The 230,686-nt window shown below is 72.2% G+C and carries 114 protein-coding genes and 5 pseudogenes (2 of these 119 cut by a window edge); 50 read left to right on the forward strand and 69 right to left on the reverse strand.

Annotated elements, in window-relative coordinates; genetic code table 11:
* The 7 genes and pseudogenes from B7R87_RS00490 to B7R87_RS00535 all read right to left on the reverse strand — a co-directional run.
* Positions 1-3,052: the start of a type I polyketide synthase gene (locus tag B7R87_RS00490; protein ID WP_233168727.1), read on the reverse strand. It extends 19,910 nt beyond the left edge of the window; the window shows 3,052 of its 22,962 coding nt (coding positions 1-3,052); it begins with the start codon at positions 3,050-3,052; the stop codon falls past the left edge of the window.
* A 45-nt stretch (positions 3,053-3,097) separates the two neighbouring features.
* On the reverse strand, positions 3,098-16,894 hold the full coding sequence (locus B7R87_RS34475) for a type I polyketide synthase (RefSeq protein WP_456300567.1): 13,797 nt from the start codon (positions 16,892-16,894) through the stop codon (positions 3,098-3,100).
* A gap of 156 nt (positions 16,895-17,050) precedes the next feature.
* A pseudogene (locus B7R87_RS34480) lies at positions 17,051-20,308 on the reverse strand (acyltransferase domain-containing protein); the annotation flags it as partial.
* 12 nt (positions 20,309-20,320) lie between these two features.
* Positions 20,321-21,373 (reverse strand): annotated as a pseudogene (locus tag B7R87_RS34485) (beta-ketoacyl synthase N-terminal-like domain-containing protein); the annotation flags it as partial.
* A gap of 132 nt (positions 21,374-21,505) precedes the next feature.
* Positions 21,506-25,989 (reverse strand): annotated as a pseudogene (locus B7R87_RS34490) (type I polyketide synthase); the annotation flags it as partial.
* A 39-nt stretch (positions 25,990-26,028) separates the two neighbouring features.
* A pseudogene (locus B7R87_RS33340) lies at positions 26,029-36,135 on the reverse strand (SDR family NAD(P)-dependent oxidoreductase); the annotation flags it as partial.
* 123 nt (positions 36,136-36,258) lie between these two features.
* A pseudogene (locus B7R87_RS00535) lies at positions 36,259-37,103 on the reverse strand (proline iminopeptidase-family hydrolase); the annotation flags it as partial.
* A 585-nt stretch (positions 37,104-37,688) separates the two neighbouring features.
* Between B7R87_RS00535 and B7R87_RS00540 the strand changes: the two are divergent.
* Both B7R87_RS00540 and B7R87_RS00545 read left to right on the forward strand, forming a co-directional pair.
* Positions 37,689-38,369, forward strand: coding sequence for a HEAT repeat domain-containing protein (locus tag B7R87_RS00540; RefSeq protein ID WP_040917201.1), 681 nt, complete (start codon positions 37,689-37,691; stop codon positions 38,367-38,369).
* The gene (locus tag B7R87_RS00545; RefSeq protein WP_006351092.1) at positions 38,363-39,361 is read left to right on the forward strand and encodes a MerR family transcriptional regulator; all 999 of its coding nucleotides are present in this window, start codon (positions 38,363-38,365) and stop codon (positions 39,359-39,361) included. Before B7R87_RS00540 ends, B7R87_RS00545 begins: the two co-directional genes overlap by 7 nt.
* A 79-nt stretch (positions 39,362-39,440) precedes the next feature.
* Here the strand turns inward: B7R87_RS00545 and B7R87_RS00550 are convergent, their stop codons facing one another.
* The gene (locus B7R87_RS00550; protein ID WP_006351091.1) at positions 39,441-40,124 is read right to left on the reverse strand and encodes a hypothetical protein; all 684 of its coding nucleotides are present in this window, start codon (positions 40,122-40,124) and stop codon (positions 39,441-39,443) included.
* Between the two features lie 63 nt (positions 40,125-40,187).
* Here B7R87_RS00550 and B7R87_RS00555 point away from each other — a divergent pair, with 63 nt between their 5' ends.
* Positions 40,188-40,931, forward strand: coding sequence for a YqjF family protein (locus B7R87_RS00555; RefSeq protein ID WP_040917208.1), 744 nt, complete (start codon positions 40,188-40,190; stop codon positions 40,929-40,931).
* On the opposite strand, the gene B7R87_RS00560 is transcribed toward B7R87_RS00555, so the two are convergent.
* Entirely contained in the window at positions 40,864-41,823 is a 960-nt protein-coding gene (locus B7R87_RS00560; protein ID WP_006351089.1) for a class I SAM-dependent methyltransferase, read from the reverse strand. The genes B7R87_RS00555 and B7R87_RS00560 overlap by 68 nt on opposite strands.
* Positions 41,820-42,866, reverse strand: coding sequence for a saccharopine dehydrogenase family protein (locus tag B7R87_RS00565; protein WP_045853214.1), 1,047 nt, complete (start codon positions 42,864-42,866; stop codon positions 41,820-41,822). The genes B7R87_RS00560 and B7R87_RS00565 overlap by 4 nt, the downstream gene beginning before the upstream one ends.
* 101 nt (positions 42,867-42,967) lie before the next feature.
* Here B7R87_RS00565 and B7R87_RS00570 point away from each other — a divergent pair, with 101 nt between their 5' ends.
* The 3 genes from B7R87_RS00570 to B7R87_RS00580 all read left to right on the forward strand — a co-directional run bounded on the left by B7R87_RS00570 (position 42,968) and on the right by B7R87_RS00580 (position 44,733).
* A complete protein-coding gene (locus B7R87_RS00570) occupies positions 42,968-43,543 on the forward strand; it encodes a TetR/AcrR family transcriptional regulator (protein ID WP_006351087.1) in 576 nt (191 codons plus the stop codon).
* A 128-nt stretch (positions 43,544-43,671) separates the two neighbouring features.
* Entirely contained in the window at positions 43,672-44,043 is a 372-nt protein-coding gene (locus B7R87_RS00575; RefSeq protein WP_006351086.1) for a hypothetical protein, read from the forward strand.
* A gap of 114 nt (positions 44,044-44,157) precedes the next feature.
* Positions 44,158-44,733, forward strand: coding sequence for an AMIN-like domain-containing (lipo)protein (locus B7R87_RS00580; RefSeq protein WP_040917198.1), 576 nt, complete (start codon positions 44,158-44,160; stop codon positions 44,731-44,733).
* Positions 44,734-44,791: 58 nt separating this feature from the next.
* Here the strand turns inward: B7R87_RS00580 and B7R87_RS00585 are convergent, their stop codons facing one another.
* Entirely contained in the window at positions 44,792-45,376 is a 585-nt protein-coding gene (locus B7R87_RS00585) for a tellurite resistance TerB family protein (protein WP_040917195.1), read from the reverse strand.
* 227 nt (positions 45,377-45,603) lie between these two features.
* Here B7R87_RS00585 and B7R87_RS00590 point away from each other — a divergent pair, with 227 nt between their 5' ends.
* A complete protein-coding gene (locus B7R87_RS00590) occupies positions 45,604-46,632 on the forward strand; it encodes a nuclear transport factor 2 family protein (RefSeq protein WP_006351083.1) in 1,029 nt (342 codons plus the stop codon).
* A 156-nt stretch (positions 46,633-46,788) separates the two neighbouring features.
* Positions 46,789-47,346, forward strand: a complete 558-nt coding sequence (locus tag B7R87_RS00595; protein ID WP_006351082.1) for a hypothetical protein — start codon at positions 46,789-46,791, stop codon at positions 47,344-47,346.
* Between the two features lie 86 nt (positions 47,347-47,432).
* On the opposite strand, the gene B7R87_RS00600 is transcribed toward B7R87_RS00595, so the two are convergent.
* The 4 genes from B7R87_RS00600 to B7R87_RS00615 all read right to left on the reverse strand — a co-directional run bounded on the left by B7R87_RS00600 (position 47,433) and on the right by B7R87_RS00615 (position 52,050).
* Complete coding sequence (locus tag B7R87_RS00600; protein ID WP_006351081.1) at positions 47,433-48,764, reverse strand: MFS transporter; 1,332 nt, start codon at positions 48,762-48,764, stop codon at positions 47,433-47,435.
* Between the two features lie 239 nt (positions 48,765-49,003).
* The gene (locus tag B7R87_RS00605; RefSeq protein ID WP_040917193.1) at positions 49,004-50,464 is read right to left on the reverse strand and encodes a SulP family inorganic anion transporter; all 1,461 of its coding nucleotides are present in this window, start codon (positions 50,462-50,464) and stop codon (positions 49,004-49,006) included.
* 223 nt (positions 50,465-50,687) lie between these two features.
* Positions 50,688-51,062: a hypothetical protein gene (locus tag B7R87_RS00610; RefSeq protein WP_153227296.1), complete on the reverse strand. Its 375-nt coding sequence runs from the start codon at positions 51,060-51,062 to the stop codon at positions 50,688-50,690.
* Positions 51,063-51,612: 550 nt separating this feature from the next.
* Entirely contained in the window at positions 51,613-52,050 is a 438-nt protein-coding gene (locus tag B7R87_RS00615) for a VOC family protein (protein WP_006351078.1), read from the reverse strand.
* Between the two features lie 123 nt (positions 52,051-52,173).
* Between B7R87_RS00615 and B7R87_RS00620 the strand changes: the two genes are divergently transcribed.
* The 5 genes from B7R87_RS00620 (at position 52,174) to B7R87_RS00640 (ending at position 57,902) form a co-directional block, all read left to right on the forward strand.
* Positions 52,174-52,755, forward strand: coding sequence for a TetR/AcrR family transcriptional regulator (locus B7R87_RS00620; RefSeq protein WP_006351077.1), 582 nt, complete (start codon positions 52,174-52,176; stop codon positions 52,753-52,755).
* Between the two features lie 202 nt (positions 52,756-52,957).
* A complete protein-coding gene (locus B7R87_RS00625; protein WP_006351076.1) occupies positions 52,958-53,662 on the forward strand; it encodes a nitroreductase family protein in 705 nt (234 codons plus the stop codon).
* Positions 53,663-53,770: 108 nt separating this feature from the next.
* Entirely contained in the window at positions 53,771-54,943 is a 1,173-nt protein-coding gene (locus B7R87_RS00630) for an isoaspartyl peptidase/L-asparaginase family protein (RefSeq protein ID WP_006351075.1), read from the forward strand.
* Positions 54,944-55,353: 410 nt separating this feature from the next.
* Complete coding sequence (locus B7R87_RS00635) at positions 55,354-56,235, forward strand: universal stress protein (protein WP_006351074.1); 882 nt, start codon at positions 55,354-55,356, stop codon at positions 56,233-56,235.
* A 236-nt stretch (positions 56,236-56,471) separates the two neighbouring features.
* Positions 56,472-57,902 carry a M6 family metalloprotease domain-containing protein gene (locus B7R87_RS00640; RefSeq protein WP_078902491.1) on the forward strand — a complete coding sequence of 477 codons (1,431 nt, stop codon included), beginning with the start codon at positions 56,472-56,474 and terminating at the stop codon, positions 57,900-57,902.
* A gap of 37 nt (positions 57,903-57,939) precedes the next feature.
* Here B7R87_RS00640 and B7R87_RS00645 read toward each other — a convergent pair whose 3' ends face one another.
* Together B7R87_RS00645 and B7R87_RS00650 are read right to left on the reverse strand one after the other, a co-directional pair.
* Positions 57,940-58,326: a BlaI/MecI/CopY family transcriptional regulator gene (locus tag B7R87_RS00645; protein WP_100249308.1), complete on the reverse strand. Its 387-nt coding sequence runs from the start codon at positions 58,324-58,326 to the stop codon at positions 57,940-57,942.
* A gap of 76 nt (positions 58,327-58,402) precedes the next feature.
* Complete coding sequence (locus tag B7R87_RS00650) at positions 58,403-59,833, reverse strand: cytochrome P450 (RefSeq protein ID WP_045853212.1); 1,431 nt, start codon at positions 59,831-59,833, stop codon at positions 58,403-58,405.
* A 431-nt stretch (positions 59,834-60,264) separates the two neighbouring features.
* Here B7R87_RS00650 and B7R87_RS00655 point away from each other — a divergent pair, with 431 nt between their 5' ends.
* Positions 60,265-61,626, forward strand: a complete 1,362-nt coding sequence (locus B7R87_RS00655) for a cytochrome P450 (RefSeq protein WP_100249307.1) — start codon at positions 60,265-60,267, stop codon at positions 61,624-61,626.
* 96 nt (positions 61,627-61,722) lie between these two features.
* Here the strand turns inward: B7R87_RS00655 and B7R87_RS00660 are convergent, their stop codons facing one another.
* Genes B7R87_RS00660 through B7R87_RS00670 form a run of 3 tightly spaced genes read right to left on the reverse strand, consistent with a single transcriptional unit; the run spans position 61,723 to position 64,099 of the window.
* On the reverse strand, positions 61,723-62,028 hold the full coding sequence (locus tag B7R87_RS00660; protein WP_130585446.1) for a hypothetical protein: 306 nt from the start codon (positions 62,026-62,028) through the stop codon (positions 61,723-61,725).
* On the reverse strand, positions 62,025-62,597 hold the full coding sequence (locus tag B7R87_RS00665) for an RNA polymerase sigma factor (protein WP_006351069.1): 573 nt from the start codon (positions 62,595-62,597) through the stop codon (positions 62,025-62,027). The genes B7R87_RS00660 and B7R87_RS00665 overlap by 4 nt, the downstream gene beginning before the upstream one ends.
* On the reverse strand, positions 62,594-64,099 hold the full coding sequence (locus B7R87_RS00670) for a sodium:solute symporter family protein (RefSeq protein WP_006351068.1): 1,506 nt from the start codon (positions 64,097-64,099) through the stop codon (positions 62,594-62,596). Before B7R87_RS00670 ends, B7R87_RS00665 begins: the two co-directional genes overlap by 4 nt.
* Positions 64,100-64,314: 215 nt before the next feature.
* Here B7R87_RS00670 and B7R87_RS00675 point away from each other — a divergent pair, with 215 nt between their 5' ends.
* The 3 genes from B7R87_RS00675 (at position 64,315) to B7R87_RS00685 (ending at position 67,023) form a co-directional block, all read left to right on the forward strand.
* Positions 64,315-64,566, forward strand: coding sequence for a DUF3311 domain-containing protein (locus tag B7R87_RS00675; protein WP_006351067.1), 252 nt, complete (start codon positions 64,315-64,317; stop codon positions 64,564-64,566).
* A gap of 187 nt (positions 64,567-64,753) precedes the next feature.
* Positions 64,754-66,829 carry a carbon starvation CstA family protein gene (locus B7R87_RS00680; RefSeq protein WP_078902489.1) on the forward strand — a complete coding sequence of 692 codons (2,076 nt, stop codon included), beginning with the start codon at positions 64,754-64,756 and terminating at the stop codon, positions 66,827-66,829.
* Entirely contained in the window at positions 66,826-67,023 is a 198-nt protein-coding gene (locus tag B7R87_RS00685; protein ID WP_006351065.1) for a YbdD/YjiX family protein, read from the forward strand. Before B7R87_RS00680 ends, B7R87_RS00685 begins: the two co-directional genes overlap by 4 nt.
* Before the next feature lie 71 nt (positions 67,024-67,094).
* On the opposite strand, the gene tgmB is transcribed toward B7R87_RS00685, so the two are convergent.
* The 8 genes from tgmB to B7R87_RS00725 form a co-directional block, all read right to left on the reverse strand.
* Positions 67,095-68,024: an ATP-grasp ribosomal peptide maturase gene (tgmB, locus tag B7R87_RS00690; protein ID WP_006351064.1), complete on the reverse strand. Its 930-nt coding sequence runs from the start codon at positions 68,022-68,024 to the stop codon at positions 67,095-67,097.
* A 12-nt stretch (positions 68,025-68,036) separates the two neighbouring features.
* Entirely contained in the window at positions 68,037-68,228 is a 192-nt protein-coding gene (gene tgmA / locus B7R87_RS00695; protein WP_006351063.1) for a putative ATP-grasp-modified RiPP, read from the reverse strand.
* Between the two features lie 791 nt (positions 68,229-69,019).
* Positions 69,020-70,030, reverse strand: a complete 1,011-nt coding sequence (locus B7R87_RS00700) for a phosphotransferase family protein (RefSeq protein ID WP_130585445.1) — start codon at positions 70,028-70,030, stop codon at positions 69,020-69,022.
* Positions 70,031-70,069: 39 nt separating this feature from the next.
* Entirely contained in the window at positions 70,070-70,756 is a 687-nt protein-coding gene (locus B7R87_RS00705; RefSeq protein WP_006351060.1) for a YoaK family protein, read from the reverse strand.
* A 108-nt stretch (positions 70,757-70,864) separates the two neighbouring features.
* The gene (locus B7R87_RS00710; protein ID WP_006351059.1) at positions 70,865-72,184 is read right to left on the reverse strand and encodes a type III PLP-dependent enzyme; all 1,320 of its coding nucleotides are present in this window, start codon (positions 72,182-72,184) and stop codon (positions 70,865-70,867) included.
* Positions 72,181-73,947, reverse strand: a complete 1,767-nt coding sequence (locus tag B7R87_RS00715) for an IucA/IucC family protein (protein ID WP_006351058.1) — start codon at positions 73,945-73,947, stop codon at positions 72,181-72,183. Before B7R87_RS00715 ends, B7R87_RS00710 begins: the two co-directional genes overlap by 4 nt.
* On the reverse strand, positions 73,944-75,725 hold the full coding sequence (locus B7R87_RS00720) for an IucA/IucC family protein (RefSeq protein WP_006351057.1): 1,782 nt from the start codon (positions 75,723-75,725) through the stop codon (positions 73,944-73,946). Before B7R87_RS00720 ends, B7R87_RS00715 begins: the two co-directional genes overlap by 4 nt.
* Complete coding sequence (locus tag B7R87_RS00725; RefSeq protein WP_006351056.1) at positions 75,722-77,086, reverse strand: ATP-grasp domain-containing protein; 1,365 nt, start codon at positions 77,084-77,086, stop codon at positions 75,722-75,724. The genes B7R87_RS00720 and B7R87_RS00725 overlap by 4 nt, the downstream gene beginning before the upstream one ends.
* 477 nt (positions 77,087-77,563) lie before the next feature.
* Between B7R87_RS00725 and B7R87_RS00730 the strand changes: the two genes are divergently transcribed.
* The 5 genes from B7R87_RS00730 (at position 77,564) to B7R87_RS00750 (ending at position 82,250) form a co-directional block, all read left to right on the forward strand.
* Positions 77,564-78,424: a (2Fe-2S)-binding protein gene (locus B7R87_RS00730; protein WP_006351055.1), complete on the forward strand. Its 861-nt coding sequence runs from the start codon at positions 77,564-77,566 to the stop codon at positions 78,422-78,424.
* 76 nt (positions 78,425-78,500) lie between these two features.
* The gene (locus B7R87_RS00735; RefSeq protein WP_006351054.1) at positions 78,501-79,712 is read left to right on the forward strand and encodes a cation:proton antiporter; all 1,212 of its coding nucleotides are present in this window, start codon (positions 78,501-78,503) and stop codon (positions 79,710-79,712) included.
* Between the two features lie 152 nt (positions 79,713-79,864).
* Positions 79,865-80,980, forward strand: coding sequence for an EstA family serine hydrolase (locus B7R87_RS00740; RefSeq protein WP_006351053.1), 1,116 nt, complete (start codon positions 79,865-79,867; stop codon positions 80,978-80,980).
* Positions 80,981-81,142: 162 nt separating this feature from the next.
* Positions 81,143-81,373, forward strand: coding sequence for a DUF6296 family protein (locus B7R87_RS00745; protein ID WP_040917173.1), 231 nt, complete (start codon positions 81,143-81,145; stop codon positions 81,371-81,373).
* A gap of 157 nt (positions 81,374-81,530) precedes the next feature.
* Complete coding sequence (locus B7R87_RS00750) at positions 81,531-82,250, forward strand: DUF2470 domain-containing protein (protein WP_006351051.1); 720 nt, start codon at positions 81,531-81,533, stop codon at positions 82,248-82,250.
* Positions 82,251-82,376: 126 nt separating this feature from the next.
* Here B7R87_RS00750 and B7R87_RS00755 read toward each other — a convergent pair whose 3' ends face one another.
* The gene (locus tag B7R87_RS00755; RefSeq protein WP_006351050.1) at positions 82,377-82,832 is read right to left on the reverse strand and encodes an SPW repeat protein; all 456 of its coding nucleotides are present in this window, start codon (positions 82,830-82,832) and stop codon (positions 82,377-82,379) included.
* A gap of 334 nt (positions 82,833-83,166) precedes the next feature.
* Between B7R87_RS00755 and B7R87_RS00760 the strand changes: the two genes are divergently transcribed.
* Both B7R87_RS00760 and B7R87_RS00765 read left to right on the forward strand, forming a co-directional pair.
* Positions 83,167-83,886, forward strand: a complete 720-nt coding sequence (locus tag B7R87_RS00760) for a hypothetical protein (RefSeq protein ID WP_157997754.1) — start codon at positions 83,167-83,169, stop codon at positions 83,884-83,886.
* A 290-nt stretch (positions 83,887-84,176) separates the two neighbouring features.
* Entirely contained in the window at positions 84,177-86,306 is a 2,130-nt protein-coding gene (locus B7R87_RS00765) for an ATP-binding protein (protein WP_130585444.1), read from the forward strand.
* 65 nt (positions 86,307-86,371) lie between these two features.
* Here B7R87_RS00765 and B7R87_RS00770 read toward each other — a convergent pair whose 3' ends face one another.
* From B7R87_RS00770 to tdh, 3 genes are all read right to left on the reverse strand, one after another.
* Complete coding sequence (locus B7R87_RS00770) at positions 86,372-87,286, reverse strand: LysR family transcriptional regulator (protein ID WP_130585443.1); 915 nt, start codon at positions 87,284-87,286, stop codon at positions 86,372-86,374.
* Between the two features lie 19 nt (positions 87,287-87,305).
* Positions 87,306-88,502, reverse strand: coding sequence for a glycine C-acetyltransferase (locus B7R87_RS00775; RefSeq protein WP_006351046.1), 1,197 nt, complete (start codon positions 88,500-88,502; stop codon positions 87,306-87,308).
* 90 nt (positions 88,503-88,592) lie between these two features.
* Entirely contained in the window at positions 88,593-89,621 is a 1,029-nt protein-coding gene (gene tdh / locus B7R87_RS00780) for an L-threonine 3-dehydrogenase (protein WP_006351045.1), read from the reverse strand.
* A gap of 304 nt (positions 89,622-89,925) precedes the next feature.
* Here tdh and B7R87_RS00785 point away from each other — a divergent pair, with 304 nt between their 5' ends.
* The gene (locus B7R87_RS00785; RefSeq protein ID WP_040917169.1) at positions 89,926-90,231 is read left to right on the forward strand and encodes a hypothetical protein; all 306 of its coding nucleotides are present in this window, start codon (positions 89,926-89,928) and stop codon (positions 90,229-90,231) included.
* Between the two features lie 34 nt (positions 90,232-90,265).
* On the opposite strand, the gene B7R87_RS00790 is transcribed toward B7R87_RS00785, so the two are convergent.
* The 4 genes from B7R87_RS00790 to B7R87_RS00805 form a co-directional block, all read right to left on the reverse strand.
* Entirely contained in the window at positions 90,266-91,423 is a 1,158-nt protein-coding gene (locus tag B7R87_RS00790) for a DUF6397 family protein (protein WP_233168728.1), read from the reverse strand.
* Positions 91,424-91,565: 142 nt separating this feature from the next.
* On the reverse strand, positions 91,566-91,970 hold the full coding sequence (locus tag B7R87_RS00795) for a roadblock/LC7 domain-containing protein (RefSeq protein WP_006351043.1): 405 nt from the start codon (positions 91,968-91,970) through the stop codon (positions 91,566-91,568).
* A gap of 771 nt (positions 91,971-92,741) precedes the next feature.
* On the reverse strand, positions 92,742-92,924 hold the full coding sequence (locus tag B7R87_RS00800) for a hypothetical protein (protein ID WP_006351042.1): 183 nt from the start codon (positions 92,922-92,924) through the stop codon (positions 92,742-92,744).
* A gap of 91 nt (positions 92,925-93,015) precedes the next feature.
* Entirely contained in the window at positions 93,016-94,212 is a 1,197-nt protein-coding gene (locus tag B7R87_RS00805) for an acyl-CoA desaturase (RefSeq protein WP_078902485.1), read from the reverse strand.
* 512 nt (positions 94,213-94,724) lie between these two features.
* Between B7R87_RS00805 and B7R87_RS00810 the strand changes: the two genes are divergently transcribed.
* From B7R87_RS00810 to B7R87_RS00825, 4 genes are all read left to right on the forward strand, one after another.
* Complete coding sequence (locus tag B7R87_RS00810) at positions 94,725-97,622, forward strand: DEAD/DEAH box helicase (RefSeq protein ID WP_045853210.1); 2,898 nt, start codon at positions 94,725-94,727, stop codon at positions 97,620-97,622.
* Complete coding sequence (locus tag B7R87_RS00815; RefSeq protein ID WP_006351039.1) at positions 97,619-99,055, forward strand: SWIM zinc finger family protein; 1,437 nt, start codon at positions 97,619-97,621, stop codon at positions 99,053-99,055. The genes B7R87_RS00810 and B7R87_RS00815 overlap by 4 nt, the downstream gene beginning before the upstream one ends.
* A 580-nt stretch (positions 99,056-99,635) precedes the next feature.
* Entirely contained in the window at positions 99,636-100,232 is a 597-nt protein-coding gene (locus B7R87_RS00820) for an N-acetylmuramoyl-L-alanine amidase (protein ID WP_130585442.1), read from the forward strand.
* Positions 100,233-100,341: 109 nt separating this feature from the next.
* Entirely contained in the window at positions 100,342-101,595 is a 1,254-nt protein-coding gene (locus tag B7R87_RS00825) for a GAF domain-containing protein (RefSeq protein ID WP_202488492.1), read from the forward strand.
* Between the two features lie 396 nt (positions 101,596-101,991).
* On the opposite strand, the gene B7R87_RS00830 is transcribed toward B7R87_RS00825, so the two are convergent.
* The 3 genes from B7R87_RS00830 to B7R87_RS00840 form a co-directional block, all read right to left on the reverse strand.
* Entirely contained in the window at positions 101,992-102,645 is a 654-nt protein-coding gene (locus B7R87_RS00830) for a 4'-phosphopantetheinyl transferase family protein (protein ID WP_006351036.1), read from the reverse strand.
* Between the two features lie 10 nt (positions 102,646-102,655).
* Complete coding sequence (locus B7R87_RS00835; RefSeq protein WP_006351035.1) at positions 102,656-102,913, reverse strand: hypothetical protein; 258 nt, start codon at positions 102,911-102,913, stop codon at positions 102,656-102,658.
* 138 nt (positions 102,914-103,051) lie between these two features.
* Positions 103,052-103,909, reverse strand: coding sequence for a class-II aminoacyl-tRNA synthetase family protein (locus tag B7R87_RS00840; protein ID WP_006351034.1), 858 nt, complete (start codon positions 103,907-103,909; stop codon positions 103,052-103,054).
* Between the two features lie 549 nt (positions 103,910-104,458).
* Between B7R87_RS00840 and B7R87_RS00845 the strand changes: the two genes are divergently transcribed.
* From B7R87_RS00845 to B7R87_RS00860, 4 genes are all read left to right on the forward strand, one after another.
* Positions 104,459-105,556 (forward strand): phytanoyl-CoA dioxygenase family protein, encoded by a 1,098-nt coding sequence (locus B7R87_RS00845; protein ID WP_006351033.1) that lies wholly within the window; start codon positions 104,459-104,461, stop codon positions 105,554-105,556.
* A complete protein-coding gene (locus tag B7R87_RS00850; RefSeq protein ID WP_006351032.1) occupies positions 105,538-106,866 on the forward strand; it encodes a DUF6271 family protein in 1,329 nt (442 codons plus the stop codon). Before B7R87_RS00845 ends, B7R87_RS00850 begins: the two co-directional genes overlap by 19 nt.
* Before the next feature lie 107 nt (positions 106,867-106,973).
* Complete coding sequence (locus B7R87_RS00855) at positions 106,974-108,785, forward strand: condensation domain-containing protein (protein WP_040917164.1); 1,812 nt, start codon at positions 106,974-106,976, stop codon at positions 108,783-108,785.
* Positions 108,775-110,049, forward strand: coding sequence for an MFS transporter (locus B7R87_RS00860; RefSeq protein WP_006351030.1), 1,275 nt, complete (start codon positions 108,775-108,777; stop codon positions 110,047-110,049). Before B7R87_RS00855 ends, B7R87_RS00860 begins: the two co-directional genes overlap by 11 nt.
* A gap of 63 nt (positions 110,050-110,112) precedes the next feature.
* Here B7R87_RS00860 and dpgC read toward each other — a convergent pair whose 3' ends face one another.
* The 6 genes from dpgC to B7R87_RS00890 form a co-directional block, all read right to left on the reverse strand.
* Complete coding sequence (dpgC, locus tag B7R87_RS00865) at positions 110,113-111,411, reverse strand: (3,5-dihydroxyphenyl)acetyl-CoA 1,2-dioxygenase DpgC (protein ID WP_078902482.1); 1,299 nt, start codon at positions 111,409-111,411, stop codon at positions 110,113-110,115.
* A complete protein-coding gene (gene dpgB, locus B7R87_RS00870) occupies positions 111,408-112,079 on the reverse strand; it encodes an enoyl-CoA-hydratase DpgB (RefSeq protein ID WP_006351028.1) in 672 nt (223 codons plus the stop codon). Before dpgB ends, dpgC begins: the two co-directional genes overlap by 4 nt.
* Positions 112,073-113,239, reverse strand: coding sequence for a 3,5-dihydroxyphenylacetyl-CoA synthase DpgA (gene dpgA / locus B7R87_RS00875; RefSeq protein ID WP_006351027.1), 1,167 nt, complete (start codon positions 113,237-113,239; stop codon positions 112,073-112,075). The genes dpgB and dpgA overlap by 7 nt, the downstream gene beginning before the upstream one ends.
* A gap of 72 nt (positions 113,240-113,311) precedes the next feature.
* Positions 113,312-114,682, reverse strand: coding sequence for an aminotransferase-like domain-containing protein (locus tag B7R87_RS00880; protein WP_006351026.1), 1,371 nt, complete (start codon positions 114,680-114,682; stop codon positions 113,312-113,314).
* Positions 114,679-115,701 (reverse strand): 4-hydroxyphenylpyruvate dioxygenase family protein, encoded by a 1,023-nt coding sequence (locus tag B7R87_RS00885; RefSeq protein WP_006351025.1) that lies wholly within the window; start codon positions 115,699-115,701, stop codon positions 114,679-114,681. The genes B7R87_RS00880 and B7R87_RS00885 overlap by 4 nt, the downstream gene beginning before the upstream one ends.
* A 42-nt stretch (positions 115,702-115,743) precedes the next feature.
* Complete coding sequence (locus B7R87_RS00890) at positions 115,744-116,796, reverse strand: MBL fold metallo-hydrolase (protein ID WP_052704667.1); 1,053 nt, start codon at positions 116,794-116,796, stop codon at positions 115,744-115,746.
* Positions 116,797-118,094: 1,298 nt separating this feature from the next.
* Between B7R87_RS00890 and B7R87_RS00895 the strand changes: the two genes are divergently transcribed.
* From B7R87_RS00895 to B7R87_RS00915, 5 genes are all read left to right on the forward strand, one after another.
* On the forward strand, positions 118,095-119,171 hold the full coding sequence (locus B7R87_RS00895; RefSeq protein WP_006351023.1) for a ParB/RepB/Spo0J family partition protein: 1,077 nt from the start codon (positions 118,095-118,097) through the stop codon (positions 119,169-119,171).
* A gap of 616 nt (positions 119,172-119,787) precedes the next feature.
* Complete coding sequence (locus B7R87_RS00900) at positions 119,788-120,651, forward strand: transcriptional regulator (protein ID WP_233168729.1); 864 nt, start codon at positions 119,788-119,790, stop codon at positions 120,649-120,651.
* A 160-nt stretch (positions 120,652-120,811) separates the two neighbouring features.
* Positions 120,812-122,701, forward strand: coding sequence for a molecular chaperone HtpG (gene htpG / locus B7R87_RS00905; RefSeq protein WP_040917153.1), 1,890 nt, complete (start codon positions 120,812-120,814; stop codon positions 122,699-122,701).
* Between the two features lie 161 nt (positions 122,702-122,862).
* Positions 122,863-123,516, forward strand: a complete 654-nt coding sequence (locus B7R87_RS00910) for a response regulator transcription factor (protein ID WP_006351019.1) — start codon at positions 122,863-122,865, stop codon at positions 123,514-123,516.
* Complete coding sequence (locus B7R87_RS00915; RefSeq protein ID WP_006351018.1) at positions 123,513-124,784, forward strand: sensor histidine kinase; 1,272 nt, start codon at positions 123,513-123,515, stop codon at positions 124,782-124,784. The genes B7R87_RS00910 and B7R87_RS00915 overlap by 4 nt, the downstream gene beginning before the upstream one ends.
* 28 nt (positions 124,785-124,812) lie before the next feature.
* Here B7R87_RS00915 and B7R87_RS00920 read toward each other — a convergent pair whose 3' ends face one another.
* From B7R87_RS00920 to B7R87_RS00945, 6 genes are all read right to left on the reverse strand, one after another.
* Complete coding sequence (locus tag B7R87_RS00920) at positions 124,813-151,326, reverse strand: non-ribosomal peptide synthetase (protein ID WP_006351017.1); 26,514 nt, start codon at positions 151,324-151,326, stop codon at positions 124,813-124,815.
* A complete protein-coding gene (locus B7R87_RS00925; RefSeq protein WP_157997755.1) occupies positions 151,326-186,614 on the reverse strand; it encodes a non-ribosomal peptide synthase/polyketide synthase in 35,289 nt (11,762 codons plus the stop codon). Before B7R87_RS00925 ends, B7R87_RS00920 begins: the two co-directional genes overlap by 1 nt.
* Positions 186,615-187,010: 396 nt before the next feature.
* Positions 187,011-187,481, reverse strand: coding sequence for a hypothetical protein (locus tag B7R87_RS00930; protein WP_006351011.1), 471 nt, complete (start codon positions 187,479-187,481; stop codon positions 187,011-187,013).
* A gap of 153 nt (positions 187,482-187,634) precedes the next feature.
* Entirely contained in the window at positions 187,635-188,828 is a 1,194-nt protein-coding gene (locus tag B7R87_RS00935) for an ABC transporter permease (RefSeq protein ID WP_006351010.1), read from the reverse strand.
* Positions 188,825-189,562, reverse strand: coding sequence for an ABC transporter ATP-binding protein (locus B7R87_RS00940; protein WP_006351009.1), 738 nt, complete (start codon positions 189,560-189,562; stop codon positions 188,825-188,827). The genes B7R87_RS00935 and B7R87_RS00940 overlap by 4 nt, the downstream gene beginning before the upstream one ends.
* A complete protein-coding gene (locus B7R87_RS00945) occupies positions 189,559-190,710 on the reverse strand; it encodes an efflux RND transporter periplasmic adaptor subunit (protein ID WP_006351008.1) in 1,152 nt (383 codons plus the stop codon). The genes B7R87_RS00940 and B7R87_RS00945 overlap by 4 nt, the downstream gene beginning before the upstream one ends.
* Before the next feature lie 421 nt (positions 190,711-191,131).
* On the opposite strand from B7R87_RS00945, the gene B7R87_RS00950 reads away from it, so the two are divergent.
* The gene (locus B7R87_RS00950; RefSeq protein ID WP_040917146.1) at positions 191,132-193,063 is read left to right on the forward strand and encodes an ABC transporter ATP-binding protein; all 1,932 of its coding nucleotides are present in this window, start codon (positions 191,132-191,134) and stop codon (positions 193,061-193,063) included.
* Positions 193,064-193,175: 112 nt separating this feature from the next.
* Here B7R87_RS00950 and B7R87_RS00955 read toward each other — a convergent pair whose 3' ends face one another.
* On the reverse strand, positions 193,176-193,979 hold the full coding sequence (locus B7R87_RS00955; RefSeq protein ID WP_006351006.1) for an alpha/beta fold hydrolase: 804 nt from the start codon (positions 193,977-193,979) through the stop codon (positions 193,176-193,178).
* Positions 193,980-193,992: 13 nt separating this feature from the next.
* Entirely contained in the window at positions 193,993-195,585 is a 1,593-nt protein-coding gene (locus B7R87_RS00960; protein WP_006351005.1) for an MBL fold metallo-hydrolase, read from the reverse strand.
* Positions 195,586-195,926: 341 nt separating this feature from the next.
* Between B7R87_RS00960 and B7R87_RS00965 the strand changes: the two genes are divergently transcribed.
* A complete protein-coding gene (locus tag B7R87_RS00965; protein ID WP_040917144.1) occupies positions 195,927-196,142 on the forward strand; it encodes an MbtH family protein in 216 nt (71 codons plus the stop codon).
* Between the two features lie 72 nt (positions 196,143-196,214).
* Positions 196,215-197,159, forward strand: coding sequence for a TauD/TfdA family dioxygenase (locus tag B7R87_RS00970; RefSeq protein ID WP_006351003.1), 945 nt, complete (start codon positions 196,215-196,217; stop codon positions 197,157-197,159).
* A 170-nt stretch (positions 197,160-197,329) separates the two neighbouring features.
* On the opposite strand, the gene B7R87_RS00975 is transcribed toward B7R87_RS00970, so the two are convergent.
* Entirely contained in the window at positions 197,330-207,013 is a 9,684-nt protein-coding gene (locus B7R87_RS00975; RefSeq protein ID WP_130585398.1) for a non-ribosomal peptide synthetase, read from the reverse strand.
* Between the two features lie 609 nt (positions 207,014-207,622).
* Between B7R87_RS00975 and B7R87_RS00980 the strand changes: the two genes are divergently transcribed.
* The 6 genes from B7R87_RS00980 to B7R87_RS01005 all read left to right on the forward strand — a co-directional run bounded on the left by B7R87_RS00980 (position 207,623) and on the right by B7R87_RS01005 (position 213,745).
* The gene (locus tag B7R87_RS00980) at positions 207,623-208,885 is read left to right on the forward strand and encodes a cytochrome P450 (protein ID WP_006350998.1); all 1,263 of its coding nucleotides are present in this window, start codon (positions 207,623-207,625) and stop codon (positions 208,883-208,885) included.
* Positions 208,878-210,620 (forward strand): fatty acyl-AMP ligase, encoded by a 1,743-nt coding sequence (locus B7R87_RS00985; RefSeq protein WP_006350997.1) that lies wholly within the window; start codon positions 208,878-208,880, stop codon positions 210,618-210,620. The genes B7R87_RS00980 and B7R87_RS00985 overlap by 8 nt, the downstream gene beginning before the upstream one ends.
* Positions 210,621-210,737: 117 nt before the next feature.
* Complete coding sequence (locus B7R87_RS00990; RefSeq protein ID WP_006350996.1) at positions 210,738-211,022, forward strand: acyl carrier protein; 285 nt, start codon at positions 210,738-210,740, stop codon at positions 211,020-211,022.
* A gap of 185 nt (positions 211,023-211,207) precedes the next feature.
* On the forward strand, positions 211,208-212,104 hold the full coding sequence (locus B7R87_RS00995; protein ID WP_130585399.1) for an RNA polymerase sigma-70 factor: 897 nt from the start codon (positions 211,208-211,210) through the stop codon (positions 212,102-212,104).
* 72 nt (positions 212,105-212,176) lie between these two features.
* Positions 212,177-212,515, forward strand: coding sequence for a PadR family transcriptional regulator (locus B7R87_RS01000; RefSeq protein WP_006350993.1), 339 nt, complete (start codon positions 212,177-212,179; stop codon positions 212,513-212,515).
* Between the two features lie 231 nt (positions 212,516-212,746).
* Positions 212,747-213,745: a DUF4184 family protein gene (locus B7R87_RS01005; RefSeq protein ID WP_006350992.1), complete on the forward strand. Its 999-nt coding sequence runs from the start codon at positions 212,747-212,749 to the stop codon at positions 213,743-213,745.
* On the opposite strand, the gene B7R87_RS01010 is transcribed toward B7R87_RS01005, so the two are convergent.
* Both B7R87_RS01010 and B7R87_RS01015 read right to left on the reverse strand, forming a co-directional pair.
* Positions 213,730-214,401 carry a polysaccharide deacetylase family protein gene (locus tag B7R87_RS01010; protein WP_006350991.1) on the reverse strand — a complete coding sequence of 224 codons (672 nt, stop codon included), beginning with the start codon at positions 214,399-214,401 and terminating at the stop codon, positions 213,730-213,732. The genes B7R87_RS01005 and B7R87_RS01010 overlap by 16 nt on opposite strands.
* Positions 214,402-214,495: 94 nt before the next feature.
* Positions 214,496-215,317 carry a LysR family substrate-binding domain-containing protein gene (locus B7R87_RS01015; RefSeq protein ID WP_130585400.1) on the reverse strand — a complete coding sequence of 274 codons (822 nt, stop codon included), beginning with the start codon at positions 215,315-215,317 and terminating at the stop codon, positions 214,496-214,498.
* A 58-nt stretch (positions 215,318-215,375) separates the two neighbouring features.
* Here B7R87_RS01015 and B7R87_RS01020 point away from each other — a divergent pair, with 58 nt between their 5' ends.
* Together B7R87_RS01020 and B7R87_RS01025 are read left to right on the forward strand one after the other, a co-directional pair.
* Positions 215,376-215,780, forward strand: coding sequence for a DUF5997 family protein (locus tag B7R87_RS01020; protein WP_006350989.1), 405 nt, complete (start codon positions 215,376-215,378; stop codon positions 215,778-215,780).
* 221 nt (positions 215,781-216,001) lie between these two features.
* Positions 216,002-216,670 carry a response regulator gene (locus B7R87_RS01025; RefSeq protein WP_006350988.1) on the forward strand — a complete coding sequence of 223 codons (669 nt, stop codon included), beginning with the start codon at positions 216,002-216,004 and terminating at the stop codon, positions 216,668-216,670.
* A gap of 31 nt (positions 216,671-216,701) precedes the next feature.
* Here the strand turns inward: B7R87_RS01025 and B7R87_RS01030 are convergent, their stop codons facing one another.
* The 4 genes from B7R87_RS01030 to B7R87_RS01045 all read right to left on the reverse strand — a co-directional run bounded on the left by B7R87_RS01030 (position 216,702) and on the right by B7R87_RS01045 (position 220,987).
* Positions 216,702-217,925, reverse strand: coding sequence for a helix-turn-helix transcriptional regulator (locus tag B7R87_RS01030; protein WP_130585401.1), 1,224 nt, complete (start codon positions 217,923-217,925; stop codon positions 216,702-216,704).
* Between the two features lie 151 nt (positions 217,926-218,076).
* Positions 218,077-218,754 carry a lysophospholipid acyltransferase family protein gene (locus B7R87_RS01035; protein WP_130585402.1) on the reverse strand — a complete coding sequence of 226 codons (678 nt, stop codon included), beginning with the start codon at positions 218,752-218,754 and terminating at the stop codon, positions 218,077-218,079.
* Between the two features lie 184 nt (positions 218,755-218,938).
* Entirely contained in the window at positions 218,939-220,153 is a 1,215-nt protein-coding gene (locus B7R87_RS01040; RefSeq protein ID WP_130585403.1) for an MFS transporter, read from the reverse strand.
* Between the two features lie 84 nt (positions 220,154-220,237).
* Complete coding sequence (locus B7R87_RS01045; protein WP_006350984.1) at positions 220,238-220,987, reverse strand: SMI1/KNR4 family protein; 750 nt, start codon at positions 220,985-220,987, stop codon at positions 220,238-220,240.
* 232 nt (positions 220,988-221,219) lie between these two features.
* Here B7R87_RS01045 and B7R87_RS01050 point away from each other — a divergent pair, with 232 nt between their 5' ends.
* Positions 221,220-221,735, forward strand: coding sequence for a GNAT family N-acetyltransferase (locus B7R87_RS01050; RefSeq protein WP_006350983.1), 516 nt, complete (start codon positions 221,220-221,222; stop codon positions 221,733-221,735).
* A 56-nt stretch (positions 221,736-221,791) separates the two neighbouring features.
* On the opposite strand, the gene B7R87_RS01055 is transcribed toward B7R87_RS01050, so the two are convergent.
* The 9 genes from B7R87_RS01055 to B7R87_RS01095 all read right to left on the reverse strand — a co-directional run.
* A complete protein-coding gene (locus B7R87_RS01055; protein WP_006350982.1) occupies positions 221,792-223,075 on the reverse strand; it encodes an MFS transporter in 1,284 nt (427 codons plus the stop codon).
* Positions 223,072-224,196, reverse strand: coding sequence for a PLP-dependent cysteine synthase family protein (locus B7R87_RS01060; protein WP_006350981.1), 1,125 nt, complete (start codon positions 224,194-224,196; stop codon positions 223,072-223,074). Before B7R87_RS01060 ends, B7R87_RS01055 begins: the two co-directional genes overlap by 4 nt.
* Before the next feature lie 451 nt (positions 224,197-224,647).
* Positions 224,648-225,127, reverse strand: coding sequence for a hypothetical protein (locus B7R87_RS01065; protein ID WP_130585404.1), 480 nt, complete (start codon positions 225,125-225,127; stop codon positions 224,648-224,650).
* A 415-nt stretch (positions 225,128-225,542) separates the two neighbouring features.
* Complete coding sequence (locus tag B7R87_RS01070; protein WP_006350979.1) at positions 225,543-225,737, reverse strand: hypothetical protein; 195 nt, start codon at positions 225,735-225,737, stop codon at positions 225,543-225,545.
* Positions 225,738-225,869: 132 nt separating this feature from the next.
* The gene (locus B7R87_RS01075) at positions 225,870-226,565 is read right to left on the reverse strand and encodes an ABC transporter ATP-binding protein (protein WP_006350978.1); all 696 of its coding nucleotides are present in this window, start codon (positions 226,563-226,565) and stop codon (positions 225,870-225,872) included.
* Positions 226,558-227,490, reverse strand: coding sequence for an ABC transporter ATP-binding protein (locus B7R87_RS01080; RefSeq protein WP_045853204.1), 933 nt, complete (start codon positions 227,488-227,490; stop codon positions 226,558-226,560). The genes B7R87_RS01075 and B7R87_RS01080 overlap by 8 nt, the downstream gene beginning before the upstream one ends.
* A gap of 320 nt (positions 227,491-227,810) precedes the next feature.
* Positions 227,811-228,677 carry an ABC transporter permease gene (locus B7R87_RS01085; RefSeq protein WP_006350976.1) on the reverse strand — a complete coding sequence of 289 codons (867 nt, stop codon included), beginning with the start codon at positions 228,675-228,677 and terminating at the stop codon, positions 227,811-227,813.
* Positions 228,670-229,635, reverse strand: a complete 966-nt coding sequence (locus B7R87_RS01090; RefSeq protein ID WP_040917127.1) for an ABC transporter permease — start codon at positions 229,633-229,635, stop codon at positions 228,670-228,672. The genes B7R87_RS01085 and B7R87_RS01090 overlap by 8 nt, the downstream gene beginning before the upstream one ends.
* A gap of 71 nt (positions 229,636-229,706) precedes the next feature.
* Positions 229,707-230,686, reverse strand: partial view of an ABC transporter substrate-binding protein gene (locus tag B7R87_RS01095; protein ID WP_006350974.1) — the 3' portion only. Its footprint extends 619 nt past the window's final position; only the last 980 of its 1,599 coding nucleotides appear in the window; the start codon falls outside the window, past its right edge; the stop codon is at positions 229,707-229,709.

Consider the following 230,686-nt stretch of genomic DNA (forward strand, 5'->3'; position numbering starts at 1 on the left):
GCACCCAGGGGAACTCCGCATCCGGGGTCTCGTCGAGGGCAAGCAGTGACACGATGCCGGTCGCTTCCGCGAGCGCGGCAGGGTCGAGGTCCCCCACACCCGGAACCCTGACGATCTCGGCGCCGTGGCGGGCCAGCGCCTCGGCCACCGCAGGCGCATCCCGGTCGTCCCCGACCAGCAGCCAGGTCCCGGACAGCACGGGCCCGGTGGTGCCGGGGTGGGTGTCGGAGAGCTGCCAGGTGATGCGGTAACGCCAGTCGTCCACCGACCAGGCGGACCGTTTGAAGGCGGGTGCCTCGGGCCAGAACCGGCGCCGCTGGAAGGCGTACGTCGGCAGGTCAACGGTGGTGCCGCTGCCGAGGATGGTGGTCCAGTCGACGGGGACGCCGCGGACATGGGCTTCGGCCAGGGAGGTCAGCAGCCGCTCGGGGCCGCCGTCCTCCCGGCGCAGCGTGCCCACGGTGACCGGGTCGCGGTCCTCCAGGGTGTCGGCAATGGCCTGGATGACGACGGGGTGGGGGGAGGCTTCGACGAACACGCCGTGACCCGCGTCGCCCAGGACGCGGATGGCGCGGTCGAACTCGACCGGCTCGCGGAGGGACGCGTACCAGTAGGCGGCATCCATTTCGGGGCCGGTGAGCCACTGCCCGCTCATCGCGGACACCATCGGGATCCGGGCCTCGCCCGGGGTGATGCCGGTGAGGGCGGTGAGGATGTCTTCGCGCAGGGCATCGACCTGCGGACCGTGCGAGGCATAGTCCACCGGGATCATCCGGGTCCGCACCGCTTCACCGCAGGCGTCCTGCAGTTCCCGCAGGGCATCGGGTTCGCCGGAGACGACCGTTGCGGAGGGGCCGTTGACCGCGGCGACCGACAGCCGGTCACCGAAGGAAGCGATCCGTTCCCGGACGGTGTCGGCCGGTTCGGCAAGGGAGAGCATGCCGCCACGCCCGGCGAGGGCAGCGAGGGTACGGCTCCGCAGCGCCACCACCTTCGCCGCATCCTCCAGGGACAGGATCCCGGCCACGGCCGCGGCAGCGATCTCACCCTGGGAATGACCCACGACCGCGTCCGGCTGGACACCGGCGGCCTGCCACACGGCGGCCAGGGAGACCATGACGGCCCACAGCGCGGGCTGCACCACACCGGCGGCCTCGAAACCGTGATGTCCGGCGAGGACGTCGTCCAGCTCCCACTCCACATACGGCGCGAGAGCCGCCGCGCACTCGGCCAGCCTGGCGGCGAACACCGGTGACTGGGAGGCGAGTTCGCGGCCCATACCGACCCACTGACTGCCCTGACCGGGGAACACGAACACCGTCCGCCCGATACCGCCGGGAGCGACCTCACCGGTCACCACACCAGGCGCTGCCTGACCCGTAGCGGCCGACACCAGGCCCGCGAGCAGCTCCTCACGTCCCGTACCCAGGACCACGGCGCGGTGCTCGAACACCGACCGGCCCGTGGCCAGCGACCACGCCACATCACCCACCGCCAGCCCGGGCCGGGCCACCAGATGATCACGCAGACGACCCGCCTGACCGGCCAGCGCGGCCGGGCTGTGGCCGGAGACCAGCCACGCCGGGAGACCGGACGCCGGTGCCAGGACCGGCAGCGCCGGGGATCCGTCGGTCTCGGGCGCGGACTCCGGTCCCTCAGCGGGCGCCGGGGTCTCCTCCACGATCACGTGCACGTTCGTGCCGCTCACACCGAACGCGGACACACCTGCCCGCCGCGGCCGGTCCCCCGCGGGCCAGTCGCGGGCCTCCTGCAGCAGGCGTACGTTGCCTGCCGTCCAGTCGATGTGGGTGGAGGGGGTCTCGGCGTGGAGGGTGCGGGGCAGGACGCCGTGCTGGAGCGCCATCACCATCTTGATGACACCGGCCACACCGGCAGCGCACTGGAGATGCCCGATGTTGGACTTCACCGACCCGAGCCACAGCGGCCGGTCCCCGGGCCGTTCCCGGCCGTAGGTGGCGAGCAGGGCTCCGGCTTCGATGGGGTCGCCCAGGGACGTACCCGTGCCGTGGGCCTCGACGGCGTCCACGTCGTCGGCGGACAGCTGGGCGTTGGCCAGCGCGGCGCGGATGACGCGGCGCTGGGAGGGGCCGTTGGGGGCGGACAGGCCGTTGGAGGCGCCGTCCTGGTTGACCGCGGTTCCCCGGATGACGGCGAGGACCTGGTGTCCGTTGCGGCGGGCGTCGGAGAGGCGTTCGAGGAGCAGGACGCCTGCGCCTTCGCCCCAGCCGATGCCGTCGGCGTCGTCGGCGAAGGCCTTGGAGCGGCCGCTGGAGGCCATGCCGCCCTGCTCGGAGAACTCCATGAAGGCGCCCGGTGAGATCATCACCGCCACACCGCCGGCCAGGGCCATGGTGCACTCGCCGCCGCGCAGCGCGGTCACCGCCTGGTGGAGGGCGACCAGCGAGGAGGAGCAGGCGGTATCGACGGTGACGGCGGGCCCGGTCAGACCCATCACGTACGAGATCCGGCCGGAGATCACCGAGGAGACCGTACCGGTGAGCCGGTAGCCGTCCAGGCTGTGATCGTCTGGGGGCAGGGTGTTCTCGTAGCCGGAGCCGCTGGCGCCGATGAACACGCCGGTGGCCGAGCCGTGGAGCGATGACGGGGCGATACCGGCGCGTTCGACGGCCTCCCAGGCAGTTTCCAGCAGCAGCCGCTGCTGCGGGTCCATGGCGAGGGCTTCACGCGGGTTGATGCCGAAAAAACCTGCGTCGAAGTCCGTGGCGTCGTAGACGAAGCCGCCTTCGCGCACATAGGAACGGCCGGACCTGGCCGCCTCTCCGCCGAATTCCTCTTCGAATTCCTCCCAGCCGCGGTCGGTCGGGAACCCGGAAATCGCGTCCGTGCCTTCGGTGAGCAGATTCCAGAACTGCTCGGGCCCTCGGATATCACCCGGATAGCGGCAGCCCATACCCACGATCGCGATCGGCTCGCGAGCACCGGATTCGAGTTGCCTGACCCGTTCACGGGCCTCGTAATGATCGGCCGCCAGCTTCTTCAGAGTTTCGAGCAACTTCTTGCTGTCAGCCACGAAAACTCCTCCTTGACGGTGCGCCTGCCTGACCACGAGTGATCATCACGCGCCTCCGAGTTCCTTGTTGATAAAGTCGAGCACCTCATCGGCGGAGGCGTCGTCAAGATGCCCGGCGACGATTTCTCGTCCGGTACTGCCGGGGGCAGCGGGCTCGTTGGATCCGCCGCTGCGCAGCCAGCGGGACAGCATGGTCTGCATCCGCTCGGTAATGTCCTGGCGCGTTTCGGCGCCCTCTTCTATTGACTCCAGCTCGGTGGCCAGCCGGTCCAGGACCTCCAGTACGGAGTCGCCCTGTCCGGCCCCGTCCGCTCCCCCGCCGGTTGTTCCCAGGAGTTCGCCGCGGATGAAGTCCGCGAGGGCGGCGGCGTTGGGGTAGTCGAAGACCAGGGTCGAGGGCAGGCGGACCCCGGCGGCGGTAGAGAGGCGGTTGCGCAGTTCGACCGCGCCGACCGAGTCGAAGCCCAGGTCCTTGAACGCCCGCTGCGGCAGGACCGCTTGTCCCGACTCGTGTCCCAGGACCGCTGCCGCATGGCCCTGCACCAGCTCGATGAGCTGCTGGCGCTGATCGCCGGGCGACATGCCCTGCAGGCGGATCGCCAGTTCCGATGCGCTGGGACCGGCTTCGGTGCCGCTGCCCGCTCCGGCTTCGGCGGCGAGGACGGCGCGGACTTCGGGCAGGGCGGACAGGAAGGGGCTGGGGCGGCGGAGGGTGTAGGTGGGAACGAACTGGGGCCAGTCGAATCCGGCGACGGCGAGTACGCCCTCGTCGGCGTCGAGGACCTGACCCAGGGCACGCATGCCCCGCTCCGGGTCGATGCCCTCCATACCGAAGTCCAGCAGCCGGTCGCCGCCACTGCCCGCAGCCATGCCGACCCCGGCCCACAGACCCCAGGCAATCGAGCTCGCCGGGAGACCGCGGGAGCGCCGGTGGTCGCACAGGGCGTCCAGGTAGGCGTTGGCCGCCCCGTAGGCGCTGAGCCCGCCGCTGCCCCACGTCCCCGCGCCGGAGGAGAAGAGCACAAAGGCGTCGAGTGGGCGGTCTGTGGTCAGTTCGTCCAGGAGCATCGCGCCGCCGGCCTTCGCGGACAGGACGTACGACAGATCCTCCGCGCCGACTTCCTCGACCGGGATCTGCGCACCGACACCGGCCGCGTGCATCACCGACGACAGCACCGGTCCGCTGGTGTCGATCCAGTCCAGGAGGGTGCTTGTTGCGGTGCGGGCGGCGATGTCGGCGGCGATGACGTCGACAGCTGTTCCGGCGGTGGCGATCGACGCCGCCAGCTCGGCCACCCCGGAGGCGCGGGGGCCCGAACGGCTCGTCAGCACCACTCGCCCGGCGTCGCGTTCGGCCACCCAGCGGGCGGTGATCGCACCGACCCCGCTGGTGCCACCCGTGACGAGCACCGCGCCGGAGGGGCTCCAGTCCCGGCCCGTAGTCGGGCGGGGGGCATGCTCCAGACGGCGGCCGAGGATGCCACGGGCGCGCAGGGCGACCTGGTCCTCAGCACCATCGGCCAGAACCGACACCAGGCGCGCGGCGGTACGTGCGTCCCAGACGGCGGGGAGGTCGATCAGACCACCCCAGCGCCCGGCGAGTTCAAGTCCGGCGACGACACCCAGGCCCCAGACCTGCGCCTGCACCGCACTGACCACCGGCTCGGCCGTACTGGTACCCACGGCGCCCCGGGTGACGACCCACAGCGGAGCCGTCACCCCGGCATCGCCCAGAGCCCGTACCAGCTCCACCGTCGCCACCAGACCCGCAGAAACAGCCCCGTCACCGGGCAGGCCGTCGTTCAGCGCCAGCACCGACACCACACCGGCCGCCTCGGCAACAGCGGCCGAAGCAAGCTCGTCCGGACCGGCAACGGCCATCACCTCGGCGCCGCGCTCGGCCAGCACTCCGGCGACGGTCTCGGCGTCCGTACCGTCACCGACGACCAGCCACGTCCCCGACAGGACAGCATCGAAGTCGGGCACCGCAGCCCAGCGGATGCGGTAGCGCCAGTCGGCTACTGTCGCGTCGGCGCGTTCCCGCAGGCGCCAGTCGGTCAGCGCACCGAGCGTGCTCTCGGCGGCGTCGACACCCAGAAGCTGGGCCAGGGTATCCGCGTCACCCTGCTCGACGGCCGCCCAGAAACCGGCCTCCGCAGGCGAACTCCCTGTCTGCGGGAGGGCCGACGGTGCTGCCGGCCGCGGCCAGTAGTGCCGGTGCTGGAAGGCGTAGGTCGGCAGGTCGACGGTGTTCCCGCCGGACAGGACCGTGGTCCAGTCGACGGTCACACCGCGGACGTACGCTTCGGCGAGGGAGGTCAGCAGCCTTTCGGCGCCACCGTCGTCGCGCCGCAACGTACCGACCGCAATCGGGTCGCGGTCTTCGAGGGTGTCGGCAATGGCCTGGATGACGACGGGGTGGGGGGACGCTTCGACGAACACGCCGTGACCCGCCTCGCCCAGGACGCGGATGGCACGGTCGAACTCGACCGGCTCACGCAGAGACGCGTACCAGTAGGCGGCATCCATCTCCGGGCCGGTGAGCCACTGCCCGCTCATCGCGGACACCATCGGAATCCGGGCCTCGCCCGGGACGATGCCGGTGAGGGCGGTCAGGATGTCCTCGCGCAGGGCATCGACCTGCGGACCGTGAGAGGCGTAATCCACCGGGATCATCCGGGTCCGCACCGCTTCACCACAGGCGTCCTGCAGCTCCCGCAGGGCATCCGGCTCACCGGAGACCACGGTCGCGGAGGGCCCGTTGACCGCGGCAACCGACAGCCGGTCACCGAAGCCCGCGATCCTGCGCCGGACCGCATCGGCGGGCTCGGCTATGGAGAGCATGCCGCCGCGGCCTGCGAGGGCAGCGAGGGTACGGCTCCGCAAGGCGACGACCTTCGCCGCATCCTCCAGCGACAGGATCCCCGCCACCGCAGCCGCAGCGATCTCACCCTGGGAATGGCCGACCACGGCATCCGGCTGGACACCGGCGGCCTGCCAGACCGCGGCCAGCGACACCATCACCGCCCACAGGGCGGGCTGCACCACACCAGCAGCCTCGAAGCCGTGGTGTCCGGCGAGGACGTCGTCCAGCTCCCACTCCACATACGGGGCGAGGGCGGCCGCACACTCGGCCAGCCTGGCAGCAAACACCGGCGACTGGGAGGCGAGTTCGCGGCCCATGCCGACCCACTGACTGCCCTGGCCCGGGAAGACGAACACGGTCCGGCCGATACCGCCGGGAGCGACCTCACCGGTCACCACACCAGGCGCTGCCTGACCCGTAGCGACCGATACCAGGCCGGTGAGGAGTTCGTCGCGGCCGGTGCCGAGGACGACGGCGCGGTGCTCGAACACCGACCGGCCGGTCGCCAGCGACCACGCCACATCACCCACCGGCAGGCCGGGCCGGGCCACCATGTGCTCGCGCAGACGGCCCGCCTGCCCGGCCAGCGCGGCCGCGGTCCGGCCGGACACCAGCCACGCGGGGAGACCGGCCGAGAGCACGGGAGCGGGGGTCTTCTCCGGCCCCTGCTCCGCGGCCGCCGGAGCGTCCTGGCCCGGCGCCTCCTCCAGGATGACGTGCGCGTTGGTGCCGCTGATCCCGAACGCGGACACACCCGCCCGGCGGGGCTGGTCGCCCGCAGGCCATGCACGGGCCTCGTCCAGCAGGCGTACGTTCCCCGTCGACCAGTCCACATGTGACGACGGCGTCTGCGCATACAGGGTCTGGGGCATCCGGCTGTGCTGCAGGGCCATCACCATCTTGATGACACCCGCCACACCCGCGGCCTGCTGCGCGTGCCCGATGTTGGACTTCACCGACCCGAGCCACAGCGGCCGGTCCCCCGCCGGACGCTCCTGACCGTAGGTGGCCAGCAGGGCCTGCGCTTCGATCGGGTCACCCAGGGTGGTGCCCGTGCCATGGGCCTCCACGACGTCGACATCGGCCGCGGAGAGCTGGGCGTTGGCCAGGGCGGCGCGGATGACGCGCTGCTGGGAGGGTCCGTTGGGGGCGGACAGGCCGTTGGAGGCACCGTCCTGGTTCACCGCGCTGCCCCGGATGACGCCCAGGACGCGGTGGCCGTTGCGGCGGGCGTCGGAGAGACGCTCCAGCATCAGCATGCCGGCGCCCTCGGCGATGCCCATACCGTCGGCACCATCACCGAAGGCCTTGCAGCGGCCGTCCGAAGACAGGGCCCGCATCCGGGAGAAGCCGACGAACTCCATGGGGTCGGCCATCACCATCACACCGCCGGCCAGCGCCATCGTGCACTCACCACCGCGCAGCGCGGTGACCGCCTGATGCAGTGCCACCAGCGACGACGAACAGGCCGTGTCGACGGAGACCGCGGGGCCGACCAGGCCGAGGGTGTAGGAGATGCGGCCCGACAGGACGCTCAGGGCGTTGCCCGTGATCAGATGCGCCTGGGCGTCCGCGTCGTTGCTGGCCGCATCGAGGTAGCCGGAGGTGGCGGCACCGACGAAGACCCCTATTCCGGAGCCCTTCAGCGAGGCCGGGTCGATACCGGCGCGTTCGATGGCCTCCCAGGAGGTCTCCAGCAGCAGCCGCTGCTGCGGGTCCATGGCGAGGGCCTCACGCGGGCTGATCCCGAAGAAACCGGCGTCGAACTCGGCCGCCCCGGTGACGAACCCGCCCTCGGTCACATAGGTGGAACCCTCGGCGTCCGGGTCCGGGTCGAAGAGGGCTTCGGCGTCCCAGCCGCGATCGGCCGGGAACCCGGAAACCGCGTCACCACCGGAAGCCAGCAGCTCCCAGAACTCCTCCGGACTGCGGACCCCGCCGGGGTAGCGGCAGCCCATGCCGACGATCGCGATCGGCTCGGACGGAGCCTGGACGACGACGGAGGTGACCTGCTGGGACGCGGCCCCCAGAAGCCGGGTCAGGATTTCCTCGGCCAGAGCGGTGGGGTCGGGGTGGTCGAAGACGACCGTGGACGGCAGCCGTACCCCGGCGGCGGCGTTGAGCCGGTTGCGGAGTTCGACCGCGGTCAGCGAGTCGTACCCGACCTCACGGAACGCCCGCCCGGCCGGTACTTCCGCTACCGACTCGTGTCCGAGCACCGCCGCTGCCTGCGAACGGACCAGGTCGATGACGGTACGGCGCCGCTCGCTCTCCGACATGGCGGCGAGCAGGGTCGCATATGCGCCGCGGTCAGCCGCCGTCTCCGCCGGGCGGGTGGGTTCGGTGTCTTCCCGGGCTTCGGGAATGGTGTCCAGCAGGGGGCGGGGGCGGGCAACCCGGAAGACGGGTGCGAACCGGTCCCACTCCACGTCCGCGACGGCGACGAACGTCTCGTCCTCGGTGAGGATCTCCCCCAGCGCGGTCAGGGCCCGGTCGGTGTCAAGGAAATTCATGCCCTGACGGCGCAGACGACTGGGCGTAACCGCACCCGCGCCCTGCTCCATCGCGGCGTCGACCGCATCCCAGTCCCGGGTGTCCCACACACCCCAGGCAATCGAAGTGGCGGGCAGGCCGCGGGCGCGGCGGGCCTCGGCGAATCCGTCGAGGAAGGAGTTCCCGGCGGCGTAGGCGCCGTGGTCGTTGCTGCCCCAGGTCGCGGAGATCGACGAGAAGAGAACGAACTCGTCGATGTCGAGACCGGTGGTGGCTTCGTCGAGGTGCACGGCACCGGCCGCCTTCGCGCCCAGCGCGGCCGCCAGGCCTTCACGTTCGGTGTCCTCGACCCGGGCCAGGTAGGGCAGGTTCGCGGAGTGCAGCACCGTCGACAGACCCGGCCCGGACCCCTCGATCCAGCCGACCATGCCGTTGACCTGCTCCGGCACACCCAGATCACAGCTCACGACCTCAACAGCCGTACCGCCCCCGGCCACCGACGCAGCCAGGCCCGCCACACCCGGCGCAGACGGGCCCGAACGCGACGTCAGCACCACACGCCGTGTCCCGCGCTCAGCCAGCCAGTCACCGATGCACACACCGATCGAACCGGTACCACCCGTCAGCAGGACCGTCCCGCGCGGAGTCCACTTCTTCACCTCGGCGCGGCGTGCCTCCGCGCGCACCAGGCGGCGCAGGAGGATGCCGTCAGGCCGCAGAGCGACCTGGTCCTCACTGCTCTGGGTGAGGACGGTAGCGAGGTGGGTGCCGGCTTCGGCGGTGAACTCGGCCGGGAGGTCGACCAGTCCGCCCCACAGTTCGGGGCGTTCCAGGCCGACGGCGCGCCCGAGGCCCCAGACGGCGGTCTGGGCCGGGCTGGTGGTGACCTCACCCGGACCGGTCTGCACCGCACCACGGGTCAGGACCCATACGGGGACGGCGGCTCCGGCGCGGTGGACGGCCTGCACCAGCTCGACCGTCGCGGCCGTGCCGGACGGCACCCAGGGGAACTCCGCATCCGGGGTCTCGTCGAGGGCAAGCAGTGACACGATGCCGGTCGCTTCCGCGAGCGCGGCAGGGTCGAGGTCCCCCACACCCGGAACCCTGACGATCTCGGCGCCGTGGCGGGCCAGCGCCTCGGCCACCGCGGGCGCATCCCGGTCGTCCCCGACCAGCAGCCAGGTCCCGGAGAGAGCAGCAATGCTGCGGTTGGTGTCGGGCAGCTGCCAGGTGATGCGGTAACGCCAGTCGTCGACCGAACGGCCGGAGTGCTTGGCCTCGGGGGTCTCGGGCCAGAACCGGCGCCGCTGGAAGGCGTACGTCGGCAGGTCCACGGTGTTCCCGCCGGACAGGACGGTCGTCCAGTCGACAGCTACACCGCCGGTGTGTGCCTCGGCGAGGGAGGCCAGCAGCCGCTCGGCACCGCCGTCCTCGCGGCGCAGGGTGCCCACCGCGACCGGGTCGCGGTCCTCCAGAGTGTCGGCAATCGCCTGGATCAGGACCGGGTGCGGGGAGGCTTCCACGAAGACGCCGTGTCCGTTGGCGGCAAGCGCTCGCACTGCGCGGTCGAACTCGACCGGCTCGCGCAGGGATGCGTACCAGTAGGAGGGGTCCATTTCGGGGCCGGTGAGCCACTGCCCGCTCATCGCGGACACCATCGGGACGGTCGCCTCGTGCGGAGTGATGCCGGTGAGGGCGGTGAGGATGTCCTCGCGCAGGGCATCGACCTGCGGACCGTGCGAGGCGTAATCCACCGGGATCATCCGGGTCCGCACCGCTTCACCACAGGCGTCCTGCAGCTCCCGCAGGGCATCCGGTTCGCCGGAGACCACCGTCGCGGAGGGGCCGTTGACCGCAGCAACCGACAGCCGGTCACCGAAGCCCGCAATCCTGCGCCGTACCGCATCGGCAGGCTCGGCTATCGAGAGCATCCCGCCGCGCCCGGCGAGGGCAGCGAGGGTACGGCTCCGCAAGGCGACGACCTTCGCCGCATCCTCCAGGGACAGGATCCCGGCCACGGCCGCGGCGGCGATCTCACCCTGGGAATGGCCGACCACGGCATCCGGTTCGACACCGGCGGCCTGCCACACGGCAGCCAGGGACACCATCACGGCCCACAGGGCGGGCTGCACCACACCGGCGGCCTCGAAACCGTGATGTCCGGCGAGGACGTCGTCCAGCTCCCACTCCACATACGGAGCGAGAGCGGCTGCGCACTCGGCCAGCCTGGCAGCGAACACCGGGGATGCCTCGGCCAGTTCGCGGCCCATGCCGACCCACTGACTGCCCTGGCCCGGGAACACGAACACCGTCCGGCCGATACCGCCGGGAGCGACCTCACCGGTCACCACACCAGGCGCTGCCTGACCCGTAGCGGCCGACACCAGGCCCGCAAGCAGCTCCTCGCGTCCCGCGCCCAGGACCACGGCGCGGTGCTCGAACACCGACCGGCCCGTGGCCAGCGACCACGCCACATCACCCACCGCCAGCCCGGGACGGGCCACCAGATGATCACGCAGACGGCCCGCCTGACCGGCCAGCGCGGCCGGGCTGTGGCCGGAGACCAGCCACGCCGGGAGACCGGACGCCGGTGCCAGGACCGGCAGCGCCGGGGATCCGCCGGTCCCGGGAGCAGAGGCCGGTACGTCAGCGGGTGCCGGGGTCTCTTCGAGAATGACGTGCACGTTCGTGCCGCTCACACCGAACGCGGACACACCCGCCCGCCGCGGCCGGTCACCGGCAGGCCAGTCGCGGGCCTCCTGCAGCAGGCGTACGTTGCCTGCCGACCAGTCCACGTGCGACGACGGTGTCTGCGCATACAGGGTCTGCGGCATCCGGCCGTGCTGCAGGGACAGGACCATCTTGATGACACCGGCGACACCGGCCGCGGTCTGGAGGTGACCGATGTTCGACTTCACCGACCCGAGCCACAGCGGCCGGTCCCCGGCGGGACGCTCCTGGCCGTAGGTGGCCAGCAGCGCCTGGGCCTCGATCGGGTCGCCCAGCGAGGTGCCGGTGCCGTGGGCTTCGACGACGTCGACATCGGCCGCGGTGACCTGGGCGTTGGCCAGCGCGGCGCGGATGACGCGGCGCTGGGACGGGCCGTGGGGCGCCGACAGGCCGTTGGAGGCGCCGTCCTGGTTGACCGCGCTGCCGCGGATGACGGCGAGGACCTGGTGGCCGTTGCGGCGGGCGTCGGAGAGACGTTCCAGGAGCAGGACGCCTGCGCCCTCGCCCCATCCCATGCCGTCGGCGTCGTCCGAGAAGGCCTTGGAGCGGCCGCTGGATGCCATGCCGCCCTGCTCGGAGAACTCCATGAAGGCGCCCGGCGATGTCATCACCGCCACACCGCCGGCCAGGGCCATGGTGCACTCGCCGCCGCGCAGCGCGGTCACCGCCTGGTGGAGGGCGACCAGGGAGGAGGAGCAGGCGGTGTCGACGGTGACGGCGGGGCCGGTGAGGCCGAGGACGTAGGAGATACGGCCGGAGGCGACGGAGGAGACGGAACCGGTGAGGCGGTAGCCGTCCAGGCTCTGGTCATGGGCCGGGAGGCTGCTTTCGTAGCCGGAGCCGCTGGCGCCGATGAACACGCCGGTGGCCGAGCCGTGCAGTGACGAGGGGGCGAGGCCGGCGCGTTCGATGGCCTCCCAGGAGGTTTCCAGCAGCAGGCGCTGCTGGGGGTCCATGGCGAGGGCTTCACGGGGGTTGATGCCGAAGAAGCCGGGGTCGAAGTCGGCCACGTCGTAGACGAAGCCGCCCTCCCGGACGTAGGCGTTCCCCGAACGGACCGCTTCGCTGCCGAACTCTGCTTCGAAGGCTTCCCAGCCGCGGTCGGTGGGGAAGCCGGAGATGGCGTCCGTGCCGTTGGTCAGCAGCTCCCAGAACTGCTCGGGCCCGCGGACGTCACCGGGGAAGCGGCAGCCCATGCCGACGATGGCGATGGGCTCGCCGCCGGCGGCGGCCACCACCCGTACCGTGCTGTCGGCTTCGGCGGAGCCGAGGAGTTCGCCGCGGATGAAGTCCGCGAGGGCGGCGGCGTTGGGGTAGTCGAAGACGAGGGTCGAGGGCAGGCGGACCCCGGCGGCGGTAGAGAGGCGGTTGCGCAGTTCGACCGCGCCGACCGAGTCGAAGCCCAGATCCTTGAACGCCCGCTGCGGCAGGACCGCTTGTCCCGACTCGTGCCCCAGGACCGCTGCCGCATGGCCCTGCACCAGCTCGATGAGCTGCTGGCGCTGATCGCCGGGCGACATGCTCCGCAGGCGGCCGGCCAGCTCGGACCCGCCGGTTCCTGAACCGGCCGCGGGCTCGTTCTCCGCCGCCAGGATCTCCCGGACCTCGGGCAGGGCGGACAGGAAGGGGCTGGGGCGGCGGAGGGTGTAGGTGGGAACGAACTGGGGCCAGTCGAATCCGGCGACGGCGAGTACGCCCTCGTCGGCGTCGAGGACCTGGCCCAGGGCACGCATGCCCCGCTCCGGGTCGATGCCCTCCATACCGAAGTCCAGCAGCCGGTCGCCGCCACTGCCCGCAGCCATCCCGACCCCGGCCCACAGACCCCAGGCAATCGAGGTGGCGGCAAGGCCGCGGGAGCGGCGCTGGTCGCACAGGGCGTCCAGGTAGGCGTTGGCCGCCCCGTAGGCGCTCAGCCGGCCACTCCCCCACGTCCCCGCGCCGGAAGAGAAGAGAACGAAGGCGTCGAGTGGGCGGGCTGCGGTCAGCTCGTCCAGGAGCATCGCGCCGCCGGCCTTCGCCGACAGGATGTACGACAGATCCTCCGCGCCGATCTCCTCGACCGGGATCTGCGCACCGACACCGGCCGCGTGCATCACCGACGACAGCACCGGCCCACTGGCATCAATCCAGTCCAGCAGCGCGCTCGTCGCCGTGCGGGCGGCGATATCAGCGGCAATGACGTCGACAGCTGTTCCGGCCGTGGCGATCGACGCCGCCAGCCCGGCCACCCCGGAGGCGCGGGGGCCCGAACGGCTCGTCAGCACCACTCGCCCGGCGTCGCGTTCGGCCACCCAGCGGGCGGTGATCGCACCGACCCCGCTGGTACCGCCGGTCACCAGAACGGTGCCGTGCGGAGTCCAGCTCTGACGGACCTGGGGCCTGCCCGCGTGTTCGAGGCGGCGGCCCAGGATGCCGCGGGCGCGCAGGGCGACCTGGTCCTCCACGCCATCGGCCAGAACCGACACCAGGCGGGCGCCAGTCCGTGCGTCCCAGACGGCGGGGAGGTCGATCAGACCACCCCAGCGCCCGGCGAGTTCGAGACCGGCGACGACGCCCAGGCCCCAGACCTGCGCCTGCACCGCACTCACCACCGGCTCACTGGTGCCGGTGGCCACCGCGCCCCGGGTGACGACCCACAGCGGAGCCGTCACCCCGGCATCGCCCAGAGCCCGTACCAGCTCCACCGTCGCCACCAGACCCGCAGAAACAGCCCCGTCACCGGGCAGGCCGTCGTTCAGCGCCAGCACCGACACCACACCGGCGACACCCGCAAGGGTGGAGGCGTCGGCCTCGCCGGGGCCGGCAACTCTCACGATCTCGGTGCCGCGTCCGGCCAGTGCTCCCGCGACGGCGTCGGCGTCCGTACCGCCACCGACGACCAGCCACGTCCCCGACAGGGAGGTGTCGGAATCGGGAATGGCCGTCCATGCGATGCGGTAGCGCCAGTCGGTGAGTGTCGCGTCGGCCTGGGTGCGCCGCCGGTAGTCGGCCAACGCGGGCAGCATCTCCCCCAGCGCACCGCCGTCGACCTTCAGCGCAGCGGCGAGCTCGTCCAGATCACCACCCTCAACAGCGGCCCAGAACTCTGCATCGCTCTCGGTGACGTCCCGCGCCTCGGAAGGCTGCGCATCGGGCCAGTAGTGCCGGTGCTGGAACGCGTACGTCGGCAGGCCGACGGTGTTCCCGCTGCCCAGGACGGTGGTCCAGTCGACAGCCACACCCCGCACGTGGGCTTCGGCAAGGGAGGTCAGCAGCCTTTCGGCACCGCCGTCCTCCCGGCGCAGGGTGCCGACCGTGACCGGGTCGCTCTCGTCAAGGGTGTCGGCAATCGCGTGGATGACGACCGGGTGCGGGGAGGCTTCGACGAACACACCATGACCCGCCTCGCCCAGGACGCGTATCGCGCGGTCGAACTCCACCGGCTCACGCAGCGATGCGTACCAGTAGGAGGCATCCATCTCCGGGCCGGTGAGCCACTGCCCGCTCATGGCCGACACCATCGGAACGGCCGCGGGCTGGGGGGTGATGCCGGTGAGGGCGGTGAGGATGTCCTCGCGCAGGGCATCGACCTGCGGACCGTGCGAGGCATAGTCCACCGGGATCATCCGGGTCCGCACCGCTTCACCACAGGCGTCCTGCAGCTCCCGCAGGGCATCCGGCTCACCGGAAACCACCGTCGCGGAGGGGCCGTTGACCGCGGCAACCGACAACCGGTCACCGAAGCCCGCAATCCTGCGCCGTACCGCATCGGCAGGCTCGGCTATCGACAGCATCCCGCCACGCCCGGCGAGGGCGGACAGAGTACGGCTCCGCAAAGCGACAACCTTCGCCGCATCCTCCAGCGACAGGATCCCGGCCACGGCCGCGGCAGCGATCTCACCCTGGGAATGGCCGACCACGGCATCCGGTTCGACACCGGCCGCCTGCCACACCGCGGCCAGGGACACCATCACCGCCCACAGGGCGGGCTGCACCACACCAGCAGCCTCGAAACCGTGGCGTCCCGCGAGGACATCGTCCAGCTCCCACTCCACATACGGAGCGAGGGCGGCCGCACACTCCGCCAGCCTGGCGGCAAACACCGGCGACTGGGAGGCGAGTTCGCGGCCCATGCCGACCCACTGACTGCCCTGACCGGGGAACACGAACACCGTCCGCCCGGTGCCGCCGGGAGCGACCTCACCGGTCACCACACCAGGCGCTGCCTGGCCTGTGGCGGCCGACACCAGTCCGGTGAGGAGTTCGTCGCGGCCGGTGCCGAGAATGACGGCGCGGTGCTCGAACACCGACCGGCCGGTCGCCAGCGACCACGCCACATCCTCCACCGGCGACTCGGGCCGGGCTACGAGGTGCTCGCGCAGACGTCCCGCCTGGCCTGCCAGCGCGGCCGCGGTCCGGCCCGACACCAGCCACGCCGGGAGACCGGCCGAGAGCACGGGAGCGGGAGTCTCCTCCGGCCCCTGCTCCCGGATGGCCGGGGCGTCCTGGCCCGGTGCCTCTTCCAGGATGACGTGCGCGTTGGTGCCGCTGATCCCGAACGCGGACACACCCGCCCGGCGCAGCCGCTCGCCCGCAGGCCACTCGCGCGCTTCGTCCAGCAGGCGTACGTTCCCCGCCGACCAGTCCACATGTGACGACGGCGTCTGCGCGTACAAGGTCTGGGGCATCCGGCTGTGCTGCAGGGCCATCACCATCTTGATGACACCCGCCACACCCGCGGCCTGCTGGGCGTGCCCGATGTTCGACTTGACGGAGCCGATCCACAGGGGGTGGTCCTGGGCGGGGCGTTCCTTTCCGTAGGTGGCGAGCAGGGCGCCGGCTTCGATGGGGTCGCCGAGTTCGGTGCCGGTGCCGTGGGCTTCGACGACGTCGACGTCGGCCGCGGAGAGCTGGGCGTTGGCGAGGGCGGCGCGGATGACGCGGCGCTGGGAGGGTCCGTTGGGGGCGGACAGGCCGTTGGAGGCACCGTCCTGGTTGACGGCGCTGCCGCGGATGACGGCGAGGACCTGGTGTCCGTTGCGGCGGGCGTCGGAGAGGCGTTCCAGCAGGATCATGCCGGCGCCTTCGGCCAGGCCCATACCGTCGGCGCCGTCTCCGAAGGCCTTGCAGCGGCCGTCCGAAGACAGGGCCCTCATCCGGGAGAAGCTCACGAACTCGCTGGGGTCGACGATGACCATGACGCCGCCGGCCAGGGCCATGGTGCATTCGCCGGAGCGCAGGGCCTGGGCTGCCTGGTGGAGGGCGACCAGGGAGGAGGAGCAGGCGGTGTCGACGGAGACCGCGGGGCCGACCAGGCCGAGGGTGTAGGAGATGCGGCCCGACAGGACGCTCAGGGCGTTGCCGGTGATCAGGTGTGCCTGGGCGTCCGATTCGCCGCCGACGGCGGTGATGTAGTCGGAGGTGGTGCCGCCGATGAAGACGCCGGTGCCCGAGCCGTGGAGGGAGGCCGGGGAGATTCCGGCGCGTTCGATGGCTTCCCAGGCGGTTTCCAGGAGGAGGCGCTGCTGGGGGTCCATGGCGAGGGCTTCGCGGGGGCTGATGCCGAAGAAGTCGGCGTCGAAGTCGGCCGCGCCGGTGAGGAAGCCGCCTTCGGTGACGTAGGTGGAGCCTTCGGCGTCGGGGTCGGGGTCGAAGAGGGCTTCGGCGTCCCAGCCGCGGTCGGCGGGGAATCCGGAGACTGCGTCGCCGCCGGTGGCCAGGAGGTCCCAGAGTTCCTCGGGGCTGCGGACGCCGCCGGGGTAGCGGCAGCCCATGCCGACGATCGCGATCGGCTCGGACGGTGCTGCGGCGGCCACCGTGGCCACCGGGGGTGTGCCTGCGGTGTCGGTACCGAAGAGTTCGGTCAGGATCTCCTCGGCCAGGGCGGTGGGGTTGGGGTGGTCGAAGACGACGGTGGACGGCAGCCGTATCCCGGTGACGGTGTTGAGGCGGTTGCGCAGCTCGACCGCGGTCAGGGAGTCGTACCCGACGTCGCGGAAGGCGCGGGTCGCGTTGATCTCGTCCGTCGATTCATGGCCGAGTACGGCGGTGGCGTGGGAGCGGACCAGGTCGATGACGGTACGGCGTCGTTCGCCCAGGGTCATCGGGGCGAGTTGGGTGGCGTATTCGCCGCGTTCGGTGGTGGCGGTCTGTGCCGGGCGGGCGGGTTCGGTGTCTTCCCGGGCTTCGGGGATGGTGTCGAGGAGGGGGCGCGGGCGGGCCGCGCAGAACACCGGGGCGAACTTTTCCCATTCCACGTCGGCTACGGCGATGAACGTCTCGTCCTCGGTGAGGATCTCCCCCAGCGCGGTGAGTGCGCGTTGGGTTTCGAGGAAGTTCATGCCCTGGCGGCGCAGGCGGCTGGGGGTGACGGCTCCGGCGCCCTGTTCCATCTCCGCGTCGAGGGCGTCCCAGTCGCGGGAGTCCCACACCCCCCAGGCAATGGAGGTGGCCGGGAGGCCGCGGGAGCGGCGGGTCTCAGCGAATCCGTCGAGGAAGGAGTTCCCGGCGGCGTAGGCGCCGTGGTCGTTGCTGCCCCAGGTCGCGGAGATCGACGAGAAGAGGACGAACTCGTCGATGTCGAGACCGGTGGTGGCCTGGTCGAGGTGGACGGCGCCGGCCGCCTTCGCACCCAGCGCGGCCGCCAGGCCTTCACGTTCGGTGTCCTCGACCCACGCGAGGTAGGGCAGGTTGGCGGTGTGCAGGACGGTGGAGAGGCCGGGGCCGGTCTCCTGGATCCAGCCGACCATGCCGTTGACCTGCTCCGGTGTACCCAGGTCGCAGCCGAGTACGTCGACATCGGCGCCGCCGTTGGCGACGGATGCGGCCAGCGCGGGCAGGCCGGGAGCCAGGGGGCCGGAGCGGGAAGTCAGCACCACGCGCTGGGCGTTCTGCTCCGCGAGCCAGACACCCACGGTGACGCCGATCGAACCGGTGCCACCGGTCAGCAGCACCGTCCCGCGCGGAGTCCACTTCCCCGTCTCGGCGCGGCGCGGCTCTGCATGGACGAGGCGGCGCAGGAACACGCCGTCGGGCCGCAGGGCGACCTGGTCCTCACTGGTCTGGCCCAGGATTGACGCCAGACCGGTACCGGCTTCGGCGGTGAAGTCGGCCGGGAGGTCGACGAGTCCGCCCCACAGTTCGGGGCGTTCCAGGCCGACGGCTCGGCACAGGCCCCAGACCGCGGTCTGGGCCGGGCTGGTGGTGGCCTCGCCCGCACCGGTCTGGACGGCACCGCGGGTCAGCACCCACACCGGGACGGCGGCTCCGGCGCGGTGGACGGCCTGGATCAGTTCGACCGTCGCGGCCGTACCGGACGGCACCCAGGGAAACTCCGCATCCGGGGTCTCGTCGAGGGCGAGGAGCGACACGATGCCGGTGACTTCCGCGACCGTGCCCGGGTCGAGGTCCCCGACGTCTGTGGCGGTGAGGACGTCGGCACCGTGGCGGGTCAGCGCTTCAGCCATCGCGGGCGCGTCCGGGTCGTCCCCGACGAGCAGCCAGATGCCGGAGAGCGCAGGCCCGGTGGTGCCGGGGTGGGTGTCGGAGAGCTGCCAGGTGATGCGGTAGCGCCAGTCGTCGGCCGGCCGGCCGGAGCGCTTGACCTCGGGGGTCTCGGGCCAGAACCGGCGCCGCTGGAACGCATAGGTCGGCAGGTCGACGGTGGTGCCGCTGCCGAGGATGGTGGTCCAGTCGACGGGGACGCCGCGGACATATGCCTCGGCAAGGGAGGTCAGCAGCCGCTCGGGGCCGCCGTCCTCCCGGCGCAGCGTGCCCACCGCGACCGGGTCGCGGTCCTCCAGGGTGTCGGCAATGGCCTGGATGACGACGGGGTGGGGGGACGCTTCGACGAACACCCCGTGACCCGCCTCGCCCAGGACGCGGATGGCGCGGTCGAACTCGACCGGCTCCCGCAGAGACGCGTACCAGTAGGCAGGGTCCATTTCGGGGCCGGTGAGCCACTGCCCGCTCATCGCGGACACCATCGGGATGGCCGCCTCGTGCGGAGTGATGCCGGTGAGAGTGGTGAGGATGTCGGTCCGCAGGGCATCGACCTGCGGACCGTGCGAGGCGTAGTCGACCGGGATCATCCGGGTCCGTACCGCTTCACCACAGGCGTCCTGCAGCTCTTGCAGGGCGTCGGGTTCGCCGGAGACGACGGTCGCGGAGGGGCCGTTGACCGCAGCGACCGACAGCCGGTCGCGGAAGGGGGCGATCCTGCGCCGTACCGCATCGGCGGGCTCGGCTATCGACAGCATGCCACCGCGGCCTGCGAGGGCAGCGAGGGTACGGCTCCGCAGCGCCACCACCTTCGCCGCATCGTCCAGGGACAGGATCCCGGCGACGGCTGCGGCGGCGATCTCACCCTGGGAATGGCCGACCACGGCATCCGGTTCGACACCGGCGGCCTGCCAGACCGCGGCCAGGGACACCATCACCGCCCACAGGGCGGGCTGGACGATCCCGGCGGCCTCGAAGCCGTGGTGTCCGGCGAGGACGTCGTCCAGCTCCCAGTCGACATACGGGGCGAGGGCGGCCGCGCACTCGGCCAGCCGTGCCGCGAATACGGGAGAGGTGGCGGCGAGTTCGCGGCCCATGCCGATCCACTGGCTGCCCTGGCCGGGGAAGACGAACACGGTGCGGCCTGCGCCGGCCGGGGCGACTTCGCCGGTCAGCACACCGGCGGAGGCCTGTCCGGTGGCGGCCGATGCCAGGCCGGTGAGGAGTTCGCCGCGGCCGGCGCCCAGGACGACGGCGCGGTGTTCGAACGCGGAGCGGCCGGTGGCCAGCGACCACGCCACATCACCGGCCGGCAGTGAGGGGCGGGCCAGCAGATGGTCACGCAGGAGGCCGGCCTGGCCGGCGAGGGCGGCCGGGCTGTGGCCGGAGACCAGCCATGCGGGGAGGCCGGACGCCGGTGCCAGGACCGCCGGCGCCGGGGATCCGCCGGTCCCGGGAGAGGGCTGCGGTGTTTCGGGGGCAGCCGGGGTTTCTTCCAGGATGACGTGCACGTTGGTGCCGCTGACGCCGAACGCGGACACACCCGCCCGCCGCGGCCGGTCACCGGCGGGCCAGTCACGGGCCTCGTCCAGCAGCCGTACGTTGCCTGCCGACCAGTCCACATGGGTGGAGGGGGTCTCGGCGTGCAGGGTGCGGGGCATCCGGCCGTGCTGGAGCGACAGGACCATCTTGATGATCCCGGCGACACCGGCGGCGCACTGCAGGTGGCCGATGTTCGACTTCACCGAGCCCAGCCACAGCGGCCGGTCCCCCGCCGGACGCTCCTGGCCGTAGGTGGCCAGCAGCGCCTGGGCTTCGATCGGGTCGCCCAGCGAGGTGCCGGTGCCGTGGGCTTCGACGATATCGACGTCGGCGGCCGACACCTGGGCGTTGGCGAGCGCGGCGCGGATGACGCGCTGCTGGGAGGGTCCGTTGGGGGCGGACAGGCCGTTGGAGGCGCCGTCCTGGTTGACCGCGCTGCCGCGGATCACAGCCAGGACCTGGTGGCCGTTGCGGCGGGCGTCGGACAGGCGCTCCAGCAGGACCACACCGGCCCCTTCACCCCAGACGATGCCGTCGGCGTCGTCGGAGAACGCCTTGCAGCGGCCGTTGGAGGCCATGCCGCCCTGCTCGGAGAACTCCATGAACGCGCCGGGTGAGGTCATCACCGTGGCACCGCCGGCGAGGGCCATGGTGCATTCGCCGGAGCGCAGGGCCTGGGCTGCCTGGTGGAGGGCGACCAGGGAGGAGGAGCAGGCGGTGTCGACGGTGACCGCGGGGCCGGTGAGGCCGAGGACGTAGGAGATGCGTCCGGAGGCGACGGAGGAGACGGAGCCGGTCAGGCGGTAGCCGTCCAGGCTCTGGTCGTCGACGGGGAGGCTGCTTTCGTAGCCGGAGTGGCTGACGCCGATGAACACGCCGGTGGCCGAGCCGTGGAGCGAGGACGGGGCGAGGCCGGCGCGTTCGATGGCCTCCCAGGAGGTTTCCAGCAGGAGGCGCTGCTGCGGGTCCATGGCGAGGGCTTCGCGGGGGTTGATGCCGAAGAAGCCGGGGTCGAAGTCGGCCACGTCGTAGACGAAGCCGCCTTCGCGGACGTAGGCGTTGCCGGCCCGGACCGCTTCGCTGCCGAACTCTGCTTCGAAGGCTTCCCAGCCGCGGTCGGTGGGGAAGCCGGAGATGGCGTCCGTGCCTTCGGTGAGCAGTTTCCAGAACTGTTCGGGTCCGCGGACGTCGCCGGGGTAGCGGCAGCCCATGCCGACGATGGCGATGGGCTCGCCGCCGGCGGCGGCCACCACCCGTACCGTGCTGTCGGCCTGGGCGGAGCCGAGGAGTTCGCCGTGGATGAAGTCCGCGAGGGCGGCGGAGTTGGGGTAGTCGAAGACGAGGGTCGAGGGCAGGCGGACCCCGGCGGCGGTAGAGAGGCGGTTACGGAGCTCGACCGCGCCGACGGAGTCGAAGCCCAGGTCCTTGAACGCCCGCTGCGGCAGGACGGCTTCGGCCGACTCGTGTCCGAGTACGGCGGCCGCGTGGCCCCGGACCAGCTCTGCGAGGAGCTGGCGCTGCTCGCCGGCGGGCATGGTGTGCAGCCGGGCGGCGAGTTCCGAGCCGCCGCCCCGGGTGCCCGGCTCCCCACTCCCGCTCCCGCTCCCGGTGCCGGTGCCGGTGGTGTCGGTGGTGAGGACGGCGCGGACTTCGGGCAGGGCGGACAGGAAGGGGCTGGGGCGGCGGAGGGTGTAGGTGGGTACGAACCGGGGCCAGTCGAATCCGGCGATCGTCAGGGCGCCTTCACCGGCGTCGAGGACCTGGCCCAGGGCGCGTGTGCCGCGTTCGGTGTCGATGCCTGCCATGCCGAAGTCCAGCAGCCGGTCGCCGTCGTTTCCGGCGGCCATCCCGACGCCGGCCCACAGGCCCCAGGCAATCGAGGTGGCGGCAAGGCCGCGGGAGCGGCGCTGGTCGCACAGGGCGTCCAGGTAGGCGTTGGCCGCCCCGTAGGCGCTCAGTCCGCCGCTGCCCCAGGTGCCGGAGCCGGAGGAGTAGAGGACGAAGGCGTCGAGTGGGCGGTCTGCGGTCAGTTCGTCCAGGAGCGTCGCGCCGCCGGCTTTCGCCGCCAGGACGTACGAGAGGTCTTCTGCGCCGACTTCTTCGACGGGCATGCGGGTGCCGACGCCGGCGGCGTGGAACACCGACGACAGCGCCGGTCCGCTGGTGTCGATCCAGTCCAGGAGGGTGCTTGTTGCGGTGCGGGCGGCGATGTCGGCGGCGATGACGTCGACGGCTGTTCCGGCGGTGGCGATCGACGCCGCGAGAGCCGCGGCGTTCTCGGCGTGGGGGCCCGAGCGGCTGGTGAGGACCATGCGTGCGGTGGTGCGTTCGGTGAGCCAGTGGGCGGTGATCGCGCCGACGCCGCTGGTGCCGCCGGTCACCAGGACGGTGCCGGACGGGTTCCAGGCCTGGCCTGCGGCGGGGCGGGGGGCATGCTCCAGGCGGCGGCCGAGGATGCCGCGGGCGCGCAGGGCGACCTGGTCCTCCACGCCGTCGGCGAGAACGGACACCAGGCGGGCGGCGGTACGGGGGTCCCAGTCGGCGGGGAGGTCGATCAGACCGCCCCAGCGTCCGGCGAGTTCGAGTCCGGCGACGACTCCCAGGCCCCAGACCTGCGCCTGCACCGCACTGGTAACCGGCTCGGCCGTACTGGTGCCCACGGCGCCCCGGGTGACGACCCACAGCGGAGCCGTCACCCCGGCATCGCCCAGAGCCCGTACCAGGTCGACCGTGGCCATCAGGCCGGCGGGGACGACGGGGTGCTCGGGGTGGGTTCCCCCGGACAGGGCCAGGGTCGACACCACGCCCGCTGCGCCGGTGACCGTGGACGGGTTAAGGAGGTCCGGGGTGGTGACGGTGACGGTGCGGGCGCCGCGTGCGGCGAGCGCTGCGGTGACGGTGTCCGTGTCGGGTCCGTCGCCGACGATCAGCCACGTGCCGGACAGGGAGGTGCCGGAGTCGGGAAGGGGTGTCCAGCCGATGCGGTAGCGCCAGTCGGCGACCGTTGCGTCGGCGCGTTCCCGCAGGCGCCAGTCGGTCAGCGCACCGAGGGTGGACTCGGCGGCGTCGACGCCCAGGAGATGGGCCAGGGTGTCCGCGTCGCCCTGCTCGACGGCCGCCCAGAACCCGGCCTCCGCCGGTGTGCCCGCGGTCTGCGGAAGGGCCGGCGGTACTGCCGGCCGCGGCCAGTAGTGCCGGTGCTGGAAGGCGTAGGTCGGCAGGCCGACGGTCGTGCCGGTGTCCAGGACGGTGGTCCAGTCGACGGCCACACCCCGCACGTGGGCTTCGGCGAGGGACGTCAGCAGCCTTTCGGAGCCGCCGTCCTCCCGGCGCAGGGTGCCTACGGTGACCGGGTCGCTCTCGTCGAGGGTGTCGGTGATCGCGTGGATGACGACGGGGTGGGGGGAGGCTTCGACGAACACACCGTGGCCCGCCTCACCGAGGACGCGGATCGCGCGGTCGAACTCCACCGGCTCGCGCAGGGATGCGTACCAGTAGGAGGGGTCCATTTCGGGGCCGGTGAGCCACTGCCCGCTCATCGCGGACACCATCGGAATCCGGGCCTCGCCCGGGGTGATGCCGGTGAGGGCGGTGAGGATGTCTTCGCGCAGGGCGTCGACCTGCGGACCGTGCGAGGCATAGTCCACCGGGATCATCCGGGTCCGCACCACTTCACCACAGGACTCGGCAAGTTCGCGCAGGGCATCCGGTTCGCCGGAGACGACCGTTGCGGAGGGGCCGTTGACCGCAGCGACCGACAACCGGTCACCGAAGGAAGCGATCCGGGCCCGGACGGTGTCGGCGGGTTCGGCTATGGAGAGCATGCCGCCGCGGCCTGCGAGGGCGGACAGGGTACGGCTCCGCAGCGCGACGACCTTCGCCGCATCGTCCAGGGACAGGATCCCGGCGACGGCTGCGGCGGCGATCTCACCCTGGGAATGGCCGACCACGGCGTCGGGGGTGACTCCGGCGGCCTGCCAGACGGCGGCCAGGGAGACCATGACGGCCCACAGGGCGGGCTGGACCACACCGGCGGCTTCGAAGCCGTGGTGTCCGGCGAGGACGTCGTCCAGCTCCCAGTCGACATACGGGGCGAGGGCGGCCGCGCACTCGGCCAGCCGTGCCGCGAATACGGGTGAGCTGGCGGCGAGTTCGCGGCCCATGCCGATCCACTGGCTGCCCTGGCCGGGGAAGACGAACACCGTGCGGCCGGTGCCGCCGGGGGCGACCTCACCGGTCACCACACCGGGCGCTGCCTGACCGGTGGCGGCCGATGCCAGTCCGGTGAGGAGTTCGTCGCGGCCGGTGCCGAGGACGACGGCGCGGTGCTCGAACACCGACCGGCTGGTCGCCAGCGACCACGCCACATCCTCCGCCGGAAGCGAGGGGCGGGCTACGAGGTGCTCGCGCAGACGGCCCGCCTGGCCGGCGAGGGCGGCCGCGGTCCGGCCGGAGACCAGCCAGGCCGGGAGGCCGGGTGCCGGGGCGAGGACCGCCGGCGCCGGGGTGGCGCCCGCCCCGGAGGCAGGGGCGGCGGGGTCGGGTTCGGGGGCGGGTTCGGGGGCGGGGGCTTCTTCGAGGATGACGTGGGCGTTGGTGCCGCTGATCCCGAACGCGGACACTCCTGCCCGGCGGGGCTGGTCACCGGCGGGCCAGTCGCGGGCCTCCTGGAGCAGGCGTACGTTGCCGGCCGTCCAGTCCACATGGGTGGAGGGGGTGTCGGCGTGCAGGGTGCGGGGCAGGACGCCGTGCTGCAGGGCCATCACCATCTTGATGACACCGGCGACACCGGCGGCCTGCTGGGCGTGCCCGATGTTGGACTTGACGGAGCCGATCCACAGGGGCCGGTCCTGGGCGGGGCGCTGGCGGCCGTAGGTGGCGAGGAGGGCCTGGGCTTCGATGGGGTCGCCGAGGGTGGTGCCGGTGCCGTGGGCTTCGACGGCGTCGACGTCGGCCGCGGAGAGCCGGGCGTTGGCGAGGGCGGCGTGGATGACGCGCTGCTGGGAGGGGCCGTTGGGGGCGGACAGGCCGTTGGAGGCGCCGTCCTGGTTGACGGCGCTGCCGCGGATGACGGCGAGGACGGGGTGTCCGTTGCGGCGGGCGTCGGAGAGTCGTTCCAGCATGAGCATGCCGGCGCCTTCGGCCATGCCCATGCCGTCGGCGCCGTCGCCGAAGGCTTTGCAGCGGCCGTCCGGGGACAGGGCGCGCAGTCGGGAGAAGCCGGTGAATTCGCTGGGGTCGGCCATGACCATGACGCCGCCGGCGAGGGCGAGGGTGCATTCGCCGGAGCGCAGGGCCTGGGCTGCCTGGTGGAGGGCGACCAGGGAGGAGGAGCAGGCGGTGTCGACGGAGACGGCGGGGCCGGTGAGGCCGAGGGTGTAGGAGAGGCGTCCGGACAGGACGCTGAGGGCGTTGCCGGTGATGAGGTGTGCCTGGGCGTCGGGTTCGTTGCCGACGGCGGTGAGGTAGTCGGAGGTGGTGCCGCCGATGAAGACGCCGGTGCCGGTGTTTTTGAGGGTGGTGGGGGCGATGTTGGCGCGTTCGATGGCTTCCCAGGTGGTTTCGAGGAGGAGGCGTTGCTGGGGGTCCATGGCGAGGGCTTCGCGGGGGCTGATGTTGAAGAAGGCGGCGTCGAAGTTCCCGGCGGCGGTGACGAAGCCGCCTTGGGTGACGTAGGTGGTGCCGTCGGCGTCGGGGTCGGGGTTGTAGAGGGCTTCGGTGTCCCAGCCGCGGTCGGGGGGAAGGGGGTGATGGCGTCGGTGCCGGTGGTGATGAGTTCCCAGAGGTCTTCGGGGGCGGTGATGTTGCCGGGGTAGCGGCAGGCCATGGAGACGATGGCGATGGGTTCGGTGGGGGCTTGGGTGATGAGGGTGGTGGTGGGCTGGTGGGGGGTGGTTCCCAGGAGGCGGGTGAGGATTTCGCGGGCGAGGGTGGTGGGGTCGGGGTGGTCGAAGACGGCGGTGGCGGGCAGTCGTGTGCCGGTGGTGGTGTTGAGGCGGTTGCGGAGTTCGACGGCGGTCAGGGAGTCGAAGCCGATGTCGCGGAAGGGGCGTTCGGCGGGTACGTCGGTGACCGAGGGGTGGCCGAGGACGGCTGCGGCGTGGGAGCGGACGAGTTCGGTGAGGGTGCGGTGGCGTTCGGTGTGGGGCATGCGGGCCAGGAGGGTGGCGTACTGGCCGTGTTCGGCCCCTCCCTGGCCTCCCTGGCCGGCCGGGCCGGTGGGGGTGGGGGGTTCTTCCCGGGCTTCGGGGATGGTGTCGAGGAGGGGGCGGGGGCGGGCGGCGCGGAAGACGGGGGCGAAGGTGTCCCAGGTGATGTCGGCGACGGCGATGAACGTTTCGTCGTGGGTGAGGATGTGGCCCAGGGCGGTCAGGGCGCGGTCGGTGTCCATGAAGTTCATGCCCTGGCGGCGCAGGCGGCCGGGGGTGATCCGGCCGGGGGCCTGGTCCATGGCGGCGTCGACGGCGTCCCAGTCCTGTGTGTTCCATACGCCCCAGGCGATGGAGGTCGCCGGGAGGCCGCGGGAGCGGCGGGCTTCGGCGAATCCGTCGAGGAAGGAGTTTCCTGCGGCGTAGGCGCCGTGGTCGTTGCTGCCCCAGGTGGCGGAGATCGACGAGAAGAGGACGAACTCGTCGAGGTCGAGGCCGGTGGTGGCCTGGTCGAGGTGGACGGCGCCGGCGGCTTTGGCGCCCAGGGCCTGCGCGAGGTTGTCGTGGTCGGTGTCTTCGACGCGGGCCAGGGTTGCCACGGTCGCGGAGTGGAACACGGTCGACAGGGCGGGTCCGGATGCCTGGGTCCATGCGACGAGACGGCTGACCTGGTCGGGGGTGTTCAGGTCGCAGCTGATGATGTCGGTGTCGGTGCCGCTGGTGGCGGCGGCTGCGGCCAGGGCGGCTGCCCCGGGGGCCGAGGGGCCGGAGCGGGAGGTCAGGACCAGGCGGCGGGTTCCCTGCCGGGCGAGCCAGGTGGCGATGTGGGTGCCGACGGATCCGGTGCCGCCGGTCAGCAGCACCGTGCCCCGGGGCGACCAGGGGCGGCGGGGGGCGGGGGCGGGCAGGGCCCGGGACAGGCGCCGCACGAGGACGGCGTTGCCGCGCAGGGCGATCTGGTCCTCGTGGCCGGGGTCCGCGAGGACCGCGGCCAGCCGGGTGCCGGTTTCGGCGGTGAACTCGGCCGGGAGGTCGGCCAGTCCGCCCCACAGTCCGGGGTGTTCCAGGCCGACGGCGCGCCCGAGGCCCCACACCGCGCTCTGGGCCGGGCTGGTGGTGGCGTCGGCTGTACCGGTCCGGACGGCGCCGCGGGTCAGCAGCCATACGGGGGTGGTGGAGGCGGCCCGGTGCAGTGCGTGGACGAGGTCCAGGGTGGCTGCGGTACCGGACGCCACCCAGGGGTGGCGGGTGTCGGGGGTTTCGTCGAGGGCGAGGAGCGACACGACGCCGGCGGCGTTCGCCAGCACGGCGGGGTCGAGGTCCCCGGGGCCTGCAACCGTGAGGACGTCGGCGCCGTGGCGGGTCAGGGCGCCGGCGATCGCCGGGGCCTGCGGGTCGTGCCCGACGAGCAGCCACGTCCCGGACAGCACGGGCACCGTGCTGTCGGGGTGGAGGCCGGACGGCTGCCAGGTGATGCGGTAGCGCCAGTCGTCGACCGACCAGGCAGACCGCCCGCCTTCGAGACCTCGGGGAGTTTCGGGGGTTTCGGGCCAGAACCGGCGCCGCTGGAACGCATACGTCGGCAGACCGACCGCCGTCCCGCTGCCGAGAATGGTGGTCCAGTCGACGGGGACGCCCCGGACATGGGCTTCGGCGAGGGAGGTCAGCAGCCTTTCGGGGCCGCCGTCGTCGCGCCGCAGGGTGCCGACGGTGACCGGGTCGCTCTCGTCGAGGGTGTCGGCAATCGCGTGGATGACGACGGGGTGCGGGGAGGCTTCGACGAACACACCGTGACCCGCCTCACCGAGGACGCGGATCGCGCGGTCGAACTCGACCGGCTCACGCAGGGACGCGTACCAGTAGGCAGGGTCCATTTCGGGGCCGGTGAGCCACTGCCCGCTCATCGCGGACACCATCGGGATGGCCGCGGGCTGGGGGGTGATGCCGGTGAGGGCGGTGAGGATGTCCTCGCGCAGGGCATCGACCTGCGGACCGTGCGAGGCATAGTCGACCGGGATCATCCGGGTCCGTACCGCTTCACCACAGGCGTCCTGCAACTCCTGCAGGGCATCGGTTTCGCCGGAGACGACCGTCGCGGAGGGGCCGTTGACCGCAGCAACCGACAACCGGTCACCGAAGCCCGCAATCCGTTCCCGGACGGTGTCGGCCGGTTCGGCTATCGACAGCATCCCGCCGCGGCCTGCGAGGGCGGCCAGGGTACGGCTCCGCAAGGCGACGACCTTCGCCGCATCGTCCAGGGACAGGATCCCGGCGACGGCTGCGGCGGCGATCTCGCCCTGGGAATGGCCGACGACCGCGTCCGGCTGCACACCGGCCGCCTGCCAGACCGCGGCCAGGGAGACCATGACAGCCCACAGGGCGGGCTGCACCACACCGGCGGCTTCGAAGCCGTGGTGTCCGGCGAGGACGTCGTCCAGCTCCCACTCCACGTACGGGGCGAGGGCGGCCGCACACTCCGCCAGCCGTGCCGCGAATACGGGTGAGCTGGAGGCGAGTTCGCGGCCCATGCCGACCCACTGACTGCCCTGGCCCGGGAAGACGAACACGGTCCGGCCGGTGCCGCCGGGAGCGACCTCACCGGTCACCACACCAGGCGCTGCCTGACCCGTAGCGGCCGATGCCAATCCGGTGAAGAGTTCCTCCCGGCCCGCGCCGAGGACGACGGCGCGGTGCTCGAACACCGACCGGCCGGTCACCAGCGACCACGCCACATCACCCACCGGCAACTCGGGCCGGGCCACGAGGTGCTCGCGCAGACGGCCCGCCTGCCCGGCCAGCGCCGCCGCACTGCGGCCCGACACCAGCCAGACCGGAAGACCGGACACCGGCGCCAGAACCGCCCCCGCCGGGATGACACCGTCCCCGGAAGAACCCAGCAGCCCCCCGGCCGCCACAAGAGCCCCAGGCGCCACGAGGGCCCCGGCCCCTGCAGGAGCCCCCGCAGGGGCGGTGAACTCGCCCGGTGCGGGAGCCCCCGCAGGTGCGGGAGCCCCGGCAGGGGCGGGGAGCCCGGCAGGGGCGGGGGTCTCCTCCAGGATCACGTGCACATTCGTGCCGCTGACACCGAACGCGGACACACCCGCCCGGCGCGGCCGGTCCCCCGCAGGCCACTCACGGGCCTCCTGCAGCAGGCGCACGTTCCCCGCCGACCAGTCGATACGGGTGGAAGGAGCCTGGGCGTGCAGCGTCCGGGGCAACTGCCCGTGCTGCAGCGCCAGCACCATCTTGATCACACCCGCCACACCCGCCGCGGTCTGCAGATGCCCGATGTTCGACTTCACCGACCCCAGCCACAACGGCCGGTCCCCCGCCGGACGCTCCCGGCCGTACGTCGCCAGCAGCGCCTGCGCCTCGATCGGGTCACCCAGCGACGTCCCCGTACCGTGGGCCTCCACCGCATCGACATCGGCCGCCGACAGCCGGGCATTGGCCAGCGCGGCACGGATCACCCGCCGCTGCGACGGCCCGTTCGGAGCGGCCAGGCCGTTCGAGGCACCGTCCTGGTTCACCGCACTGCCCCGGATCACCGCCAGCACCTGATGCCCGTTACGCCGGGCATCGGACAGACGCTCCAGCAGCATCATGCCCGCGCCCTCGCCCCACACAATGCCGTCGGCACCGTCGGAAAACGCCTTGCAGCGCGCATCGGGAGCCATCCCGCCCTGCTCCGCGAACTCCGTGAACGCACCCGGCGACGTCATCACCGCCACCCCGCCGGCCAGCGCCATCGTGCACTCACCCCCGCGCAGCGCGGTCACCGCCTGATGCAGCGCCACCAGCGACGACGAACAGGCGGTATCCACCGTCACCGCCGGCCCGGTCAGACCCAGGACATAGGAGATCCGGCCCGAGGCCACCGCCGGGATACTGCCGGTGAGCCGGTAGCCGTCCAGACTCCGGTCACCGGCCGGGAGACTGTTCTCGTAGCCGGAACCACTGGTCCCGATGAACACCCCGGTCGCCGAGCCGTGCAGCGCGGACGGGGCCAGACCGGCCCGCTCGACCGCTTCCCACGACGTTTCCAGCAGCAGCCGCTGCTGCGGATCCATCGCCAGAGCCTCACGCGGGTTGATATTGAAGAAACCCGCATCGAAATCGGTGGCATCGTAGACGAAACCACCCTGCCGGACATACGAACCACCCGCCCCGGCCGCCTGGTGTCCGGGGGACTCCCAGCCGCGGTCCGCCGGGAACCCCGCGATCGCGTCCCTGCCCTCGGCCAGCAGCTCCCAGAACTCCTCCGGCCCGCGGACCTCCCCGGGGAACCGGCAGCCCATCCCCACAATCGCGATCGGCTCACCACCGGCCGCGGCCACCACCCGCACCCCGCCATCCACCCCCGGGGGCGGGGTGATCAGCTCACCCAGGATGAACCCCGCCAGCGCCACCGCGTTCGGATGATCGAACACCGCAGTCGACGGCAGCCGCACCCCCACCGCAGCCGACAGCCGGTTCTGCAGCTCAACAGCAGCAACCGAATCAAAACCCAGCTCACGAAACGCCCGCTGCGCCACCACGTCCCGGCCGGCCCCATAGCCCAGCACCGCCGCCGCATGACCCCGCACCAGATCGGTCAGGAAAGACCCCCGGTCCGCTTCCGGCATACCCAGAAGCCGGGCAGCCAGCCCCGACCCACCCACCACGGCCCCGGACCCGGACCCGGACCCGTCACCGGACCCCGCCGCGGCCGCGGCCGTGATCCGCTGCACCGCGGGCAGAGCGGACAACAGCGCACTCGGACGGCGCACCGTGAACGCCGGGACGAACCGGTCCCAGTCGAACCCGGCCACCACCAGACCACTCTCACCGGCATCCAGAATCCGGCCCAGAGCACGCATACCCCGCTCCGGGTCAATACCCTCCAGACCAGAACCACCCCACACCCCACCAACACCAACACCAACACCGGCACCGGCAGCCGTGGCAGCGGCACCAACACCGGTACCGGCAGCCGTGGCAGCGGCAGTCACGGTCGGGCCGGCCGCGGCGACGGCAACGCCGGCCGCGCCGTCGGCATCGGCATCGGCATCGGCATCGGCATCGGCAGTGACCGCGGCCGTGGCTCCGGCGACGGTGACGCCGTCCGCGGCACCGCCGGAGGCAGTGGCCGTGGCGCCGATACCGGTGACGCCGTCCGCGGCGACGGCGGAGGCCGTGGCGACGGGGGTGGTGGCGGTGGCGCCGGGGGTGGTGTCGGGGGTGGTGGCCCACTTGCCCCACACGACCGACGTGGCGGGCAGACCCCGCGAACGGCGCTCCTCGCACAACGCGTCCGCATAAGCGTCGGCCGCCGCGCAGGCACCCAGCCCGCCGGCGCCCCAGACTCCCGCACCGGAAGAGAACACCACGAAAGCATCCAGATCCCGGCCCGCCGTCAGCTCGTCCAGGAACATCGCACCCCCGGCCTTCACCGACAGCACCCGGGCCAGAACCTCCCCGTCGGTCTCCCCCACCGGCACCCGGGCAGCACACCCGGCCGCGTGCACCACCGACGACAGACCCACACCACCGGCATCAATCCAGTCCAGGAGCGCACCCGTCGCCTCACGCACCGCAGCATCCGCAGCAATCACATCAACCGCCGCCCCGGCCCCGGCAATCGACGCCGCCAGAACCGCAACACCCCCCGCACCGGGCCCCGAACGGCTCGTCAGCACCACCCGCCCGGCACCACGCCCCGCCACCCAGCGGGCCGTAACCGCACCCACCCCACGCGTACCACCCGTGATCAGAACCGCACCACCAGGAACCCACGCCCCACCGGCAACCCCACCCGACTCCAGGCCGGACCCCACGCCAGAGGCCGGGCCCGACTCCAGGCCAGAAGCCGGGCCGGAGGCCGGGCGGGGAGCCGGCTCAAGACGGCGCCCCAGAATCCCGCGGGAACGCAAGGCGACCTGATCCTCACCACCACCGGCAAGAACCGACACCAGCCGGCCCGCGGTCCGCGCATCCCACACCGCAGGCAGATCGACCAGACCACCCCACACCCCGGGAAACTCCAGACCGGCCACCACACCCAGACCCCACACCTGCGCCTGCACCGCACTGACCACCGGCTCACCGGCACCCGTGGCCACCGCGCCCCGGGTCAGCACCCACAACGGAGCCGACACCCCGGCACCGTCCAAAACCCGCACCAGCTCCACCGTCGCCACCAGACCCGCAGAAACAACCCCCCGCCCCGGCAACGGCACCATGCCGCCACCCTCACCGGCGGAGGGGACACCACCCGACAGCGGTGCTGTGCCGGTGCCCTGCCCGGCGGAGGGAGCAGGGTCCGGCACCAGGGCTGTGCCGGTGCCCTGCCCGGTGCACAGGTGATCGTTCAGGGCCAGGGCCGAGACGACACCGGCCACCTCCGAGACATCGGTGAAGGCGAGCCGGTCCGGGCCGGTGACGGTCACCGTCCGCGCGCCGCGTGCGGCCAGCGCTCCCGCGACGGCATCCGTGTCGGGGCCCTCGCCGACGACCAGCCACGTCCCCGACAAAGACATGCCGGAATCGGGAAGCGGTGCCCAGCCGATGCGGTAGCGCCAGTCCGCGACCGTCGCATCAGCGCGTTCCCGCAGGCGCCAGTCGGTCAGCGCACCGAGCGTGGACTCGGCCGCATCAACACCCAGAAGCCGGGCCAGGGTATCCGCGTCGCCCTGCTCCACCGCCGCCCAGAAACCGGCCTCCGCAGGAGTGCCCCCCGCCTGCGGAAGAGCCGGCGGCGAAGCCTGCTCGCGCCAGAACCAGCGCCGCTGGAAGGCGTACGTCGGCAGATCGACCGTGTCCCCGCCGCCCAGAACCGCCGCCCAGTCGACGGCCACACCACGGACATACGCCTCGGCGAGGGACGTCAGCAGCCGCTCGGGGCCGCCGTCGTCGCGCCGCAGGGTGCCCACCGCAACCGGGTCGCGGTCTTCGAGGGTGTCGGCAATCGCGTGGACGACGACCGGGTGCGGGGAGGCTTCGACGAACACACCGTGACCCGCCTCGCCCAGGACGCGGATCGCGCGGTCGAACTCCACCGGCTCGCGCAGGGATGCGTACCAGTAGGCAGGGTCCATTTCGGGGCCGGTGAGCCACTGCCCGCTCATCGCGGACACCATCGGAACGGCCGCGGGCTGGGGGGTGATGCCGGTGAGGGCGGTGAGGATGTCTTCGCGCAGGGCGTCGACCTGCGGACCGTGCGAGGCATAGTCCACCGGGATCATCCGGGTGCGCACCGCTTCACCACAGGCGTCCTGCAGTTCACGCAGGGCATCCGGTTCGCCGGAGACCACCGTTGCGGAGGGGCCGTTGACCGCAGCAACCGACAACCGGTCACCGAAGCCCGCGATCCGTTCCCGGACCGCATCGGCAGGCTCGGCTATCGACAGCATGCCGCCACGCCCGGCGAGGGCGGACAGGGTACGGCTCCGCAAAGCAACGACCTTCGCCGCATCGTCCAGGGACAGGATCCCGGCGACGGCTGCGGCGGCGATCTCGCCCTGGGAATGGCCGACGACCGCGTCGGGGGTGACTCCGGCGGCCTGCCAGACGGCGGCCAGGGAGACCATGACGGCCCACAGAGCGGGCTGCACCACTTCGGCGGCTTCGAAACCGTGGTGTCCGGCGAGGACATCGTCCAGCTCCCACTCCACATACGGAGCCAGGGCTGCCGCACACTCCGCCAGCCTGGCAGCGAACACCGGTGACTGGGAGGCGAGTTCGCGGCCCATACCGACCCACTGACTGCCCTGGCCCGGGAACACGAACACCGTCCCCGTCGTCGCACCCGGAACGACCTCACCCGCCACCACACCGGACGCGGCCTGCCCCGCAGCCACCGACCCCAGCCCCGCAAGCAACTCGCCCCGCCCACCACCCACCACCACGGCACGATGCTCGAACGCAGACCGGCTCGTCACCAGCGACCACGCCACATCCTCCACCGGAAGCGAGGGCCGGGCCACCACATGCTCACCCAGACGACCCGCCTGACCTGCCAACGCAGCCGCACTACGACCCGACACCAACCACACCGACACCCCGGCCGACAACACCACACCCCGCCCACCAACCACCGGAACACCAACACCCGACCCACCAACACCTGACCCACCAGCGACAGACCGCTCACCAGCAGCCCGGACAACGCCACCCGACACACCGCCGGCCGACCCAACAGCGGCAGAAGCAGCAGTAGCCCGCTCCGCAGAAGCAGAAGCAGAAGCAGAAGCAGAAGCAGAAGCACCCAACACACCGACACCCGACACACCGGCGCCAGGAGTACCGGCAGCCGGGACACTTCCACCCGGCTCACCGACAGCCGACCCAGCGGCGGCAGAAGCAGCAGTGGCCGGCTCCGCAGGGGCAGAAGCAGCACCACCCGACACACCGGCAACCGACACACCGGCGCCCGGCTCACCAGCGGCAGGGGCGGTGGCAGGGGCGGTGGTGGTGGTCTTGCCGGTGGCGGGGGCGGTGCCGCCGCCTTCACCGGACGGCTTCGCGGCACCGCTGCCGGGGACAGCACCACCCGGGCCCGCAGGGGCGGCAGGGGCGGCGGGGGCGGCGGGGGCGGCTTCCTCGATGATCACGTGCGCGTTGGTACCGCTGACACCGAACGACGACACCGCCGCACGCCGCGGGCGGCCCGCCCGCTCCGGCCACGCCACGGGCTCGGTCAGCAGCCGCACGTTCCCCGCCGACCAGTCCACCTGCGGTGACGGGGCATCGACATGAAGCGTCCGGGGCAGGACACCGTGCCGCATCGCCCCGACCATCTTGATGATGCCCGCCACCCCGGCCGCGGCCTGGCAGTGCCCGATGTTCGACTTCACCGAACCGAGCCACAGCGGACGGTCACCTGCCTCCCGCTCCTGGCCGTAGGTCGCCAGCAGCGCCTGCGCCTCGATCGGGTCACCCAGCACGGTCCCCGTGCCGTGCGCCTCGACCACATCGACATCGGCCGCCGACAGCCCGGCGTTCGCCAGCGCATCCCGGATCACCCGCCGCTGAGCCGGCCCGTTCGGAGCGGTCAGCCCGTTCGACGCACCGTCCTGGTTCACCGCACTGCCCCGGATCACCGCCACAACCCGGTGCCCGTTGCGCCGCGCGTCCGACAACCGCTCCAGCAGCAGCACACCCGCACCCTCGGCCCAGCCCGTGCCGTCGGCCCCGGCCGCGAACGAACGGCACCGCCCGTCCGGCGACAGACCCCGCTGCTCGGAGAACTCCACAAACGTCTCCGGCGTCGCCATCAGACTGATCCCGCCGGCCAGAGCCAGAGAACACTCCCCCGTCCGCAGAGCATGCGCCGCCCACTGCAGAGCAACCAGCGACGACGAACACGCCGTATCGACCGTGACCGCGGGACCCTCCAGCCCCAGGGTGTAAGCGACCCGCCCGGACACCAGACTCCCGTCACTGCTGGTGACCCCGTAATCGTGATACATCGCCCCCGCGAACACACCCGTACGGCTCCCCCGCAACGCGAGGGGATCCACACCCGCCCGCTCCACCGCCTCCCACACAATCTCCAGCAACAGCCGCTGCTGCGGGTCCATCGCCAGAGCCTCACGCGGACTGATCCGGAAAAACTCCGGATCGAACCGCCCCGCGTCATAGAGGAAACCCCCCTCACGGACATAACTCTTCCCCGCAGTCCCCGGCACCGGGTCGTACAGCCCCTCCACATCCCAGCCCCGGTCACCGGGAAACGGACCGACCGCGTCCCCGCCCCGGTCCACCAGCTCCCACAACTCCTCCGGAGACGTCACACCCCCCGGGAAACGACACCCCATCCCGATAATCGCAACGGGCTCCGCAGCAACCTCGGCAACGGCACGCAGGCCCTCGATGTCACGGCGCAGCCGCTCGTTCTCGATCAGCGAGCCCCGCAGCGCGTTAATGATCTCTTCGGCCCTGGCATCCATCGCCGGTTCAGCCTCCACTCACCGTGAGAAGTCGCGCGCGGTCGCGCCGACCGAGTCCAGAAAACCGCCCAACACCCTCACGAACCGATCCGGTTCCTCAAGATGCGGGACATGGCTGGAATCCTCGAAAACCGTCCAGCCCGAACACGGGATCAACTCCCGAAACGGCCGCACCGCAGCCGGAGTAGCCTCGTCATAACGACCCGAAATCACCAGAGTCGGCACCTCGATATCCGGCAGGACATCCCGCACCGACCAATCACGCAAACTCCCCGTGACCGTAAACTCATTCGGGCCGTTCATCGCATGATAAACAACCGGATTACTATGCATCTCCAAAAACGTGGCCATCAACGGCCCCGGATAAGGATCCAGCCGGCAGAAATGACGGCCATAAAACACGCCCATCGCCGCCTGATACTCCTCACCATCCGTCGTCCCCGCCGCCTCATGCCGGCGTAAAACCTCATCCACACCCGGCGGAAGCTCCGCCCGCAACACCTCCATCTCCGCCCGCCACAACGGATACGACACCGGAGCATTCGCAATCACCAAACCCCGCAAACCCGCCGGCCGCCGGGCGGCATGCACCGCCGCGAGCATCCCGCCCCACGACTGCCCGAACAACACATAATCCGAATCAACACCCAACCCCGCCAACAAATTATCCAACTCCTCCAAAAACAACTCAGGACTCCAAAACCCCGCACCCACACCCGGAACACGCGACGACCCACCACCCCCAACTGGTCGTAATGCACCACCCGCACACCCCACGACGCAAACACCGACAACGGCAACAAATAATCATGCGTCGCCCCCGGACCCCCATGCACCACCACCAACACCGACCCACCACCACCAAAACCCAACCCACCAACACCCAACCCAGAACCACCAACAGAACCAACACCAGAACCCGAACCCGAACCCGACCCAACAGAACCAGAACCCGAACCAACAGAACCCGACCCAACAGAACCAGAACCCAACCCCACACCCGTCACCCGAAACCACGTCGACCAACCCCCAAACCCCACCACCCCCCGCACCACACCCACCCCACCCTCACCCCCCAACACCCCACACCACCCCCCAACCCACACCCACACCCACACCCACACCGGCGCCAGCGCCGGCACTACCCCTTGCACCGAAGCCAGTACCGGCACACACCCAACCCAACCCACAACACGAAAACACAAACACCCCCAAAAAAGACGACACAAACGACATGACGAACAAACCACACCCCCAAACCCTAAACACCACCCCAACACCCCCCAACCCCCAACACCCCCTAACCCCCACACCCCAACCCCCCAAGCCCCCAAGCCCCCAAGCCCCCAAGCCCCCAAGCCCGACACCAGCAAACCGCTCTCGGAAATTCCTTGACCTTGACACCGTGGCAAACGCTTCCCTGGCAGTGAGAGAGGGAGACGACCGCAATGCCGATACCGGAAAACGAAACAAACACCACAAGACAGCTCCAACAACTGGAAAACGACAACTCGTCCGTGCGGCTCCGGGCCGTGATGGCCGTCGGCGCGGCGGCCGACGAGCTGTTCGTCACCACCCTGGTCCAGCGGTGTGCGGTGGAGCCCGACTTCTCCGTCCGTGAGGCACTGACGTGGGCGTTGACCCGCTATCCCGCGGGAGTGACGGTCCCCCTGCTGGTCGGCGAACTCCGCTCGGAGGGCCCGCAGGCACGGAGCCAGGCCCTGCATACGCTCTCCAAGATCGGGGACCGGCGGGCGTGGCCGGCGATCACCCGGAGGCTGCTGACCGACGCCGACCAGGAGGTGGCGCGGAGCGCCTGGCGGGCGGCCGTCGTGCTCGTTCCCGAAGGCGAGGAGGCCGAGCTGGCCGGAGTGCTGGTGTCGCAGCTCGGGCGTGGCGGGCGCGAGATGCAGCTGAGCCTCAGCCGGGCGCTCATCGCGCTCGGTGAGGTGGCTGTCCCCCTGTTGCGAGGCGCCGCGGTGGATTCCGTACCGCGGGTGCGTCGGCATGCGATCGCCACGGAACACTTGTTGCGCGACCCGGATGCCGGGTTCGCGTACGCGGTCGAGGAGGCAAAGCGTGTGGTGGCACTCGGTTCCGTCGCACCGAAGGGTGACGGCTCGTGCTGATCGGTGAGGTGGCCCGGCGGGCCGGGGTGAGCGCCCGGATGCTTCGGCATTACGAGTCCCTCGGCCTGGTGCGGCCGTCGGCCCGGACGGAGGGGGGTTATCGGCAGTACTCGGAGGAGGACATCCGACGGATCTTCCATATCGAGAGCCTGCGGTTGCTGGGACTGTCGCTGCACGAAGTGGGGCGGGCTCTGGACGATCCCGGCTTCGAGCCGTCCGTACTGGTCGAAGAGCTGACACGGCAGACCCAGGAGCGCATCGCACAGGAGACCGAGCTGCTCACGAGGCTGCGGCGGATCGGTGCGGCGGAGCCCTCCGGCTGGGAGGACGTCCTTCAGGTCGTGGCGCTACTCCGCGCTCTCGGCTCGAAGAGTGCCGGGAAGCGTCAGCGGGCGGCCCTTTCCGCGGTCGACGAGGTTCCGGTGGAGGTCCTGGTCGAGGCGGCGCTGGGCGAGGCGGACCCGCATGTGGCCGGGGCGTTGCGGTGGGCTCTGGCACATGCCGGGGACGACGGGGCAGCGCTGCTGGGAGCGGGGCTCGGTTCGGCGGAGGCCGCGGTGCGGGAACGTGCCGTGCGTGCGCTGGCCGAGATCCCGGGTGAGGTGGCGACCGCGTTGCTCCGGGGCGCGCTCACCCATGACGACGTCGCGGTACGCAGGTGTGCGGCGCCGGCGCTCGCGGAACGGGGAGTCGACGACGGGGTTCCGGTGCTCATCGGCATGGTCGTCGAAGGCGTGAACGACACCGATGCGGCCGACGCCCTCGGTGCGCTGGCGAGTGATCCCGGATCGGCGGAGCGGATCGCCACCGGGCTCACCGACTGCCTTGCCGACGGCGGGGCGGAACCGTCCGTGCGCCGCCGGCTGGCACAGGCGCTCGCGGATGTGCCGGGGCCCGTGGCGTCCCGTGCCCTGGCCGATCTGTCGTACGACGAGGACCGTGCCGTTGCGCTGACGGCGGGGTACGTTCTCCGGCTGCGCAACGGGCGGTAGGCCACGGGCCGGTTCGGGTCCGACCCCGATTCACAGGTCAGCTCGGCGTCTCGGCGTCTCGGCGTCTCGGCGTCTCGGGTCAGTGCTGCCCGGGGATGAGTTCGACGCGCAGGGCGATCACGTCGTAGTGGGAGTAGGAGTTGATGTCGTCGGTGAGCTCTAGGACGACGCGGCCCGCCTTCCGGTTCCACTTCTCCCAGCGTTCGTCCAGGTCTCCGGATCCGGATTCGTCCGGTGCGCCCAGTTCGGTACGGATCAGCCGGCCCAGGCGGTCGTACTCGGCGTGGAGGTCGGCGCGGGTCGCGTCGGGCTGACGTATCCACGCCGGTCCGTAGTCGTCGTCGAGGTCGTCCTCTTCACCATCTACCTCCTCGTCACCATCTACCTCCTCTTCACCGTCGGCCTCGTCGGGTCCGTCGGCCTCATCTGGTTCATCGGCCTCGTCGCCGAACGCCGGCCAGTAGAGGGCACACGGCAGGCGGACGAACGTCTCCCCGCTCCCCTCCCCCGGCGGGTCCCCGAGCTCCAGACGCCACCCGATCCCGCCGCCTTCGTCCGCGGCGGGGCCGTCGACGTGATGGGGGCCGCCCGCGCCGCCGCCCCACTCGACGGCCGGACGGCCGTCCGGTCCGGGGCGGGCCCAGCCGTACCGCACCATGGTTTCTTCGAGTCCGGGCCGGTCCCAGGAGTGTTCCGTGAGGGCGGCGATGCGGCGTACCCAGACGGCGTCCACCTGCAAGGTCTTGAAGGTTCTCAAGGTCATCCGCTCATGCTAGGTGTCGCGGGAGGCTTCTTCGGCGGGGACGGTGTCTGCCATCCTGACGCGGTGTACGAACCTGCGCCCGTGACTCCCGATGCCCCGCACGCGATAGCCGCGCCGCTGCTGACGCAGCACTGGCTGGACCTGTGCTTCGTCCACTGGGCGGTACCGCCCGATGCGGTGGCTCCGCTGCTGCCGCGCGGTACTTCTCCGGATGTGTTCGACGGGGTCACCTATGTGGGGCTGGTGGCCTTCCGGATGCATCGGGTGGGCTGGCTGCGGCTGCCCGGGCTGCCGTATCTCGGGTCGTTCCCGGAGACCAACGTCCGGCTGTACTCGGTCGACGGGCACGGCCGGCGAGGTGTGGTCTTCCGCTCCATGGATGCCTCCCGGCTGCTCCCGGTTCTGATCGGGAGGGCCGGTTTCCGGCTGCCCTATCTCTGGTCCCGGATGCGGGTACGGGCCTCGGGCGACACCTTCGCGTACTCCAGTTCCCGGCGCTGGCCGGGGCCGCGGGGCGCGGACAGCCGGATCGTCGTGCGCCGGGGCGAGCCGGTGGCGGAGCCCACGGAACTGGAGCATTTCCTGACGGCGCGGTGGGGCATGCACAACACGTTCTTCCGGGCGGCGTCGTATCTGCCCAATGACCATCCCCGCTGGCCGTTGTTCCGTGCCGAGCTGGTCGACTGCGAGGAGAACCTGGTGGCGGCGGCGGGTCTGCCGGCCCCGCGGGAGGCTCCGGTCAGTGTGCTCTACTCCCCCGGGGTGCCCGTACGGCTGGGAGGTCCGCTGCGTCCGGCAGGCCGGTGAGCGGGGCGGTCGGGGTCCGTGAAGGCGTGCCGACGCGGGCCAGGAGCAGGAGGTAGGGGGCGTCGAAGGCGAGGGCGTCGTCGTCGGCCCGGTTGTGGAGGGCGAACAGGGCGGCGAGGTCGGCGCGGGCGTGCTGCCAGCGCCGTGCGGCTTCCAGGGCGGCGCGGTGCCGGCGCAGGGGGCCGGGTTTGTTCTCGAACGCGGCGACGGCGTGGGAGAGGGAGGGGTACCGTACGCGGACCCGTTCCACCCGGGTTTCGAAGGTGACCGGGAGTCCGGCGAACCAGGAGCTGATACGGGCGGGGTCGCCCCAGTCGGTGGGTGAGGGGGTTCCGTCCGGTTCGGGGCCGAGGTGGCGGCGGACGGTCGGGGCGATGCGGCCCATGATGCCGGAGGGGGTCCAGGAGGCGACCGCGATCAGTCCTCCCGGGCGGGTGACGCGGACCAGTTCGGCGCAGACCTTGGCCGGTTCGGGTGCGAACATGACGCCGAAGGTGGACAGGGCCAGGTCGAAGGTGTCCGCGGCGAAGGGGAGTGCCAGGGCGTCTCCGGCGACAAAGCGGACGGTGCCGTCGGTGGGGGCGAGTCCGCGGGCCCGCGATCTGGCGGTACGCAGCAGGCCGGGTTCCAGGTCGACGCCGACGACTCGGGCTCCGGCGCGGGCGGCCGCGAGGGCGGCGGGGCCGGAGCCGGTGCCCACGTCGAGTACCCGGGTGGTGCGCCGTGCGGTGGCGGTGTCCCGGGTGGCGTCCGCCGTGGTCTCCCTGCCCGGTGCGGGTAAAGCGGGCGGGGTGAGTGCGGCCAGTGCCGTGGCGGTGACGTCGTCGGCGGCATGGGCCCAGGCGTCGCCCGCGGCCGTGTAGTCGCCGCCGTGCCAATCGTTGTTCCTCATCGAGTGGTTCCTCCCGTGTGGTGGAGCAGTCTGATTCCGTGTTCGGTGAGGCCCTCCGGCAGCCGGGCCAGTGCGGGTACCTCTTCGATGTGGTGGACGCCGGGGGTGACGGCGCCGGTGAGTACTGCGCGGGCGGCGTGGGCGGCGACGAGTCCGGTGATGCGGCTCTGCCGGTTTCCGGTGAGGGCGTACGCGGCATGCCGGTCGTGGCGGTGGGCGTCGGCGCGGACGGCGAATCCTTCGCCGCCGAGGTGGACCCGGTTCAGGAGACCGGTCAGCAGCCGCCGTACGGCGGGGCGTTCCGCGAGCCGGCCCGGGCCGTCGCGCAGGGCGAACAGGCCTGCGGTCAGGGCTCGGGAGTCCAGGCAGAGGCGGGTGGTGACGCGGGGGACGCCGAGGGTGCGGGGCAGGGTGTACTGGTCGGAGAAGGGGAAGGGGTGGGCGGTCCTGGTGCCGTAGCCGGGCAGCCCGATCCGCAGGGGTGCGGCGGGGGCGGGGGTGGTGAGGGAGGTGAGGGTCCAGCGGACCGCGTCGGCGCCGTGGTGGTCGCCGGTGCCGAGGAGCAGGGTGAGGTCGATGCGTTCGGCGCCGCCGACGGCTTCATGGGCGCGGCGGGCCAGGAGGTTGGTGAGGCCGGGTGCGACGCCGGTGCTGAGGACGGCCGCGGCACCGGTTCGCCGTGCGAGGGGGCCGAGTCCGGTGAGGGCGTCGAGGAGGTGTGCGGTGGCGCCGACGTCGACGATGTGGATGCCGCGCTCCAGGCAGAGTTCCGCGGCGGTGATGTCGGGTGGTTCGGCGCAGAGGACGACGAGGGTCACGTCGGGCAGCCGGTCGAGGGTCCGGGCGAAGGCGTCGGGGTCGGCGATGTCAGTCCGGACTCCGTCGAGCCGGTGGGCTTGCGCAGGGTTACGGCCCGCGGGGATCGCCCGGCCCGGGAACCAGGCGTCCAGCGCCGCCGTCACGGCGCTCCCGACGGCGCCGTAGCCGCCGATGACCAGAGCACGTCCGATCGGGTTCCCTCCCCGCGATTTCGCTGTAGTCATACTCCAGTGAAATACACTGTAGTGTCACTACAGTCAATCTTGGGGAGGTCGGGACCGTGCCCGTCAGCCGTGCTGAGAAGGCCCTCCGAACACGGCGGCGCATGCTGGAAGCCGCCCTCCGCCTCTTCTCCGAGCGCGGCTGGTCCCGTACGACGGTCGAGGACATCGCGCGGGCCGCGGAAGTCGGTGTGCAGACGGTGTACTTCACCTTCGGCACCAAGCGGGCTCTGCTGAAGGAAGTCCTGGACATCGCGATCGCCGGGGACGCGGATCCGGTGGCCACGCTCGACCGGTCCTGGGCGAACGAGGTCCTCGGCGAGCCGGATCCCGCGGCCCAGCTCGCCCTTCAGGCAGCGGGTGCGCGGCGCATACTGGAGCGGGCGGCTCCGGTGCTTGAGGTCGTTCGCGCGGTGGCCGCCTGCGATCCGGAGCTGGCCGGGCTGTGGCGTACCAATGCGGAGCAACGGCACACGGTCCAGCTGCGGTTCGCCGAGGCGTTGACGGTCAAGACGGGCGGGGCGCTGCGGGACGGGCACGATGCCGGTTCGGCCGCGGATGTCGCGATGACCGTCCTGGGACCGGAGACCTACGAGCTGCTCGTCGGCCGGCGCGGCTGGAGTCCGGACCGCTGGGAGCGGTGGGCCGCGGACGCCCTCGTACGGCAACTGCTCCCCTGAGAGGCCGTCTTCCGTCGCCGCCGGGCCGCATGAGGCCTGTGTGACCGTTCCGGAGACCGTTTGCGGCGGTCCAGAACCGGGCGGGCCTCTGCCGTCGTCCCTGCGGGAAACGGGATGGAGCTGCAGAAATGCGGGAGGGGCGCATGGTGCCGGTGGACCGGGAGGGAAGTGCGGTGGCGCCGCGCGCGGCGGCATCGGCGGACCGTGCCCGTCCGGTGGCACGCACCGCGGTGGGGGGACTGCTCGCCGCGGGAAATCTGCTGACCGGGTGGCTGCTGGTGACGTCCTTTCTGGTACGTCCGCCGGGCGGGGCCTGGGATCGGGCGAGCATCACCGCGGCCGGGGTGCCGGCGATGTCCGCGCATATCGGGTCGTGGCTCACCGAGTGGGCCACCTTCCATCTTGTGCGGTGGCGTCTGGTGCCGCCGTGGTGGTACGCCGTCCCGATCGCCGTCGGCACCGTGTCACTGGTGTGGCTGTTCGTCCTGACGGAGAAGTGACATGGGCCGTCCACCGGTTCCGTACCGCACCGTCCCGCTTCCGCGGTCCGTCCGGACCGTGTGTCCGCCGATGGGTCCGTCGACCGTCGGCAACACCTCGCTGGAGGGCATGTCATGAGAACTGTGGGAAAGGCCGCCACCGCCCTGGCGCTGGCCGGGGTCGTCCTCGTGGGCTCGGCCGGGGCCGCTTGGGCCTCGTGCGGCCAGGTGGACCACCCCGTCGCAACGGCCGTCTGCGCCACTCCGTGGGGCAGCGGCACCGAGGCATCGGCTGAATCCGTCACCGAACCGCTGAAGAACATCCGCACCGGCCGGCACGACTGCTACGACCGCATCGTCTTCGACATCACGGGCGCCACCACGGAGACCGGCTACCGGGTCGGCTATGTGAGCGCCTTCTACCAGGACGGCACCGGGCGGCGGATTCCCGTCACCGGCGGTGCCGTCCTGCAGATCCACGTCAACGCTCCCAGCTACAACCCCTCCACCGGCACGGTGGTCTATCCGGGCCGCCCGGGGCAGCCGCTGCCGGGAGTGGACATCGCCGGATACAGCACCTTCAAGGACACCAAGTACGGTTCGAGTTACGAAGGGCGGACCCAGGTGGCGGTGGGCGTGCGCGCGGAGCTGCCGTTCCGGGTGCTCCAGTACGGTGACCGGGTCGTCGTGGACGTCGCCCACACCTGGTGATGCGGGCACCCCGCCGACGCCGCGGCCGGACCGCGGACCGCGGCGCCCCGGCGGGGTGTCAGATGCCGAACTCCGCGGAGGAGAGACCGAGGGTGGTGCAGGCCTCCCGCAGGATCTGCTCCTCGGCGGGCGAGATGTAGCCGTCGGCGCCCGCCACGACGATGCCGGTCTGAATGACGGCCCTGGCCTCGGCCGGCTTCTTCGCCGCCTTGGCAACTTCCTGGAAGGCCTCGGCACGGCCCCGGATCGGGTTGGAGATCAGCTGGTCGACGTGCTTGTTGAACCGGGTGCGGAGCTGGTCGGCCGGGAAGTTCTGCAGGACGTCGTTGGAGAGGATCAGCGATTCGACGTGCTGCCGCTCGGCGTGGTCGACATGGCCGTCGGCGGCAGCGACCAGGGCACATACGGCCATGCTGGCATCGCGGTAGGCGCCGCTCTTCAGCTCGGTCTTGAGGGAGGTGAGCTGGGTCTTCAGCAGACCCACCAGCTGAGCCTTGGAGCCGCCCGCGCCGCCCTGGCCGCTCGCGCCGCTTCCGGTTCCACCGGCCGGGCCGTGGTGACTCCGGGCCCCGGAGCCGCCCGATCCCTGGTTCTGCTGCTGGAGGGCCTTGGCCTGGTCCTTGATCCGGTCCCACATCGCCACTGAATGCCACCTCGGTCTTGACTGTCGTACATCTGTCGGTGACGCGTCAGGAACGCGTCACCCGGGAAACGTACGCGGCCGCCGCTGAGTTCCACCCGGCCGGGATTGCTTACCCGGGAGGTAATCGCGCGGCCGGAACGGCGTGGACAGACTGTGATCACCGCCGGGACGACACCTACCGGCGACCGTCGCATCGCCCGTACACCCTCGACAGACCGGGAGCACCCATGTCACGCCTTCTCTGCCGCATCCGTTCCACCGCCGTCCTGGCCGCCGCGGCGGCCCTCCTCCCCCTCGGCTCGGGTACGGCCGCGGCCGGCACGGCCCCGGCGCCCGTGTCCTCCGACTACTGCAAGACCGTGGTCGCCGGGCAGTCCTCGCTGCCCGCCGACGCGGCCGCGTTCATGAAGGCCTACTGCGAGTGGGGCGCGGACCCCGACGTCCCCCGGTACATGAACCTCTTCACCGACACCGGCACGCTGATGGACTCGGGGCTGCCCGCCCCGATCGGCCGGTTGGCCATCGAGGCCCAGATGGGAAGCCTTCTCGGCGCGGTGGACTACCACTTCCAGCCGGTCTCCGCGGTGTCGTCGGCCGACGGGCGGGTCGTCTTCGTGAAAGCGCGGAACTTCGGGACCGTGGGGCCCGAGTCGGGGCCGCCCGGTCCGGCGTTCGACTACATCACCACGCACCGGCTGGTGCTGGACGGGACGAAGGTGGAGCAGGGGCGCCGGTTCTGGGACCAGACCGAACTGTTCCGGTCGCTCAACCCCGCCCTGCCGAACCTGTTCGCCTCGCTTCCGGCGGTCCGTCCGGCCGAACCGCGCACCCGGGACCGGCTCACCGCCTGGAACACGCGTGACTCCGCCGCGCTGGTGGAAGGGGTGGACGACGCCGTCAGGCTGACCGGGCCCGGGCTCGGCCCGCAGGGGCTGACGGGGAAGCGGCAGATGCGGGCGTATCTGGAGCGGTTCTTCACCCGGGTGCACGAGCTGCGGCTGGAGCCGGGGAAGACCGTGCGCCGGGGCCCGGTGACCTACCGGGAGTGGGTGGGCCACGCCGAACTGTCGAAGGAGGGCGGCGTCAAGCGGACGATCACGTACGGAATCACCGAGCGGTTCACCCGTGATGCCCGCGGCGACGTCGCCTGGGACCTCGCGTTCGAGACGCTGGACCTGGTGGCCGACGAGTGCGAGATCGGCAATCTGCGGCGGCTGCTCTTCCCCCAGCTTCCGGAGTGCCCCTCAGGCGCCTGACGGCCGAGGGGACCACAGCCCGGGGTACTCAGGCGCGGCTGAGTAGAGGTACCCAAGCGGCCGCGGGGGCCCGTCTTCTACGCTGCGCCGCATGAACGAGATGCGACGGTGGTACGGGCCCGCGGTGCCGGGTGCCCTGTCCGGCGGGGGCGGCGGATGCTGACCCGGGCCCGGATCGTGTGGGCGGTGGTCGCCCTGGTGGTCGTCGGCGCGGGCTTCCTGGGCGTGCGGCTGTGGAACGGGGAACCGTACCCCTCCTCGGATCCGGACCTGGTCGCGGCCGAGCTGGAGGATCGGGCCCGCATGTTGTACGCGGACGCGGGGCTCTCCGGGCAACCGCGGGCGGACCGGGTACAGAAGGACGAATGCTCCTACCGGGGACTGCGCGGTATCGCCCATCTCGACGACAGCGGCCGGCCGGACGTCTGGCAACTCCGGCTGGAATGGTCCGTGCCCGGACTCGACACCGGCGCCGCCCGCGCGGCGCAGGACCGGATCCGGGAGCGGCTGGAGCGGCAGAGCTGGACGGCCAAGGGCGGGATCTTCGGCGATATGGGGTTCCGCCTCCGGGATCCCGCATCGGACCAGCAGGTGGACGTCATGTGGTACCGGTCGACGGGGAACATGCTGGTACGAGTCTCCGCACCGTGCGGGAAGGTGCCCCGGCACTACGTGGACGCCGACTGGAAGCGCTCCGGGTGGAACCCGGTCTGAGGACACCCGCCCCGGGCAACGGGGAGCCGTGCTCCGGCCGGGGCCGGGCTCCCGACCGGGTCGGCTCCCCGTGCCGTTGAGCCGGATCAAGCCGGGGTGCGCCGGTCTCCCGGGCGGTCCCCGGCACCCGGCTGGCCGGGTACGGCGGGCACGGTACCGGCCGCGGGGAGTGCGGCCGGGCGCGTTTCGGGAAGGGCCGCGAAACAGCAGAGGCTGAGCAGCGCGATCCCGGTGAGCCAGGCGGCGACGCCCCACGGCGGGCCCCCGTCCTCGGTGAGTGCCGTCGTCACGAGCGGAGTGAGGGCCCCGCCGAGCACCCCGGCCAGGTTGTAGCCGACGGCTGCGCCCGTGCAGCGCACCCGTGGTTCGTACAGCTCGGGCAGGTAGGCGGCCGTGACGGCGAACACCGAGACGAAGGCCAGCAGGGCGACGACGAAGGCGAGGAAGACCAGGGCGGTTTCGCCGGTGCCCACCAGGGCCGCGAACGGGAACATCCAGAGCACGGAGAGGACGCTGCCCAGCAGGCACATGGGGCGGCGGCCGACCCGGTCGGCGAGGACGGCGACGAAGGGCGTCACCGTGCCCATGACGGCGACGGCCCCCATGACCAGCGCCAGCATCACCGTACGGCTGATGCCCGCCTCCTCCGTTCCGTAGGCGAGACCCCAGGTGGTGACGGTGTAGAAGACGGCGTAGCCGCAGGACAGGGCGCCGGCGGTCAGCAGCAGGGTGCGCCAGTGGCGGCGTACGACCTCCACCGCCGGGGCGTCCGCCTGTCCCCCGGTGCGGCTGAGTTCGTGGAAGTCGGGGGTTTCGGCGAGGGAGGCGCGGAGCAGGAGTCCGCCCGCGGCGAGGATTCCGGCCGCCCAGAAGGGCACCCGCCAGCCCCAGGCGAGGAACTGGGCGTCGGTGAGGGTCGTGGAGAGCGTCAGGGTCAGACCGTTGGCGAGCAGGAAGCCGAGCGGGGGCCCCATCTGGGGAAAGGCGCCCCACAGGGCGCGCCGGTCGGCGGGGGCGTGTTCGGCGGTCAGCAGGACGGCGCCGCCCCATTCGCCGCCGAGTCCGATGCCTTGGACGAAGCGGAGGGCGACCAGGAGCACGGGGGCGGTGGCGCCGATGGAGTCGTACGTGGGCAGGCAGCCGACGAGGACGGTGGCGACCCCGGTGGTGAGGAGGGAGATGAAGAGGACGGGGCGGCGTCCGATGCGGTCGCCGATATGGCCGAAGAGCAGGGAGCCGAGGGGCCGGGCGATGAATCCGGCGCCGAAGGTGGCAAAGGCGGCGAGGCTCCCGGCGAGCGGGGAGAAGGAGGGGAAGAAGAGCGGGCCGAGAACGAGCGCGGCGGCTGTTCCGTAGACGAAGAAGTCGTAGAACTCGATGGCGGTGCCGGCGAGGGTCGCGAAGGCGAGCCGCAGCATGGAGGGGGCTCCGTCGCGGGCGGTCCCGGCTGACGGAGGACGACGGGTGCGCATGCCGGGCCAACGCCGGGCGGCGGGTGCCGGTTACGCGGTGCGCTGGAGTGGCGGGGGTACGGCGCGGGGCGTGCCGTACCGCGCGGGGAGCGGGTGGCGCGCGGGAGTGCGCGGGGCAGCGCCGCGCGGGCATCGGGGGCCGGGTCCCGGTACGGCGCGACGGGCGCGCGCCGTACCGGTGGTGGTCAGGTCGAGAGGGCCTTCGTATGGCCGGTGACGGTGCCGCGGTGCCGCTCGGACCAGGTGTCGAGGGCGGTGCGGCAGGCGTGGTCGAGGTGGTGGACCTCGGTGAGGTCCAAGGCGACGGGACGGTCGGGCGGCAGCGCTTCGAGGCTGTCGAGGAGGTTCGGCAGACGCAGGAAGGTGGCGTTGCCGATGAGGCGGACCCGGATCGGTCCTGTGCCGTGGTCGACGACGTCGAGCCGCAGGTGGGAGGCCTCCCACGCCGTCTTGGCCACGGCCAGGGCGAGTCCCGCGACGACGCCCTCGAACATGCCGATGGTGACGATCGCGAGGGCGGTGACGCCGAGGACGAACGCCTCGCCGCGCTGGCGGCGCCAGAGGCGGGCGAGTTCCGCGGCGGGCACGAGCTTGAATCCGGCGTGGACCAGGACGGCGGCCAGGGCGGGGACGGGGATATAGGCGAGAGCGGAGGGGAAAAGGGCGGCGAAGAGGAGCAGCCAGATGCCGTGCAGCACCCGGGATGCCTTGGTCCGGGCTCCGGCCTGGACATTGGCGGCGCTGCGCACGATGACGGCCGTCATGGGGAGGGCGCCGAGCGCGCCGCAGACTGCGTTGCCGGTGCCCTGGGCGACGAGTTCCTTGTCGTAGTCGGTGCGCGGTCCGTCGTGGAGCCGGTCGACGGCCGCCGCGCCGAAGAGGGATTCGGCGGAGGCGATCAGGGTGAAGGCGAGGACGGTGCCGATGGCGGCGAGGGAGGCGAGTTCGCCGAAGGCCTCGGCGGACGGGGGCCGGACGGAGTCCAGGAGTCCGCGGACCTCGACGGTGGCGACGGGCAGATTCGTGAGCAGGACGGTGAGGGTCGCCAGACCGACGGCGGCGAGGGGGGCGGGAACGGCCCGGACCCGGCCGGGCAGCCTGCGCCAGAGGACGAGGACGGCGACGGTCCCGGCGCCGAGGGCGAGCGACAGCAGTGCTTCGGTGTTTCCGGCGGCGCGCAGCAGGGCCCCCGGCAGTCCGGCGATCTTGTCGAGGCCGGCGGCGGGTGCGTCGAGGCCCGCCATGGCGTAGAGCTGTCCGGCGATGAGGACGAGTCCGATGCCGGCGAGCATGCCTTCGACGACGGAGACCGACACGGCGCGGAAGCAGCGGCCGAGGCGCAGCAGGCCGAGGAGGATCTGGAGGGCTCCGGCGGTGAGGACGATCGCGCCGAGGACGGAGAGTCCGAAGGTGGTGACGGCTTCGAGGACGAGGACGGTCAGTCCGGCGGCCGGTCCGGAGACCTGGAGGCTGCTGCCGCGCATCATGCCGGTGACGAGTCCGCCGACGATGCCGGTGACCAGGCCGAGTTCGGCGGGGACGCCGGATGCGACGGCCACGCCCACGCACAGGGGCAGGGCGACGAGGAAGACGACGAGGGAGGCGGCGAAGTCCCGCCGCAGGTCGGGGAAGGACGTCCTGGCCATGGTGGCGTTCACCGGACCGTGCGGGCACGGGGGCCCGTGTGGTGCGCCCGGACGGTGCGGGTGTGCACCTCGGGGGGCGTGGGGTGGGGGGCGGGGCGCCCGGGAGTGCGTCCGGGGGCGCGGGGGGTGGCGATGAGGGTGGGCATGTGCGGTGAATCCTCCTGGCGCGCTGTGGGGGGCGCGTCGGGCTGACGAAACAGAGCGTGGGGGCGGAACTCTGCTCTCAGCAGCGGAAGACCTGGAGTGCGGCCGGGGTTCTCGGCTGCTGCCCTGGGGGTCCGGCCGGCCGGTCCGAAGGCGGTGGGACTCCGGTCGCCCGGGCGGCGGGGGCGCGGACCGGTCGGGGCTCGGTCTCGCCGGGGCGGTACCGGTCCCGGGTGTCCCGGGGGCCGCCCGGGTCGGGGGTGGGTTCACCGGTCCGGCCGCGGGGTTCCGGGCCGGGCTCCGTGGCGGAGGTGGTGGTTCCGGAGCTGAGCGTGTGCGGGGTCGCAGAGGCCGCCGGGAAGCCGAGGGCAGGCAGGGCGAGCAGTACGGCCGCGAGCAGCGGTATCAGGGTCCGTGGTGTTCCGTGCGGCACGGCGGCGTCTCCCTCCGGCACTCGTTGGGGTTTCCCTACGCACACGTCAAAGGTTGACCAACTAGGTCAACGAAAGGTCAAGGAACACGTTAACGCCTGCTGATCATTCATGGGACGCGCAACGGCTCCGGTCGGGGCACCGCCCGCCGCACGGCACCCCTCCGGACCGGGGGCCGGCCGGAGCGCGGCGGCGCGCGGAGGGGCGCGGGGCTCCCCCGGAAGGGTCTGCCGGGTCCCGGTGCGTACGCTCGTCCGGGTACGTCCGGACGGGTCGGCGGCTTGTGTGCGCGGGCCCGCCGGCCTCCACGGCGGGCGGGCCCGCGGCGGACGGCGGTGGTCCGTCCGGCGGCGGTGGCCGGAACGGCCGAGGCAGCGGCCCGCGGGGCTGCCAGGCCGGTACGCAGGGGTTCCCGAGGCGCCCCGCCGTCCGGCGGGCGAGGGGGCGGCGGTGGGAGACGGCCGCCGTCCGCGCCGCACCGCGGCAACCGCGCGGCTGCCCGTACGGCTGGAAGGGTGACGGCGCGGCCGGGGTGCGGCGCCCTGGCCTTCGGCGTGCGGCGCGCTCGTTGTGCTATTGGGGTACGTGCCCCTCCGCGTACTGCTCCGCATAGGCGCCCGTCGGGGGAACGACCGTGATGATGTCGATGAGCACCCCGTCGGGGCCCTCGACGATGAAGTGGCGCTGTCCGAACTCCTCGGTGCGCAGGGTGAGCAGTTCGGTCAGTCCGGCCTCGTCGACGAGCCGCCGGTGTTCGGCGTCGACGTCCTCGACCTCGAAGTTCAGCAGCAGACCGCCGGTGAGCGGAGTGCGGTGGCCTTCGGGGACGGTGGGGTGCGCCGGGTCGAGCAGGGCGAGTTCGTAGTGGGGCGCGTCGGGGCGGCGGAGGCTGACGTACCAGTCGGCTTCGAAGGTGACCTCGAATCCGAGCCGGGCGGTGTAGAAGTCGCGGGCCGCGGCGATGTCGCGGGTGCCGATCACCGGGTAGAAGCCGCTGAGCTTGCCGGTCATGACGGTGGGCCTTTCGACGGAGGGTCCTGTGGAGCGGAACCGGGTTTCACATACCCCGGGTATGCGAATCGAACGTTAACATACCCTGGGTATGCGAAATGGGAAGGGCGGTCGGAGAGAGCGATGACGAGCCGGGCGGAACAGCGGGCGGCGACCCGGCGGGCACTGCTCGCCGAAGGGCGGCGGCGGTTCGCCGCCGACGGGTACCACGACGTGGTGCTCGCGGAGGTGGCCGAGGCGGTGGGCGTGACCAAGGGGGCCGCGTACCACCACTTCGCCAGCAAGGCAGGGCTGTTCCGGGCCGTGGTGGCCGAGGTGCAGCAGGAGCTGGGCGAGAGGGTGGCGGCGGCGGCCGATGCGCACACCGGCCCCTGGGAGCAACTGCGCGCGGGCTGCCGCGCCTTCCTCGCGGCCGGTACGGACCCCGCGGTGCGCCGGATCGTGCTGCTGGACGCTCCGACCGTGCTCGGCTGGGACGAATGGCGGGACATGGACGACGATTCGTCGGCCCGGCATCTCGCCGAGGCCCTGGAGTCCGTGGTCGCGGCGGGGATCGTGGCGGAGCAGCCCGTGGAACCGCTGGCCCGGCTGCTGTCGGGCGCGATGAACGAGGCGGCGGTCTGGCTGGCGCGCTCGGACGACCCCGGCACGCTCGCCGCGACCGAGGCGGCACTGGACCGGCTGCTGGCCGGACTTCGCCTCTGACCCCCGGCCGCAGGTGCGTCCATCGGATGCCCGCCCGGCGTCCGCTGAGCGGTTATCCGTGTCCGCCCTCTCCCCGGGAGCGCGGAGAGCGGGCAGACTCGGCGCCATGTCTGCGTCTGCCGCGCCCTCCGCGCCCTCAGCCTCCCCCGAGCCGTCCGAGCCGTCCGAGCCGTCCGAGCCGTCGGCGCCGTCGGCTCCGCCGGTGTCCGGTGAACCCGCCCGGCGCTGGATACCCACCCACGGCGACCCCTACCGGCCGGCCCCCTACCGGCCCGAGCGGATCCCGGCCGCCGAGTCCCTGGCGCGGGCGGCGCAGTTGCAGGCCCGGATGGAGGAGCGGCGGACGGTACGGCAGTTCGCCCCCGATCCCGTACCACTGGACGCCGTCCGGTCCGCCGTCGCCTGCGCCGCGACCGCGCCGTCCGGTGCCCATCAGCAGCCGTGGACCTTCGTCCTGGTGCAGGATCCGGAGATCCGGCGGCGGATCCGGGAGGCGGCCGAGGAGGAGGAACGGGTCTCCTACGACGGCCGGCTCGGCGAGGAGTGGCTGGCCGCACTGCGCCCCCTGGGTACGGACGAGGTCAAGACCCATCTCACCGACGCGCCCGCCCTGATCGTCGTCTTCCAGCAGCGCTACTGGCTGGGCGATGACGGCACCAAGCGCAAGCACTACTACGTCGACGAGTCCGTCGGGATCGCGGTCGGCATGCTGCTGACCGCCCTTCACCTCTCCGGTCTGGCCGCGCTGGTGCACACGCCGAGCCCGATGCGCTTCCTCTCCGAGGTACTGGACCGGCCCGCCAACGAGAAGGCCTTCGCGGTGGTGCCCGTGGGCTATCCGGCTCCGGACTGCGAGGTCCCCGATCTGGTCCGCAAGACGCTGGACCAGGTGATGGTCGAGATCTGACGGCCTTCTGGCATTGGGCATGGACACGTCAGTAGAGTCCCGGCGAGTCCACTGAGCCGGTGCGCACACCGGAGAAGCGGGATGCGCACCCCGTGCCTAGGAGCGCCCATGTCCCGCAGAGCCCCCCTCGCCTGGCTGCCGCCCGCGCTGCTCACCGTCGCGACGATCCTCGTGATCGCCGCCGTACCGCAGTCGCGGCCGGTGGACGATCCGGACGGTACTGACCCTTCCGTCCGGGCGGTACGGGCCGAACAGGCCCGGCCCGACACCGGTCCGCCCGCGGCCCTGCCGGGCGGGAGGGCCCGGCCCGACGCCCGCGACGTGGTGCTCGCCGTGCACGGCGGGGCGGGTGCCGCGCTGAACCGGGAGACCACGTCACCGCAGCGGGAGAAGGCGTACCGCGACGGGCTCGCGACCGCCCTGCGGGCCGGACAGCGGGTGCTGGACCGGGGCGGGTCGAGCGTGGACGCCGTGGAGGCGGCGGTGAAGCGACTGGAGGACGATCCGCTGTTCAACGCGGGCAAGGGGGCGGTGTTCAACGCGGACGCCGAGCACGAGCTGGACGCCTCCGTCATGCGCGGCTCCGACCTCGCGGCGGGTGCCGTGGCGGGAGTGCGCAGCCTGCGCAATCCCGTGGAGGGGGCGCGGCTGGTGATGGAGAAGTCGAAGCACGTGCTCATCGCGGGCGAAGGAGCGGACGACTTCGGGGCGCGCGGCGGACTGGCCACGGTCACCCAGGACTACTACTGGACCCAGGCCCGGTGGGACGCGCTGATGCGGGCGAAGGAGGCCGAGCGCGGTTCGAAGTCGGCGGCCCGTTCCCCCGAGGCGCTCGCCGATCTGCAGTCGCAGGGCACCGTCGGCGCGGTCGCCGTCGACGGCCGGGGCGATGTCGCCGCCGCGACGTCGACGGGCGGAATGACCAATAAACTGCCGGGCCGGATCGGGGACTCGCCGCTGATCGGAGCGGGCACGTACGCGAAGAACTCCACGCTCGCCGTGAGCGCCACCGGGGCGGGCGAGTTCTTCATCCGTGGCGCGGCGAGCTCGACGATCTCCGATCTGATGGAGTTCAAGGGGCTGGGGGTGGCTCCGGCCGCGTACGACGTGGTCGTCGAACGCCTGCCCCGGCTCGGCGGTCAGGGCGGGGTGATCGCGCTGACCCGGGAGGGGGTGTTCGACGCGCCCCACAGCAGCCCGGGGATGCTCCACGGCTATCTCACCGAGGACGGTGACGTGGTGACGAAGATGTTCCCGGACGAGTCGCCCGCGAACACCTGAGCCGGTGAGGGTACGGGGCGGGACAGCGGTCCGGCCGGCCCGGCTGCGGGCCGGCGGGCTCCCCCCGGTCGCCGCCGTCGCCTTCGGCATCGCCGCCGCGATCCGGCGCCGGATACTCCTGCTCTTCCTGCTCGTCCTCGTGTGCGCCGGCCGGCCCCCGGGCTTCGGCCTGATACCGGGTGGTTTCCCATCCGGAAACACCGGGCCGGACCCGTCCGGTTTCCTAGCCCAGAGCCGGGAAAGTCCCTCGCCGTCCGGAAAATCCCGCTCACCCTCCGCCATCAGGGCTGTTCGTCCCGCCGGTCATGGACGTTCGGCCCGTGCGGGGTGCGGCTCGCGGGTCGAGACTGGAGACGGCGGTTCGGGCAGATCCGCCGGTTCTGCGCACACGGAAGAACGGAAGTGCTGTGATGAACGGTCCGGTCGTGGTCGGGGTGGACGGCTCGACGTCGGCGCTCGCCGCCGTGGAGATCGCGGCCCGGGAGGCAAGGCTGCGCGGGGTGGGACTCCAGGTCGTGCACGCCTTCATCTGGCCTTCCCTGCACGTCTCCCTCGGCCCCTCCCCCGTCGGCCCGGCCGACGGCGGACTGCGCAACGCCGCCGACAAACTGCTCTCCGAGGCCGTCGCACGGGCCCGCGAGACCGAGCCCGGTGTCGAGGTCACGGAGCATCTGGTGACCGGTGAACCGCTGACGGTGCTGGAGGCCCGGTCCCGCGAGGCGTCGCTGGTGGTCGTCGGCAGCCGGGGCATGGGCGGGTTCATCGGACTGCTGGTCGGGTCGACCGCGGTCCATCTGGCCGCGCACGGCCGGTGCCCGGTGCTGGTGGTCCGCGGGGACGCCGGGGCGACCGGGTCCGTCGTGGTCGCCGTCGACGGTTCGCCGCAGGGTGACGCGGCGGTCGGGTTCGCGTTCGCCGAGGCATCGGCACGCGGAGTGGACCTGGTGGCCGTGCACGCGTGGAACACCTGGACCGAGCGCGGCGACGACGACCCGGGCCACCCGCAGAACCTGGTCGACGGCATCGACCGGATGCGGTCGGCGGAGGAGCGGCTGCTGGCAGAGGCGCTCTCGGGCTGGCAGGACCGCTATCCCGATGTGACCGTGCACCGCCGGCTGGTGGAGAACCGGATCCGGCAGGCGCTGATCGAAGCGACCGAGCAGGCCCAGTTGATCGTCGTGGGGGCGCGCGGCCGCGGCGGCTTCACCGGGCTGCTGCTGGGGTCGGTCAGCCAGGCGCTGCTGCACCACGGGCACTGCCCGGTGGCGGTGGTCCGCGGCGACGTTTCCTGAAGCGACGCCGGTACGGCCTCCGGGACCCGTCGGTTCCTGAGGCCGTACCGGCACGTCCGGGCACCGGTGCCGGACACTCCGGCCGAACGCATCGACTCGCACGCGCCACGGTCTCTACGATGCATTTCGGTCGGGTCGTCGCGTTCGCGCCGCTCCCACGCCGTTCCGCTCCTTCTCGTTCGCCGTCACACCACCGGCCGGCCCGGTTCGCCGCCCGGTGTCTCCCGGGGGTTCGCATGTCCCAGCACATCCGTCCGTACGACCAGCAGCATCCGCACGGAGACCGTCCGCACGACCACCCGCCCGCCCGCGGGGGTTACGCCGCCTGGTCAGAATTCTGCGCCGTACCGCCGAGCCCGCAGGTGCGGGAGCGGCTCGCCGCCGACGGTACGGGCGGGCTTCTGCCGCGCACGGCGGCGGGAGCCCGGGCCGGGTTCGACGACGGGACGATCATGCCGCCGGAGGCCTATCCGCCGGGCACCCCCGCCGTCACGGTGATGTCCGCGGCGGCCGAACGCCCCCCGCTGCGGGGCGCGGTGCGGGTCGCGGTCGCCCTCGCCGACTTCACCGACCGCCCGATGACCGCGGGCAAACAGCACTTCGAGGACCTGTTCTTCTCACTGGGGAAACTGCCGCACGGCAGTGTCCGCGAGTACTTCCGTGAGGTCACGGGCGGTCTCGTCGATATCGTCGGTGAGGTCGTCGGACCGCTGCGGCTGCCGCAGACGATGGCCTGGTACGCGGGTGGCAACTCGGGCGTCGGCAATCCGGAAGGGGAGCCCCGGGCACGGGTGATGGCCGAGGACACGGCCCGCGCCGCCGACCCGCTGATGGACTTCGGCCCGTACGACAACGACGGCAACGGCTTCGTGGACGCGTTCATCGTGGTGCATGCGGGTACCGGGGGCGAGACCAGTGGCAGCACCGGTGACCTCTGGTCCCACAAGTGGCTGCTCCCGTCCGCGTACGACGCCGACGGTACGAAGATCTACGCCTATCTGACGATCCCCGAGGATGCCCGGATCGGGGTCGCGGCACACGAGATCGGACATCTCGTCTTCGGATTCCCCGATCTCTACGACATCGACGGATCGTCGGAGGGAGTCGGTGACTGGTGTCTGATGGCCGGGGGCGCCTGGGGCGGCGGCGGTGACGTCCCGGTCCATCCGTCGGCCTGGTGCAAGCTGCGGCAGGGCTGGGCCGAGGCGGCGCTGGTCGACTCCGACGGGCCCGTCGCCTTCGAGGACGTGAAGTCCGCCCGTACGGTGCACCGGCTCTGGACCGGCGGGGCGGTCGGGGACGAGTACTTCCTGGTGGAGAACCGGCAACCCAGCGGCTACGACGCCTCGTTGCCCGCGGGCGGACTGCTGGTGTGGCATATCGACGAGAGCCGCAAGGACAACGCCGACGACGGCCGGTACCGGGTCGCGCTGGTCCAGGCCGACGCGCTGGGCGATCTGGAGGGCGCACGGAACCGCGGCGACGCCGGTGACCCCTTCCCCGGCAGTTCGGGCAATACGGCGCTCACCGCGGAAAGCAAGCCGGGATCGCTGACGAACGCGGGCGGCGACAGCGGGGTCGCCCTGACCGGGATCTCGGCGCCGGGGCCGGTGATGACGGCGACGGTGACCGTGACGGCCCCGGTGCCGGCACCCGCCGCCGGCTGACGGATACGGGTCTCTCGCGGGGCAGCCCCGGGCCGGTTCAGGTGGGCGCCTGGGGCGGTCCGCCCCGGGCGTCCAGGATGCGTAACGCCTCGTCGAGCGCGGCACGTTGCTCCGTTGACATCGTGCCGACGAACGCCACCAGGGCGCGGGTCGGGCAGTCGCCGTGCGACCAGGCCTCGTTCATCAGGGCCGCGGCGTACTCGGCCCGGGTGGCGACCGCGGTGTAGCGGTAGGCCCGGCCGTCGAGTTCACGGCGGAGCAGTCCCTTGCGGTGCACCTTGTCCATGACGGTCATCACGGTCGTGTAGGCGATGGTCCGTTCCCGCCGCAGTTCGAGCAGCACCTCGCGGACCGTGACCGGCCGGTCCAGCCGCCACACCCGGGTCATCACCGCGTCTTCCAGCTCTCCCAGTTGTCCCTTCACGGAAACCACACTAGGGAGCGGGGGGACGGTGCCCAACCGGTTCGCGGGTATCGCCCTGGCCGTCGACCGGGAACGGTCACCTCCCGAGCAGCCTCCGCCACCACGGCCTCCGGGGCGCGGGGGCCGGGTGCGGTGTCGGGTCGGTGTCGGGCGCGGCGGCGGCGGGGAGGGGCTGGGCGGCGGGCGGGGTCGAGATGTCGAGCGGAGGCAGCACCGGCGCCTCGTCCTTCGGCCGGTCCTTCGGGAAGGTCACCGGCAGGGCGTCCAGCCGGGACGACATCCAGGTGGTGGTCGTGGTCAGTTCCGCGTCGGAGACGGCGAGGGTGACCTCCGGCAGCCTGGCCAGCAGGGCGTCGATACCGGTGTCGGCGATCGCCCGGCCGATGTCGATACCGGGGCACTCGTGCGGCCCGCTGCCGAAGGAGAGGTGCGAGCGGTTCCCGTACATCGACGTCTTGAGGTCGGGGCGGATCTCCGGGTCCACGTTGCCCGCGGCGATGCCGAGCATCACCATGTCGCCGGCCCTGATCTCCTGGCCGCCGAGGACGGTGTCACCGAGGGCCCAGCGGGTGGGGACGACGGCGAGCGGCGGCTGGTCCCACAGCACTTGGTCCAGGGCGTCGGGGAGGGTCATCTGGCCGCCGGAGAGGTTGCCCCGGAAGCGGGGGGCCGTGAGCACCATCCGCAGGGTGTTCGCGACCAGGTTGGAGGTGGTCACATGGCTGACGGTCAGCGCGTGCCGCAGGTGTTCTGCGACCTCGTCGTCGCTCAGCTCCGCCTCGTGGGCGAGCAGCCAGCCGATGAGGTCCTGATCGGGGCTGCTGCGGCGGTTCGCGACGGTCTCCCGCATCACCGACATCACGTACTCGTTGCTCTGCAGCGCCGTCGCACTGCCGGAGACCATGTCGCGTACGGCATCACCGAGCGGAATGCCGTGTTCCTCGGGGATTCCGCAGAGCCGGGCCATCACCAGGATGGGCAGCCGGTCCGCGAACTCGGTGACCAGATCCGCCTCTCCACGGGCGACGAAGGAGTCGATGAGCTGGTTGGTGTAGCGGACGACGTGGCGGCGGATGCCGTGCCGGTTGAACCGGCCCAGGGCATCGGTGATGGCGCCCCGGAGCCGGGCGTGTTCCTCGCCGTCGACGAAGACCAGCAGCGGCTGCCAGGCGGTGACGGGCAGCAGCGGGGAGTCCGCGGCGATCCGTCCGTCCCGGAAGGCGTTCCAGTTCCGGGAGTCGGCGGTGAACAGCGAAGGGGTGCGCATCACTTCGAGGTTCTCCCGGTGGCCGAGGACCAGCCAGGCGGGTACGTCGCCCGGCAGCAGCACCCGGGCGACCGGCCCGTTCTCCCGGCGCAGCCGCTCGTACAGCTCGTACGGGGAGCCCTCGGCCTCCCGGCCGTACACCCGCCTGACTCCGGCCTGCCCGAGGTCGTGCGCGGGGCACCCCTGGGGCGGTACGGCCGCGGGCCGGGTGCCGAGGGATTCAGAGTGCGGGGTGGTCACGGTGCCTCCGGGGTACGCGGGGGTACGGAAAGGGCACGGCAGGCCGGTGCCGTGGCGGGAAGGGAGCGTGGCGCGGACGGCGATCACCCCGTCCCCGGGGGATCGTGCGCAGCCCGCAGCATAGCCGCCACTCCGCGTGGTGAAGGGGTGAATCCGCAGGAACGTCCATTCATCCGCACGGGAGACGGACCTCCCGTGCCGGTGGTCCGGAACAGAGGGACCGGAAGGCGTACAACGGCTCGAAGGAAGCGGCACACGGCACCACCCCTCGAACGCACGTACAAACGCGGCAAAATCCTGGCCATGGTTGCCCGCAGGCCCCCTCGCGCCGCCGCCTTTCCGGTGGTGTCATCTCCACGGCACCGCGAGCGGGCCCGGACAGCCGGGCCCGGGTGGCGCGGTGCATGCCGTCGATCTCTGGGGGATGCGCCATGGCCGTGACATCAGCGAGGGCCGGTACGGAGTCGGTGCCCCGGGCGCCCGGGGCGCTGCCGCTGGTGGGGCACGCTTTCAGGCTCTGGCGGGACCCGCTCGGGTTCCTGGGCTCGCTGTACCGGTACGGGGACCTCGTCCGGCTGGACCTGGGAACGCTGCCGGTGTACGCCGTCACCTCGTCCGAACTGGTCCACCAGGTCCTGACGGTGAAGGGGAGGAGCTTCGAGAAGGGCCGGTTCTACGAGCGGCTGCGGCCACTGGCCGGCAACGGGCTGGCGACCGCCGACGGGGAGTACCACCGCAGGCACCGCAGGCTGATGCAGCCGATGTTCTCCCGGCAGCGCATCGCGGGCTACTCGGAGGTCATGAGCAGCAAGGCGCTGGAGCTGGCCGGGCAGTGGCGCCCCGGGATGCGGGTGGACGTCGAGCGGGCGATGAGCACCTATGCGGTGGAGACGCTCGCGGCGACGATGTTCTCCACCGACTTCGGACGGCCCGCGGTCGCCGCGGTCCGCGACAACCTTCCGGTGCTGCTCAACCATCTGCTGGTGAGGGCGGCTTCGCCGCGGCTGCTGGACCGGCTGCCGATCCGCGCCAACCGGGATTTCGACGCGGCCGCCGCCCGGCTCCGCGCGGTCATCGACGAGACGATCCTCGCCGCCCGCGCGGGGGCGCCTACGGACCGGGACGATCTCCTGACGCTGCTGCTGACCGCGCAGGAGGCGGAGAGCGGCGAGCGCCTCGACGATACGGAGGTCAGGGACGAGCTGAGCACGATCCTCTTCGCCGGGGTGGAGACGACCACAGCGGCGCTGACATGGACCCTGACGGAGCTGGCACGGCATCCGGAGGCCGAGGCGGCGGTGGCGGCCGAGGTCCGGGCCGTGGTCGGTGGCCGGCCGGTGACCGTGGAGGACGTGCCCAAGCTGCCCGCGCTGCGGCGGGCCCTGGACGAGGCGATGCGGCTGCACGGCGTCACCCTGCTGATGCGCCGGGCCGTCGAGCCGGTGGAACTGGCGGGCCGGCTGCTGCCGCCGGGGACGGAGCTGGCGTTCAGTCTGTACGCGATCCACCGGGACGGCCGGGTGTACGAGAACCCCGATGCCTACGACCCGGACCGCTGGCTGCCGGAGCGTCAGGAGGCGTCCGGGACGGGACGCACGGCGTACCTGCCCTTCGGCGCGGGTGCCCGTAAGTGCATCGGGGACCAGTTCACCTATACCGAGGCGACGATCGCCCTGGCGACGATCCTCGACCGGTGGAAGCTGGAACCTGCTCCGGGGGCCGAGCCCCGGCAGTTGCCCTCCACGATTCCGCGAGCGCAGGGCTCCGTGCTGGTCGTCCGCCCGCGGGAGTGACCGCGCTCCGCCCAGGACGGCCGGTGGGTCGGGTCCCGTCCGGCGGTTGCCTTGGGGCAAGGGCTCGCGGGCTCCGCCGCCGGGTGCCCGGGCCGGTCAGCCTCCCGGGGAGCCGGCGGGTGCGGTCGGGGCCGGCGGGCCGTGGTGGAAGCCGGTGCCGGAGGGGGCCGAGTTGAGGACCCTGACTCCGGCGAGGACGGCAAGGGCGAAGACCACGGCCGTCAGCAGGGCGAGCGCCAGGCGTCGGCGGCGCTCGCGGCGCCGCCAGCCGGCGCTGGCGGCGCGGTAGGCACCGGGGGCCGGCCGGACCTGGTCGGCCACGGCGGCCAGGGCCTCCTGCAGCCGGGTCTCGGTTTCGGGGACGCCAGGTCCGTTCGGGGAGCCGGTGGGGCGAGCGTTCATCGGCGGTTCTCCATGACCTGGGTCAGTGCGGCGATACCGCGCGCGGTGTGGGTCTTCACCGAACCGGCCGAGATCCCCATGGCCTCGGCTATCTCGGCCTCCTTCAGCCCCAGCCAGTGCCGGAGGACGAGGGCCTCCCGCTGGCGGGGCGGCAGTTGCCGCAGCGCACCGATCAGTGCCTGCTGGTCGTCGCGGAGGAGGGCCGTGTGTTCGGCGGAGGCGACGGATTCGGGGATCCGGTCCGCGCCGGGGGCCTGGACATGGCGGCGGACGACCTGGAGATGACGTATCCGCATCCTGGTCAGATTGCAGACCACGGACCGCAGATACGCCTCCGCGCTCTCCGTCCGCCGCAGTTTTCGCCATTTGCGGTACAGCTCGTAGTACGCCTCGGCGACGATGTTCTCCGGGTCGTCGGCGCCCAGGAGCGTGGCGAGGCGGAGCATGGACGTGTAGTGCGCCTCGAAGAGCCGGGCGAGGGCGGTCTCGCGTTCGGTGTCCGCGCCGCCGCCTCCGGGCGGCGGGGGCGGCGCGGTCAGGGTGCGCGGGGGGCGTGGGGCGCGTCTCATGGTGTGCCCCTTCCGGCGGTACGGGCCGCAGCCGGGTCCCCGGGGTCCCGGCGCCGTCCGGAGAGCGCGGTGCCCGCCCCGGCGACGGCGAGATTGAGCAGGAGCGCCGCCAGTCCCGCGTACACCGGGAGGGACGAACCGCCGGGGCCGAGGGGGACCACGGAGGAGAAGCCCTCCCGGACGACCGCGGCGGTGCCGAAGACCATCCCGGCGGCCCAGCCCGCCAGCAGCGCGCCCGGGCGGAGCCCGCGGACGTAGAGGCCGAGGGCGACGGCGGGGAGTATCTGGAGGATCCACACGCCCCCGAGCAGCTGGAGCTGGACGGCGGCCTGGTCCCGCAGCCCGAACACGAAGGCGACGGCTCCGGCCTTGGCCGTGAGGGAGACCGCCCGGGCGATGCGCACCTGGCGTTTGGGGGTGGCCGTGGGCTGGAGCAGGGGGACGTACACATTGCGGACGAACAGCGTGGCGGCGGCGACGGACATCACGGCCGCGGGCACCAGGGCGCCGACGGTGATCGCGCCGAGGACGAGTCCGGCGAGCGGGGCCGGCATCAGCTCGGTGACGAGCAGCGGGACCGCGGACTCCGCGCCGCCGGGCGGGGTGCGCACTCCGGCGGCGACGGCCGCGATGCCCAGCAGGCCGAAGAGGGCGAGGACGGCGGTCCAGACGGGCAGGGCGACCGTGGCCTTGCGCAGGGCGCGGGGGCCGGAGGCGGCGAAGCCGACGGTGAGGACGTGCGGGTACATCAGCAGGGCGAGCGCCGAACCGAGCGCGAGGGTCGCGAACGCCGGCTGCTGACCGTCCGTCAGCAGCAGGGAGGGTCCGCCGTCGCGGGCGGCCGCGCCGAACACCCCGCCCGGTCCGCCGAAGCGGTCCAGGACAAGCCAGACCAGGGCGGCGACGGAACCGAGGACGGCGACGCCCTTGAAGCCGGAGATGACGGCCGGGGCGCGCAGCCCGTGCCGGTAGGTGGCGACGGCGAGTCCGGCGAAGAGGGCGACCATCATCAGATCGGCCGTGGCCGGGGCGGGCCCGGCGGCGTCGAGCACGGCGCGGATCCCGAGCAGCTGGAGCGCCAGATAGGGCATGGTGGCGAGGATGCCGGTGAGGGCGACGGCCAGTTCGAGCCGCGGGGAACCGTATCGGGCACGGACGAGGTCCGCGACGGTGACACAGCCGTGTTGCCGGGCCGCCGACCAGAGTCTGGGCAGCAGGACGAAGGCCAGAGGGCAGACGATGACCGTGTAGGGGACGGCGAAGAAGGCCAGGGCGCCGTTGCCGTAGGCCAGTCCGGGGACCGCGGTGAAGGTGTAGGCGGTGAAGACCGTGCCGCCGAGCAGCAGCCAGGTCCAGCCGGGGCCGAGCCGCCGGTCGGCGAGGGCCCAGCCGTCGAGGGACGGCAGGGTGTCGGTGGTACGGAACCGGCGGGCCGCGGCAGCCAGCAGGGACGCGGCGCCGATGACGGCGAGGAACGCCGTGGTGACGACGGATCCGCTCACCGGTCACCCCCATTGCTGTCTGCCCGGACCTGTCGGGGCCTCGGCTCGCTGCCCCGTCCCGCAGCCGGTCCGATCCGGCGGCCGTCCCCTGTCAACCAAACCGCGGTGACCGGCAACTCTTGCACAGTCCGGCCGGAACACCGAGCGGACCTGTGGACAACTGGCGCCGGAGCCCCGGCGGAAAACCGCAGAAACTACAGAAAGCTGAGGTCCGAGTGGTGGTAAGCGAGCAGCGGGCGGAGCGGGACGAGGGCCGTCCGGTGTCCCGGCTCCGGCGGGCTTCGGCCGCCGTCGCTCTGCTGGCCCCCGTCGTGGCACTGCTCTGGGTGCCCTCGTACGCGACGGGCGGACCCCACCTCGCGGGCATCCCGTTCTTCTACTGGTACCAGCTGGCCTGGGTGCCCGGCTGCTGCCTCGGGCTGCTGGCCGCGTATCTGCTCACCCGTCCGCGGCGGCCGGAGACCTGAGCGGACCGGCCGGGGGCGCCTGTCCCCGCGTCACCGCTCCCCCGCTACCCGTTCCTTCGCGCCGCAGTCCCCCTGTTTTCCTGCCGTCCCCATTTCCCCATTTCCCCATTCCCCGTCCCCGTCCTGTCGAGGAGCCCCTGTGTTGCCGTCTCCCTCGCCCCTGTCCCGGGCGAATCCCGTGAAGATCATGATCTGGGCGGCGGTCGCCGTCGTCGGCGCGATCTGCTGGGGCGTGCTGGCGCTCTCGCGCGGTGAGGAGATCTCCGCCGTCTGGCTGGTGGCCGCCGCGCTCGGTTCGTACGCCATCGCCTACCGCTTCTATTCGCGCTTCGTCGTCACCCGGGTGCTGAAGCCGGACGACACCCGCGCCACTCCCGCCGAGCGGCTGGAGGACGGGGTCGACTACCAGCCCACCGACAAACGGGTGCTGCTCGGCCATCACTTCGCCGCCATCGCCGGTGCGGGCCCGCTCGTGGGTCCCGTGCTGGCCGTGCAGATGGGATATCTGCCGGGCACCATCTGGATCGTGTTCGGTGTGATCTTCGCCGGGGCGGTGCAGGACATGGTGGTGCTGTTCCTGTCGATGCGGCGGGACGGCAAGAGCCTCGGGCAGATGGCCCGTGAGGAGATCGGGCGGGTCGGCGGTACCGCGGCGCTGATCGCCGTCTTCGCCATCATGATCATCCTGCTGGCCGTGCTGGCGCTGGTCGTGGTCAATGCGCTGGCGCATTCGCCCTGGGGCACCTTCTCGGTGGCGATGACCATCCCCATCGCGCTGTTCATGGGCTTCTATCTGCACATCATGCGGCCCGGCCGGGTGCTGGAGACCAGTCTGATCGGTGTGGCGCTGCTCCTGCTGGCGATCGTGGGAGGCGGCTGGATCCAGGAGTCGTCGCTCGCCGACACCTTCACCCTCAGCCCGACGACGCTGGTGTTCTGTCTGGTCGGGTACGGGTTCGTGGCCTCGGTGCTGCCGGTGTGGATGCTGCTGGCGCCCCGGGACTACCTCTCCACCTTTATGAAGATCGGTACGATCGCGCTGCTCGCGCTCGGGGTGGTGTTCGCGGCGCCGAAGCTCCAGGCCGACGCCGTCACTGACTTCGCGTCCTCGGGGGACGGTCCGGTCTTCGCGGGTTCGCTCTTCCCGTTCCTGTTCATCACGATCGCCTGCGGTGCGCTGTCCGGCTTCCACTCCCTGGTCTCCTCCGGCACCACGCCGAAACTGATCGCCAAGGAGTCCCAGGTCCGGATGATCGGCTACGGGGCGATGCTGATGGAGTCGTTCGTCGCCGTGATGGCGCTGATCGCCGCCGCGGTGCTCGACCCGGGCCTCTACTACGCCATGAACGCCCCGGCCGGACTGCTGGGCAACACCGTCGAATCGGCTTCCACGGCGGTGGCGAATCTGGGCTTCACCATCACACCCGACGAACTGGCCGCGGCGGCGAAAGCGGTGGAGGAGTCCACCCTGGTCGCCCGGACCGGTGGCGCGCCGACCCTGGCCGTCGGGATGGCGCAGATCTTCTCCGATGTCATCGGCGGCGAGGGCATGAAGGCGTTCTGGTACCACTTCGCCATCATGTTCGAGGCGCTGTTCATTCTGACGACCGTCGACGCGGGGACCCGGGTGGGCCGTTTCATGCTCCAGGACATGCTGGGCAATGTGTGGAAGCCGATGGGCCGGGTCAACTGGAAGCCCGGGATCTGGTTGGCGAGTGCGCTGGTCGTCGGCGGCTGGGGGTACTTCCTGTACGCGGGTGCCACCGATCCGCTCGGCGGGATCAACCAGCTCTTCCCGCTCTTCGGCATCGCCAACCAGCTGCTGGCGGCCGTGGCGCTGACCGTGGCGACGACACTGCTGGTGAAGTCGGGGCGGTTCCGCTGGGCGTGGGTGACCGGTGTGCCGCTCGCGTTCACCGTGGCGGTGACGTTCACCGCGAGCTGGCAGAAGGTGTTCTCGCCCGACCCCCGGGTCGGCTTCTTCGCCCAGCGGGACCGGTTCGCCGACGCCGCCGACGCGGGGAAGGTGCTGGCGCCCGCCAAGAACGCCGACGATATGGACACCATCGTGCTGAACTCCACCGTGGACGGGGTGCTGATCATCCTCTTCGTGCTGCTGGTGACGGTGGTCGTCGTCAATGCGGCCGTGGTGTGCGTCCGCGCCCTGCGCTCCCCCACCCTGCCGCCGACGACCGAGACCCCGTATGTGGCGTCGGCTCTGGAGGTCCCGGCGCCGGAGGCGAAGGCCGGGGTGCGCGAATGACCGCCGGTGCGGTGGGGAGCGGGCTGCGTGCCGTGTACCGGTATCTGCGCGAGGTGAGCGGGGACACGGCGTACGACCGCTACTGCGAGCACCGGCGCCGGGCCCGGCCCGGCGAGCCGGTGCCGACCCGGCGGGAGTTCCAGCGGCAGCGGGCCCGGAGGCTGGAGGAGTCGCCGCAGTCACGCTGCTGCTGACGGGACGGGACGGCGGGCCGGGGGATCTCCCGGGCCCGCCGCCTCCGGCAGTACCGGCGGAGGCCGTGGTGTCAGTCCGCCGGGGCGCTCAGCCACTGGGCCACGGCATCGGCCACCGGCTGTTCCGTCTCCAGTTCGATGAAGCCGAACTGGCCGCCCTGGTTGCACTCCAGGAACCACCACGTCCCCTCGGTGTCCTCGGCGAAGTCGAAGGCACCGTAGGCCAGGCCGGCCAGTTCCGTGTAGCGGGTGACCGCGCGCCGGACCCGGTCGGGTACCGGGACCGGCTCCCAGGTGTGCCCTGTCTCCCCGTAGCGGCCGTCCACCTGGCCCGGGGCGGCCGTCTTACGGGCGGCGAAGAGTTCCTCGCCGACACAGGTCAGCCGGACGTCGGCTTCCTTCGCGATATAGCGCTGGAGCAGGGTGGGTCCCGCCGCCACATCGGAGAAGTCGGCGTCCGGCGGTACGAGCGTGGTGGGCAGCGCCATCGGGGGGTCGTGCGGCGGCTTGCCCGACACGGCCTTGACCACGACGTGCCGGTACTGGTCCGCGAACTGCCGGGCCACCTGCGGATAGGTGGTGACGACCGTCGCGGGTACCGGAAAGCCGCTGCGGTGGGCGACGCGCAGCTGCCATGGCTTGAGCCGTGCCCTGGCGGCCGCGCCCGGCTCGTTCATCCAGCGCGCGGTGGTGCTGTGAAGCATGCCGTAGAGAGCCTGTCCGCTTTCGGCGGTCAGCCAGGCGGAGGGCTCGGGGGCACGGGCGGCGGGCTCACCGGGCCTGCGCACCCAGATGGAGCGCAGGCCGTCCATGCTGACGACCCGCCCTCCGGTGGACAGATAACCGCGGAATTCGCCCCGTACGTACTCGGCGGAGAGCGTGCCGTCCCCCGGGAGGTCGGCGGGGTCGAACCGGACGAGGGGGACACCGCGCTTGTGGAGCTGTGCCACCACCATGTCCGCGGTCACGTCCTCCTCGCTGGTAAGGATCAGTACCGTCATTTCAGGGAAGCGTCAGTCGTCGAAGTGGGTGGCGGAGCCCGCCGTCGAAGTGGTGGTGCCGACCGCCGCCAGCAAAGCCCGGTCCAGGATGGCGGGACGACCGTCCGGCAGGACGTTCATCTGAAGGGTGGCGTCGTACGAGTACTGATCGACGACGGGCGACAGCTCGGCCGGACGTGCGTAGTTCCACGCGAACGGTTTCATGCTTTTCTCCCTGCCCCGCTCGGGACTGTTCTCGGGCCACCGCGTGGCCGCGTAAGGAGCAATACGGGGCCGTGATGTAGCCAGTTCATCACGGTCCGTCATATTGCGGATAAAGCTCGCCAGTCGACACCCGTCCGGCCCCGCGATCGCATATGCCACGGCGAACATGACCGCACAGACGGGCCGTTGAGGTTTTCCTGACATCCAAGGAGACGCTTGAACCGGCAATTTCGTGCACTGGAAAGCGGAGTGACGTCCGTCACCATCCGACCCACCAGCAACACCTGTCACGATCACTCCGCAATTCACACACGCACCTCCGTCGTTATGAAACAGAGCGTGATGGCGCGTTTCTCTTCCGTGAGTTCTGCCCGTACCTGATGCGTTGGCCACGAAAAGGGTGGAGCGCGGATCCGTCGCCCGGCAGACGGCGCGGGTCGTCCGCGAATGGACCGCGCCCCCTCGTACCAGCGACGGTCCCGCGGCTGCGAGCTACGGTGTGCCGGTACCAGGCTCGCACACGCATAGGCATTTTTCGCGGGTGCGCACCACCGTTCGCGCAGGGATCGTCACTCTCGCGTCACACAGGGACGGCAAACAGCGCATTTCAGATACGTTCCCCGGGGCGGTGGAGAGCGCTGCCGGACAACGGGTGATGTCGGCCCCGATATCGGGGAACTTCCGGTGGGCACCGAGCGTTCCCGGCCATTTGGCGGAGTCCGGGGAAGTGCGAATGCGTACGGCGCGGGCGAAACGGGCCAACGGACGGCGCAGGAGGCGTCGTTCCGCTCTCAGGGCCCCTGTGTTCCCAGGTCTTTCACGGTGTCCGTGAATCCCTGCCACGCCTCTTCCGTGTCGGGTTCGGCGGTATGCGGGGAACGGAACCGGACGAGGAAGTCGTCGAGGTCCTCCAGGCTCCAGCGCAGCCGGTAGAGGGCAAGGGCGGCGGGGTCCGGCCGTCGGCCGGCCAGTTCCTCGTACAGCCCGAGATCGGTGTCGTCCCGGGCGACCAGCCACAGATCGCGTTCGGGTACGGCGAGGCCCGCGGTGTCCCAGTCGAGCAGCAGCCTGCGGTCCCCCTGGCGCAGGAGGTTCCCGGGGTGCGGTTCGCCGTGGGTGAGTACCGGTGTCGCGGCACGGTCGCGGACTTCCGCGGCGAGCCGGTCGAAGTCGTCGAGACTCCGCCGTACCGCGGGGGCGTACTCCGCGAGCAGTGCGCGGGCGGGTTCGGAACGGGGACCGCCGTGCCACGGCTCCCCGGTGGCCCGCAGGGTCCGTTCCAGTCGGTCGCGGGCCGACAGCCCGGGCGGCAGCGTTCGCGCGGCGGCGGGCGGCGCGGACCGGTGCAGGGCGGCCAGGAGTCCCAGGGTCGCGGCCCGTTCGGCCGGGTCGGGCTCGTCGCCGAAGTCCCCGGCGGTGCCCTCCAGCCAGGGGAAGACGGCGACGGCGTGCCGGTCGCCGAGATCGCCGAGATCGCCGAGGGTCTCCCCGCGGGCGGTGCGCAGGGGGGCCACGACGAAGCCGCCGTCGGCGTGACCGAGTCCGGCGTCGGCCAGCGCGGCCGCGGTGTCCATGGCACGGCGCAGACCGTCCCGGGCTGCGGCCACCCCTATTCCGCAGTGATACTTCGCCGCGAGGTCCGAGACGGTGACGAACCACCGCTCTCCCCCGGCGCCCTCGGCGGTCCAGTGGTGGTCCCCGAAGCCGAGGGGGACATGGCTGAGGGCGGTGGCCTCGATGTTCCAGGCCGACAGGGCCCGGCAGAGGCCGGATTCGTCGATTTCGTCGGGCCGGTGCCGCATGGGGAACGGTAACCCGGGAGCGGCCTCCGGGGCATGGGGTTATCCGGTGCTCCGGCGCCGGGCGGCCTCGTGGACGGCGGCGCCCACGGCGACCGACCCGGCGACCACGAGCAGGAGGACGGCCGGGGAGACTCCGGCGCGCAGCAGGAGGGCGCCGATCAGCCCGCCGGTGAACATGGCGCCGACGGTGGCCAGACGACGGGCCTGGCGCCCGGCACCGGAGTCGATGCGGGTGTCGGCCCCGAGGGGGGCGAGGAGGGCGGTCAGCGAGCGGGTGGCGACCGTGGTGGTGAAGTCGGGCACCCGGGCGCGGAGCGTGGTGATGTTCCGTATCCCCATCGCGACCGCGACCAGCGCGGTGAGCCCGGGTTCCGGCCCTGCCGGATGTGCGCCGGTGCGCCAGGCGACGGCTCCGGCGGCAGCCAGCAGGGCCGCTTCGGTGAGCAGGGCGGGACCGAACCAGTGGCGGCCGCGCCGGCCGAGACCGGACTCGAAGCGGGCCCCGAGCACGGCACCCGCGACGAAGCCGCCGAGGGAGGCGGCGGAGGCCGCCGGGGAGAGTCCGCCCTCCCCGGCCACCGCGAACCCGAGAAGGAGGAGATTGCCGGTCTGGACGGCCGTGAACACGGGGCCGAGCACCAGGAAGCTCACGGCCTCGATGATCCCGGTGGTGAGGGTGAGGACGACCATGGTGGTGGTGAGGGCGGACCCGGCCGGTGGTTTCACGGTTCACTGCACCTCCGGGCTCCGCGCTCACCGTGCGCTGTGGTCCTGTCCGGGCGGTCTCCGGCCCGGCAAGAGCGCCCGGACCGGGCCGTCGCGGCGGGTCCGACCTTACGGGCGCCCGGGGACGGCGCCCGGAGACGCGCCGAGGAAGTGGAACCCGGGCCGTGGGTGCATCAGGAAGTCGTGGTGCGAGATGTTCCAGGCGTACGCGCCCGCCAGGGCGAACGCCACCCGGTCGCCGGGCCGCAGCCCCGGGGCCGGGACGCCGCGCGCGAGGACGTCCTTGGGGGTGCAGAGCTGGCCGGTGAGGGTGACCGTGCCGCCGGACTCCGCAGCTGAGGCCGGGCGGCCGGGCGGCTCGTTGTCCGGGCGGCCGGACGCCGGGCCCTCGTGGGGATCCCCGTCCTCGGGCCGTTCGCGCAGGGGCAGGACGGCACACGGCTGGTCGTGGCCCTTGGTGACCGGTGTGCGCAGATGGTGGGTGCCGCCGCGGAGCACGGCGAAGTGCTCGCCGTGGCTCCGCTTCACGTCGAGTACTTCGGTGGCGTACCAGCCGCAGTAGGCGGTCAGGGCCCGGCCGGGTTCGATCCGGAGCACGGTCCCCGGGTGTTCCCCGGCGAGCCGGTCGAGTCCGGCGCCGAGGGCAGTCCAGTCGAAGCGGTCCGCGGGCCGGGTGTAGTCGACGGTCATCCCGCCGCCGACGTTGACTTCGGGCAGCGGCAGGCCGTGGCGGGCGGCGAGCGCCGCGGACCAGGTGACGACGGAGCGGGCGAGCGCCAGATGCTGCGGGGCGGTGAGCCCGCTGGCGAGATGGGCGTGGACGCCCTGCCACCGCAGGGCCGGGCCGCATGCTCCGGTGAGTTCCCGCAGCAGGTCCTCCGCCTCGGCCGGGTCGATGCCGAAGGGGGACGGGCTGCCGCCCATGGTCAGGGCGCTGTCGGCGGGCAGTCCGCCGGGTACCGGGAGGTTGACCCTGAGGAGCACACCGGCGGGGGGCCTGCCGCCGCTTCCGGCCCCGGCCTCCCGGGCGAGACGGGCGAGCTGCCTCAGGTCGCGGGCGCTCTCGACGTGGAAGCGGGCGACTCCGGCCCGCAGGGCGGCCGAGGTCTCCTCGGGTGTTTTTCCGGGCCCGCCGAACGCGAGGGGGCGGCCGGGTACCGCGTCGGCCACATGGGCCAGCTCGCCGCCGGAGGAGACCTCGTAGCCGTCGACGTACGGGGACAGGGCGCGCAGGACGTCGGCTTCCGGGTTGGCCTTGGCCGCGTAGTACAGCTCGGTGCGGGGGCCGAGGGCGGCGCGGATGCCGGCCGCGTGGTCGCGCAGGGCGGCGAGGTCGTAGACGTACGCGGGAAGCTCGCCCGGGTTCAGGGAGCGGATGAGCCGTTCGACGGGTTCGGGGACCGTGACCGGGGTGGGTCCGGGGGTCATGAGGGGCTCCGTTCGGCGTCGTTGCGGGTCGCCTGGCGCAGGACGTCCTCGGCGAGCGGGGAGGGCAGCCGGACGTATCCGGCGTGCCGATCGGCGGACCTCTCCCAGCGGGTGAGGAGGTTGGCCTTCGCGGGCAGGGGCACGCCCGCGAGCAGGGCGCTCAGCTGCGGCGGGCAGCCGTGTTCGTCGGCGTACCGGCGGACGGTGCGGCGGACCTCGGACCAGAGCGCGGCCTCGGTCTGCGGATGGAGGTCCGCGAGGGCGGCGAGGAGTTCCGCGACATGGTTGACGAACAGGCAGTACACGACACGGTCCCAGCCGCGCCGGGCGTCGTAGGTCATGGGCGCGGCGACCGCGGGGGGCAGGGCGGCGAGGGCCGCGGCGTGGTGTTCCGGCAGCAGTTTGGTGCCCTCCAGGTCGCGGAAGAGGATCTGGACCGGGCGGCCGTCGTCGCCGACGCCGACGACGACGTTCTGGAGGTGGGGTTCGAGTACCAGTCCGTGGTCGAAGTAGGCGGCCAGGACGGGCGGGACGAGGAGGGCGAGGTAAGCGCGCCACCAGGCGAGGGCGGTGGCCGGGTTCCCGGCGGGCCCGAGGGCGGAGACGTGTCCGGGGCCGGTGGGGTACTCGTCGGCGACGGAGGCGGCCAGCAGCGGGGTGACGCCGGGCCTCAGCCGTTCCCTCAGTCCCTCGCGGACGATGACGCCGAAGCCTTCGAGCAGGGTGGTGTCGGGCCGTCCGCCGGGGCCGGGGACGGCAAGGCTGCGGTAGGCGGGTTCCCGCAGGACGCCGCTGCCGGGGAAGCGGGCCGCGAGGTCGTCGAGGGCGGGGCCGAGCAGCCTGGTCAGGGCGACGGCGCCGGAGAGTTCGTACGCGGAGTTCTTGCGCAGGCAGTTGGTGATGCGCACGTTCAGGCTGAACTTGAGGAACGTCTCGCCGTCGTAGAGGGTGCGGACGGACGCCGTGGGGGTGAAGGTCCGCCGTCCGGTGCCGAGGTCGAGGACGTCTCCGGTGGCGAGCAGCGGGCGCAGCGCGGGGCCGAGTTCGGCGTACTGCCAGGGGTGTGCGGGCAGCAGCCGGTATCCGGGCGGTACGGGGGCGAGCCGGTCGAGCGGTCCGGTGCCGTGCGGGGGTTCCGGGTCGGCGTGCTCCTCGGCGACGAGGTGGTCGCGGACGGCGAGCATGCGCAGGGGGAAGGAGACTCCGGCGTCGGGGGCGTAGCTGGACCAGGCGGCGGGGTCGCCGCCATGGGCCTTGGGGGTGGGGTGGAAGCGGTGGCCGAGGACGAGGGACTGTTCGGAGGCGAGGTAGTCGTCGAGTCTGCGGTCGTGGCCCGCGGTGGCGCGGCGGCGGTGCGGGAGGGCGCTCAGGGCGGCGGAGACGCCTCGGTGGCTGGCGCTGATCTGGGCGAGGAACTCGTCGTTGGGCACTCCGGTGCGCAGGGACAGTTCGGCGTGGGTGTGTTCGGCGAGGCGCCGCCAGCCCACGGCGGTCCAGTTGCCGTCGCGCTCTTCGCTGACCGGTCCGGAGAAGCGGTGTGCGCCGAGGAGGGATGTACGGCGCAGGGCGACGCGGAGCAGTACTCCGGCGCGGGGCAGGCGCAGCAGCAGTCGTCCGCCGCTGACTGCGGTCTGCCGTTCGGGTTCTGAGACCTCGCGCAGGAGGCAGTTGAGGAGCGTGTGGGACACGGCGTCCCCGGGGGTGGGCAGTCCGGCCGGTGGGCCGGCGAAGGGGGTGGGGCGGTCGGATGTGGTGCTGGTCATCGAGGGTCACTCCCCCGCAGCAGGTAGTTGGGTCCGGTGGTGTAGTGCTTGTTGATGTCCAATGCGCCTGATCTCTCCTTGGCCAGCAGGGTGCCCGCCGTGACCATGGCCTTGACGGGCAGTCGGGCCGCGTCCAGTACCTGGGCGCGCAGCAGCGCGCCCATGTCTCCGGGTCCGGTGCCGAGGCGTTGTGCGCCTTCGGCTATCCGGTCGCGTATCAGCCCGAGCAGGAGGTGGAGGGGGGCGTGGCCGTGGCGGGCGAGGCCGAAGGCGTAGGCGCCCGCGCAGAGGTGGACGGTGATGGTGGTGAACAGGTCGAGCAGGGCGCGGTCGTCGTGGGTGACGATGCGGGGGTCGCTGAAGTCGAGTGCGGGTGTTTCGCCGAGGGCTGCGCGCAGCCGGGCGGGGTGGATACGGGGGCCGTCGTTGTCTTTGAGGAGGAGGCGGGGTCCCGGGGTGCCGTCGCCGGTGCCGTGGTCGGTGCCGGTGCCGGTGCCGGTGCCGGCGTCGTAGAGAAGGGTGATGTTCTGCTGGTGGGATTCGAGGGCGATGCCGTAGCCCAGCAGGGTGGTCGCCCAGTCGATGAGGCGGGTGAGGACGGCGTCGACGAGGGCGACGGTGTCGCCGCCGTGGAAGCGGTCCGCGAGCCGGTCGGCGACGAGGCCGCCGCCGGGGGCGGGGGCGAGCAGGGCGGCCAGCGGAACGGCGGTGGTGGTGTCGAGTCCGGGGGGCTGGCGGCGGACGAGGACGGCGAGGAGTTCGTGGCCGGCCTGGGCCCAGACGGTTTCGTCGGCGTGCAGGACGGTGGAGCGGAAGCGGGGTTCGCGGGCGGCCACGGCGGTCAGGATGTGCTGGACGGCGGCGCCGTCCGCGAGGGTGCCCGGTTTGATGGTGCGCCGGTTGAGGCGGCCGAGAGTGGCGGTGGCCAGGGGGATTTTGAGGTGGACGGCGGGGTCGCCGGTGAGGGCGACGGTCCGCATGGACAGGGTGGGGACGACCTCGTGGCGGGGTTCGGGGGCGAGATGGGCGCGGCCGGTGAGTCCGGCGGCGGCCAGAGCGTCGCGCAGGGGGGTGCCCGCGGTGAGGGGGTGGACGGGGAGGGTGCGGTGGCTGCCGTCGAGCCGGGCGGGGAGGCCCACTGCGGACGGCGCGGGGCAGAGTCCGTCGAGGTCAAGGGGGCCGGTCGCGGTGAGGGCTTCGGCGGGTACGGCAACCCAGCGCAGGGGGAATGCGGGGTGGAATTCGGGTGCGTAGGCCCGGAGATCGGCGGCCGTGAGGCCGCGCCGTCCCCGTCCGGTGGGGTGGACGGGGTGGTCGAGCCTGGCGGCAAGGGTGTCGAAGGCCAGCGCGGCGGCCGGTCCCGTCCAGTGGGCGGGGTCGGTGCCGTAACGCTCGCTGAGGCGGCCGCGTACGGCGGTGTCGGTGGCGCGGTGGAGCCGTACGGTGGTCTCCGCCTGCCGGCATTCGTCCTCGAAGTCGGCGTAGCCGGGCCGGTCGCGGGGGTCGGCGAGGGCGCCGAGGGCGCGCAGTACGGCTTCGGTGGTGGTCAGTTCGGTGCCGTCGGACTCGCGGCGCAGCAGCGGGAGCCGGGCCTCGGTGCCGTACTGGAACGCGGGGGCCGCGGTGCGTACGGGCAGCAGCAGGGCGTCGTCGTGTGCGGGGAGCCGTAGCCAGGCGCCGTCGGGCAGGTCGACGCGGGTGGTGCGGCTCCGCAGTCCGACGGCGTCCTCGCGCAGGAGGGTGCTGAGGACGTCGAGGAGTACGGGGGCGTCCGTCACGGGGTGATCTCCCAGCTCTGCCGGGCGAGGAAGCCGGTCACGGCCCGGTCCACGGCGGACTGGTCGGGTCCGGTGGCGCGGACGGTGCCCAGATAGTCGCGGTTGGTGCGGTACAGCGGATGCCGTTCTCCGACGGCGCGGGCCGGACGGTAGGTCAGGGTGACGTCGCCGAGGGTCAGATCGGCCGGTCCGGGGGCGGCGGTGAGGGTGCCCGCGCGGTCGGCGACGGGGTAGTCCAGCCGGGCGGCACCGCCGGTGCGGGCGCCGAGGTCGGCGGGGAGGCGCCGGCCGAGGTGGACCAGGAGGACATGGGCGAAGAGCGGGATGCCGAGGAGGCGCTGGAGGATCAGATCGCCCTGGTCCCCGATGGAGCGGTAGTTGACCTCGATGATCCGGGCGCGGCCGTGGTGGACCACGAATTCGGTGTGGCAGACGCCGAAGCCGACGCCGAGGGTGTCGAGGGCGGCCAGGACCTGGGCGACGACGGGGGCGGGGTGGGCGGGGACGTAGGTCAGCCGTTCTTCGATGAAGTAGGGCAGTGGTGACAGGTCGGTGCGGAAGCCGCCGATGACATGGAGGCGGTGTCCGTCGCCGAGGGTCTCCAGGGTGCCGAGTTCGCCGGGGAGGTACTCCTCGGCGACGAGGGCGGCGCCGGGGCGCCGGGCCCTGATCTCGGCGCAGCGGCGGAGGAACGCGGCTTCGTCGTCGATATGGACGACGTCCTCGCTGGCGACGCCTTCGCGGGGTTTGAGTACGCAGGGGTAGGGGACGCCGGTGAGGGCGGCCGGGTCCTGGTCCGCCGCCAGTTCCACGCTGTGGACGCGGTGGTCGCCGGTGGCCGCGAGGGCACGGCGCATCTGGGCCTTGTCCTTGGCGCGGAGGGTGGCGCGCCAGTCCTTGGCGGGCAGGCCGAAGTAGTCGGCGGCGAGAGCGGTCACGGTCTGGAGGTGATCGCTGTTGCTGAAGACCGCGTCGGGGGCGCGGTGCGCGGAGATGGTGCTGATGACCGCGTGGTGGTCGCGGACGTCGCAGTGCAGGACGGTGAGGCCGGGGTGGCGGGCGCGGTGGGCTTCGGGCTGGTCGGTGAGGAGGGTGATGTCGAGCCCGAGCTGTGCGGCGGCGGGCAGATAGCCCTCGGACACCGCGTCGGTGGGGTTGAGGGCGAGGAGGTAGAGGTGGAGCCCTGAAACGGGGCCGGAGTCCGGGCCGGGCTCCGGGCCGGAGTCGGGTCCTGGCAGGGGGGCCGGGGCGTCGGACGGGGGCCGCGGTGACGGGGTGGTCCGGGTGGTGGTGCCGGTGGGCCGTGGGGGCTCCACGGATTCCGTGCGGTCGGTGGACGGTGTGGTCTGCATGGTCTGCATGGGTGAAATACTTCCGCGCGCCCGGTCGGTGGGCAGGGGACGGGGGACAGCCGTGAGGGGATGCCGGCCGGTGGCGGCGCGGGTGCCGCGGCCCGTGGCGGGCAGGGTGGCGGCCCGCTCGGCGGCGGGTGCGGCGGTCCCGGTGACGGGCAGGGGGGCGACCGGAGGCCCGTCCCGTGGTTCGTTCCGACAGGAGGCGGTCCGGTCGCTCTGGATCATGCGCCGGAGCTTAGGTTAGGCATCCCTAAACATGCCAATTGGGCGGGCCGGAGGCTCAGTTCGCACACGGTAGGACGATGTGGTTAAGGTGAGCCTTACCTTTTCGCTATTCCCGGGCACGGCCCTCTGCGCCTGCCTTTCGCTGCTTCTTCCGCCTTGCCCTGTGTCGTTCCGCGTTCCGCTGTTCCGCGTCCGCCGGTACCTCCGCGGGGTCCGGACCGTCCGCCGCGAACGAATCCCGTCCCAAGAGGAGTACCCGTGCCTCTGGCCCCGGCGCCCGCACCTGCCGGAGCTGCCCTCCGCCGCTCCAACCCGCTGAACGCCACCTTCCGCAGGCTCGCCTCGGTCTGTGCGACCCCCCGGATCGACGTGGTGCCGCCGCGCTCGCCCGCCGGCCGGGGCTGGACCTGCGGCGCCGAGCTGGCCCGGGAGCCCGCCCTGCTGGAGGCCTTCCTGGCGGCGGAGTCCGAACGGATCGAAGAGCTGCACGGGCGGACCGCGCGCCCCGATGTGGTGGCGTCCCGGGCGCTGCACTCCTGTCTGTGGGCCGTCTGTCTGCTGATCGCCGGGCCCTGGTACCTGGAGCGCCGGGTGCCCCTGCTGCGGCCCGAGGACGTACGGTTCGGCCGGACGCCGGGCACCCTGGCGGTCGTTCCCGGCCGTTTCGTCGCGCTGCCCGGTGATCCGGCGGCCGGCCGGCCCGGGGTGGAGACGGCCGCGGACGAGGAGGCCCTCCGCCACCGGCTGCGGGAGTCGGTGGCCGACCATGTCCGGCCGCTCCTCGCCGCGATGGGACCGGGGCTGCGGCGCGGCCCGCGGGCGCTGTGGGGCATGGTCGGCGACGATCTGGTGTCCGCCGTCTGGTACGCGGGCCGGATGCTGGGCGAGGAGGAGCGCGCCGTGTACGAGGCCGGGGAACTGCTTCCCGGACCCGTCGGCCCCTTCCTCGGCGGCGCGGACTTCCGGCGGCTGACGGGCCGTGACGGGCGGACGTACCCCACCCGGACCCGGATGGGCTGCTGCCTCTACTACGCGATCCGGCCCGACGAGGCGTGCGGAACGTGCCCGCGGACGGGTGACGCGGAGCGGTTGCGGCGGCTGGAGGGCACCGCCTCCTGATCCCGGGCGGCCCGGAGTGTGCGACGCGCGCTCCGGAAGCCCCTCCGCCGACCGGCAGTTTTGGTACATACGGCTCATGCATCCGGAAACGCTCATTCTGATCATGGCCGCCGCCGTGCTCGCGCCCTTGCTGGCCCATGCCGCGGGACGGTGGATCCGGGTCCCCCTGGTCGTCTTCGAGATCGTGCTGGGCATCCTCATCGGGCCGGACGTCCTCGGCTGGGCACGACCGGACGCCGTGGTGGACACCCTCTCGCACCTCGGCCTGGCGATGCTGATCTTCCTGGCCGGGTACGAGATCGACTGGGGGGCCGTCCGCGGTGACACGCTCAGCCGCGCGCTGTGGGCCTGGCTGGTCGCGCTGGCGCTCGGCCTGGGTGTCGCCCTTGCGCTGACGGGCGGTGAGACGGCGACCGCCGTGGTCATCGGTACCGCGCTCACCAGTACGGCGCTGGGGACGGTCCTTCCGGTACTGCGGGACTCCGGCGATCTCAAGGGCCGGTTCGGAACCGTGATGCTGGCGTTCGGTGCGGTGGGCGAGTTCGGGCCGATCATCGCGATGGCGCTGCTGTTGAGCGGCCGCAGACCCGCCGAGTCCGTCGCCCTGCTCGCGGGGTTCGCCGTGGTGACGGCGGTGGCGGTGCTGTGGGCACTGCGCCCTCGCCCGCCCTGGTTCTCGCGGGTGGTGCGGGAGACGTTGCACAGCAGCGGCCAGTTCGCCGTCCGGTTCGTGATGCTGCTGCTGGTGTCGATGCTGGCGCTGTCGGCGGTGTTCGGTCTGGACACGCTGCTCGGGGCGTTCGCGGCGGGCGTGCTGACCCGGATCGTCCTCGACCGCGCGGCGCCCGAGAGTTCCGGGGAGGTGGTCGGCCGGATCGAGGCGATCGGCTTCGGGTTCCTGGTGCCGTTGTTCTTCGTGGTCACGGGGATCGAGTTCGACCTGGCGTCGCTGCTGTCCGGCGGGCGCGCACTGGCGCTGCTGCCGCTGTTCCTCGTGCTGTTCCTGCTGGTACGGGGGGTGCCGGCGGCGTTGCTGGCACCGCGGGACCTCGGGCGCGGCGACCGCCGGGCGCTGGGCCTGTTCTGTGCCACCTGTCTGCCGCTGGTGGTGGCCATCACCACCATCGGGCTCGACCGGGGAACCGTCACACCGGGTGAGTCCGCGGCGCTCGTCGGGGCGGCCATGGTCTCGGTCCTGCTCTTTCCGCAGTCGGCGCTGCGGCTGCGGGCCGGGCGCGGCAAGGCTCCCCGGGCCGCGCTGCGGGGCGAGGGCTCCGAGGCCTGGTGAACCGGCCGGCCGGGCCCCGCCGTGCGAATCCGGCCGTGTGAGCCATCTCATGACGCCGTCCCGTCCCGGACCGGATCCTTTCCGGTGGCTGGGGAGTCGATACGTTCGGCCCTCCCCCGTACCGGGGACCCGACCGAACCGGAAGGCACACCATGAGCGATATCCAGCAGCAGATTCAGCAGGCCGCCGACCATCTGGTGGATTCGGGGGCCGAACGCGGCCTCCAGATCGCCGTCTACCACCGGGGCGTTCAGGTCGTGGAGGTGGCCGCAGGTACCGCCGACCCAGCCACGGGACGCCCGGTCACGCCGGGGACGGTCTTCTACAACTACTCCATCGGCAAGGCCGCCACGGCGACCGTGGTCCATGTGCTCGCCGGGCGCGGACTGTTCGGGTACGACACTCCGGTGGCCGAGCTGTGGCCCGCCTTCGCCGCCCACGGCAAGGAGGAGGTGACGGTCCGGCAGGTACTGGACCACACGGCGGGCGTACCCGGGCTCCCGCTCGACACCACGGTCGAGGACATCTGCGACTGGGAGCGGATCACCGCCCGGGTCGCCGACGAGCAGCTCTGGTGGCAGCCGGGCGAGGCGATGGGGTACCACGCCTACACCTTCGGCTACATCCTCGGGGAAGTGGTGCGCCGGGTCACCGGGAAGCCGGTCTCCCAGGTGCTGGCCGAAGACGTCGCGGGGCCGCTGGGCTTTGCCGACGAGCTGTACTTCGGCATGCCGGTGGCGGAGCACGGCCGGCTCGCGGTGCTGGAGGACCGGCCCGGAGCCGCGGAGATGCTCGCCGGGCTGCCCGAGGACCTGCCCATGTTCAAGGCGGGCCCGGTGTCACTGATGCCGACCGCCGCGCTCGGCAACCGCACCGACGTCCTGGCCGCCGATATCCCGGCGGGCGCCAAGACCTCGGCCCGCGCCGTCGCGACGATGTACGCGGCACTGCTGGGCTCCCTGCCCGGGCACACCCTGATCTCACCGCAGCGGCTGCACGAGGCCACCTCGGTGTCGTCGAGCGGACCCGACCGGGTGTTCGGCCCCGACAGCACCTGGGGTCTCGGGTACGCCCTCGGACTCCCCGGCCGCGAGAACACGACGGGCAGCGTCTTCGGCATGGCGGGCGCGGGCGGCAGTTACGCCTTCGGGGACACGGAGCACGGCATCGCCTTCGCCCTGACGAAGAACAGGCTGGACATGGACTTCGACACCCTCGAAGGGATCGTGCCGCTCGTCTACCGGGCACTGGCGGACCAGCCGGGCTGAGCGCGCCCCCGCGGCTCCCGCGGGGGCGGGCCCGGCCACGGCGTACGACTGCGGGAACACCCCTCTTCGCGCGGGCGCACGCCCCACCCGGACGGACGGTGTCGGCTGCGCGGTGTGCGCCGCCGCGCGACCATGGAGGAGAGGCGCCACCGGGAGGCCCCCATGGAGTACGCAGAGGTATACGAACTCGTCTTCCGCGCGTCCACCGCCGAGGACGATGTCGTCGTGGTGCACCGTACCGACCGCGCGGGAGCGGGCGGCCATCCGGTGTACGAGGACGACACGGGCATCGTCCGGGCGGAGATCACCCCGGGCGGCGAGGTCCGGATGCTGGCCAGCGGCGGGCACCAGGCCCCGGGACTGCCGGTGACCGTACGGCCGCTCACCGCCTGAATCCGTTACGCCCCCGCCGCGTTCACTCCCCCGGGTGAGCGTCGCGGCCGCCTCGTACCGCCCCCGGTCGATGGTCATCGGGAGGCGGGGTTGGCTCCACACCCCATTCGGGCTTAGGTTAGGCAAACCTAAGTTTCCGATGGTGTGGAGATTCCGCATGCGCTGGTTCAACGCCCCCCTCGCCCAGCCCACGAGCGCGGAGCGGATCAGGACGATCCTGACGGCGGCCGACTCGATGACGGTGGTGACGGACGAGGGGCGTGCGGAGGTGTCCCGGCTCGGCGGCGGGGGCGTGGCGGAGCACATCCATCTGCACCCCGTCGACCACGGTGCCGAGGGGCGGGGTCCGGCCGGCCCCGGGATCGCCCGGGCCGTACTGGAGTTCACCGATATCGCCCCCACTCCGGTACGGGACCGGGTCCGGGCCCGGGTCCTGCTCACGGGGTGGCTGCTGCCGGAAGGGGAGCACCGGGGCTCGGACGGCAGCCGCTGCATGGAGTTCGAACATGCGGTACTCGAACGGGCGGGCGAGCGGACGAGTGTCGGGCTGCGGGAGCTGATGGAGGCGGAGACCGATCCGCTGTCCACGTGCGAGGCGGGCATGCTCACGCATATGACCGACGACCACGGCGACTTGGTGGACGTCCTGCTGAGGCTGGCGGAGCCGCGGCGGGCCGACGCGGTCCGGCGGGCGCTGCCGCTGGCGATCGACCGCTACGGCATCACGCTCCGCCTGGAGTACGCCGATGCCCACGAGGACGTCCGGCTCGGATTCGCCTCGCCGGTCCGGGACCCCGATCAGGCCGGTGAGCGGATCCGCGCTCTGGTGGACAGCGCACACGGCCGGTTCCGTGGACGGCTGCTGCGGGACTCCTGAGACCTGGGCCCGCATGGCGCCGCACGGACCCGGGCCGGGCCTCCGTCACCGGAGGAGGCCCGGCCCGCTCCGTCCGGCCGTGCGCCCACGGGTGTCCCGCGCAGGCGTACGGAGACGGACGCAGCGTCAGGTGTGCCGTGTCCGGCCGCTGCGCATCGCCGCCGCCGTACACGCCAGTCCGAGCAGGAAGGTCAGACCGCCGAGAACGGCGTTGGTCCAGATGACCCCCTTGTCGGGGTTGGTGCCCACGACCCACGGCGCGATGATCATCCAGGCGCCCATGACGCACATGGCCCAGCTCAGGCCGTACATCCGCTGGGGCATGACCGTGAATCCGAGCGCGAGCACCACGATCGCGACGCCCATGATGAGGTTGTGCGTCGCAAGAGCGGGCTGACTGGCCGAGAAGTGGACGATCCACGGCGAGATCGCGCAGGCCAGGCCGACCAGGAACAGCGGTCCGTCGACGAGCGCAACGTCCCGCCCGCCGAGCACGCGGGCATAGCGGTCCCGCATTTCCGTGATGTCGGGATGATCCGCCAGATCTTCCCTGTGTGCTCCCCTGTGTGAGACGTCGGCCATACGACTCGCCTCCTTCGACGGTGCGTCTGTGCGTCGACCGAACTGTGCGGCTCCTTCGCCACACACCTCCATTTTGCCCTTATATGTTCCTTATGCACAGCGAAAGGGGTAAGAACTTCCGCACGGAGTCCCACCGCGCCCCGGTCGGTTCACCGAGCGGATTCACCCGGACGCCCTACCGGAGTGGCATCCCTGGCCGGAGAAGAGTGCGCAGGTCACCAGGTACGCACCGGGAAGGCTTCGCCCGTTCGGCGGAGCCCGTACCAATTGCGGTGCGTAAACCGGATTCACACGGTGAGTGCGAGAGACCGTCCCATCTCCGGAAGGAACCCCTATGCGTCTCGCATCGGTGACGCGCGCACTCGTCCCCCCGGCACTGTGCGCCGCCTTCGTCCTCACGGCGGCAGGCCCCGCGGCCGCCTCCCCCTCGGGGTCCGCGCCGCCCGCGGCCGCGAGTCCGGCGGAGCCCGGCGCGCCGGACCCGGCCGGGGCGGCACCGGCCACGGTGACCGCGCTGCTGGAAGACGCCCTCGGCGCGCGGGGCGGACAGTTGTCGCCGTCGGCGGCGGCAGAGCACCGGGATCGGGTCGATACGGCGCTCTCGCAGGTGAAGCAGGTAAAGCAGGTGAAGGAGGAGGCCGGAAGCGAGGCGGACGGGGGTTCCGCGGTGCGCGCGGGGGCCGTGGACGATCTGGTGACCGCGCTGCAGAAGGCCGTCGACGATCTGGTGGCGGCGGCGACGGCGGGCGTGTCGACCACGGTCACCGCCGTGGGGCAGTCGGTGACCGCACTGGTGAACGCGCTTACCGCCGCCCTGTCCGGGGTCACCGTCCCGACCGTTCCGCCGGTGACGGTGCCTCCGGTGACCGTTCCGCCCGTAACGGTTCCGGCCGTTCCGCCGGTCACGATTCCGCCGGTGACGATCCCGGCCCTACCCGCAGTCCCCTCAGTCCCCGCCGTACCGTCCGTACCGGTGGTGACGGTACCGCCGGTCACCGTGCCCCCGGTGACCGTGCCCGTCGTCACGGTCCCGCCGCTGCCGGTACTGCCCTGACCGCTGCCCCGCCCCGCCGCACGGCGGGGCGGTCCGGTGGCATGCGGCGCCGCCCGGCAGCGCTGTGAGTGCCCGGCCGGCGAACGGGTCGCCCACCCTCCGGAGTAGTCGCAGACGCGCTCTACCGGTCAGCGCGCCCAGCCGGTGTTCGCTCGCTACCGCGGGTGAGGCCGGAATCCCGCCGCGGCCCGGCCGTCCGGCGGCGATTTCCCGCCGCATTCGGCCTTCCTCGCCGATTCACCGATTCCGTGGCTGGGCCAAGGGGGTCGAAGGTGCGCAACAATGGGCCCGTGTTGGGCAACCTTCCCGAGGAATCGACCAGTTTCGTCGGACGGAACTGGGAACTGTTCCGGCTGGACCGGGCATTGAGGAAGCACCGCATCGTCACCCTCGTCGGCCCCGGCGGAGTCGGCAAGACACGGCTGGCGCTGCGCGCCGCCCATCAGGTCGCCGAAGGCTTCTCCGACGGTGTGGCCTGGGTCGAGCTGTCCCCGCTGTACGGGGACCGGCTGCTGCTGGCCAGCGTCTCCGACGCCTGCGATCTGGCGGACCACACCCCCCGGATGCCGGTCGACGCGCTCTGCGAATGGCTCGCCAGGAAGCGGCTGCTGCTGGTGCTGGACTCCTGTGAGCATCTGGTCGACCCGGTCCGGGTCCTGATCGGGGATCTGCTGACCGCGGTCCCGGGGCTGACCGTACTGGCCACCAGCCGTCAGCCGCTCGGGCTGGAGGACGAGCGGCTGCTCGACCTCGAACCGCTGCCGGTCGACGGGCCGGACGCGCTGGAACTCTTCACCCAGCGGGTCCTGGCCGCGGGCGGCTTCGTGCCTCCCGAGACCGAGCCGGCGGCACCGCGGCCGGCGGCCGACGGCACCGGCCCGGACAGCGGGGCGGACGAGGTTCCCGTCCCCTGGTCGGGTGACGGAGCCCAGGCCGCGCGGTGGATCTGCCGACGGCTCGACGGCATTCCGCTCGCCCTGGAACTGGCCGCTGCGCACGCCGGGCGGACCAGCGTGGCGGAGGTGGCCGAGCGGCTGACGTCCCGCTTCGACGTGCTGGAGGCGGAGGAGGGGCTCGCGGTCCGGCCGGAACGGCACCGGACGCTGCGTACCACGATCGGGTGGAGTCATGAACTGTGCGCTCCGGTCGAACGGCTGCTGTGGGCCCGGCTCACGGTCTTCCGGGGCGATTTCGACGAAGCGTCCGCACTCGCCGTGTGCGCGGGCGGCCCTCTGGACTCGACGACGATGGGCCCGCTGCTGGAGCGGCTGGTCAGCATGTCCGTGCTGCGGGTCGTCAAGGCACCGGACGGCGACGGCATCCGCTACCGGATGCTGGACACCATCCGGGAGTACGGGAAGCTGTGGCTGAGCGCGCTGGAGGAGGACACGGTCCTGGCGCAGCGGCACGCCGAGTACTTCTTACGGTTCGCCCTGCGCGCCGACCGCGAGTGGCTGGGGCCGGAGCAGGCCCGCTGGTACCGGCGGATCAGCGCGGCGTACAACGAGCTGTGCGCGGCCCTGGAGCACTTCCTGAACCACTCCCCCGAGCGGGCGCTGCGGCTGGCCGGGCTCGTCGGCTTCTTCTGGAGCTGCTGCGGCCACCTCCACGAGGCCCGCGAGTACCTCCAGCAGACCTTGGACGCCCATCCGCGCCCCGGGCCGGACCGGACGCGGGGGCTCTGGGCCCTCGGTGTCACAACCACCCTTCAGGGGGACTACGAGACGGCCCGGCGGGTGAGCAACGAGTGCACCGCGTCGGCAGCGGCCGATCAGGAGACCGAGGGGATTCTGGCGGCCGCCTATCTCTCCGGGCTGATCGACCTGCTGACGGGGAGTCCGCTGGACGCGGAGGCCACCTCGGTCCAGACCCTGCATGCGGCGGGTGGACAGCCCTTCGACTCGGCCGCCCGGCTCCGCTGCTCCCTGGTGAAGGTCTTCGCGCTGACCGGTCTCGAACGGCTCGACGAGGCCAGGGAGCTGGCGCTGAGCCTGCGGGCGGGGTGCGTGGAGCGGGGCGAGTCGTGGACCCGTGCCTATCTGGACTACCAGCTCAGTCTGATCGCGCTCTTCCGGGGCGACGCTCCGGACGCGGCGACGCATGCCCGCGCCATGCTGGAGGGGAAGCACGGCATAGGGGACAACTTCGGTATCGCCCTGGGCCTGGACGCGCTGGCTGCGGCGATCGCCGCGGCGGGCGACGGGGAGCGGGTGGGCCAGGTGTACGGCACCGGGCAGGCGTTCTGGAGTACGGTCGGCCATCCCCAGCGGGGTACACCGGAGCTTCGGGCCGTCCGGGAGGCGTGCGAGCGGGTCGCGCGGGAGGGCGTCGGTGACGACGTCTACGAGCGGGCCTATCAGGAAGGTGCTTCCTACGGTCTGGACGCGGGGCTGAAGGCAGCGCTGGGACCGCCGCGCTGAGAGTCCGCGCCCTGCCCCGGCCGGGCCGTGCCTCGTCGCCGCCGGGCCCGGCCGGGGCAGGGGCGTCAGATCCGGTCGAGTCCGGCCGCGGCGGCGGACAGCGCGTCGAGCACCGGCCGGAGCAGGGGGTGCGCCTCCGCTCCCCGGCGGACCGCCGCGAACACGCGGCGGGTGGCCGCGGGGCCGGAGACGGGGCGGACGGCCGTGCCCTTGAGATCCGTGCCGCGCAGGGCCGAGCGGGGGACGAGGGCGACGCCCGCGCCCGCGGCGGCCAGGGCGACATTGGCGCGGAAGTCGTCGGACGAGTGGACCAGCCGGGGGGTGAATCCGGCCCGCTCGCAGGCGCGTATCACCATGTCGTGGCAGGGATTGCCCGGGTAGGGGCCGATCCAGTCGCTGTCGGCGAGCGCGGCCAGTTCGATGGTGTCCCGGGCGCCCAAGGGGTGGTCGTCGGGCAGCACGGCGTCGAAGGGTTCGGCGTGCAGGGGGACCCGGGAGAGCCGGGGGTCGTCGGCGCCGGGCGCACCCCGGTATTCGACGGCGACCGCGATATCGGCCTCCCCGTCCAGGACCAGCGGCAGGCTCTGGTCGCCCTCGGCGTCCCGGACCCGGACCGCGACGGCGGGGTGGTGCACGGCGAGAGCGCGCAGCGCGGGCGCGACGATCTCGGCGATACCGGTGGCGAAGGCCGCGACCGTGACGGCGCCGGCGGCGCCGTCCGCGTAGGCCGCCAGCTCCGACTCCGCGCGCTCCAGCTGGGCCAGGACCGCATGGGTGTGGGTGAGCAGGATCTCGCCCGCCGGTGTCAGCCGGACGCCTTTGCCTCCGCGGATCAGCAGGGCGTGCCCTGTCTCCTGCTCCAGGGCACTGAGCTGCTGGGATACGGCGGACGGGGTGAGATAGAGCGCGGCGGCCGCGGCGGTCACCGTACGGTGGTCCGCCACGGCCCGCAGGATGCGCAGCCGTCGGGGGTCGATCACCCCGCCATCCTGCCAGCCCTCAGTTCGTGCCCAGCGCCTCCCTGGCGGTGGTGAAGGCGGCCACGGCGCGCCGTACGTCGTCCGGGGAGTGGGCGGCGGACAGCTGGACCCGGATCCGGGCCTGCCCGAGGGGGACGACCGGGTAGGAGAAGCCGATGACGTAGATCCCCTGTTCGAGGAGGAGTTCGGCCGTCCGGGCCGCCTCGGCGGCATCACCGATCATGACCGGGACGATGGGGTGGTCGCCGGGGAGGATGGTGAAGCCGGCCTCGGTCATGCCGCGGCGGAAGAGCCGTGTGTTCTCCGCGAGGCGCTGCCGCAGTTCCCCGGCGTTCTCCAGCAGGTCGAGAACGGTGAGGGAGGCGGCGGCGATCACGGGGGCGAGGGAGTTCGAGAAGAGGTAGGGGCGGGAGCGCTGGCGGAGCAGGGCGACGATTTCGGCCCGGGCGGCCACATAGCCGCCGGATGCTCCGCCGAGGGCCTTGCCGAGGGTGCCGGTGATGATGTCGACCCGGTCCATGACACCGGCGAGTTCCGGTGTGCCGCGGCCGCCGGGGCCGATGAAGCCGACTGCGTGGGAGTCGTCCACCATCACCATGGCGTCGTAGCGGTCGGCGAGGTCGCAGATCCCGGCCAGGGGGGCGATATGGCCGTCCATGGAGAAGACGCCGTCGGTGACGATCAGCCTGCGGCGGGAGTCCTGGGTCTCCTTGAGCCGCTGCTCCAGTTCGTCCAGATCGCGGTTGGCGTAGCGGTGGCGGGAGGCCTTGGAGAGCCGGATGCCGTCGATGATGGAGGCGTGGTTGAGGGCGTCGGAGATCACGGCGTCCTCGGGCCCGAGGAGGGTCTCGAAGACTCCGCCGTTGGCGTCGAAGCACGAGGAGTAGAGGATCGTGTCCTCCTGCCCGAGGAAGGCGGAGAGCCGTGCCTCCAGTTCCTTGTGGACGTCCTGGGTGCCGCAGATGAAGCGTACGGACGCCATTCCGTAGCCCCAGCGCTCCAGGGCGTCCTTGGCGGCGGCCACGACGTCGGGGTGGTCGGCGAGGCCGAGGTAGTTGTTGGCGCAGAAGTTGAGGACCTCCAGCGGTTCGCCGCCGGAGGCGACGGAGACGCTGGCGCCCTGCGGGGTGCCGATGACCCGCTCGGGCTTGTGCAGCCCGGCGTCGCGGATCTCGTCGAGGGTGGCACGGAGTTCGTCGCGCACGGACGCGTACATGGAGGCTGCTCCCTGGGAGTCGCTGGGTGGGATGCCCGGGCGGGGCATCGTCGGGACGGGCGGGTGGACGGGGCGTCGTCGGGGCGGGGCTCAGCCCGTCCAGTCGAGGATGATCTTTCCGCTGCGGGCGGTGGCGGCCTCGTCGAAGGCGGCCCCGTGGTCGCGGTAGCCGTAGGTTCCGGTGATGACGGGGGTGAGGTCCAGTCCGGCCTCCAGCAGGACGGTCATCGCGTACCAGGTCTCGAACATCTCGCGGCCGTAGATCCCCTTGATGGTGATCATCGAGGTGACGATGCGGGACCAGTCGACGGCGAACTCCTCGGCGGGCAGGCCGAGCAGCGCGATGCGGCCGCCGTGGGTCATGTTGTCGATCATCTCCCGCAGGGCCTCGGGGCGGCCGGACATCTCCAGGCCGATATCGAAGCCCTCCTTGAGCCCGAGGCGCTGCTGGGCCTCGGCGACGGGGTGCTCGGAGACATTGAGGGTGAGGTCCGCTCCGGCCTTGCGGGCGATCTCCAGCCGGGCGTCGCTCACATCGGTGACGGCAACATGGCGGGCGCCCGCGTGGCGGGCGACGGCCGCGGCCATGATGCCGATCGGCCCGGCTCCGGTGATCAGCACGTCCTCACCGACCAGGGGGAAGGAGAGCGCGGTGTGCACGGCGTTGCCGAAGGGGTCGAAGATGGCCGCGATGTCGAGGTCGACGGGGGTCCGGTGGACCCAGACGTTGCCGGCGGGCAGCACGACGTACTCGGCGAAGGCTCCGTCCCGGCCGACGCCGAGTCCGACGGTGCTCCGGCAGAGGTGGCGCCGGCCGGCCAGGCAGTTGCGGCAGCGGCCGCAGACGAGATGGCCCTCACCGCTCACGAGATCGCCGACGGCAATGTCCTCGACGCCGCCGCCGAGGGCCGCGACTTCGCCGACGAACTCGTGGCCGAGGATCCGCGGGGTGCTGACGGCGCCCCGCGCCCAGCTGTCCCAGGAGCGGATGTGCAGATCGGTACCGCAGATGCCGGTGCGGAGCACCCTGATGAGCACGTCCCCGGGGCCGGGCTCGGGCTCGGGCACGTCGACCAGCCAGAGTCCGGGCTCGGCGTGCTGTTTGACGAGGGCCTTCATCGGGCGGCTCCAGGCTGGGGACGGAGGGCGGGCACGGCACGGGTCAGTGACAGGCTGCGACAGCCGGGGCAGAGGCCGCAAACGGTGACAGAGCCGGTCAGAGGGCCGGGAGGCCGGGACCAATCTGCCCAGCAGGGGCCCCGGGCGTCCATCGAGGATTTCTTAAGCGGTCCCTCAGTTGCGCTACACGGAGGGTGTCCGGCCGGAAGCGCCGCGCGGCGGGGAGGGCGCGGGAGCACCGGGATCCGGCCGCGGAGCCGTCACGCCGGTCGCGTATCCGGCCCGGCGGTGCGAGCCTGGGAGGATGAGCTGGGCATCGTGGACGACCACCGGGGTTTACTCCGGGCGTGGAGGTGTGCTCACCGACGAAGTCGGCGTTCTGACCGGGGATCTCACTGTGCACACCACCTGGGCCGGTGGTGAGGCGCGCGTCGCAGTGCAGTACAGCGGCGCGTCCGACTGGTTCACCCTGTCGGGCAGCCCTACGCCCTGTCTTTCCGAGGACGACAGCCGTGCGCTGCACCAGGCGGTGGTCCAGGCCGTGCAGGAGGGTGGTGGGGCCACCGTGGCGTCGGCTGTGAGCGGCTCCCGCGGCACTCCCGCACCCTGATCCGCGCCTTTCCCCCGGCCGGGGCTCCACGGGGTCACGCCGGGGACTTCCGGCTGCCCCGGCGCAGTCGCTCCAGCAGCCGCAGGCCCCTGGAGCGGGGAGCACGGGGCGGGCGCTCGGGGCCGCCCGGTCGACCGGGCGGCCCGGAAGCGGCTGCACCGGTTCCCACGGCGGCGGGGGCTGCGACGGCGGTTTCTGCGACGAGGGGTCGTGGCGCGACCGGGGGTCGGGCTGCGGGGACCCGGCCGGCCGGTGATCCGAGCGGCGGGCAGTGGCTCGGACCGCGGGAGCTCGGGCCGTCGGCCGGGCGCTCCGCGCGGGCTTCGTCGAGTTGCTGTGCCAACAGCGTCCCGTACCACGCGGTCTCGTCGGGGTCGGTGGTCCGCGCAAGCCGTTGGACCAGCTCCCGGGCCGGGGCCGAGACCGGGCGGGGGCATCCGGTGCGGGGGCGCAGCCCGTGCAGCCGGGAGCGTTCGAAGGGGTCGGGGACCAGCTCGGCAAGGGCCGAGGGGGCGAGGAAGGCGGCGACGGCCGCGGCCCGCTCCCAGGGGTCCGAGGTGAACCGCAGTGCCAGGCCGAGTCGTTTGCCGCGCCAGTTCCGCGGGCGCCGGTCCGCTCCGGCGTCGAGCAGGGCGCGCAGCTCCGGATCCGTACGGCCGGTGAGCAGTTCCGGGTGGGCGCGGGCGAACTCCTCGACGTCGTCCGCGAGATAGCGCCAGACCACCGCCCGGTAGCGGTTCAGATGGAAGCGGACCGGAACGAGATGGCCGGTCCGGGCCAGGCGGGTGAACCGCTGGGGGCTGACGGAGATCAGCTCGGCGCCCGTCCTGGTACCGACCGTGTGCACCCGGCGCCGCAGGGCCTCGGACCGGTCGTCCGTGCTCCGCAGCCGTGCGATCTCGTCCCGGGCGATCCTGGGCGGTTCTCCGGCGGGGCCGGGCAGGGTGCGGACGCATCCGAGCTGAACGGCGAGGTCGAACTCTCCGGGCCGCAGTCCGAGGGCACGGGCCGCGGCGCCCGGCGGCAGACCGCGCTCGGCGGAACCGGACCCGGGTCGGTCCCGGCCGTCCGCCCGCGGTCCGGCGCCGCCCGCCGCGGTCGGCGGCCTGTCCTGCCGGTCCGCCGTGTCCCGTCCGGATCGGGGCGGCGTGCGCTCTTCTGCCGTCATGGCGATCAACTCCCCCATGCGCATGCGATTACGGTGAGTCATCACCGTAGCCAGCTGTCGCGCAGCTCGCGGGGGCCTGTGGAAAACCTGGCGAACCCTCGCCACCGCGATCCGGTGGCCGTGCTGTCGCCCCGGTTCAGGAGCGGTCAGGACCGGTCAGGACCAGTCAGGACCGCTGTCCACCGGGCTGTCGGGCCGCCACGCTCAGATGCTCGCCGACCCTGTTGACCATCAGGGTCATCTCGTAGGCGACCTGGCCGATATCGGCGTCGGCATCGCTGAACACGCACAGGCAACTGCCGTCGCCCGCCGCGGTCACGAACAGCAGTGCCTCGTCGAACTCGACCATCGTCTGGCGGGCGCGTCCCGCCCGGAAGTGGCGGCCGGATCCCCGGGCCAGCGAGTGCAGACCGGAGGAGACCGCCGCGAGGTGTTCCGCGTCCTCGCGGGCGAGCCCGGTGCTCGCTCCGGTCACCAGGCCGTCATTGGACAGCACCAGAGCGTGTCTGATGTGCCCCACCCGCTGGGTCAAATCGTCGAGCAGCCAGTCAAGTCCCTTGTCCAGCGGCATGGATGTTCCCCTCCCGTGCACGCGTTCCCCGTGTCGGGCGCCAGCCTTTCGCACACCGGAGCACAGGGCAAGGTGTTGCCGAAGGGTCGAATCGGAGTGTCGCCCCCCGTGTATCCATGCGGCATATTCCGCACGGTGGAAGCGCGCCGGTTTTACCGGCTTCCCGGCGTGGCCCTGCGGTGTCCACCGCTCGTTCCGGGGCCCGAACCGGAAGCCGTGGAATGCGTGTTGGCGGGAAATTGTCCACGCTCCGGCAGAAATCCGTCCGGGTGGTGAAAAGGGGGCCGGGGGCTCGGTCCTCGTAGGTCCGGACCGCGATCGTCTGCCCCGGCACGGGGCGATCGCCGCCCGTGCGGTCGGTCCTGTTCAGCGGTGCCGCGGGGGCGCCGTTCGTGCGCTGCCGACGGGATCCCCCGCCGGGGCGCCCCGGCGTCCGACCCGGCGGGCCCGGGGACGGCGTGGCCGTTCTCCGCCGGGGCGGGGTGCGCCTCCGGTATCACCGCCGGAATTTTCCGCCCGCGCCGGGCGGAAGGCTCCGGCCGGGATTACCGGTTCCCCGGCGGGTCTCCGCCGGGCGGCATCACGTGAATTCCCTGCCGTCTTCCCGGGCCGATCCTTGCCACCGGGGCCGTGATGGGATTGCACTTTCCGCTCCGCGCCGCTCCCCCGCCGCCTTTTCCAAGATCATGAACTATTCCACGGAGCGCGGACGGGTGGCTGCAAAGGGCCGTGAGGACGGGCGGGCGGAGGGGTCCGCGGCCGCGGCGGGCGTCAGCGGCCGATCTCCTTGCGGGAGACCCGGCGGAGCCGACGGCGCTGACCGGGGTCGAGCGCCAGATAGGCGGCCGCAGGCACGCCGAGTACGACGAGCAGGGCCCACCAGAACCCGATGAAGGGAATCAGCAGCAGGCCCACGGCCACACCGCCAACGATGATCTTGGTACGTGTCGACATCTCTCTCGGTGCCTCCTCGCGCGGCGTCGGCCGCTCCTGTCCGGGACAACGCTCGAAACCGCGGCACAGTTCCCCCGCCGCTCACCCTGCGCTACTTCTCTTCGCCGACCTGCAGGTCACCGGCCCGCAGGTCACCGGCATACACATCAGCGGAGCGCACGTCACCGTCGCGCAGGGGTACGCCGACATCGTGCAGATGGGCGAGCGCCTGCCGGTACGAGTCGACGGCGCCGGTCTCGGCGTACGGCAGCCTCAGCTTCCGGCAGTGCGCCCTGACCAGCGGCTGCGCCAGCCTCAGATGCGGCCGCGGCATGCTCGGGAAGAGATGGTGTTCGATCTGGTAGTTCAATCCGCCCAGCAGCCAGTCCGTGAGACGTCCCCCGCGGACGTTGCGTGAGGTCAGGACCTGCCGGCGCAGATGACCCCAGCCCTTGCCGGTCTCGTCGTCCACCATCGTCATCCCCTTGTGATTGGGGGCGAAGGCCAGGCCGAGGTGGAGGCCGAGAACCATCTGGTGGACCAGGGCGAAGAGCAGCGCGCGGCCGAGGGGCATCGTCGTGAGCAGCAGCGTCGCATAGAGGACCAGGTGCGTCAGGAGCAGGGCGCCTTCCGTCCGCCGCGCCCGGGCCGTCCTGAACGGTCCGGCCTTCCCGAGGACGCCCCTGATTCCGTAGACCTTGAGGGCGATCCCCTCCAGAGTGGTCAGAGGGAAGAACAGCCACGCCTGATGGCGGGTGAGGAGACCGCGGAATCCGCTGCGGCCCACGGCCTGCCGCCGGGTGAAGACCAGGATGTCGGCGACGACGTCCGGGTCCTTGTCGATGTGATTGGGGTTGGCGTGGTGCCGGTTGTGCTTGTCGTTCCACCACTCCTGGCTCATGCCGAGCAGCACATTGGCGTGCAGCAACTGGATGATCCGGCTCGCCCGGCGGCTGCCGGTGATCTGGGAGTGCCCGGCGTCGTGGGCGACGAAGGCGGCGCGGGCGGAGAACAGCGACAGCAACGGGGCCAGCAGGAGCACCCACCACGAGCCTCCCGCCAGCGCCATGCCGGTGACCACGGCGGCGGTGCCGAGCAGATGGGACGCGATGCACCGTACGTACCAGCCCGTGCGGTACTCCAGGAGTCCCTGCTCCCGTACGGTCCGCAGCAGCGGGGCGAACTCGCTGCCCGCCGGGCGGCCCGGTCTGCGGCCCCCGGACTCCCTGTCCGTTCCGGCCGCCACCAGCACCGGAACAGGTGGTTCCGACGGTGGTTGCGGAACGGGGACTGCGGTGGCCTGGCCCATGTGGATCTCCGGGTCTGTGAGGTGCGAGGTGCCCAAGAGGGCGGGAAACGGCGGCGCGCGCGGCCCGGCGGCCTCCGGGCGACAGGGCTCGCGGACGGCCACCGGGCCGGGCCCGGAAGCAGATGGAGGAGGCGAAGCAGGTGAAGAAGGCGGAGAAAGCGAAGGAGGCGACGCCGGTGAGGGAGCCTCGGAACCGCACCGCGCCGACACCGGCAAACCTAGGTTCGAGGGCCGTCCCGGGACCATGGCGCCATCCCCCGGAACGGGCCGGGGGGCCACCCCCCGCGGCGGGTGGTGCTGATGACACCCCACCGAGGACCCCGCCACCGCGACCACCGCCACCGCCACCGCCACCGCCATCGTGATCAGCATCACCTCGGCGGAGCTTCCCCTTCGCGCGATCCCCAGTACAATCAACGACTCCATCCCCCGGGTAGTCAAATTTGAGGAATTCGGTCATCACTGTGCACAGACCCTCCGCGGCACCACCCTCACCGGCCGACGGATCCCGCCTGACGCCTTCCCTCGCCGCCTCCTCTCCTTCTGCTCAGTCCCTCGCCCCCCTGGCCCTCTGCCATGTCGCGTTCCTGCCCGCCGATCCCGCCCGGACCGGCCGGTTCGCGTTCTGGTACCCGGACGGCGAGACCCCGCCCTCCCATCCCTCGGGCTCCGTCGAGTCCCTGACGGTCGTCGGCGACGACGTCCGCACCCGTACGGTCACAGCGTCGACGCTGTCGGTACGGGACGCCCTCCCCGTGCTCACCCGGGCCCGGACCGTCCCGGAGGCCTCCGCCTCCGCCGCCTTCTGGGGCAGCGCCGCCGTACTCGCCCTCCAACTGGTCGCCCGGGGGCTGCTGCTGCCGGGGCTGAGCCCCGAGGACCACGACGCCTGGCGGGTCGGCCCGCTCGCCCCGGCCGATACGGAGGCCGTACGGACCCTTGCCGCGTCGATGCCCCCGGCCGCGCACGCGGTCCCGCTGCCCCCGGCGCCGGAGGACGGCGGCATCCTGTTGCTGCCCGAACCGGAGCGGCTGGTGCGGTCGTTCGCGGACGCGGTCGCGGACACCCTCCCCCGTACCCCGGCCGCCGCTGCAGCCATCGGTACCCCCGCCTTCGCCGCCGACGCACCCCGCCGGCTGCCGGGCGCCCGCGCCTGGGCCGCCGATATTGCCGCCGGACACGACGCCGGAGTACGGCTCTCACTCCGCATCGAGCTGACCTCCCCGGAGCCGACCGCGGGCGGTGAGCCCGAGCCGGGGTTCCGGGCGGTGCTCCAGATGCACAGCGTCAGCGATCCGGCGGTGGTGCTCGATGCGGCGGACGTCTGGGCGGGCGGCGCGGCCAGGGACGCGGCAGCCGCCTTCGGCCCGCGCGCCCGGATGGACGCGCTGCTCGCGCTCCGCAGGGCGGCCCGTTCCTGGGCACCGCTCACCCCACTGCTGCACGCGGCCGTCCCGGACGCCATCGAACTCGCCGACGAGGAGATCGCCGAGCTGCTCGGCGACGCCGCCCGGGCGCTGTCCGCCAGCGGGGTCGGAGTCCACTGGCCCCGCGAGATGGCGTACCGCCTCACCGCGCGCGCCGTGGTCGGCCCCCCGGACGACGGCGGGGAGGGTTCCGGGCGCCGCCGGGACGAGGAGTCGGGTCTGCCGTCGTTCCTGTCCGCCGATGCGCTGCTCGCCTTCAACTGGCGGTTCAGCCTCGGCGGTCATGCCCTCACCCGGGAGGAGCTGGACCGGCTGGCCGAGGCCAACCGGCCGCTCGTGCGCCTGCGGGACCAGTGGGTCCTCGTCGACCCCGAGGAGCTGCGGCGGGCCCGGCTCGGGCAGGACCGCAAGGTGACGCCCGTCGACGCCCTCGCCGCGGTCCTCACCGGCTCGGCGGAGGTCGACGGCCGCCGGGTCGACGTGGACGCGTCCGGCTGGGTGGCCCGGCTGCGCGACCGGCTCGCCGATCCGGAGGGCGGCGAGCAGGAGATCGGACCGCCCGAAGCGCTGGCCGCGACGCTCCGCGACTACCAGCTCCGCGGGCTGAACTGGCTGAACCGGATGGTGTCGCTGGGCCTCGGCGGCTGTCTCGCCGACGATATGGGCCTCGGCAAGACCATCACCCTGATTGCGCTGCATCTGCACCGGCAGACCGACCCGTCGGCCGCCGGTCCGACCCTGGTCGTCTGCCCCACGTCGCTGATGGGCAACTGGCAGCGCGAGATCGGGAAGTTCGCGCCCGGGACCCCGGTGCGCCGTTTCCACGGCTCCCGGCGGGACCTCGACGCCCTCGGTGCCGGGGAGTTCGTCCTGACGACGTACGGCACGATGCGTCTGGACGCCGAGCGGCTGGCCGAAGTCCCCTGGGGCATGGTCGTGGCCGACGAGGCGCAGCACGTCAAGAACCCCTACTCGGCGACCGCGCGGAGTCTGCGGACGATCGGCGCCCGGGCGAGGGTCGCCCTCACCGGCACCCCCGTGGAGAACAACCTCTCCGAGCTGTGGGCCGTCCTCGACTGGACGACGCCCGGACTCCTCGGCCGACTCGGCACCTTCCGCGCCCGCTATGCGCGGGCGGTCGAGGGCGGCGATCCGCTGGCCGCACAGCGGCTGGCGGCCCTCGTCGGGCCGTTTCTGCTGCGTCGCCGCAAGTCGGATCCGGGAATCGCGCCGGAGCTGCCGCCGAAGACCGAGACGGACCGCGCGGTGCCGCTCACCCCGGAACAGGCGGGCCTGTACGAGGCGGTGGTGCGCGAGACGCTCGCCGCGATCGCGGACGCGGACGGTATGGAACGGCGCGGTCTGGTGGTGAAGCTGCTCACCGGGCTCAAGCAGATCTGCAACCATCCGGCGCAGTATCTGAAGGAGGAGCGGCCCGTGGTCCCGGGCCGGTCCGGAAAGCTGGAGCTGCTGGACGAGCTGCTGGACACGATTCTGTCCGAGGGCGCGAGCGTGCTGGTGTTCACGCAGTACGTGCAGATGGCGCGGCTGCTGGAGCGGCATCTGGCGGCCCGGGGCGTCCGGACGCAACTGCTGCACGGCGGTACGCCGGTGGCGGAGCGGGAGGCCATGGTGGTCCGCTTCCAGGACGGTGAAGTGCCGGTGTTCCTGCTGTCGCTGAAGGCCGCCGGGACGGGGCTGAACCTGACCCGGGCCGAGCATGTCGTGCACTACGACCGCTGGTGGAATCCGGCGGTCGAGGCCCAGGCCACGGACCGGGCGTACCGGATCGGCCAGACCCAGCCGGTCCAGGTCCACCGGCTGATCGCGGAGGGCACGGTGGAGGACCGGATCGCCGACATGCTGCTGCGCAAGCGGGAGCTGGCGGACGCGGTCCTGGGCTCCGGCGAGGCCGCACTGACGGAACTGACCGACACCGAACTGGCGAACCTGGTGGAGCTGCGAGGAGGGGCGGACCGTTGACGAGAAACGGCGGGCACAACGACGAGGACGGGTTCGACCCGTACTACACAGGCCACACAGACCGCACTGGCCACACCGACGACTCAGACGACGCTGATGACGCTGATGACACGGACGACGGGTACGGCCGGGAAGGCTCCGCGAGCGCCGGCGCGGGTGCCGAGCGGACGTTCGCGGCTCTGCCGCCGGTGACCGGCCGGGGGTTCGCCCAGAGCTGGTGGGGGCGCTCCTGGATCAAGGCGCTGGAGGACACGGCGCTCGACTCCCAGCAGCTGAAGAAGGGCCGACGGCACGCCAGGGAGGGTGCCGTGGGTGCGGTGTCGGTGCGTCCCGGCCGGATCACCGCGGTGGTACGGGATCGGGACGGCACCCGGCACCGGGTCGATGTGCTGATCCCCGAACTGGACGACGGCGACTGGAACCGCTTCCTGGACATGGCCGTCGACCGGGCGGGGCATATCGCGGCCCTGCTCGACCGGGAGATGCCGCCGCATCTCGTCGAGGACGCGGCGACGGCGGGGGTCGACCTGCTGCCGGGCATGGGCGATCTGGAGCCGGAGTGCGGATGCGAGTCCTGGGATCTGTGCCCGCATGCCGCGGCCCTGTGTTACACGGTGGCCCGGCTGCTGGACCAGGACCCGTTCGTGCTGCTGCTGATGCGCGGCCGGGGTGAGCGGCGGCTGCTGGACGAGCTCCAGGAGCGCAGCGTGGCGCGGGCCGCCGGCTCCGTACCCGACCCGGATGGTCCGACGGCGCCCGGGGGTACGGTGGCGGGGGTGCCGGCGGCGGAGGCCTTCGCCGCCCGTGACATCCTGCCGCCGCTGCCCGCACCGCCCGCGGTGCCCGACGAGCCCGGTCCGCCGCCGTGTCTGGACGCCGAGACGGATCCGGTGCCCGGTATCGGGCCTGACGCCCTGGAGTTCCTTGCCGCGGATGCGGCCGCACGGGCGCACCAGCTGCTGGTCGAGGCGCTGGCACCGGGGCATGCGAACCGGCCGGCCGAGCCGGAACCGGCGTTCGACGAGGATGCGGTACGGCTGGCGGCCGCCGTACCGGGTCCGGTGATCTCCGGGCGGCTCGCCGCCGTCACCGGCCGGTCCCGGGCCGGGCTCGACCTGGCCGTACGGGCGTGGCGGACGGGTGGTCCGGTGGCGCTGCGGGTCCTCGACGACGCCTGGTCCCCGGATACGGAAGAGCTGGCCCGGGCCGCCGCGGCACTGGAGGGCGCCTGGGAGGCGGCGTCCCTGCGGCCGAAGCTGCGTTCCGCGGCACCCGGCCGCTGGACGGTCGTGGGCGCCGACGTCCAGTTGCGGTACGGCCCGGACGGGCGCTGGTGGCCGTACCGCAAGGAGCGTTCGCAGTGGGTTCCGGCGGGTCCGGCGGACTCGGATCCGGAGGCCGCGCTGGCGGCCGCGGGTGGTGAGGCGGGCTGACGCACGGCGCATGAGCGGCGCGACGGCCCGCCCGGGGTCGTGTCGGGTCGCGGCCGGGCGCTCCCGTGAAGGTGTGCGCCCCCTGCGGTTCCGGTTGCGGCCGTGACGCCGAAGGCCGTCACGGCGGCAGATCGGCAGTCGGCGGGGCGCAGTTCGGCTTCGTCGGCGGCCGAACAGCGTTAACCGGCCGGAGAGTTCGCGGCCCCTCGGCGACGACGGAGCTGTCTCTCGTACGGCGGGGCCCGGGGCCCCGGAGGCCCCGGGCGGCGCTCCCGTACCGCGCCGTACCGAAGTCTCCGGACAAGGCCTGTCGCCCGTCTTCCGCCGTCGCCCGGCCGGACGTACCGTGGATCCGCTCGGGCCGGACCGGCCGGGACCGGCTCGTGCCTCCCGCCGGACCGGCCCGGGACCAGTCCGCTCATCGGCCCGTCGGGTGCCGGGGCCGTTCCGCCGAGTTCGTGACGGATGGCACCCGAAGGCGGCGACATCCGCACGGAACGGCCCACGGCACGAGATCCTCATGACGGCCCCCGCTTGCGCGCCGTCCGGAGGCCATCCGCTTCCGCCCCCAGGAGAGACCATGGACCGTCGTGAACTGCTCCGGTCGGCCGCCGTGCTGTCCGCCGCCGGGATCCTGCTGCCGGCCGGCACCGCCCGGGCGTTCCCCGCGGCCGCCGCGCCGGTGCCGGTGGTGGACGAGCCCGGCGCGGTCTGGCGGCCCGCCGCGACCGCCAACTACACCGCGTCGAGCCGCCCCTCGGCCTATCGGATCGACCGGGTCGTGATCCACGTCGCGCAGGAGACCTTCGACGACACCGTCCGGATCTTCCAGGACCCGGCGCGGCGTGTATCGGCGCACTACGTCGTCGGTTCGTCCGACGGCAGGCTCGCCCAGTGCCTCCGGGAGCGGGACATCGGCTGGCACGCGGGGAACTGGTCGTACAACACCCGCAGCATCGGCATCGAACACGAGGGCTGGGTGGACCGGCCCGAGTACTTCACCCATGCGCTGTACGAGAGGTCGGCCGCGCTGACCGCGGCGATCTGCGACCGGTACGGCATCCCGAAGGACCGGGCGCACATCATCGGTCACCACGAGGTCCCGGGTGCCGACCATACCGACCCGGGGGCGTTCTGGGACTGGGTGCGCTACCTCCGTCTCGTCAACCTCGTCTGAAACCCGGCTCCACCCGGTCGCTCCCGTCCCGTGCCGCAAATTCGGTCGGCCTTTCGGCTCCTTGTCGCGCCCCGCCGCCTCGGCCACGATGGTCCCCTGGGAGGCCGAGTTGAGCGATGTATGGGTGGCCCTGCAACCGGGCGCCGATCCTGTGGCACGGATCGCCGAACTGCGCCGCGCGCACGACGCGTACCTGACGGCGGGCCGGGTCGAGCGGAGGGTCCGGCCGGTGGTCGCCGACTCGTGGCGGCGCTCCGCCCGGGCCCGGGTCAGTCCGGAATCCACGGTGGGGGTGGAGCTGGCCGACGACGACCTCGTGGCCTACCGCGAAAGCCATCCGCTGGCCCGGGTGATGCCGCTGGTACGGGAACTGACCGGGGCGTACGCCTGGGACGGGGACCATCTGGTGGCCGTGTGCGACGCGTCGGGGAAGCTGCTGTGGGTGGAGGGGCCGCCGGCCACCCGCCGCCGGGCGCGGGCGATGAACTTCGTGCCCGGCGCCCGCTGGGCGGAGTCCGTTGCCGGGACGAACGCGCCGGGCACGGCGCTCAAGGTCGGGCGTCCGGTGCAGGTCTTCGCGGCCGAACACTACTGCCGGCCCGTGCATCCGTGGACCTGTGCCGCCGCGCCGGTCCACGATCCGGCCACCGGGCGGGTGCTGGGGGCGATCGACATCACGGGCGGCGACCGGCTCGCGCATCCGCACAGTCTGGCGTTCGTCTCGGCGGTGGCCCGGGCAGCCGAGACCCAGCTCGCCCTGCTGGCCCCGCCGCCGCCCGCGGACAGCGTCCGGCTGTCGGCGCTGGGGCAGGACGAGGCCCGGCTGGTGGTGGCCGGGCGCACGCTGCGGCTGACCCGGCGGCACAGCGAGATCGCCGTACTGCTGGCCTGCCGCCCCGATGGAATCGGCGGGGAGGAGCTGCTGACGGAGCTGTACGAGGACGAGTCGGTGACGCCCGTGACGCTGCGGGCCGAACTCTCCAGGCTCCGCGGGCTGCTCGGCGGCGACCTGCTGCGCTCGCGCCCGTACCGTTTCGCGGCCCGGGTCGACGCCGATTTCACCGCGGTGGCCCGTCGGCTGGCTTCGGGCTCGCTGACCGGCGCGGTCGGCGCGTACACCGGTCCACTGCTGCCCGGTTCGCAGGCGCCAGCGGTGGTACGGCTGCGGCGGCGGCTCGGGGACCAGGTCCGGGCGGCGCTGATCGCCCGGGCCGACCCGGGGCTGCTCGGCGACTGGGCCTACAGCCCCTGGGGCGAGGACGATCTGCCGGTCTGGCAGACGCTGGCCTCGGTCCTCGACGGTTCCCGGCGTGCGGCGGCGCTCGCCCGGGTGCGGGAGATCGACCGGTGGCAGCGGTCGTGATCCCGCACGGGTCGGCGGCGGTGGTCCCCCGGTGCCCGGCCCGGACCGGGGCGGCGGCCTGGTAGCCCTGGCGCGCAGGGCCACCGCACGACAGGCCGTCGGCGGGCAGCGCACCGGGCGGGGAGTCCGGGCGCGCGGGCGGACCGGCGGTCGCTGTCCGCGGTGTTGTACGTCCCCGGGCCGTACCGCAGGCGCCGCGCCGCCCCGGACCGCCGGTCACGGCTCCCGGACCGGCACCGCCGCTCCGACCGCGCCGCCCCGGCCGCCACCCTCACCGGCCGCACCCTCACCGGAGTCGTCCACACCGCGGGTTCACCACGGCGCCGGGTGCCGTTCCGGTGTCCGGTGTCTGGTGTCTGGTGTCTGGTGTCTGGTGTCCACTGTCCGGGCCGTGGCTCAGCGGCCCGAGACCGCCGGGGCCCGGCGGGACGCGGAGAAGGTCATCGCCGGGGTACTGCTGGCGACGCTCACCACGGCACCGCGTTCCCGATCCGTCCACTCCAGCAGCCGCAGCCCTTCCCGACCGGCTTTCAACAGGGCTTCCCTGCGCACCCACAGCCTCAGCAGCGCCGGGCCGGGGTCCGGCTCGGCCGTGGCCGCGTGCAGTTCGGCCGCGGGGAGCAGCTGTCTCAGCATCGCCACGGGCCCGGGACGGCGCGCCGCGGGCTCCACGTCGATGCCGACGGCACCGGGCCCGGCGGCCGCGGCCACGAGTCCGTCGGTATGGCTGAGGCTCACCCCGATCCCGGGGTGTCCGGGCAGATACGGACGGCCGTGCCCGGAGCGGCCGCATTCGGCGCAGTACTGCGCGGGTGCCGCATCGCGCGGGGGCCATCCGGTGAACCGCGCCACGCACAGCCGGAGCAGCAGCCGGGCGGCCACGACGTCGTCGCGGCGGCCCGGCAGTCTGATCGGCGCCAGCCGGCGCAGCTCCCAGGGTTCGAGGAGGCCCTCGTGCAGCTCGGGATGGGCGAGGACCTCCGCGGTGGTGGCCACCGCGGCCACGGCGGGCCGGGCCTCGTCGAGGGCCGGAGCCCCAACGCCGGTCACGGGCGGGCTCTCATCCGGCCGCGGTCGCGGCGGCGGCGGTTCCCGACGGGGTCAGGAAGCGCTGTTCCACCCGGCCGAGGGTACGGAAGTCGTCGATGGTGACTTCCTGGAGGTCGATGCTGCTGCCGGAGATCTCCTCCAGCAGCTCGACGAACTCCACGAAGTCCATGGAGTCGATGAGCCGGGCCTCGATGAGGTCCTCGTCCTTGTCGACGGGGCCGTCGAGGCCGGGGTTCTTCTCGTGGAGCCAGGCGGCGATGCGTTCCATGGGGTGGTTCCGCTCCTTGGGTGTTCCGGAACGGTCGGGACCGGTTCCGGAGTCGACGGGAAGACGCGGTTGCGGACAGCGGGAGGCGGCCGTGAGGCGGACGGCCGCGGGGCGCCGGGTTCCGGCGGGACCGTGCGGTCAGGTCCGGGCGGCGCGCAGTCGGTCCAGGGCCCGCTCGGCGGTGCCGTGGGCGAGGATCATCGCGTGGACCCAGCGTTCGACACCGAAGGCCACACAGGCGCTGTAGGCGGGTCCGTGGGACCCCGCGCGGATGTCGAGGCGCTCGCCGAAGAAGTTGCGGTGCCGGTTGACGGAGGCGATGGCCGTGCCGTCGGGTGCGCTGAACTCGTGCTTGACGGGGTCGAGCGCCATCAGCTTGGCGCGGGAGCCGCCCCGGTCGTAGAACGGGTCGTCGGCCGTGGCCCGGGTGAGGTCGAGGCCGAGCCGGCCCGCGGTCTCCAGGACGAACGCGGAGCCGCGGTCGAGGTGGTCGACCGCGCCGTCCTTGGTGCCGAGGTAGAGGACCTCGCGCATATGGAAGCCCCAGAGGCGGCGCAGACCGTCGTAGTGGGTCTCGTTGCGGAAGCAGCGGCCGGTCGCGGAGAGCCGCAGACCTTCGTCGCCGACGTCCGTTCCCTCCAGCGAGAGCAGCAGTCCGTAGCAGGTGGCGGACGGCAGCAGATGGCCGGTCGGCCGGAGCGGGAGTTCACCCGGTGACTCCCCGGCCGCCAGGCCGTCGAGGGCGTCCGGGGCGAAACGCCCGGCGGAGACGCCGAGATGGGGGAAGTTGCGGAAGAAGTCGAGGCGGGCGAGGCCCGCGACCGACAGCAGCGGCGGTCCCACCACTTCGGGGGCGGCGAGCCGGTCCGCGAGGCCCGTGAGCAGATCGTCCAGGCCGTGCAGCAGGGCGGTGTGGACGGGGTCGAGCGTGAGCAGACCCGCGCCGGGGTTCTTCAGTCGGCCGTCGGGTAACGCGGTGACACTGGCTGTACTCATGGAAAAACCGTTCCCTCTCGCATGGGCGAACCGTTCGGGACCGTGAGCCGGGGGGTTCCGGCCGGAGACGCAGCGGCAGGACCTCGTCGGCGCGGACGTCCCACGAGCGTGGTCGCCGTTGACCGCGGCGCAGCGGAGAAGCCTGACCGGGCCCTCGTCGGAACGGGCCGGAGCTGCGGCGCTGGGACGGGACCCTAGGGCAACCATTCGCTAGTTGTCTAGACCAAAGCGACCGAACCAACGAACGCGACCAGTTGGAGATTTCGGGCGGTGCGCGCACCGGTCCAAATTCGGCCCGGCCCTTGACAAGGGTAGTGGTCTGGACCAATTCTGCTGGGCAGCGCGGCACCGGATACGCCGCCGCGAAGGCGCCGTCCCACCCCGGTCGCCGGGGTGCGACCCCTGCCGAGGGCCGACTCCCGCTGCCCTCCGACGTCCGCCGGGCCGCCCCGACCGGTTCACCGGGCATCCGGCCCGCCCCGTCCCGGCGCCGCGGTCCACGCCCGACCGCCGAACCGTTTCCCCTGATCGCCGACTTGGAGAAACCGCATGATGGCATCGACCGCACCCGGCCGCACCCGGCGCCCCCGACTCCACCGGGCGGCCTCCGGCCGCCCGTACTTCAGCGCGGACGGCGAGTCGTATCTGGCCCAGACCGCGTTACGGGAGCTCAAAAAGGACCACCCGCTCCGCGTACTGTCCGAGGAGGACTTCGCCCACTGGCAGACGTACGGCTACGTCATTGTCCGGGAGGCGATCCCGGCCGGGTCGGCCCGGCGGCTGCTGGACTTCACCTGGGACTTCCAGGGTCTGGACCCGGACCGGCCGGAGAGCTGGTACGAGGACCGGCCGTTCCGCTCCGAGCTGGACCAGCAGCTCCACGTCTACGGGTTCGTGGAGGCCTACCACCACCAGTTGCTCTGGGACAGCCGCCAGTCCCAACGGGTGTACGACGCCTTCGCCGACGTCTGGGACTGCGAGGAGCTGTGGGTCACCCTGGACCGGCTCAATCTCAACCCCCCGAACGTCGGAAACCGTGACCGGGCCCTGATCGAACCGACGGACCGCGGCTTCGACATCGAACTCCACTGGGACATCGACACCACGCTCGGCGTCCCGCCGCAACGGGTCCAGGGCATCATCGCGCTCAACGACACCCGGCCCGAGACGGGCGGCTTCCAGTGCTGCCCCGAGCTGTTCCGGCAGTTCGACGAGTGGAAGGTCCGCCAGCCAGCGGACCGGGACCCGCTGCGCCCCGCGATCGACCGTGCCGAACTCCCGGTCGTCCGGCCCGAACTGCACCCCGGCGATCTGCTGATCTGGAACGGCCTCCTCGCCCACGGCGTGGCCCGCAACGCCTCCGAGAACGGGGTGCGGGCCGTGCAGTACCTGTCGATGATGCCCGCGCTCGAAGAGCACACCAGGCTGCGGCAGTCCCGGGTCGACTCCTGGCGGCATCTGCGCACCCCGCGCTGGAACCGCACCCTGGTCGGCGATCCCGTGCTCCACGAGTCCAAGCGCTATCCCACCGCGTCCCTCACCGAACTGGGCAGCAAACTGCTCGGACTCGGCTCCTGGCACGACACGGACGAGTCCGTTCCGGCCGGCGGGCAGAGCGGGGAGCCGTCGTGCGCCGCGTCTGTCTGACCCTTCCCACCAACCGGGCCTGTGCCACGACCATCGCGGCCGTCGCCGGGGAGGCCGCCGACGGCGCCCGCCGGTTCGGCGTCGAGGTGCAGCTGCTGGTCCTGGACTCGTCCGGCGCCCCGGAGCGGGCCGGGCACCGGGCGGCGATCGCCGCCCTGCCCGAAGCCCCCGGGGTGGTCATCCACCATCTCGACGAGGAACAACAGCGGTCCTTTCTCCGGAAGGTGATCCTCCGGTCCGGTGCGGCGGCCCCGGACCGGATCCTCCGGCTGATGCTGCCGTCCGGAGTCTCCTACGGCGCCTGCACCAACCGCGCCTTCCTGTTCGCCGAGGCCCTGGGCTGCGCCTCGGTGCACCGCCGGGACTCCGACAGCGGCTACCAGACCTTCGGCGGGGAGCCCGTTCACCCCCTCGTCCACGAGCTGACGGCCCTCGGGCGTCCCGCGGCCGAGGCGGCGGAGCTGGTGACCCGGAGCAGGCTCGACCCCGCCCTCCGGGAGCGGACGGTCGCGCTGGTCGGCGGCTCCTTCGTGGGTGAGATGTCGGTGGACGTCGCGGAGATCCGCCGGCTCGACCCCGCCGTCTACCGCGATGTGGTCGGGCTGTCCGTACCGGCGGGCTATCCGGAGATCTGGCGCGCGAACCTCGTCGACGAGGCGTTCCGCGGTGCCGGGACCGAGCCGTTCACCGGCGATCTCACCACTCTCACCCGTGTCGCCCCGGCCCGGGTGGACATGTGCAACATCGGCCTGGACCGGGAGGTCTACGGACGGGTGCCGCTGCCGCCCGCGACCGACACCATCGGCAGCGACTACTTCCTCGTCCACCTCGTTCACGACGCCCGGCTCCCCGGGGTGCTGCACAACCGCCATATCGTCAACTACCACACCGACGAGCGCCGTACCGGCGCCGGCTTCCTCGCCTACCAGACGCGTTTCGCGAAGTTCCTGCTCGCGGCCCGGTACTTCGACGACGTGTACGCGCGGCTGCAGGCGGCGGACGGGGGGCTGCTCGACGACGGGGGCCGGATCCGCGCCTCCACCGTCGCCGCCTGCGTCAGGGACAGCAGGGGCGCGGACCGGGACGCCGACGCGGAACGGCTCGGCCTCACGGAGGTCCTCGACGTGCTCGACCGCTCGTACCGGAAACTGGGCGGCCGCTACGCCGCGGTGGCAGACGGCCTCGCGGCCCGCCGCGGCGGACTGCTGGACGAGGCCCGCGCGGACACCGCGGACTTCGCCCTCCTCATCGACGCCTGGGAGCCCCTGGTCCGCGCCTGCCGGAACGAAGGATTCCGCGCAGATGGTTGACCGCCCCTGCCCCTCGGCCGCCCGTAGCAGCTCACCGAAACCCTCGAAAGGCACCACATGAACGCATTACCCGGAACCTCACCCGAGTGCGGGCCGGTACCGGCCTCATGACGGTGAGCCGACAGGCAGTGAGCGAAGAGCGGTCGGTCCGGCCGACTGTCGAACGGACCGTCACCGTCCGCTACTCGGGCGGACTGCAGCGCCACGGCCCCGTCACCATGGGGCAGGCCAATATGATCCGCTGCATCCTGCGGGACGACCCGACGCACATCAACATCCACGCCGTCTGGCCGGTGCCCCCGGAAACCGGGCCCGAACCGGTGATCGACGCACTGCGTGCCCTGGTGGTACGTCACGAAGGGCTGCGTACCACCTTCCCCGGGGCCCCGGACGGGCCGCCCCGCGAGCAGCGGGTCTCGGCCTCGGGAGCGTTCACGGTCACCGTCCTCGACCTCGATCACGACCACGACGACGCGCGGCTGCCCGGGGACACCGCGGCGTACGCCGAATCGGTGGCGCGCGACGCCCGCGCCGGCCGGTTCCGGCTCGACCGGGACTTCCCGCTGCGGATCACACTGATCGCCCGGCGCGGGGAGCCCCTCTTCGTGGCGCTGGCGGCCAGTCACGCCGTCACCGACGGCAGCGCACTCGCCGTTCTGCGGGAGGAGTGGCTCGCGCTGCTGGCCGGGGAGTCGCTTCCGCCCCCGGCCGTGCTCACCCCGCTCGACCTCGCCGAAGAGGAGGCGACCGAGGCCGGGCTGCGCAGGTCGGAGGCGTCCCTGCGGTACTGGGAGCAGATCATCCGCACCGCTCCGCAGGCGATGTTCGCCGAGCCGGGCGCCGTGGGGACCGAGGTCCGGACGCCGCAGCTCACCCTCCGCTCGCGGCGCGGGGCCGGGGCGCTGGCCCGGGTGGCGCAGCGTACCGGCGCGGTTCCGTCCACCGTACTGCTGACCGCCTGGTGCACCCTGATCGCCCATCGCACCGGTCAGGACGCCTGTGTGGTCGCCGTTCCGACGGCCAACCGGTTCCGGCCGCTGCTGGCCCGCTCGGTGAACACGCTGTCGCAGGACTCGCTGCTCTGTCTCGACGTCCGGCAGCCGTCCTTCGACACACTGCTGCGCCGGGCGTGGGGCGCCGCGCTCAACGCCTACCGGCACAGCAGGTTCGATTCGCTCGCCCTGTGGGAGATGATCGGGCGGGTCACGTTCGAACGCGGCAGCAACTTCGCGCGGGACGTCGTCTTCAACGACGTCTCCACGCTCCCCGCGGCACCGTCCGCACCGGCCCTCTCCGCCGGGTCCCCCGGCCCCGAGCTGGAACTGACCCGGGGTCCGGACCAGCTGCTGCCGACCCGGGCCCTGACCTTCGTGTACGAGACGGACCCCCTGCTCCGTCTGGCGATGTGGGCCGACCCCGCGCTGTTCCCCGGTGACGAGGCGGAGCTCTTCCTCACCGGTCTCGTGCGCCTCCTGGAGGCGGCCGCGGTGGACGACGTACAGCTCACCGCCCTCACCGAAATCACGGGCGTCCGGCCGGTGGAGCGGGACGGCCGGTGGCGGCGGGTGGACAACTGCTGGGTCTCGCCGCCCGCCGTGGCCGCATCCCTGAGCCGGGTCCTCGGCGGCGTACCCGTGCAGGTCACCGTGGAGGATCCGGTTCCGGACACCCCGCCCGGCCCCGGCGCCGGGGAGGTCCTGACGGCCTGGATCACCGCGGGCGCCGTCCTGCCGACACCGGAACAGGCCCATGCGGCGCTGATGGAGACCCTTCCCGGGCGCCCCGGGCTGCTGGCTCCCCACCGCTATGTGATCGTCGACGACCCGCCGCCGCGGGCCGGGGACGGCGGTGCACGGCTCGGACGGCGGATTCTCTCGGAAGGGGACGGCCGGAACCGGCCGATATCGCATGACCATTGACGACGTACCTCTCCAGGAGAAGCGGCAGCCGCTGCCCAGTCCGTGGAGATCGGTGAACTTCCGGCTCTTCTTCACCGCCCGCAGCGCCTCACTGCTGGCCGACGGCATGCTCATGGTCTCGCTGACCACCGCCGTCCTCGGGGCGGGATACGGGGCGGGCGGGGTGGGCTACGCGCTGGCCGCGTGGATGGCGCCGATCGCGCTGCTGGTGCTGTTCGGCGGAGTGCTCGCCGACCGGTTCACGCCACAGGTGATGATGATCGGCGCCGATGTGGTGCGGATGCTGGCCATGCTCGTGCTAGCGGGGCTGCTGGTCGCGGGTGATGTACGGCTCTGGCAGATCATGGCGCTGATGGCTGTCAGCGGTGCCGCGACCGCCATGTTCCAGCCCGGTCTGGCGAGCATGGTGCCGCAGGTCGCCGAGGACATCCAGCGCGGCAACGCGCTGCTGCGGATCTCGGAGGCGATGAGCGCGCTGATCGGCCCGGGGCTCGCCGGTCTGGTGGTGGCCTACTGGGACGTGGCGGGCTCGTATCTGGTGATTGCGGCGGCCTATGCGCTGAGCGCGGTCGGGCTGGCGCCGCTGCGCAGGCTGAGGACCGTACGGGACGAGGGCGACGACCCGCTGCTGCAGCGGCTGCGCACCGGATGGCACGAGTTCAGCTCCCGCCCCTGGCTGTGGGGCGTGATCGCGATCTGGGCGGTCTACGGTCTGTTCGTGTTCGGCCCGGCCATTCCGCTGGGGGCGGCGCTGATCACCGAGCAGCACGGGTCCGCGGGCTACGGCTGGATCGCCTCGGCCGACGGTGCCGGCACGATCGTCGGCGGGCTGCTGGGAATGCGGGTACGGCCCCGCCGGCCGCTGGTCGCGGGGGCCTGTGCGATGTTCTGTTTCGCCCTCAATCCGCTGGCGCCCGCGCTCGGCTGGAACTTCACGGCCACCGCGCTCACCGGGGTGCTGGCCGGCTGCGGTTTCGCCTTCTGGGGTGTGATGTGGGCGACGAGTGTGCAGTCCCATGTTCCGCTGGCGGTGCTGAGCCGGGTCTACGCCTATGACGTCGCCGGGTCGATCATGGTGATTCCGCTGGGCCGGGCGCTGTCCGGTCCGGCGGCCGACGGCTTCGGTGCCGATCGGGTGCTGCTCTTCTCCTCCGTGATGGGTGTGGTGTGCATCGTGGCCATGCTCTGTGTGCCCGCCATCCGCGGGCTGGTCCGGGAGCCGGCGGCCGCGACGGCGGTGGAAGGGGGCGGTTCCGGCCGCTGACGGCGGTGTCCGGGCGGGCGGCGGTTCGCGGACCGGCCGCCCGCCCGTCCCCCGGGACCCGGGCTATCCCGGCGGGACCGGTGGTGCCGTACCGCCGCCGGAGAACCGGCCGACTTTTTCGATCACGTCCGGGCTGTGCAGCCGCAGGGCCTGTTCGAGCGCGAACTCCGCCATGTACGTCCGGAAGGCTTCGGGGTCCTCCTCGGTGATGTTCAGCATCCGCCGGTTGGCGGCGACCGCGGGGCCGCGGAGCCGGTCGAGGCTCTGTTCGACGGCCCGGTCCAGCCGGTCCGGGGGGTGGACCTCGTCGACGAGGAGCCGGGCCTCCGGGTCGGTGGCGTGGATCCGGTGGCCTTCCAGCACGATCCGGCGGGCCAGTCGCGGCCCGGTGTAGCGGGGCAGCCGGAAGTTGGCCGCTCCGGGGACGATGCCCTCCTGGGCGGCGGGCAGGCTGAGATAGGCGTCCGATGCGGCCAGAACGTGGTCGACGACGAGCAGGATCTGCATCCCGCCGCCGATGGCGAAGGTGTCGACGGCCGCCACCCAGGGTTTCGCGGTACCGGGCCGGTGCCGGTGCGTTCCGTCGTCGAGGTTGAGGCCCCGCAGGATCTTGTGGAGATAGCCGAGTTCGCGGCGGAGCAGGAAGCCCGCGAGGGAGATGTCTCCGGCGTGCAGGCTCTTGAGGTTGATCCCGGCGCTGAACACCCGTTTGCCGCGGTAGCGCGGGTGGGTCATCTCGCCGCCGCGGAGCAGGCAGAGTTCGGCCCCGGGGTCGAGGAGGGCGAGGTCGACCGCGGTCTCCATATCGTCGACCTGGCGTTCGTCCTCGGCGTTGAGGCAGTCGTCACGGCACATGGTGAGCCGGGCGACGCCGTCCCGGCGTTCCAGGCGTACGGAGCCGAGGTCGGCCGTCCCGGTCGCGGTGAAGGCGGGCAGCAGGTCGAGGGCCCGCGCGGTGGGGCGCAGGAGCGCTCCCATGAGATGGCGGCCGGAGACGGGCGAGTGCAGGATCCGGGCGAAGAGGACGCCCAGGTCGATCTCGTGTCCGGCCTTGCGGGCCTGGGGCAGCGCACGGTCGGCCGCCAGTTGCGCCGTGGTGGGGACGAGCCCGGGGAAGGCGTCCCCGGCGGCGGCGGCGAGTTCGGCCAGCCTCGGGGCCCGGTCGCGGCCCGTGGTGAGTTCGGTGTAGACGGCGTCGGTGTGGGTGTCGAGGAAGGCGGCGCGCAGTGCCCTGAGCCGGCCGGACGGCGGGTCGGGGTCCTGTCGCGCGGCCCGGGCGAGTGCCGTCCGGGCGCGGGGCAGGGCGGCCCGCATCTCCGCCGGTTCCACCGCTCGTACGGGGACGGTCGTACCACCGGTCATGTCGCCGCCTCGCCGGTGGAGCGGCGCAGGACGCGGTCGCAGGCGGCCAGATGGGCTCCCAGCGCCTCTTCGAAGGGGACGGTACGGGCGTCGAGCAGCAGTTGGCGGCGGATGGCCAGTTCGGGTCCGGCGAAGGGCGCGGTCCGCTCGGCCGCCTTCGCGACCGCTGCCGCCGGATCGTCCGTGACTTCGTCGAGGAGGTGCAGGGCACGGGCCCGGGCGGCGTCCAGCGGGGTGCCGTAGAGCGCGGCCCGGCGGACGGCGGCGGTGCCGGACGTCTGCTGGGCGAGCCGGTGCAGGGCCATTCCCGGCCAGGTCGCCCCGTCGACCACGGGCGGCAGCAGGCGTACCGACGGTGCGGCGATGCGGATGTCGGCGGTGAGGAGGACGTCGAGGGCGGGTCCTCCGCAGTCGCCGTCGGCGACGGCGATCGTCGTCACGGGGAGTCGCTCCAGCCGGCGCAGGGCGCGTTCCCATTTGTTGACGAGGCCCACGGTCAGCCGGCCGGTCCAGCCGGATTCCGGGGTTCCGGAGACCTCGATGACGACGGGGCCCGGTCCGCCGGAGTCCTCGGCGCCGTCGCAGAGGGTGCCGATGGCGGCGACGGTGTCCGCCGTGGGCGGCCGGCGGCCGTCGATCCGCAGTCTCTTCTCCGCCGCCCTCACCATCGGACCAGCGCCGTTTCGATGGTGGAGCCCGGCCCCATGGTCATCAGCACTCCGAGGTCTCCCGCTCTGACGCAGTCCTCCCCGAGCAGTCGCTCGTAGGAGAACAGGAACGATCCGCTGGACAGGTTTCCGTAGTCCCGCAGGACTCCGGTGGTGTGGCGCAGGTCGTGGCGGGTGAGGCCGAGGTTGACCCGGACGGCGTCGATGACCTTCTTTCCGCCGGAGTGGACCAGCCAGTGGGCGATGTCGCCGCGGCGGAGTCCGGCGCCGCCGAGCAGCCGGTCGATCACCCGCTCGGCGTGCGCGCCGACGACGTACGGGATCTCCGGGTCCAGATAGAAGCTGAACTTGTGCTGGTCGTCGTCCCAGTCGTAGCGCATGGCGTCGACGGCGTCGGTGATGAGGTGGCTGGCGAAGCCCAGCACCCGGGGTCCGGCCGAGGAGGCACCGGGCTCCGGCAGTTCGCGCGGGGCGGGTCCGGCGGCGTCGGGCGGGTCGGCCAGGACCGCGACGGCCGCGGCTCCGTCGCCGAAGAGGCTGTTGACGACCGCGGTGCGCAGGGTCGAGTCCATGACGTAGGCGGCGGAGCAGGCTTCGGCGCAGAGCATGACGGCGACTTGTCCTGGGTGGGCCGTGGCCCATGCCGTCGTGGCGTTCAGCGCGTTGAGGCCCGCGTTGCAGCCCATGCCGACGACGTCGACCCGGCTGCAGTGGGCACCGATGCCCATGTCCTTGATGAGCAGGGCGCTGAGGCCGGGGGTGAGGAATCCGGTGGTGGTGACGCAGCACAGGTAGTCGATGTCGGCGAGGTCGAGTCCGGCGTCGGCCAGGCAGGCGCGGACGGCGCGGGCGCCCATGTCGAGGGCGAGGCGCCGGTGTTTGGCGAGCAGTTCGCCCTGGGGTTCCTGACGGAACGTGCCGTCGGTGTCGCGGGCGGGGAGGGTGAGGTGGCGGCGTTCGATGGCGCTGTTCAGGAAGACGGAGCGGACCCGGGGGTCGGTGATCCGGAAGAGGTCGAGCAGGGTGCGCTGGTCGTACGAGGTCGCGGTGGTGGCGGTGCCGACGCCGATGATGCGGCTGGGGCGGGCGGGGTGCTTGGATTCGGGCTCGGGGGCCGTGGAGGTGAGGCCGGGGCCGACGGGCGCGATGGTCGTGGTCATCGGTAGGTCCACCCCCACATCCGGGGTCTGCTGCGCGGACGGCGTACTACGGAGCACATGCGGTGCGTCCTTTCAGTGCCGGGCCGCCATCCGGATGAACCGCGCCAGCCGGGCGGTTCCCTCGTGGATGTCGGCATGGGTCAGATAGCTGACGGACAGTCGCAGGACGTGCTCGCCGCCGCCCTGCGGATAGAAGTAGGACATGGGCGTCCAGAGGACGCCGAACTCCTCGGCGGAGCGGGCGAGTGCGGTGTTGTCCGCCGCGAAGGGCACTCGGACGGCCAGGAAGAAGCCTCCGCCGGGGCGGTTCCAGCCGACTCCCAGCGCGCGGCGTTCGGCTGCGGGGAAGCAGCGTTCCAGTGCCCGGAGCGTGGTCCTCATGGCATCGCCGTAGTGGCGTGCGGTGCGGGTGTTGTGTTCGGCGGCGCCGCCGCCGCCCGCGAGGAGCATCCCGCCGACGACGGCCTGGCTGAGGGAGGAGGTGTTGACCGTCACCATGCTCTTGATGCGGACGAGTTCGTCGGCGAGCAGGCCGGTGCGGCCGTCGACGTCGGTGACCACCTGGTCCGCGACCGCGTAGCCGACCCGGGCGCCGGGGAAGAGTGATTTGGCGAAGGAGCCCAGCTGGACGACGCGCCGCTCGCCGTCGAGTGACTTCAGGGTCGGCAGTTGCCGTCCGGGGCTCACCAGCCGGTAGGGGCTGTCCTCCAGGATCAGGAAGTCCTCGCGGGCGGCGAGTTTCAGCAGCTCCTGCCGCTCGTGGAGGGGCATCGTGGCGCCGGAGGGGTTCGAGTGGTCCGGGATGACGTAGAAGGCGCGGGGGCGGCGGCCGCGGGCGCGTTCGGCCCGGATCGCGGTCTCCAGGTCGGCGCAGCGGAGTCCGGCCGGGCCCTCGCGGACGGCGGTCGGTTCGATGTCGAGCAGGCGGGCGGCTCCGGTGACTCCGACGTAGCAGGGGCTGGAGACCAGGAGCGCGTCGCGGGGGCCGGCGATCAGGGCCCGCAGGGTCAGGAGCATCGCCTCCTGGCAGCCGACGGTGACGACCACGGATTCGGCCGGTACGTGGGTGTTCTCGTCCACGCGCAGGGAGTCGGCGACGAGTTCACGGATCTGGCCGCCGGTCGGCCCGTACTGGAAGAGCGCGTCCCGGATGCGGTCCGGCGAGTGGCCGGACGCGGCGAGGTGGTCCATGTAGCGGCGGATGTGGGTGAAGATCTGTTCGGGGTCGAAGAATCCGTCGTAGGGGCGGCCGGGGGCGAAGGAGATCGCGTCGGGGTAGCGGTGGGTGATCTCGTTGAGGAAGTTCATCGTGTCCAGCACCGGGTCGGTGAGGCTGCCGTGCAGCTCTTCCCTGGCCAGTGCGGGGAGCACCACGGGGGGCCGGTCCGGGGGGCCGGGGAGGACGTGGGCGCCGCCGTCGCCGTCGTGGTGGTGGTGGTTCATTCGGCGGCCTGCCTGTCGCGCTCGACCGCTTCGTACAGGGCCCGGTGGTGCGCGGGGCCGAGTCCGCGGGAGCCGCGGCGTTCGATCAGGCCGTGGAAGAGGGGGCTGCGCCCGTACGGGGACCGGCTCAGCGCCTGGAGCAGGGTGCCGGGTTCGTCGCGGTCGGCCAGGATCCGGGCGGCCCGGAGCCCGTCGAGGCCGGTCCGGACGGCCGGGACGCGTTCGGGCAGGGAGTCGTAGTAGTCGTCGGGTACGGGCAGGAAGACGACTCCCCGGTCCCGGGCCTCGTGGACCGCGGGGACGATGGAGTCGACGAGGAAGGAGAGGTAGCGGGCGCCGGGTCCGCCGTTGCGTTCCAGGAAGGCGTCGAGCTGCCCCGGCTGTTTGCGCGGGTCGGGGGCGGCGAGGGCGAGGGTGACCCGTCCGGAGGGGCTGCGCAGGACGACGGAGTCCATGCCGTGTTCTCCGGCGTCCACGTATCCGGCGGAGTGGCGGACGAGTCCGAGTGCTTCGCGGTACAGGTCGGTGTACTGGCCGAGCGTGGCGGCTTCCAGGCAGAGGGCGATGTGGTCGGTGTGCCGGATCCGGCCGGTGGGCGTGGCGCCCGGTGCGCCGGGTACGGGGACCCAGTTGCGTCCCGGCGGTGGGGTGCCGGGGCCGTCGCGGCGGGACAGCAGGGTATGGGTGAGGCTGCCGCAGCCGAGGATCGCGGGGCGGCCCTGGGCGGAGCCGGTGACCGTGGCTCCAACGGCCCGTGCCGACCGCAGGGTGTGGGTGACGTCGTCGCAGGTGAAGGCGATGTCGGCGATGCCGTCGCCGTGCGCGCCGAGGAATTTCCAGGTCGCCGGGCCGGTGGTGACGATCAGTCGGGCGGTGCCCTGGCGGAGCAGTGCGCTGCTGCGGTCCACGCCCACGGCCTCGGCTTCCCGGGTGAAGCCCAGGGCGGAGACGAAGTAGTCGACGACGGACTTCTTGTTGCTGGTGTACAGCTCGGTGTAGGCGACGTCGTACACGGCCATGCGGAGCCTCCCGGGCAGGCGTATGACGAGGGGCGGGGTGCGTTACCAGCGCCATTCGTGCTGGTGGAAGAGGTGTCCTGCGGTGATTCCGCGGTCTGCGCACCACCTCGTGAAGCTTTGGATCCCGGGGGCCCGGTACGGGTCCGCGTGGGAGGGTGCGGCCGTGGTGTGCCCCGGCCAGGGTTCGTCGCCGGTGGCGTAGACGTATGTCTCGGCGGCGCCCAGTTCCGCGGTGACGGCGGCGGCCTGTTCGGCGCTCGGGCCCGGTGGTGTCCGTGGGGTGTCCGGCCGGGTCAGGCCCAGTTTGGCCATCAGTGCCTCGTAGTGCCGGGCGGGTGGGGTGCCACCGGGGTCCATGGCGAGGAAGGCGTAGTCGGCCGCGCCCAGGCGGTGGCGGATGCGCCGGCAGGGTTCGGGGTCGTCGCCGTAGGCGTCGGTGCCGATGAACGCCGATCGGCCGGCCAGTTCGACCCAGTACGCGGACCGGCCGCCGGTCCCGGGAAAGGGGGTGGCCACCACCCTGCCGCCGGGGAAGCCGAATTCGTCGTACTCGCCGGCTTCCACCACGGGAAAGCCGAGCCGGCTCAGGAACAGCCCGGTGGAGGGTTCACCGGGTTCGCTGCGGGCGGAGCGGGGGGCCACGACGGCCCCGATGCGTCCGCGCAGCTGGAGCAGGGTCTCCAGCACGATGCGGCCGTGGTGGCCGTGGGTGACCAGCACCAGGTCGATGAAGTCCGGCAGGTCGTCGAGGGTGTAGCGGCCCCTGCCGTTGCCGTCGGTGCTGAGGAACGGGTCGGTCACCACCGCGCCTTCGGGGGTCTGGAGCGCGAGACAGGCGTTGCCGAAGTAGCGGATGCGTCCGCCGGCTTCGGGGCGGCGGTGCGGGGCGGGGCTCGCGTGTGCGCGCAGCAGCAGGGCCAGCTGCTCGGCCTGTGCGTCGTCGAGTTCGAGGGCGGTGCGCAGGCTGTCGAGTGCCGACGGCACCTGGGACCGGCGGAGTTCTTCGAGTACGGCGGGTTCGGGGGAGATCTGCGGTTCGGCGGGTTCGGGCGAGACCTGTGGTTCGGCGGCATCCGGCGCGGTCTCCCGCGGCAAGGCGGGCTCCTCGGCGTGACCGTCCTCCGGCTCCGAATTCCGGTTGGTCGCTGCGCGCGGTGCGGCGAGTCGGCCGTACGGCGTGATGGCAGGCGCCGTCGTAAATCCCGGATTCATTGCACCCGCTTCCGTTTCCGGGTTATGGGGTTGGGCGGAGAGCCAATCCGGGAGGGGTACGAGTGCCGCTTTCGGCGGGAGGGCCCTCGGCCCGTCCGCCCTATGCGCCCCCGACTCCCGGAAAGCAACCGGGCCCGGAGATCGAGGATCCTCCGGCGTCCGGACCGGGTCCGCCGGGACTCGGCCTCCTCACTATGGCGCGCGGCGGCTCGGGAGAACAAGCCGCACCAGGGGTGTTCAACTGCCGCGCCACGCACTTGAACGATCACAGGTATTCCTTTCCGGCATTCGCTGCGGAGCATTTCCTGCTGCGATCCCGGAGAACGGCCGGATATCCGCGGGCAACTCCGCCCGGCCGCCCGCGCCCCGGGAGGCCCGGGTCCGGCAGCCGATCCGCCGATGCGTGGCCCGCCCCTCCGGGGCACGGCCGCGGGAGCCGTACACCCGGCGCTCCGCACCGGGTCCGGTCCGGTCGGCCGCAGACCGCCCCCGTGACCACGCGCGTCCAATTGGTCGCTATTGGCCGAATGTTTCGAACATACACAGGAGTACTCAATATCCCGGGGCGATCGACCGGGCGACACAAAGGATGTACCGGCGTAGCGCTTTTTCCGTACCCTCCATCACCCCCGCGCAGTACGGGGAAACCGCGCCGAAACACCCGAAGCCGTAGACTTTCGAAGCCGTCGCAACTGCAAGCCTCAGGCAACTTCAGGGGGCGATCACGCGGTCATGGGTGTGGATCACAACCGCCCGCACCGGCGAAACACGCCCGATGTCCCGGTGATCGCCCGGAACCACCTCGGGAAAAGCGGCCCACCGCCCTGACCGTTGGCGACGGGTGTCAACGCGCCACACCAAGAGGGAGGAAAGAACCGGGAAATCAACAACTACCCGGTTGACATCACAACAAGCCCGACTAGCATCGAACACCGGAAGCGTCGACGCAAACCGGTCATACGCTTCCGGGAAGTCCGAGCACCCGAAGAACCGATGATCCGTCAGATTCACTGCACCGTTCATCCCGTCTCCGCCGGTAGATCAAATATTCTGCTGCGCTCTCTCCGTATTCCCTCACCCGAAGCGTTCGACTGCCCATACGCCCTGTCGCGGTGGGTTATTTTTTGTGCTGAATATCGAATTACTGAACTTCCGCGCCCGCTACACCAAAGGGGGATGGTGTGATCACGAGAGATTCCGAATCCGATAGAGCACCCGCCGGCCCGGCAACCGGACCGGGAGACACGGTCGGCGGGACGACGGACCCGTCCGGGGAGTCCGTCGAACTGCCACTGTCCTTACTCCAATTCGGCGATTCGCCCCGGCTCACCGGACAGGACACCAAGTACACCGAGCAGCTTGCGGAGAGCGACGCGCCGCTGCCGCCGATCGTGGTGAACCGGCGGAGTATGCAGGTCGTCGACGGTGTGCACCGTGTCCTGGCCGCGATACTCCGCGGCCGGAAGACGATCGGTGCCGTGCTCGTCGACGTATCGCGGGAGGACGCGTTCCTGCTCGCCGTCCGGTCGAACACCCGGCACGGGCTGCCGCTGTCCCAGGCCGACCGGCGGGCGGCGGCGGCCCGGCTGATCTCCTCGCATCCGCAGATGTCCGACCGGATGATCGCGCGGGTGTCCGGTCTCGGGGCGAAGAGCGTTGCGGGGATCCGCCGTTCAACCGCTGCCGCGACACAGTTGAACGCCCGCGTCGGCAAGGACGGCAAGATCCGGCCGGTGGACCGGGCGGCGGGCCGGCGGCGGGCGGCGGAGGTGATCGCCCGGAACCCCGAGGCGTCCCTCCGGGAGGTGGCGCGGCTGGCGGGGATCTCCCCGGCCACCGCCGGCGATGTCCGCAAGCGGCTGCTGGTGGGCGACAGCGTCGTCGGGGAACCGCCCCGCGCGGCGGTGACCGCCCCTGAACCGGTGGAGCGTCCCCTGCCCGAACCCCGGCAGGGCGCCGCACGGGAACCCCGTGAGCGGCCGACCTCCCTGCTGGAGCCGCTGCTGCACGATCCCGCGGTACGCGGCGCCGAACGCGGACGGAGACTGCTGCGCCTTCTCCAGCTCAACGTCATGGGTGTACACAAGTGGTTCGAGCTCGCCGATGCCGTACCGCCGCACTGTGACGCCTTGGTCATCGCCCTGGCCCGGCAGAACGCCGACACCTGGCGCGAGATCGCGCGGACCCTGGACGAGCAGGTGCTCCCGGCGGCCCGGCTGGGGCCGGGTCATGGAAACCGGGCGGCTCCGGCGAGCTGATCCCTGCCACGACACAGCCGCTGCGGTGCCGGAATCCCCGGGGACACCGGAACGTATCCCGGGCAGCCGCCACCTCCGGCCGCCGGAGCACCCGATTCGGCCGCCCCTGTCCGGGCGGGGCTGCCTGGCGTATCGGTGGTCCCGCCCGGAGACGGACGTACCGCCGTGCCCCGTACCGAATTTCTCACCGACACCCAGTTCAATGCCCTTGACAGATCCCCGAACCGGGACCCTTTGCCCCTCTTTGCCGGACCACTGCCGTGCCGCCGATGCGAACATCATCCGGCGGCGTTCCCGGACACCGGACGGCGTTCTCCCTGCACAGGAAATCAGGGCAAGCTCCCGCGAAATAGCCGAGCCCGCACGCGAGGTGATCACTTTGCCGTTGCCCGATGCCGCCACGACGTCCGCCCCTGCCGTGCGACAGGCAAACATCAGTACAACGGAATGGGGGAAGTTACATCATGTCAAACCCGAGCAGGATATTGTCGCCGTCGCTATCTCGGCACTGACCCTCGGTGAATCTCCGCGAGTCGAAGGTCAGGACCAAGAACATATCATTCGACTGGCGGAGGCGGAAAGCCCGCTGCCTCCCATTGTCGTCAACAGACGCACCATGCAGGTAATTGACGGGGTGCATCGCGTCTTCGCCACGATCCTGCGCGGCGAGGACCGTATCAATGCCGTCTTCTTCGACGGAAGCGCCGAGGATGCCTTTCTCTGCGCCGTTCAGACCAATATGGCCCATGGTCTTCCGCTGTCGCTGGCGGACCGGCGGGCCGCGGCCGAGCGGATCGTCGCCTCCCACACCCATATCTCGGACCGTGCGATCGCCCGGGTCACCGGTCTGGGGGCCAAGACGGTCGCCGCGCTCCGGCGCCGGCCGGTCCTGACCGCACCGCAGGTGTCCACGCGCGTCGGCATCGACGGCAGGACCCGTCCGCTGAACAGCACGGCGGGACGGATACGGGCCGCCCAGGTGCTCGCCGCCCGTCCGGAGGCCTCGCTGCGCGAGGTGGCCAGGCTCGCGGGCATCTCGCCCGCGACGGTGAGCGACGTCAAGCGGCGGCTGGCGGTGGGCGAACCACCGGCCGGGAACCCGCCCGCGGTATCCGGGACGAAGGCCCCCGCCGGGCCGGATCCCGGGGCTGGGGTACCGTCGCATCCCGTACGGCAGGAGCGTTCCCCCGCCCCCCAGACCCCCGCGGAGAAGGCGTCCCGGACCGGACGGCGGACGGTCGCCGTCGCTCTCGACCCCGGCCATGCCCTGGAGAAACTCCTCCGCGACCCGTCCCTGCGCCAGAAGCAGACCGGCCGGGAGTTGTTGCGGCTGCTGCACCACAACGCCATCGTGATGAAGGAGTGGCCGGAACTCATGGCAGCGGTTCCGGAACACTGCATCAGAACGACGGCCGATCTGGCGCGCCAGTACGCCGAGAGCTGGATGCAGTTCGAGGAGCAGGTGCGCACCACGGAGTGAGCGGCGGCGCCGGGCGGCGGCACCGTCAACCCCCCGCGGGGACTCCTCGACGGCTGCCGTCCCCTGCGCCCGACCGGCCGGAGGCGGCCGGTTGACCTGCGGCGCGACGCTTCCTATCGTTGATCGAACTCTTCAATGGTCGACGATTAGGGGGAAAGCGATGACATTACAGTCGGATACGGAAACGCGTAGTTTTCAGGCCGAGGCGGCCCAGATTCTGGACCTCATGGCCCATTCGCTCTACAGCAACAAGGAGATTTTCCTCCGTGAGCTGATCTCGAATGCCTCCGACGCGATCGACCGGCTCCGTTTCGAGCGGTACGCCGACCCCGGACCGGCCGACGGCGAATCGGACGATGCGCCGCGGATCCGTATCTCGTTCGACAAGGACGCGGGTACGGTCACGATCGCCGACAACGGCATCGGGATGAGCCGGCAGGAGGTGATCGACAACATCGGCACCATCGCCCGCTCGGGCACCGCCGATTTCCTCCGTTCGCTCACCGGGGACCAGCGCCGTGACGCCGAGCTGATCGGCCAGTTCGGTGTCGGCTTCTACTCGGCCTTCGTCGTCGCCGACCGGGTGGTGCTGACCACGCGCCGGGCGGGGCTGCCCGCGTCCGAGGGGGTGCGCTGGTCGTCGGACGGCAAGGGGGAGTACGCGCTGGAGGCGGTGGAGCGCGCCGAGCACGGCACCACGATCGTCCTGGAGCTGCGGGAGAGCGAGGACGAGCTGCTGAGCGAGTACCGGCTGCGGTCGATCGTCCAGCGGTACTCGGACCACATCACGCAGCCGATCGTGCTGTCGGACGACGACACCGCCGTCAATCAGGCTTCGGCGCTGTGGACACGTCCCAGGAGTGAACTCAGCGAGCAGGACTACCACTCGTACTACCGGAATCTCACGCACGACTACTCCGATCCGCTCGCCCATGTGCATACGAAGGTGGAGGGGCGCTACGAGTACACGCTCCTGCTGTACATCCCGTCCCGGGCCCCGCACGATCTGTGGCTGCCACAGACCCGCGGCGGTCTCCGGCTGCATGTGCGGCGGGTCTTCATCCTGGAGGACACCGGCCAACTCCTGCCGGACTACCTGCGGTTCGTGCGCGGGGTCGTCGACTCCGCCGATCTGCCGCTGAACGTCTCCCGGGAGATCCTCCAGAGCAGTCATGCCGTCGATCACATCAGGTCCAGCGCGGTCAAGCGGGTGCTGAAGCTCCTCGGCGGGCTGGCGGCCGACGAGCCCGGGAAGTACGCGGACTTCTGGAAGGAGTTCGGCGGTGTCCTGAAGCAGGGCGTGGCCGACGACCCCGCCCACCGTGAGGACCTCGTCGAGCTGCTGCGCTTCACCTCCACGCGGTCGGGCACCCAGGACGCCGACGTGTCCCTCGCCGACTACGTCGACCGGATGAAGGACGGCCAGGACAAGATCTACTACCTGCTGGCGCCGGGGCAGTCCTCGGCCGCGGCGAGCCCGCATCTGGAGGCGTACCGGGCCAAGGACATCGAGGTGCTGCTGCTGAGCGAGGCCGTGGACGGTTTCGTCGTCTCCGGCCCGCTCCAGGAGTACCGGGGCAAGCGGCTCCGGTCCGTGACGCAGGGCCCGCCCGACTTCGGCACCCTGGAGGACGAGGCCGAGAAGGAGGCCGCCGACCGGGCGGACTCCGACTACGCGGCGCTGCTCGGCCTGCTCAAGGCGCATCTGGCGGGCAAGGCGTACGACGTACGCGTCACCAGCCGGCTGACCACCTCCCCTGCCTGCATCGTGGCCGACGGGGTGGAGACCGATTTCACCACCGCGCAGCGGCTTCGCGGTTCGGGGCTGCCGAACCAGCCGATTCTGGAGATCAACCCCGGGCATCCGCTGGTGCGGCGGCTCAACGAGGACCGGGACGATCCCCGTCTGGCCGAGTGGGCCCATGTCCTGTTCGACCAGTCCGTGCTGACCGCCGGTGCCCGGATCGAGGAGCCGACCGCGTTCGTCACCCGGCTCAACGAGCTGCTGCTCTCCCTCACCGGGGACGGTTCGCCGGACGCCTCGGACTGACCGCGGCCCCCGCTGCCCCGCGCGGACGCCGGCCGGTCGTCCGGCCGGCGTCCGGCGCCCGGAGTGACTTCCTCGGGTCCGATCCTGTCCGGCAGCGGGTTTCGCCGAGGTGACCGCAAGCGTTAACCGCCGTCCTACCGCAGATCTGGGGCAATGTCGGCATGCGAATTCTGGTGGCCGAGGACGAACGCTTCCTGGCGGATCTGGTGGCGGAGGGGCTCCGCAAGGAGGCGATGGCGGTCGACGTCGCCTATGACGGGGCCGCCGCGCTGGAACGGCTCGGCGTCAACGACTACGACGTTCTGGTCCTCGACCGCGATCTGCCCCGGGTGCACGGTGACGACATCTGCCGTGAGCTGGCACAGCAGGGGGGACGGGTCCGCATTCTGATGCTGACCGCGTCCGGCACGGTGCACGACCGGGTCTCCGGGCTGAATCTGGGCGCGGACGACTATCTGGCCAAGCCGTTCGCCTTCAGCGAGCTGGTGGCGCGGATCAACGCGCTGGGCCGCCGGGCCGGGCCGCCGCTGCCTCCCGTGCTGGAGCGCGGGGACATCACCCTGGACACGGGCCGGAGGCAGGCGTTCCGCGACGGTCACTATCTGCCGCTGTCCCGTAAGGAGTACGCGGTACTGGAGGTGCTGATGAGGGCCCGGGGCACGGTCGTGAGCACCGAGGAGCTGCTGGAGCGGGCCTGGGACGAGCACACCGATCCGTTCACCACCGTCGTGAAGGTGACGATGAGCAAACTCCGGTCCAAGCTGGGCGACCCTCCCGTCATCGTCACCGTCCCCGGAAGCGGGTACCGGCTGTGAAGCGGGTACGGCCCGGGGCGCGTTCCGGCCGGCCGGTTCGGTTCGGACGGCGCGCCCTGGCTCCGCTGCGCGGCTCGGTCCGGGCCCGGATGACGCTGCTGTACGGCGGTGTGTTCACGGTCATCACGCTGGCGGTACTGATCACGGCGCTCCGTCTGCAGAAGGGAATCGTCGACGGCAAGGTCGACCGGTTCGTGAAGCCCGGTTCGGTGGCCGGGATCCCGTGCGAGATGCGGCCGCCGGAGTCGCCGTGTTCGGCCGTGCCGTACCGGCCTTCCGCGGACACCGCTCCGGCCGCGTCCCCGCCGGGGCCGCACACGGTCCTCGACCGGGAGGGGAAGGCGCAGCTCCAGCACGATCTCGCGAGTACGCAGCTGGTCGTCAGTCTGATCGCCATCGGGGTGATCATGGTGCTGGCCTTCGTGGTGTGCTGGTGGCTCACCGGCCGGCTGCTGCGGCCTCTGCAGCGGGTCACCACGACCGCGCGCCGGCTGTCGTTGTCGACGCTGCACGAACGGATCGCGCTGACGGGGCCTCGGGACGAGCTGAAGGATCTGGCCGACACTTTCGATGCCATGCTGGACCGGCTGGAGCATGCGGTGGCGAGTCAACGGCGTTTCGTGGCCAATGCCTCCCATGAGCTGCGGACGCCGCTCGCCATCCAGCGGACCGCGATGGAGGTCGGTCTGGCGGATCCGTCGCCGGAGCGGGTGGCCCGGATCCGGGAGGAGCTGCTGCGGGCGACCGAGCGGTCGGAGCGGTTGATCGAAGGGCTGCTGGTGCTCGCGCAGGGTGAGCAGGAGTTGACCGTGCGGGCTCCGGTGGATCTGGCGACGGTGGTCGACCAGGTCATCGGGGAACATCTGCCGTTCGCCGAGCGCCGCGGTATCGCCGTCGGCGCCACCACCCGGCCGGTCACGGTCGCGGGCGACGAGGTGCTGATCACCCGTCTGGTCGCCAATCTGGTGCAGAACGCGATCCGGCACAACGACGAGGGCGGGCGGCTGCTGGTCGACCTCTCCCCCGCCGGTGGCCTGGTGGTGAGCAATACGGGCCCGGAGGTGCCGCCGGAGCAGGTCGGCGAGTTGTTCGAACCGTTCCGGCGGTTGCACGCGGACCGTACGGGATCGTCGGAAGGCGCGGGTCTCGGGCTGTCCATCGTGGCGGCGATCGCGCAGGCCCACGGCGGTACGGTGCGGGCCGCGGCCAATCCCGGGGGCGGGCTGGCGGTCACCGTGGCCCTGCCGGTGCTCGTGCCCTCGGGGTGACCCGGGTCGTCTCTTCCTTCCCGGGTGTTCATGCGTTCCGCTCGTCCATCCATGCGGCGATCGCCTCCCAGGACCGGCCGAGCATCTCGGGGAGCATGAGGTCGGTGTGGCGGCACGGGAGGCCGACCCGGGTGATCTCCCCGCGGACGTAGGGCTCCCAGAGCCGGCTGTCGGGCGGGTTGTCGGTGTCGCGGTGCTCGGCGGCGAGGAGGAGCATGTCCCCGTCGAACACCTGGGGCCGGTGGGTCTTCTTGAGGGCGGTGTTGTTGCGGAAGATCTCCGCCATCAGGAGGAGTTCCTCGTCGGAGATTCCGTCGATGACCTCGCCCACTTCTTCCCGGAACCGTGCGGCGGTCTGCCGGAGGGCGTCGGCCGGTGCGGGGCCGTCGGCGTCCGGGGGGCGTACTCCGCCGGGTGCCCGGGCCCCTGCGGGCCCGTCGAGCGTCCTTTCCGCGGCGGGTTCGCCGGGTTCGCGGGGCCGTACGGGTGTGTCGTCGGTGTCGGGGGTCGGGTAGGCGTCCATGACGACGAGCGCGGCAACGGTCTGTCCGGCGGCCCGGAGCTGGACGGCGATCTCGTGGACGGGGATTCCGCCGAAGGAGAAGCCCAGCAGATGGTAGGGCCCGGTGGGCTGGAGGGCGCGGATCTGTTCGACGTACTCGGCCGCGAGGTCCTCCATCGTGCGTGCGGGGGTGCCGCTGCCGTCGATGCCTGCGGCCTGGAGGCCGTAGAGCGGGATGCCGTCGGGTACGTACCGGGCGAGGGGCCGGTAGCACCAGCTCAGTCCGGAGGCCGGGTGGATGAGGAAGAACGGCGGCCGGTCGCCTTCGGTGCGGATCGGCAGGACCCTGCCGAGGGAGTCGCTGAGCGCGGCCAGGCTGAGGCTGCTGACGATGCCTTGGACGGTGGGGGCGGCGAACACGTTCCGGACGGAGGTGTCGACGCCTTTCTCCTGGAGCCTGGTGACGAGGGTGACCGCCAGCAGGGAGTGGCCGCCGAGTTCGAAGAAGTCGTCGTCGACGCCGACTTCGGGGACTCCGAGGACTTCGGCGAACACTTCGCCGACGAGTGTCTCCAGGCTGGTGGCGAGGTTCCGGCGGCCGGCCGGACGCATGGTGCCGGCTTTCGCGGTGTAGTCGGGGGCGGGCAGGGCCCTGCGGTCGAGTTTGCCGTTGCCGGTGAGCGGGAGGGAGGTGAGGGTGACCACGGCTGAGGGGACGAGCGGGGCGGGGAGCCGGTCGGCAAGATGGTCCCGCAGGCCCTCGACCTCGTCCGTATCGGCTTCGGCGGGGACGACGTAGGCGACGAGGCGGCGGTCGCCGGGGGTGTCCTCCCGGGCGATCACCGCGGCCCGGGCCACTGCCGGATGCGTCAGCAGTACGGCTTCGACCTCGCCCGGTTCGATGCGGAAGCCGCGCACCTTGACCTGGTCGTCGGCGCGTCCGGCGAAGACGACCTGTCCGTCGGCCGTCCAGCGCGCCAGGTCCCCGGTGCGGTACATACGCTCTCCCGCGGGCCCGTACGGGCAGGCAACGAACCGCTCACCCGTCAGCCCGGGACGGTTCATGTAACCGCGGGCCAGCGGCGTTCCGGCGACGTAGAGCTCCCCGGTCACGCCGACCGGGACCGGCTGGAGGCCACCGTCCAGGACATAGAAGCGGGTGTTCGCGATCGGCCGCCCGACCGGGATCACACCGTCCGCGACCGCGCCCGCATCGAGTTCCGCCGTGGCGACGCCGATGGTCGTTTCGGTGGGGCCGTAGTGGTTGAACACCTGCCGCTCACCGGCTGCCGACACCAGCTCCCCCACCAGTGCCTTCGGGGCGGCCTCACCGCCCAGGACGAGGGATCCGGCCGGGAAGACTGCGTCGGTGCCCGCTCCGGCGGTGAGTGCCGCGAGATGGGAGGGCACCACCTTGAGGGCGTCGATCCGCTGGTCTGCGACAAAGGCCGCGACCGCGGCCGGGTCGGTGACCGCTTCCGCGTCCAGGACGTGGAGTCGGCCCCCGGTGGCGAGGCTGATGAACACCACCGTGTTCCCCAGGTCCGTCACCTGCGCCTGCAGCAACCCGTACCGCGCACCTGCGGCCGTCCAGCCCAGCCGTACCGACACGGATTCCACGTAGTTCGCGAGCGCCCCATGGGTCACTCCGACGCCCTTCGGCACCCCCGAAGAACCCGATGTGTACATCACGTACGCCAGCCCTGACCGGTTCGTTCCGGCTCCGGGTGGCGTCGCCGGATATCCGTTCAGCAGGGCGACCGTCGTAGGGTCGTCGACGGCGATCATCCGTACCCGGCCGACCGGAAGGTCGTCCAGGGCCTCCTGGGTGCCGAGTACCACGCGGACCCCGCTGTCGGCGAGCATGAACGCGATCCGCTCCGCGGGCAGCTCCGCGTCGACCGGAAGATAGGCGGCTCCCGCCTTCCACACGGCGAGTATCGCGGTGACCGTTTCCGGGCCCCGCGGCAGGCACAACCCCACCACGGACTCGGGGCCCACTCCCAGCTCCCCCAGACAGCGGGCCAGCCGGTTCGCCGCCGCGTCCAGTTCGGCGTAGGACAGCTCGGTGTCTTCCGCGACCAGGGCCACCGCGGCCGGATCGGCCGCCACCCGGCCTTCGAACAGCTCTGTCACCGACGGCGCCGCCGTCTCTCCCGATGTGTCGTTCCACTGGTGGAGCAGCCGGTCGCGCTCCCCGGCGTCCAGCAGGTCGATCGTGTGCAGGGCGGTTCCGGGAGCGGCCGTCACCACGTCGAGTACGCGGAGGAACCAGTCGGCCATCCGGCCCGCCATGGGCGCGTCGTACAGGTCCGCCGCGACCGTCACGGTTCCGCGCAGGCCCGCCGGACGACCGTCGGCGTCGAACATTTCGGCGATTCCGAGGTAGAGGTCGTACTTGGCGGGTGCGGGGACCGGTTCCGTGGACGAGCCGGGGCCTCCGCCGCCGCGGGCGCCGGGCAGTTCCAGCGTGGCGTCGGCGGTGTTCTGGAGGGTGAGAACGGTCTGCGCCAGGGGGTGCCGGGCCATCGAACGGGACGGGGCCAGCTCCTCCACCAGCTTCTCGAAGGGTACGTCCTGGTGGGCGAAGGCTCGGAGGCTCGTTTCCCGCACCCGCGCCAGCACCTCCCGGAACTCGGGGTCCCCGGAGAGGTCCGTCCGGATCACCAGCGTGTTCAGGAAGATCCCGACCAGATCGTCCAGGGCCTCGTCGCCGCGGCCCGCGATGGGCGAGCCGATGGGGATGTCCGTCCCGGCACCGAGCCGCGACAGCGTCACGGCGAGCGCGGCCTGGAGCACCATGAAGGCGGTCACGCCCTCGGCGCGGGCCAACTGTGCGAGGCGGCCGTGCACATCGGCGGGCACCCGCAGGGGTACCCGGTGTCCGCGGTGGCTCGCCACCGCGGGACGCGGGCGGTCCGTCGGCAGTGTCAGCTCCTCCGGGACTCCGGCCAGCGCCTGCCGCCAGTACTCCGTCTGCGTCGACAGCAGACTGTCCGGGTCGGATTCGTCGCCGAGGAGGTCGCGCTGCCAGAGGGTGTAGTCGGCGTACTGGACGGGCAGCGGCTCCCACTCCGGGGCCCGCCCGGCGAGGCGTGCCTCGTAGGCCAGGGAGAGATCCCGGCTCAGCGGTGCCAGCGACCAGCCGTCACCGGCGATGTGGTGGATGACGACGACGAGCAGCTGCTCGTCCGGCCCGTCCTCGAACAGCCATGCCCGGACGGGCACTTCCGACGACAGGTCGAAGGTGGAGCGCGCGGCCTGCGCCACGGCTTCCGCCCGTTCTTCGTGCGGCACCTGACTGATCCGAAGCTCCCAGTCCAGATCCTCGGGGTCGAGGAGCTGCTGGTACGGCTCGCCGTCCGCGGCCGGGAACACGGTCCGCAGCGATTCGTGGCGGACGATCACATCGCGCAGTGCCGCCCCGAGCGCGGCGCCCTCCACTCCGCTGAGCCGGATCGGCATCGGGATGTTGTGCGTGGCGCTGGGGCCTTCGAGCTGGGCCAGGAACCAGAGGCGGCGCTGGGCGAAGGACAGCGGTACCCGCTCGGGCCGGACCGCCGCGGTCAGGGGGATCCGGGTCGGGCCCTCCGTGAGGCGTGCCGCCAGTCCGGCGACGGTCGGGGTCTCGAACAGGGTCCGTACCTCGACTTCCGCACCGAGGGCTACCCGGATGCGTGAGGCGAGCCGTACCGCCAGCAGGGAGTGCCCGCCGAGCTGGAAGAAACTGTCGTCGACACCGACGGAGTCCAGGCCCAGGACGTCGGCGAAGGCCGCGCAGAGCAGCTCCTCCTGGACGGTGGCCGGGGCCCGGCCCTCGCCCGTCGCGTACTCGGGGGCCGGAAGCGCGCGCCGGTCGAGCTTTCCGTTGACGGTCATCGGCAGCGACGGGAGCGGAACCAGTGCGCTCGGGACCATGTACTCGGGCAGTCGGGCCGCGAGGTATTCGCGGAGTGCCCCGGCGTCCGTGCCGTCGTCGGCAGGTACGGCGTAGGCGACGAGCCGTGGGTCGCCGGGGATGTCCTCCCGGACGACGACGGCGGCCCGGCGGACGTCGGGATGGGTCAGGAGTACGGCTTCGACCTCACCGGGCTCGATACGGAACCCGCGGATCTTCACCTGGTCGTCCGCGCGGCCGACGAATATCAACCGCCCGTCCGCGGTCCACTTCACCAGATCCCCGGTCCGGTACATCCGCTCACCGGCCGATCCGTACGGACAGGCGACGAACCGCTCCCCGGTGAGGGCAGGACGACCCACATAGCCCCGTGCCACCCCCGCACCCGCCACATACAACTCCCCCACCACACCCACCGGCACCGGACCGAGAGAACCGTCCAGGACGTAGAGGCGAGTGTTGGCCATCGGTGTGCCGATGACCGGCCGGTCTCCGGCGGACAGCGGGGCCGATATCGAGGCGCACACGGTGATCTCGGTCGGGCCGTAGGCGTTGATCAGACGACGCCCCGGAGCCCACCGGTCGATCAGAGCGGTGTCCAGTGCCTCACCTGCCGATACCAGCGTGCCTACGGAGGCGAGATCACCCGGCTCCAACGCGCCCAACACGGCGGGTGGCAGCGTCGCATGCGTCACCCCGTGGCGCTCGACGAGCCCGACCAGACCTTCGCCCGCATCCAGCCCCTGCCCCGGCGCCATCACCAGCACCCCACCCGAGCAGAGCGTCACCAACACCTCCGACACCGCCGCATCGAACCCCACCGACGCAAACTGCAACACCCGCGCACCCGCACCCACCCCGAACCGCTCCCCCTGAGCAGCCACCAGATTCACCACACCCCCATGCCCCACAGCCACCCCCTTCGGCACCCCCGACGACCCCGACGTATAGATCACATACGCCAACCCCAACCCGCCGACCACCACATCCGGCAAGCCCTCCGGCTCCGCAGCAACCAGCGCCGACGTCACCGCATCGTCCAACGCCACCAACGGCACCCGCCCCACAGGCACATCACCAAGAGACTCCTGAACACCCAGAACCAGCCGCGCCCCACTGTCCGCCAGCATGAACGCCAGCCGGTCCACCGGCAGCCGCCCGTCCAGCGGCAGATAAGCCGCCCCCGCCTTCAACACACCAAGAATCGCCGTCACCAGATCGACACCCCGCGGCAGACACAACCCCACCACCGACTCCGCACCCACACCCCGACCCACCAAATACCGCGCCAGCCGACTCGACGCCGCATCCAACTCCCCATACGACACCTCAACACCCCCGGCAACCACCGCCACCGCATCCCCAGCCTCAACCACCCGCCCCGCAAACAACTCCACCACCGACGAACCCACCACACCCCGACCCGTCGCATTCCATGCGGTGATGAGACGGTCGCGTTCATCGGCGGGGAGGAGGTCGACCGCGCCGAGCCGTAGGCCGGGCGTGGTGGTGACCGTGTCCAGCACTCGCGCAAACCAGCCCGCGAACCGCGCGGCCGCAGGCTCGTCGAACAGATCCGCCGCCACCGTCACCACTCCGCGCAGCCCCGCGGGCCGACCCTCGCCGTCGAACTGTTCGACGACCACCAGGTCGAGGTCGAATTTGGCGGGCATGTCGACCGGTCCCTCCAGGGGCGGGCCGTCACCACCGCCGGGCAGCCCGGGCAGGGCCCGCTGGGTGTTCTGGACGGTCAGCGTCGTCTGGAAGAGGGGGTGGCGGGACATCGACCGTTCGGGCGCCAGCTCTTCGACGAGCTTCTCGAAGGGCACGTCCTGGTGGGCGAAGGCCCCCAGGCTCGCTTCCCGCACCCGCCCCAGCACCTGCCGGAAGTCCGGATCACCCGCCAGATCCGTCCGGATCACCAACGTGTTCAGGAAGAACCCGACCAGATCGTCCAGGGCCTCGTCGCCGCGGCCCGCGATGGGCGAGCCGATGGGGATGTCCGTACCGGCGCCGAGCCGCGACAGCGTCACGGCCAGGGCGGCCTGGAGCACCATGAACGCGGTCACGCCCTCGGTGCGCGCCAGGGTTGCCAGCCGCTGATGGACGTCGGCCGGGATGCGGAGGGCCGCGGCGTGTCCGCGGTGTCCGGCGGCTGCGGGGCGCGGCCGGTCGGTGGGGAGGGCCAGTTCTTCCGGTGCGCCGGCGAGGGTCCGCCGCCAGTACTCGACCTGGGCCGACAGCAGACTGTCCGGATCCGTTTCGTCGCCGAGGAGGTCGCGCTGCCAGAGCGTGTAGTCGGCGTACTGGACCGGCAGCGGCTCCCAGGCCGGAGCCTCACCACGGAGGCGGGCCTCGTAGGCGAGGGTGAGATCCCTGCTGAGGGGGCCGCGCGACCAGCCGTCGGACGCGATGTGGTGCATCAGCACGAGCAGCGTCTGCTCGTCGGTACCGGTGTCGAACAGCCAGGCCCGGACGGGGATCTCGGTTGCCAGGTCGAAGGCGTACCGTGAGGCCTGTCGTATCGCTTCGGGCAGGCCGGAGGTCTCCACCCGGGTGATCTCCAGGGCCCGGTCGACTTCGCCGGGGTCGAGGACGTGCTGGTACGGCTCGCCGTTCAGGGCCGGGAAGACCGTGCGCAGCGACTCGTGACGCCCGATGACATCCCGTAGTGCCGCGTCCAGCGCGGAGGGGTCCGCGCCGCTCAGGCGGATGGGTACGGGGATGTTGTACGTGGAGCCGGGGCCTTCCAACTGTGCCAGGAACCAGAGCCGCCGCTGGGAGAACGAGAGCGGTACGCGGTCGGGGCGTGACGCTGCCCGCAGCGGTGTGCGGGCCTGCCTGGCGCCTTCGTCGAGCCGTGCGGCCAGCTCTGCCGGTGTCGGGGCTTCGAACAGGGTCCGTACCTCGACTTCCGCACCGAGGGCTACCCGGATGCGTGAGGCGAGCCGTACCGCCAGCAGGGAGTGCCCGCCCAGCTGGAAGAAGCTGTCGTCGACGCCGACCGAGTCCAGGCCGAGCACCTCCGCGAAGGCCGCGCAGAGCAGCTCCTCCTGGACGGTGGCCGGGGCCCGGCCCGCGCCCGATACGTACTCGGGGGCCGGGAGCGCCCGCCGGTCGAGCTTTCCGTTCGACGTCAGCGGCAGTTCCGGGAGGGGCACCACGGCGGCGGGAACCATGTACTCCGGCAGGCGGCGGGCCACGAAGTCGCGGAGCGGGCCGGGGTCGAGGGCGATATCGGCGTCACTGCCGACGGGGACGACGTAGGCGATGAGGCGGCGGTCGCCGGGCGTGTCCTCCCGGGCGATCACTGCGGCCCGGGCCACTGCCGGATGCGTCAGCAGTACGGTTTCGACCTCGCCCGGTTCGATGCGGAAGCCCCGCACCTTGACCTGGTCGTCCGCCCGCCCCGCGAACACCACCTGCCCGTCGTCCGTCCACCGCACCAGGTCCCCGGTCCGGTACATCCGCTCACCGGCCGCCCCGAACGGGCAGGCGACGAAACGCTCACCCGTCAGAGCAGGACGGTTCATATACCCGCGGGCCAGCGGAGCCCCTGCGACGTAGAGCTCCCCGGTCACACCGACCGGGACCGGCCGAAGGCCACCATCCAGGACATAGAAGCGGGTGTTCGCAATCGGCCGCCCGACCGGGATCACACCGCTGGCGAGGGTGTCGGTGTCCAGCCGGGCCGTGGCAACACCGATGGTCGTCTCCGTCGGACCGTAGTGGTTGAACACCTGCCGCTCACCGGCTGCCGACACCAGCTCCTCCACCAGTGCCTTCGGGGCGGCCTCACCGCCCAGCACGAGGGATCCGGCCGGGAACACCGCGTCTGTGCCCGCTCCGGCGGCGAGCGCCGCGAGATGAGAGGGCACCACCTTCAGAGCGTCGATCCGCTGGTCCGCGACAAAGGACGCGACCGCGGCCGGGTCGGTCACCGCTTCCGCGTCCAGCACATGCAGCCGGCCGCCGGTCGCCAGGCTGATGAACACCACCGTGTTCCCCAGGTCCGTCACCTGCGCCTGCAGCAGCCCGTACCGCGCCCCGGCCGCCGTCCAGCCCAGCCGTGCCGAAACCGACTCCACATAGTTCACCAGCGCCCCATGAGTCACGCCGACGCCCTTCGGCATCCCCGACGAACCCGATGTGTACATCACATACGCCAGCCCCGACGGAGCCACCGCGGCAGGCGCCGGGGGCGTTCCCTCCGGGAGGTCTTCGATCCGTACGACGCTCACGTCGGGCAGTTCGGCGGCCGTCGCAGTGTCCGTCAGGACGATGCGGGCCCCGCTGTCGGTGAGCATGAAGGCGATCCGCTCGCCCGGAAGCTCCGTGTCCAGGGGCAGATATGCCGCTCCCGCCCGCCAGACACCCAGGACGGCCAGGATCATCTGCGCACCGCGGGGCAGGCACAGCCCGACCACCGACTCCGGTCCCACCCCATGGGCCCGCAGCCCGCGGGCGATACGGTCCGTCTCCTCGGCGATGCGGGCATAGGTCAGCTCGGCCCCGCCGGCGACCAGGGCCACCGCGTCCGGGGATTCGGCCGCCCGGCGCAGGAACAGCTCATGGACACCCGAACCCGTCACGGCCGCCGCGGTGTCATTCCACCGGTGGAGCAGCGCTTCGCGCTCTTCAGGGCCGATGAGTTCCACATCCGCCGGCCGGGTTCCGGGGGCCGCGGTCAGCATGTCCACCACCCGTACGAACCACTCCGCGATCCGGTCCCCCGCCGACGCGTCGAACAGATCGGCGGCGACGGTCAGCGACCCCTGGCAACCGGCGGGTCGCCCGTCCTCGTCGAACCTCTCCGCCATCGACACGTTGAGGTCGAACCGGGCCGACACCATCGGCGCGGCATCTGTGACGCCCGCACCGCCACGGGTACGGACCTCGGACAGCTCCAGCGCGCCCCGGTCGGTGTTCTGCAGTGTCAGCATCACCTGGAACAGCGGATGCCGCGAGAGCGACCGCTCCGGAGCCAACACCTCCACCAGGCGCTCGAACGGTACGTCCTGGTGGGCCAGGGCGCCCAGGCTCGCGTCCCGTACCCGGCCCAGCACCTGCCGGAAGTCCGGATCACCTGTCAGGTCCGTTCGGATCACCAGCGTGTTGAGGAAGAAGCCGACCAGGTCGTCCAGCGCTTCGTCCGTACGGCCCGCGACCGGCGTTCCGATGGGGATGTCCGTCCCGGCGCCGAGCCGGGACAGGGTCACCGCCAGCGCGGCCTGGAGCACGATGAACGCGGTGACGCCCTCCGCGCGCGCCAGTTCGGTGAGCTGCCGGTGCACCTCGGCGGAGATCCGGAACGATGTGGCGTGTCCGCGGTGGCTCGCCACTGCGGGGCGCGGCCGAACCGTCGGCAGTGCCAGTTCCTCCGGTGCTCCGGCGAGCGCCTGCCGCCAGTACTCGACCTGCGCCGACAGCAGACTGTCCGGATCCGTCTCGTCGCCGAGGAGGTCGCGCTGCCAGAGCGCGTAGTCGGCGTACTGGACGGGCAACGGCTCCCACTCCGGGGCCCGTCCGGCGAGGCGTGCCTCGTAGGCCCGGGAGATGTCCCGGCTCAGCGGCGCCATCGACCAGCCGTCGGACGCGATGTGGTGCATGACGACCACGAGTACGTGTTCGTCCCGGCCCGCTTCGAACAGCCAGGCCCGGAACGGAAGCTCCGTGGACAGGTCGAACGCGTACCGGGAGGCGGCAGCGATGGCTGCGGGCAGGGCTCCGGGCTCCACCCGGGTGGTCCGGAGCTGCCATTCCAGGTCCGCGGGGTCGACGACCTGCTGGTAGGGCTCGCCGTCGACGGCCGGGAACACGGTGCGCAGCGATTCGTGGCGGACGATCACATCGCGCAGTGCGGCGTCGAGTGCGGACACGTCGACACCGCCGAGACGGATCGGCACGGGAATGTTGTAGGTGGGGCTGGGGCCTTCGAGCTGGGCGAGGAACCAGAGGCGGCGCTGGGCGAACGACAGGGGTACCCGCTCGGGCCGGACCGCCGCGGTCAGGAGGGTACGGGTCTCCTCCGCTTCCGTGCCGGTCAGACGGGCCGCCAGTCCTGCCGGGGTCGGGGCTTCGAACACGGCCTGGACTTCGACTTCGACGCCGAGGGCCGCCCGGATGCGGGAGGCGAGCCGTACGGCGAGGAGGGAGTGTCCTCCCAGGTCGAAGAAGCTGTCGTCGACGCCGACCGAGTCCACTCCGAGGACCTCGGCGAAGGCTGCGCAGAGCAGCGCTTCCCGCTCGGTGGCCGGGGCGCGGCCCGGCTCCTTGGTGTATGCGGGGGCGGGCAGTGCGGACCGGTCCAGCTTCCCGTTCACCGTCATCGGCAGAACGGGGAGCTCCACGACAGCGGCCGGGACCATGTAGTCCGGCAGGCGTCCGGCCGCGAACTCCCGCAGGCCGTCTCCGTCGAGACCGTGGTCACCGGGTACGGCGTAGGCGACGAGCCGTGGGTCGCCGGGGGTGTCCTCCCGGACGACGACGGCGGCCTGGCGGACGTCGGGATGGGTCAGGAGTACGGCTTCGACCTCACCGGGCTCGATGCGGAACCCTCGGATCTTCACCTGGTCGTCCGCACGGCCGACGAACATCAGCCGCCCGTCCGCCGTCCAGCGGGCCAGATCCCCGGTCCGGTACATCCGCTCACCCGCAGGACCGTACGGACAGGCGACGAACCGCTCCCCGGTGAGGGCAGGACGGTTCACATAACCGCGCGCCACACCGGCACCGGCCGCATACAGCTCCCCCACCACACCCGTCGGCACCGGACCGAGAAAACCGTCCAGAACGTAGAGGCGGGTGTTGGCCACCGGGGTGCCGATGACCGGCCGGTCTCCGACGGACAGCGGGGCCGACATCGACGCACACACCGTGATCTCCGTCGGACCGTACGCGTTGATCAGACGACGCCCCGGAGCCCACCGGTCGATCAGCACCGAGTCCAGCGCCTCACCCGCCGACACCAGTGTCTTCACCGACGCCAGGTCCGCTACGGCCAGGGAGCCGAGGGCGACGGGCGGCAGCGTCGCATGGGTCACCCCGTGACGCGCCACGACCTCTTCGAGTCCGCTGCCGGGCACCAGTTGACCGGCCGGGGCCATGACCAGGGCCGCCCCGGCGCCGAGGGCCATGAGGATTTCCCAGGTGGCCGCGTCGAAGCCGATGGACGCGAACTGGAGCACGCGGGCTCCGGGCTCCGGTGCGAGCCGTTGAAGCTGCGCGGTGGCCAGGTTGACCGTTCCGGCGTGGGTGAGGGCGACGCCCTTCGGCGTGCCGGTCGAGCCCGATGTGTAGATCACGTACGCCAGCCCCGACGGGTCGGGTGCGGTGTCGGGTGCGGTGTCCGGGTGGGCCGCGATCCGTTCCCGTACCGTCCGGTCGTCGAGGGGGAGGGTATCGACGCCCCTCAGCACGTCGGTGAGGGCCGCAGCTTCGTCCCCGGAGGTGAGGACGGTGGTGGCGCCGCTGTCGGTGAGCATGAACGCGATGCGCTCGGCGGGGTGCCGGGCGTCCAGCGGCAGATAGGCCGCCCCCGCCTTCAGTACGGCCAGCATCGCCGTCACCAGCCCGGCGCCCCGCGGCAGGCAGAGCCCCACCAGTGACTCCGCACCCACACCTCGGCCCACCAGCTCGTGCGCCAACCGGTTCGCAGCCGCGTCCAGCTCACCGTAGGTCAGTTCCCTGTTCTCGGTGACGACCGCCACCGCGTCCGCAGCGGCCGCCATCCGCCGGGCGAACAGCTCCAGGACGTTCGGTGCCACGGCTTCGGCCTCGGAGTCGTTCCAGGTGTGGAGCAGCCGGTCACGCTCGTCGGTGTGCAGGACGTCCACGGCGGCGAGCCGGGTCCCGGGTGCCGCCGTGACCAGGTCGAGCACCCGGACGAGGCGTTCGGTGACCGCTTCGACCGTTGCGGCGTCGAACAGGTCGACCGAGCCGGTCAGCGAGCCGCGGAGGCCCGCCGGGCGCCCGTTCTCGTCATGGGCCTCGCCGACCATCACGTCGATATCGCATTTGACGGAGGCCGCCAGGGTGGTCTCGACACCGGCGACGGCCGCCGTCTCCACGCCGGGCAGGCGCAGTGCGGTCCGTTCGGTGTTCTGGAGTGTGAGGACGACTTGGAACAGCGGATGGCGGGACATCGACCGCTCGGGGGCGAGTACCTCCACGAGCCGTTCGAAGGGGACGTCCTGGTGGGCGAAGGCCCCGAGGCTCACTTCCCGCACCCGCCCCAGCACCTGCCGGAACTCGGGGTCGCCGGAGAGGTCCGTCCGGATCACCAGCGTGTTGAGGAAGAAGCCGACCAGATCGTCCAGGGCCTCGTCGCCGCGGGCGGCGACGCCCGAGCCGATGGGGATGTCCGTACCTCCGCCGAGCCTGGACAGGGTGACCGCCAGCGCCGCCTGGAGGATCATGAACACGGTGACGCCCTCGGTCCTGGCCAGGTCCACGATCCGCCGGTGCACCTCCGCGGGGACCCGCAGGGGGGCGCGGTGCCCGGTATGACCCGCCGCGGCCGGCCGGGGCCGGTCCGCGGGCAGCGTCAGCTCTTCCGGCACTCCGGCGAGCGCCTGCCGCCAGTACTCGACCTGTGCGGCCAGGGCGCTCTCCGGGTCCGACTCGTCGCCGAGCGCCTCGCGCTGCCAGAGGGTGTAGTCGGCGTACTGGACGGGCAGCGGCTCCCACGCCGGGGCCTCGCCCTGCAGCCGGGCCTCGTAAGCGGCCGACAGATCGCGGCCCAGCGGGCCCATCGACCAGCCGTCGGAGGCGATGTGGTGCATCACGACCACCAGCACCTGCTCGCCGGGGCCCGCGACGAACAGGGAGGCCCGGAAGGGCAGTTCGGCGGCGAGGTCGAAGGCGTGACGCGACGCCCGCCCTGCGGCCGCCGCCAGGTCTCCGGACGCGACCTCGGTGACGTCCAGCTCCCAGTCGAGCTCTGCCGGGTCGAGGATCCGCTGGTACGGCTCGCCGTCGACGGCGGGAAACACGGTGCGCAGCGACTCGTGGCGGCCGATCACATCCCGCAGCGCGGCTTCCAGCGCGGAGGGGTCGACACCGCTCAGACGGATCGGGATCGTGATGTTGTACGTCGCGCCGGGGCCTTCGAGCTGGGCGAGGAACCAGAGACGGCGTTGCGCGAAGGACAGCGGGACCCGCTCGGGCCGGACCGTTGCCGTCAGCGGGGTCCGGGTCCGTCCCGGGACCTGGTTCAGACGGGCGGCGAGGCCCGCTGCGGTCGGTGCGGCGAAGAGGGTACGGAGTTCGACCTCGGCGTCGAGTACGGCGCGGATGCGTGAGACGAGGCGTACGGCGAGGAGGGAGTGGCCGCCGAGCCGGAAGAAGTCGTCGTCGACCCCGACGGAGTCGATGCCGAGGACATCGGCGAAGACGGCGCAGAGCAGCTCCTCCTGGACAGTGGCCGGGGCCCGGCCCTCACCCGATACGTACTCGGGGGCCGGGAGCGCCCGGCGGTCCAGCTTTCCGTGCGCAGTGAGCGGAAGGCCGTCCAAGGCGACGAAGGCGGCCGGAACCATGTAGTCCGGCAGCCGGGCCGCAAGGTATTCCCGGAGTGCCCCGGCTTCCGTGCCAGCGCCGGCAGGTACGGCGTAGGCGACGAGCCGTGGGGCGCCGGGGGGGTCCTCGCGGACGACGACGGCGGCCCGGCGGACGTCGGGATGGGTCAGGAGTACGGCTTCGACCTCACCGGGCTCGATACGGAACCCGCGGATCTTCACCTGGTCGTCCGCACGGCCAACGAACATCAACCGCCCGTCCGCCGTCCAGCGGGCCAGATCCCCGGTCCGGTACATCCGCTCACCCGCAGGACCGTACGGACAGGCGACGAACCGCTCCCCGGTGAGGCCAGGACGACCCACATAGCCCCGTGCCACACCCGCACCCGCCACATACAACTCCCCCACCACACCCACCGGCACCGGACCCAGAGAACCGTCCAGGACGTAGAGGCGAGTGTTGGCCATCGGCGTACCGATCGTCGGCTCATCACCCACCGACAACACACCCGACATCGACGCACACACCGTGATCTCCGTCGGACCGTACGCGTTGATCAGACGACGCCCCGGAGCCCACCGGTCGATCAGAACCGAGTCCAGCGCCTCACCCGCCGAAACCAGTGTCTTCACCGACGCCAGATCACCGGTGTCCAGGACGGCGAGCACGGCAGGGGGCAGGGTCACATGGGTCACCGTGTGCCGGGCCAGCACATCGGCCAGTCCGCCGCCGGGGCTCAGCTCTTCCGCCGGAGCCACGACCAGCGCCGCGCCGGAGCAGAGCGCCATCAGGATCTCGGAGGTCGCCGCGTCGAAGCCGATGGAAGCGAACTGGAGAACGCGCGCATCACTGTCGACGGCGAACCGGTCGATCTGGGCCGCTGCCAGGTTGACCGCGCCGCGGTGGGCGACCGCCACGCCTTTCGGAGTGCCCGTCGAGCCGGAGGTATAGATCACATAGGCGGTCGCCGCGGGATCCGTCACCACGTCCGGAGCGGTCGCGGGGCAGCCGGCCAGCTGCGCCGAAACGGCCGGGTCGTCCAGGTCCACCAGCAGTGCACCGGAGACGGCACGGTCGCCCGGGGTGTCCGCGGTGCCCAGCACGAGCCGTGCCCCGCTGTCCGCCAGCACAAAGCCGATCCGCTCGGCCGGATACTCCGGGTCGACGGGCAGATAGGCCGCTCCGGCCTTCAGGACCCCCAGCACGGCTGTGATCAGCCGTCGGCCGCGCGGCAGGCAGAGCCCCACGACCGTGTCCGGGCCCACCCCCCGGCCGCGCAGGAGGTGCGCCGTACGGTTGGCTTCCGCGTCCAGTTCGCGGTACGTCAGCACCGTGTCGTCCGCGACGAGGGCGGCAGCGTCGGGGGTCGCCGCCAGTCGGCGGGCGAACATTTCGGTGATCGTGGTCTCCGGGGCACCGTTGGCGGTGTCGTTCCACCCGACGACGAGGCGTCGCAGCTCCTCCGGGTCGAGGACGTCGACGGCGCGCAGCGCGGTGTCGTCGCCGCCTCGCAGGGTTGCGTCGAGTGCGCGCAGCGCGCTCTCGGTGGCGGTGCACATGAGCCGGCCCACAGCACTCGGGTCGAGTACGTCGACGGCCTGGATGCTGAGGCTGAGGCCGTTCTGCCCGAGATCGTTGACCGAGATCGCCAGCGGATAGTTCGTGCGCTCCCGGGCGTAGACGGCGCGGACGCCCGTGACGGACCGCGCTTCCTCCTGCTCTTCGGGTCCGGACGTCACATCGTCGGGGGTGGTGATGAAGCGGTAGTTGAAGAGTGAGGTGAAGAGCGGGGTGTTCTCGGGGACTCCGCTGCTCCGCTGAGCCAGCGCGAGGGGTGCGTGTTCGTGTTCGAGCAGTGCGGCGAGCTGGGTGCGCATCCGGTCGACGGCTTCACGGATCCCCAGGGTGTCCGTCCGTACCCGTACGGGGAGGGTGTTGATGAACGGCCCGAGGATCCGGTCCGCGCCCGCCCCGGCGTTCATCCGGCCGAAGAGGACGGTGCCGAACACCACGTCGTCCCGGCCCGACAGCGATGCCAGCACGCGGGCCCACACCACGTGGAGTACGGTCGCGGGGCTGACGCCCAGCCGGCGGGCGACGTCCCGCAGCTCTGCGGCGACGGCGTCGTCGACGGGCACGGTCTCCGAGACCACGTCGCTGCCGTCACCGCGGACGTCGAGCAGTCCGTAGGGCGCGGTCGGCTCGGTCACATCGCCCAGCAGGGCGGCGAAGAACTGCTCGTGGTCGGCGCGGGGGACCGCTCTGGTCCGGGCGACGAAGTTCCTGAAAGGCAGGGCGGGCGCCAGTCGGTCGACTCTCCCTGCGAGTACGGCGCGCAGCTCGTCCAGCAGGACGTCCATGCCGAGGTGGTCCTGGACCATGTGGTGCATGCGGACGAGGCCGAGGTGGCGGCCGTCCGGCAGCGCGGTGGTGTGGAGGTCCATCAGCGGGGCCCGTCCGAGGTCCAGCACCGTTCCGACGGCAGCCACGAACGCGTCGACCGCGACCGCCGGATCGACGGTTTCGCCGGTTTCGCCGGTTTCGCCGGGGGTGATGTCGAGGACGGCGTCGAGGGTGTGCTCGACGACCGGGAGTACGGCGTGCCTCCGGACCACCTGGACCGGTTCGCGCAGGCCGTCCCAGACGATGCCGGTGCGGTAGATGTCGTGCCGGTCGACGACCTGCTGAAGAGCCGCGGTGAAGGAGCGCAACCGGTCCGTGGTGTCGAACTCGACGACGCGCACGGTCACATAGGCGTCGGCGCTGCCGCGTGCCATGAGGTGGTGGAAGAGCATGCCTTCCTGGAGGGGGGCGAGGGGGTAGATGTCCGCGATGTTCGCGGCCCCGCCCTCGACCGTGGCGACCACGCGGTCGATCTCGACCTGGTCCAGCTCGACCAGCGGCAGCATCCCCGGGGTGATCCGGTCGGTGCCGGACGGGATCAGGTTCTCCGGCACCGGAACCGACACGGCACCCGCAGAACCCGCCAGACCCGCAGGAGTCGGCGTCTCGAACAGCGCCCGCACGGAGACCGACACACCCCGCACCCGCAACCGCTCCACCAGCGTCACGGCGAGAAGGGAGTGGCCGCCGAGCCGGAAGAAGTCGTCGTCCACCCCGACGGAGTCCAAACCGAGGACATCGGCGAAGGCAGCGCAGAGAATCTCCTCCTGGACCGTGCTCGGAGCACGGCCCTCACCCGCAGCGAAAGCGGGCACGGGGAGGGCGGTGCGGTCGAGTTTTCCGTTCACGGTCAGGGGAAGTTCGGGCAGGGTGACGAATGCGGCGGGGATCATGTAGTCCGGCAGGCGGCCTGACACCCATGCCCGCAGATCGTCGGTGTCGGATGCGGCTACGACGTAGGCCACCAGAGCGTCATCGCGGACGATCACCGCGGCCTGACGAACGTCGGCGTGGGTCAGGAGTACGGCTTCGACCTCGCCCGGCTCGATACGGAAGCCCCGGATCTTCACCTGATCATCCGCGCGACCCGCGAAGACGAGCTGACCGTCCGCCGTCCAGCGGGCCAGATCCCCCGTCCGGTACATCCGCTCACCACCAGGCCCGTACGGGCAGGCGACGAACCGCTCACCGGTGAGGGCGGGGCGGTTCACATAGCCCCGGGCCAACCCAGCACCCGCCACATACAGCTCCCCCGCCACCCCAACCGGGACCGGCTGCAGCCGGGCATCCAACACGTACAGGCGGGTGTTCGCGATCGGGCGGCCGAACGGCACCGCACCAGGGCGGTCCGGATCCACCTCCGCCGCAGCGACCATCACCGTCGCCTCGGTCGGACCATACGTGTTCACCAGCCGACGACCCTCCGCCCACACCTGCGCGGCCGGTTCACCGATCGCCTCTGCACCCACCAGCAGGGTGTCCACCCGCCCCAGCACCCCCGGGTCGATCACACCCAACAGCGACGGCACCACACTCGCCGCCGTCACCCCCTCCAGCTCACGCAACCGCTCCGGCTCCCGGCGCTGCTCCTCCGTCGCGATCCACAACGACGCACCCGACGACAATGCCACCCCCACATCCAGCACCGAGGCGTCGAAACCGAAGGACGCGAACTGCAACACCCCGGAACCCGGACCCGCACCCATCACCGAACCGAACACCGACACCAGATTCACCAAAGAACCATGCGAAACCCCAACCCCCTTCGGCACACCCGACGAACCCGACGTATAAATCACATACGCCAGCCCGGACGCATGCCCGGCACTCCCCACGACCGGTTCACACGCAGCCGACTCAGCAAGCTCCCCCGGCCCCACCACAAGCGCCACGCCCGCATCCTCCAGCATGAACTCCACCCGCTCACCCGGCAGCGAACCCTCCACCGGCACATACGCAGCACCCACCTTCCACACACCCAAAATCCCCACCACCATCTCCACACCACGCCCCAACCGAAGCCCCACCACCGACTCCCCACCCACACCACGCCCCCGCAACCAACCCGCCAACCGACCCGCCGCCACATCCAACTCCCCATACGACACCTCAACCCCATCAACCACCACCGCCACCCCACCAGGCGCCTCAGCCACCCACCCCTCGAACAACCCCAACACCGACCCCGGCGCCACAACCACCCCCGTGTCATTCCACTCACCCAACACCCGACCCCGCTCACCCCCATCCAGCACATCCACCGCATGCACCCGCACCTCAGGCGACGCCGTCACCGTCTCCAGCACCCGGGCCCATCGGCGTACCAGCAGTTCAACCGAGTGGACGTCGAACAGGTCCGCCGATGCGATCAGTGATCCGCGCAGTCCCGCCGGGTTGCCGTCCTCGTCGAAGGTCTCGGTCACGATCATGTCGAGATCGAACTTCGCGGCTTCCGTGACCGTCGGTCCTTCGTCCTCAACGGGCGCAGCCCGTCCCGTCCGCTCGACGTTCTGGACGGTGAGCATGGTCTGGAACAGGGGGTGGCGGGCCAGTGAGCGTGTCGGGGCCAGCTCCTCCACGAGCTTCTCGAACGGCACGTCCTGATGCGCCAGTGCACCCAGACTCGCCTCCCGCACCCGGCCCAGCACCTCACGGAACTCCGGGTCACCCGACAGATCCGTCCGGACCACCAACGTGTTCACAAAGAACCCCACCAAACCGTCCAACGCCTCATCCAGACGCCCCGCCACCGCCGAACCCACCGGAACGTCATCCCCTGCACCCAACCGCGACAACAACACCGCCAACACCCCCTGCAACACCATGAACGGCGTCACACCCTCCACCCGACCCAACTCGATGAGCCGGCTGTGGACCTCGGCGGATATCCGGAGGGGAACCCGGTGTCCGCGGTGGCCCGCCACTGCCGGACGCGCCCGGTCGGTCGGCAGGGCCAGCTCCTCCGGCACCCCGGCAAGCGCCCGCCGCCAGTACTCCACCTGAACCGACAGCAGACTCTCCGGATCCGACTCCTCCCCCAGCAGCTCCCGCTGCCACAGCGCATAGTCCGCATACTGCACCGGCAACGGCTCCCACACCGGAGCAGCACCACCAGACCGCGCCGCGTAGGCGGTGGAGATGTCGCGCCTCAGGGCGCCCATGGACCAGCCGTCGCCCGCGATGTGGTGCACCACCAGCACCAGAAGCCGCTCCTCCCCCGCACCCTCGCCATCGCCCTCGCCCTCGCCCTCGCCCTCGCCCTCGAACAGCCAGGCCCGAACCGGAACCTCCACCGACAGATCGAACGCATACCCCACCGCACCCCGCACCGCATCCACCGCACCACCACCCACACCCACCACCGACAACCCCCACTCCAACTCCTCCACACCCACCACCCGCTGATACGGCTCCCCCTCCACCACCGGAAACACCGTCCGCAACGACTCATGCCGACCCAGCACATCCCGCAACGCAACACCCAACGCCGTGCTGTCGACGTCGCCGCTCAGCCTGATCGTCGTCGACAGGTTGTAGAGGGCGTTCGGTCCCTCCAACCGGTTCAGGAACCAGAGCCTGCGCTGAGCGAACGACAGCGGTGTCCGGTCGGGACGGGCCGCGGGCCGCAGCGGCGGCCGGGACCGCCCGGTCGCACCCGTTCCTGCCCCCGAGGAGAGGACGGCTGCCAGTGCTGCCACGGTCGGAGCCTCGAAGAGGGTGCGCAGCGGCATTTCGACTCCCAGGACCGCGCGGATCCGGGAGACGAGCCGTACCGCCAGCAGGGAGTGCCCGCCGAGGTCGAAGAAGCTGTCGTCCACGCCGACCGGGGACAGGCCGAGGATCTGCTCGAACGCACCGCGCAGCAGCTCTTCCCGGACCGTGGCCGGGGCGCGGCCCGGCTCCTTGGTGTACGCGGGGGCGGGCAGGGCCCGGCGGTCCAGTTTGCCGTTGACCAGCAGGGGGAGGTCGGGCAGCGCCACGATCGCCGCGGGCACCATGTATGCGGGCAGCCGACGGCCGACGAATCCCCGCAGAGCGGCCGTGTCGAGGGCGTCACGGGGGTCATGCGTGCCGTGGGTGTCGTGGGCGGCAGCGGACGGGACGACGTAGGCGACCAGTCGGCGGTCCCCGGGGTGGTCCTCCCGGACGACGACCGCGGCCCGGGCGATACCGGGGTGAGCGGCGAGGACCCTTTCGATTTCACCCGGTTCGATCCGGAAGCCCCGGATCTTGACCTGGTCGTCCGCCCGCCCGGCGAACACGAGCTGCCCGTCGTGTGTCCACTTCGCCAGGTCGCCGGTGCGGTACATCCGCTCACCGGCCCGACCGTACGGGCAGGCGACAAAGCGTTCGCCGGTCAGCCCGGGACGCCCGATGTAGCCGCGGGCCACTCCGGTGCCCGCGATGTACAGCTCGCCCACGACACCGACCGGTACGGCGTCGAGCCGGTCGTCGAGGACGTACAGACGGGTGTTGGCGATGGGTCGGCCGAAGGGTACCGGGCCGGGCCGGGCGGGATCGACCTCTGCGGCGGCGACCAGGACGGTGGCCTCGGTGGGGCCGTAGAGGTTCAGCATCCGGCGTCCGGGCGCCCAGGCGCGGGCCGTGGTCTCGTCGACGGCTTCGGCGCCGACGAGCAGGGTCCCGATGCCCGTGAAGTGCTTCGGCTCCAGCAGTCCGAGCAGGGACGGCAGCATGAAGGCGATGTCGAGTCCGGGGAGTTCGGCAAGAGTTCCCGGCTGTTCCCGCTGGTCGGCGGAGGCCATCACCAGGGTGGCTCCGGCGGCGAGCGCGGTGGCGGTCTCCAGTACCGAGGCATCGAAGCTGAAGGACGAGAACTGGAGCATGCCCTTTCCGGGGGCCGCTCCGGTGAGGGGGCCGAACTTCGAGGCCAGGTTCGCCAGGGAGCCGTGGGTGACGGCGACCCCCTTCGGGGTGCCGGTGGAGCCCGAGGTGTAGATGACGTACGCCAGGGCGGCCGGGTCGACGGTCGCCGCCGGCGCGATGGCCGTACGGTCCGCCGGGTCGAGCGGGGCGTCCAGCCAGACCACCGGGATCCCGTCGAGGGCGTCGTCAAGGTCCGTGGTCTCGTCGCGGACGGCGAGCAACAGGTGTGCCCCGCTGTCGGCGAGCATGAAGGAGACCCGGTCGGCGGGCAGCCGGGAGTCGATCGGCAGATAGGCGGCCCCGGCCTGCCAGACGGCCGTCATCGCGGTGATCATCCGGTCGTCGCGGGGCAGGCAGAGGGCGACGACCGATTCGGTGCCAACGCCCAGTCCGCGGAGGTGTGCGGCGAGCTGTCCGGCCGCCTCGTCGAGTTCGCGGTAGGTCGTGCGGATGCCGTCGGCCACGACCGCGTCGCGGTCCGGTTCGGCTTCCGCGTGCCGCCGGAACAGATCGACGATCGTGGCGGCATCGGCCGTTTCCGCAGTGTCGTTCCACCGGTGGAGGATCCGGTCCCGTTCGGTGTCGTCGAGGACGTCGATACCGGTGAGGGGGGCGTCGGGAGCGGTCGTGAGTGCGGTGACGGCGTGTTCGGTCGCGGTGCGGAGCAGTTGTCCGACGTGGTCGGGGTCGATGGGGGCGACGGCCTGGACGGTCACGCTCATTCCGGCGTTGCCGAGGTCGTTCACCGAGACGGCCAGGGGGTAGTTGGTGCGCTCCCTGGAGTAGACGCTGCGGATGCCGTCGACGGTCTGCCGCTCCGCCGTCGCGGGTGCTGACGCCGCTTCGGTCTGCGGGCCGATGTAGCGGTAGTTGAAGAGTGAGGTGAAGAGGGGTACGTCGCCGGGGAGTCCGCTGGAGCGCTGGGCCACCGCGAGCGGGGCGTGCTCGTGTTCCAGGAGCTCCGCGAGCTGGGTCCGCATCCGGGCGACGGCGTCCCGCAGTCCGTCGCGGTCCGTCCGTACCCGTACGGGGAGGGTGTTGATGAACGGGCCGAGGACCCGGTCCGAGCCCTGTCCGGCGTTCATCCGGCCGAAGAGGACGGTCCCGAAGACCACGTCGTCCCGGCCGGACAGGGCGGCCAGGACCCGGGCCCACACCACGTGCAGCACGGTGGCCGGGCTGACTCCGAGGTCCCGTGCTGCCCGCCGCAGATGGGTGACCACGTCGTCGGGTATCGGCGTGACGCCGGTCGCGGTGTCCGTGCCGTCTCCGCGGACGTCCGTGACACCGAGCGGTGCGGTCGTGTCGGTCACATCGCCGAGGAGGGCGGAGAAGAACCTTTCGTGTTCGGCTCGGGGGACCCTACGGGTCTGGGCGACGAAGTCGCGGAACGGCAGTGCCGGGCCGAGCCGTGATGCTTCGCCGGAGAGTACGGCGCGCAGCTCCCGGAGGAGGACGTCCATGCCCATGTGGTCCTGGACCATGTGGTGCATCCGGACCACGCCGAGGATGCGGTCCGGGGCCGGCTGGGCCGTGTGGAGGTCCATCAGGGGTGCGCGGCGCAGGTCCATGGCGGTTCCGGCGGCTGCGACGAGGGCGTCGACCGCGGCGGCGGGGTCGTCGGTATCGGTATCGGTGTGGGTGTCGAGGGTGTGCTCGACGACGGGCAGTTCGGCGTGCCGCCACACCACCTGGGCGGGTTCGTCGAGTCCTTCCCAGACGATGGCGGTGCGGTAGATGTCGTGCCGGGCGACGACCTGCCGGAGGGCGTCGGCGAAGGCGTCCAGCCGGGCCCGTGAGGAGAACTCGACCACGCGCAGGGTGACGTAGGCGTCGGCGGAGCTGTCCGCGAGCAGGTGGTGGAAGAGCATGCCTTCCTGGAGGGGCGCCAGCGGGTACACGTCCGCCACATTGGCCGCTCCGCCGTCGACTCCGGCGACGACGTGGTCGATCTCGGTCCGGTCCAGGTCGATGAGCGTCAGCATGTCGGGGGTGAGGTGGCGGGCGTCGGCGGGGATCGCGTTCTCCGGTACGTCCGCGGGTGCGGCCGCGGCGGCCCGGGCCAGACCGGCGGGGGTGGGTGCTTCGAAGAGGGTGCGTATCGAGACCTGCACTCCGCGGGCGCGGAGGCGTTCGACCACGGACACCACCAGCAGGGAGTGTCCGCCGAGGCGGAAGAAGTTGTCGTCGGCGCCGACCGTCTCCAGGCCGAGGACGTCGGCGAACACGGCGCACAGGATCTCCTCCTGCACGGTTTCCGGTCCGCGCCCGGTGGCCGTGCCGGTGGTGTAGTCGGGGGCGGGCAGGGCCTTCCGGTCGAGTTTGCCGTTGACGGTCAGGGGCAGTTCGGGGAGGGTGACGACGGCCGCGGGCACCATGTAGTCGGGCAGGTGCCGGGCCACGTACTCCGGCAGCAGGCCGGACAGAGCCTCGGGCGCGCCGCCGGAAGCGGCTCCGCCGCCGTTCGTATCCGGCATGTCCGGCGCGGCGGGGGTGGCGGGGGTGGGGACGACGTAGGCCACGAGGCGGCGGTCGCCCTGCGTGTCCTCGCGGACGATCACCGCGGTCTGGCGGACGGCCGGGTGGGTGAGCAGGACGGCCTCGACCTCGCCCGGTTCGATGCGGAAGCCCCGTACCTTCACCTGGTCGTCGGCGCGGCCCAGGAACAGCAGTCGCCCGTCGGGGGTCCACTTCACCAGGTCCCCGGTGCGGTACATCCGCTCACCGGCCGGACCGTACGGGCACGCGACGAAGCGCTCACCGGTCAGCCCGGGACGCCCGACGTAGCCGCGGGCGACGCCGGCGCCCGCGACGTACAGCTCGCCGGGGACCCCGGCGGGGAGCGGGTTGAGAGCCGGGTCGAGTACGTAGAGACGGGTGTTGGCGACGGGGGTGCCGATGGACGGGACGTCGGCGGCGGCGAGGGGTGCCGATATCGACGCGCAAACCGTGATCTCCGTCGGCCCGTAGGCGTTGACCAGGTTCCGGTCCGGTGCCCACCGGCCGACGAGTGCGGTGTCCATGGCCTCACCGGCCGATACGAGCGTGGTCACGGAGTCCAGGTCTCCGGCGTCCAGCGCCCCCAGGACCACGGGGGGCAGGGTGGCGTGGGTGACCGCGTGGCGGGCGATGAGGCCGACGAGGTCGTCGCCGGGGACCAGTTCGTCGGCCGGGGCGACCACCAGCGCGGCGCCCGAACCGAGCGCCATCAGCACTTCCCAGGTCGCCGCGTCGAATCCGGTGGAGGCGAACTGGAGCACGCGGGCCCCCGGGCCGGTGGCGAAGCGTTCGCGCTGCGCGGCGGCCAGGTTCACGACGCCGCCGTGGGTCAGGGCGACGCCCTTGGGGGTGCCGGTGGAGCCGGAGGTGTAGATGACGTAGGCGAGTCCCGCCTGGGCCGTGACCGTGTCGGGCGGGGTGCCCGGAAGGGCCGCGATGTCGTCCCGGGTCCGCGGGTCGTCGAGGTGGATCACCGGTACGCCCGTGAACGCCTCCGCCCGGGGCCCGGTCTGCGAGGTGTCCGTCAGAACCAGGCGGGCGCCGCTGTCGGAGATCATGAAGGCGATGCGTTCGGCGGGGTGCCGGGCGTCCAGCGGCAGATAGGCGGCGCCCGCCTTCCAGACCGCGAGGAGGGCGGCGATCAGGTCGGCGCCGCGGGGCAGGCAGAGTCCGACCACGTTTTCAGTGTTTTCGGTGTTTTTGATGTTTTCGGTGTCCGCTCCGGCGCGGCGCAGCAGGTGGGCGATGCGGTTGGCCCGGGTGTCCAGCTCCTGGTAGGTGAGTTCGACGCCGTCGCCGAGGATCGCGACGGCGTCCGGGTCGGCCGCGGCACGGCGGGCGAAGAGTTCCACGGCGGAGGCGTCGGGGACATCGGTGGCCGAGGGGTTCCAGGCTTCGAGGAGGAGGGTGCGTTCGCCGGGGCCGAGGAGTTCGACGGCGTTCAGCCGGCGGTCCGGGTCCGCGGTGACCTCGTCGAGTATCCGCAGCCACCGTTCGGCGACGGCTTCGACCGTACCGCGGTCGAAGAGGTCGTCGGATCCGGTCAGCGAGCCGCGCAGGCCCGCGGGTCCGCCTTCGGCGTCGAAGAGTTCGCCCAGGACGATGTCGAGGTCGAATTTGACGGGGACCGTGGTCGGTTCGGCCGCGGCGCGGGCGCCTCCGGCGGCACGGACGTCGGCAAGGTCCAGGGCGGAGCGCCGGGTGGTCCGGGCGGTGAGGGAGACCTGGAAGAGGGGGTTGCGGCTGAGGGAGCGTGCGGGGGCGAGTTCCTCGACGAGCCTCTCGAACGGGACGTCCTGGTGTTCCAGCGCACCGAGGCCGGTTTCGCGCACCCGCCGGAGTATCTGCCGGAACCCGGGGTTACCGGAGAGGTCGGCGCGGATCACGAGGGTGTTGACGAAGAAGCCGACGAGGTCGTTCATGGCTTCGTCGGTACGGCCCGCGACGACCGTGCCGATCGGGATGTCGGTGCCCGCGCCGAGCCGGGACAGGGTGACCGCGAGCGCGGCCTGGAGGACCATGAACGGGGTGGCGCCCTCGGCCCGTGCGAGCCGGGCGATCCTGCGGTGGACGTCGGCCGTGATGCGCAGGGGGACCCGGTGGCCGCGGTGGCCGGCGACCGGGGGGCGGGGCCGGTCGGTCGGCAGCGTGAGTTCCTCGGGGGCCCCGGCGAGGGTGCGGCGCCAGTAGTCGACCTGTGTCGACAGCACACTCTCCGGGTCGGAGGCCTCGCCGAGCATCTCCCGCTGCCAGAGGGTGTAGTCGGCGTACTGGACGGGCAGCGGCTCCCAGTCCGGGGCCTCGCCGCGGCGCCGTGCTTCGTACGCCGTCGACACATCGCGGGCGAGCGGGCCCATGGACCAGCCGTCGCCCGCGATGTGGTGGACGAGGAGGACCAGCAGGTTCTCTTCCGTCCCGGCATCCGCCTCCCGCGGCTGCGGTTCCCCGCCGGGTCCCCGGCCCGCTTCCCGTAACGGCTGGTCGGTCAGGAACAGCCAGGCGCGGATCGGTACCCCGGCCGCCAGGTCGAAGGTGGACCCGGCTGCTTCCTCGGCCGCCGCGGCCAGTTCGTCAGGGGCGACCCGGCGCACGGTGAGCGCCCAGTCAAGCTCTCCGGGCGGGAGGATGTGCTGGTACGGCTCGCCGTCCGCGAGCCGGAAGAGGGTGCGCAGCGACTCGTGGCGGCCGATCACGTCCCGGAGCGCCGCGTTCAGCGCCGGGACGTCCAGGTTTCCGGTGAGCGTGACCACCAGCGGAAGGTTGTAGGTGGGGCTCGGGCCCTCCAACTGGCCCAGGAACCACAGCCGCCGCTGCGCGAACGACAACGGAATCATCACTGATTCTCCTTACGCATCGGACGAAGGGCCGGTCGGGACGTTTTCCGGTGGCCGAGCCGGGCGGCGAGGGCCGCGGGGGTCGCCGCCTCGAAGAGAGTGCGGATCTTCACTTCCACTCCGAGGCGGGCCCGGATGCGGGAGAGGAGTCTGATCGCGAGCAGGGAGTGCCCGCCGAGGTCGAAGAAGTTGTCGTCCACCCGGACCGAGGGCAGTTCGAGGGTCTCGGCGAAGATCTCGCAGAGGGTCGCTTCCCGTTCGTCGGCGGGTTCGCGTCGCCGGTCCGCCGCGGCCGCTGCCGGGCCGGGGGCGGGGAGGGCGTTGCGGTCGAGCTTTCCGCTTGCGGTGAGCGGTAGTTCGGGGAGGGTGACGACGGCCGCGGGCACCATGTGGTCGGGCAGGAGGTCCGCGAGGTACCTGCGGAGCGCGCCGTCCTCGGGCCCGGCGCCGTCGGGACCACTGTCGGGGCCGCCGTCGGGGTTGTCGTCGGTGGCGGTCTCCGGGTGACGGGTTTCCGTGGGAACGGCGTAGGCGACCAGCCGGAGGGATCCGGGCGTGTCCTCGCGGGCGATCACCGCGGCCCTGGCGACGCCGGGATGGGTGAGCAGCGCGGCCTCGACCTCGCCCGGTTCGATGCGGAACCCGCGTACCTTCACCTGGTCGTCGGCGCGGCCCAGGAACACCAGCTGTCCGTCGGGCGTCCACTTCACCAGGTCCCCGGTGCGGTACATCCGCTCACCGGCCGGACCGTACGGGCAGGCGACGAAGCGCTCGCCGGTCAGGCCGGGGCGCCCGATGTAGCCGCGGGCGATCTGGGCACCTGCCGCGTACAGTTCGCCGACGGCGCCGACCGGCACGGCGTCGAGCCGGTCGTCGAGCACGTACACGCGTGTTCCGTCGAGTGGTGTACCGATCGGGACCTGGCCCGCGGCGACCGTGCGGGCGGCCGGTGCGGCGGTCAGTTCGGCGGTGGTGATGCCGATCGTGGTCTCCGTGGGTCCGTAGTGGTTGTGGATCCGCCGGTCTCCGGCGGCCGCGGTGAGGTGTCCCACCCATGCGGCCGGTGCGGCTTCTCCGCCGAGCACCAGCGACCGGGCCGGGAGGACCGGGGCCGTACCGGGTCCGGAGGCGAGGGCGGCCAGATGGGAGGGGACGGCCTTCAAGGAGTCGATGCGGTGTTCGCGGAGATAGCCGGTGACCGCTTCGAGGTCCGTCACCGCCGTCTCGTCGAGTATGTGCAGTTCGCCGCCGGTGGCCAGGCTGACGAAGACGACCGTGTTGCCGAGGTCGGTGACCTGGGGCTGCAGCAGCACGTACCGGAGCCCAGGGCGGGCCCAGTCGAGCCGGGCGGCGACGGATTCCACATAGCGGGCGAGGCCTCCGTGGGTGACGGCGACACCCTTCGGGGTGCCCGTCGAGCCGGACGTGTAGATCACGTACGCGAGTGCGGCGGGATGCGTCAGCGGTGGTGCGGTGGCCGGGTATCCGGCCGTCCGGCGGTCGTCGTCCAGGGACTCGACGGTTGCTCCGGCGAGGGCCGCGGCCCGGGTCGCGGCTTCGGCTCCGGTTCCGGCGGTCAGCACGAGTCGCGTGCCGCTGTCGGCGAGCATGAAGGCGATGCGGTCGGCCGGGAGGCGGGTGTCGATCGGCAGATACGCCGCTCCGGCCTTCCAGACCGCGAGAATCGCGGCGATCGTCCGCAAGCCGCGGGGCAGACCGAGACCGACGACGGATCCGGGTCCGGCCCCGAGGGTCAGCAGATGCCGGGCGAGCCGGTTGGTCTCGGCTTCGAGCTGCGCGAACGTGGTTGCGGTGCCGCCGGCGACGACCGCGACGGTGTCGGGGGCTTCAGCCGCCCGCCGGCGGATCGTCTCCACGACCGTACGGGCCGGGGCCGGTGTCGTGGTGCCGCTCCAGTGGTGCAGCACCGCCTCCCGCTCGTCGTCACCGAGGACGTCCACGGCGTGCAGCCGTATGCCGGGCCGTGCGGTGACCGTGTCCAGGACGCGGAGGAAGCGTCCGGCCATCCGGCCCGCGGCGGGCTCGTCGAAGAGGTCGGCCGTGACGGTCACGGTGCCGCGCAGTCCGGCGGGGGCGCCGTGGGCGTCGAACACCTCGCCTACGGATACGAAGAAGTCGTACCGGCCGGGGGCCGCGGCGGTCCCGTCGGAGGCGAGCCCGCCACCGCCGCCGGTCCGCAGGCCGGGCAGGTCGAGCGCTGTCCGCTCCGTGTTCTGAAGGGTGAGCATGGTCTGGAACAGCGGGTGCCGTCCCAGGGTCCGGGAGGGCGCCAGCTCCTCCACCAGCTTCTCGAACGGCACGTCCTGATGGGCCAGGGCGCCCAGGCCGGTGTCCCTGACCCGGCCGAGGACCTGCCGGAAGTCGGGGTCCCCGGAGAGATCGGTCCTGATGACGAGGGTGTTCAGAAAGAAGCCGACGAGATCGTCGAGAGCGTCGTCGGTACGGCCCGCGATCGGGGAGCCGATGGGGATGTCCGTACCGGCGCCGAGCCGGGACAGCGTCACCGCCAGCGCGGCCTGGAGCACCATGAACGCCGTCACGCCCTCGGCGCGGGCCAGCTCCACCAGCCGGTGGTGGACCTCGGCCGGTATCTCCAGGGGCACGCGGTGGGCGCGGCGTGAGGCGACCGCGGGGCGCGGCCGGTCGGTCGGCAGGGCCAGCTCTTCCGGTGCCCCGGCGAGCGTCTGCCGCCAGTACTCCACCTGCGCCGACAGCAGACTCTCCGGGTCCGTTTCGTCACCGAGGAGATCGCGCTGCCACAGGGTGTAGTCGGCGTACTGGACCGGCAGCGGCTCCCATTCCGGGGCCCGCCCGGCGAGGCGCGCCTCGTACGCTGTCGACACATCGCGGGCGAGGGGGCCCATGGACCAGCCGTCGGCCGCGATGTGATGGAGCAGGACGACGAGGACGCGTTCGTCGGCACCGGCGTCGAACAGCCAGGCGCGGAAGGGGATCTCGGCTGCCAGGTCGAAGGCGTGGGCCGACACTGCGCCGACGGCTTCAGCCAGTTCCTCCGGTGCGATCCGGATGGTGTCGAGTCCCCAGTCGAGTTCGTCGGGGTCGAGTACGTGCTGGTACGGCTCGCCGTCCACGGCCGGGAACACCGTACGCAGCGACTCGTGCCGTCCGATCACATCCCGCAGCGCAGCGTCCAGCGCCACCACATCGACATCGGCATCCCCGCGCAGCCGTACCGGCACCGGCAGGTTGTACGTCGCACTAGGACCCTCCAACTGGTCCAGGAACCACAACCGCCGCTGCGCGAACGACAACGGCACCCGCTCCGGCCGGACCCCCACAGCCAGCGCCGCACGAACCCCACCCGAACCCGACCCGGCAATCCACCCCGCCAGCCCCGCCACCGACGGAACCTCGAACAACACCCGCAACGGAACCTCAGCACCCAGAACCGTACGGATCCGCGACACCAAACGCACCGCCAGCAGCGAATGACCACCGAGCTGGAAGAAACTGTCGTCGACCCCGACCACCGGCAGGTCGAGAACCTGCGCGAACGCCGCGCACAGCAGCTCCTCCTGCGGGGTCGCGGGCGCCCGGCCCGGCCCGGCCGTGTAGTCGGGGGCCGGCAACGCCCCGCGGTCCAACTTGCCGTTGGCCGTCAGCGGGAGTTCCGCGAGGACGACCACCGCGGACGGCACCATGGAGGCGGGCAGCCAGCGCGCCGCGTACTCGCGTACCCCGGTCGTCCCCTCACCGTTCTCCAGGGGTACGACGTACGCCACGAGGCGCCGGTCGCCGGGGGTGTCCTCCCGGACGATCACGGCGGCCCGGGCCACCCCGGGGTGCCTGAGCAGTGCGGCTTCGACCTCACCGGTTTCGATCCGGTGGCCGCGGATCTTCACCTGGTCGTCGGCGCGGCCGAGGAACAGCAGGTCACCGTCCGAGGTCCACTTCACCCGGTCCCCGGTGCGGTACATCCGCTCCCCGGCGGGTCCGAACGGGCAGGCGACGAAGCGCTCACCGGTCAGCTCCGGCCGGTGGAGATAGCCGCGGGCCAGACCCCGGCCGGTGATGTACAGCTCCCCGGCCACGCCCACCGGCACGGGGGCGAGCGCCTCGTCGAGGACGAAGACCGCGGTGTTCGCGATCGGCCGCCCGATCGGCGGGGCACCGGCGTTCCCGGTGTCGACGGGGGCTGCCGTGGACCAGATGGTGGTCTCCGTCGGCCCGTACACATTGAGGACCTGTCCCGCGGACCGTACGAGTCCGGCCGCCAGCTCGGCGGGCAGCGCCTCGCCTCCGACCAGGGCACGGACCCCGGTCAGATCGACCTCGCCCGCCGCCAGAACGGACTGCCACAGGCTCGGCGTGGCCTGGACGACGCTCACTCCGGCGGTGCGCACCAGCTCGACCAGGGCGGCCGGGTCGTGGACGAGGTCCTTGCCCGCCAGCACCACCGTGGCTCCGTGCACGAGCGGCAGGAACAGCTCCAGACCGGCGATGTCGAAGCCGACCGTGGTCACGGCCAGCAGCCGGTCGCCGGGGCGGACACCGATCCGGTCGGCCATTCCGGCCAGCAGGTTGACCAGCGCGGCGCGCGGGACGACGACGCCCTTGGGACGCCCGGTGGAACCGGACGTGAAGATCACGTACATGGGGTGGGCGCCCGCGGGGCCCTGCGCGTCGTATCCGGACGAGAGGCCGCCGGTCGTCTGCTCCGCGATGGCCGCGGCGGTTTCGGGATCGTCCAGCACCACCCGTACCCCGGCGGACGGGACCAGGTCCGAGAGGGCCGTCGAGGTCACCACGGCGACGGGGTCGGTTTCGGTGAGCATGTACGCGAGCCGCTCGGCCGGGTAGTCCACGTCGACGGGCAGATACGCGGCCCCGGATTTGGCCACGGCCAGCAGGGCCACCAGCAGCTCGGGCGAGCGCGGCAGTGCCACGGCGACGAACCGTTCCGGCCCGGCTCCGCGCGTCTTCAGCCACCGGGCCAGCCGGTCGGCCCGGTCGTTCAGTTCCCCGTAGGACAGCTCCGTGCCGTCCGCGAGGACCGCGACCGTGCCGGGTGCCGTCGCCGCCCGGTGTTCGAAGCAGGCCACGACATCGCGGGCGGGCAGGGCGACCGCTGTGTCGTTCCAGCGGTCGAGGAGGAGAGCGCGTTCCCCGGCGGCCAGCAGGTCGATTTCGCGCAGTGGGACGTCGGGGCCGGCGAGCAGGCCGTCCAGGGCGCGGCTGAACCATGAGGTGAACCTGACGACCGTCTCCGGCTCGAACAGGTCCGCCGAGCCGTTCACCGATCCCCGGAGCCCGGCCGGGCGGCCCCGGTCGTCGAAGTTCTCCGCCAGCGTGATGTCGAGGTCGAACCTGGCCGCCGACTCCGCGGGGGCTCCGGTCGGGTCGGTGTCCGGAGTGGTGTCAGGGTCCGGAGTGGCGTCGGCGTTCGGAGTGGCATCGGGATCCGGGCCGGAGTCGGCGGAGGCGGAGGCGGAGGGGAGCCGGAACGCCGTCCGCTCCGTGTTCTGGAGCGTCAGCATCGTCTGGAACAGGGGATGCCGTGACAGCGACCGCTCGGGCGCCAACTCCTCCACCAGCTTCTCGAACGGCACGTCCTGATGCGCGAAGGCGTCCAGCCCGGTCCGCCGGACCCGGCCCAGCACCTCCCGGAATCCGGGGTTCCCGGAGAGGTCGGTCCTGATGACGAGCGTATTGACGAAGAACCCGACCAGCGCTTCCAGGGCGTCGTCGGTACGGCCCGCGACCGCCGTGCCGATGGGGATGTCCGTACCGGCACCGAGCCGGGAGAGGGTCACCGCCAGCGCGGCCTGGAGCACCATGAACGCCGTCACGCCTTCGGCGCGGGCCAGCTCCACCACACGCCGGTGCGTCTCGGCCGGCAGGTCGACCGGCACCCGGTGCCCTCGGTTGCCGGACACCGCGGGGCGCGGCCGGTCGGTCGGCAGGGCCAGCTCTTCCGGTGCCCCGGCGAGCGTCTGCCGCCAGTACTCCACCTGCGCCGACAGCAGACTCTCCGGGTCCGTTTCCTCACCGAGGAGGTCCCGCTGCCAGAGCGTGTAGTCCGCGTACTGGACCGGCAGCGGCTCCCACGCCGGGGCCCGCCCGGCGAGGCGCGCCTCGTACGCGAAGGAGAGATCCCGGCCCAGAGGGCCGCGCGACCAGCCGTCCGTGGCGATGTGATGGAGCAGGACGACGAGGACGCGTTCGTCGGCACCGGCGTCGAACAGCCAGGCGCGGAAGGGGATCTCGGCTGCCAGGTCGAAGGCGTACCGTGAGGCGTCCCTGATCGCGTCCTGCAGCTCGTCGGGGTTGATACGGGTGGTGTCGAGTCCCCAGTCGAGTTCGTCGGGGTCGAGTACGTGCTGGTACGGCTCGCCGTCCACGGCCGGGAACACCGTACGCAGCGACTCGTGCCGTCCGATCACATCCCGCAGCGCAGCGTCCAGCGCCACCACATCGACATCGGCATCCCCGCGCAGCCGTACCGGCACCGGCAGGTTGTACGTCGCACTAGGACCCTCCAACTGGTCCAGGAACCACAACCGCCGCTGCGCGAACGACAACGGCACCCGCTCCGGCCGAACCCCCACAGCCAGCGCCGCACGAACCCCACCCGAACCCGACCCGGCAATCCACCCCGCCAGCCCCGCCACCGACGGAACCTCGAACAACACCCGCAACGGAACTTCAATGCCCAGAACCGTACGGATCCGCGACACCAGACGCACCGCCAGCAGCGAATGACCACCAAGCTGGAAGAAACTGTCGTCGACCCCGACCGCAGGCAGGTCGAGAACCTGCGCGAAGGCAGCGGCCAGGAGTTCTTCCTGCACCGTCGCGGGCGCCCGGCCCGGCCCGGCCGTGTAGTCGGGGGCGGGCAACGCCCCGCGGTCCAGCTTGCCGTTGCCGGTGAGGGGGAGGGCGGTGAGGCTCACGACGGCGGAGGGGACGAGCGGGGTGGGGAGCCGCCGGGCGAGGTAGTCCCGTACACCCTCTGTCTCGTCCGTGCCCTCGCTGTCCGACGGGACGACGTAGGCGACGAGGCGGCGGTCGCCGGGGGTGTCCTCCCGGGCGATCACCGCGGCCTGTGCCACTGCCGGATGCGTCAGCAGTACGGTTTCGACCTCGCCGGGCTCGATGCGGAAGCCGCGCACCTTGACCTGGTCGTCGGCGCGTCCGGCGAAGACGACCTGTCCGTCGGCCGTCCAGCGGGCCAGGTCCCCGGTGCGGTACATGCGCTCTCCCGCGGGCCCGTACGGGCAGGCGACGAAACGCTCACCGGTCAGTGCCGGACGGTTCGTGTACCCGCGGGCCAGCGGCGTTCCGGCGACGTAGAGTTCCCCGGTCACACCAACCGGGACCGGCTGGAGGCGGTCGTCGAGGACGTACAGGCGAGTGTTGGCGATGGGCCGCCCGACGGGGATCACACCGTTGGCGAGGGTGTCGGTGTCCAGCCGGGCCGTGGCGACACCGATGGTCGTTTCGGTGGGGCCGTAGTGGTTGAAGACCCGCCGCTCACCGGCTGCCGACACCAGCTCCTCCACCAGTGCCTTCGGGGCGGCCTCACCGCCCAGGACGAGGGATCCGGCCGGGAACACGGCGCCTGTGCCCGCTCCGGCGGTGAGTGCCGCGAGATGGGAAGGCACCACCTTGAGAGCGTCGATCCGCTGGTCCGCGACAAAGGACGCGACCGCGACCGGGTCGGTGACCGCTTCCGCGTCCAGCACATGCAGCCGGCCGCCGGTCGCCAGGCTGATGAACACCACCGTGTTCCCCAGGTCCGTCACCTGCGCCTGCAGCAGCCCATACCGCGCGCCGACGGCCGTCCAGCCCAGCCGTACCGACACGGATTCCACGTAGTTCGCGAGCGCCCCATGGGTCACACCGACGCCCTTCGGCATCCCCGAAGAACCCGATGTGTACATCACGTACGCCAGGGCGGACGGAACCGTCGCCTGCGGTTCCAGAGGTACGCCGTCCGGCAGTTCTTCCAGCTGTACGACAGTGGGTCCCGTACTTGCGCCGGGCAGTTCCGCATCCGTCGCCCCGTCCGCGAGCACGATCCGGGCTCCGCTGTCGGTGAGCATGAAGGCGATCCGCTCGGCCGGCAGCTCGGTGTCCACGGGCAGATACGCGGCACCCGCACGCCACACGCCCAGCACCGCCGTGATCGTTTGTACGCCCGGGGCCAGGCACAGTCCGACGACCGAGTCCGGCACCACTCCGTGGGCGCGCAGGCCGCGGGCGATACGGTCCGCTTCGCCGGCGAGCCGGGCATAGGTCAGCTCGACTCCGTCGGTGACCAGGGCAACGGCGTCCGGGGACTCCTCCACCCGGCGCCGGAACAGTTCGTGGACTCCGGAGCCCGTGACGGTCGTCGCCGTGTCGTTCCACTGGTGGAGCAGCACATCGCGCTCGTCGGGCCCCAGTAGTTCCACGCTGCCGAGCCGGGTGGCGGGGCTGCCGGTCAGCGTGTCCACCACCCGTACGAACCAGCCCGCGATCCTGTCCGCCGTCGGGGCGTCGAACAGGTCGGCCGCGACGGTCATCGACCCCTGGCATCCGGCGGGACGTCCGTCCGAGTCGAACGTCTCCGCCAACGAGACGTTGAGGTCGAACCGCGCGGATGCCGTCGAGGGACCCGACGGAGCCGACGGGCCGGCCGTGGCGGAGTCCGTCGAGGGAGTTGACGGGCCGGCCGTGGCCGGTGCCGCCGCACCACGGGCACCGGACTCCGGGAGCTCCAGCGCGACGCGGTCGGTGTTCTGGAGCGTCAGCATCGTCTGGAACAGGGGATGCCGTGACAGCGACCGCTCGCGCGCCAGCTCCTCCACCAGTTTCTCGAACGGCACGTCCTGGTGGGCGAAGGCCTCCAGACTGCTCCGCCGGACCCGGCCCAGCACCTCCCGGAACTCCGGATCGCCGGAGAGCTCGGTCCGGATCACGAGGCTGTTGACAAAGAACCCGACAAGGTCGTCGAGAGCCTCGTCGGTGCGGCCCGCGACCGCCGAGCCGATGGGGATGTCGGTCCCGGCACCCAGCCGGGAGAGGGTCACCGCCAAGGCGGCCTGGAGCACCATGAACGGGGTGGCGCCCTCCGCCCGGGCCAGCCTCACCAGGCGCCGGTGTGCGTCGGCCCCGAGCCTCAGCGGCACGACGTGGCCGCGGTGGCTCGCCACGGCGGGACGCGGCCGGTCGGTGGGCAGGGCCAGCTCCTCGGGTGCTCCGGCGAGCGCCTGCCGCCAGTACTCCACCTGCGCCGACAGCAGACTGTCCGGGTCCGTTTCGTCACCGAGGAGGTCCCGCTGCCAGAGGGTGTAGTCCGCGTACTGGACCGGCAGCGGCTCCCAGGCCGGGGCTTCGCCGCGGAGGCGGGCAGCGTAGGCGGTGGAGATGTCCCGGCTCAGCGGTGCCATCGACCAGCCGTCCGTGGCGATGTGATGGAGCAGGACCACGAGTACGTGCTCGTCCGGACCGACCCTGAACAGCGAAAACCGGACCGGGGGCTCGGCCGCGAGGTCGAAGGCGTATCGGGAAGCCCGGTCGACTGCCGCAGCCAGTTCCTCGGGCTCGATGTCGACGGCCTCAAGTTCCCGGTCGAGGTCGTCGGAGCCGAGGATGTGCTGATACGGCTCGCCGTCGACGGCGGGGAACACGGTGCGCAGCGACTCGTGGCGCGTGACGACATCGTGGAGTGCCGCCGCGAGAGCTGTGGTGTCGACGGCGGTGAGCCGTACGACGACGGGGATGTTGTAGGTGGGGCTGGGGCCTTCGAGGCGGCTCAGGAACCAGAGCCGTTGCTGGGCGAAGGAGAGTGGTACGCGTTGGGGTCGGTTTTCTGCTGCGGTGAGGGGTGTGCGGGCGGGCCCGGTGGCCGTGGTGGTCAGGCGGGCTGCGAGGGAGGCGGGGGTGGGGGCTTCAAAGAGGGAACGGACCTGGAGTTCGAGGCGGAGGGTCACGCGGATCCGGGAGACGAGGCGTACGGCGAGGAGGGAGTGGCCGCCGAGCCGGAAGAAGTCGTCGTCGACGCTGACGGAGTCCAGTCCGAGGACATCGGCGAAGAGGGCGCAGAGGATCTCTTCGTGGACGGTGGCCGGGGCCCGGCCGGTGTTGGTGGCGATGGCGGGCGCGGGGAGGGCGGTGCGGTCGAGTTTTCCGTTCACGGTCAGGGGGAGTTCGGGCAGGGTGACGAATGCGGCGGGGATCATGTAGTCGGGCAGGCGGCCTGCCACCCATGCCCGCAGATCGTCGGTGTCGGATGCGGCTACGACGTAGGCCACCAGGGCGCCGTCACGGGCGACGACCGCGGACTGGGTGACCTGGGGGTGGGCCAGGAGTACGGCATCGACCTCACCCGGCTCGATACGGAAGCCCCGGATCTTCACCTGATCGTCGGCGCGTCCGGCGAAGACGAGCTGCCCGTCGTGCGTCCAGCGGGCCAGATCCCCCGTCCGGTACATCCGCTCACCACCAGGACCATACGGGCAAGCCACAAACCGCTCCCCCGTCAGGCCAGGGCGGTTCACATAGCCCCGAGCCAGCCCCGCACCCGCCACATACAACTCTCCCGCGACGCCGACGGGGACCGGCTGGAGCCGGGCATCCAGGACATAGAGGCGGGTGTTGGCGATCGGGCGGCCGAACGGCACCGCACCAGGGCGGTCCGGATCCACCTCCGCCGCAGCGACCATCACCGTCGCCTCGGTCGGACCATACGTGTTCACCAGCCGACGACCCTGCGACCACACCTGCGCGGCCGGTTCACCGATCGCCTCCGCACCCACCAGCAGGGTGTCCACCCGCTCCAGCACCCCGGGGTCGATCACACCCAACAGGGACGGAACGACACTGGCAGTGGTCACCCCTTCCAGCTCACGCAGCCGCTCCGGCTCCCGGCGCTGCTCCTCGGTCGCGATCCACAACGACGCACCCGACGACAACGCCACCGCCACATCCAGCACCGACGCGTCAAAACCGAAGGACGCAAACTGCAACACACCAGCACCCGGACCCGCACCCATCACCGGACCGAACACCGACACCAGATTCACCAAAGAGCCGTGCGAAACCCCAACACCCTTCGGCACACCCGACGAACCCGACGTATAGATCACATACGCCAGCCCGGACGCGTGCCCGGCACTCTCCACGACCGGTTCACACGCAGCCGACTCCGCAAGCTCCCCCGGCCCCACCACCAACGCCGCACCCGCATCCGCCAGCATGAACTCCACCCGCTCATCCGGCAGCGCCCCCTCCACCGGCAGATACGCAGCACCCGCCTTCCACACACCCAGAATCCCGACCACCATCTCCACACCACGCCCCAGCCGGAGTCCGACCACCGACTCCCGACCCACACCACGGGCCCGCAACCAACCCGCCAACCGACCCGCCGCCACATCCAACTCGCCGTACGAGACCTGGGCCCCGTCAGCCACCACCGCCACCGCACCAGGCGTCGAAGCCGCCCACCCCTCGAACAACCCCAACACCGACCCGGGCGCCACAACCACCCCGGTGTTGTTCCACTCACCCAACACCTGAGCCCGCTGACCCGAATGGAGAACCTCCACCTGCCGCAGCGGCAGATCCTCGGCACCGTCACATGTCCCCGCCAGGACATCCAGTACGTGCTGGGTCGCCGTGCGCAGCATGTGTCCGACCGTGGCCGCGTCGATCGGTGCGACGGCTTCCACGGTGAAGCCGATGTCGTCGGGTCCCAGGTCGTTCACCGCAACAGTCAGCGGATAGTTGGTCCGCTCACGGACCAGAAGGCTGCGCATGCCCTCGAAGGTGCGTCCGTCGTCGCCGCTGGTGGTGCTCTGGTCCGCGTGCCTGTAGTTCAAGAGTGACGTGAAGAGCGGGGTACTGCCCTCGATGCCACTGGCACGCTGGGCCACCGCCAGCGGGGCGTGCTCGTGCTCCAGCAGCGCCGCCAACTGGGTCCGCATCGCCTCGACCGCACCCCGAACACCGAGCAGCTCGGTCCGGACCCGTACCGGCAGAGTGTTGATGAACGGGCCCAGGACCCGGTCTGCTGCCTCGCCCGCGTTCATCCGGCCGAAGAGAACGGTGCCGAACACCACGTCGTCCCGGCCCGCCAACACCGCCAGCACCCGGGCCCACACCACATGCAGAACAGTCGCGGGGCTCACTCCCAGCGCACGCGCCACTTCCCTCAGCCGCAAGGCGGTCGCTTCCGGCAGCCGGACCAGTTCGGTTGCCACGTCACCGCCGCCACGCACATCCAGAACCCCGAGGGGCGCGGTCGGTTCGCCCACATCGCCCAGCAGTCCGGCGAAGAACTCTTCGTGTTCCGAGCGGGCGACGCCACGAGTCCGGGCCACGAAGTTGCGGAAGGGCATGGCCTCGGCGAGCTGCTCGGTCCGGCCGCTGAGCACGTCCCACAGCTCGCGGAGCAGAACATCCATGCCCAGGTGGTCCTGGAGCATGTGGTGCATGCGCAGCGCAGCCAGCCAATGCCCCTCTGTCGTCTCCGCTGTGTGCAGGTCCATCAACGGGGCCCGCTCAAGGTCCATGACCGCGCCGGCGAGGGCGACGAGGGCATCCGCGTGCTCAGTGCTGATCTCGTACTCGACGACCGGGAGTACGGCGTGCCGCCGGACCACCTGGACCGGTTCGCGCAGACCGTCCCAGACGATGCCGGTGCGGTAGATGTCGTGCCGGTCGATCACCTGCTGGAGAGCCCGGGTGAACGTCTCCAACCGGCCCCGGGAGTCGAACTCCAACAACCTCAGGGTGAGATAGACATCGTCCTCGTCCTCAGCCATGAGGTGGTGGAAGAGCATGCCTTCCTGGAGGGGTGCGAGGGGGTAGATGTCCGCGATGTTCGCGGCCCCGCCCTCGACCGTGGCAACCACGCGGTCGATCTCGACCTGGTCCAGCTCGACCAGCGGCAGCATCCCCGGGGTGATCCGGTCCGTACCGTGCGGGATCAGGTTCTCCGGCACCGGAACCGACACCGCACCCGCAGCATCCGCCAGACCAGCAGGAGTCGGCGTCTCGAACAACGCCCGCACGGAGACCGACACACCCCGCACCCGCAACCGCTCCACCAGCGTCACGGCGAGAAGGGAGTGGCCGCCGAGCCGGAAGAAGTCGTCATCCACCCCGACGGAGTCCAAACCGAGGACATCGGCGAAGGCAGCGCAGAGAATCTCCTCCTGGACCGTGGCCGGAGCACGGCCCTCACCCGCAACGACAGCGGGCGCGGGCAGAGCAGTGCGGTCGAGCTTCCCGTTCACCGTCAACGGGAGCTCGGGCAGGGTGACGAATGAGGCGGGGATCATGTAGTCCGGCAGGCGTCCCCACACCCATGCCCGCAGGTCATCCATGTCGGATGCGGCTACGACGTAGGCCACCAGGGCGCCGTCGCGGACGATGACCGCTGACTGGGTGACCTGCGGATGAGTCAGGAGTATGGCTTCGACCTCGCCGGGCTCGATACGGAAGCCCCGGATCTTCACCTGGTCGTCGGCGCGTCCGGCGAAGACGAGCTGACCGTCGTGCGTCCAGCGGGCCAGATCCCCCGTCCGGTACATCCGCTCACCACCAGGACCGTACGGGCAGGCGACGAACCGCTCACCGGTGAGGCCAGGACGGTTCACATAGCCCCGCGCCAGACCCGCACCCGCCACGTACAGCTCCCCCGCGACGCCCACCGGGACCGGCTGCAGCCGGGCATCCAACACGTACAGGCGGGTGTTGGCGATCGGGCGGCCGAACGGCACCGGACCAGGGCGGTCCGGATCCACCTCAGCTGCCGCGACCATCACCGTCGCCTCGGTCGGACCGTACGTGTTCACCAGCCGACGACCCTGCGACCAGAGACGAGCAGCCGGCTCACCGATGGCTTCTGCACCCACCAGCAGGGTGTCCACCCGCTCCAGCACCCCCGGGTCGATCACACCCAACAGGGACGGAACGACACTGGCAGTGGTCACCCCTTCCAGCTCACGCAACCGCTCCGGCTCCCGGCGCTGCTCCCCGGTCGCAATCCACAACGACGCACCCGACGACAACGCCACCCCCACATCCAGCACCGAGGCGTCGAAACCGAAGGACGCAAACTGCAACACCCCGGAACCCGGACCCGCACCCATCACCGGACCGAACACCGACACCAGATTCACCAAAGAACCATGCGAAACCCCAACACCCTTCGGCACACCCGACGAACCCGACGTATAGATCACATACGCCAAACCCGCCGGATCCACCCCGGGAAGAGAAGCAACAGGCTCACAACCAGCCGACTCAGCCAACTCCTCCATCCCCACCACCAACGCCGCACCGGCATCAGCCAGCATGAACTCCACCCGCTCATCCGGGAACGAACCCTCCACCGGCAGATACGCAGCACCCGCCTTCCACACACCCAGAATCCCCACCACCATCTCCACACCACGCCCCAGCCGGAGTCCGACCACCGACTCCCCACCCACACCACGCCCCCGCAACCAACCCGCCAACCGGCTTGCCGCCTCATCCAACTCCCCGTACGAGACCTGGGCCCCGTCAACCACCACCGCCACCCCACCCGGCGCCTCAGCCACCCACCCCTCGAACAACCCCAACACCGACCCGGGCGCCACAACCACCCCCGTGTCATTCCACTCGGCCAACACCCGAGTCCGCTCACCCCCATCCAGCACATCCACCGCATGCACCCGCACCTCAGGTGACACAGTCACGACTTCCAGCACCCGGGAGAACCAAGAGGCGAGCCGTTCGACGGTCGCCGTATCGAACAGGTCCGCGGATGCGACCAGCGCCCCGCGCAGTCCCGCCGGGCGGCCGTCCTCGTCGAATTTCTCCGACAGCGAGAAGTCGAGATCGAAGCGGGCCGACAGCAGCGAGTTGTCGAGCGGAGGGCTGCCCGCGCCGACCTCGGGAAGGTCCAGCACGGCGCGTTCGGTGTTCTGGAGGGTCAGCATGGTCTGGAACAGGGGGTGGCGGGCCAGTGAGCGTGTCGGGGCCAGCTCCTCCACGAGCTTCTCGAACGGCACGTCCTGATGCGCCAGCGCACCCAGACTCGCCTCCCGCACCCGGCCCAGCACCTCACGGAACTCCGGATCACCCGACAGATCCGTCCGGACCACCAACGTGTTCACAAAGAACCCCACCAAACCGTCCAACGCCTCATCCAGACGCCCCGCCACCGCCGAACCCACCGGAACGTCATCACCCGCACCCAACCGCGACAACAACACCGCCAACACCCCCTGCAACACCATGAACGGCGTCACACCCTCCACCCGGGCCAGGTCGGTCAAGCGCTGATGGACCTCAGCGGGCACCACCAACGGCACCGCATGTCCGCGATGACTCGCCGCCGGGGGGCGGGCCCGGTCGGTCGGCAGGGCCAGCTCCTCCGGCACCCCGGCAAGCGCCTGCCGCCAGTACTCCACCTGAACCGACAGCAGACTCTCCGGGTCCGACTCCTCCCCCAGCAGCTCCCGCTGCCACAGCGCATAGTCCGCGTACTGCACCGGCAACGGCTCCCACACCGGAGCAGCACCACACGACCGCGCCGCATACGCCACCGACAGATCGCGTCCGAGCGGTCCCATGGACCAGCCGTCGCTCGCGATGTGGTGCACCACCAGCACCAGAAGCCGCTCCTCCCCGGCACCCGCCCCCTCGCCCTCGCCCTCGAACAGCCACGCCCGAACCGGAACCTCCACCGACAGATCGAACGCATACCCCACCGCACCCCGCACCGCATCCACCGCACCACCACCCACACCCACCACCGACAACCCCCACTCCAACTCCTCCACACCCACCACCCGCTGATACGGCTCCCCCTCCACCACCGGAAACACCGTCCGCAACGACTCATGCCGACCCAGCACATCCCGCAACGCAACACCCAACGCGGGAACGTCCAGGTCTCCGGACAGCCGGATGATCACGGGCATGTTGTAGGTCGGGCTGGGGCCTTCGACCTGGGCCAGGAGCCATAGTCTCCGCTGCGCGTACGACAGCGGGATCCGTTCCGGACGCGGCCCTGCCAGCAAGGGCGTACGGGTTCGGCTCGCCGTGCCGGCCAGGTGGGCCGCCAGTCCGGCGACGGTCGGGGTCTCGAAGAGGGTCCGTACCTCCACCTCGGCGCCGAGCGTCGCTCGGATCCGGGAGACGAGCCGTACCGCCAGGAGGGAGTGCCCGCCGAGCTGGAAGAAGCTGTCGTCCACGCCGACCGAATCCAGGCCGAGCACCTCCGCGAAGGCCGCGCAGAGCAGCTCCTCCTGCTCGGTGGCCGGGGCGCGGCCCGCGCCCGTCGCGTACTCGGGGGCCGGAAGCGCGCGCCGGTCGAGCTTGCCGTTCACGGTCATCGGCAGGGCGGCCAGCGCCATGACGGCCGCCGGAACCATGTAGTCGGGCAGGCGTCCGGCCACGAACTCCCGCAGCCCGGCGAGATCGCTGTCGTCGTCGCCGTCCTCGCCCGCCGGGACGACGTAGGCGACGAGTCGCCGGTCTCCCGGCGTGTCCTCGCGGACGACGACGGCGGCCTGGCGGACGTCGGGGTGGGTCACGAGTACGGTTTCGACCTCACCGGGCTCGATGCGGAACCCGCGGATCTTCACCTGGTCGTCCGCACGGCCGACGAACATCAGCCGCCCGTCCGCGGTCCACTTCACCAGATCCCCGGTCCGGTACATCCGCTCACCACCGGACCCGAACGGACAGGCGACGAACCGCTCACCCGTCAGACCCGGACGACCCACATACCCCCGCGCCACACCCGCACCCGCCACATACAACTCCCCCACCACACCCACCGGCACCGGACCCAACCCCGCATCCAGCACAAACACCCGCGCATTCACAATCGGCGTACCAATCGTCGGCTCATCACCCACCGACAACCCACCCGACATCGACGCACACACCGTGATCTCCGTCGGACCGTACGCGTTGATCAGACGACGCCCCGGAGCCCACCGGTCGATCAGCACCGAGTCCAGCGCCTCACCCGCCGACACCAGCGTGCGGATCGAAGCCAGGTCACCCGGCTCCAACGCCCCCAACACGGCGGGTGGCAGCGTCGCATGCGTCACCCCGTGGCGCTCCACCAGCCCGACGAGCCCGTCGCCCGCATCCAGCCCCTGCCCCGGCGCCATCACCAGCACCCCACCCGAGCAGAGCGTCACCAACACCTCCGACACCGCCGCATCGAACCCCACCGACGCAAACTGCAACACCCGCGCACCCGCACCCACCCCGAACCGCTCCCCCTGAGCAGCCACCAGATTCACCACACCCCCATGCCCCACAGCCACCCCCTTCGGCACCCCCGAAGACCCCGACGTATACATCACATACGCCAACCCCAACCCGCCGACCACCACATCCGGCAAGCCCTCCGGCTCCGCAGCAACCAGCGCCGACGTCACCGCATCGTCCAACGCCACCAACGACACCCGCCCCACAGGCACATCACCGAGAGACTCCTGAACACCCAGAACGAGCCGCGCCCCACTGTCCGCCAGCATGAACGCCAGCCGGTCCACCGGCAGCCGCCCGTCCAGCGGCAGATAAGCCGCACCCGCCTTCAACACACCAAGAATCGCCGTCACCAGATCAACACCCCGCGGCAGACACAACCCCACCACCGACTCCGCACCCACACCCCGACCCACCAAATACCGCGCCAACCGACTCGACGCCGCATCCAACTCCCCATACGACACCTCAACACCCCCGGCAACCACCGCCACCGCATCCCCAGCCTCAACCACCCGCCCCGCAAACAACTCCACCACCGACGAACCCACCACACCCCGACCCGTCGCATTCCATGTGGAGATCACCTGCTCGTGTTCCCGCCCGTCGAGGAGTCCGACGGCGGACAGGCGACTACCGGGGGCCGCGGTGAGGCTGGCCAGTACTCGTGCGAACCAGTCAGCGAACCGCGCGGCCGCGGGCTCGTCGAACAGATCCGCCGCCACGGTGACCACCCCGCGCAGCCCCGCCGGCCGGCCCTCGCCGTCGAACTGTTCCATGATCATCACGTCGACGTCGCACTTCACCGATGAGGTGACGGCACTCTCTGCGGCCGACGCCGCACCGGTCACCACACCGGGGAGTTCGAGCCCGGCACGCTCGACGTTCTGCAAGGTCAGCACGGTCTGGAACAGCGGGTGGCGGGACATCAGCCGCTCGGGCGCCAGCTCTTCGACAAGCTTTTCGAAGGGGACGTCCTGGTGGGCAAAGGCCCCCAGGCTCGCTTCCCGCACCCGCCCCAGCACCTGCCGGAAGTCCGGATCACCCGCCAGATCCGTCCGGACCACCAGCGTGTTCAGGAAGAACCCGACCAGGTCCTCCAAGGCCTCGTCACCGCGTGCCGCCACGCCCGAGCCGATCGGGATGTCGATCCCGGCACCGAGCCGCGACAGCGTCACCGCGAGGGCTCCCTGCAGCACCATGAACGGCGTCGCGCCTTCAGTACGCGCCAGATCGGCCATGCGCCGGTGTACCTCGGCCGGGATGCGGAGAGACGCAGCATGACCGCGGTGGCTCGCCACGGCGGGACGCGGCCGGTCGGCGGGCAGGGCCAGCTCCTCGGGCGCACCTGCGAGCGTCTGTCGCCAGTACTCGACCTGGGCCGACAGCAGACTCTCCGGATCGGATTGGTCTCCGAGGAGGTCGCGCTGCCAGAGCGTGTAATCGGCGTACTGGACCGGCAGCGGCTCCCACGCCGGGGACTGCCCGCCGAGGCGCGCCGTGTAGGCGGCAGAGATGTCCCGGCCCAGCGGCCCCATGGACCAGCCGTCACCGGCGATGTGGTGCATCACGGCCACGAGCACCTGCTCGTCGTGGCCGGCCTCGAACAGCCACGCGCGCAGCGGCAGCTCCGCCGAAAGGTCGAACGCGTACCGCGCGGCCCGTCCCACGGACTCCGCAAGGGCCTCGGTGGTCACCCTGCTGTGCTGAAGCTGCCAATCGAGATCCCGCAGCTCCAGGATGTGCTGGTACGGCTCGCCGTCGACAGCCGGGAAGACCGTACGCAGCGACTCGTGACGCCCGATCACATCCCGCAACGCCGCACCCAGCGCGGAGGCGTCCACGCCGGAGAGCCGTACGACGACGGGGATGTTGTAGGTGGGGCTGGGGCCTTCCAACTGCGCGAGGAACCAGAGCCGGCGCTGGGCGAAGGAGAGTGGTACGCGGTCGGGCCGGCTTCCTGCTGCGCTGAGGGGTGTGCGGGCGGGCCCGGCGGCCGTGGCAGTCAGACGGCCTGCGAGAGAAGCGGCGGTGGGGGCTTCGAAGAGGGACCGGACCTGGAGTTCGAGGCGGAGGGTCGCGCGGATCCGGGAGACGAGGCGTACGGCGAGGAGGGAGTGGCCGCCGAGCCGGAAGAAGTCGTCGTCGACGCCGACGGAGTCCAGTCCGAGGACATCGGCGAAGAGGGCACACAGGATCTCTTCGTGGACGGTGGCCGGGGCCCGGCCGGTGTTGGTGTCCATGGCGGGCACGGGGAGGGCGGTGCGGTCGAGTTTTCCGTTCACGGTCAGGGGGAGTTCGGGCAGGGTGACGAAGGCGGTGGGGATCATGTAGTCGGGCAGACGGCTCGACACCCATGCACGAAGATCGTCGGAGCCCGATACGACGTAGGCCACCAGGGCGTCGTCGCGGACGATCACCGCGGCCTGACGAACGTCGGGGTGGGTGAGGAGTACGGCTTCGACCTCGCCGGGCTCGATACGGAAGCCCCGGATCTTCACCTGGTCGTCGGCGCGTCCGGCGAAGACGAGCTGACCGTCCGCCGTCCAGCGGGCCAGATCCCCCGTCCGGTACATCCGCTCACCCGCAGGACCGTACGGGCAGGCCACAAACCGCTCACCGGTCAGGGCGGGGCGGTTCACATAGCCCCGCGCCAGACCCGCACCCGCCACATACAACTCCCCCGCCACCCCAACCGGGACCGGCTGAAGGCGGGCATCCAGAACATAGAGGCGGGTGTTCGCGATCGGGCGTCCGAACGGCACCGGACCTTCCCTGCCGGGATCCACGTCCGCCGCAGCGACCATCACCGTCGCCTCGGTCGGACCATACGTGTTCACCAGCCGACGACCCTGCGACCAGAGACGAGCAGCCGGCTCACCAATCGCCTCCGCACCCACCAGCAGGGTGTCCACCCGCCCCAGCACCCCCGGGTCGATCACACCCAACAGCGACGGAACGACACTGGCAGTGGTCACCCCTTCCAGCTCACGCAACCGCTCCGGCTCCCGGCGCTGCTCCTCGGTCGCGATCCACAACGACGCACCCGACGACAACGCCACCGCCACATCCAGCACCGACGCGTCGAAACCGAAGGACGCAAACTGCAGCACACCGGAACCCGGCCCCGCACCCATCACCGGACCGAACACCGACACCAGATTCACCAGAGAGCCGTGCGAAACCCCAACACCCTTCGGCACACCCGACGAACCCGACGTATAGATCACATACGCCAGCCCCGCCGGATCCACCCCAGGACGAGAAACAACAGGCTCACAACCAGCCGACTCCGCAATCTCCCCCGGCCCCACCACCAACGCCGCACCCACATCCGCCAACATGAACTCCACCCGCTCATCCGGCAGCGAACCCTCCACCGGCAGATACGCAGCCCCCGCCTTCCACACACCCAGAATCCCGACCACCATCTCCACACCACGCCCCAGCCGGAGTCCGACCACCGACTCCCCACCCACACCACGCCCCCGCAACCAACCCGCCAACCGACCCGCCGCCACATCCAACTCCCCGTACGAAACCTGGGCCCCGTCAACCACCACCGCCACCCCACCAGGCGCCTCAGCCACCCACCCCTCAAACAACCCCAACACCGACCCCGGCGCCACAACCACCCCCGTGTCATTCCACTCGGCCAACACCCGACCCCGCTCGACCGAATCGAGGATGCTCAGCGAGTCCAGTGCCGCTTCGGGGGCTCCGTCCCAGATGGCGTCCAGGGCCTCGACGACGCGTTCCAGAGCCGTAGCGAAGAGCCGGGTGACAGCTCCCGTGTCGATCGGTGCCACGGCTTCCACGCTGACGCTGAGCCGGTCCGGACCGAGGTCGTTGACCGCCACGGTCAGCGGGTAGTTGGTGCGGTCACGTGACGAGACCGCGCGGATGCCGTCCATCGACTGCGGCGGGGTACGCCCCTCCTCGTCGCGGTCTCCCCCGTGCCAGTAGTTGAAGAGGGAGGTGAACAGCGGGGCATTGCCGTCGACCCCACTCGCCTGCTGGGCCACCGCCAGCGGGGCGTGCTCGTGCTCCAACAGTGCGGCCAGCTGGGCTCGCATCTGCTCGACAGCGGTGCGGACCCCGGTTCGCCCGGTCGGAAGGCGTACGGGAAGCGTGTTGATGAACGGGCCCGGTATCCGGTCGGCTGCCTCGCCCGCGTTCATCCGGCCGAACAGCACCGTGCCGAACACCACGTCGTCCCGGCCCGACAGCACGCCCAACACCCGGGCCCACACAACGTGGAGGACCGTCGCTGTGCTCACGCCCAGTCGTCGGGCTGTCCGATGGAGACGTCCGGTAACGTCGTCCGCGACCGTGAAGGTCTCCGTTTCGGCATCGCTGCCGTCACCGCGGACGTCGAGGACGCCGTAGGGCGCGGTCGGCTCGTTCACATCGCCCAGAAGCTCCGCGAAGTACCGTTCGTGCTCGGAGCGCGGCACACGACGGGTCTGGGCCACGAAGTTCCGGAACGGGACTGCCGGTGCCAGTCGGTCGGTCTCTCCGTCGAGCACGGCTTGCAGTTCCCGCAGCAGTACGTCCTTCCCGAGGTGGTCCTGAAGGATGTGGTGCATCCGCACCAGAGCGACCCAGCGGCCATCCCGTACCTCTGCGATATGCAGGTCCATCAGCGGGGCCGAGTCCAGTTCCATGGCCAGACCGACGGCGGCAAGGAAGGCTCCCGCCGTGTCGACCTCGTGCCCACTGGCGCGTTCCAGGGTGTGCTCGACGACCGGCAGTACGACGTGCCGCCAGACGACCTGGACCGGCTCACGCAGGCCGTCCCAGACCACCGAAGTCCGGTAGATGTCGTGCCGGTCGATCACCTGCTGCAGAGCCCGGGCGAACTCGTCGAGCCGTGCCCGCGAGTCGAACTCCAGCGCCCGGACCGTGACATAGACGTCCGCACCGCCTGCACCCGCCATGAGGTGGTGGAAGAGCATGCCTTCCTGGAGGGGGGCGAGGGGGTAGATGTCCGCGACGTTCACGGCCCCGCCCTCGACCGTGGCAACCACGCGGTCGATCTCCGCCTGGTCCAGCTCCACCAGCGGCAGCATCCCCGGGGTGATCCGGTCCGTACCGTGCGGGATCAGGTTCTCCGGCACCGGAACCGACACCGCACCCGCAGCACCCGCCAGACCAGCAGGAGTCGGCGTCTCGAACAACGCCCGCACGGAGACCGACACACCCCGCACCCGCAACCGCTCCACCAGCGTCACGGCGAGAAGGGAATGCCCACCGAGTCGGAAGAAGTCGTCGTCCACCCCGACGGAGTCCAAACCGAGGACATCGGCAAAGACGGCGCACAGGATCTCCTCCTGGACCGTGACCGGGGCCCGACCCGTGCCGATGCCGAACTCCGGCGCAGGCAGAGCTGTGCGGTCGAGCTTCCCGTTCGCCGTCAAGGGCAGTTCCGGCAGGGACACGAATGCGGCGGGGATCATGTAGTCCGGCAGGCGGCCTGACACCCATGCCCGCAGATCGTCGGTGTCGGATGCGGCCACGACGTAGGCCACCAGAGCGTCATCGCGGACGATCACCGCGGCCTGACGAACGTCGGCGTGGGTGAGGAGTACGGCTTCGACCTCGCCCGGCTCGATACGGAACCCGCGGATCTTCACCTGATCATCCGCGCGACCCGCGAAGACGAGCTGACCGTCCGCCGTCCAGCGGGCCAGATCCCCCGTCCGGTACATCCGCTCACCACCAGGACCATACGGGCAGGCGACGAACCGCTCCCCGGTGAGGGCGGGGCGGTTTACATAGCCCCGGGCCAACCCAGCACCTGCCACATACAGCTCCCCCGCGACGCCGACGGGGACCGGCTGCAGCCGGGCATCCAACACGTACAGGCGGGTGTTCGCGATCGGGCGTCCGAACGGCACCGGACCTTCCCTGCCGGAATCCACGTCCGCCGCAGCGACCATCACCGTCGCCTCGGTCGGACCGTACGTGTTGACCAGCCGACGACCCTCCGCCCACAGACGGGCCGCCGGCTCACCGATGGCTTCTGCACCCACCAGCAGGGTGTCCGCCCGCTCCAGCACCCCCGGGTCGATCACACCCAACAGCGACGGAACCACACTCGCCGCCGTCACCCCTTCCAGCTCACGCAACCGCTCCGGCTCCCGGCGCTGCTCCTCCGTCGCAATCCACAACGACGCACCCGACGACAACGCCACCGCCACATCCAGCACCGACGCGTCGAAACCGAAGGACGCGAACTGCAACACCCCGGCACCCGGACCCGCACCCATCACCGGACCGAACACCGACACCAGATTCACCAGAGACCCATGCGAAACCCCAACACCCTTCGGCACACCCGACGAACCCGACGTATAGATCACATACGCCAGCCCCGCCGGATCCACCCCAGGACGAGAAACAACAGGCTCACAACCAGCCGACTCCACAAGCTCCCCCGGCCCCACCACCAACGCCGCACCCGCATCCGCCAACATGAACTCCACCCGCTCATCCGGCAGCGAACCCTCCACCGGCAGATACGCAGCACCCGCCTTCCACACACCCAGAATCCCCACCACCATCTCCACACCACGCCCCAGCCGAAGCCCCACCACCGACTCCCCACCCACACCACGCCCCCGCAACCAACCCGCCAACCGACCCGCCGCCACATCCAACTCCCCGTACAACACCTCAACCCCATCAACCACCACCGCCACCCCACCAGGCGCCTCAGCCACCCACCCCTCGAACAACCCCAACACCGACCCGGACCCCGACCCCACAACCACCCCGGTGCTGTTCCACTCGGCCAACACCCGACCCCGCTCGACCGAATCGAGGACCTCCACCTCCCGCAGCGGAACGTCCCGGCCGCCCTCCAGCGTGCCGGTCAACGCCCCCAGCACGTTCTCCACCGCCGTGCGCATCAGCCGGCCCACGGCGCCCGGGTCGATGGAGCCGACGGACTGGACATTGACGACCAGCTCGTCCCGGGCCAGGTCGTCGACGGCCACGCTCAGCGGGTAGTTGGTCCGTTCCCGGACCAGGAGGCTGCGCATGCCCTCGAAGGAGCCGCGCCCGGTGCCGCCGGTTCCGCGCCAGACGTGGCGGTAGTTGAAGAGGGAGGTGAACAGCGGTGCGTTGCCGGGGATTCCGGCGGCGCGCTGGGCGAGTGCCAAGGGGGCGTGCTCGTGCTCCAGCAGCGCCGCCAACTGGGTACGCATCGCCTCGACCGCGGCCCGAACACCGAGCAGCTCGGTCCGGACCCGTACCGGCAGGGTGTTGATGAACGGGCCCAGGACCCGCTCCGTTCCCTCACCGGCGTTCATCCGGCCGAGGAGCACGGTTCCGAAGACGGTGTCGTCGCGGCCGGACAGTACGGCGAGGACGCGCGCCCAGGCGATGTGCAGCACGGTGGCCGGGCTCACGCCGAGGCGTTGTGCCACGTCACGGAGGAGGAGTACGGATTCGGGCTCCAAGGGGACCAGCGCGGAGACCGCGTCGTGGCCGCCGCTCAGTACGTCGAGCCGGCCGTAGGGCGCGGTGGGTTCGGTGACGTCACCGAGGAGCTCCGTGAAGAAGCGTTCGTGTTCGGCCCGCGGGATGCTCCGGGTTCTGGCGACGATGGTGCGGAAGGGGGCGGGCGGGGCGAGCCGGTCGGCGATTCCGGAGAGGATCGTGCGGAGTTCCTGGAGGAGTACGTCCAGGCTGAGGCGGTCCTGGACCATATGGTGCATACGGATGAGGCCCAGACACCGTCCGTCGGGCAGGGCGGCTGTATGCAGGTCCATCAGCGGGGCGCGGTCCAGGCGCATGCTCGGTCCGGCGGCTGCCAGGAGTGCCGCTGCCGCGCCGTCGTCCGCAGGCTCAAAGGATTCGTCGAGGGATGCGTCGAGGGTTTCGTCGAGAGTGTGGTCGACGACCGGGAGGACGGCGTGGCGTGCCACCACCTGGACGGGTTCGCTGAGGCCTTCGCGGATGATCGCGGTGCGGTAGATGTCGTGGCGGTCGACGATCTGCTGGAGGGCGCGCGCCACCGTGTCGAGCCGGTCGGCGCTGTCGAACTCGACGACCTGGGCGGTGACGTAGACGTCGGCGCCGTCGTCGGCGAGCAGATGGTGGAAGAGCATGCCCTCCTGAAGGGGGGTGAGCGGGTAGACATCCGCGACGTTGGCGGCGCCGCCTTCCACCGCTTCGGCCACGCGGTCGGCCTCGGCCGGGGTGAGGTCGACGAGGGGCAGCATGTCGGGGGTGATCCGGTCGGTGCCGGGCGGGATGAGGTTCTCCGGGACCGGGGTCGTTTCGGCGTCGGCCGCGCGGGCGAGTCCGGCCGGGGTGGGGGTGTCGAAGAGGGCGCGTACGGGGACGGGGACCCCTCGGGTGCGGAGCCGTTCCGCGAGAGTGACGGCCAGCAGGGAGTGGCCGCCGAGCCGGAAGAAGTCGTCGTCCATGCCGACCCGGTCCAGCCCGAGTACCTGGGCGAAGACCTCGCAGAGGATCTCTTCGCGGACGGTGACGGGGCCGCGGCCCTCGCCCGTGGTGTAGTCGGGGGCGGGCAGGGCCCTGTGGTCGAGCTTGCCGTTGACCGTGAGCGGTAGTTCCGCCAGGGCGACGAAGGCTGCGGGAACCATGTGCTCGGGCAGGCGGGCGGCGGCGTGGGCCCGCAGTGCGTCGAGGTCGATCCCGGGGCCCGGGTCGGCCTGGTCCGGGTGGCCGGGGTTGCCGCCGGCCGGGACGACGTACGCCACGAGCCTCGGGTCGCCGGGCGTGTCCTCACGGGCCACGACCGCGGCATGGGCGACGTCCGGGTGGGTGAGCAGCGCGGCGCGGATCTCGCCGGGTTCGATGCGGAAGCCGCGGATCTTGACCTGGTCGTCCACCCGGCCCGCGAAGACGAGCTGTCCGTCCGGGGTCCAGCGGGCCAGGTCGCCGGTGCGGTACATCCGCTCACCGGCAGGACCGTACGGGCAGGCCACGAACCGTTCGGCGGTGAGGCCCGCCCGGCCCGCGTAACCGCGGGCGAGCTGCACTCCGGCCAGATAGAGCTCTCCCGTGACACCGGGGGCGACGGGGGACAGACGGCCGTCGAGGACATAGACGCGGGTGTTGGCGACGGGGGCGCCGATGGGGACCGTACCGTCGGTGACGGCCGGGTCGCAGTGCCAGGCGGTGACGTCGACGGCGGCTTCCGTGGGGCCGTACAGATTGTGCAGTTCGACCTGGCCGTACGTCCGGAGGAAGCGTGTCCGGGTCTCGGGCGGGAGGGCTTCGCCGCTGCACATCACGGCGCGCAGGCCGGGGAGTTCGCCCGCGCCGGAGTGTTCCAGGAAGGCGTCCAGCATGGACGGGACGAAGTGCAGGACGGTGATCCGCCGAGTGCGGATGAGGTCGGCGACGTACCGGGGTTCGCGGTGGCCGCCGGGGCGGGCGAGGACGAGGGTGGCGCCCGCGACGAGGGGGCAGAACAGCTCCCAGACGGATACGTCGAAGACGACGGCGGTCTTCTGCATCACCCGGTCGCCGGGTCCGATGCGGTAGTGGTCGCGCATCCAGACGAGCCGGTTGACGATGGCGCGGTGTGTGATCAGGACGCCCTTGGGCCGGCCGGTGGAGCCCGAGGTGTAGATGAGGTAGGCGGGGTGCTGTTCGCCGGGGGCGGTGCGCGCCGAAGAGACGGCGGTGCGCGCCGGAAGGGCGGCGGTGTCCGGGGTGTGGTCGGGGGCCGAGATGCGGGCTATGGCGGCGGGGTCGTCGAGGACGGCCACGGGTGCCGCGTCCGCCAGGAGGAGGGCGATGCGGTCGGCGGGGTATCCGGGATCGACGGGAAGGTAGGCGGCGCCTGCTTTGAGGATGCCGAGGAGTGCCGTCACCAGTTCGGGGCCGCGGTCGAGGACGACGGCGACGACGGTTTCGGGGCCCGCTCCGAGGCCGGTCAGATGGTGGGCGAGGCGTTCGGCACGGGCGTCGAGTTCCGCGTACGTCAGTTCGGTCGTCGGATCGGTCGTCGGGTCGGTGGTCGGGTCGGTGGTCGGGTCGTGGTCGTCGAAGACGACGGCGGGTGCGCCGGGGGTGCGGCGGACCTGGGCTTCGAAGAGTTCGTGGAGGGTCGCCGGGGGGACGGGGACGGTGGTGTCGTTCCACTCCGTGAGGACCTGGTGGCGTTCCCGGGGGTCGAGGACGTCGACGGCGTGCAGCGGAACGTCGGGGCTGGTGGTGAGGGCGGTGAGGAAGCGGGTGTAGCGCTCGGCGATTCCGGTGACGGTCGGGGCGTCGAAGAGGTCGGCGGATCCGTTGACGGTGCCGTGGAGTCCCGCCGGGCGGCCGTCGTCGTCGAAGGTTTCGCGGAGGTGGACTTCGAGGTCGAAGCGGGCCGCGGTGCCGGCTCCTTCGAGGGGTTCGGCGTGGGCGCCGGGGAGTTCGAGGAGCGGGCGCTCGGTGTTCCGGACGGTGAGCATCGTCTGGAAGAGGGGGTGGCGGGCGAGGGACCGGGCCGGGGCGAGTTCCTCCACGAGCCGTTCGAAGGGAATGTCCTGGTGGGCGAGGGCGCCGAGGCTCGTTTCGCGGACGCGGGCCAGCAGCTGCCGGAAGGCGGGTTCGCCGGTGAGGTCGGTGCGGATGACGAGGGTGTTGACGAAGAAGCCGACGAGTTCGTCGAGGGCTTCTTCGGTACGGCCCGCGACCGAGGTGCCGATGGGGATGTCCGTCCCTGCGCCGAGGCGTGACAGGAGTGCCGCGAGGGCGGCCTGGGCGACCATGAAGGTGGTGGCGCTCTCGGTGCGGGCGAGGTCGGTGAGGCGCCGGTGGGTGTCGGCGGGGATCCGCAGGGGTGCGCGGTGTCCGAGGTGTCCTGCGGCGGGCGGGCGGGGCCGGTCGGCGGGGAGGGCGAGTTCCTCGGGTGCGCCGTCGAGGGTGCGCCGCCAGTAGTCGGTCTGGGTGGCGAGCAGGCTCGCCGGGTCGTCCGGGCGGCCCAGCAGCTCGCGCTGCCAGAGGGCGTAGTCGGCGTACTGGACGGGCAGTGGGGTGAAGTCGGGGGTTTCGCCGCGCAGCCGGGCCGTGTAGGCGGCGGTGAGGTCGCGGCCGAGGGGGGCGTGGGACCAGCCGTCGGTGGCGATGTGGTGGAGGACGATGACGAGGGCCCGGTCGTCGGGGCCCAGGGTGAAGAGCCGGGCCCTGATGGGTGTCTCCCGGGCGAGGTCGAAGGTGTGGCGGGCGGCTTCGGCGACGGCGTCGGGGAGGTCGCCGGGGTCCAGGGGGGTGACCGTCAGCGGCGGGGCGATGTCGGCGGGGTCGATGATGTGCTGGTGGGGCTCGCCGTCGGCGGTCGGATAGACGGTGCGCAGCGGTTCGTGGCGGGCGATGACGTCGTGGAGGGCCGCGGTGAGGGCCGGGATGTCGAGGGGGCCGGTGAGCCGTACGGCGAGGGGGATGTTGTAGGTGGGGGCGGGTCCTTCCATCCGGTCGAGGAACCAGAGGCGTTGCTGGGCGAAGGACAGTGGGGTGTGGTCGGGGCGGGTGCGGGTGTGCAGCGGGGGGCGGGGGTGGTGGGGGGCGGGTGCGGGATCGGTGAGGCGTGCTGCGAGGGCGGCGACGGTGGGGGCTTCGAACAGGGTGCGGATTCTGATCTCGGCGCCGAGTGCGGTCCGGATGCGGGAGAGGAGGCGGATGGCGAGGAGGGAGTGTCCGCCGAGGTCGAAGAAGCTGTCGTGGACGCCGACGGTGTCGGTGCCGAGGACCTGGGCGAAGATCGCGCAGAGGGTGGTTTCGGTGGGGTTCGCGGGTGCCCGGTCGGTGGTGCCGGTTGTGGGGTCGTGGGGGTCGGGGAGGGCGTGGCGGTCCAGTTTGCCCGCGGCGGTGAGCGGGAGGGCGGGGAGGACGACTGAGGCGGCGGGGAGCATGTGGTCGGGCAGGCGGCGGACGAGGAAGGTGCGGAGGTCGCCGTGGGGGGTGCCGTCCGCTGTGGTGTCCTGGGTGCCGTCCGCTGTATTGCCGGGAGTGCTGTCCGCTGTGGTGTCGAGGGTGCTGTCCGGGGTGAGGACGAGATAGGCGATCAGCTGGTGGTCGCCGCGGGAGTCGGGGCGGGTGACGACTGCGGCGCGGTCGACGGCGGGGTGTTCGAGGAGGGCGGCCTCGACCTCGCCGGGTTCGACGCGGTAGCCGCGGATCTTGACCTGGGTGTCGGAGCGGCCGGTGTAGACGAGTCGGCCGCCGGTGGTCCATTTCGCAAGGTCGCCGGTGCGGTACATGCGTTCGCCGGTGCCGAAGGGGCAGGCGACGAAGCGTTCTCCGGTCTGGGCACGCCGTCCCGCGTAGCCGCGGGCGAGTCCGGCGCCCGCGACGTACAGTTCGCCGACGACGCCGGTGGGTACGGCGGAGAGGGCGTCGTCGAGGACGAAGAGGCGGGTGTTGGCGATGGGGGTGCCGATGGGGGCGGGGCCGTCGGCGACGAGGGCGGGTGTCAGTTCGGTGGTGGCGACGCCGATGGTGGTTTCGGTGGGGCCGTAGTGGTTGAAGACCCGGCGGTCTCCGGTGGCGTTCAGCAGTTCGCGGAGCCAGGCGGCGGGGGCGGTTTCGCCGCCGAGGACGAGGGAGCGGGCGGGGAGTAAGGCGTCGGGGCCGGTTCCGGCGGTGAGGGCCGCCAGGTGGGAGGGGACGGCTTTGACGCAGTCGATGCGCCGGTCGCGGAGGTAGGCGGTGACGGCAGCCGGGTCGGTGACCGCTTCGCGGTCCAGGACGTGCAACTCCCCGCCGGTGGCGAGGCTGATGAAGACGACGGTGTTGCCGAGGTCGGTGACCTGGGGCTGGAGGAGTGCGTAGCGGGTTCCGGGCCCGGTCCAGCCGAGGCGTTCGGAGGCGGACGCGACGTAGTTGGCGAGTGATCCGTGGGTGACCTGGACGCCCTTCGGGATGCCGGTGGAGCCCGAGGTGTAGATGACGTAAGCAAGCCCGGCGGGATCGGCGGGGGCCGGGGCGGCGGGTTCGGTGTCGTCCTGCGCCGGGTGGGCTTCGTCGATGGGGACGACGGGCACGCCCGCGGTACGGGCCGTGATGCCGTCGTCGGGCGTGCCGTCGGAGCGGGGGTCGGTGAGGAGGAGGCGCGCCCCGCTGTCGGCGAGCATGAAGGCGACCCGTTCGGCGGGCAGTTCTCCGTCGACGGGGAGATAGGCGGCTCCGGCACGCCAGACGCCGAGGACGGCGCTGATCATCCGGGTGCCGCGGGGCAGACGGAGACCGACGACGGATTCGGGGCCGACGCCCTGGTCCCGGAGGAAGCGGGCGAGCCGGTCGGCGGTGGCGTCGAGTTCGCGGTAGGTGGTTTCGATGCCGTCTGCGACCAGGGCGGTGGCGTCCGGGGTTGCGGCTGCCCGCTCCCGGAAGAGGCGGGTGACGGCGGGCGGGGTGCCGGGGACGGCGGTGTCGTTCCAGCGGTGGAGGAGGCGGTCGCGTTCCCGGGGGTCGACGATGTCGACGGAGTGCAGCCTGACGTCGGGGTTGCCGGTGACGGTTTCGAGTACCCGGGTGAACCAGGCGGCCGCGCGGGCTGCGGTTCCGGCGTGGAAGAGGTCTTCGGCGAGGGTGACCTGGGCGCGCAGGCCCGCGGGGCGGCCTTCGTCGTCGAAGGTTTCGCCCACGGTGAAGTGGAGGTCGTAGCGGGCTGCTGCGGCGGCGGTCCCGGCCGGGCTCTCGTCGGTGCGGACGCCGGGGAGTTCGAGTGCGGCGCGGTCGGTGTTCTGGACGGTGAGCATGGTCTGGAAGAGGGGGTGGCGGCCGAGGGACCGGGTGGTGACGAGTTCTTCGACGAGCCGTTCGAAGGGGACGTCCTGGTGGGCGAGGGCGCCGAGGGTCGCGGTGCGGACCTGGGCCAGCACGGTGCGGAAGTCCGGGTCCCGTGAGAGGTCGGTGCGGATGACGAGGGTGTTGACGAAGGACCCCACGAGGTCTTCCAGGTTCTCGTCGGAGCGGCCGGCGACGGGGATGCCGACGGGGATGTCCGTTCCGGCGCCGAGCCGGCTCAGCAGGACCGCGAGGGCAGCCTGGAGCGTCATGAAGAGGGTGGCGCCCTCGGCGCGGGCGAGTGCGGCGAGCCGGGCGTGGACGGGGGCGGGGATCAGGAACGGCAGCCGGTGTCCGCGGCGGCTCGGTTCGGCGGGGCGGGGCAGGTCGGTCGGCAGGGCCAGTTCCTCCGGTGCCCCGGAGAGGGTGTTCCGCCAGTAGGCGATCTGGGTCGACAGCAGGCTGTCCGGGTCGTTCCCGTCGCCCAGCAGCTGCCGCTGCCAGAGCGCGTAGTCGGCGTACTGGACGGGCAGCGGCGTCCAGGCCGGGGCTTCGCCGCGCAGTCGTGCCGTGTACGCCGCCGACAGGTCGCGTCCGAGGGGGGCCATGGACCAGCCGTCACTGGCGATGTGGTGCATGACGAGGACCAGCACATGACTGGCCTGGTCGGCATGACTGGCATCGTCGGCATGACTGGCATGGCCGGCACGGTCCCCGTCGCCGGTGCGGAGGAGTGTTGCCCGGAAAGGAGGTTCGCCCGTCAGGTCGAAGGCGTGCCCGGTCGCCTCGGTTACGGTCCGCTCCGGGTCCGGTCCGGCGGGGCGGACCGTGAGGTCCCCGTCGTACGAGCCGGGGGCGAGGATCCGCTGGTAGGGCTCGCCGTCGGCGGTCGGATAGACGGTACGCAGCGGTTCGTGGCGGGCGACGACGTCGCGCAGGGCCGCGGTGAGGGCCGGGACGTCGAGGGGGCCGGTGAGACGGATCGCGGCGGTGGTGTTGTAGGCGGGGCCTGCGCCTTCGAGCCGGGCGACGAACCACAGGCGGCGCTGGGCGAAGGAGAGCGGGGGCCGTTCGGGGCGGGGGCCCGCGGTGAGGGCGGGCCGGGACCGGCCGGTGCCCGTGGCGGTCAGCCAGGCGGCGAGCCCGGCCGCGGTGGGCCGTTCGAAGAGGACGGACAGGGGCAGTTCGGTGCCCAGGACGGTGCGGATCCGGGACAGCAGCCGGACGCCGAGGAGGGAGTGCCCGCCGAGGTCGAAGAAGCTGTCGTCGACGCCGACCGCCGTGAGGCCCAGGACTTCGGCGAACGCCCCGCAGAGGAGTTCCTCCTCCGGAGTGGCGGGCGGGCGTCCGTCGCCGGTGCCGGTCGCGTAGTCGGGGGCGGGGAGGGCGTTGCGGTCGAGTTTGCCGTTGGCGGTGAGCGGCAGGCCGGCCAGGGGCACCACGGCGGCGGGCACCAGATAGTCCGGGAGGCTGCGGGCGATCAGGTCCCGCAGGGCCGTGGTGTCGAGGTCGGCGGGGTCGGTGCCGTCGGCGGGGACGGCGTACGCCACCAGCCGGGTGTCACCGGGGGTGTCCTCGCGGGCCACGACGGCGGCCCGGCCGACCGTGGGGTGGGTGCGCAGGACCGCCTCCACCTCGCCGGGTTCGATGCGGAAGCCCCGTACCTTCACCTGGTCGTCGGTGCGGCCGAGGAAGACCAGTTCCCCGTCGGGGGTCCACTTCGCGAGGTCGCCGGTGCGGTACATGCGCTCGCCGCGGGCGAAGGGGCAGGCCACGAACCGTTCGCCGGTGAGGGCGGCCCGGCCTGCGTAGCCACGGGCCAGGCCGGCGCCCGCGACGTACAGCTCTCCGGGCACGCCGGGCGGTACGGGGGCGAGCCGCCGGTCGAGGACATACAGCCGGGTGTTGTCGATCGGTCGGCCGATCGGGACCGCGGGCCCCGTCGGCTGCCCGGCCCTGACCTCGTACACGGCGCAGCCGACGACGGTTTCGGTGGGGCCGTACTCGTTGACGATCACCGTGTCGGGTGCGAGGTCCAGCCAGGCGGAGGCGGTGGGGCCGGTGAGGGCTTCGCCGCCGACGATCCACCGGCGGGCCGCGCCGCAGATCCGGTCGGCGGGCAGCAGCTCCGCCAGCATCGGGAGGTGCGCGGGAACAACCTTGACCAGGTCGAAGCCTGCGCCGGTACGGAGGACATCGGCCAGGTCCTCGACACCGCCGTCCTCGCCGACGGTGATCGGTGCTCCGGTCACCAGTGGTACGAGGAGGCTGGTGACCGTCAGGTCGAAGGCGAGGGAGGAGTACAGGACGGCGCCGCCGGGGCCCGACTCGTAGGCTCCGGCGGCCCAGTGCACATAGTTGGCGAGGCCGCCGTGGGTGACGGCGACGCCCTTCGGAGTGCCGGTCGAGCCGGAGGTGTACATCACGTACGCCACCTCGTCGGGGTGGGGTACGGCGGCCGGGGCCCGGGCGGGGAGGGCCGTGGTGTCGAGGTCGGCGGGGTCGTCGACGGCGATCACAGGGATACGGGACACGGGGAGGGCGTCGAGGAGCGTCCCGGTGGAGACGAGGGCCACCGCCCGGCTGTCGCGGAGCACGTATCCGAGGCGTTCGGCGGGATGGGCGGGGTCGATCGGGAGGTAGGCGGCGCCGGTGCGCCAGACGGCGAGGACCGCGGCGACGGCGTCGGCGCCCCGCGGCAGGCAGAGTCCGACGACGGATCCGGTTCCGACACCGAGTCCGGTGAGGGCGCCCGCGAGCCGGCGGGCGCGTTCGTCGAGTTCGGCGTAGGCGGTCGTCCGGTCTCCGTGGCGGACGGCGACGGCTTCGGGGGTTTCTGCGGCCTGCCGGGCGAAGGCGACGGGGACGGGGACGGCCGGGGACCGGGTGGCGGTGGCGGTGGCGGTGGCGTTCCAGTCGACGAGGATGCGGTCGCGTTCCGCGGGGTCGAGCAGGTCGACCGTGTGCACGGGAATGTCGGGGTCGGCGGCCACGGCCGTGAGGACCCGGACGAGGCGGTCCGCGATCCCGGTCACCCCGGCCGGGTCGAACAGGGCGTCGGCGCCGACGACATCGCCGGTCAGCCCGGCGGGCCGGCCCTGCGCGTCGAAGGTCTCCTCCAGCATGACGTCGAGGTCGAAGCGGGCCACGGGCAGGTTCGACGGCAGCGGTTCGACGGTGACCCCGGGCAGGTCCAGGGCCGCGGCGCCGGTGTTCCGTACGGTCAGCATGGTCTGGAACAGCGGATGCCGGGTCAGGGACCGTCCGGGCGCCAGCTCCTCCACCAGTTTCTCGAACGGCACGTCCTGGTGGGCGAAGGCTTCCAGACTGCTCCGCCGGACCCGGCCCAGCACCTCACGGAACGCCGGATCGCCGGACAGGTCCGTACGCATCACGAGGCTGTTGACGAAGAACCCGATGAGGTCGTCCATCGCCTCGTCGGTACGGCCCGCGACGGCCGCGCCGATCGGAATGTCGTCACCGGCGCCGAGCCGGGACAGGGTCACCGCGAGCGCGGCCTGCACCAGCATGAAGGCGGTGACGCCCTCCGCCCTGGCCAGGGCGGTGAGCCGGGCGTGCGTTTCGGCCGGGACCCGCAGCGGTGCGCGGTGTCCGCCGTGGCCGGGCACCGCGGGGCGCGGGCGGTCGGCGGGCAGCGCCAGTTCCTCCGGCGCTCCGGCGAGGGCCCGCCGCCAGTACTCCGTCTGGACGCTGATCCTGCTGGCCGGGTCGGACTCGTCCCCGAGCAGCTCGCGCTGCCACAGGGCGTAGTCGGCGTACTGCACCGGCAGCGGCGCCCGGTCCGGGGCGTCGCCGCCCAGGCGTGCGGTGTAGGCGGCCGACAGGTCGCGGGCCAGCGGGGCGTGGGACGAGGCGTCGGTGGCGATGTGGTGGATGACCAGGATCAGCACATGCTCGTCGGGTGCGGTGGTGAGCAGCGTGGCCCGGATCGGGACCTCGGTGGAGAGGTCGATGGCGGTCCGGGCGGCCGCCGACCGGACCTCGGGTATCTCGCCGGGTGCGGCGGTGCGCAGCTCCAGTTCCCAGTCGAGTTCGCCGGGTTCGAGAATGCGCTGGTAAGGCTCGCCGTCCACGGCGGGAAATACGGTGCGCAGTGATTCATGGCGCTCCAGCAGATCCCGTAATGCCGCTGCCATGGCTTCGGTGTCCACCGGGCCGTGCAGGGACAGGGTGATGACGTTGTTGTAGAGGAGGCCGGAATTCCCCAACTGGGTCAGGAACCAGAGCCGGCGCTGGGCGAACGACAACGGGATCATCAATGCGTCTCCTTTGTGCATCGAACGCCACGCCGAAGTTCCGTGGGAGCGCCGTGTTGTTCTTTTCCGAGTGCGGGCCCCGTCGGCCCGGACATTCCAACGCACCGCCGGACGGTGAACAAGGCTGAACAGATGGTCGCCGGGGAGGTCGGGAGAGGGGGCCGTTCAACCGGGTGGATGCCGCGGTTGAACACGGCGAATGGGGTGGTGCGGAGAACGGGGGTGGTGCGGAGAACGGGGGTGGTGCGGGAACGGGGGTGGTGCTGAAAAGGGGGCGGCCGCCGCTCCGTTCCGGCGGGGCCGGGCGGGGCGGCGGCCGGGGCCGTCGCTTCGAGGGGTTGCGGGTGCCGAGGTGACGAATTCCGGGTTCCGGAGCCGCGGCCGGGGCGGCCCCGGTCAGTCCTTCTTCCCGGACACCTTCTCGTTGCAGGTGGTGTAGGCGGCGACGAGTTTCTCCCGGGTGGTGCCGGGCCCCTCCTCGACGGCGATCATCGTGGTGCCCGACTTGGGGTCCTTGGCCTTGATGCCCTGCTCGCGCAGGCACTCCGCCTTGCGGACCGCACGGTCGTAGTCGGCTTCGGTGACGTCCTCGCCGGAGTCCGGCGGTGCGAACTTGGCGCAGGCGGACTGGGCCGCTTCGATCTGGGCGGACGATCCGCTGGCGGGGACGACTTCCTTCCCGCGGTCGCCCTTCTCGGGCACGTCCATTCCGTACTTGCGCAGGCAGTCGGCGAACTGCTGCATCCGGTCCGCGTCGGCGCCCGTGCTGCTGGAGCCCTTGTCGGAGCCACCGTCGTCACCGCACGCGGTCAGCCCGAACATGGCGGCGGCGGTCAGGGCCACCGCGGCGAGAGTCTGCTTCTTCATGCTTCTCAGCGTGGCTCCGGGGAGGTTTCGCTCGGGTGACCGTCGCCGCCTGGCAGTCGGCCGGGGAGCGGGCAAAGGAAAACCGGGGTGTCTGCGTGACCGCACGGGCGGACACGCAGACACCCCGGGGCGACCGGTCCCGGGGGTGACCGGTCAGGTGGTGGCCAGCGCCTCGGTGGGAGTGAGGCGGGCGGCGCGGCGGGCCGGGTAGAGGCCCGCCAGGGCGCCGATGGCGATCGCGGCGGCCACGCCCGCGGCGATGGCCTGTCCGGGCAGGGCCAGCGGCCAGCCGCGGTAGGCGGCGTAGGAGAAGCAGATACCGAGGCCGAAGACGACTCCGGAGGCTCCGCCGAGGGCGGAGAGGGTCACCGATTCGGTGAGGAACTGGAGCCGGATCTGTCCCCGGGTGGCCCCCAGTGAGCGCCGCAGTCCGATCTCCTGGCGTCGTTCCAGTACCGAGATGACCATGACGTTGGCGATGCCGACGCCGCCGGCCAGCAGGGCCACCGCGCCCAGGCCCATGAAGAGGGCGTTGAAGGCGCGGACGGCGGCGGCCTGTGCGGTGAGCGCGTCGGAGGGGCGGCTGACCTTGACCTCGTCGGGGTGCGCGGGGTTGACGGTGGGGGCCAGGACGTTCCGTACCGACTGCACGGTCGCGTCGGTGGACCGCTCGTACAGCGTGGTGACATAGCCGTCGAAGCCGAGCCGGCCCGCGTAGTCCCAGCCGATCAGGGCCGAGCGGTCGATTTCGGGGGCGAGTTTCACCTCGTGGAGGATGCCGGTGACCATGACGTAGCGGCCGCCCATGTAGACGTTCTCGCCGGCCCGGTCGATGCCGAGCCGTTCGGCGGCGGTGGCGCCGAGGACGACTGCCGGGGTCGTGCTGGTGGCGGCGTTGAGGAAGGCTCCCGAGCGGACGGTGCCGCCGAGGGTGTCCAGCAGATCGGTGCGGGTGGCGCGGACGGAGACGCCGCTGGTCGTGGTGGAGGGGATCCGGTCGGTCCGGCGGACCGTGGCGTCCTTCACCAGGCCGGTTGCCGAGACCCCGGTGACACCGGGGATGCGGGAGACCATGCCTTCGGCCCCGGCGGGCAGTTTGGACTCCGTGCCGAGGAGGGACGTCCCCGGTTCGACGGTGAGCAGATTGGTGCCGAGTTCCTCGATTTCGGCCATGAGTCCGGCCCTGCTGACGGTGCTGATGCCGACCAGGGCGACCATCGCGGCCACGCCGATGGCGATGCCGAGGGCGGACAGCATGGCCCGCAGCGGTCTGCCGCGGAGGCCTTCCAGGCCGACGACGGCCAGGTCCCCGGCGCGCAGCCGCGCCGGATCCGGGAGCGCTTTCATACCGTCACCCCCGTGTCGATCCGGATCCGGCCGTCCCTGATCTCCAGGCGCCGCGGCAAGGCGGCGGCGACGTCCAGATCATGGGTGATGACCACGATCGCGGTGCCGTCGCGGTGGAGTTCGGTGAGGAGTTCCAGCACCCCGGCGCCCGCGACGGAGTCGAGGTTGCCGGTCGGTTCGTCGGCGAGGAGCAGCGGCGGATCGCCGACGACCGCGCGGGCGATCGCGACCCGCTGCTTCTCGCCGCCGGACATCTGGTGCGGCCGGTGGTCGAGGCGGTGGCCGAGGCCGACGCGCTCCAGGGCGCGGCGGGCGCGGCGCCGTCGCTCGGTGGGTGCCACACCGTGGTAGAGCAGGCCGGTGGCGACGTTGTCCAGGGCGGACAGATGCGGTGTGAGGAAGAACTGCTGGAACACAAAGCCGATCCAGTGGGCGCGGACCGCGGCCAGCCGGCGGTCCGGCAGTTCGGCGATGTCGTGGCCCTGCATCAGGACCCGGCCGGTGGTGGGGGTGTCGAGGGTTCCCATCAGGTTCAGCAGGGTCGATTTGCCGGAGCCGGAGGGTCCGACGATCGCGACCAGTTCGCCGGGCCCGACGGTGAGCGACGCCCGGTGCAGGGCGCGGACCCCGCCCGGGTACTCCTTGGTGGCGTCCTCCACCTCGATGATCGCGGTCGGATGCCCGCCGGTGCCGTTGCCGGTGCCGTTGCCGCGGGTGCGGTTCCCGCCGCTCATGACCGGGGCACCTGGACCTTCTGCCCGGGGGTGAGGCTGCCCTGCACCTCGACCTTGTTCCCGTCGAAGACCCCGAGTTTGACCGGGACGGAGCGGGCGTCTCCGGAAGAGTCCACCACCTTGACCGAGTAGGTGCCTTCGGAGGACGCCAGCAGGGCGTTGACCGGGACGGCGAGGACGTTCTTCCGCTCGGTGCTGGTGAAGCCGACGGTGGCCGGGGCGCTGTCGAGGGTGCCCGCGCTGGCCGGTTTGTCGAGGGTGACGTAGACCGGGATGGTGGCGTTCTCGGTGCCTTCCCCGGTCTGGGAATCGGAGTTGGTGGTCCCGGCGGTGGCGACCGTGCCGACGGCGCTGATGCGTCCGGTGGTCTCCTTGCCGCCCGGCAAGGTGATCCGCACCTTGGCGCCCTTGCGGGCCATGCTCTGGTCGCCGACCGGCAGGTTCACCGTGACCAGGCGTGCGGTGCCGCTGCCGGTGAGGACCACTCCCCCGGCGGGAGCCCCGAGGACGGCCTGCACCTTGGTGACCCGGATCGCACCTCGCTGCACCGTCACATCGTCGGGTTTCACGATGCCGGTCTGCTTGACCCCGAGGTCCTTCTGCCACTTCTTGACGGCTTCCTCGGTGCGCCAGGTGAAGAGCCGGTCGACGGCGAGCCCGCCACCGTAGCCGAGGGCCTTCAGATTGCGCTCCAGCTCCAGCACGTCGACACCCTTGGTGACCTCGGACTTCAGCTCCCGCCAGAACGGAGTCGACCCGTAGAACAGAGGGACGTCACGGCTGTCGACGGCGTACACCCGCTGTCCCCGTTTGACGACGTCACCGCCCTCGGGGAGCCAGGTGATCCGCCCGCCGCCGGGCCCCAGCACAGTGCTGCTGCCCTCGTAGCCCAGGGTTCCGTCGACGTCGCTGGTGTTGACGAGGTCGGTCCGGGTGACCGTCGCGGTGGGCAGCGAGGAGGAGTCCTGCGACGAGGAGCCCTGGTCGTCCCGGACCACGAGGAAGGTGCCGGCCGCGCCGACCGCGAGGACCGTGGTCCCGCCGATGACCGCCCGGAGGCCGCGGCGGCGCCGGGGCGCCGGGGCGCGTTCCTCCTCCCGCTCGGCCTCCGCCTGCGGCACCGGGGTCGTGGCCTCAGAATCGAGCATGGCTCACCCTCCGGACGGTCCCCTCGGCGGCGCCGCAGGCCTGCGGGACCCCGGGGATTGACAGTGTCTGCATGCCGTTCAGCGTCGGGGCGGGGAGGTTTCCCGGCGGTTACCGAATCTCCCCCGCGGCCGTGGCGGGGCGTTCAACCGCGGCGGGGCCGGAGTTGAACACCGTACGGGGCGGGGTTGCGCGGCCTTCCCGGCCTCCGGGCCCGCGGGTACTGTCGCTCCCCGTCGGCCCCGGGACGGGCCGGACGCCGTCGACGTGCGGATCGCCGATACCGCGGCGGACGGTACGGCGCCCCGGGCGGCCGTCCGGCTCCCGGCCCGCCCGGCCCGGACCCCAACCCTTTCCGAACCTGCTCGCGGCCGGGCACCCGAGCGGATCGGGGAGCGGCGCGGAACGGAGGTCTCCGTGGTCATGATGGGCGGCCCGCGCACGGGCCCGATACCGCTGGGCGTCGACCGGTCGGTCACCCGGCAGAAGATCCGGCCGGGAACGGTCCGGCGCATCGTCCCCTACGCCCTGCGGTACCGCTGGTCGCTGGCGACGGTGATGCTGACGACGGCCGTGAGCGCCGCCGTGACGGCCACCAGCCCGCTCCTCCTCAAGGTGATCATCGACGACGGGATCATCCCGCGCGAAAAGGGCGTGGTGATCGGTATCGCGCTGGTCATCGCCGGTCTGGCGCTCGTCGACGTGGCGGCCCTGTTCGTCCAGACCTGGTTCTCCGGCCGGGTCGGCCAGGGCATCGTCTACGACCTGCGCTGCCGGGTGTTCGAACATGTGCAGCGGCAGCCGCTGGCCTTCTTCACCCACACCCAGACCGGATCCCTGGTCAGCAGGCTCAACACCGATGTCGTCGGCGCCCAGCAGGCGATCACGACGCTGCTCTCGCAGACCGTGTCGACCCTGCTGACGCTGATCCTGGTGCTGGGGACGATGTTCTTCCTGTCGTGGCAGATCACCGTCGCGGCGCTGGTGATGATCCCGTTCTTCCTGCTCCCCGCGAAGCTCGTCGGCCGCAGGCTGCAGCGGCTCACCCGGGAGGGCATGGGTCTCAACGCCGATATGGGTTCGCTGATGAACGAGCGGTTCAACGTGTCGGGCGCGATGCTGGCCAAGCTGTACGGCCGTCCGGACGAGGAGGCCCGGTCGTTCTCCGACAAGGCGGGCCGGGTCCGGGACATCGCGGTGACCACCTCGGTCTGGGGCCGGATGCTGTTCATCATCACCACCCTGATCACCGGAGTGACCAGTGCGCTCGTCTACGGCCTCGGCGGGGTGCTGACGGTCGACGGCACGCTCCAGCTCGGCACCCTGGTGGCGATGGCCGCGCTGCTGCTGCGCCTGTACGGGCCGATCAACCAACTCGCCAACATGCAGATCAACGTGATGATCGCACTCGTGAGTTTCGACCGGGTCTTCGAAGTGCTCGACCTGGAACCGCTCATCGGCGAACCGTCGGCGGCCCGTCCCCTTCCGGACGGCGGCGGAACCGCTCCCGACGTCGAGTTCGACGGGGTGTCCTTCCGCTATCCGGCCGCCGGCGAAGTCTCCCTGGCCTCGTTGGAGTCCCTCGCCCCACGGGCCCCGGAGCGGGCCGGTGAAAGCCTGGTCCTGGACTCGGTGAGCTTCCGAGCGCCCGCCGGGAAACTCACCGCGCTGGTGGGCCCGTCCGGGGCGGGAAAGACCACGGTCACCAGCCTGGTGCCCCGGCTCTACGACCCCCTCTCCGGTACGGTCCGGATCGGCGGGCAGGATCTGCGGGACCTTCCGCTGCGCTCGGTCCACGACACGGTCGGCGTCGTCACCCAGGACGCGCATCTGTTCCACGACACGATCCGCGCCAATCTGCTGTACGCGCGCCCCGGCGCCGACGACGCCGAACTGGTCGCGGCCTGTGAGTCGGCCCGGATCTGGGAGACGATCTCCGCCCTGCCGGACGGTCTGGACACCGTGGTCGGCGACCGCGGCTACCGGCTGTCCGGAGGTGAGAAGCAGCGCATCGCCCTCGCCCGGCTGCTGCTGAAGTCACCGCCGGTCGTCATTCTCGACGAGGCCACGGCCCATCTGGACTCCGAGTCCGAGGCGGCCATCCAGCGGGCGCTGGAGACCGCCCTCGCGGGCCGGACGTCGCTGGTCATCGCGCACCGGCTCGCCACCATCCTGGACGCCGACCAGATCCTCGTCCTCGACGAAGGCCGCATCCGGGAGCGCGGCACCCATCGCGAACTGCTGGCCGCCGGCGGTCTCTACGCCGAGCTGTTCCGCACCCAGTTCGCGGGCGGCAGGACCCACGACGGGGCGGCATCCGCCGACCCGGCACCGGCGGGCGACACACACCGCTGACCGGGCCGCCGGTGCGGCAGGGGGCCGAGGAGCACAGCGAACGGAGTCGGCCCGGCCCCGCGGGGCCGGGCCGACTCCGTTCGCTGTGCTCGTCAGTGCTCGTCAGTGCTTGTCAGTGCTTGTTGAGGAATTCCACGATCGCCGCGTTGACCTGCTCCGGACGCTCCAGATGGCCCAGATGCCCGCAGTCCGGTATCTCCACGAGATCGCAGCCGGGGATCGCGTCCGCCACCTCGGCCCCGAAGTGCGGGGGTGTGATGAGGTCGTCGGAGAAAGTGATGACCCGGCAGGGCGCCGTGATCGTACGGAGTTCCCGGCGGCGGTCCTGATCGGTGTCGATCCACTCCTGGCCCGCGGCCACGGTGTCCGATCCGCCGGCCAGCTCGAAGACCTCCAGCCAGGACGCCACCGCGGCGTCGTCGTCGAGGGTCTTCCGGGAGAGCATCTGCTGGACCGAGTGGAGCGCCTGGTACTTCGCCGGCAGGCTGATCCCGCTCTCGCGCAGGGCCCGGTCCGCCGCCGACTGGGCCCGGCGCAGCACGTCGGACCGGCCGCGGGTGGCCATGAGGACCGCCGAGTGGACCAGCCGGGGTGCCCCGACCGCCAGTTGCTGGGCGATCAGCGCCCCCAGGGAGGTGCCCACGATCCGGCAGGGCGCCAGACCGAGCTGTTCGATCAGCCCGGCCGTATCGGCGACCAGTTGGGCCAGGGTGTACTTGCCCGGCGGGGCGTCCGACGGCGGGACGCCCCGGTTGTCGAAGGTGACCGTGGAGTATCCGGCCCGGTGCAGGGCCGGGGTCTGATGAAGGTTCCAGACGTATCCGGCCGCGCCGGAGCCCATGACGAGCAGGACCGGCGGACCCTCGCCCGTGCGCCGGTACGCGAGCCGGATTCCGTTGGTGTGCAGAAAGGCCATCCTCCGTGCTCTCCTACCAGCGCCATTCCCGCTTGTTGAACAGATGCTCGGCGGTGATGTCCTCGGCCTTGCACCAGGTGAGGAACTCCTCTATCTGCTGGATCTGGTACGTGTCCGGCGTATACGTCGTCGCCATGACGTGGCCCTGCCAGCTCTCCTCGCCCATGGCGTAGATGTACGCCTCACCGGCGCCCAGCTCCTTCATGATCGCGCCGGCCTGTTCCGCGTTGGAGCCGGAGAGCTTGCGCGAGTCGCTCATCTTCTTGGTCACGGGGCGGGTCAGCAGCCCCTGGTAGAGCCACGTCAGCGGGGCGCCGTCGCACTCCATGCCCAGGAAGGCCTTGTCGATGCCGCCCAGGTGCGAGCGGATGTACCGGTAGAGCACGGGGTCGATACCGGACGAGTCCGCGCCGATGAACGCCGACAGTCCGGCCAGTTGCACGACGTAGGTCGACTTGGCGCGGATGTCGAGGTCGGAGTGCTCGCCGAGGAACGGGGTGGCGACGACCCGGTTGCCGCCGGGCAGCGGTATCTCGTCGAAGTCGTCGGCCTCGATCACCGTGAAGCCCATCGACTTCAGATAGAGGCCGATGGACGGGTCGCAGAGGTTGCCGCGGGAGGAGCGCGGGACGACGATTGCGTCGGTACGGGAGCGGAGCTGGAGCAGCGTCTCCAGCACGATGTGGTCCTGGTGCCCGTGGGTGATCAGCACCAGGTCGATGTGGTCCGGCAGGTCGTCGAGGGTGTAGCGGTCTCCGTGCCGGTTGTCCGTGCTGATGAACGGGTCGACGACGACGGCTGCCTCGGGGCTCTGGAGCACCAGACACGCATGGCCGAAGTAGCGGATCCGGCCGCCGCCCTCGATGTGCCGGTCCGGGGCGAGGCTGGGGGCCGGGTCGACGAGCCGGTCCAGGAAGACCGCGCCCGCATCGTCGAGCTCCAGTGCCTCGCGCAGCTCCGCGACGGTCGAACCCCCGGTCCTGGCCCGCATCAGGACGTCCAGACCGGGGTGGTCGAAGGGGATCGGGAGGTCCAGCACACCGGGCGAGGGCAGCCGGGGCGTACTGAGGATGAACGGCCGCTCCACGCCGTCGTCCAGGGAGAGCTGGACGGACTGGCGGCGCCGGTCGAAGGCCTTGCTGTGGTAGAGCAGCGGCTCGATGACATGGACCGAGGCCTGGTTGCTGGTGTCGTACGCCAGCTCCACCAGGCCGTTCAGGGCCGGCGGGAGCTTCGGATACAGCGGGGTGAGGTCGAAGCCGGTGGCGTTCTGGCGGAGCAGATCGTCCGCCTCGGCGATGGCGGCGGCGAAGGCGAGCATGTCCGCACGGTCGCGCTTGATGGTGTCCAGCAGCTCGGCGACCTCGGCCGCGCGCTCCTCCTCGACGTTGACGAAGTAGCCGCCGCGCAGCGCGGGGTTGTTGCTCGCCGCGATGTGGACCTGCGGCGAGTGCACGTACGACTCCAGCAGCGGCACCTGGACGTTGGCCAGGTTCATGGACGCCTGGGCCGGGGCGACGATGTGCATCCAGGCGTAGAACCGGTCGACCAGCGGTTCGATGATCGCATTCGAGCGGAGGAATACCCGCTCTCGACTGTCGGACATCTGACCCCTTCCGTACGGAAATTGAAGCGGATTTCATTCGGCCGCTCTGCTGCCGCCCAGATCGCTGCGGAATCATTTCGCGATCGGTCCGCGCCGATGTTCGCGTCGCGCGCGGTGCCACCAACGCACCACAATCGCTCCGACCCCGTCAACGTCCCGGCCCGCCGCTGTTCAACCGGCGCCCCGCCGCGGTTGAACAGGGCTTGTATCCGGGCGTTTTCCGGTTTTTACCGGCGCCCGGGGAAACCGTTCTTCCGCAATTGATCGGCCACCGGGTCCTGTGTCACAGTGGGTTCGCCCTTCGCTGTGGTCCATTGTCACCGAGAAGTAAGGACCGTGTGGTGCCGAACCCCTTTGAGGATCCCGACGCAAGCTATCTGGTTCTGGTCAACGACGAGGGTCAGCATTCGCTCTGGCCGGTCTTCGTGGATGTGCCCGACGGCTGGAGAACCGTCTTCGGCGAGGCACCCCGGACGGAGTGCCTGGAGTACATCGAGAAGTCGTGGACCGATATGCGGCCCAAGAGCCTGATCGAAGCCATGAACGGCAGTAAGTAGCCGCGTCGTGCGGCACTGCCCGGGCCGGCGGCCGGTGACGGCCGTCGGCCTCATTCCTTCCCGGAGGACGTGATGGACACCGCCGAACCGGGCCGCGTCTGGCGGCCGTACGAGATCACCCGGGCCGAGGCGGACACGGCGGACCTCGTCGGTCTGCTCGACGCACTGGGCCCCGGAGGGCTGGCCGGACTGCTCACCGAACGCAAGGCTGTCGTGTTCCGCGGCTTCGGGATCGCCCCGGACGCCGTCGAAGCGGTGCTGGACCGGCTGGTTCCGGACCGGCTGCCGTATGTGCACGGCAATTCGCCCCGGACCCGGGTGCGCGGCAATCTGTACACCTCGACCGAGTATCCGCGGCAGTACACGATCTCCCTGCACAACGAGCTGAGTTACGCCCATCGCTGGCCGGCCCGGCTGGCGTTCTACTGCGAGAAGGCGGCGGAGCGCGGCGGGGCGACAGCGGTGATCGACGGAGCGCTCTGGCTGGAGTCGCTGGACCCCGAGGTCCGGGAGGCCTTCGCGGGGGGTGTGCTCTACATCCAGAACCTCCACGACGGGTTCGGCTTCGGCAAGAGCTGGCAGGAGACCTTCGAGACGGACGACCGGTCCGTGGTGGAGGCGTTCCTGAACGAGGCGCGGGCCGACTGGTCCTGGGGCCCGGACGGTCTGCGGGTCACGCAGCTGCGGCCCGCGACGGCGACGCATCCGGTGACGGGTGCGGAGGTCTGGTTCAACCAGGCCGACCAGTGGCATCCGGCCGGGCTGGGCGACGAGACCTCGGCCGAGCTGTACGACATCCTGTCGCCGGCCGAGTTCCCGCAGTACGTGACGTTCGCGGACGGCAGTCCGATTCCGGACGCGTACGCAGGGCATATCCGCGACCGCGGGCTGGAGAACGCCGTCGACGTCGACTGGCACGGCGGTGACCTCCTGCTCATCGACAACGTCCTGACCGCGCACGGCCGCCGCCCCTTCGACGGGACGCGCCGCGTGCTGGTCGCCATGTGCGGCGGCTGACCGTACGACGGCTGCCCCCGGCTCCCCTGCCCCGCGGCAGGGGAGCCGCCGTATGTCCGGGCACGGCCCCCCGTCCAGCCCCCCGCGCACGGACGGAAGCCGCCGCCGGATCGGCGTTCCCGGCGGCGGCTTCCGTGTGCGGGCCCGCCGGGGACGGCGGGCCCACGGGGCTACTGGGTCCGCATGGGCCGCAGGACGGGCCTGGCGGCCACCGGGCCACCCGACCCGCCCGCCGCGCGCTCCGCCAGCCAGGCGGCCAGCGCGGCCGGGGTGGGCCGGTCGAACAGCTCCTGAATCGGCAGTTCCTCGTCCAGCACCACCCGGACCCGGCTGACCAGCCGGGTCGCCAGCAGGGAGTGGCCGCCCAGGGCGAAGAAGTCGTCGTGCACACCGGCCTCGGGCAGCCCGAGGATCTCGGCGAACGCCGCGCACAGGGCCCGCTCCCGCTCGTTCGCGGGCTCGGGGCCGCCGCCCGCGGCCGCCGCGCGTTCGGGTGCGGGCAGCGCCGCGCGGTCGAGCTTTCCGGCCGGGGTCAGCGGCAGGGCGTCGAGGACGACGACCGCCGCGGGCACCAGATACGGCGGCAGGCTCTCCTCCGCGTACCGGCGCAGGGTCACGGCGAGCGCGCCGCCGTCGACGGCTCCGGGCTGCTGCCCGGCGGGGACCACGTACGCGATCAGGCTCCGGTCGCCCGTACCGTCGTCGCGTACGGTCACCGCGGCCTGTGCGACGGCGGGATGGGCGCCGAGCAGCGCACCGACCTCGCCGGGCTCGACCCGGAAGCCGCGGATCTTGACCTGGTCGTCGGCCCGCCCGAGGTACTCCAGGGCCCCTTCGGCGTTCCAGCGGGCCCGGTCCCCGGTCCGGTACATCCGGGCCCCCGGGGTGAAGGGGCAGGCCACGAACCGTTCCGCGGTCGCGCCCGGCCGGCCGGCATAGCCGCGGGCGAGCTGGGCACCGGCCGCGTACAGCTCCCCGGGCGCGCCGGGCGGCACCGGCTTCAGTGCGTCGTCGAGGACGTACACCGCCGTATTGGGCACCGGGGTGCCGATGGGCACCGTTCCGGCGGCGACGGCCGCGGCGTCCAGCCGGGCGGTCACGATGCCGATGGTGGTCTCCGTGGGCCCGTAGTGGTTGTGCACCTGCCGGTCTCCGGCCGCCGCGACGAGGCCCGCGACCCAGTCGGCGTCGGCCGCCTCGCCGCCCAGGACCAGGGACCGGTGCGGCAGCAGCCACGCCGGGTCGCCCGCGGCGGAGAGCGCCTTCAGATGGGAGGGGACCATCTTCACGCAGTCGATGCGGTGCCGGGCCAGATGTCCGGCGACGGCGAGCGGGTCGGTGACCGACGCCCGGTCCAGGACGTGCAGTTCGCCGCCGGTGGCCAGGGCGGCGAAGAGCACCGTGTTCCCGAGGTCGGTGGTCGGCGGCTGGAGCAGCGCGTACCGGGTGCCGGGCTCGCCGTACCCGAGTCTCGGCGGCACGTGGACCACGTAGTTGGCGAGTGCGCCGTGGGTGACGACGACCCCTTTGGGCCGTCCCGTCGAACCGGAGGTGTGGACGATGTAGGCGGGGCTGCGGGGATCGGGGCGCAGGTCCGGCGGGGTGGCCGGGAGGGCGTCGAGTGCGGCGGTCACGGCCGGGGCGTCGAGGGCGAGCGCGGGGATGCGTCCCGTCGGCAGGTCGTCGAGGGCGGCCGTGGTGCCGATGAGGGCGGTTGCCCGGCTGTCGGTGAGCATGCGTCCGATCCGGGCCGTGGGGTGGGCCGGGTCCAGGGGCAGATAGGCGGCGCCCGCCTGCCAGACGCCGAGGATCGCGGTGACGAGGTCGATGCCGCGGGGCAGGCAGAGGGCCACCACGGACTCCGGGCCGGCTCCGAGGCCGCGCAGATGGTGGGCGAGACGGGCGGCGCGGGCCGCGAGTTCGCCGTAGCGGATCGTGGTGCCGTCGCTGCTCACCGCGGTGGCTTCGGGGGTGCGGGCGGCCTGGGCGGTGAAGAGTCCGGGGACTCCGGCCTCCGGCGCGGGTGTCTTGGGTCCCTGTCCGGAGCGGGCGATCCGCAGGCTTACGGCCGGGTCCAGCACGCCGACCGCGGTGAACGGGGTCCCCGGGGCGTCGGCCAGGGCGTGGGCCAGTTCTCCGAGGCAGGTGTCGAGCAGGGAGAGGATCAGCGCGGGGTCCGCGCCTGCGGTGGTGTCGGCGGTGATGTCGAAGGCGTCGCCTGTGTCCCGGACGATGAGCGTCACGGGGTAGTTGGTGCGTTCCCGGGCGTGGAGCACCGCGATGCCGTCGAGTCCGAGGCCGGATTCGCTGATCATGCGGCCGTGCTGGAAGTTGAGGATGGTGGTGAACAGGGGGGCGCCGCCGGGGACTCCGCTCGCCTTCTGGGCCAGGGCGAGGGGGGCGTGTTCGTGCTCCAGCAGCCCGGCGAGCTGATGGCGGAGTCCTGCCAGGGCTCCGGCCACGCCGTCGGAGCCGACGCTGACCCGCATGGGCAGGGTGTTGAGGAAGAGGCCGGGCACCCGGTCGGCGCCGGGTCCGGCGTTCATCCGGCCGGTGAGGACGGTGCCGAAGACGACGTCGTCGCGGCCCGCTGCAGCGGCGAGGACCCGGGCCCAGGCCAGATGGAAGAGGGTGGCCGGACTGGTGCCCAGGTTCCGGGTCGTCTCCCGCAGCCGGCGGGCCCGGTCGCCGTCGACGGTGAGCGCGGCGCGGGCGGGCGGACCGCAGTCGCCGGTGGCGCCGCCCGTTCCGAAGGCGGCGGTGGGTTCGGTGACATCGCCCAGCAGGGCGGCGAAGTGGCGTTCGTGATCGGCGGCGGAGGTGCCGAGCCGGGCCTGTGCCACCAGATTGCGGAACGGGAGGGGCGCCGGGAGCCGGTCGCCGCGGCCGGTCAGGAAGGCGCGGATCTCCGCCAGGAGGAGCCACAGGGTGGTCCGGTCACCGGCGATGTGGTGGATCCGGAGCAGTGCGAGCCGCCGCCCGGCACCGGGTTCGTCACCGGGTTCGTCACCGGCTGTGTCGAGGACGAGGACACCCAGCAGCGGGGCGCGGTCCAGGGCGAAGGGTGCGGCGCCCGCGGCGAGCAGCTGGGCCAGCGGGTCGCGGCCGGGGTCGGGTGCGGTCCGTTCGACGGGGATCCGGGCCGTGCGGCACACGACCTGGACGGGTTCGCGGAGCCCTTCGGAGACGATCGCGGTGCGGTAGATGTCGTGCCGGTCGACGACCTGTTGCAGGGCGCCGAGGAAGGCGTCCAGCCGGTCCGGGGTGTCGAACTCCAGCACCACGGAGCGCAGATAGACGTCGGGGTCGTCGTCGGCGCGCGCCAGATGGTGGAAGAGCATGCCTTCCTGGAGCGGGGCCAGGGGGTAGACGTCGGCGATGTTGGCGGCTCCGCCGTCGACGCGGGCGACGACGGCGGCGATGTCGTCCTCGTCGAGTTCGGTGAGCGGCAGCATGGCGGGGGTGAGGGCGGTGGTGCCCTCCGGTATCCGGTTCTCCGGGATGTCGACGGGTGGCGGGCCGGCGACGGCGGCCAGCCCGGCGGCGGTGGGGGTGAGGAAGAGCGCCCGTACGGACACGGACAGTCCGTGCGCCCGCAGGTCCTCCACCAGGCCGACGGCGATCAGCGAGTTCCCGCCGAGGGCGAAGAAGTCCTCGTCGGGTCCGACGGTGTCGAGGCCGAGGACGCGGGCGAAGGCGGCGCAGAGGATCTCTTCCTGGACGGTCCGCGGCCCGCGGCCCGCTTCCGTGCTCGCCGTGCGTTCGGGTGCGGGCAGGGCCGCGCGGTCGAGCTTTCCGCTCGGGGTCAGCGGCAGGGCGTCGAGGACGACGACCGCCGCGGGGACCAGGTGCTCGGGCAGGCGGCGCGCCAGATGGTCCCGGACCCGGTCGGCGAGTCCGTGCTCGTCGGCGCGGTCGCCGGGGACGAGATAGGCGACGAGGCGGTGCTGCCCCGGGGTGTCCTGCCGGGCGGTGACGGCCGCCGTGGCGACCTCGGGATGGCCGGTGAGTACGGTTTCGATCTCGCCGGGCTCGATGCGGAAGCCGCGGATCTTGACCTGGTCGTCGGTGCGGCCCGCGAACAGGAGCCGTCCGTCGGCGCCCCACCGGGCCCGGTCCCCGGTCCGGTACATCCGGGCCCCGGGGGTGAAGGGGCAGGCGACGAACCGTTCTGCGGTGAGGCCCGGCCTGCGGACGTAGCCGCGGGCCAGTCCGGGGCCCGCGAGGTACAGCTCGCCGGGGACACCGGGGGGTACCGGGCGGAGCCGTTCGTCGAGGACGTAGGTGCGGGTGCCGCCGAGGGGTGTGCCGATGGGGATCCGGCCGTTCTCGGCGTCGTGGGCGGTGAGTTCGGTGGTGGTGGCGCCGATGGTGGCTTCGGTGGGGCCGTAGTGGTTGTGGATCGTACGGTTCCCGGCCGCGGCGAGGAGTTCCCCGACGAGGCCGGGCGGTGCCGCCTCGCCGCCGAGGACGAGTGAGCGGGCGGGCAGGACGCCGCCGGGGCCGGACCGGGCGGTCAGGGCCGCCAGATGGGAGGGGACGGCCTTGAGGTGGTCGATGCGGTGTTCGGTGAGGTAGGCGGAGACGACGGCGGGGTCGAGGACCGTGTCGGGGTCGAGGATGTGCAGTTCGCCGCCGGTGGCGAGGGAGCAGAAAAGCGTGGTGTTGCCGAGGTCGGTGGTCGGCGGCTGGAGCAGGGCGTACCGGGCGCCTTCGCCGCCGAAGCCGAGCCGTCCGGGGGCGGCGGCGACATAGTGGGCGAGGGCGTCGTGGGTGACGGCGACGCCCTTGGGCGTACCGGTGGAGCCGGAGGTGTAGACGACGTACGCGAGCCGGTCCGGGCGCGGTTCGGGGACGACGGCCGGGTGGGTGGGTGCCGGGGTGTCGGGCCGCAGGACCTGCCCGGCCGGGACGATGCGGACCTTTCCGGCGGGGAGGTCTCCGATGGCGTCTTCTGGGGCGATGAGGAGGACGGCCCGGCTGTCGGTGAGCATGAACGCGGTCCGTTCGACGGGCTGCCGGGCGTCGACCGGGAGGTAGGCGGCGCCGGCCTGCCAGACGCCGAGGATCGCGGCGACGAGTTCGGGGCCGGGTGGCAGGCAGAGTCCGACGACGGACTCCGGTCCGATGCCCGATCCGGTCAGGTAGCGGGCGACCGTTGCGGCGCGGGTGCGGAGTTCCGCGTACGGCACGGGGGTGCCGTGGTGGTGGACGGCGACGGCGTTCGGGGTTTGCCCGGCCCGGGCCAGGAACAGTTCGGGCACGGTCGGGTGGGGTGCGGGCGGGGTGCCGTCGCTCCAGGTGCCGAGGACCCGGGCGCGTTCGGCGGCGTCGAGGAGGTCGAGGTCGCCCGGCCGCAGGCGCGGGTTCTCGGTGACGGCCCGCAGTACGCGGATCCAGCGTTGGGCGAGCAGGGTGGCGAATCCGGCGTCGAAGAGATCGGCGGCCGCGGTCACCGAGCCGGTGAGCCCGGCGGGTGCGGCCCGTTCGGCCCCTTCGGCCCCTTCGGCCCCTTCGGCCCCTTCGTTGAAGGTTTCGACGACCATGACGTCGAGGTCGAACTTCACCCCGGGGCGGGCGCCGGGGACGGGCGTGACGTCGATACCGGGCAGGTCGAGTCCGGCGCCGGTGGTGTTCTGCATGGTGAGAACGGTCTGGAAGAGGGGGTTGCGGGCCACGGAGCGGGCCGGGGCGAGCTCTTCGACGAGTTTGTCGAAGGGCACGTCCTGGTGGGCGAAGGCGCCGAGGGTGGCGTCCCGGACCCGGGCGAGAACGTCGGTGAACGGCGGGTCGCCGGTCAGGTCGGTCCGGACGACCACGGTGTTGACGAAACAGCCGACGAGGTCGTCCAGGGCTTCGTCGGTACGTCCGGCGATCGCGGAGCCGATCGGGATGTCGGTGCCCGCGCCCAGTCGGGACAGCAGGACGGCGAGCGCGGCCTGGAGGACCATGAAGACCGTGACGCCCTCGGTCCTGGCCAGCCGGGTGAGGTCCGCGTGGAGGTCGGCGGGGACCTGGAGGGGGGCGTCGTGTCCCCGGTGGCCTGCGGTGTCGGGGCGCGGCCGGTCGAAGGGGAGGGCGAGCTCTTCGGGCAGCCGGGCCAGGGCGTCGCGCCAGTAGGCGATCTGGCCGGCCATCAGCCCCGCGGGATCGTCGGGGTCGCCGAGGAGTTCGCGCTGCCAGAGGGTGTAGTCGGCGTACTGGACGGGCAGTGGCCGCCAGTCGGGTGCCCGGCCCAGGCTGCGGGCGGTGTAGGCCTCGGACAGATCACGGGTGAGCGGGCCCATCGACCAGCCGTCGCCGGTGATGTGGTGGACCACCACGACCAGGACGTGCTCCTCGGGTCCGGTGGCGAACAGCCGGGCCCGGACCGGGGGTTCGGCCGTCAGGTCGAAGGCGTAGGCGGCGGCGCGGGCGACGGCGGCGTCCAGTTCCCCGGGCGCGACCGGTTCCGGGAAGGGTCCTGCGGCCGTCTCGTCGAGGTCCGCGATCCGCTGGTGGTGGCGGCCGTCCGTGACGGGGAAGCAGGTGCGCAGCGCCTCGTGGCGGCCGAGGACGTCGCGGAACGCGGCGGCCAGTGCGGCGTGGTCGAGCTTCCCGGTCAGGCGCAGGACGACGGGGGCGTTGTAGGTCGTGCCGCGGCCTTCGAGCCGGTCGAGGAAGAGGAGCCGCCGCTGGGCGAAGGACGGCGGCAGGTGCGCGGGCCGGTCCCGGGGGGCGAGCGGGGGCCGGGCGGGTGCGGGGGCCGCGGCGGCCGGGCCGAGCCGGGCGGCGAGCCCGGCGGCGGTCGGGTGGAGGAACAGGTCCCGCATCTCGGCTTCGGTGCCGAGGGCGGTGCGGATCCGGGCGACGACGCGGGTGGCGAGCAGCGAATGGCCGCCGAGTTCGAAGAAGCTCTCGTCGGGTCCGACGGCGTCGAGGCCGAGGACTTCGGCGAAGACCCCGCAGAGGATCTCCTCCTGCGGGGTCGCCGCGCGGCCCGTCACCGCGGCCCGTTCGGGGGCGGGCAGGGCGTCCCGGTCGACCTTTCCGCTGTGGGTCAGCGGGAGTTCGGGGAGGACGACGATCGCGGCGGGCACCAGATGTCCGGGGAGCCGGGCGGTCAGGAAGGTACGGAGCCGTTCGGGCAGGGTGCCGTCGGGCGTTTCCCCGCCGGGGCGCCCGGGGCCGGTGGTGTAGGCCACCAGCTGCCGTTCCCCGGTTCCGGTTGCGCGGGCCGTGACGACGGCCCTGGTGACCTCGGGGTGGGCGGCGAGGGCCGTTTCGATCTCGCCGGGTTCGATGCGGAAGCCGCGGATCTTGAGCTGGTCGTCGGTGCGTCCGGCGAACAGCAGGCCGGCGTCGGGGCTCCGGTGCACCCGGTCGCCGGTCCGGTAGAGCCGGCCGCCGCTGTCGAAGGGGTCGGCGACGAACCGTTCGGCGGTCAGGGCGGGGTTCCCGGTGTAGCCGCGGGCCAGGGCCGGACCGGCGACGTACAGTTCGCCGGTGGCGCCGGGGGGCACCGGTTCCAGGAAGTCGTCGAGGACATGGACGCGGGTGCCGGTGACGGGGGTGCCGATCCCGGGGGCCGCGCCAGGGCGGAGCGCGCCGGAGAGGGTGGCGCAGACGGTGGTCTCGGTGGGGCCGTAGGCGTTGATCAGGTCGCGGCCCGGTGCCCACCGGTCCACCTGGTCGGGGGTGAGGGCCTCCCCCGCGGACACGAGGGTGTGTACGGGTGCGAGGTCGGCGGGGTCGAGTGCGGCGAGTACGGCGGGCGGCAGCGTCGCATGGGTGACGTCGTGCCGGGCGACGACACCGGCGAGTCCGGCGCCGGGCAGGAGTTCTTCGGCCGGGGCGAGGACCAGTGCGGCGCCGGTGCCCAGGGCCATCAGTACTTCCCAGGTGGCGGCGTCGAATCCGGGGGAGGCGAACTGGAGGATCCGGCTGCCGGGTCCGGCGCCGAGCCGGGCGGCCTGGGTGGCGACCAGGGCGGCCGTTCCGGCGTGGGTGAGGGCGACGCCCTTGGGCCGGCCGGTGGAACCCGAGGTGTAGATGACGTACGCGAGTCCGGCGAGTTCCGTGGCGGGTGCGGGCCGTTCGGCGGGCCGGGCGGCGATCTCGGCCCGTACCGCGGGATCGTCGAGGGCGATCGCGGGCGGCCCCTGGACGGCGTCCACGGGCAGTTCGTCCAGGATGTCGGTGGTGGTGAGGAGGAGCGCGGCGCGACTGTCGGAGAGCAGGTACGCCATCCGGTCCAGCGGCTGGCGGGGGTCGATCGGGAGATAGGCGGCGCCCGCCTTGGCCACGGCGAGCAGTGCGGTGACGAGTTCCGTGCCGCGGTGCATGACGACGGCGACGACGGATTCGCGGCGGGCGCCCAGCCCGGTCAGCTGGTGGGCCAGCCGGTTGGCGCGGACGTCGAGTTCGGCGTAGGTGAGGTGTTCGCCGTCGGCGACGAGTGCGGGGGCGTCCGGGGTCCGGTCGGCCCGGGCGTGGAACAGTTCGGGGGTGGTGAGGGCAGGGACCCGGGCTGCCGTGGTGTCCCGGCCCTCCGGTCCGGGGTGCGGGCCGCCGGTACGGAGCCGGAGCCGGCCGACGGGTTCGCCGGGCGGGGCGGCCGCCAGCCGGTGGAGGACCCGCAGGAAGCCGGTGACCAGGTCGTCGGCGGTGCCCGGTGCGTACCGGTCGCCGTTGACGTCGGCGTCGATCCGGATCCGGGTGTCGGCGGACCGGTCGTAGACGTTGATCTGCCGGTCCTCCGTCGGCCCGTGGGTGAGGTTGTGCACGGTGGCCGTGGCCGGGCCGAAGCGGGGCGGATAGCCGTATCCGAGGAAGTTGACGTTGAGGTCGAAGAGGGCCGGGGCGCCCGCGGGCGTCACTTCGCGCAGCAGGTCCTCGTAGCGGTACCGCTGGTGCCTCAGTCCGCGGCCGATGGCCCGGACGGTGCGCCGGACGGCTTCGGCGACGGTCGTGCCGGGGGTGAGTTCCACTCTGATGGGCATGACGTTGGACGTCATTCCGGCGATGCGCTGTTCCCTGCGGCCGGTGCGGCCGAGGACGGGTACGCCCAGGACGATGTCCCGGGCTCCGGTGGTGCGGTGCTGGTGGACGGCGGCCGCGGTGACGACCAGTCCGGCGAGCCCGCAGCCGAGACTGCGGGCGGCGGCCCGCAGGCGTTCGGATTCGTCGGGCGCAAGTCGGGCGCTGCCCCGGGCGGGCGGCCCCGCGCGCAGCCCGTCCCGGCCGGTCCGCTCCGCGGCCCCGGCGAGGGTGTCCAGCCAGAAGGCACGGTCCCGTTCCCGGTCGGGCGAGGCGCGGTAGGCGTGTTCGGCGTCGACGAGCACGGTGGACGGTTCGGGCGCCTCCGCCGTGTACCGGCCGCCCGTGAGGAGGGCGCTGTAGGCGTCGGCGACCCGGGCCGCGATCAGGGCGCCGCCGTGTCCGTCCAGGATCAGATGGTGGGCCCGGTGGTACCAGAACAGGGTGTCGTCGCTCACGACGAGCACGGCGAGCGCGAAGAGCGGTCCGCTGCGCGGATCGACGGGGCGGCGCAGTTCCGTACGCATCCACGCCTCCGCGGCGGCCCGTGGTTCGGGCTCGGCGCTGACGTCGACGAGCTGGACGGGTACGTCCGCCGCGGGTTCGGTGTACTGCCGCGGCTCCCCGTCGGCGACGGTGAACCGGAGGCGGTAGGCGTCGACGTCCGCCACGGCGGCGCGGACCGCCCGGGCGAAGAGGCGGGGGTCGGCTCCGCCGTCGATCTCCAGATACTCGGCGACGTTGAGGACCGTGTCGTCGGGCGCGAGCTGCTGGGCGTACCAGATGCCGCGCTGGGCTGCGGTCAGCTCCCGGAGTCCGGTGTCGGCGGCGGTCATCGGGCCCCGCCCCCTGCCGCCGTGGGCCGGTGTCCGCCGTCGGAACCGTCGAATGGCATCGGCACGGGCCGTCCTCTCGGGTGGGTGAACGCTGTTCGTGACCGGTCGGGAGCCGGCCGCCGACGCGGCCGGGGCGCTCGATGCCGGGGGCCGCACGGTGCTCCCCCGACGCGGCGGGAGTGCGGCGCTCGCGCAGGTCTCCGGACGGCTGTGTGGTGGTTCCGGCGGTACGGGCGCGCGGCGCCGCGGACCGTGGTGCGACGAGGCCCGGTCCGGGAGTGCCGTGGCTGTCGTCGTGCGCCCGCCGGGAACGAGCGGGACAGCCCTTACGATCGGCCATCTTCGCCAGGGCCCCCGGGGGCGTCAACAAACCGTCCGGCGGGCGCGGTTCGCCTGTTCAACCGCGTCGCCGCCGCGTTTGAACAGGCTCCCGCGGTGCGTCGGTGTCAGGATCGGCGGAGCCTTTCTCCGCCCGGGAAGCTGCCGTACTGTCGGCGGCCGGCGGACCCCGGGGCTTCCCGTGGATCCGGCCTGATCCACGAGGGACGACGGGACGGGGGGTGGATTCTCGTGAGGAGCGGACCCGCCGGAGGGGCCGGTGGAGGACCGGTGCCGCCGGACCCTCCCGCGCTGCCGGAGGAGATCGCCGAGCTGACCGATCCCGGCCACCGGGAGGACCCGTACCCGTACCTCGGCAAACTGCGTGAACGCTCCCCGTACCGGCCCTTCGACGGGCTGGTCGTGGTCGGGCGGCACGCCCAGGTGTCGGCCGTCCTGCGGGATCCGGCGATGAGCGCGGCGCGGGACCGGGCCGCGCTCTCGCCCACCCCGCAGGGGCCGCGGACCCGGAACTTCCTCCATCTCGACCCGCCCGAGCACACCCGCTACCGGCGGCTGGTCGCGGGCGCCTTCGCCCGCCGCCAGGTGGCGGGGCTCGCGCCGCGGATCCGGGAGATCGCGGCGGAGCTGGTGGGGGGTGCCGCCGGGCCCGGTGGTTTCGAGGTCGTCGACGGGCTGGCCTATCCGCTGCCGCTGCGGGTCATCTGCGAACTGCTGGGCGTTCCGTTCGAGGACCGCGATCTGCTCCAGGACTGGTCGGCGAAGCTCTCCGAGGCGCTGGACCCGCCGATCGGGCCGGCCGCGGGGCGGATGACGACGGACGCGGCCCGGGCCAGGGCCGCGTTCGTGGCGTACTTCCGCAAGCTGATCGAACAGCGGCGCGACGCGCCCCGGGACGATCTCGTCTCCCATCTCCTCCAGGTCGAGGAGGACGGACAGCGGCTCGACGACCACGACATCCTGACGACCTGTGTGCTGCTCCTCAACGCCGGTCACGAGACGACCGTGAACCTGATCGCCAACGCCGTGCTGGCACTGCTGCGGCACCCGGACCAGCTGGAGCGGCTGCGGGCCGATCCCTCGCTGGCGCCCGCCGCCGTCGAGGAGGTCCTGCGCTACGACGCGCCGGTACAGATGACCACCCGGGTCGCCCGCCGGGCGGGGACGATCGGCGCCGCCGAGGTCCGCCCCGGGGACATGGTGCTGCTTCTGCTGGGGGCCGCGAACCGGGATCCCGGGGTCTTTCCCGATCCGGACCGGTTCGACATCGGCCGCGGTCCCGCGCCCGCCCATCTGTCGTTCTCCGCCGGACCGCATTTCTGTCTGGGGGCGGGGCTGGCGCGGCTGGAGGTCGCGATCGCCCTGGAACTCTTCGCGACGCTCCCGGTCCGGCCCCGGCTGCGGCCCGGCGGTGTCGTGTACAAGCGCAATCTGAATCTGCGGGGCCCGGACCGGCTGCTCATCGACACCGATGCCGTCCGCCCCGCCCCGCCCGCCGCCGAGGGACCACCACAGGGACCGCATCATGGCTGACACGCCTCATGATCTGACCGACGCACCGGATCTGGTGACGCTCTTCCGCGGATATGCGGCGGACCGGCCGGACGCCGAGGCCGTCGCCTTCGTCACCGATCCCGCGGATCCGCTGGGTTCGGCGGTGCGCTGGTCGTACGCCCGGCTCGACCGGGAGGCCCGGGCCCGCGCCGGCCGGCTGCGAGAGCGGTTGCCGCGCGGTTCGCGGGTCCTGCTGCTGCACCCCAACGGGCTGGAGTTCGCCGCCGCCCTGCTGGGCTGTCTGTACGCCGGGATGATCGCCGTCCCGGCGCCGCTGCCCGGCAGCCACCGGCACCACCGCAGACGCCTCGCCGCGATCGCCCACGACTCCGGTGCCGCTGCCGTCCTGACCACATCGGCCGATCTGGCGGAGGTACGGGGGTGGCTGGCCGACACGGTGAACGCGCCGGTCCCCGCCGAGGCGGGCGACGGGCCCGAAGGCCACGCCGACCCGGACGCATGGGAGCCGGTGCCGCTGGACCGGTCGACGACGGCCGTGCTCCAGTACACCTCGGGCTCGACGGGCGACCCCAAGGGCGTGGTCCTCCGGCACGACCACATCCTCTTCAACTCCGCCGTCGGCACGGCCGCCCTCGGCTTCCGGGGCCGGGCGGGCGGCTGGCTGCCGCTCTACCACGACATGGGCCTGTTCACCCAGTTGCTCTGGCCGCTGCTGCGGGGCGAGAGCACCGTCCTGATGACGCCCACGGCGTTCGTCAGACGGCCGGTGCAGTGGCTGCGGATGATCGAGGCGCACGGCGTCAACTCGTCCTTCGCCCCCAACTTCGCCCTGGAGCTGAGCACCCGGAAGGTCCGCGACGAGGACGCGGCGGGCCTCGACCTGTCGAACTGGCACCTCGCGGGCTGCGGTTCGGAGCCCATCGACCCCCGGGTGCTGTCCGCCTTCGCCGACAAGTTCGCCGTCTCCGGGCTGCGCCGCGAGGCCCTCGCCCCCTGCTACGGCATGGCGGAGTCGACGGTGTACATCTCGGGGCACACCGAAGGGCCCGCGGTGACCCGCCGGGTCGACGCCGGCGCGCTGGCCCGGGGCGAGTTCGCGCCCACCGCCGAGGGCGGAACGGCCCGTGAGATCGTCGGCTGCGGACTGCCGGACGATTCGTTCGACCTCCGCATCGTCGATCCCGACACGGCGGAAGTCCTCCCGGAGGGCAGACTGGGCGAGATCTGGCTGCGGGGCCGGAGCATCTCCCCCGGCTATTGGCGTCGGACGGACAGCGCCGCCGTCTTCGACGCGGTCACCGCGGGCGGCGACGGCGGCTATCTGCGCACCGGCGACCTCGGGGTGGTGGCCGGCGGACAGCTGTACGTCCACGGACGGCTCAAGGACCTGATCATCGTGCACGGCCGGAACGTCTACCCCCAGGACATCGAGTACGAGCTGCGCGCACAGCACCCCGAGCTGGGCCGGACGGGCGTCGTGTTCTCCGGCGACGGCGGCCGGCCCGGTGAACCCGGCGAGCCCACCGTCGTGGTCACCCACGAGGTGGCCGGGGTCCCGGCCGACCGGCTGCCCGCGCTCGCGGCCGAGATCCGGCGCACCGTGGGCCGCGAGTTCGGCGTCCGGGTCGGCACCGTCGCCCTGGTGAAGCCGGGCACCGTCCTGCGGACCACCAGCGGCAAGGTGCGCCGGTCGGCGATGCGGGAGCTGTTCCGCCAGGGCCGGCTGCCCTCCCTCCACCAAGACGTCCGCTAGGTCGCTTCTTGTGGATCTTGCCGGGCTCGCATGGCCTGATCCACAAGAAACTCCCTAGCCCGGCCACCCGGGCCGCGCCCGGGAGACCGCGCCGGCCCCCTGCTCCGAAGGAGTCCCATGCACCACGCCACGACGGACGGCGTCCGGGCCGAGCTGCAGAAGTGGCTCTGCGGCTATCTGGCCGACGAACTCGGCGTACCGGCCGAGTCGATCGACCCCGAGGAGCCGATGTCCTCCTACGGCCTGGACTCCGTCCGGGCCATCACCCTGCTCGCCGACGCGGAGGAGCACATCGGCCGCGAACTGGACCCCAACGCGCCCTGGGAGTACCCGACCGTTGCGGCCTTCGCGGGTCTCCTCGCCGAACAGCCGGCCGCCGCCGGACCGGGCCCGCACGACTGACCGCCCGGGCCGGGCCGCGCACCGGCAGCGTATGCCCACGGGTACGGCCCCGGGCTGCCCGGGGCCGTACCGTCCCCACCTGCTTCGGCGTGTCGCATGTCACACGACGGGGTGTCACATTCCGGCGGTCCCGACCGTCGTGTCCGTGACGTCCCCGTCGAGCGCACAGAAACAGGAGACACCCCATGAGCCAGGACGGCCGTCCGGGCCCCGCGACCGAGGTCTTCGTCGCCCATCGCAAGCTGCTCTTCACCGTCGCGTACGAGATCCTCGGATCGGCGGCGGACGCGGAGGACGTCCTCCAGGAGACCTGGCTGCGCTGGGCGGACGTCGACCTCGCCACCGTACGCAACCAGCGTGCCTATCTGGTGCGTATCACGGCCCGTCAGGCCCTCGGCAGACTGCGGACGCTGCGCCGCCGCCGGGAGTCGTACACCGGTCCCTGGCTGCCCGAACCGCTGCTCACCGCGCCCGACGTGGCCGAGGACGCAGCGCTCGCGGAGAGCGTCTCGATGGCGATGCTGCTGGTGCTGGAGATGCTCACGCCCACCGAGCGGGCCGTGTTCGTCCTGCGCGAGGTGTTCGACCTGCCGTACGGCGAGATCGGCGAGGCCGTCGGGAAGACCCCGGCGGCGGCCCGCCAGATCGCCCACCGGGCCCGGGCCCGGGTCGCCGCCCGCCGCCCGCGCGCCGCGGTCTCCCCCGCGGAGGCCCGGGCCGCGCTCGCCGCCTTCCAGTACGCCGTCGAAACGGGTGAACTCCAGGGACTGTTCAACCTGCTGGCACCGGACGTCGTCGCCCTGAGCGACGGCGGCGGACTCGTGCCGTCCGTACCGCAGCCCGTGGCGGGGGCCGACCGGGTGGGCCGCCTGCTGACCGGCGGCCTAAAGACCTTCGCCAAGGGCCTGACCCTCGAACCCGCCTGGGTCAACGGCGGGCCGGCCCTGCTCGGGCGGCGCCACGGCCAGGTGGACTTGGTCCTCGCGGTCCGGATGGAAGGGGGCCTGGTCAGCGAGATGTACGCGGTGCGCAACCCCGAGAAACTGACCTGGTTGACACAGGAGACGGCCGTCGGCCGCTGATCCGGCGCCCCTCGGATCCCGCCCGCCGCCGGGCCGCTCCAGCGGTCCCGGGCACGGAATACCCTGGGGTGCATGAGCGAACGGGCGATGCAGGAACTGGCGCTGCTGGTGCTGACGGCCCTGGCGGACGAACCCCGGCACGGGTATGCGATCGCCCGGGAGATCAAAGGCATCACCGACGGGCGGGTGGTACCGCGGACCGGTGCCCTCTACGGGGCGCTGGACCGGCTGGTCACCGAGGGTCTGATCGAAGTACGGCAGGAGGAGATCGTGGACGGCCGGGCGCGCCGGGTCTTCGGGCTCACCACCGGCGGCCGGGAGCGGCTCGCGCTGGAGACCGAGCGGCTGGCCGTCGCCGTGCAGGAGGCCCGGCGGCGGCTGGGGCTGGGCGGAGCGCCCGCCACCGCCTGACCGAACAACGGTGCCGGTGGCGGCGGATGTCCGCACAGCCCCGGCACCGGGCCCCGCCCCTCCCCCGTGGACAGGGAGCGGCCCCGCACATTCGACATAGTCACTTCAACGGAATACTCTCGATGACGTACCGTCCTTCGGTGCGTCCGGGCAGCCGTGGCCGACGCATGCCTGCGTCTCTCACCGCCCGCAGGCCGCACCGGGTCCGTCCGAGCGAAGGGGTGCCCCGCGGTGCCGTTCACCCTGGCCCATCCGGCCGCCGTCCTCCCGCTGCTGCGGCGCCCGTTCGTCCCCGCGGCCCTGGTCGCCGGCGCGATGGCGCCCGATGTCGCCTACTTCATCCAGACCCTGCCCTTCCGGCCCACCTCACACGTCTGGTACGAGCCGTACTTCAACGCCACCGCGACGCACTCCCTCACCGACGCGCCGACCGTGGCCCTGCCCCTCGCCCTCGCCCTGGTCGCGCTCTACTACCTGCTGCGCGGGCCGGTCTCCGCGCTGCTGCCGGCCCGCTGGGCCCCTTCGCCTCCCGAGCCGCCGGCGGCCGGCGCCGGGGAGCGGCTGCGCACCGGAGCCTGGCTCGTCCTGTCGGCGCTGATCGGCATCGCCACCCATGTGGCGTGGGACTCCTTCACCCACTTCGACGGATACGTGGTCGCCCGGGTGGACTTCCTCCGCGATCCGGTGCCGGGCGGGCTGACGGTGGCCCGGGTGCTCCAGCATCTGAGCACGGCGGCCGGTCTGGTGGCGCTGGCCGTCCATCTCGTCCGCAACAGGCGCCGCACCGGCACCGGGGGCTCCGCCGTCCGTACGCGGCCGCCGCGCGTCGTCCGCCGGGGAGCGGCCACCGCTCTCGCCCTGGCGGCCGGGGCGGGTGCCGTCGCGCAGACCGAGAGCCCCGGTTCGTACCTCCGGGAGGAGGTGGCCGACTACAGCCGTCCGATCGTCACCGACAACGGGAACAGCGTGGACTATCCGGTCCGGACGGCCCGGGTTCCCTGGCCGGAGGCGGCCGAGGAGATGCTGACGCACGCGGCGAAGGGCGCGGGCACCGGACTCGGCGGCGGGCTGCTGCTGTACGGGGCGGCCTGGCACCTCCGCCTGCTGCCCCGGCGCGAACCCGTCCACGGAGGTGCGGCGGACACCCCGGGGCCGGCCGGAGACCGGCCCCGGGCGCAGAGGACACAGGGGACACAGGGGACGGGCAGCGGGGCTCAGTCGGGGATGTAGTCCCGCAGCCGCGCGGCCTTCAGACCCGCGCTGTCGGCCGCCGCCATCACCCGGGCCAGATCGGCGGCGAGGGACGGGGTGAAGTGGAGGAGCACGATGTCACCGGCCTTCAGCGCGGGCGGCGCCGGCGGGGTGCCCCAGGTCGTCTGGTCATGGGTCCAGGTGACCACGGCCTTGGAGCCACAGGCCCGGGCGGCGGTGCGGGTGCGCTCGTCGAAGGCGCCGTACGGGGGCCGGGTCAGCCGGGGCTCCTGACCGAAGGTGACCAGGTGACGGCTGCGCGCACCGCACAGTTCGGCCCGCTGCCCGGCCTCGTCGAGGCCGGTGAGGTCGGGGTGGGTCAGGCTGTGGTTCTCGATGCGGGACGGGCCGTTGTCGACGAGATTGCGGAAGTAGCCGGTGTCGTACGAGGTGGCGTCGGGCAGCAGGAACAGGGAGGCGGGGATCCGGCGGTCCAGGAGTATGCGGGCGGCGGCCGGATCGTGGTACCAGCCGTCGTCGATGGTCACGAAGAAGACCGGGTCCCGGGTCTCCACCCGGTCGACGACCGGTGCGGGCGGCGGCCACGGGGCCGGGGCCGCTTGAGCCGGGGTGCTGAGCCCCACGGCGGCCAGCAGGGAGACGAACACGGCGATCAGTGCACGGGATCTCGGCATGGCACCGGAGAATGTCCCGGCTCCGCACCCCTGTCAATGGTCTGGACCAGAAAGCCGGAGGGGGCGGGTGGTACGGCTCCGGGAACGGCGGCGGTCAGCCGCGGCGGCGGCCTCCGGTGCCGCCGCGCGGGGACTTCGCCGAGGGCCGGGCCGGCCGGCGCGCCTGACCGCCGCCCGCGGCCTTGCCGCTCCCGCCGGTCCTGCCCGTCTTGGCGCCCTTGCCGCCCTTGCTGTTCGCGGCGGGCTTCCCGGCCGTCTTCTTCTCTTCGGGGGCCGGGCGACGGCCCCTGCTGCTGTTGACCGTGCGCCCGCGGACGATCCCGATCAGATCCTCGACCAGGTCGGTGGTGGCGTCCTCGCGCCAGCAGAGGGCGACGGAGGACTGCGGGGCGTCCACGACGGGCCGGTACGTCAGGTCCCGGCGGTGGTGCAGCCGGGCCAGCGACTGCGGGACCACCAGCAGGCCCACGCCCGCCGCCACCAGCTCGACGGCGTCCGCCGTCGTCTCCGGCCGTTCGAGCGCGGGGCGGCCGGGCCGGGTCTCCCAGTCGAGCGCGTCGAGCGCGTCGTCGAGGGGGTGCAGCACGGTCTCGTCAGCCAGCTCACCGGCGGACACCTCGTCCACCGCCGCCACCAGGTGGTCCTTCGGGACGACGACCACCGTGGTCTCGGTGTAGAGCGGGATGGCGCTGAAGACGGTGCGGTCGACCGGCAGCCGCACCAGACCCGCGTCCGCTCCCCCGTCGCGCAGCAGGGCGGACGCCTCGTCCGTCGGCACCTGGACGAGTTCCAGCGGAACGTCCGGCAGCCGCTCCTGCCAGATCCGCACCCATTTGGCAGGCGTCGCCCCCGGAACACAGGCGAGCCGGAACACGGCGGGAGCAGAGGATGCAGAAGCTGTCTCCGAGGCTGTCACAAGGCCAGATTACCGTGCGTGGTCAGAGCCCCGGGCCGCACTCGATATCCTGGGCCCTATGACGTCGCACCAGAGCGCCCAGACCATGAAGCCCGCCACGGCGGCGAAGAAGCTGGGCGTGTACCTCGAAGCCACCCCCGCCGAGTTCCGGGAAGGGGTCGTTTCCCGCGACGAGCTGAACGCGCTCCAGGCCGACCCGCCCGCCTGGCTGCGGGACCTGCGCCGTGACGGTCCGCATCCGCGGCCGGTCGTCGCCGCCCGGCTCGGGATCTCCATCTCCGGGCTCGCCCGCGGCGGGATCACCGACCCGCTCACGACCGAGCAGATCGACGCGCTGAAGGAGGACTCCCCGGAGTGGCTGGTGCGCGAGCGCGCCACGCAGGCGGAGGTCCGCAAGGAGGCGGTTCGCCTGAAGGACCGCCGCAAGGAGCAGGAGGCGGGCGGCGACTCGTCCCGCTCCTGACACTGCCGGGTCCCCCTCGCCGAAGCGGGCACCCCGACCGGGAACGCCCGGTCGGGGTGCCCGCTTCCGTACCGCCCCAGATTTCTGGGGTACGACGGGCCGGTCCTCTCTGAGAACCTCCTGCCTGGCCCGGACGGTATCCGCCGTCACCGGACGACGGACCCGGCACGCCCTGCGGTCCCGGCTCCGGGCGGCCGGTTCGGCGGACCCCGGGGGGCGCAATGGACGGCACAGCAGAGGTCACCGTTGTCGTCGTGGACGGTGATCCCGAATTCCGGATGGGGATGACGGCACTGCTCGGCTCCGTCTGCGGCCTGTCCGTGGTGGCCGAGGCGGCGACCACCGACGAGGCCGTCGCCGCGGTCCGCCGGTTCCGGCCCCGGGTGGTGCTGATGGGCCTGCGTCCGGGACCGGAGGGAGAGCCCGGGATCGACGCCGCGCGGCGGCTGCTGCGCCTGCGGCCGCAGCCGGCCGTCCTGGTGGTGTCCGTGACCGCCGACGACGATTCCGTTCTCGCCTCGCTGCGGTCGGGCGCGCGCGGCTATCTCGTCAAGGGGTCGGGAGCGGCCGTGGTGGAGCGCGCGGTCAGGGCGGTCGCCAACGGCGAGACCCTGCTCGGTCCCGGTATCGGCCGGCGCGTCGCCGCCCGGCTGGCCGGGCCGGATCCGCGCCGCCCCGCCCCGGTCCTGTGCGGGCTGACGTTACGGGAGCACGACGTGCTGGACCTGATGGCCAGGAACCTCGACGACAGGGCGATCGCACGGCGGCTGGCGATGAGCCCGAAGACGGTGCGGAACCATGTGTCCACGGTGCTCGCCAAGCTCCACGCCGCCGACCGGGCGGAGGCGATCGTCCGGGCCCGGGAGGCGGGTCTCGGCGGAGGGCTCTGACGGGCGGGGGAAGCCTCCTCGGTCGGGTACGTCAGTGGTCGGCGGCCGTCGCGTCGTCGAGGACCCGCGGCGTGCTGTGCCGGGCGAAGAGGGTGGCCACCAGATCGCGGCGGCTGCGCACTCCGGTCTTGTCGAAGACCGAGGTCAGATGCTCCTGGACGGTGTACGGGGAGAGCCGGGTCAGCCGGCTGATGTCCGCCGTGGCATGGCCCTGCAGCACCAGGGCCGTGATCTCGGCCTCCCGGGCGGTGAGCCCGTGGGCCGCGGTGATCAGCGCGATGTGCTCCCCCGGGCCCGCCGCTTCGACGGCGACCGCGACCCGGGCGGGGCCCTGGCCGTCCAGACGCCAGGCGTGCAGCCGGACCCGGCCCCGGGTCCGGGTGTGCGCCCATGAGGCAAGGGACCCGGAGGCGCCGGGCGCGCGTACCGCCGCGGCGACTCCGTAGAGGGCGGGAGGCAGCCCGCCCTCCGTCCGACGCGCCGGGTCCCACCGTTCGGCGGTTCCGGTCCGGGCTGCGGGCTCGCCGGGTGCGGGCAGCTCGTCCAGCCAGAGCCCGGCGGTGGGGCTGAGCTGGACCGGGGCGTACGCGTCGTCCAGGAGGACGAGCGCAGGGGCCGGGACGCCCCCGCCGGGCAGCGCCAGGACGCTGCCGTCCGCGCCGTCGACGCCGTTGACGCCGTTGACGCCGTCTGTGCTGCCGTCGGCACCGGCCCGCCGGGCCAGATGGAGTCTGCGCAGGCTCTCCCCGAGCGGCCGGGCGATCGCCCGGGCCACGGCGGCCGCTTCGGGGCCGTACGGCGGGGTGTCCCGGCCGGTGCCGAGGATCAGGGCGCCCCAGACTCCGTACCGGTCGCTCAGCAGGATCCGTACCTCGTCGGTGAGACCCAGGGGCCGGATGATGTCGCGGTAGCGGGGGCTGCGGTCCCGCACACCGCCGACGGCCTCGCCGAGTACGCCCACCGGTACGGCGCCCCGGGCCAGTTGGGGCAGCCCGTTGACATCGCCTTCGCGGTACTCGATGTCCAGCATGCGCGGGAGATAGCGGACCGGGACGGCGTGCCGGTAGTGGCCTCCGGTGTTCATCAGGGTGACCGGGTCGACGGTGATCCCGGCCCAGACGTCGGACCCGAGCACCGGGTGAACGGCCTGCATCACCCCGTCGAAGAACTCGTCCACGCCGTTCGCCTCGGCGGCCGCGCGCACCGCGGCGTCCCGGATCCGGCCGACACGTCCCGCTTCCCCGTAGCGCGTCATGACCGCAGCGTAGAACTGGTGTCCACCGGACGCCGAAGCATTCGGCCGCGCGCCGCCCGGCGGGGAGTGCCGAGTCCAGGGCCGAGTCCAGGGCCCGCCGGAGCGCGGGGCCCGCGGCCTGCCTCCGGAGGCGGGCACGGGCCGCCGGCGGTCACCGGGCGAGGGCGTCCGCGGTGGGAGCGGCCGGTTCACCGAGGCAGGCGGCGGCCGTGCGCCAGGCGCCGGTGACGGCCGCGCGGGTCTGCGCCGTACCCCGGGCGGGGTCCCGGTCCGGTACGAACGGTGCTCCGATGTGGACGTGCAGCCGGGGGCGGCGCAGCGGTGCGGTGGCCAGGCCCGCGAGTTGCCGGGCCGGGGATCCGGAGGTGATGCGGCGGGCGCCCGCCTGGCCGACGGGGACGACGGCGGCCCCGGTCAGCGCGGCCAGCCGGGCCGGACCGGTGCGGAAGACGCCCGGGGGCTCCTCCCCGGCGCCGGGGCGGGCCGCGATGCCGCCCTCGGGGTAGACGAGGACCAGCCGGCCGCGTTCCAGTGCGGCGGCCGCGTCGTCGAGCGCCCGGGCGGCGCGGCGGTCGTGCCGGTGGACGCGGATATGTCCACCGCGGCGGAGGAGGCTGCCCAGGACGGGTATCCGCCACAGTCCGGCGGCGGCCAGCACCACGGGCTCCGCGCCGTGGCGGCGCAGTGCGGCGAGCACCACGGCCGGGTCGGCGAGGGAGGTGTGGTTGGCGACGACGATGCTGCCGGGGGCCAGGACGGCGGCCGGGTCGGCGGTGACCGAGAGCCTGCCCACGGCGGGCAGCAGAGCACCTGACAGCGGACTGAGCATGACGGGGGCCTCCGGCCTCGGTGAACGGTGTGTCCCCCGATCATGCGCGGTGTGCCGGGGCCGCGGCCTGAGTGCGGATACTCAGGGCGGCGGGTGGTCCGTACCCGTATCTGTATCTGCTCTGCATCCCCCGCGCGGGCAATCCCGCTGCCGGGGTGGGGCGGTGTCCGGTACGGGCCGTCCGTCAGTGCGTCGCGATCTCCGCACGTCTGCGGTACAGCCAGAGTCCGGTGCCGAGGGCGACCACCGTCGCGCAGGCCGCGAAGATCAGTCCCGCGTCCCGTACTCCGAGCGCGACCGCCAGCGCCCCGACCCCGATGACGGGCAGTGAGATGCCGGTGTAGGCGACGACGAAGAAGGAGGAGACGGTCGCGGCGCGATGGGCGGGGGGTGCCGCGGCGCTGACGGCCGCGAGTCCGGAACGGAACGCGAGGCCCTGCCCGAATCCTCCGCACAGCCCTCCGGCGACGAGCAGGGCGAGGGAGCGCACCGCCAGCGAGGCGCCCACCAGCAGCAGTCCGGCGACCAGCACGGCGCAGCCCAGCGGCAGTGCGGTGCTCGCCGGGAACCGGCCGGTGACCGACTGCCCCGCGGTGGATGCCAGGAACACGCCGAACACCACGGTTCCGGTGATCGCGAGGTTGTGCTCCCCCAGGGTTTCGGCGAGGAAGCTCGGTGCGACGGCGGTGAACAGTCCGAGGAGGGAGAAGCCCGCGAAGGCGGCGACCGCGGCGGGGACGAAGACGGCCCGCACCGCGGCGGGTACGTACAGGCCCTGCGGCCGGAGCCGGGACCGGGGCCGCGGATCCGCCACGGTCTCGGGCAGGGCGAGGACCACCGCGCCCGCGAGGGCCAGCAGGACGAGATGGACGAGGAACGGCAGGGTCAGCGGCGCGGGCGCGTACTCGGCGAGGAATCCGGCGATCAGGGGGCCGCAGCCGAGACCGCCCATATTGGCCGCGGTCGCGGCGAATCCGGCTCGGGAACGGTCCTCGGGGGCGGCCAGTTCCATGACGGTGACGGTGGCGGCTCCGCTCAGCAGTCCGGCCGAGAGGCCGGAGAACACCCGGCCCGTGTAGAGCAGCGGCAGCCCGTTCTCCAGGAGGAAGCAGACCGCGCTGGCGGCACCGCACAGCAGGGCGACGAGCAGGACGGGCCGCCGGCCCGCCCGGTCGGAGTGGTTGCCCGCCAGGAGGAGGGTGAGGATCACACCGACCGCGTAGGTGGCGAAGACGAGTGTGACCGTCAGTTCGGAGAAGCCGATCTCCTCGCGGTAGAGGCCGTAGAGCGGGGTGGGCAGGGTCGTCCCGGCCATGCCCACGGCGAAGACCGCGGCTGCGGCGAGATAGCCGGGGCGGTGCCGCGGAGCGGGCCGGTGACCGGGCGCACGAGGGCTCATCCGACTACCATATGATGATTTGTTGGGGTTTTCCGGGCTTGACGCCGGTCCGTCCGGGGTCGTCGGCCCTATCTCCCCGGGAGCCTAGGAGGGCTCCCGGGCCGCTTCGATCCAGCCGTACAGATCGTCCGTGACGAATTCGCCGCGCTCCCCGATGTCGTTCGCGGCGTCGTCGGCCGGGAGCCGGTGGACCGTGGTGCGGTCCCGGCCGTGCCGGCGCATGAACAGCCCCGTACCGCGGCCGTCGTCACCGACGAGGACCCAGTGCGGCGCCCGGCGCTGCATCTCGTGGGCCTCGTTGCGGTCCTTGAGGAGAGCGGGCCCGTAGACGACGGTTCCGTCGGGCAGGACGGCGCCGGGGGTCGTCCGCCAGAGCCGGGCGACCGAGGGGTTCGGTCCGTCCCCCAGACCGCAGGCGAGCGCCGTCCACACCGTCAGGAACCCGGCGAAGGAGTCGGCGAACCGCTCCTCTTCGCCGGTGAAGTGGTCGCGCCGGACGACCGGAAGCTCCGGGCCGTCGCCGGAGCCGAGTTCGAAGCCGTAGGTGTCGCCGCCGTCGCCCGCCCGGTGGAACCAGAGCCGGTCCCCGCCCTCCCACCCGTCGAGGACGTCGATCGCCCCGATCCAGTGGAGGGGCGCCACGGTCCCCACCCCGGCCCGGTGGAGACTGCCCTCGCCGTACTCCGCCAGCCACCAGCGGTAGGCCGGGCAGAGCGGTCCGACGACGGACTCCGCGGCCCGGATCGCGTCTTCCGTCTTGCCCCTGCCCGGCTCGACCGTGATGCCGGGGACCGTGGCGACCAGCTCCCGGAGGAGCGCGAAATCCGGTTGCATGGGCGGGAGTCTGCCATACGGGTGATCCCGCCGGGCCCGGGTGCGGTACGGGCCGCGGGCAGGGCGGGCGGGTATTCCCCGGGGCCGGACGGCGCAGCGTGTTAGCGTGGCGGCGCTTCCGCCCGCGACGGCCCGGTCCGCCCCGAATCCACCCGGTTCCGCCGATGGCCCGCCGACCGGTCGCCGCGCATCCGCCCGTAAGCCCGTAAGCCCTGAGAACGGAATCCCCTACATGACCGCATGGACCACCCGCCCGGAGACCGCCGACGATATCGCGGCCGTCCGTGAGATCAACCTCGCCGCGTTCCCGACCGCCTTGGAGGCCGATCTCGTCGAGGCCCTGCGGGCCGATCCGGAGGCGTGGATCGACGGTCTCTCCCTGCTGTCGGTGGCGGAGGGCGGCCGGGTCGCCGGGCATGCCCTGCTCACCCGCTGCCGGGTCGGGACGGAACCGGCTCTCGCCCTCGCGCCCTGCGCGGTCAGCCCCTCGTACCAGCGGCAGGGCGCGGGGGCGGCGGCCGTCCGGGCCGCGCTGGACGCCGCCCGGGACCTCGGCGAGAACACCGTCGTGGTCCTCGGACACCCCTCGTACTATCCGCGGTTCGGCTTCGTCCCGGCCTCCACCCTCGGTATCCGCGCCCCGTTCGAGGTGCCGGACGAGGCGATGATGGCCCTGACCCTCGACCCGGGCCGCCCCGCGCCGGCCGGAACCGTCCACTACCCGCCGGCCTTCGGGATCGACGAGTAACCAACGAGCAACCGCCGGGTGGTCGACGGGCAGCGCACGGTCCGGTGCCGGGCCGGTCAGCCGGGGGCGGCGGCCGGTACGGGGGCGGTGAGGCGTCCCGTACGGTGCAGGGTGTGCAGGGCCAGGGCACAGAGCAGGCCGAGCGCGGTCAGCACCGTCCACGGCAGGGCCGGGAGCCCCGCGTCGCGCGCCGTGTCCAAGGCCGCGCCGGTCAGCAGATTGCCTACGGTGATCCCGATTCCGCAGACGGTGTTGTAGAGACCGTAGTGGGTGGCGACGCGCCGCTCCCCGCCGAGCCGGACGACGGTGTCCATTTCGAAGGGGTACGCGATCATCGTGCCCAGGGCCAGCAGCAGTGCGGCCAGCACGGGCGGGACGACGGCGAGCGCGGTCCGCCCCGGGCCACCCTCGGGCAGGGGCAGCGCGGTCGCCGCCGCCAGGGGGACGAAGGCCGCGCCCATGACCAGCAGCCCCAGGACGAGCGCCCGGCCCGGCTCCGTACGCGCCCGGCACCAGTCGGTGACCCGGCGCTGGAACAGGATCGTCGAGAGCCCGGAGACGGCGAAGAGAAGTGCCACCGACACCGTGCCGGAGGTTCCGTCGCCGCCGAGTCGCCTCACTTCCAGCGGCAGCGCCAGATACACCTGGAAGGTCAGGACGTAGGAACCGGTCATGGCGGCCGAGAAGAGCAGGAAGGGCCGGTTGGTGAGCACCGTGCGCCATCCTCCGCCGGGATCCTTCCCGGTGGCGGGCTCGGCCGCGGCGCCCCGCCGGGCGGGCAGCGAGCGGATCTGCACCGCGCTCAGTACGGCGAACACTCCGGCTGCCACCAGGCAGGTCAGCTGGAAGTCGACGCCCGTCAGGACCATCCCGACCAGGGGGCCGAGCAGAATGCCCGCCTGGTAGAAGACGTTGAAGAGGGCGAACGCCTCCACCCTGCGCTCGCCCGCGTCCGCCGCGACATAGGCCCGTACCGCGGGGTTGAACAGGGCTCCGGCCAGCCCGGTCGCCGCGGAGGCCGCGAGCAGCGCGGGCAGTGAGTCGACGAATCCGAGGGCGGCGAAGCCCACGGTCCGCAGCAGACACCCCGCGACGATGAGCGGTTTGTAGCCGTAGCGGTCCGCGAGGGCGCCGCCGACGAGGAACATGCCCTGCTGGCTGAAGTTGCGGACGCCGAGGACCAGTCCGACGACCCAGCCCGCGAGCCCGAGGGAGCCGGAGAGGTGGACGGCCAGATAGGGCATCAGCATGTAGAAGCCCAGGTTGATGGTGAACTGGTTGACCATCAGCAGCCGGACGCTGCGTTCGTGGCTCCGGAAGGCACCGAGGGTGCCCGTCACCGGTTCGCGCTCCCGCCGGTGAGGGCGAGCGGGTCGACGACCGTGCCGCAGCGGGTCCAGCGGGTGACCGGCTCGTCGGGCCGTGCCACGACGTCGGGTTCCGCGGCGGGCGGACTGCCGAGCAGCCCGTTCGCGGCGCAGTAGTCGTCGTCGTAGACGGTGCCGAGATAGCGCTGGGGCCCGTCGGGGAAGACGGCGGCGATCCGGGTGTGGGGCGACAGGGTGCGGGCCAGCCATCCGGCGACCAGGGCGACCGCGCCGACGCTCCAGCCGCCGGTGGCGTAGTGGGAGGCGGCCAGGGTGCGGCAGGCCCATACCGCCTCCGCGGGGTTCACCCAGTGGACTTCGGAGAAGTTCGCGTAGGCGACGTTGCGGGGGTAGATGCTGGAGCCCAGTCCGCGCATCAGCCGGGGTCCGGCCTGCTGTCCGAAGATGGTGGAGCCGACGGTGTCCACGCCGACCAGGCGCAGCCCGGGATAGAGCTGGCGCAGCACCCGGGAGATTCCGGCCGAATGGCCGCCGGTGCCGACGCTGCAGACCAGGACGTCGACCTGGCCGAGTTCGGCGGCGATCTCCAGGGCGAGGGGGGTGTAGGCGGTGGTGTTGTCGGGGTTGTTGTACTGGTCGGGGCACCAGGAGCCGGGGTGCTCACCGGTCAGCTGGGCGACCCGGTCGCGGCGGGCCTGCTGCCAGCCGCCGGTGGGGTGCGGTTCGCGGACCATGTCGACCTCGGCTCCGTAGGCGGTCAGCAGCCGGGTCATGGACGGTTCCAGACCGGGGTCGGTCACCAGGGTGACCGGGTGGCCGTAGACGAGGCCGGCGAGGGCGAGTCCGAGACCGAGGGTGCCGCTGGTGGACTCGATGATCCGGCCGCCGGGGCGCAGCTCGCCCCGGGCATGTGCGCGTTCGACCATGTAGAGCCCCGGCCGGTCCTTGATGCCGCCGGGGTTGAAGCCCTCCAGCTTGGCCCAGAAGCCGCGGTCGCCGGTGGTGAAGGGCTCGGTGACCCGCAGAAGAGGGGTGTTGCCGACCAGCCCGGAGAGTGCGGTGCGGGCGGCGGGGCCGGAGTGTGCAGCGGTACGGGTGGGGCGGCTGGTGCCGAAGGGCGGGGAGGTGGTCATCGTTGTGTGCTCTCGTTCGTCGAACCACGGGGGTTACGGGCGCTGCGGGCACCCCGGCGGGCCGGCGGCCGCGGGTGCATGCCGACCGGTGTTCGGGAAACCGGTGACGGGCATGCGGGAGCGGCAGGCGGAGACGGGCCGGGGAGACGCGAAACGGACGGGCTGCGCGGCGGCTGCCACCATGGGCAGCGCTTTCCGGCAGAGGAAACCGGCAGGGGGAATCACCGAGGAAAGGGAAGAGGTTTTTCCACCTGGCGGCGAATCTTTATCGGCAGTGGGCGGTTCGATACTTCGGCAGTGCAATTCCCGTTGTTCGCCGGTGATTTCGGGCAGGGCCGAACCATCACGGTCGAAAGGGGAATCCGGGCGCGTTGCACCGTATCGCCGACTGCGCGAAAAGGGCGGAGGGAAAAGGAGGGCGGGCCGGGACGTCAGTGGGCCCGGACAAGTCCTAGATCCGCAGGATGCCCGTCACGGGAGCGCAGCGGGGTGCGGCGGCGCGGTCGTCGATGCTGTCGCCTGCGACGGCGCGCGTGGTCCGGGCGGTGACGGCGCCGGGCGGCGGTGGGCCCGAACCAGGCCCGGCCGTACCGCTGTTGAGCTGCGGCTGGCCGGGCATGCACCGCTCGGCGGGGTGGGCCGAACCGTCGGAATGCGCGGAGAGACCGGCGTGCGCACCGAAGGGGACCGCGGCCGGTCGGGGTGCCAGGGGGGCCGCAGTCGCGGCGCGTTCCACTGTCGCCGCGGGTGGGAAGTGGCCGGGGGTATCCGCCGTGGCGGCGGCACCGGCGATATGCGCGAAGGGGCTTTCCCGGTTCACTCCATGGGTGAACACCAGCCCGAGGACAAGGAGTGCGAGCCACACCAGATGCCACGGTCCCCGTAATTCCGAGGACCGCGGCATACCAATGGCGGGCCGCTCCGTAATCATGCCGTGATCATAACCGCTTCTCCGGCGACAAGCGCAACTCGCACTTCCCGATCCGGCCGTGCATGGCCGTAATCATTCCCTGCGCGTCGGCGCGGCTTCACCATCGACGGAAACCCGGCCCGCCGGGTCCGGCAGGTCCGGCGGTGTCGGCGGAGTCGGTTCCGGGGCGGCGGGCGGACGCAACGTCGTCGCAACCTCCCGGTGGGTTCACTGGCCGCTCGTCCGGCAGCCGGTACCTGCCGGGGAAGGAACACGGCCCCGGCGGGCGCAGTTCCGCTCCGGGCGGACAGCGCCAGGGGATGGTGCGAGTCGGCGGCCGCCCACCACCTCCGGGCGGCCGCCGTCACCGGGCCGGGCTCCCGGAGCGGAGTCGGCGCCGCTCCGGGACCCGGTCCGGGCCCTGCCCACTGCCCTGTTACGGCTGAAGGCCGCTCACGACCTCCGCCGTCGCCGCGACGCCCTCGTGGATCGTGGGCGCCATGCTGGTGCCCGCGAGGAAGAAGCCGAGCAGGGCGCAGACGATGGCGTGGGAGAACTTCAACCCGCCGTTGCGCAGGAAGACCACTGCCAGGATCACCAGAAGCAGCAGCACCGACATCGAGACGACCATCACCAACCTCCTCCGCCGCGCCCAATTTGCGGCTTTCGTCGGCCAGTCTGGCGTAGCGAAGGGTCCGTACAGCCTTCCGGCGTGTCCGCCGGACGGGTGGTTGGGCGGCCGGAGCGGAGTTACCGGCGGAGTTCAGACGCCCGTCGGGCGCTGAGCACCGCGAGCGGCACCGGCCGGAGCCACCTCGTCCCAGTGCACGGTCCGGTCGCACCAGCGCTCCAGCAGCACCCTGTCGTGTCCGACGGCCAGCAGACCGGCACCGGTCCCGCGGCGGTAGGTTTCGACGACCGCCACCAGCGCGGCGGTGGTCGACGCGTCGAGCATCGCGGTCATCTCGTCGCAGACCAGCCACCGGGGGCGGAGCACGAGGGCGCGGGCCAGACACGCCCGCTGCAACTGTCCGTCGCTCACCTCGTGCGGACGGCGGCGCAGCAGATCGTCCGTCAGCCCCACCTCGGCGGCCAGTTCCGCGGTGCGGCCCGCCGCCTCGGCCCGGCGGCCGGTCGCCCGCAGCGGCTCAGCGATCAGGTCCTGGAGGGTCAGCCGGGGATCGGCGGAGAGCCGGGGCTGCTGGAACACGACGCCGATCGCGGTGCGCAGTTCGCGCGGGGCGCCGTACCGCCAGCCCCGGACGGGCACGCCGTCGACGACGACCCCGCCGGACCAGGGCCGGTGCAGCAGCGCGGCGACCCGGGCGAGGGTGGACTTTCCGCAGCCGCTCGGGCCCAGCAGCCCGACGGCCTCGCCGGGCGCGAGGGTGAGCGACACATCACGGACGACCGCGACACCCCGCTCGTACCCCGCGGTGACCGAGGTCAGTTCAAGCACGGTGCACGTCCTTCGTCGAAGCGGCCCGGGCGGCCGCCGGCGTCACCGGGTGGTGGCAGGCGACACCGTCCGTGAACGCGGGCCGGACGGCACAGCGTTCCCCGGCCCGGTCGCAGCGGGCGGCGAAGGCGCAGCCCTCGGGCAGGTCACTCAGCTCGGGCGGCAGCCCCGGGACGGCGGTGAAGTCGCGCTCGGGCAGGGCGTTCAGCAGTCCACGGGCGTACGGATGGCGGGGCCCGGACTCACCGAAGAAACCACGGGCACCGGTCAGTTCGACGATCCGGCCCGCGTACATCACGGCGACCCGGTCAGCGATCCGCTCGGCCGCCGCCAGATCATGGGTGATCATCAGCAGGGCCCGGCCGTCGTCGGTGTGGCGGCGCAGTTCGTCCGCGGTCCGGTTGACCAGATCGCGGTCGAGGCCGGTGGTCGGCTCGTCAGCGAGCAGCAGAGGGGCGTCACCGATCAGGGCGAGCGCGGTGGCGGCGCGCTGAGCGAGCCCTCCGGACAGCTCATGGGGATAGCGGTCCAGATGGTCCGCGGGGAACGCGGCGCGTTCGGCCGCAGCGACGGCGGCCGAACGGGCCGCCTTGCGGGAGAGACCGGTCAGCTCCCGCAGGGTCTCTTCGATCTGGGCGCCGACGGTCCGGACGGGGGTGAGGTGCGCGGCCGGTGACTGCGGTACGAGACCGACCAGCCGCCCCCGTACGGTAAGCGCCAGGGTGTGCTCGTCGGCACCGAGCAGCTCGGTCCCGGCGACGGTGGCGGTACCGGCGGTCTGCGCATTGCCCGGCAGCAGCCCCAGCAGCGCCGACGCCAGTACGGACTTGCCGCAGCCGCTCTCACCGACCAGGGCCAGGCACTCCCCCGCCGCCAGGTCGAAACTCGCACCGCTGACGGCGGCGACATGACGGCCGCCGCGCATCCGGAACCGTACGGAGAGATCGCGTACGGAGAGCACCGGGGACGCCGTGCCCTCGCTGCCGGTCCGGGCGGCGGCCACGGACACCCGGGCGGCCGCGCGGGCATCGCCCAGGTCGGCCAGATCGCTCACGTCGCTCACAGCGCCCCTTCCGTTCGCTTCTCCGCCCCCGCGGCTCAGAGGTGCACCCATCGCCGCCGACTGCGACCCGGCGGCCGCGCGTGCGTCGCTCACAGCGCCCCTTCCGTTCGCTTCTCCGCCCCCGCGGCTCAGAGGTGCACCCATCGCCGCCGACTGCGACCCGGCGGCCGCGCGTGCGTCGCTCACAGCATCAACTCCGATCGGCGTCGCGGGTTCATCCGTTCCCGCCAGGCTCCGGCGAGGCCGGCGATGGCGAGCGTCGGGATGATCAGGAACAGGCCGGGGAAGAGCGTCGGCCACCAGTCGCCCGCCAGCAGCGAACCCCGCGCGGTCTGGATCAGATTGCCGAGGCTGGCCTGGTGGCTCGGCAGGCCCAGGCCCAGGAAGGAGAGCGCGGACTCGTGCCACATCGCATGCGGGACCATCAGCACGGCCGCCAGGCCCGCCTGCGGGAGTACCGCGGGCACCAGATGGCGGCCGGTGACCCGCAGGCGGGAGGCTCCGCCGGAGATCGCCGCGTCGATGTACGGGCGCGAGCGCAGCGACAGCACCTCCGAGCGGACGATGCGTGCCGTCGACAGCCAGTGTGTGACGGCCACCGAGGCGATGACCGGCCAGACCCCGGGCCGGAACATGGCGACGACGAAGATGCCGAGCAGCAGGTGCGGTACGGACGAGAAGGTGTCGACCAGGCGCATCACGACCCGGTCCACCCAGCCGCCGAAGGTGGCCGCCGCTGCGCCCACCAGAGTTCCGACGACCGTGGCCACCAGCGCGGCGACGAGTCCGACGAGCAGGGAGATCCTCAGGCCGTACACCGAGCGCAGCAGCAGGTCCCGGCCGACGTCGTCGGTGCCGAAGGGATGCGCGAGGGACGGCGGCTGGAGCTTCTGCGAGAGGTCGACCGCCTGTTCGTCGAGCTGGACGACCGGCGGCACGATCAGGACCGCCAGGACGACGGCCGCGACGATCACCGCCGATACGGTGACCCGGACGGTGCGGGTGGAGCGGCGGGTGCGTCCACGGGAACGCCATACGACGTCAGCCATCGAAGCCCACTCTCGGGTCGGCCAGTCCGTACAGCAGATCGGAGAGGAGATTGCCGATCAGCACCGCTGCCGTCGCCAGCACGGTGAGCGCGGCCAGCAGCGGGAAGTCGACGGAGGTGGCCGCCGAGACGGTGGCGGCGGCGATCCCGGGCCAGCTGAAGACGGTCTCCACCAGCAGCGCCCCGGTGATCAGTTCGGGTACCCGGGAGCCGATCAGGGTGAGCATGGGCAGCATCCCGGAGCGCAGGGCGTGGTGCAGCAGCACGGTCCGTTCGCTGATGCCCCGGGCGCGGGCGCCGCGGACCGGGTCCTCGTCGAGGGCGTCGCCGACCCCCTGGCGTACGTAGAGGAAGAACCACGGCATCTGGGTGATGCCGAGGACCGTGGCGGGCAGCACGAGATGCGTGGCGACCTGGCCGAAGGTGACGGTGTCGCTTCCGGTGTCGGTGAGCCCGCCCGCGGGCAGTGCGCCGAGCCGGAGGGCGAAGACCCAGATGACGAGGAGGCCCAGCCAGAACGCGGGCGCGGCTTCCAGGGTGTAGGCGGCGGAGCTGACCGTGCGGTCCAGCAGACCGCCGCGGCTGCGGGCGGCGAGTACGCCGAGCACCGTACCGAGGACGACGGCGAGGGCGAAGGCGGTCACGGCGAGGAGGACGGACCAGCCGACGCGTTCACCGATGGCGTCGGCGACCGGCTGGCGGAGCACGCTGGAGTCCCCGAGGTCGCCCTGGAGCGCCGCGGTCAGCCAGTTCCACCAGCGGCTGACGAGCGGTTCGTCGACGCCGAGATTGGCGCGGATGCGGTCGAGATCCTCCTGGGTCGCGGTCATTCCCGCGGTGCCGGTGTACGCCTTGACCGGGTCGAAGGGCGATGCCGCGGCGACGGCGAACACGCCGAAGGTGACGATCAGGAGGACCGGGAACGCGAAGAGGGCCCGGCGGCCCGCCATGCGGGCCATCGGGCCCCAGGGCAGGCGGCGCCCGGTGCGGGGCGCCGCCTTCTCCCCGGTCCCCTCGGTGAGGGCGCCGGTCACTTCTTCGGCGTCCAGTCCTCGACGTTCCACCAGGGGCCGGAGGCCAGACCGTGCTCGTGCGGCTCGACCTGGGTGCTCAGTCCGTCCCACTTGTCGTTGACGACGTACAGATGGTCGATGTGGGTGAGGAAGGTGTAGCCGGGGTTCTTCACGAGTTCGCGCTGGACGGTCTCGTACGCGGACTTGCGGACGGCCTTGTCGCCGCTCTGCCGCCCCTTGACCAGGGCCTGGTCCACCGCCGGGTTGTCGTACCAGGCCATGTTGTTGAAGCCGTCGCCCGCGAGGGAGGAGGTGAGCAGCAGGTACTGGTCGAAGTCGGGGTCGCCGGGCGAGCCGCCGCCGGCCAGGACCGCGTCCTGCTTCATCCGCGGTTCGATGACCTCCCAGGTGCCGGCCTGGGTCTTGACGGAGATGCCCGCCTTCTTCGCGTCGGAGGCGTAGGCGAGGGCGTGGTCCTGGCGGAGCTTGTCGCCGGAGGGGTACCAGAGCGGGAACTCGGCGCGGACGCCGTCCTTCACCCGGATCCCGTCGCCGCCCGGCTTCCAGCCCGCTTCGTCGAGGATCTGCTTCGCCCGGTCGAGGTCGTGGGTGCGTTCGGTGCCCTTGGCGAACCACTCGCTGTCGGTGGGGACGGGGCCGTAGGCGGGCTTCCCGGCGCCTTCGAGGATCTTGTCGACCATGGCCTTGCGGTCGACGGCGACGTCGAGCGCCCGGCGGACGGCGAGGTCGCCGGTGACCTTGTTGCCGGTGGGCAGGGTCACGGTGCGGTAGTCGTACGTGGTGGCCGCGTGCGTCTTCCTGGACTTGTCGCCCTTGAAGCCCTCGGCCAGGTTGGGCGGGAGGATGGCGCCGTCGAGGTCGCCGGCGCGCAGCCGGGTGGCCCGGACGTCGTCGTCCTTGATGACCGCCATGGTGAACTTCTTCACCGCGGGCGCGCCGCCCCAGTAGGAGGGGTTCGCCTTGAAGGTGAGCTTCT

It is taken from the genome of Streptomyces tsukubensis (assembly GCF_003932715.1).
Taxonomy (GTDB): Bacteria; Actinomycetota; Actinomycetes; order Streptomycetales; family Streptomycetaceae; genus Streptomyces; species Streptomyces tsukubensis.

What these genes read in the sequence shown, in the direction of transcription:
- B7R87_RS34475 (WP_456300567.1), bottom strand. Translation starts at nt 16,894, where the DNA reads ATGGGCTGCCGCTACCCCGGCGGCGTCCGCAGCCCCGAGGAACTCTGG.
- B7R87_RS00540 (WP_040917201.1), top strand. Translation starts at nt 37,689, where the DNA reads ATGCCGATACCGGAAAACGAAACAAACACCACAAGACAGCTCCAACAA.
- B7R87_RS00550 (WP_006351091.1), bottom strand. Translation starts at nt 40,124, where the DNA reads ATGACCTTGAGAACCTTCAAGACCTTGCAGGTGGACGCCGTCTGGGTA.
- B7R87_RS00560 (WP_006351089.1), bottom strand. Translation starts at nt 41,823, where the DNA reads ATGAGGAACAACGATTGGCACGGCGGCGACTACACGGCCGCGGGCGAC.
- B7R87_RS00565 (WP_045853214.1), bottom strand. Translation starts at nt 42,866, where the DNA reads ATGACTACAGCGAAATCGCGGGGAGGGAACCCGATCGGACGTGCTCTG.
- B7R87_RS00570 (WP_006351087.1), top strand. Translation starts at nt 42,968, where the DNA reads ATGCTGGAAGCCGCCCTCCGCCTCTTCTCCGAGCGCGGCTGGTCCCGT.
- B7R87_RS00575 (WP_006351086.1), top strand. Translation starts at nt 43,672, where the DNA reads ATGCGGGAGGGGCGCATGGTGCCGGTGGACCGGGAGGGAAGTGCGGTG.
- B7R87_RS00580 (WP_040917198.1), top strand. Translation starts at nt 44,158, where the DNA reads ATGAGAACTGTGGGAAAGGCCGCCACCGCCCTGGCGCTGGCCGGGGTC.
- B7R87_RS00590 (WP_006351083.1), top strand. Translation starts at nt 45,604, where the DNA reads ATGTCACGCCTTCTCTGCCGCATCCGTTCCACCGCCGTCCTGGCCGCC.
- B7R87_RS00595 (WP_006351082.1), top strand. Translation starts at nt 46,789, where the DNA reads ATGCTGACCCGGGCCCGGATCGTGTGGGCGGTGGTCGCCCTGGTGGTC.
- B7R87_RS00600 (WP_006351081.1), bottom strand. Translation starts at nt 48,764, where the DNA reads ATGCTGCGGCTCGCCTTCGCGACCCTCGCCGGCACCGCCATCGAGTTC.
- B7R87_RS00605 (WP_040917193.1), bottom strand. Translation starts at nt 50,464, where the DNA reads ATGGCCAGGACGTCCTTCCCCGACCTGCGGCGGGACTTCGCCGCCTCC.
- B7R87_RS00615 (WP_006351078.1), bottom strand. Translation starts at nt 52,050, where the DNA reads ATGACCGGCAAGCTCAGCGGCTTCTACCCGGTGATCGGCACCCGCGAC.
- B7R87_RS00620 (WP_006351077.1), top strand. Translation starts at nt 52,174, where the DNA reads ATGACGAGCCGGGCGGAACAGCGGGCGGCGACCCGGCGGGCACTGCTC.
- B7R87_RS00630 (WP_006351075.1), top strand. Translation starts at nt 53,771, where the DNA reads ATGTCCCGCAGAGCCCCCCTCGCCTGGCTGCCGCCCGCGCTGCTCACC.
- B7R87_RS00635 (WP_006351074.1), top strand. Translation starts at nt 55,354, where the DNA reads ATGAACGGTCCGGTCGTGGTCGGGGTGGACGGCTCGACGTCGGCGCTC.
- B7R87_RS00640 (WP_078902491.1), top strand. Translation starts at nt 56,472, where the DNA reads ATGTCCCAGCACATCCGTCCGTACGACCAGCAGCATCCGCACGGAGAC.
- B7R87_RS00655 (WP_100249307.1), top strand. Translation starts at nt 60,265, where the DNA reads ATGGCCGTGACATCAGCGAGGGCCGGTACGGAGTCGGTGCCCCGGGCG.
- B7R87_RS00660 (WP_130585446.1), bottom strand. Translation starts at nt 62,028, where the DNA reads ATGAACGCTCGCCCCACCGGCTCCCCGAACGGACCTGGCGTCCCCGAA.
- B7R87_RS00665 (WP_006351069.1), bottom strand. Translation starts at nt 62,597, where the DNA reads ATGAGACGCGCCCCACGCCCCCCGCGCACCCTGACCGCGCCGCCCCCG.
- B7R87_RS00680 (WP_078902489.1), top strand. Translation starts at nt 64,754, where the DNA reads ATGATCTGGGCGGCGGTCGCCGTCGTCGGCGCGATCTGCTGGGGCGTG.
- B7R87_RS00685 (WP_006351065.1), top strand. Translation starts at nt 66,826, where the DNA reads ATGACCGCCGGTGCGGTGGGGAGCGGGCTGCGTGCCGTGTACCGGTAT.
- tgmB (WP_006351064.1), bottom strand. Translation starts at nt 68,024, where the DNA reads ATGACGGTACTGATCCTTACCAGCGAGGAGGACGTGACCGCGGACATG.
- tgmA (WP_006351063.1), bottom strand. Translation starts at nt 68,228, where the DNA reads ATGAAACCGTTCGCGTGGAACTACGCACGTCCGGCCGAGCTGTCGCCC.
- B7R87_RS00700 (WP_130585445.1), bottom strand. Translation starts at nt 70,030, where the DNA reads ATGCGGCACCGGCCCGACGAAATCGACGAATCCGGCCTCTGCCGGGCC.
- B7R87_RS00710 (WP_006351059.1), bottom strand. Translation starts at nt 72,184, where the DNA reads ATGACCCCCGGACCCACCCCGGTCACGGTCCCCGAACCCGTCGAACGG.
- B7R87_RS00715 (WP_006351058.1), bottom strand. Translation starts at nt 73,947, where the DNA reads ATGACCAGCACCACATCCGACCGCCCCACCCCCTTCGCCGGCCCACCG.
- B7R87_RS00725 (WP_006351056.1), bottom strand. Translation starts at nt 77,086, where the DNA reads ATGCAGACCATGCAGACCACACCGTCCACCGACCGCACGGAATCCGTG.
- B7R87_RS00735 (WP_006351054.1), top strand. Translation starts at nt 78,501, where the DNA reads ATGCATCCGGAAACGCTCATTCTGATCATGGCCGCCGCCGTGCTCGCG.
- B7R87_RS00740 (WP_006351053.1), top strand. Translation starts at nt 79,865, where the DNA reads ATGAGCGATATCCAGCAGCAGATTCAGCAGGCCGCCGACCATCTGGTG.
- B7R87_RS00745 (WP_040917173.1), top strand. Translation starts at nt 81,143, where the DNA reads ATGGAGTACGCAGAGGTATACGAACTCGTCTTCCGCGCGTCCACCGCC.
- B7R87_RS00750 (WP_006351051.1), top strand. Translation starts at nt 81,531, where the DNA reads ATGCGCTGGTTCAACGCCCCCCTCGCCCAGCCCACGAGCGCGGAGCGG.
- B7R87_RS00755 (WP_006351050.1), bottom strand. Translation starts at nt 82,832, where the DNA reads ATGGCCGACGTCTCACACAGGGGAGCACACAGGGAAGATCTGGCGGAT.
- B7R87_RS00760 (WP_157997754.1), top strand. Translation starts at nt 83,167, where the DNA reads ATGCGTCTCGCATCGGTGACGCGCGCACTCGTCCCCCCGGCACTGTGC.
- B7R87_RS00775 (WP_006351046.1), bottom strand. Translation starts at nt 88,502, where the DNA reads ATGTACGCGTCCGTGCGCGACGAACTCCGTGCCACCCTCGACGAGATC.
- tdh (WP_006351045.1), bottom strand. Translation starts at nt 89,621, where the DNA reads ATGAAGGCCCTCGTCAAACAGCACGCCGAGCCCGGACTCTGGCTGGTC.
- B7R87_RS00785 (WP_040917169.1), top strand. Translation starts at nt 89,926, where the DNA reads ATGAGCTGGGCATCGTGGACGACCACCGGGGTTTACTCCGGGCGTGGA.
- B7R87_RS00790 (WP_233168728.1), bottom strand. Translation starts at nt 91,423, where the DNA reads ATGCGCATGGGGGAGTTGATCGCCATGACGGCAGAAGAGCGCACGCCG.
- B7R87_RS00795 (WP_006351043.1), bottom strand. Translation starts at nt 91,970, where the DNA reads ATGCCGCTGGACAAGGGACTTGACTGGCTGCTCGACGATTTGACCCAG.
- B7R87_RS00800 (WP_006351042.1), bottom strand. Translation starts at nt 92,924, where the DNA reads ATGTCGACACGTACCAAGATCATCGTTGGCGGTGTGGCCGTGGGCCTG.
- B7R87_RS00805 (WP_078902485.1), bottom strand. Translation starts at nt 94,212, where the DNA reads ATGGGCCAGGCCACCGCAGTCCCCGTTCCGCAACCACCGTCGGAACCA.
- B7R87_RS00820 (WP_130585442.1), top strand. Translation starts at nt 99,636, where the DNA reads ATGGACCGTCGTGAACTGCTCCGGTCGGCCGCCGTGCTGTCCGCCGCC.
- B7R87_RS00835 (WP_006351035.1), bottom strand. Translation starts at nt 102,913, where the DNA reads ATGGAACGCATCGCCGCCTGGCTCCACGAGAAGAACCCCGGCCTCGAC.
- B7R87_RS00840 (WP_006351034.1), bottom strand. Translation starts at nt 103,909, where the DNA reads ATGAGTACAGCCAGTGTCACCGCGTTACCCGACGGCCGACTGAAGAAC.
- B7R87_RS00845 (WP_006351033.1), top strand. Translation starts at nt 104,459, where the DNA reads ATGATGGCATCGACCGCACCCGGCCGCACCCGGCGCCCCCGACTCCAC.
- B7R87_RS00855 (WP_040917164.1), top strand. Translation starts at nt 106,974, where the DNA reads ATGACGGTGAGCCGACAGGCAGTGAGCGAAGAGCGGTCGGTCCGGCCG.
- B7R87_RS00860 (WP_006351030.1), top strand. Translation starts at nt 108,775, where the DNA reads ATGACCATTGACGACGTACCTCTCCAGGAGAAGCGGCAGCCGCTGCCC.
- dpgC (WP_078902482.1), bottom strand. Translation starts at nt 111,411, where the DNA reads ATGACCGGTGGTACGACCGTCCCCGTACGAGCGGTGGAACCGGCGGAG.
- dpgB (WP_006351028.1), bottom strand. Translation starts at nt 112,079, where the DNA reads ATGGTGAGGGCGGCGGAGAAGAGACTGCGGATCGACGGCCGCCGGCCG.
- dpgA (WP_006351027.1), bottom strand. Translation starts at nt 113,239, where the DNA reads ATGACCACGACCATCGCGCCCGTCGGCCCCGGCCTCACCTCCACGGCC.
- B7R87_RS00880 (WP_006351026.1), bottom strand. Translation starts at nt 114,682, where the DNA reads ATGAACCACCACCACCACGACGGCGACGGCGGCGCCCACGTCCTCCCC.
- B7R87_RS00885 (WP_006351025.1), bottom strand. Translation starts at nt 115,701, where the DNA reads ATGGCCGTGTACGACGTCGCCTACACCGAGCTGTACACCAGCAACAAG.
- B7R87_RS00900 (WP_233168729.1), top strand. Translation starts at nt 119,788, where the DNA reads ATGCAGGTAATTGACGGGGTGCATCGCGTCTTCGCCACGATCCTGCGC.
- htpG (WP_040917153.1), top strand. Translation starts at nt 120,812, where the DNA reads ATGACATTACAGTCGGATACGGAAACGCGTAGTTTTCAGGCCGAGGCG.
- B7R87_RS00910 (WP_006351019.1), top strand. Translation starts at nt 122,863, where the DNA reads ATGCGAATTCTGGTGGCCGAGGACGAACGCTTCCTGGCGGATCTGGTG.
- B7R87_RS00920 (WP_006351017.1), bottom strand. Translation starts at nt 151,326, where the DNA reads ATGATTCCGTTGTCGTTCGCGCAGCGGCGGCTGTGGTTCCTGGGCCAG.
- B7R87_RS00925 (WP_157997755.1), bottom strand. Translation starts at nt 186,614, where the DNA reads ATGATCCCGTTGTCGTTCGCCCAGCGCCGGCTCTGGTTCCTGACCCAG.
- B7R87_RS00930 (WP_006351011.1), bottom strand. Translation starts at nt 187,481, where the DNA reads ATGAAGAAGCAGACTCTCGCCGCGGTGGCCCTGACCGCCGCCGCCATG.
- B7R87_RS00935 (WP_006351010.1), bottom strand. Translation starts at nt 188,828, where the DNA reads ATGAAAGCGCTCCCGGATCCGGCGCGGCTGCGCGCCGGGGACCTGGCC.
- B7R87_RS00940 (WP_006351009.1), bottom strand. Translation starts at nt 189,562, where the DNA reads ATGAGCGGCGGGAACCGCACCCGCGGCAACGGCACCGGCAACGGCACC.
- B7R87_RS00945 (WP_006351008.1), bottom strand. Translation starts at nt 190,710, where the DNA reads ATGCTCGATTCTGAGGCCACGACCCCGGTGCCGCAGGCGGAGGCCGAG.
- B7R87_RS00950 (WP_040917146.1), top strand. Translation starts at nt 191,132, where the DNA reads ATGATGGGCGGCCCGCGCACGGGCCCGATACCGCTGGGCGTCGACCGG.
- B7R87_RS00955 (WP_006351006.1), bottom strand. Translation starts at nt 193,979, where the DNA reads ATGGCCTTTCTGCACACCAACGGAATCCGGCTCGCGTACCGGCGCACG.
- B7R87_RS00960 (WP_006351005.1), bottom strand. Translation starts at nt 195,585, where the DNA reads ATGTCCGACAGTCGAGAGCGGGTATTCCTCCGCTCGAATGCGATCATC.
- B7R87_RS00970 (WP_006351003.1), top strand. Translation starts at nt 196,215, where the DNA reads ATGGACACCGCCGAACCGGGCCGCGTCTGGCGGCCGTACGAGATCACC.
- B7R87_RS00975 (WP_130585398.1), bottom strand. Translation starts at nt 207,013, where the DNA reads ATGACCGCCGCCGACACCGGACTCCGGGAGCTGACCGCAGCCCAGCGC.
- B7R87_RS00985 (WP_006350997.1), top strand. Translation starts at nt 208,878, where the DNA reads ATGGCTGACACGCCTCATGATCTGACCGACGCACCGGATCTGGTGACG.
- B7R87_RS00990 (WP_006350996.1), top strand. Translation starts at nt 210,738, where the DNA reads ATGCACCACGCCACGACGGACGGCGTCCGGGCCGAGCTGCAGAAGTGG.
- B7R87_RS00995 (WP_130585399.1), top strand. Translation starts at nt 211,208, where the DNA reads ATGAGCCAGGACGGCCGTCCGGGCCCCGCGACCGAGGTCTTCGTCGCC.
- B7R87_RS01000 (WP_006350993.1), top strand. Translation starts at nt 212,177, where the DNA reads ATGAGCGAACGGGCGATGCAGGAACTGGCGCTGCTGGTGCTGACGGCC.
- B7R87_RS01010 (WP_006350991.1), bottom strand. Translation starts at nt 214,401, where the DNA reads ATGCCGAGATCCCGTGCACTGATCGCCGTGTTCGTCTCCCTGCTGGCC.
- B7R87_RS01020 (WP_006350989.1), top strand. Translation starts at nt 215,376, where the DNA reads ATGACGTCGCACCAGAGCGCCCAGACCATGAAGCCCGCCACGGCGGCG.
- B7R87_RS01025 (WP_006350988.1), top strand. Translation starts at nt 216,002, where the DNA reads ATGGACGGCACAGCAGAGGTCACCGTTGTCGTCGTGGACGGTGATCCC.
- B7R87_RS01030 (WP_130585401.1), bottom strand. Translation starts at nt 217,925, where the DNA reads ATGACGCGCTACGGGGAAGCGGGACGTGTCGGCCGGATCCGGGACGCC.
- B7R87_RS01035 (WP_130585402.1), bottom strand. Translation starts at nt 218,754, where the DNA reads ATGCTCAGTCCGCTGTCAGGTGCTCTGCTGCCCGCCGTGGGCAGGCTC.
- B7R87_RS01040 (WP_130585403.1), bottom strand. Translation starts at nt 220,153, where the DNA reads ATGAGCCCTCGTGCGCCCGGTCACCGGCCCGCTCCGCGGCACCGCCCC.
- B7R87_RS01045 (WP_006350984.1), bottom strand. Translation starts at nt 220,987, where the DNA reads ATGCAACCGGATTTCGCGCTCCTCCGGGAGCTGGTCGCCACGGTCCCC.
- B7R87_RS01050 (WP_006350983.1), top strand. Translation starts at nt 221,220, where the DNA reads ATGACCGCATGGACCACCCGCCCGGAGACCGCCGACGATATCGCGGCC.
- B7R87_RS01060 (WP_006350981.1), bottom strand. Translation starts at nt 224,196, where the DNA reads ATGACCACCTCCCCGCCCTTCGGCACCAGCCGCCCCACCCGTACCGCT.
- B7R87_RS01065 (WP_130585404.1), bottom strand. Translation starts at nt 225,127, where the DNA reads ATGATTACGGAGCGGCCCGCCATTGGTATGCCGCGGTCCTCGGAATTA.
- B7R87_RS01070 (WP_006350979.1), bottom strand. Translation starts at nt 225,737, where the DNA reads ATGGTCGTCTCGATGTCGGTGCTGCTGCTTCTGGTGATCCTGGCAGTG.
- B7R87_RS01080 (WP_045853204.1), bottom strand. Translation starts at nt 227,490, where the DNA reads ATGCGCGGCGGCCGTCATGTCGCCGCCGTCAGCGGTGCGAGTTTCGAC.
- B7R87_RS01085 (WP_006350976.1), bottom strand. Translation starts at nt 228,677, where the DNA reads ATGGCTGACGTCGTATGGCGTTCCCGTGGACGCACCCGCCGCTCCACC.
- B7R87_RS01090 (WP_040917127.1), bottom strand. Translation starts at nt 229,635, where the DNA reads ATGGCCCGCATGGCGGGCCGCCGGGCCCTCTTCGCGTTCCCGGTCCTC.